The 224,803-nt window shown below is 70.0% G+C and carries 193 protein-coding genes and 1 tRNA gene (2 of these 194 only partly in view); 91 read left to right on the forward strand and 103 right to left on the reverse strand.

The annotated features are described in order from the left end of the window. Positions 1–827 carry the end of a S8 family peptidase gene (locus tag ACS5PM_RS08055; protein ID WP_439387076.1) on the forward strand. The gene continues 1,018 nt to the left of window position 1, outside the view, so only the last 827 of its 1,845 coding nucleotides appear in the window; its start codon lies off the left edge, out of view; it ends in the stop codon at positions 825–827. Positions 828–1,198: 371 nt separating this feature from the next. Here ACS5PM_RS08055 and ACS5PM_RS08060 read toward each other — a convergent pair whose 3' ends face one another. The 5 genes from ACS5PM_RS08060 to ACS5PM_RS08080 all read right to left on the reverse strand — a co-directional run bounded on the left by ACS5PM_RS08060 (position 1,199) and on the right by ACS5PM_RS08080 (position 5,389). After that, positions 1,199–2,020, reverse strand: coding sequence for a LytR/AlgR family response regulator transcription factor (locus ACS5PM_RS08060; RefSeq protein WP_439387077.1), 822 nt, complete (start codon positions 2,018–2,020; stop codon positions 1,199–1,201). 92 nt (positions 2,021–2,112) lie between these two features. After that, positions 2,113–2,595, reverse strand: coding sequence for a hypothetical protein (locus ACS5PM_RS08065; protein ID WP_439387078.1), 483 nt, complete (start codon positions 2,593–2,595; stop codon positions 2,113–2,115). Positions 2,596–2,620: 25 nt separating this feature from the next. Beyond that, positions 2,621–4,126 (reverse strand): sensor histidine kinase, encoded by a 1,506-nt coding sequence (locus ACS5PM_RS08070; protein ID WP_439387079.1) that lies wholly within the window; start codon positions 4,124–4,126, stop codon positions 2,621–2,623. A 139-nt stretch (positions 4,127–4,265) separates the two neighbouring features. After that, a complete protein-coding gene (locus ACS5PM_RS08075; RefSeq protein WP_439387080.1) occupies positions 4,266–5,249 on the reverse strand; it encodes a septal ring lytic transglycosylase RlpA family protein in 984 nt (327 codons plus the stop codon). Positions 5,250–5,313: 64 nt separating this feature from the next. Then, a tRNA-Arg gene (locus ACS5PM_RS08080) sits at positions 5,314–5,389 on the reverse strand. Positions 5,390–5,530: 141 nt separating this feature from the next. Here ACS5PM_RS08080 and ACS5PM_RS08085 point away from each other — a divergent pair. After that, on the forward strand, positions 5,531–6,079 hold the full coding sequence (locus ACS5PM_RS08085) for a c-type cytochrome (protein ID WP_439387081.1): 549 nt from the start codon (positions 5,531–5,533) through the stop codon (positions 6,077–6,079). A 49-nt stretch (positions 6,080–6,128) separates the two neighbouring features. On the opposite strand, the gene ACS5PM_RS08090 is transcribed toward ACS5PM_RS08085, so the two are convergent. From ACS5PM_RS08090 to purU, 4 genes are all read right to left on the reverse strand, one after another. Continuing rightward, positions 6,129–6,671, reverse strand: coding sequence for a DUF2946 family protein (locus ACS5PM_RS08090; RefSeq protein ID WP_439387082.1), 543 nt, complete (start codon positions 6,669–6,671; stop codon positions 6,129–6,131). 89 nt (positions 6,672–6,760) lie between these two features. After that, positions 6,761–7,729 (reverse strand): YheT family hydrolase, encoded by a 969-nt coding sequence (locus ACS5PM_RS08095; protein ID WP_439387083.1) that lies wholly within the window; start codon positions 7,727–7,729, stop codon positions 6,761–6,763. Further along, positions 7,729–8,175 (reverse strand): YybH family protein, encoded by a 447-nt coding sequence (locus tag ACS5PM_RS08100; protein ID WP_439387084.1) that lies wholly within the window; start codon positions 8,173–8,175, stop codon positions 7,729–7,731. Before ACS5PM_RS08100 ends, ACS5PM_RS08095 begins: the two co-directional genes overlap by 1 nt. Next, positions 8,175–9,068, reverse strand: a complete 894-nt coding sequence (gene purU, locus ACS5PM_RS08105; RefSeq protein WP_439387085.1) for a formyltetrahydrofolate deformylase — start codon at positions 9,066–9,068, stop codon at positions 8,175–8,177. Before purU ends, ACS5PM_RS08100 begins: the two co-directional genes overlap by 1 nt. A 103-nt stretch (positions 9,069–9,171) precedes the next feature. Between purU and ACS5PM_RS08110 the strand changes: the two genes are divergently transcribed. The 6 genes from ACS5PM_RS08110 to ACS5PM_RS08135 all read left to right on the forward strand — a co-directional run bounded on the left by ACS5PM_RS08110 (position 9,172) and on the right by ACS5PM_RS08135 (position 14,520). Further along, complete coding sequence (locus tag ACS5PM_RS08110; RefSeq protein WP_439387086.1) at positions 9,172–9,801, forward strand: sigma-70 family RNA polymerase sigma factor; 630 nt, start codon at positions 9,172–9,174, stop codon at positions 9,799–9,801. Then, positions 9,802–10,518 (forward strand): anti-sigma factor, encoded by a 717-nt coding sequence (locus ACS5PM_RS08115; protein ID WP_439387087.1) that lies wholly within the window; start codon positions 9,802–9,804, stop codon positions 10,516–10,518. A 74-nt stretch (positions 10,519–10,592) separates the two neighbouring features. Next, positions 10,593–11,222, forward strand: a complete 630-nt coding sequence (locus ACS5PM_RS08120; protein WP_439387088.1) for an ANTAR domain-containing response regulator — start codon at positions 10,593–10,595, stop codon at positions 11,220–11,222. Between the two features lie 256 nt (positions 11,223–11,478). Beyond that, entirely contained in the window at positions 11,479–12,744 is a 1,266-nt protein-coding gene (locus ACS5PM_RS08125; RefSeq protein ID WP_439387089.1) for a CmpA/NrtA family ABC transporter substrate-binding protein, read from the forward strand. 43 nt (positions 12,745–12,787) lie between these two features. Beyond that, the gene (ntrB, locus tag ACS5PM_RS08130; protein WP_439387090.1) at positions 12,788–13,708 is read left to right on the forward strand and encodes a nitrate ABC transporter permease; all 921 of its coding nucleotides are present in this window, start codon (positions 12,788–12,790) and stop codon (positions 13,706–13,708) included. Positions 13,709–13,719: 11 nt separating this feature from the next. Further along, positions 13,720–14,520 carry an ABC transporter ATP-binding protein gene (locus ACS5PM_RS08135; protein ID WP_439387091.1) on the forward strand — a complete coding sequence of 267 codons (801 nt, stop codon included), beginning with the start codon at positions 13,720–13,722 and terminating at the stop codon, positions 14,518–14,520. Positions 14,521–14,621: 101 nt separating this feature from the next. On the opposite strand, the gene ACS5PM_RS08140 is transcribed toward ACS5PM_RS08135, so the two are convergent. Further along, complete coding sequence (locus ACS5PM_RS08140) at positions 14,622–15,212, reverse strand: nitroreductase family protein (protein ID WP_439387092.1); 591 nt, start codon at positions 15,210–15,212, stop codon at positions 14,622–14,624. Between the two features lie 283 nt (positions 15,213–15,495). Continuing rightward, positions 15,496–15,975 (reverse strand): aminoacyl-tRNA deacylase, encoded by a 480-nt coding sequence (locus tag ACS5PM_RS08145; RefSeq protein WP_439387093.1) that lies wholly within the window; start codon positions 15,973–15,975, stop codon positions 15,496–15,498. 144 nt (positions 15,976–16,119) lie between these two features. On the opposite strand from ACS5PM_RS08145, the gene ACS5PM_RS08150 reads away from it, so the two are divergent. Beyond that, complete coding sequence (locus ACS5PM_RS08150; RefSeq protein WP_439387094.1) at positions 16,120–16,392, forward strand: FeoA family protein; 273 nt, start codon at positions 16,120–16,122, stop codon at positions 16,390–16,392. A 34-nt stretch (positions 16,393–16,426) separates the two neighbouring features. Then, positions 16,427–18,322, forward strand: coding sequence for a ferrous iron transporter B (gene feoB / locus ACS5PM_RS08155; RefSeq protein ID WP_439387095.1), 1,896 nt, complete (start codon positions 16,427–16,429; stop codon positions 18,320–18,322). A gap of 621 nt (positions 18,323–18,943) precedes the next feature. On the opposite strand, the gene ACS5PM_RS08160 is transcribed toward feoB, so the two are convergent. From ACS5PM_RS08160 to ACS5PM_RS08190, 7 genes are all read right to left on the reverse strand, one after another. Then, the gene (locus ACS5PM_RS08160) at positions 18,944–20,296 is read right to left on the reverse strand and encodes a dihydrolipoamide acetyltransferase family protein (protein ID WP_439387096.1); all 1,353 of its coding nucleotides are present in this window, start codon (positions 20,294–20,296) and stop codon (positions 18,944–18,946) included. A gap of 70 nt (positions 20,297–20,366) precedes the next feature. Further along, a complete protein-coding gene (locus ACS5PM_RS08165) occupies positions 20,367–21,377 on the reverse strand; it encodes an alpha-ketoacid dehydrogenase subunit beta (RefSeq protein ID WP_439387097.1) in 1,011 nt (336 codons plus the stop codon). Positions 21,378–21,457: 80 nt separating this feature from the next. Next, positions 21,458–22,795: a thiamine pyrophosphate-dependent enzyme gene (locus tag ACS5PM_RS08170; RefSeq protein ID WP_439387098.1), complete on the reverse strand. Its 1,338-nt coding sequence runs from the start codon at positions 22,793–22,795 to the stop codon at positions 21,458–21,460. A 231-nt stretch (positions 22,796–23,026) separates the two neighbouring features. Further along, a complete protein-coding gene (locus ACS5PM_RS08175) occupies positions 23,027–23,608 on the reverse strand; it encodes a YceI family protein (protein ID WP_439387099.1) in 582 nt (193 codons plus the stop codon). Positions 23,609–24,345: 737 nt separating this feature from the next. Further along, the gene (locus ACS5PM_RS08180; RefSeq protein WP_439387100.1) at positions 24,346–26,778 is read right to left on the reverse strand and encodes an FtsX-like permease family protein; all 2,433 of its coding nucleotides are present in this window, start codon (positions 26,776–26,778) and stop codon (positions 24,346–24,348) included. Between the two features lie 37 nt (positions 26,779–26,815). Beyond that, positions 26,816–27,499: an ABC transporter ATP-binding protein gene (locus tag ACS5PM_RS08185; RefSeq protein WP_439387101.1), complete on the reverse strand. Its 684-nt coding sequence runs from the start codon at positions 27,497–27,499 to the stop codon at positions 26,816–26,818. Further along, on the reverse strand, positions 27,496–28,746 hold the full coding sequence (locus ACS5PM_RS08190; RefSeq protein WP_439387102.1) for an efflux RND transporter periplasmic adaptor subunit: 1,251 nt from the start codon (positions 28,744–28,746) through the stop codon (positions 27,496–27,498). Before ACS5PM_RS08190 ends, ACS5PM_RS08185 begins: the two co-directional genes overlap by 4 nt. Before the next feature lie 101 nt (positions 28,747–28,847). Here ACS5PM_RS08190 and ACS5PM_RS08195 point away from each other — a divergent pair, with 101 nt between their 5' ends. Both ACS5PM_RS08195 and ACS5PM_RS08200 read left to right on the forward strand, forming a co-directional pair. Beyond that, entirely contained in the window at positions 28,848–29,414 is a 567-nt protein-coding gene (locus ACS5PM_RS08195) for a response regulator (RefSeq protein WP_439387103.1), read from the forward strand. Then, positions 29,404–30,570, forward strand: a complete 1,167-nt coding sequence (locus ACS5PM_RS08200) for a sensor histidine kinase (RefSeq protein ID WP_439387104.1) — start codon at positions 29,404–29,406, stop codon at positions 30,568–30,570. The genes ACS5PM_RS08195 and ACS5PM_RS08200 overlap by 11 nt, the downstream gene beginning before the upstream one ends. Before the next feature lie 28 nt (positions 30,571–30,598). On the opposite strand, the gene ACS5PM_RS08205 is transcribed toward ACS5PM_RS08200, so the two are convergent. Both ACS5PM_RS08205 and lhpI read right to left on the reverse strand, forming a co-directional pair. Continuing rightward, entirely contained in the window at positions 30,599–31,258 is a 660-nt protein-coding gene (locus ACS5PM_RS08205) for a DNA alkylation repair protein (protein ID WP_439387105.1), read from the reverse strand. Then, positions 31,255–32,196, reverse strand: coding sequence for a bifunctional Delta(1)-pyrroline-2-carboxylate/Delta(1)-piperideine-2-carboxylate reductase (lhpI, locus tag ACS5PM_RS08210; RefSeq protein ID WP_439387106.1), 942 nt, complete (start codon positions 32,194–32,196; stop codon positions 31,255–31,257). Before lhpI ends, ACS5PM_RS08205 begins: the two co-directional genes overlap by 4 nt. 42 nt (positions 32,197–32,238) lie before the next feature. On the opposite strand from lhpI, the gene ACS5PM_RS08215 reads away from it, so the two are divergent. Both ACS5PM_RS08215 and ACS5PM_RS08220 read left to right on the forward strand, forming a co-directional pair. Continuing rightward, the gene (locus tag ACS5PM_RS08215; protein ID WP_439387107.1) at positions 32,239–32,637 is read left to right on the forward strand and encodes a VOC family protein; all 399 of its coding nucleotides are present in this window, start codon (positions 32,239–32,241) and stop codon (positions 32,635–32,637) included. 7 nt (positions 32,638–32,644) lie between these two features. Further along, a complete protein-coding gene (locus ACS5PM_RS08220; protein ID WP_439387108.1) occupies positions 32,645–33,010 on the forward strand; it encodes a hypothetical protein in 366 nt (121 codons plus the stop codon). Positions 33,011–33,785: 775 nt separating this feature from the next. On the opposite strand, the gene ACS5PM_RS08225 is transcribed toward ACS5PM_RS08220, so the two are convergent. Then, entirely contained in the window at positions 33,786–34,451 is a 666-nt protein-coding gene (locus ACS5PM_RS08225; RefSeq protein WP_439387109.1) for a glutathione S-transferase family protein, read from the reverse strand. Between the two features lie 160 nt (positions 34,452–34,611). On the opposite strand from ACS5PM_RS08225, the gene ACS5PM_RS08230 reads away from it, so the two are divergent. Beyond that, a complete protein-coding gene (locus ACS5PM_RS08230; RefSeq protein WP_439387110.1) occupies positions 34,612–35,085 on the forward strand; it encodes a VOC family protein in 474 nt (157 codons plus the stop codon). Between the two features lie 11 nt (positions 35,086–35,096). Here the strand turns inward: ACS5PM_RS08230 and pdxR are convergent, their stop codons facing one another. Continuing rightward, positions 35,097–36,578, reverse strand: a complete 1,482-nt coding sequence (gene pdxR, locus ACS5PM_RS08235; RefSeq protein ID WP_439387111.1) for a MocR-like pyridoxine biosynthesis transcription factor PdxR — start codon at positions 36,576–36,578, stop codon at positions 35,097–35,099. An 89-nt stretch (positions 36,579–36,667) separates the two neighbouring features. Here pdxR and ACS5PM_RS08240 point away from each other — a divergent pair, with 89 nt between their 5' ends. Then, positions 36,668–37,291: an FMN-binding negative transcriptional regulator gene (locus ACS5PM_RS08240; protein ID WP_439387112.1), complete on the forward strand. Its 624-nt coding sequence runs from the start codon at positions 36,668–36,670 to the stop codon at positions 37,289–37,291. Between the two features lie 12 nt (positions 37,292–37,303). After that, a complete protein-coding gene (locus tag ACS5PM_RS08245; RefSeq protein WP_439387113.1) occupies positions 37,304–37,642 on the forward strand; it encodes an antibiotic biosynthesis monooxygenase family protein in 339 nt (112 codons plus the stop codon). Between the two features lie 7 nt (positions 37,643–37,649). Here ACS5PM_RS08245 and ACS5PM_RS08250 read toward each other — a convergent pair whose 3' ends face one another. Together ACS5PM_RS08250 and ACS5PM_RS08255 are read right to left on the reverse strand one after the other, a co-directional pair. Further along, complete coding sequence (locus tag ACS5PM_RS08250; protein ID WP_439387114.1) at positions 37,650–37,889, reverse strand: hypothetical protein; 240 nt, start codon at positions 37,887–37,889, stop codon at positions 37,650–37,652. 118 nt (positions 37,890–38,007) lie between these two features. After that, positions 38,008–38,661 carry a two pore domain potassium channel family protein gene (locus ACS5PM_RS08255; RefSeq protein WP_439387115.1) on the reverse strand — a complete coding sequence of 218 codons (654 nt, stop codon included), beginning with the start codon at positions 38,659–38,661 and terminating at the stop codon, positions 38,008–38,010. Between the two features lie 336 nt (positions 38,662–38,997). Between ACS5PM_RS08255 and ACS5PM_RS08260 the strand changes: the two genes are divergently transcribed. Together ACS5PM_RS08260 and ACS5PM_RS08265 are read left to right on the forward strand one after the other, a co-directional pair. Beyond that, positions 38,998–40,500, forward strand: a complete 1,503-nt coding sequence (locus tag ACS5PM_RS08260; RefSeq protein ID WP_439387116.1) for an FAD-dependent monooxygenase — start codon at positions 38,998–39,000, stop codon at positions 40,498–40,500. A gap of 209 nt (positions 40,501–40,709) precedes the next feature. Further along, positions 40,710–41,657, forward strand: a complete 948-nt coding sequence (locus ACS5PM_RS08265) for a S1C family serine protease (RefSeq protein WP_439387117.1) — start codon at positions 40,710–40,712, stop codon at positions 41,655–41,657. Positions 41,658–42,043: 386 nt separating this feature from the next. Here ACS5PM_RS08265 and ACS5PM_RS08270 read toward each other — a convergent pair whose 3' ends face one another. The 6 genes from ACS5PM_RS08270 to ACS5PM_RS08295 form a co-directional block, all read right to left on the reverse strand. Further along, positions 42,044–43,048 (reverse strand): hypothetical protein, encoded by a 1,005-nt coding sequence (locus ACS5PM_RS08270; protein ID WP_439387118.1) that lies wholly within the window; start codon positions 43,046–43,048, stop codon positions 42,044–42,046. A gap of 4 nt (positions 43,049–43,052) precedes the next feature. After that, the gene (locus ACS5PM_RS08275; RefSeq protein ID WP_439387119.1) at positions 43,053–44,519 is read right to left on the reverse strand and encodes a hypothetical protein; all 1,467 of its coding nucleotides are present in this window, start codon (positions 44,517–44,519) and stop codon (positions 43,053–43,055) included. Positions 44,520–44,694: 175 nt separating this feature from the next. After that, positions 44,695–45,678 carry a hypothetical protein gene (locus tag ACS5PM_RS08280; RefSeq protein WP_439387120.1) on the reverse strand — a complete coding sequence of 328 codons (984 nt, stop codon included), beginning with the start codon at positions 45,676–45,678 and terminating at the stop codon, positions 44,695–44,697. Positions 45,679–45,683: 5 nt separating this feature from the next. Further along, positions 45,684–47,288, reverse strand: a complete 1,605-nt coding sequence (locus tag ACS5PM_RS08285) for a hypothetical protein (RefSeq protein ID WP_439387121.1) — start codon at positions 47,286–47,288, stop codon at positions 45,684–45,686. Between the two features lie 35 nt (positions 47,289–47,323). Continuing rightward, positions 47,324–50,161: a type VI secretion system Vgr family protein gene (locus ACS5PM_RS08290; RefSeq protein ID WP_439387122.1), complete on the reverse strand. Its 2,838-nt coding sequence runs from the start codon at positions 50,159–50,161 to the stop codon at positions 47,324–47,326. 113 nt (positions 50,162–50,274) lie between these two features. After that, a complete protein-coding gene (locus ACS5PM_RS08295) occupies positions 50,275–51,195 on the reverse strand; it encodes a LysR family transcriptional regulator (RefSeq protein ID WP_439387123.1) in 921 nt (306 codons plus the stop codon). 99 nt (positions 51,196–51,294) lie between these two features. Between ACS5PM_RS08295 and ACS5PM_RS08300 the strand changes: the two genes are divergently transcribed. The 6 genes from ACS5PM_RS08300 (at position 51,295) to ACS5PM_RS08325 (ending at position 63,796) form a co-directional block, all read left to right on the forward strand. Beyond that, positions 51,295–52,281: a 2Fe-2S iron-sulfur cluster-binding protein gene (locus ACS5PM_RS08300; protein WP_439387124.1), complete on the forward strand. Its 987-nt coding sequence runs from the start codon at positions 51,295–51,297 to the stop codon at positions 52,279–52,281. A 25-nt stretch (positions 52,282–52,306) separates the two neighbouring features. Then, positions 52,307–53,566, forward strand: coding sequence for an aromatic ring-hydroxylating dioxygenase subunit alpha (locus ACS5PM_RS08305; protein WP_439387125.1), 1,260 nt, complete (start codon positions 52,307–52,309; stop codon positions 53,564–53,566). Between the two features lies 1 nt (position 53,567). After that, the gene (locus ACS5PM_RS08310; RefSeq protein ID WP_439387126.1) at positions 53,568–54,050 is read left to right on the forward strand and encodes an aromatic-ring-hydroxylating dioxygenase subunit beta; all 483 of its coding nucleotides are present in this window, start codon (positions 53,568–53,570) and stop codon (positions 54,048–54,050) included. Between the two features lie 7 nt (positions 54,051–54,057). Beyond that, the gene (locus tag ACS5PM_RS08315) at positions 54,058–54,375 is read left to right on the forward strand and encodes a non-heme iron oxygenase ferredoxin subunit (protein ID WP_439387127.1); all 318 of its coding nucleotides are present in this window, start codon (positions 54,058–54,060) and stop codon (positions 54,373–54,375) included. Positions 54,376–54,542: 167 nt separating this feature from the next. Then, positions 54,543–57,035 (forward strand): TonB-dependent receptor, encoded by a 2,493-nt coding sequence (locus ACS5PM_RS08320; protein WP_439387128.1) that lies wholly within the window; start codon positions 54,543–54,545, stop codon positions 57,033–57,035. Between the two features lie 41 nt (positions 57,036–57,076). Then, positions 57,077–63,796: a response regulator gene (locus ACS5PM_RS08325; protein WP_439387129.1), complete on the forward strand. Its 6,720-nt coding sequence runs from the start codon at positions 57,077–57,079 to the stop codon at positions 63,794–63,796. A 45-nt stretch (positions 63,797–63,841) separates the two neighbouring features. Here ACS5PM_RS08325 and ACS5PM_RS08330 read toward each other — a convergent pair whose 3' ends face one another. The 14 genes from ACS5PM_RS08330 to ACS5PM_RS08395 all read right to left on the reverse strand — a co-directional run bounded on the left by ACS5PM_RS08330 (position 63,842) and on the right by ACS5PM_RS08395 (position 80,278). Continuing rightward, positions 63,842–66,031 (reverse strand): peptidase domain-containing ABC transporter, encoded by a 2,190-nt coding sequence (locus tag ACS5PM_RS08330; RefSeq protein WP_439387130.1) that lies wholly within the window; start codon positions 66,029–66,031, stop codon positions 63,842–63,844. A gap of 2 nt (positions 66,032–66,033) precedes the next feature. After that, positions 66,034–67,143 carry an ATP-grasp domain-containing protein gene (locus ACS5PM_RS08335; RefSeq protein WP_439387131.1) on the reverse strand — a complete coding sequence of 370 codons (1,110 nt, stop codon included), beginning with the start codon at positions 67,141–67,143 and terminating at the stop codon, positions 66,034–66,036. 81 nt (positions 67,144–67,224) lie between these two features. Next, entirely contained in the window at positions 67,225–67,410 is a 186-nt protein-coding gene (locus ACS5PM_RS08340; protein WP_439387132.1) for a hypothetical protein, read from the reverse strand. A gap of 204 nt (positions 67,411–67,614) precedes the next feature. Further along, positions 67,615–68,535, reverse strand: coding sequence for an SDR family NAD(P)-dependent oxidoreductase (locus ACS5PM_RS08345; protein WP_439387133.1), 921 nt, complete (start codon positions 68,533–68,535; stop codon positions 67,615–67,617). A gap of 31 nt (positions 68,536–68,566) precedes the next feature. Further along, a complete protein-coding gene (locus ACS5PM_RS08350; RefSeq protein ID WP_439387134.1) occupies positions 68,567–69,493 on the reverse strand; it encodes a helix-turn-helix transcriptional regulator in 927 nt (308 codons plus the stop codon). 37 nt (positions 69,494–69,530) lie between these two features. After that, complete coding sequence (locus tag ACS5PM_RS08355) at positions 69,531–71,123, reverse strand: hypothetical protein (protein WP_439387135.1); 1,593 nt, start codon at positions 71,121–71,123, stop codon at positions 69,531–69,533. A 168-nt stretch (positions 71,124–71,291) separates the two neighbouring features. Continuing rightward, positions 71,292–71,708, reverse strand: coding sequence for a hypothetical protein (locus ACS5PM_RS08360; RefSeq protein WP_439387136.1), 417 nt, complete (start codon positions 71,706–71,708; stop codon positions 71,292–71,294). 76 nt (positions 71,709–71,784) lie between these two features. After that, complete coding sequence (locus ACS5PM_RS08365; RefSeq protein WP_439387137.1) at positions 71,785–72,249, reverse strand: hypothetical protein; 465 nt, start codon at positions 72,247–72,249, stop codon at positions 71,785–71,787. Then, positions 72,246–75,599 (reverse strand): nSTAND1 domain-containing NTPase, encoded by a 3,354-nt coding sequence (locus ACS5PM_RS08370; RefSeq protein ID WP_439387138.1) that lies wholly within the window; start codon positions 75,597–75,599, stop codon positions 72,246–72,248. The genes ACS5PM_RS08365 and ACS5PM_RS08370 overlap by 4 nt, the downstream gene beginning before the upstream one ends. Positions 75,600–75,780: 181 nt before the next feature. After that, positions 75,781–76,470, reverse strand: a complete 690-nt coding sequence (locus ACS5PM_RS08375) for a hypothetical protein (protein WP_439387139.1) — start codon at positions 76,468–76,470, stop codon at positions 75,781–75,783. Positions 76,471–76,561: 91 nt separating this feature from the next. Continuing rightward, the gene (minE, locus tag ACS5PM_RS08380; RefSeq protein ID WP_439387140.1) at positions 76,562–76,822 is read right to left on the reverse strand and encodes a cell division topological specificity factor MinE; all 261 of its coding nucleotides are present in this window, start codon (positions 76,820–76,822) and stop codon (positions 76,562–76,564) included. A 5-nt stretch (positions 76,823–76,827) separates the two neighbouring features. Beyond that, the gene (minD, locus tag ACS5PM_RS08385) at positions 76,828–77,643 is read right to left on the reverse strand and encodes a septum site-determining protein MinD (protein ID WP_439387141.1); all 816 of its coding nucleotides are present in this window, start codon (positions 77,641–77,643) and stop codon (positions 76,828–76,830) included. A 37-nt stretch (positions 77,644–77,680) separates the two neighbouring features. After that, complete coding sequence (gene minC, locus ACS5PM_RS08390; protein ID WP_439387142.1) at positions 77,681–78,439, reverse strand: septum site-determining protein MinC; 759 nt, start codon at positions 78,437–78,439, stop codon at positions 77,681–77,683. A 615-nt stretch (positions 78,440–79,054) separates the two neighbouring features. Then, on the reverse strand, positions 79,055–80,278 hold the full coding sequence (locus ACS5PM_RS08395; RefSeq protein ID WP_439387143.1) for an ANTAR domain-containing protein: 1,224 nt from the start codon (positions 80,276–80,278) through the stop codon (positions 79,055–79,057). 417 nt (positions 80,279–80,695) lie between these two features. On the opposite strand from ACS5PM_RS08395, the gene ACS5PM_RS08400 reads away from it, so the two are divergent. Further along, positions 80,696–81,964 carry an MFS transporter gene (locus ACS5PM_RS08400; RefSeq protein WP_439387144.1) on the forward strand — a complete coding sequence of 423 codons (1,269 nt, stop codon included), beginning with the start codon at positions 80,696–80,698 and terminating at the stop codon, positions 81,962–81,964. Between the two features lie 25 nt (positions 81,965–81,989). Here the strand turns inward: ACS5PM_RS08400 and ACS5PM_RS08405 are convergent, their stop codons facing one another. Continuing rightward, positions 81,990–83,702, reverse strand: a complete 1,713-nt coding sequence (locus tag ACS5PM_RS08405; RefSeq protein WP_439387145.1) for a bifunctional protein-serine/threonine kinase/phosphatase — start codon at positions 83,700–83,702, stop codon at positions 81,990–81,992. 98 nt (positions 83,703–83,800) lie between these two features. On the opposite strand from ACS5PM_RS08405, the gene nirB reads away from it, so the two are divergent. The 5 genes from nirB to ybiB all read left to right on the forward strand — a co-directional run bounded on the left by nirB (position 83,801) and on the right by ybiB (position 91,296). Beyond that, positions 83,801–86,227: a nitrite reductase large subunit NirB gene (gene nirB / locus ACS5PM_RS08410; protein ID WP_439387146.1), complete on the forward strand. Its 2,427-nt coding sequence runs from the start codon at positions 83,801–83,803 to the stop codon at positions 86,225–86,227. 28 nt (positions 86,228–86,255) lie between these two features. After that, positions 86,256–87,044, forward strand: a complete 789-nt coding sequence (locus ACS5PM_RS08415; protein ID WP_439387147.1) for a type IV pili methyl-accepting chemotaxis transducer N-terminal domain-containing protein — start codon at positions 86,256–86,258, stop codon at positions 87,042–87,044. Between the two features lie 38 nt (positions 87,045–87,082). Next, positions 87,083–87,466, forward strand: coding sequence for a nitrite reductase small subunit NirD (nirD, locus tag ACS5PM_RS08420; protein ID WP_439387148.1), 384 nt, complete (start codon positions 87,083–87,085; stop codon positions 87,464–87,466). 11 nt (positions 87,467–87,477) lie between these two features. Further along, the gene (locus ACS5PM_RS08425) at positions 87,478–90,297 is read left to right on the forward strand and encodes a nitrate reductase (protein WP_439387149.1); all 2,820 of its coding nucleotides are present in this window, start codon (positions 87,478–87,480) and stop codon (positions 90,295–90,297) included. Between the two features lie 78 nt (positions 90,298–90,375). Beyond that, a complete protein-coding gene (gene ybiB / locus ACS5PM_RS08430; RefSeq protein WP_439387150.1) occupies positions 90,376–91,296 on the forward strand; it encodes a DNA-binding protein YbiB in 921 nt (306 codons plus the stop codon). Between the two features lie 9 nt (positions 91,297–91,305). On the opposite strand, the gene ACS5PM_RS08435 is transcribed toward ybiB, so the two are convergent. From ACS5PM_RS08435 to ACS5PM_RS08445, 3 genes are all read right to left on the reverse strand, one after another. Next, the gene (locus ACS5PM_RS08435) at positions 91,306–92,823 is read right to left on the reverse strand and encodes a sensor histidine kinase (RefSeq protein WP_439387151.1); all 1,518 of its coding nucleotides are present in this window, start codon (positions 92,821–92,823) and stop codon (positions 91,306–91,308) included. Between the two features lie 430 nt (positions 92,824–93,253). Beyond that, positions 93,254–93,472: a zinc-finger domain-containing protein gene (locus tag ACS5PM_RS08440; protein WP_439387152.1), complete on the reverse strand. Its 219-nt coding sequence runs from the start codon at positions 93,470–93,472 to the stop codon at positions 93,254–93,256. Between the two features lie 19 nt (positions 93,473–93,491). Then, positions 93,492–94,415: a branched-chain amino acid transaminase gene (locus ACS5PM_RS08445; RefSeq protein ID WP_439387153.1), complete on the reverse strand. Its 924-nt coding sequence runs from the start codon at positions 94,413–94,415 to the stop codon at positions 93,492–93,494. 318 nt (positions 94,416–94,733) lie between these two features. On the opposite strand from ACS5PM_RS08445, the gene ACS5PM_RS08450 reads away from it, so the two are divergent. Both ACS5PM_RS08450 and ACS5PM_RS08455 read left to right on the forward strand, forming a co-directional pair. Next, complete coding sequence (locus ACS5PM_RS08450) at positions 94,734–95,315, forward strand: PEP-CTERM sorting domain-containing protein (RefSeq protein WP_439387154.1); 582 nt, start codon at positions 94,734–94,736, stop codon at positions 95,313–95,315. A gap of 170 nt (positions 95,316–95,485) precedes the next feature. Beyond that, positions 95,486–96,079 carry a PEP-CTERM sorting domain-containing protein gene (locus ACS5PM_RS08455; RefSeq protein ID WP_439387155.1) on the forward strand — a complete coding sequence of 198 codons (594 nt, stop codon included), beginning with the start codon at positions 95,486–95,488 and terminating at the stop codon, positions 96,077–96,079. A 15-nt stretch (positions 96,080–96,094) separates the two neighbouring features. Here the strand turns inward: ACS5PM_RS08455 and ACS5PM_RS08460 are convergent, their stop codons facing one another. Genes ACS5PM_RS08460 through radA form a run of 3 tightly spaced genes read right to left on the reverse strand, consistent with a single transcriptional unit; the run spans position 96,095 to position 98,684 of the window. Further along, positions 96,095–96,517, reverse strand: coding sequence for a hypothetical protein (locus tag ACS5PM_RS08460; protein WP_439387156.1), 423 nt, complete (start codon positions 96,515–96,517; stop codon positions 96,095–96,097). Next, entirely contained in the window at positions 96,514–97,311 is a 798-nt protein-coding gene (locus ACS5PM_RS08465; protein WP_439387157.1) for a metallophosphoesterase family protein, read from the reverse strand. Before ACS5PM_RS08465 ends, ACS5PM_RS08460 begins: the two co-directional genes overlap by 4 nt. 5 nt (positions 97,312–97,316) lie before the next feature. Beyond that, positions 97,317–98,684, reverse strand: coding sequence for a DNA repair protein RadA (radA, locus tag ACS5PM_RS08470; RefSeq protein WP_439387158.1), 1,368 nt, complete (start codon positions 98,682–98,684; stop codon positions 97,317–97,319). Between the two features lie 136 nt (positions 98,685–98,820). Here radA and ACS5PM_RS08475 point away from each other — a divergent pair, with 136 nt between their 5' ends. Then, positions 98,821–99,201: a response regulator transcription factor gene (locus ACS5PM_RS08475; protein ID WP_439387159.1), complete on the forward strand. Its 381-nt coding sequence runs from the start codon at positions 98,821–98,823 to the stop codon at positions 99,199–99,201. A gap of 50 nt (positions 99,202–99,251) precedes the next feature. On the opposite strand, the gene ACS5PM_RS08480 is transcribed toward ACS5PM_RS08475, so the two are convergent. Then, positions 99,252–100,247, reverse strand: coding sequence for an IS110 family RNA-guided transposase (locus ACS5PM_RS08480; RefSeq protein ID WP_439387160.1), 996 nt, complete (start codon positions 100,245–100,247; stop codon positions 99,252–99,254). Between the two features lie 390 nt (positions 100,248–100,637). On the opposite strand from ACS5PM_RS08480, the gene rhtB reads away from it, so the two are divergent. Continuing rightward, the gene (gene rhtB, locus ACS5PM_RS08485; RefSeq protein ID WP_439387161.1) at positions 100,638–101,264 is read left to right on the forward strand and encodes a homoserine/homoserine lactone efflux protein; all 627 of its coding nucleotides are present in this window, start codon (positions 100,638–100,640) and stop codon (positions 101,262–101,264) included. 50 nt (positions 101,265–101,314) lie between these two features. Here the strand turns inward: rhtB and ACS5PM_RS08490 are convergent, their stop codons facing one another. After that, complete coding sequence (locus ACS5PM_RS08490; RefSeq protein WP_439387162.1) at positions 101,315–101,815, reverse strand: acyl-CoA thioesterase; 501 nt, start codon at positions 101,813–101,815, stop codon at positions 101,315–101,317. After that, positions 101,812–102,120 (reverse strand): DUF2917 domain-containing protein, encoded by a 309-nt coding sequence (locus ACS5PM_RS08495; protein WP_439387163.1) that lies wholly within the window; start codon positions 102,118–102,120, stop codon positions 101,812–101,814. The genes ACS5PM_RS08490 and ACS5PM_RS08495 overlap by 4 nt, the downstream gene beginning before the upstream one ends. A 172-nt stretch (positions 102,121–102,292) precedes the next feature. Here ACS5PM_RS08495 and ACS5PM_RS08500 point away from each other — a divergent pair, with 172 nt between their 5' ends. Continuing rightward, positions 102,293–103,792 (forward strand): aminotransferase-like domain-containing protein, encoded by a 1,500-nt coding sequence (locus ACS5PM_RS08500; protein WP_439387164.1) that lies wholly within the window; start codon positions 102,293–102,295, stop codon positions 103,790–103,792. A gap of 13 nt (positions 103,793–103,805) precedes the next feature. Here the strand turns inward: ACS5PM_RS08500 and alr are convergent, their stop codons facing one another. After that, positions 103,806–104,915, reverse strand: coding sequence for an alanine racemase (gene alr / locus ACS5PM_RS08505; protein WP_439387165.1), 1,110 nt, complete (start codon positions 104,913–104,915; stop codon positions 103,806–103,808). Between the two features lie 178 nt (positions 104,916–105,093). On the opposite strand from alr, the gene lplT reads away from it, so the two are divergent. From lplT to ACS5PM_RS08530, 5 genes are all read left to right on the forward strand, one after another. After that, complete coding sequence (gene lplT / locus ACS5PM_RS08510; RefSeq protein ID WP_439387166.1) at positions 105,094–106,371, forward strand: lysophospholipid transporter LplT; 1,278 nt, start codon at positions 105,094–105,096, stop codon at positions 106,369–106,371. Between the two features lie 96 nt (positions 106,372–106,467). Further along, positions 106,468–107,352: a DMT family transporter gene (locus ACS5PM_RS08515; RefSeq protein WP_439387167.1), complete on the forward strand. Its 885-nt coding sequence runs from the start codon at positions 106,468–106,470 to the stop codon at positions 107,350–107,352. 62 nt (positions 107,353–107,414) lie between these two features. Next, positions 107,415–107,900: a glutathione peroxidase gene (locus ACS5PM_RS08520; RefSeq protein ID WP_439387168.1), complete on the forward strand. Its 486-nt coding sequence runs from the start codon at positions 107,415–107,417 to the stop codon at positions 107,898–107,900. After that, positions 107,890–109,020, forward strand: coding sequence for a DUF2332 domain-containing protein (locus ACS5PM_RS08525; RefSeq protein WP_439387169.1), 1,131 nt, complete (start codon positions 107,890–107,892; stop codon positions 109,018–109,020). The genes ACS5PM_RS08520 and ACS5PM_RS08525 overlap by 11 nt, the downstream gene beginning before the upstream one ends. 33 nt (positions 109,021–109,053) lie before the next feature. After that, positions 109,054–110,250 (forward strand): amino acid aminotransferase, encoded by a 1,197-nt coding sequence (locus tag ACS5PM_RS08530; RefSeq protein ID WP_439387170.1) that lies wholly within the window; start codon positions 109,054–109,056, stop codon positions 110,248–110,250. Between the two features lie 61 nt (positions 110,251–110,311). Here the strand turns inward: ACS5PM_RS08530 and ACS5PM_RS08535 are convergent, their stop codons facing one another. After that, positions 110,312–111,316, reverse strand: coding sequence for a hypothetical protein (locus ACS5PM_RS08535; RefSeq protein ID WP_439387171.1), 1,005 nt, complete (start codon positions 111,314–111,316; stop codon positions 110,312–110,314). 216 nt (positions 111,317–111,532) lie between these two features. On the opposite strand from ACS5PM_RS08535, the gene ACS5PM_RS08540 reads away from it, so the two are divergent. The 5 genes from ACS5PM_RS08540 to ACS5PM_RS08560 all read left to right on the forward strand — a co-directional run bounded on the left by ACS5PM_RS08540 (position 111,533) and on the right by ACS5PM_RS08560 (position 122,805). Next, the gene (locus ACS5PM_RS08540) at positions 111,533–112,291 is read left to right on the forward strand and encodes a class II glutamine amidotransferase (protein WP_439387172.1); all 759 of its coding nucleotides are present in this window, start codon (positions 111,533–111,535) and stop codon (positions 112,289–112,291) included. Positions 112,292–112,444: 153 nt separating this feature from the next. After that, complete coding sequence (locus ACS5PM_RS08545; protein ID WP_439387173.1) at positions 112,445–114,250, forward strand: glycoside hydrolase family 5 protein; 1,806 nt, start codon at positions 112,445–112,447, stop codon at positions 114,248–114,250. Between the two features lie 247 nt (positions 114,251–114,497). Next, positions 114,498–115,751, forward strand: coding sequence for a glycoside hydrolase family 6 protein (locus tag ACS5PM_RS08550; protein WP_439387174.1), 1,254 nt, complete (start codon positions 114,498–114,500; stop codon positions 115,749–115,751). A gap of 124 nt (positions 115,752–115,875) precedes the next feature. Further along, complete coding sequence (locus tag ACS5PM_RS08555) at positions 115,876–117,579, forward strand: M14 family metallopeptidase (RefSeq protein ID WP_439387175.1); 1,704 nt, start codon at positions 115,876–115,878, stop codon at positions 117,577–117,579. A gap of 105 nt (positions 117,580–117,684) precedes the next feature. Beyond that, positions 117,685–122,805, forward strand: coding sequence for a hypothetical protein (locus ACS5PM_RS08560; protein WP_439387176.1), 5,121 nt, complete (start codon positions 117,685–117,687; stop codon positions 122,803–122,805). A gap of 99 nt (positions 122,806–122,904) precedes the next feature. Here ACS5PM_RS08560 and ACS5PM_RS08565 read toward each other — a convergent pair whose 3' ends face one another. The 4 genes from ACS5PM_RS08565 to ACS5PM_RS08580 all read right to left on the reverse strand — a co-directional run bounded on the left by ACS5PM_RS08565 (position 122,905) and on the right by ACS5PM_RS08580 (position 127,984). Continuing rightward, on the reverse strand, positions 122,905–125,466 hold the full coding sequence (locus tag ACS5PM_RS08565; protein ID WP_439387177.1) for a serine/threonine-protein kinase: 2,562 nt from the start codon (positions 125,464–125,466) through the stop codon (positions 122,905–122,907). Continuing rightward, positions 125,463–126,098 carry a sigma-70 family RNA polymerase sigma factor gene (locus ACS5PM_RS08570; RefSeq protein ID WP_439387178.1) on the reverse strand — a complete coding sequence of 212 codons (636 nt, stop codon included), beginning with the start codon at positions 126,096–126,098 and terminating at the stop codon, positions 125,463–125,465. Before ACS5PM_RS08570 ends, ACS5PM_RS08565 begins: the two co-directional genes overlap by 4 nt. 127 nt (positions 126,099–126,225) lie before the next feature. After that, entirely contained in the window at positions 126,226–126,882 is a 657-nt protein-coding gene (gene sctR / locus ACS5PM_RS08575) for a type III secretion system export apparatus subunit SctR (RefSeq protein WP_439387179.1), read from the reverse strand. Beyond that, the gene (locus tag ACS5PM_RS08580; RefSeq protein ID WP_439387180.1) at positions 126,866–127,984 is read right to left on the reverse strand and encodes a FliM/FliN family flagellar motor switch protein; all 1,119 of its coding nucleotides are present in this window, start codon (positions 127,982–127,984) and stop codon (positions 126,866–126,868) included. The genes sctR and ACS5PM_RS08580 overlap by 17 nt, the downstream gene beginning before the upstream one ends. A gap of 152 nt (positions 127,985–128,136) precedes the next feature. Here ACS5PM_RS08580 and ACS5PM_RS08585 point away from each other — a divergent pair, with 152 nt between their 5' ends. From ACS5PM_RS08585 to ACS5PM_RS08650, 14 genes are all read left to right on the forward strand, one after another. Next, complete coding sequence (locus ACS5PM_RS08585; protein WP_439387181.1) at positions 128,137–130,083, forward strand: FHIPEP family type III secretion protein; 1,947 nt, start codon at positions 128,137–128,139, stop codon at positions 130,081–130,083. Further along, positions 130,073–130,336: a type III secretion system export apparatus subunit SctS gene (gene sctS / locus ACS5PM_RS08590; protein WP_439387182.1), complete on the forward strand. Its 264-nt coding sequence runs from the start codon at positions 130,073–130,075 to the stop codon at positions 130,334–130,336. Before ACS5PM_RS08585 ends, sctS begins: the two co-directional genes overlap by 11 nt. Next, positions 130,333–132,108: a type III secretion system outer membrane ring subunit SctC gene (sctC, locus tag ACS5PM_RS08595; RefSeq protein WP_439387183.1), complete on the forward strand. Its 1,776-nt coding sequence runs from the start codon at positions 130,333–130,335 to the stop codon at positions 132,106–132,108. The genes sctS and sctC overlap by 4 nt, the downstream gene beginning before the upstream one ends. 10 nt (positions 132,109–132,118) lie before the next feature. Further along, positions 132,119–133,225 (forward strand): FHA domain-containing protein, encoded by a 1,107-nt coding sequence (locus ACS5PM_RS08600; protein ID WP_439387184.1) that lies wholly within the window; start codon positions 132,119–132,121, stop codon positions 133,223–133,225. 118 nt (positions 133,226–133,343) lie between these two features. Further along, positions 133,344–133,553, forward strand: coding sequence for a hypothetical protein (locus ACS5PM_RS08605; protein WP_439387185.1), 210 nt, complete (start codon positions 133,344–133,346; stop codon positions 133,551–133,553). Positions 133,554–133,620: 67 nt separating this feature from the next. Then, positions 133,621–134,046 carry a hypothetical protein gene (locus ACS5PM_RS08610; RefSeq protein WP_439387186.1) on the forward strand — a complete coding sequence of 142 codons (426 nt, stop codon included), beginning with the start codon at positions 133,621–133,623 and terminating at the stop codon, positions 134,044–134,046. Next, entirely contained in the window at positions 134,039–134,806 is a 768-nt protein-coding gene (sctJ, locus tag ACS5PM_RS08615; RefSeq protein WP_439387187.1) for a type III secretion system inner membrane ring lipoprotein SctJ, read from the forward strand. The genes ACS5PM_RS08610 and sctJ overlap by 8 nt, the downstream gene beginning before the upstream one ends. Beyond that, a complete protein-coding gene (locus ACS5PM_RS08620; protein WP_439387188.1) occupies positions 134,803–135,450 on the forward strand; it encodes a type III secretion system protein in 648 nt (215 codons plus the stop codon). Before sctJ ends, ACS5PM_RS08620 begins: the two co-directional genes overlap by 4 nt. Then, a complete protein-coding gene (gene sctL / locus ACS5PM_RS08625) occupies positions 135,432–136,043 on the forward strand; it encodes a type III secretion system stator protein SctL (RefSeq protein WP_439387189.1) in 612 nt (203 codons plus the stop codon). Before ACS5PM_RS08620 ends, sctL begins: the two co-directional genes overlap by 19 nt. Next, a complete protein-coding gene (locus tag ACS5PM_RS08630) occupies positions 136,040–137,353 on the forward strand; it encodes a FliI/YscN family ATPase (protein WP_439387190.1) in 1,314 nt (437 codons plus the stop codon). Before sctL ends, ACS5PM_RS08630 begins: the two co-directional genes overlap by 4 nt. Further along, the gene (locus ACS5PM_RS08635) at positions 137,346–137,828 is read left to right on the forward strand and encodes a hypothetical protein (RefSeq protein WP_439387191.1); all 483 of its coding nucleotides are present in this window, start codon (positions 137,346–137,348) and stop codon (positions 137,826–137,828) included. The genes ACS5PM_RS08630 and ACS5PM_RS08635 overlap by 8 nt, the downstream gene beginning before the upstream one ends. After that, entirely contained in the window at positions 137,818–138,651 is an 834-nt protein-coding gene (gene sctT / locus ACS5PM_RS08640; protein ID WP_439387192.1) for a type III secretion system export apparatus subunit SctT, read from the forward strand. Before ACS5PM_RS08635 ends, sctT begins: the two co-directional genes overlap by 11 nt. A 2-nt stretch (positions 138,652–138,653) precedes the next feature. Beyond that, positions 138,654–139,697 carry an EscU/YscU/HrcU family type III secretion system export apparatus switch protein gene (locus tag ACS5PM_RS08645; RefSeq protein WP_439387193.1) on the forward strand — a complete coding sequence of 348 codons (1,044 nt, stop codon included), beginning with the start codon at positions 138,654–138,656 and terminating at the stop codon, positions 139,695–139,697. Positions 139,698–139,847: 150 nt separating this feature from the next. Next, on the forward strand, positions 139,848–140,681 hold the full coding sequence (locus ACS5PM_RS08650; RefSeq protein WP_439387194.1) for a helix-turn-helix transcriptional regulator: 834 nt from the start codon (positions 139,848–139,850) through the stop codon (positions 140,679–140,681). Between the two features lie 22 nt (positions 140,682–140,703). Here the strand turns inward: ACS5PM_RS08650 and ACS5PM_RS08655 are convergent, their stop codons facing one another. After that, the gene (locus ACS5PM_RS08655; protein ID WP_439387195.1) at positions 140,704–141,192 is read right to left on the reverse strand and encodes a hypothetical protein; all 489 of its coding nucleotides are present in this window, start codon (positions 141,190–141,192) and stop codon (positions 140,704–140,706) included. Between the two features lie 420 nt (positions 141,193–141,612). Here ACS5PM_RS08655 and ACS5PM_RS08660 point away from each other — a divergent pair, with 420 nt between their 5' ends. From ACS5PM_RS08660 to ACS5PM_RS08680, 5 genes are all read left to right on the forward strand, one after another. Then, positions 141,613–142,089: a (2Fe-2S)-binding protein gene (locus ACS5PM_RS08660; RefSeq protein ID WP_439387196.1), complete on the forward strand. Its 477-nt coding sequence runs from the start codon at positions 141,613–141,615 to the stop codon at positions 142,087–142,089. Beyond that, complete coding sequence (locus ACS5PM_RS08665) at positions 142,086–144,392, forward strand: xanthine dehydrogenase family protein molybdopterin-binding subunit (RefSeq protein ID WP_439387197.1); 2,307 nt, start codon at positions 142,086–142,088, stop codon at positions 144,390–144,392. Before ACS5PM_RS08660 ends, ACS5PM_RS08665 begins: the two co-directional genes overlap by 4 nt. A gap of 18 nt (positions 144,393–144,410) precedes the next feature. Further along, positions 144,411–145,040, forward strand: a complete 630-nt coding sequence (locus ACS5PM_RS08670) for a glutathione S-transferase family protein (protein WP_439387198.1) — start codon at positions 144,411–144,413, stop codon at positions 145,038–145,040. Positions 145,041–145,165: 125 nt separating this feature from the next. Then, positions 145,166–145,423: a helix-turn-helix domain-containing protein gene (locus ACS5PM_RS08675; RefSeq protein ID WP_439387199.1), complete on the forward strand. Its 258-nt coding sequence runs from the start codon at positions 145,166–145,168 to the stop codon at positions 145,421–145,423. A gap of 10 nt (positions 145,424–145,433) precedes the next feature. Then, the gene (locus tag ACS5PM_RS08680; protein WP_439387200.1) at positions 145,434–146,771 is read left to right on the forward strand and encodes a type II toxin-antitoxin system HipA family toxin; all 1,338 of its coding nucleotides are present in this window, start codon (positions 145,434–145,436) and stop codon (positions 146,769–146,771) included. A gap of 31 nt (positions 146,772–146,802) precedes the next feature. Here ACS5PM_RS08680 and ACS5PM_RS08685 read toward each other — a convergent pair whose 3' ends face one another. From ACS5PM_RS08685 to tkt, 3 genes are all read right to left on the reverse strand, one after another. Continuing rightward, positions 146,803–147,861 carry a hypothetical protein gene (locus tag ACS5PM_RS08685; protein WP_439387201.1) on the reverse strand — a complete coding sequence of 353 codons (1,059 nt, stop codon included), beginning with the start codon at positions 147,859–147,861 and terminating at the stop codon, positions 146,803–146,805. A gap of 175 nt (positions 147,862–148,036) precedes the next feature. Beyond that, positions 148,037–149,038 carry a type I glyceraldehyde-3-phosphate dehydrogenase gene (gene gap / locus ACS5PM_RS08690; protein ID WP_439387202.1) on the reverse strand — a complete coding sequence of 334 codons (1,002 nt, stop codon included), beginning with the start codon at positions 149,036–149,038 and terminating at the stop codon, positions 148,037–148,039. Positions 149,039–149,124: 86 nt separating this feature from the next. Beyond that, positions 149,125–151,200, reverse strand: coding sequence for a transketolase (tkt, locus tag ACS5PM_RS08695; protein ID WP_439387203.1), 2,076 nt, complete (start codon positions 151,198–151,200; stop codon positions 149,125–149,127). Between the two features lie 136 nt (positions 151,201–151,336). Here tkt and speD point away from each other — a divergent pair, with 136 nt between their 5' ends. The 4 genes from speD (at position 151,337) to ACS5PM_RS08715 (ending at position 154,433) form a co-directional block, all read left to right on the forward strand. Then, positions 151,337–151,732 carry an adenosylmethionine decarboxylase gene (speD, locus tag ACS5PM_RS08700; protein ID WP_439387204.1) on the forward strand — a complete coding sequence of 132 codons (396 nt, stop codon included), beginning with the start codon at positions 151,337–151,339 and terminating at the stop codon, positions 151,730–151,732. Between the two features lie 117 nt (positions 151,733–151,849). Continuing rightward, positions 151,850–153,313, forward strand: a complete 1,464-nt coding sequence (locus ACS5PM_RS08705) for a hypothetical protein (RefSeq protein ID WP_439387205.1) — start codon at positions 151,850–151,852, stop codon at positions 153,311–153,313. Continuing rightward, positions 153,310–154,029 (forward strand): nucleotidyltransferase family protein, encoded by a 720-nt coding sequence (locus ACS5PM_RS08710; RefSeq protein WP_439387206.1) that lies wholly within the window; start codon positions 153,310–153,312, stop codon positions 154,027–154,029. Before ACS5PM_RS08705 ends, ACS5PM_RS08710 begins: the two co-directional genes overlap by 4 nt. Positions 154,030–154,037: 8 nt before the next feature. Then, entirely contained in the window at positions 154,038–154,433 is a 396-nt protein-coding gene (locus tag ACS5PM_RS08715; protein ID WP_439387207.1) for a VOC family protein, read from the forward strand. Positions 154,434–154,439: 6 nt separating this feature from the next. On the opposite strand, the gene ACS5PM_RS08720 is transcribed toward ACS5PM_RS08715, so the two are convergent. The 5 genes from ACS5PM_RS08720 to ACS5PM_RS08740 form a co-directional block, all read right to left on the reverse strand. After that, entirely contained in the window at positions 154,440–154,850 is a 411-nt protein-coding gene (locus ACS5PM_RS08720; RefSeq protein ID WP_439387208.1) for a PIN-like domain-containing protein, read from the reverse strand. Then, positions 154,847–155,554 (reverse strand): DUF433 domain-containing protein, encoded by a 708-nt coding sequence (locus tag ACS5PM_RS08725; protein WP_439387209.1) that lies wholly within the window; start codon positions 155,552–155,554, stop codon positions 154,847–154,849. Before ACS5PM_RS08725 ends, ACS5PM_RS08720 begins: the two co-directional genes overlap by 4 nt. A 284-nt stretch (positions 155,555–155,838) precedes the next feature. Next, positions 155,839–159,636, reverse strand: a complete 3,798-nt coding sequence (locus tag ACS5PM_RS08730; protein WP_439387210.1) for a response regulator — start codon at positions 159,634–159,636, stop codon at positions 155,839–155,841. Positions 159,637–159,755: 119 nt separating this feature from the next. Next, positions 159,756–160,736 carry a potassium channel beta subunit family protein gene (locus ACS5PM_RS08735; protein WP_439387211.1) on the reverse strand — a complete coding sequence of 327 codons (981 nt, stop codon included), beginning with the start codon at positions 160,734–160,736 and terminating at the stop codon, positions 159,756–159,758. Between the two features lie 196 nt (positions 160,737–160,932). Then, complete coding sequence (locus tag ACS5PM_RS08740; RefSeq protein ID WP_439387212.1) at positions 160,933–162,735, reverse strand: glycoside hydrolase family 15 protein; 1,803 nt, start codon at positions 162,733–162,735, stop codon at positions 160,933–160,935. A 103-nt stretch (positions 162,736–162,838) separates the two neighbouring features. Between ACS5PM_RS08740 and ACS5PM_RS08745 the strand changes: the two genes are divergently transcribed. The 3 genes from ACS5PM_RS08745 to ACS5PM_RS08755 all read left to right on the forward strand — a co-directional run bounded on the left by ACS5PM_RS08745 (position 162,839) and on the right by ACS5PM_RS08755 (position 166,380). Further along, on the forward strand, positions 162,839–165,118 hold the full coding sequence (locus tag ACS5PM_RS08745; protein ID WP_439387213.1) for an alpha,alpha-trehalose-phosphate synthase (UDP-forming): 2,280 nt from the start codon (positions 162,839–162,841) through the stop codon (positions 165,116–165,118). Beyond that, positions 165,096–165,878: a trehalose-phosphatase gene (gene otsB / locus ACS5PM_RS08750; RefSeq protein WP_439387214.1), complete on the forward strand. Its 783-nt coding sequence runs from the start codon at positions 165,096–165,098 to the stop codon at positions 165,876–165,878. Before ACS5PM_RS08745 ends, otsB begins: the two co-directional genes overlap by 23 nt. A gap of 127 nt (positions 165,879–166,005) precedes the next feature. Further along, a complete protein-coding gene (locus ACS5PM_RS08755) occupies positions 166,006–166,380 on the forward strand; it encodes a hypothetical protein (RefSeq protein ID WP_439387215.1) in 375 nt (124 codons plus the stop codon). Here the strand turns inward: ACS5PM_RS08755 and ACS5PM_RS08760 are convergent. The 12 genes from ACS5PM_RS08760 to ACS5PM_RS08815 form a co-directional block, all read right to left on the reverse strand. Then, positions 166,377–166,778, reverse strand: a complete 402-nt coding sequence (locus ACS5PM_RS08760; RefSeq protein WP_439387216.1) for a PPC domain-containing DNA-binding protein — start codon at positions 166,776–166,778, stop codon at positions 166,377–166,379. The genes ACS5PM_RS08755 and ACS5PM_RS08760 overlap by 4 nt on opposite strands. 8 nt (positions 166,779–166,786) lie before the next feature. Continuing rightward, on the reverse strand, positions 166,787–167,206 hold the full coding sequence (locus ACS5PM_RS08765; protein ID WP_439387217.1) for a VOC family protein: 420 nt from the start codon (positions 167,204–167,206) through the stop codon (positions 166,787–166,789). After that, positions 167,203–168,999: a M48 family metalloprotease gene (locus ACS5PM_RS08770; protein ID WP_439387218.1), complete on the reverse strand. Its 1,797-nt coding sequence runs from the start codon at positions 168,997–168,999 to the stop codon at positions 167,203–167,205. Before ACS5PM_RS08770 ends, ACS5PM_RS08765 begins: the two co-directional genes overlap by 4 nt. Further along, positions 168,999–169,760 (reverse strand): tetratricopeptide repeat protein, encoded by a 762-nt coding sequence (locus ACS5PM_RS08775; RefSeq protein ID WP_439387219.1) that lies wholly within the window; start codon positions 169,758–169,760, stop codon positions 168,999–169,001. Before ACS5PM_RS08775 ends, ACS5PM_RS08770 begins: the two co-directional genes overlap by 1 nt. A gap of 83 nt (positions 169,761–169,843) precedes the next feature. Then, complete coding sequence (locus ACS5PM_RS08780; RefSeq protein ID WP_439387220.1) at positions 169,844–171,187, reverse strand: outer membrane protein assembly factor BamB family protein; 1,344 nt, start codon at positions 171,185–171,187, stop codon at positions 169,844–169,846. Then, positions 171,184–171,978, reverse strand: a complete 795-nt coding sequence (locus ACS5PM_RS08785; RefSeq protein WP_439387221.1) for a hypothetical protein — start codon at positions 171,976–171,978, stop codon at positions 171,184–171,186. The genes ACS5PM_RS08780 and ACS5PM_RS08785 overlap by 4 nt, the downstream gene beginning before the upstream one ends. Positions 171,979–172,132: 154 nt before the next feature. Beyond that, a complete protein-coding gene (locus tag ACS5PM_RS08790; RefSeq protein WP_439387222.1) occupies positions 172,133–172,990 on the reverse strand; it encodes a GNAT family N-acetyltransferase in 858 nt (285 codons plus the stop codon). Positions 172,991–173,010: 20 nt separating this feature from the next. Further along, the gene (locus ACS5PM_RS08795) at positions 173,011–173,532 is read right to left on the reverse strand and encodes an O-acetyl-ADP-ribose deacetylase (RefSeq protein WP_439387223.1); all 522 of its coding nucleotides are present in this window, start codon (positions 173,530–173,532) and stop codon (positions 173,011–173,013) included. A gap of 34 nt (positions 173,533–173,566) precedes the next feature. Next, positions 173,567–174,070, reverse strand: a complete 504-nt coding sequence (locus tag ACS5PM_RS08800) for a GNAT family N-acetyltransferase (protein ID WP_439387224.1) — start codon at positions 174,068–174,070, stop codon at positions 173,567–173,569. A gap of 5 nt (positions 174,071–174,075) precedes the next feature. Then, positions 174,076–174,675, reverse strand: a complete 600-nt coding sequence (locus ACS5PM_RS08805; protein ID WP_439387225.1) for a DUF4337 domain-containing protein — start codon at positions 174,673–174,675, stop codon at positions 174,076–174,078. Positions 174,676–174,842: 167 nt separating this feature from the next. After that, complete coding sequence (locus ACS5PM_RS08810) at positions 174,843–176,447, reverse strand: flavin monoamine oxidase family protein (protein WP_439387226.1); 1,605 nt, start codon at positions 176,445–176,447, stop codon at positions 174,843–174,845. Next, positions 176,444–178,015 carry a polyamine aminopropyltransferase gene (locus tag ACS5PM_RS08815; protein WP_439387227.1) on the reverse strand — a complete coding sequence of 524 codons (1,572 nt, stop codon included), beginning with the start codon at positions 178,013–178,015 and terminating at the stop codon, positions 176,444–176,446. The genes ACS5PM_RS08810 and ACS5PM_RS08815 overlap by 4 nt, the downstream gene beginning before the upstream one ends. Before the next feature lie 46 nt (positions 178,016–178,061). Between ACS5PM_RS08815 and ACS5PM_RS08820 the strand changes: the two genes are divergently transcribed. Beyond that, entirely contained in the window at positions 178,062–179,039 is a 978-nt protein-coding gene (locus ACS5PM_RS08820) for a phytanoyl-CoA dioxygenase family protein (RefSeq protein WP_439387228.1), read from the forward strand. A gap of 278 nt (positions 179,040–179,317) precedes the next feature. On the opposite strand, the gene ACS5PM_RS08825 is transcribed toward ACS5PM_RS08820, so the two are convergent. Genes ACS5PM_RS08825 through ACS5PM_RS08835 form a run of 3 tightly spaced genes read right to left on the reverse strand, consistent with a single transcriptional unit; the run spans position 179,318 to position 182,264 of the window. Next, complete coding sequence (locus ACS5PM_RS08825; protein ID WP_439387229.1) at positions 179,318–179,542, reverse strand: DUF350 domain-containing protein; 225 nt, start codon at positions 179,540–179,542, stop codon at positions 179,318–179,320. 11 nt (positions 179,543–179,553) lie between these two features. Next, positions 179,554–181,197 (reverse strand): DUF4178 domain-containing protein, encoded by a 1,644-nt coding sequence (locus ACS5PM_RS08830; RefSeq protein WP_439387230.1) that lies wholly within the window; start codon positions 181,195–181,197, stop codon positions 179,554–179,556. Between the two features lie 17 nt (positions 181,198–181,214). Then, positions 181,215–182,264, reverse strand: coding sequence for an SPFH domain-containing protein (locus tag ACS5PM_RS08835; RefSeq protein WP_439387231.1), 1,050 nt, complete (start codon positions 182,262–182,264; stop codon positions 181,215–181,217). An 89-nt stretch (positions 182,265–182,353) separates the two neighbouring features. Here ACS5PM_RS08835 and ACS5PM_RS08840 point away from each other — a divergent pair, with 89 nt between their 5' ends. Next, positions 182,354–183,637 (forward strand): FAD-dependent monooxygenase, encoded by a 1,284-nt coding sequence (locus tag ACS5PM_RS08840; protein ID WP_439387232.1) that lies wholly within the window; start codon positions 182,354–182,356, stop codon positions 183,635–183,637. A 14-nt stretch (positions 183,638–183,651) separates the two neighbouring features. Here ACS5PM_RS08840 and ACS5PM_RS08845 read toward each other — a convergent pair whose 3' ends face one another. The 5 genes from ACS5PM_RS08845 to ACS5PM_RS08865 form a co-directional block, all read right to left on the reverse strand. Further along, positions 183,652–185,031, reverse strand: coding sequence for a tetratricopeptide repeat protein (locus ACS5PM_RS08845; RefSeq protein WP_439387233.1), 1,380 nt, complete (start codon positions 185,029–185,031; stop codon positions 183,652–183,654). A gap of 131 nt (positions 185,032–185,162) precedes the next feature. Further along, complete coding sequence (locus tag ACS5PM_RS08850) at positions 185,163–185,729, reverse strand: GNAT family N-acetyltransferase (protein WP_439387234.1); 567 nt, start codon at positions 185,727–185,729, stop codon at positions 185,163–185,165. Positions 185,730–185,740: 11 nt separating this feature from the next. Further along, positions 185,741–186,412 (reverse strand): 3-keto-disaccharide hydrolase, encoded by a 672-nt coding sequence (locus ACS5PM_RS08855; protein WP_439387235.1) that lies wholly within the window; start codon positions 186,410–186,412, stop codon positions 185,741–185,743. 14 nt (positions 186,413–186,426) lie between these two features. Next, on the reverse strand, positions 186,427–187,053 hold the full coding sequence (locus ACS5PM_RS08860; protein ID WP_439387236.1) for a gluconate 2-dehydrogenase subunit 3 family protein: 627 nt from the start codon (positions 187,051–187,053) through the stop codon (positions 186,427–186,429). Between the two features lie 4 nt (positions 187,054–187,057). Then, a complete protein-coding gene (locus ACS5PM_RS08865) occupies positions 187,058–188,872 on the reverse strand; it encodes a GMC family oxidoreductase (RefSeq protein WP_439387237.1) in 1,815 nt (604 codons plus the stop codon). 136 nt (positions 188,873–189,008) lie between these two features. Here ACS5PM_RS08865 and ACS5PM_RS08870 point away from each other — a divergent pair, with 136 nt between their 5' ends. From ACS5PM_RS08870 to ACS5PM_RS08885, 4 genes are all read left to right on the forward strand, one after another. Continuing rightward, positions 189,009–189,455 (forward strand): SRPBCC family protein, encoded by a 447-nt coding sequence (locus ACS5PM_RS08870; protein WP_439387238.1) that lies wholly within the window; start codon positions 189,009–189,011, stop codon positions 189,453–189,455. Positions 189,456–189,501: 46 nt separating this feature from the next. Next, positions 189,502–189,780, forward strand: coding sequence for a PepSY domain-containing protein (locus tag ACS5PM_RS08875; protein ID WP_439387239.1), 279 nt, complete (start codon positions 189,502–189,504; stop codon positions 189,778–189,780). Between the two features lie 7 nt (positions 189,781–189,787). Beyond that, on the forward strand, positions 189,788–190,345 hold the full coding sequence (locus ACS5PM_RS08880) for a cytochrome b/b6 domain-containing protein (protein WP_439387240.1): 558 nt from the start codon (positions 189,788–189,790) through the stop codon (positions 190,343–190,345). A gap of 529 nt (positions 190,346–190,874) precedes the next feature. Then, the gene (locus ACS5PM_RS08885; RefSeq protein ID WP_439387241.1) at positions 190,875–193,388 is read left to right on the forward strand and encodes a hypothetical protein; all 2,514 of its coding nucleotides are present in this window, start codon (positions 190,875–190,877) and stop codon (positions 193,386–193,388) included. A gap of 203 nt (positions 193,389–193,591) precedes the next feature. On the opposite strand, the gene ACS5PM_RS08890 is transcribed toward ACS5PM_RS08885, so the two are convergent. The 9 genes from ACS5PM_RS08890 to ACS5PM_RS08930 form a co-directional block, all read right to left on the reverse strand. Next, positions 193,592–194,764, reverse strand: coding sequence for a choice-of-anchor tandem repeat GloVer-containing protein (locus ACS5PM_RS08890; protein ID WP_439387242.1), 1,173 nt, complete (start codon positions 194,762–194,764; stop codon positions 193,592–193,594). 113 nt (positions 194,765–194,877) lie between these two features. Next, positions 194,878–196,713 (reverse strand): DUF885 domain-containing protein, encoded by a 1,836-nt coding sequence (locus ACS5PM_RS08895; protein WP_439387243.1) that lies wholly within the window; start codon positions 196,711–196,713, stop codon positions 194,878–194,880. 67 nt (positions 196,714–196,780) lie between these two features. Further along, positions 196,781–197,734 (reverse strand): homocysteine S-methyltransferase, encoded by a 954-nt coding sequence (gene mmuM / locus ACS5PM_RS08900; RefSeq protein ID WP_439387244.1) that lies wholly within the window; start codon positions 197,732–197,734, stop codon positions 196,781–196,783. 2 nt (positions 197,735–197,736) lie between these two features. Further along, positions 197,737–198,489: an amino acid ABC transporter permease gene (locus tag ACS5PM_RS08905; RefSeq protein ID WP_439387245.1), complete on the reverse strand. Its 753-nt coding sequence runs from the start codon at positions 198,487–198,489 to the stop codon at positions 197,737–197,739. A 27-nt stretch (positions 198,490–198,516) separates the two neighbouring features. After that, the gene (locus tag ACS5PM_RS08910) at positions 198,517–199,341 is read right to left on the reverse strand and encodes a basic amino acid ABC transporter substrate-binding protein (RefSeq protein WP_439387246.1); all 825 of its coding nucleotides are present in this window, start codon (positions 199,339–199,341) and stop codon (positions 198,517–198,519) included. An 83-nt stretch (positions 199,342–199,424) separates the two neighbouring features. Further along, positions 199,425–200,258 carry a phosphonate ABC transporter, permease protein PhnE gene (gene phnE, locus ACS5PM_RS08915; protein WP_439387247.1) on the reverse strand — a complete coding sequence of 278 codons (834 nt, stop codon included), beginning with the start codon at positions 200,256–200,258 and terminating at the stop codon, positions 199,425–199,427. Continuing rightward, positions 200,255–201,028 carry a PhnE/PtxC family ABC transporter permease gene (locus tag ACS5PM_RS08920; RefSeq protein ID WP_439387292.1) on the reverse strand — a complete coding sequence of 258 codons (774 nt, stop codon included), beginning with the start codon at positions 201,026–201,028 and terminating at the stop codon, positions 200,255–200,257. Before ACS5PM_RS08920 ends, phnE begins: the two co-directional genes overlap by 4 nt. Positions 201,029–201,069: 41 nt before the next feature. After that, complete coding sequence (locus ACS5PM_RS08925) at positions 201,070–201,900, reverse strand: phosphonate ABC transporter ATP-binding protein (protein ID WP_439387248.1); 831 nt, start codon at positions 201,898–201,900, stop codon at positions 201,070–201,072. Between the two features lie 10 nt (positions 201,901–201,910). Then, positions 201,911–202,756, reverse strand: a complete 846-nt coding sequence (locus ACS5PM_RS08930; protein WP_439387293.1) for a putative selenate ABC transporter substrate-binding protein — start codon at positions 202,754–202,756, stop codon at positions 201,911–201,913. Between the two features lie 113 nt (positions 202,757–202,869). Here ACS5PM_RS08930 and ACS5PM_RS08935 point away from each other — a divergent pair, with 113 nt between their 5' ends. Beyond that, positions 202,870–204,279 carry a saccharopine dehydrogenase NADP-binding domain-containing protein gene (locus ACS5PM_RS08935; protein ID WP_439387249.1) on the forward strand — a complete coding sequence of 470 codons (1,410 nt, stop codon included), beginning with the start codon at positions 202,870–202,872 and terminating at the stop codon, positions 204,277–204,279. 243 nt (positions 204,280–204,522) lie between these two features. On the opposite strand, the gene ACS5PM_RS08940 is transcribed toward ACS5PM_RS08935, so the two are convergent. Together ACS5PM_RS08940 and pyrF are read right to left on the reverse strand one after the other, a co-directional pair. Next, a complete protein-coding gene (locus tag ACS5PM_RS08940; RefSeq protein WP_439387250.1) occupies positions 204,523–207,423 on the reverse strand; it encodes a PAS domain-containing hybrid sensor histidine kinase/response regulator in 2,901 nt (966 codons plus the stop codon). Between the two features lie 89 nt (positions 207,424–207,512). Next, a complete protein-coding gene (pyrF, locus tag ACS5PM_RS08945) occupies positions 207,513–208,337 on the reverse strand; it encodes an orotidine-5'-phosphate decarboxylase (RefSeq protein WP_439387251.1) in 825 nt (274 codons plus the stop codon). Between the two features lie 161 nt (positions 208,338–208,498). Between pyrF and ACS5PM_RS08950 the strand changes: the two genes are divergently transcribed. Beyond that, positions 208,499–208,678 (forward strand): hypothetical protein, encoded by a 180-nt coding sequence (locus tag ACS5PM_RS08950; RefSeq protein ID WP_439387252.1) that lies wholly within the window; start codon positions 208,499–208,501, stop codon positions 208,676–208,678. A 39-nt stretch (positions 208,679–208,717) separates the two neighbouring features. Here ACS5PM_RS08950 and purB read toward each other — a convergent pair whose 3' ends face one another. Continuing rightward, positions 208,718–210,100: an adenylosuccinate lyase gene (gene purB / locus ACS5PM_RS08955; protein WP_439387253.1), complete on the reverse strand. Its 1,383-nt coding sequence runs from the start codon at positions 210,098–210,100 to the stop codon at positions 208,718–208,720. A 184-nt stretch (positions 210,101–210,284) separates the two neighbouring features. Here purB and ACS5PM_RS08960 point away from each other — a divergent pair, with 184 nt between their 5' ends. The 7 genes from ACS5PM_RS08960 to ACS5PM_RS08990 all read left to right on the forward strand — a co-directional run bounded on the left by ACS5PM_RS08960 (position 210,285) and on the right by ACS5PM_RS08990 (position 218,004). Continuing rightward, the gene (locus ACS5PM_RS08960) at positions 210,285–210,902 is read left to right on the forward strand and encodes a glutathione S-transferase N-terminal domain-containing protein (protein WP_439387254.1); all 618 of its coding nucleotides are present in this window, start codon (positions 210,285–210,287) and stop codon (positions 210,900–210,902) included. A 159-nt stretch (positions 210,903–211,061) separates the two neighbouring features. Then, a complete protein-coding gene (locus ACS5PM_RS08965; protein ID WP_439387255.1) occupies positions 211,062–211,583 on the forward strand; it encodes a response regulator in 522 nt (173 codons plus the stop codon). Positions 211,584–211,677: 94 nt separating this feature from the next. Continuing rightward, positions 211,678–212,034, forward strand: a complete 357-nt coding sequence (locus ACS5PM_RS08970; RefSeq protein WP_439387256.1) for a helix-turn-helix domain-containing protein — start codon at positions 211,678–211,680, stop codon at positions 212,032–212,034. A 114-nt stretch (positions 212,035–212,148) separates the two neighbouring features. Next, positions 212,149–212,370, forward strand: a complete 222-nt coding sequence (locus tag ACS5PM_RS08975; protein WP_439387257.1) for a hypothetical protein — start codon at positions 212,149–212,151, stop codon at positions 212,368–212,370. Between the two features lie 72 nt (positions 212,371–212,442). After that, on the forward strand, positions 212,443–214,845 hold the full coding sequence (locus ACS5PM_RS08980; protein ID WP_439387258.1) for a calcium-binding protein: 2,403 nt from the start codon (positions 212,443–212,445) through the stop codon (positions 214,843–214,845). A gap of 198 nt (positions 214,846–215,043) precedes the next feature. Further along, positions 215,044–217,314, forward strand: a complete 2,271-nt coding sequence (locus ACS5PM_RS08985; RefSeq protein WP_439387259.1) for a penicillin-binding protein 1A — start codon at positions 215,044–215,046, stop codon at positions 217,312–217,314. Positions 217,315–217,359: 45 nt separating this feature from the next. Continuing rightward, entirely contained in the window at positions 217,360–218,004 is a 645-nt protein-coding gene (locus tag ACS5PM_RS08990) for a thioredoxin fold domain-containing protein (RefSeq protein ID WP_439387260.1), read from the forward strand. 4 nt (positions 218,005–218,008) lie between these two features. On the opposite strand, the gene mnmA is transcribed toward ACS5PM_RS08990, so the two are convergent. Then, positions 218,009–219,181 (reverse strand): tRNA 2-thiouridine(34) synthase MnmA, encoded by a 1,173-nt coding sequence (gene mnmA, locus ACS5PM_RS08995; protein ID WP_439387261.1) that lies wholly within the window; start codon positions 219,179–219,181, stop codon positions 218,009–218,011. 24 nt (positions 219,182–219,205) lie between these two features. Then, complete coding sequence (locus ACS5PM_RS09000) at positions 219,206–219,703, reverse strand: NUDIX hydrolase (protein ID WP_439387262.1); 498 nt, start codon at positions 219,701–219,703, stop codon at positions 219,206–219,208. A 127-nt stretch (positions 219,704–219,830) separates the two neighbouring features. Between ACS5PM_RS09000 and ACS5PM_RS09005 the strand changes: the two genes are divergently transcribed. From ACS5PM_RS09005 to ACS5PM_RS09020, 4 genes are all read left to right on the forward strand, one after another. After that, the gene (locus ACS5PM_RS09005) at positions 219,831–220,961 is read left to right on the forward strand and encodes a Re/Si-specific NAD(P)(+) transhydrogenase subunit alpha (RefSeq protein ID WP_439387263.1); all 1,131 of its coding nucleotides are present in this window, start codon (positions 219,831–219,833) and stop codon (positions 220,959–220,961) included. Positions 220,962–221,102: 141 nt separating this feature from the next. Then, positions 221,103–221,414, forward strand: a complete 312-nt coding sequence (locus ACS5PM_RS09010) for a proton-translocating transhydrogenase family protein (RefSeq protein ID WP_439387264.1) — start codon at positions 221,103–221,105, stop codon at positions 221,412–221,414. Positions 221,415–221,418: 4 nt separating this feature from the next. Continuing rightward, on the forward strand, positions 221,419–222,849 hold the full coding sequence (locus tag ACS5PM_RS09015; protein ID WP_439387265.1) for an NAD(P)(+) transhydrogenase (Re/Si-specific) subunit beta: 1,431 nt from the start codon (positions 221,419–221,421) through the stop codon (positions 222,847–222,849). A gap of 318 nt (positions 222,850–223,167) precedes the next feature. Continuing rightward, positions 223,168–224,803 carry the 5' portion of a long-chain-fatty-acid--CoA ligase gene (locus ACS5PM_RS09020; protein WP_439387266.1) on the forward strand. The gene runs 38 nt beyond the window's last position, so 1,636 of the gene's 1,674 nt are visible here — the first part of the coding sequence; the start codon lies at positions 223,168–223,170; the stop codon falls past the right edge of the window.

Genomic DNA, 224,803 nt, shown 5'->3' on the forward strand with positions numbered 1-224,803 from the left:
CCAACGGCGCGGTGATCGTCGTGGCCGCCGGCAACTCGAATCAGGATGCGAGCCTGCACTCGCCGGCGAACTGCGCCGGCGTGATCACCGTGGCCGCCACCGGCCGCACCGGCGCCAGGGCTTCGTACTCGAACTACGGCGCCAAGATCGACGTGTCGGCTCCGGGCGGCAACATGTCGACCGGGGCCGCCAACGGCGTGCTGTCGACGCTCAACGATGGCTACAGCACTCCGGGCAACGACAGCTACTCGTACTACCAGGGCACCTCCATGGCGGCACCGCACGTGGCCGGCGTGGCCGCGCTGATGCTGGCCCGAAATCCCAATCTGAAACCCGACGAGGTCGAGGTGCTGCTCAAGAGCACCGCGCGCCCGCTGCCGGTGGCCTGCAGCCTGGGCTGCGGCAAGGGCATCGTCGACGCCACGGCGGCGGTGCGCGCCGTCTTCGTCGGCGCTTCGGCAGCCAGCACCGTCAGCGAAACGGAGCCCAACGAATCCAATGCCACCGCACAAGTGCTGTCGAACTTCCCGGTCAAGGTGTCCGGCACCATGGGCACCGGGACGGACCTGGACAACTTCAAGGTCAGCGTGGGCGTCGGCCAGACGCTGACGGCACGCCTGATCTCCAACACCCTGTCCAACTACGACCTCTACCTGCGCAACACCGCCGGCACCACCTTGAAGAGCAGCGTGCGCGGCGCGGGACTCACCGACAGCGTCAGCTGGCGCAACGGTGGCGGCACCACGATGGAGGTCTACCTGCGCGTCAAGCGGATCTCGGGATCGACCGGTTCTGCCGGCACCTACACCCTCGAAGTCTCGAAATAAGGCACCCGGCGGCGGGGTACCGCCGCCACCCTCCGAGAGGGTGCGCGGCCGCTTCGGAGCGGCCGTGCGCTGGCCGCGGGTTGGCGCACCCGGCTGCGGGGTACCGCCGCCACCCTCCGAGAGGGTGCGCGGCCGCTTCGGAGCGGCCGTGCGCTGGCCGCGGGTTGGCGCACCCGGCTGCGGGGTACCGCCGCCACCCTCCGAGAGGGTGCGCGGCCGCTTCGGAGCGGCCGTGCGCTGCGATCCATGCAGCACCCGGCGGCGGGGTACCGCCGCCACCCTCCGAGAGGGTGCGCGGCCGCTTCGGGGCGGCCGTGCGCTGGCCGCGGGAATGGCGCACCCGGCGGCGACGTACCGCCGCCACCCGACCCCTACATGCCCTTGAACAGGTGGGTGTAGCTGCGGCTGACCTCGAGCTTTTGGGGGTGGCCCTTGACGGCCACGATCTGGCGGCCGCGGAAGTCTCGCGTGACCGAGGCGATGGCATTGACCGCCACCAGCGTCGAGCGGTGGATCTGCCAGAAGCGCTCCGGGTCCAGCTCGTCGATCAGCTCCTTGATGGGCTTGCGGATGAGCGCCTCGACCTGCGGCGTCTGCACCCGGGTGTACTTCTCGTCGCTGATGAAGAACAGGACCTCATCGACCGGGATCATCTGGATCGCCTGGCCGACCGTCGCCTGGATCCACTTGAGGTAGGCCGGCCTCGCCCCACCCTGCGAAGCCAGGCGGTGCAGCAGCTGCTGGATGGGCGGCTCGGTGCCACCTTCCTCGCCCGACTGGCGAGCGGCCAGGCGCTTGCTGATGCGCTCGACGGTGACCTTCAGACGGTCCCGCTCCGCCGGCTTGAGGATGTAGTCGGCTGCGCCCTGCTCGAAGGCCTCGACCGCGTACTGGTCGTAGGCCGTGATGAAGACGATCTCGGGCAGGAAGCCCTCGTCGCCGACGTCCATCTGGGCGATCTGGCGGGCGGCGTCGACGCCCGTCATGCCGGGCATGCGGATGTCGAGGAAGACCACGTCGGGCCGGTGCTGCTCGACCAGTTCCACGGCCTCCGCGCCGTTCTTCGCCTCGGCCACGATCTGCAGCTCGGGCCAGGCCTCGGCCAGGCGGGCGCGCAGCTGGTCGCGCATCAGGCGCTCGTCGTCCGCCAGGACGGCGCGCGGCGCGGTGGAGGTGTCGGACGGATTCGTCATGCGACTCCCCTGGCGCGGGGCGACGGCCCTCGCGAATGAACTACTTCCGTGAAGCGGTTTGGCGTTCTCATGTCGTGATGCTACGACCGTCGTCAGGCCAGTGGAGTGGAGTTGTCGGTGTGCTGGCCGACCACCGGGACCGGCGGCGGCGCGGCCGGTCCCGGCGCCGGCGCAGCGGCCTTTCTGGGCTTCAGCGCCCACCACAGCAGCAGGCCCAGCAGGATCACCGGCGAGCCGACGACGGCCACGGCCGCCGCGGCGCAGACCAGCGCCAGCAGCACGCCGAGTCCGGCCAGCAGCAGCGGCACGCCGACACCGAACAGAAGCGCGAGCGGCACGACCACCACCAGCACGACCACCGCGGTGATCACCAGGCCGAAGACGAGCCATGCATGGGCTGCCGTGAGACCGTGCAGGTCGACGGCCTGCCCGTCGACGGTCACCAGCAGGTCCGAGGGCAGGTCGTTGAACACCGCGGCCAGCGAGACGGCCGTGGCGATGGCCGTCAGCAGCACGCCGAGCAACAACAGCAGGGCCAGCCACCGCCACACGGAAGTCGAACGTTTCGTCTGCATCGCTCTCTCTCCTCGAAGTGATTCGTCAGGCGTGACGGCCGTCGCCGTTGCCATTGCCGTGGCCGTTGCCGCCGCGGGCATCGCCCGGCGCGCTGACGGTGCGGTAGGGCACGGTGATGGTGACCACGGTGCCGCTGGGCTGGTTGGCCGAGACGGTCAGCGTCGCCTTGTCGCCGTGCAGCAGCTGCAGGCGCTCGCGGATGTTGGCCAGGCCCACGCCGGTACCCGAGGTGCCGCCGTTGCCGAAGCCCACGCCGGTGTCGGCGACGGTGACCTGCAGCTTGCCGTGCACGATCTCGGCCTTGACGTTCAGCGTGCCGCCTTCGGGCTTGGGCTCCAGCCCGTGCCGGATGGCGTTCTCGACCAGGGTCTGGATCATCATCGCGGGGAACTCGGCCGAGAGCAGGCCCTCGGGCACGTCGATGTTCGCGGCCAGGCGCTCTTCCATGCGCACCTTCAGGATCTCGACATAGGGCCGCACCACCGCCAGCTCCCGCCCCAGGTCGCGCGGGCCGCCGTCGGCCGTGTCGCGCATGGTCGGCATGCTGGCGCGTAGCAGCGCGATCAGGTTCTTCTGCATCTGGCTGGCACGGGCCGGGTCCGTCTCGATCAGGTGGTCTATCGAGGCCAGGGTGTTGAACAGGAAGTGCGGCTCGACCTGCGCCTGCATCGCGGCCATGCGGGCTTCGATCACCTGGCGGCGCAGCTGCTCGGCCTCGGCCGTCTCGGTGGCCTCGGCGGCCTTCTTCTCGGCCTGCATGCGCGCCTTGTAGGTGGCTTTGAGCAGGCCCGACAGCAGCACCCACAGCACCGCCAGCTGGGGCAGGCTCTCACCGTACTGCACCTTGCGGTGGGACACGCGCGGGCCGATGTTCAGCGCCTCCTCGATGTCGTCGCGGGCCTGGGCGGCATCCTCGCGGGCCTGCTTGGCATCCTCGATGGCCTCGATCACCGCCTGCTTGGCTTCCTCGACGGCATCGCGTACCTCCTGCGAGTTGGCCCCGGGCGGCACGGCGACGCGCACGTCCTGGTCGCCGGCGTTGATCTCGACCACCGGCTCGCCGTTGATCTTGACGCTGAAGCCGCTGGAAGAAGCCGCCGAGGCCGCGGCGCTGGCCGCATCGGCGGCACTGGCCGCCGCGCCGCGGGAGTTGATGCGTACGCCGCTGTGGTCGATGGAGATGTCGACGCCCTCGTGGCGGCCTCCCCCCGAAGCGGAAGGGCCGATGTGGACGCCCGGCTGTTCGCGCGGTGTGGCGCGCTCAGGCGCCTTGGGCAGCTTCGGGGGCCGAGGGCCGAAGACCGGCCCGGGGTTCTCCACCACCGTCTCGGTGTACGTCCAGGTGAACGGCGGCAGCGACTGCAGGATGTTGGCGATGACGATCAGCAGCACCGACAGCAGACCGAAGCGCCACCACGTGATGCTGACGAGCCAGGAGCCGTAGGCGTGGAAGGCCCGCACGACGGTGGCGGCGAAACGCTGCCAGCGGCTGCTCCAGGCGGATCCGGGGGTGGCGGTAAGACTGCTCATGGCGAGGGGAACGGCGACGCTGGAAACCTTCGATGCTGCGCACTCTACGCAGCCCGGGCGCCGGCGCCACCCCGGAGCGACACACGCGCCGGCCACCGGGACAGGCTGCAGCGTCGGGCGACGGGCCGTGCCCCGCCGGTCAGCGGCGCTCGACGATCATGGGTACCAGCGCCAGCGCCGAGCGCACTTTCTCGGCCGCTTCGCGCGCCTGTTCGCGGGAGGCATACGGTCCGGCCTGGAGCCGGAACAGACCGTTCTCGGCGAACACCGTGAGCAGCGGACTCAGCCAGTCCAGGTCCTGCGACAGCCGCTGCTGGAAGCTGTAGGCGCCCGCCCCCTGGCCGAACGCGCCCAGCTGCAGCCAGAAGCCGGTGGCGGCCGGCGTCGCGGCCTTCACCACCGGCGACGGGTCCGATGCCATGGCCTTGTCGGCCACGGCGCCCGGTGGAGGCTTCGATGAAGTCATCGCCGGGGCCGGCAGCACCACGCCCGTCTCCGCGGGCACGGCCGCCACCGCATCGGGCAGCGCGTCAGGCGTGGAGCCGGCCTCCGGGGCCGCGGCCGCAGGGGCCGGCGCACGGACCGCCACGTTGGCACCCCGCAAGGTGGCCGCTCCGGTGCGGATGTCCTCGTAGGTGATGCGCTCGACCTCGACCGGACTGACGCCGTTCTGCACGCCCAGCTTGACGGCCGCGGCATACGACAGGTCGATCACCCGGCCCGACGAAAACGGGCCGCGGTCGTTGACCCGCACGATCACCTCGCGCCCGTTGGCCGGGTTGCGCACCCGCGCGTAGCTCGGGATCGGCATGGTCTTGTGCGCCGCCGTCATGGCGTACATGTTGTAGGTCTCGCCGCTGGCGGTGCGCCGGCCGTGGAACTTGCGCCCATACCACGAGGCCAGGCCGCGCTGCACCAGCGGCTCGTCCTTGGTCATCGGGGTGTAGGTCTGGCCCAGGACCTCGTAGGGCTTGTTCGGGCCGCCACTGCGGATGGGCTCGACCTTGAGCTCGGCGTCGGGCAGCTGGCGCAGGTCGGGCACCTCGGTGCCGGGCGGCGGACCACCATCCGCCCCGGCGGCGGGGCCGCGCGGCGTCGAACAGCCGGCAAGCAAGGCGCCCACGCAAAGCACCGCCACCGTCAGGCCGCGGCGGGCCTCGACCAGAGCGAGAAAGGGGGGGTGGGGGTGGCGCGCCCGGCTGGGATCGAACCAGCGGCCCCTGGCTTCGGAGGCCAGTACTCTATCCACTGAGCTACGGGCGCCATGCATGGAAGTCGCGGATTCTAGCAGGCGGCCTGCAGGCCCTCGGCGCCCGGCCGGGCGCGAGGGGGGCGCTGGCTATAATCCGCCGGTTTTGCCGGCCCCGGCCCCCACTGCCCGCCCAGCCCCGAACCGAGGAATCCATGAGCGAAGCGCACGCCACCGAACAACAACCGCATGATGGCCCGCACGAAGGGCCCATCAAGACCCCGAAGCAGCTCGTCTGGGCGGTGGTCGCCTCGTTCGTGGTGCCGATCATCCTCATCATCATGCTGACCCAGTTCGTCGCGACCGGCGAGAAGAACGCGGCCGGGACCGACGCCCTCTCGCCCGAGGCGGTCGCCGCCCGGATCCAGAAGGTCGGCGCAGTGACCATCAAGGATGCGAGCGACACCGCTTCGCTCAAGACGGGCGAGCAGGTCTTCCAGGCCCAGTGCTCGGCCTGCCACGCCACCGGCGCCGCCGGCGCGCCGAAGTTCGGCGACGAGGCGGCCTGGGGCCCGCGCGTGAAGCAGGGCTTGGAGGCGCTGCTGAACTCGGCCCTCAAGGGCAAGGGCAACATGGGCCCGCAGGGCGGCGGCGACTTCTCGGACTACGAGATCGCCCGGGCGGTGGTCTACATGGCCAACCACGGTGGCGCCAAGTTCGACGAGCCCAAGGCGCCGGCACCGGCCGCCAGCGCCGCGCAGTAGGCCCTCGCCTCACCCCTGAAGAAGCCGCCCCCGGGCGGCTTTCTTCATTTCAGGTTCGCGCCCGGTTCGCGGCGGGACTCAAGGTGTAGCCGAAGCGCGCCGGCATCAGCGCGAAAGGCATCTCTTCCAGCGGCCAACTGCCCGCTTCGATGGCATCGGCGGCGATGGCCGAGTCCAGTGTGTGCACCAGGCCGAAGCCGATGTCGCATTCGAGGAAGAGCCGGCCGGCGTCGTCCAGCCAGGCACTTCGAAAGCGGGCTTCGCGCCCGGTGTGGCTGCTCACCGCCGGCGGCATGGCGGCCTGCGGGGCCAGGCGCCAGACCCAGGGCGCCGCCTCCAGCTCCACGTAGACGCGCTGCGGCCCGTTCTGGAAGAACCAGCAGCCGGCGTCGTCAGCCTCGTAGTTGCGGCCGATGAACTCGTTGAGCTTGTCGTGCAGGATGCGGCTGCCCTTGGGATGCGGAAACCGGCCGGCTGCCTGGGTGCGATCGTCGCGCATGTACCAGTCGCCGCGGGCGTCCAGTGCGAGCCAGTCGTAGCAATGGGGAACGCTGGGCCACTTGGCCAGGGCGGCCTTGACGATGTCGTCCATGTCAGTGGCGCCCGGCCGCCCGCAGGCACTGACGCGCCCCTCGGGGGCCGAGAGCGAAGCGAGCTTGGGGTCGGTTCATCTCTCGACTTCTACGCCGGTTGCTTCAGCCAGTCCACTACCGCCTCGGGCATGGCGCGAACGTGGAAGGGGAATCGGCCGGCCGGAAAGCCCACGTGCCCGCCGTGCAGGGGCTGCCACAGGCGAACGCACGGCCCCACATCGCCCTGCCTGGGCAGGCTCGACGCCGGAATGAAGGGATCGTTGCGGGAATTGATCACCAGCGCCGGCACGCGGATGCGGGCCAGGTGCGGCTTGGCGGAGGCTCGCGACCAGTAGTCGTCGGTGTCGCGAAAGCCGTGCAGGGGCGCGGTGAAGAGGTTGTCGAACTCGTACAGGTCGCGTGCCCCGGCCAGCCGCTCGCGGTCGAACAGGCCCGGATGCTGGGCCCACTTCGCCATCGCCTTGGGCTTCATGGTGCGCAGGAAGTGCGGCGTGTAGAGCCGGCGGTTCAGCCCTCGGCCGATGGCGTGGCCGCCGGCCGCCAGGTCGATGGGCGAACAGATCGCGGCCACGGCCCTGACCGTCTGCGCTGCGGTGTCGCCCGCTTCCTCCGCCCAGCGCAGCAAGGCGTTGCCCCCGAGCGAGACGCCCACCGCGTGCAGCGGCTGGCCGGCCCGCTCGCGCAGGCGGCCCAGCATCCAGCCGATCTCCTCGTAGTCGCCCGAATGGTAGGCGCGCGGCGCCAGGTTCAGCTCGCCCGAGCAGCCGCGGAAGTGCGGCACGGCGTAGTGCCAGCCGAGCGCGCCGGCCACGTCGGCAAAGGCCTCGGCATAGTGGCTGCGCGAAGAGCCTTCGAGCCCGTGGAAGAGGACCAGCCACGGCGCCTGCGGATCCTTCGCCGCCTGGAAATCGACGTCGACGAAGTCGCCATCGGGTGTCGTCCATCGCTCACGCTGGTAGAGCGGACGTGGGCCCTGCACGCGGCGCGCGAACAGCGAAGCCCAGATGGTCTGCAGATGCCCGCCGGGCACCCAGCGGGGCGGACGGAACGCCTGCATCAGTGCAGGACGGACGGCGCCTCGGCGAGTTCGGGCGGTTCGTTCGCGGTGCCGGGGCTCGCGTGGTGGGCGACCATGCGCCAGCCGTGCGAGGTCTTGAGATAGACGTTGGTGGCCATGACCCAGCCGGTGCGCGTGCCCTCCGACGTGCCGACGGCCACCCGCTCGACCACGCTGTGCATCGCGGCACTGAGCGTGTGCACCCGGCGCACCCGCTCGGGTTGCGCCCGCACGGCGCCGCTGGCGAACACCGCCTCGAAACCCGCCCGCACCGCCGCGGCGCCGACCAGCCTCGGGCCGCCCGGGTGGATGCAGACGATCTCCTCGTCGTCGGCCCAGACGGCCATCAGCTTGTCGAGGTCGGCCTCCCGCAAGGCCTCATAGAACTGCGTCTCGACGTCTTCGGGCGAGGCCAGGAGCGCGGCCTTGGGCGGGGTGGCGGCCATCAGCGGAACACCACGGTCTTGTGGCCGTTGATGAGCAGGCGATGCTCGACGTGCCAGCGCACCGCCCGCGCCAGCACCACGCATTCGACGTCCCGGCCGACGGCCGTGAGGTCTTCGGCCGACAGCGAATGGTCGACCCGCGCGACGTCCTGCTCGATGATGGGGCCCTCGTCGAGGTCGGCCGTCACGTAGTGCGCCGTGGCGCCGATGAGCTTGACGCCACGCGCATGCGCCTGCGCGTAGGGCTTGGCGCCCTTGAAGCTCGGCAGGAAGCTGTGGTGGATGTTGATCGCCCGGCCCGCCAGCAACTGGCAGAACTCGGGCGACAGGATCTGCATGTAGCGCGCCAGCACCACCAGGTCGACCCGCTCGGATTCGATCAGGGCCTCGATGCGCTGCTCCTGCGTGCGCTTGGTGGCGGCATCGGCGCCGGTGGCCAGCGGCAGGTGGTGGAAGGCCAGGCCGTAGCTCTCGACCAGCGCCTGGTAGGTGGTGTGGTTGGAGACCACCGCCGGGATGTCGACCGCCAGCTGCCCGCTCTTCCAGCGGAACAACAGGTCGTTGAGGCAGTGGCCGTGCTGGCTGACCATCAGCAGCACTCGGGGCCGCTGCTCCAGCGAACGGAAGGTGGCCAGCATGCCGAACTGTTGCCGGACATGGCCGAAGAGCCTGTCGAGCGTGGCGACGTCGGCCAGTTGCTCGGGCGCCTCGAAATGCACGCGCATGAAGAACAGGCCGGTTGCATCCTCGCCCTGCACGTCGCCGAACTGCTGCGAATCGATGATGTTGCAGCCGGCCTGGTAGAGCAGCCCCGAGACGTTGTGGACGATGCCCTTGGTGTCGCGGCAGGCCAGCGTGAGGACGAATTCGTTCGATGGGCGCGTATCGGGCATCCCTCGATTGTACGGACGGGGGTGGGTTCACCCGGGCATCCGGCCCCGGCCGGGCGGCGTATGCAGGAGGCCTTCTCCACCTCCGGTTCCTGGAATTCGCCCGATGCCTGCTACCGCACCCGATGCCGCCCAGCGCGCCGAAGCGCTGGCCGCCCTGCTGGCCCGTGTTTCGCTCGGCGACCGTGCGGCATTTGCCACGCTCTACCAGCAGACCGCCGCGCATCTGCTGGGGGTCGTCCTCCGTATCAACAGGGACCGGGCCCAAGCCGAGGACCTGTTGCAGGAGATCTACGTGAAGATATGGGGCGCCGCCGGCAGCTTCGATGTCCAGCGCGCGCAAGCGATGACCTGGCTGACCTCCATCGCCCGCCACCGCGCGATCGACAGCCTGCGCCGCCGCCAGGCCGAGCCACAGTGGGTGACCAGCCGTGCCGGCGCGGAAGACGCCGACGAGGACCTGCTCGACCAGTTCGCCAGCGAAGACCACGGCCCGATGGAGCTGCTGGGCCAGGCCGTGCAGGCACGGGCCGTCGGCGTGTGCCTGAAGGGCCTGACCGGCGAGCAGCAGCAGACACTGGCGCTGGCCTTCTACCAGGGCCTGTCGCATTCCGAGGTCGCGGCGCAGCTGCGCCAGCCGCTGGGCACGGTGAAAAGCTGGGCGCGGCGCGGGCTGCTGGCACTGCGCCAGTGCCTGGAACGGGCCGGGGCGATCGATCCGGTGGGGACGGCCTGAATGAACTACTTCCGCGCTCCCCTGGCCGATCGCCTGGCCGCCGAGTACGTGCTGGGCACCTTGCGCGGGCCGGCGAGGCGTCGCTTCGACGCCTTGCTGCCCGCGCATCCGGCCCTTCGCGCCGCTGTCATCCGCTGGCAGGGCGCGCTCGTGCCCCTGGCAGCGAGCATCCTGCCCGTCGAGCCCTCGGCCCGGGTGTGGCAGGGCATAGAGGCTCGGCTGTTTGCCGAGAAGCGTGCGGCCCACGAACCCTCGGCACTGGCGCCCGCCGGCTGGTGGCAGCGCGTATTGCCCTGGCGCGCCGCGACCGGCCTCGCCACCGCTGTTGCACTGGCGCTGGGCGTGGCGCTTGGCCTGCCTAAGCCGGTGCAGCCGCCGCTCGTGGTGGTGCTGTCGCCGGCCGATGCCGCCGCAGCAGGCGCCTTGTCCAAGGTCCGCTTCGTGGCGAGCGTCAGTGCGGACGGCCGCGGGTTGGTGCTCAAGCCCATCGACGCGGTCGCGCTGGATCCACAACGCGCGCTGGAGCTCTGGGCCGTGCCCGGCCAGGGGGCGCCGCGCTCGCTCGGCGTAGTGGCCGCGCAAGGTGCCACCACCGTCATCCGCACCGAGCTGCTGCGCAACACCGCCGCCTTCGCCGTCAGCATCGAGCCGGCCGGCGGCTCGCCGACGGGCGCACCGACCGGTCCCATCATCTCCGTCGGCAAGCTGGAGTCGTGACGGATGGTGCATGCCGCGCCCCGTCGGGGAGCACCAGCCCCCTCGGAGGTGCGGAACTTGCATACAGTGCGCGCGTGAGCACCCCGGAACTGCGCCTGGCCGTCATCACCTTGTCGGCCCACGTGCCCGACCTGGCCGATTCCGACGGCTGGGACGAGGCGCTGCGCCTGCGTGACCTGGTGCATGGCCTTCGCGTGGGCGGCTACCAGATCGCCGGCGTGCTCGGCGCCGATTCGCAGCTGCCCGACAAGCTCGCCGCGCTCGCGCCGGACGTGCTGATCGTCGATGCCGAGAGCGGCGCACGCGACGCCATCGAACACGTCGTCTGGGCCACGCGCGATGCGCCGCGGCCCATCGTGCTCTTCACCGAGGAGCACGACCCGACGCACATGCGCGAAGCGGTGGCCGCCGGCGTCGTCGCCTACGTCGTCGCCGGCCTCGCCCCCGAGCGCGTGCGGCCCATCATCGACGTGGCCATCGCCCGCTTCGAGCACGAGCAAAGCCTGCGCGGCGAACTGGCGCGCGCCAAGGGCCAGCTGGCCGAACGCGTGGTCGTCGACCGCGCCAAGGCCTTGCTGATGCAGCGCCACGGCCTGCCCGAGCCGCAGGCCTACGCGCGCCTGCGCAAGACGGCGATGAACCAGAGCCTGACCATCCACGAGGTCGCCCGCCGCCTCCTCGAGTTGGCTGATCTGTTCGCCTGACCCTCGGCGTGCCCGCGTTTGGTGCGGCGCACCGTCAAGAGCCATCGTGCTTGGTGCGAAGACCGTCGGTGCGCCGGCCTCACCGGGCCACAAGACCTGGCATAGGCCTTGCGAATGAAAAGGCGTGACCCAACGAAGGGCCACACGATCTGGTTGCACTGACTTCCTAGGTTTTTCTGGACAAAGGCGTCCGCCGGCCGGCCCTCGAGGGTCATGCCGTCGGGCGCCTCTTTTTTTGCCTTTTCGAGGACCGCCGATGCACGCCCCCGCCCTTTCTTCCCCTGGTGCCACCGATCTCGGACGACGCCGCATGTTGCAGGCGGCCTCGGCCGTCGCCGTCGGCGCGGCGGCCGGCGGGTTGCCCTCGACCCGCGCCTGGGCAGCAGGCTCGGACAAGCCGGAGAAGGAAGAGGTCAGGATCGGCTTCATCCCGCTGACCGACTGCGCTTCGGTGGTGATGGCCTCGGTGCTGGGCTTCGACAAGAAGTACGGCGTGAAGATCGTCCCGACCAAGGAGGCCTCGTGGGCCGGCGTGCGCGACAAGCTGGTCAACGGCGAGCTCGACATGGCGCACGTGCTGTACGGCCTGGTCTACGGCGTGCACCTGGGCGTGTCCGGCCCGAAGAAGGACATGGCCGTGCTGATGACGCTGAACAACAACGGGCAGGCCATCACGCTGTCGAAGAAGCTGGCCGACAAGGGCGCGGTCGATGGCGCTTCTCTCGCCAAGCTGATGGGCACCGACAAGCGCGAGTACACCTTCGCGCAGACCTTCCCGACCGGCACCCATGCGATGTGGCTGTACTACTGGCTGGCCAGCGTCGGCATCAACCCGATGAAGGACGCCAAGGTGATCACCGTGCCGCCGCCGCAGATGGTGGCCAACATGCGCGTGGGCAACATGGACGGCTACTGCGTCGGCGAGCCCTGGGGCCACCGCGCAATCATGGACGGCATCGGCATCACCGCCGTCACCACCCAGGACATCTGGAAGGACCACCCGGAGAAGGTGCTGGGCACCACCGGCGAGTTCGCGAAGAAGTATCCCAACACCTGCCGCGCGGTGATGATGGCCGTGCTCGAGGCCGGCCAATGGATAGATGCGAGCCTGTCCAACAAGATGAAGATGGCCGAGGTCGTGGCCGACAAGGCCTACGTCAACACCGGCGTCGACGCGATCAACCAGCGCATCCTGGGCCGCTACCAGAACGGCCTGGGCAAGACCTGGGACGACCCCAACCACATGAAGTTCTTCAACGACGGGGCGGTGAACTTCCCGTACCTGTCCGACGGCATGTGGTTCCTCACGCAGCACAAGCGCTGGGGCCTGCTGAAGGACCACCCCGACTATCTCGGCGTGGCGAAGCAGATCAACCAGGTCGAGCTCTACAAGCAGGCCGCCGCGGGCTTGAAGGTCAGCGTGCCGAAGGACCCGATGCGCAGCTCGAAGTTCATCGACGGCGTGGTCTGGGATGGCAAGGACCCGGCCAAGTACGCCGACAGCTTCAAGGTCCGCGCCTGAACGTGGCCGGCCCGCTTCAACTCTCGCTGGAGGACTACACCCCATGGTCAGCGCCGTGTTCCATTCGCCGATGAGTGCCGCTGCCGAGGCGGCCTCGCCCTCGCCCTCGCCCGCTCCTGCCGTGCGGCCTGCACCGGCGGCCGCACCAGTCTCCACGCCGCCCGCCGTCGCGAAGAAGCCGGCCCGCACGCCCTTCAACTGGCGTGGCATGTGGATGGCCGTGCTGCCACCGGTGCTCGGCCTCGCGCTGCTGGTCGGCATCTGGGCCCTGCTCACGCAGAAGGGCGGCTCCTTTCCCACACCGCGTGCCACCTTCGATGCCGCCGTCACGCTCTTTGCCGACCCGTTCTACCGCAACGGCCCCAACGACCAGGGCATAGGCTGGAACATCCTGAACTCGTTGCAGCGTGTAGCCCTGGGCTTCGGCCTGGCCGCGCTGGTGGGCATCCCGCTGGGCTTCATCATCGGCCGCTTCGAGTTCGCCAGCCGGATGGTCAGCCCGTTGATCAGCCTGCTCAAGCCCGTGTCGCCGCTGGCCTGGCTACCGATCGGCCTGCTGGTCTTCAAGAGCGCCAACCCGGCCGCGATCTGGACCATCTTCATCTGCTCGATCTGGCCGATGGTGGTCAACACCGCGGTGGGCGTGCAGCGCGTGCCGCAGGATTACCTCAACGTCGCCAAGGTGCTGAACCTGTCGGAGTGGAAGGTCGTCACGCGCATCCTGCTGCCGGCCGTGCTGCCCTACATGCTCACCGGCGTGCGGCTTTCGGTGGGCACGGCGTGGCTGGTGATCGTCGCGGCCGAGATGCTGACCGGCGGCGTGGGCATCGGCTTCTGGGTCTGGGACGAGTGGAACAACCTCAACGTCCAGCACATCATCATCGCGATCTTCGTGATCGGCATCGTCGGGCTGCTGCTGGAGCAGGCGCTGATGCTGCTGGCCCGTCGCTTCTCCTTCGAGTGAGGTCCACGACCATGTCTTCGTTCATTGACATCCACGGCGCCGAGGTCACCTTCCAGACGGCCAAGGGCCCGTTCCAGGCACTGCGCGACATCCACCTGAAGGTCGAGCAAGGCGAGTTCGTCAGCCTCATCGGCCACTCCGGCTGCGGCAAGTCGACGCTGCTGAACCTGATCGCCGGCCTGCTCAGGCCCACGGCCGGCGCCCTGCTGTGCGACAACCGCGAGATCACGGCGCCGGGGCCGGAGCGCGCGGTGGTGTTCCAGAACCACTCGCTGCTGCCGTGGCTCTCGTGTTTCGACAACGTCTACCTGGCGGTCGAACGCGTCTTCGCCGGCAAGGAGGCCAAGGCGCAGCTGAAAGCACGCACCGACGCGGCGCTGGACCTGGTGGGCATGCACCACGCCGCGCACAAGCGGCCGCACGAGATTTCGGGTGGCATGAAGCAGCGCGTCGGCATCGCCCGCGCGCTGGCGATGGAGCCCAAGGTGCTGCTGATGGACGAGCCTTTCGGCGCGCTGGATGCGCTGACCCGCGCACGCCTGCAGGACGAGTTGCTGAAGATCGTGGTTCGCACGAAGAGCACCGTGGTGATGGTCACGCACGATGTCGACGAGGCGGTCCTGCTGTCGGACCGCATCGTGATGATGACCAACGGCCCGTCGGCCACGATAGGCGAGATCCTGAAGGTCGAGTTGCCGCGGCCGCGCGATCGCGTGGCGCTCGCCGAAGACCCGGTCTACGTGCATGCGCGCAAGGCGGTGATCGACTTCCTCTACACCCGCCACGCGCACGTGGAGACGCTGGCGGCATAGGGACCCCAGCGGCAGGAAGCCGCTCGAATTCCTAGCCGATGGCTGAATGTGGATCCCACTAGCCCCTCCAGGAAGGGGCTCCAGTTCGTCAGACGGCTCCCCTAGGCGCCCGTCCAGCGTTCCAGCGCGGCCGAAAGATCGGCCGCGTAGCGCGGCTTCGGGCGTTCGCGCGCTGTGCCGCAGACGATCCAGCACAGCAGCGACTCGCCTTCGCGGCAGAAGGCGTCGCGAACCGGCGGGTCGTCGACCGAGGCGCCGCTCAAGGTCTTGGCGCCATAGCCCATCAAGTGCAAGGCGTTGAGGAAGTTCATCAGCCCGGCACCGGCGCTGACCCACTGCTCCCGCAGAGGGACGTCAGCCACGCCCTCGCGCAGGCGCACCACGAGGGCCACCAACGCAGGGCCGTTGTGCGCGCGCTCGCGGGCGCGCTCGATCTCGCCGGGCGACTGGCCGCGCAGCCGTGCGCCTTCGGCGAACAGGCTCGCCAGGTCGTCGCGCTGATCGGCGCCCACCAGGACGAAGCGAAAAGGCTGCAGGCCTGAATGGTCCGGCGCCCGCAGCGCGATGGTCACCGCGCGGGCGATCTCTTCGTCGCTGGGCGCCGGCTCGACGAGGTACTTGGGACCGACCGAGTGGCGATTGGCCAGGGCGGCCAGCAGGTCGGCGGGCAACGGGGCATCAGCATCCGGCATGGCGCCGATTGTGGCGCCGCCTGCCCGTGCTTATTGCGCTGGCTCAGTCGTCGCAGGACCGCCGCTTGGGGCCCGTTTTTCGGCCGCGCGAAGCACCGGCCGTTTTCAAGGGCGTGCGCGGATCCGGCTTTGCCGGTCCGCTGCGCGAGCCCCCTTGGGGGGCAGCCCCCGCGGGGGCGTGGGGGCCTCATTCACCCGGTCCGCTGCGCGAGCCCCAGGACCCCGAAGGGGGCCCTTGGCAGGCCCCGGGGGCAGCCCCCGGAAGGGGGCGTTGGGGTCGACCTCAATGCGTCGGCTCGCCGGCGATACGGCCATGGCGTACGTCACGCATGAGCGCGGCGAACTGGTCGCGCGTCATGCGCAGCAGGCGCTCGTGGTCGCCAGCCTCGAAATAGACGACCTCGTTGCCGGCCAACTCGTCGTCGACCACCGTTTCCAGGCCCCAGGCCATGCCGACGGCGGGCACCGCCCCCCGCAGGCAGCCGCTCATCACGTCGGCCACCCTCGCCTCGTCCGCCAGGTGCAGGTCGTGGCGGCCCAGGAGCTTGGCGAGTTGCCCGAGCCTGACCTGCCGATCGGCCGGCAGCACGGCCAGCACGCAGCCCTTTTCATCCTCGATCAGCACCGACTTGGCCAGCAGGTGCGGCGGCAGGTGCGCCTGGCGCGCCGTCTGGGCGCTGGTGCGGCTGTAGGCGTGGGCGCAGACTTCGTAGCGCACGCCGTGATGTTCCAGATAGCTGGTGACACGCAAGGGAATCGACATGACAGCCTCCACGGTCCGTGGTTCGCGAGCCGAAGTTTGCGCCCGATCAACCGAAAGTGGACTTCCTGCCGGACAGGGGGCTCGCATCTTTGCCCTGGATCAACAATAATGAGAACCAGTCGCATTAAGATGCGCAAAAACCCCATGCGCGCCCCTACCCCCGTTTCCGCATCCCTGGACGATCTCGAGCCGGGTGACCAGGCCCTGGTGGCCGAGGTGTCGCCGCCGCACGAGCTGTCCGCCTGGACGGCCTGGCTGACTTCGCTTGGCTTCGAACCCGGCGAGCCGGTGCGCCTGCTGTCGCGCGCTCGCCCGGGCGGAGACCCGCTGTGCGTGCGCGTAGGGGGCTCGACCTACGCCCTGCGGCGGGCGGAAGCGGCCTGCATCCGCGTCTGGCGCGAGGTCGCGCGCCGATGAGCGTTGTCCGGCCCGCAGGCCAGGGGGCGCAAGCGTGACCGCGTCGGCCGTCGTCCACGTCCATCGCGGCGGCCCGCTGGTCGCGCTGGTGGGCAATCCGAACTGCGGCAAGACGGCCCTGTTCAACCGCCTGACCGGCAGCCGCCAGAAGGTGGCCAACTACGCCGGCGTCACCGTCGAGCGCAAGGAGGGCCGCCACATCACGCCCGCGGGCAAGGCCCTGCGCGTGCTCGACCTGCCCGGCACCTACAGCCTGCAGCCCCGTTCGCCGGACGAGCGGGTGACCACCGACGTGCTGCGCGGCCAGGCCCGCGGCGAGAAGCGGCCCGACCTCGTCGTCTGCGTGGTCGACGCCACCAACCTGCGCCGGACGCTGCGCCTGGTGCTGGCCGTCAAGCGGCTGGGCCTGCGCTGCGTGGTCGCCCTGAACATGGCCGACCAGGCCGCCAGCCGCGGCCTGCACATCGACCCGCACGCGCTGTCCGCAGCGATCGGCGTGCCGGTGGTGGCCACCGTCGCGGTGGCGCAGAACGGCGATGCCGCGCTGCGCTCCCTGCTTGCTGACCAGCAAGCCTGGGAGCTGCCGCGCGATCCCGCCGCGCCGCCCCCGCAAGACCCGGCCCACCACCCCGGCGGCGACCACGCTGCCGTGCGAGACATCCTGCGCCAGCTCGAGCTCGACGAGCTCCTGCCCCACACCGCCACCGACCGCATAGACGCCGTGGTGCTGCATCCGGTCGCCGGCCCGTTGCTGCTCGCCTTCGTGCTCTTCGTGATGTTCCAGGCGGTGTTCCTGGGCGGCGAGGCGCCCACGAGCTGGATCGAGTCGGCCACCGCGTGGGTGGGCGAACAGGCCGGCGCGCTGTTGCCCGAAGGCCCGCTGCGCAGCCTGGTGGTCGACGGCGTGATCGCCGGCGCCGGCGGCGTGCTGGTCTTCCTGCCGCAGATCCTGATCCTGTTCTTCTTCATCCTTGCGCTGGAAGAATCAGGCTACCTGCCACGCGCGGCCTTCCTGCTCGACCGGCTGATGGGCAAGGTGGGCCTGTCCGGCCGCTCGTTCATCCCTCTGCTGTCGAGCTTCGCCTGCGCCATCCCCGGCATCATGGCCACGCGCAGCATCGCGGATCCACGCGACCGGCGCCTGACGATGATGCTGGCCCCGCTGATGACCTGCTCGGCGAGGCTGCCGGTGTATGCGCTGCTCATTGGCGCCTTCATCCCCGAACGCATCCTGGCCGGCGGCATCGGCCTGCGCGGGCTGGTGCTGTTCGCGCTCTACGTGGCGGGCATCGGCGGCGCGGCGGTGATCGCCTGGATCCTGAAGCGCTTCACGAAAGATGGGCAGCAGGTGCGGCCGCTGATGATGGAGCTGCCCAACTATCACTGGCCTTCGGCGCGCAACCTGGCGCTGGGGCTGTGGCAGCGGGCCGAGATCTTCATGCGCCGCGTGGGCGGCATCATCCTGACGCTCAGCATCGTGCTGTGGTTCCTGGCGAGCTTCCCGGCGCCGCCGGCCGGCGCCACCGGCCCGGCGATCGAGTACAGCCTGGCCGGGCGGCTCGGGCAGGCGCTGGTCCCGCTGTTCGAGCCGATAGGCTTCAACTGGCAGATCTGCATCGCGCTGGTGCCGGGCCTGGCAGCGCGTGAAGTCGCGGTCAGCGCGCTGGGCACGGTCTACGCGCTGTCCGCTACCGGTGACGACACCGCGCAGGCCCTCGCCCCGTTGATCGCGAGCCAGTGGAGCCTTGCCACGGCCCTGTCGCTGCTCGTCTGGTACGTGTTCGCGCCGCAGTGCATCTCGACACTCGCCACGCTGCGCCGGGAGAGCGGCGGCTGGCGAGCGCCGGCGCTGGTGGCCGGCGGCCTGTTCGCGCTGGCTTGGCTCGCCTCCTTCGCCACCTACCGCATAGCCGTGGCGCTCGGGGGATAGGCCTCTCATCCCTCGCCGTTCAATCTCCAGCTTGTCGGAGTCTCCCCGATGTGCCCGCGGGCCCTTCGACAAGCTCAGGGTGAACGGAGTGTTTTTCGTTCCGGCTGAGCTCCCCCCACCGTTCGGGCTGAGCTTGTCGAAGCCTTGGTGCCAGTCGGCCCCTCGACAAGCTCAGGGTGAACGGAGTGCTTTTCGTTCCGGCTGAGCTCACCTCCCCGTTCGGGCTGAGCTTGTCGAAGCCTTGGTGCCAGTCGGCCCTTCGACAAGCTCAGGGTGAACGGAGTGTTTTCCGTTCCGGGGGAGCTCACCTCCCCGTTCGGGCAGAGCTTGTCGAAGCCTTGGTGCCAGTCGGCCCTTCGACAAGCTCAGGGTGAACGGAGTGTTTTCCGTTCCGGCTGAGCTCACCCCCCGTTCGGGCTGAGCTTGTCGAAGCCTTGGTGCCAGTCGGCCCCTCGACAAGCTCAGGGTGAACGGAGTGCTTTTCGTTCCGGCTGAGCTCACCTCCCCGTTCGGGCTGAGCTTGTCGAAGCCTTGGTGCCAGTCGGCCCTTCGACAAGCTCAGGGTGAACGGGGTGTTTGCCGTTCCGGCTGAGCCTGTCGAAGCCCTGCACCGAGCACCGGCTATTCCGCAAAGAGCAAGCCTGGCGTCTCCAGCAGTTCGCGCAGCCGCTGCACGAAAGCCGCGGCCTGCATGCCGTCGACCACGCGGTGGTCGAAGGACGAGGACAGGTTCATCGTCAGCCGGGGCACGACGGCGCCCGAGCGGATCACCGGCTTCTCGATGATGCGGTTGACGCCGACGATCGCAACCTCGGGCATGTTGATGACCGGCGTGGTGACGATGCCGCCGAGCTTGCCCAGGCTGGTGATGGTGATGGTCGAGCCCGAGAGCTCGTCGCGCACCACGCGGCCGGACCGCGCCGCCTCCGCCAGGCGGGTGATCTCCGAAGCGTTGCCCCAAAGGTCGTGCGCCTGGGCATCCCGCAGCACCGGCACCATCAGTCCGGCCTCCGTCTGGGTCGCAATGCCCAGGTGCACCGCGGCGTGCCGCGTGAGCACGCCCGCCTCGTCGTCGAAGCGGGCGTTCAGGTCGGGGAAGTCGTGCAGCGCCACCACCATCGCGCGCACCAGGAAGGGCAGCAACGTGAGCTTGCCACGGGCCGCGCCGTGGCGGGCGTTCAGGCGCTCGCGCAGTGCCTCCAGCTCGGTCACGTCCAGCTCTTCGACATAGCTGAAATGCGGGATGCGGCGCTTGGCCTCCTGCATGCGCTGGGCGATCTTGCGGCGCAGGCCGACGAACTTGATCTGCTCGGTCACATCCCCGCCGACGGCCACGCGGGCGCGCACCGGCGGCGGCTCGGCGGCAGCGGGTGCCAGCGGCGCGCTGGCCGGGCGGCCGGGTGCGCCGTGCCGGGCGATGAACTCGTCCAGGTCGCGCTGCATGATGCGGCCCGCCGGCCCGGTGCCCGGGACGTGCGTGAGATCCACGCCGAGCGACCAGGCGCGCTCGCGCAAGGCGGGCGAGGCGATGGGCCGGCGCTGAGGGACGGGCAGGGGCTCCGGCGGCCGAACCGACGCCGGCGCTTCTGCGCGCTTCGGCGTCGGCACAGGCAAAGGCAAAGGCGATTGCAGGGGCGCTGACGGCGGAGACGGCACCTGCAGCTGCGCCACCGGCGGGGCGGGCAGGGCCGAGGCCTTGGCGCGCTCAGGCGGCGCGGCGGCACCGTCGGTCGAGGCGATGCGGATCAGCTCCGAGCCCACCGCCATCGTCTGCCCGACCTCGCCGCCCAGGGCCTCGACGCGGCCGGCCACGTGCGACGGGATCTCCACCGTCGCCTTGTCGGTCATCACGTCGGCGAGGATCTGGTCCTCAGCGACCATGTCGCCCGGCTTGACGTGCCAGGCCACCAGCTCGACCTCGGCGATGCCTTCGCCGAGGTCCGGCATCTTGATCACATGGCTGATCACGTTCATGGCTCAACCCCTGCGGCGCGCGTGAGGCCTCTAAGCGATCCGCCCGGGAACGTCCTTGCGCTGCTGCTCATCATGGTTCCATCACCCGCCGGTAGGCGGCTGCCACGCGGGCCGGCCCGGCGAAGTAGGCCCACTCCTGGGCATGCGGATAGGGCGTGTCCCAGCCGGCCACGCGTTCGATGGGGGCCTCGAGGTGATAGAAGCAGTGCTCCTGCACCAGGGCCGTGAGCTCGGCGCCGAAGCCGCTGGTGCGCGTCGCTTCGTGCACGATGACGCAGCGGCCGGTGCGCTGCACCGATTGCACCAGCGTGGGCAGATCCAGCGGCCAGATGCTGCGCAGGTCGATGATCTCGGCATCTATGCCGGATTCGTCCGCCGCCGCCTGGCACACGTAGACCATCGTGCCGTAGGTGATCACCGTGAGGTCGCTGCCGGCGCGCACGATGGCCGCCGACTCCAGCGGCACGGTGTAGTGGCCTTCGGGCACCTCGCTCGCGGGATGGGTCGACCAGGGCACCACCGGCCGCTCGGGGTGGCCGTCAAAGGGGCCGTTGTACAGGCGCTTCGGCTCGAGAAAGATCACCGGGTCGTCGCACTCGATCGAGGCGATGAGCAGGCCCTTGGCATCGAACGGGTTGCTGGGCATCACGGTGCGGATGCCGCACACGTGCGTGAACAGCGCCTCCGGGCTCTGGCTGTGCGTCTGCCCACCGTAGATGCCGCCGCCGCAGGGCATGCGGATGGTCACGGGCGCGGTGAAATCGCCGGCCGAGCGGTAGCGCAGCCGAGCCGCCTCGGAGACGATCTGGTCGTACGCCGGATACACGTAGTCGGCGAACTGCACCTCCACCACCGGCCGCAGGCCATAGGCCGCCATGCCGATCGCCGAGCCGACGATGCCGCCTTCGTTGATCGGCGCATCGAACACGCGCTGCCGACCGTACTTGTTCTGCAGGCCTTCGGTGCAGCGGAAGACACCCCCGAAGTAGCCGACGTCCTGGCCGTAGACCACGACGTTGTCGTCGCGCTCCATCATCACGTCCATCGCCGAGCGCAGGGCCTGGATCATGGTCATCTGCATGGGACCTCCGGACGGGCCGCCCCTGGGGAGGGCCGCACCCCCTCGGGGGGCGCCAGTGGAACTTGCTGGGGGCTCATGTCCTAGTCCCCCCGCTTCACTTGGGCGAGCTGCTCGCGCAGGTGCGGCGGCATCTCCTTGTAGACGTCCTCGAACATGCTCTCGATCGGCGGGATGTGGCCGTCGTGCAGCGTGCCGTGGGCTTCAGCCTTCTTCTGCGCGGCAGCGACTTCCGTCTCGACCTCGCGCTGGGTGGCGGAATGCTCTTCCTCGGACCACACGCCCAGCACCACGAGGTGCCTCTTCAGCCGTGCGATGGGGTCGCCGAGCGGGAAGCACTGCCAGTCCCCGGTCGGCCGATAGCGCGAAGGATCGTCGGAAGTGGAGTGCGCACCCGCGCGGTAGGTGATCCACTCGATCATCGTCGGGCCGAGGTTGGAGCGCGCACGCTCGGCCGCCCAGCGCGAGGCCGCCAGCACCGCGAGGAAGTCATTGCCGTCGACCCGCAGCGAGGCAATGCCGCACCCCACGCCGCGCGCGGCGAAGGTGCTCGCCTCGCCGCCGGCGATGGCCTGGAAGGTGGAGATCGCCCACTGGTTGTTGACCACGTTGAGGATGACCGGCGCGCGGTAGACGTGGGCAAAGGTGAGCGCGGTGTGGAAGTCGCTCTCGGCGGTGGAGCCGTCGCCTATCCAGCCCGAGGCGATCCGGGTGTCGCCCTTGATAGCCGAGGCCATGGCCCAGCCCACCGCCTGGATGAACTGCGTCGCGAGGTTGCCCGAGATGGTGAAGAAGCCGGCCCGCTTGTACGAGTACATCACCGGCAGCTGGCGGCCCTTGACCGGGTCCTTCTCGTTCGACATGAGCTGGCACATCAGCTCGACCAGGTCGATGTCGTCGCGGCACAGCAGCAGGCCCTGCTGGCGATAGGTCGGGAAGCACATGTCGCCTTGCCGAAGCGCCTGCGCATGCGCGATGGCGATCGCCTCCTCGCCCAGGCACTGCATGTAGAACGAGATCTTCTTCTGCCGCTGCGCGATGAGCATTCGCGCATCGAAGGCGCGCGTCTTCATCATCGCGCGCAGGCCCCGCTTCAGGTCCTCGGCCGGGACCTCCGGCGCCCACGGCCCGACCGCGCGGCCGTCGTCGTCCAGCACGCGCACCAGCGAGCCGGCGAGCTCGTAGGTGTCGGCAGGAGACACATCGAGCGGCGGGCGAGGTGCGGCGCCGGCGGGCGCCAGGCGAAGGAAGGAGAAATCGGTCGCATGACCCGGCCGGCCGGTGGGCTCGGGCACGTACAGCCGCAAGGGGCCGGGGTCGTAGCGGGGGGCCGACGCGGCCGGCGGTGCGGGCACGGCAGCAGGCGATGAGGCCGGCGCTTCAGGCGCGAGGGTCTCAAGGGCAGCGGATCGTTTCGGCATGGCAGCCTCCAGTCACCACGCCGCCGGCGCAGCGCGAAATGAGCAACGACAAGTCGACCTCCCGGGTCAGGAAGAAGGATGCGCCCCGGCACGCAGCGACGGGGTGTTGCCCCTGCGGCCGGTCGCGACCCAGTTTGCCCGGGATCGATTGACCCTGCCCATCGCGCAAGGCCCGGATTCGGAGGACTCCTATGGCGGAGAACCCCTATGGCACGGCAGGCGTGCCGATGTTCAACGCACGGCCAAGGCCTCGACCTGGATGCGCAAGCCGACTTCCATCCTGAAGCCCCAGTTCTTGCCGGCCTCGAGGCCGAACTGGTCGCGCTGCAGCGTGCCGTAGACATCCGCGCCGCACAGCTCGCGCTTGAACAGCGGATGCGGCACGCATTTGAAAGAGCGGATCTCCAGTGTCAGCGGACGCGTGACGCCATGCAGCGTCAGCTCGCCCACCGCACGCGTGGGCGCCCCGTTGGCAAAGCCTTCGAGCTGGCCGCGAAAGCGTGCCTGCGGGAAGCGCTCGACATCGAAGATCTCCTGCCCCCTGGCCACCGCGTTCATCTGGGCCAGGCCGAAGTCGACACTGTCCATCTCCACGACGATGTCGAGCCCGCCGTTGCCGGCCTCCCGGTCCATCACCACCTGGCCCGAGGTCTTCTCGAACTTGCCGCGCCAGACCGACACGCCGCCGAGATGGTCCGCCTCGAAGCTGGGGTAGGTGTGCTGGGGGTCGATCTCGTAGGTGATCGGCGCGGCTTGGGCGAACAGGCTGGAGCAAAGGCCCGTGATGGCGACAAGGTGGGGAAGAGATGGCAAGGGCATGGTCGAGAAGGCTGTCAGGATTTCCGTGAGTACCGACTTTGCCTTGCTTCGGCGCAAGCGAGGGAACCTCCACTGCACCGCTCGGGCTGAGCTCGCCTTTCCGCTCGGGCTGAGCTCGCCTTTCCGCTCGGGCTGAGCCTGTCGAAGCCTCGCGTACCGGGCCCTTCGACAGGCTCAGGGTGAACGGTGGTGGGGTGCTGGCCGCTGCCATCCCCCACCAGACTGCACCCATCTCCCCCGTTCGGGCTGAGCCACCCTCCCCGTTCGGGCTGAGCCTGTCGAAGCCTCGCGCACCGGGCCCTTCGACAGGCTCAGGGTGAACGGTGGTGGGGTGCTGGCCGCTGCCACCCCCGACCGGACTGGACCCGTCTCCCCCGTTCGGGCTGAGCCACCCTCCCCGTTCGGGCTGAGCTTGTCGAAGCCTCGCGTACCGGGCCCTTCGACAGGCTCAGGGTGAACGGTGGTGGGGTGCTGGCCGCTGCCATCCCCCACCAGACTGCACCCATCTCCCCCGTTCGGGCTGAGCCACCCTCCCCGTTCGGGCTGAGCCTGTCGAAGCCTCGCGCACCGGGCCCTTCGACAGGCTCAGGGTGAACGGTGGTGGGGTGCTGACCGCTGCCATCCCCCACCAGACTGCACCCATCTCCCCCGTTCGGGCTGAGCCACCTTCCCCGTTCGGGCTGAGCCTGTCGAAGCCCATCGATGCCCCGGGTCGTTCGACAGAAGCGATCTCACTGCAGCGCCTCCACCGGCCGCAAGGCCAATGCCAGGCGCAGGTGGCGCAGCAGGGCCAGCACCGTCGTCAGCAGTGTCGCGAGCGCCGCCGCTGCCAACGGAACGACCAGCCCCAGCGCCGGTGAGACCCGCTCCACGAAGCCCGAAAGGTAGACCTCGCCCAGCCAAGCCGCCAGGGGCAGACCGACCACCGCGGCGAGCAGGAAGGGCCATGCGAACTCCGCAGCCACCTGGCGCGCGATGGCCGCGTGGCCGGCGCCGTGCAGGCGATGCAGGACGAGCTCCGTGCGGCGGCGCCGCAAGGTGTCGGCCACCAGCGCATAGGCGCCGAGCATCGCCACGCCCACCGCCAGCACGGCCACCGCGGCCAGCAGCGTGGTGAACTGGGCCTCCCGCCGGTAGATCTCGCCGCGTTGCTCGTCGGCCGACTGCACGACATGCGGGACCTTGGGCCCGTGGGCCGCCCAGAGCTCCTCCACCGCCTTGTGCAGCGCCTGCAGGTCGGTGCCGTGGATGCCCAGGTCCCACTGAGGCTTGTCGGTCAGCACGAAACCCTGCGGCAGCGCGGGGTCGCGCGCCGATTCGAGCTTCACGTCCTTCACCACCGCCACCACGCGGCGCAGCTCTTCGCCCTCCTGCAGGTAGCCGCCGCCACCCCGCAGTTGCGCCCCCACCGCGGCCTGCGGGGTGGCGAAGCCGAGCAGGCGCGCGGCCTTGGCATCGATCACCATCGTCGTCTCCCCATGCCCGACCTGCGGACGCCCGGCCAGCAGCGTCATGCCCCAGGTGTCGAAGAAGCCCGCCGAGACCTTGCTCAGGCGCAGCACCTGGCGCTGCCGGCCCGGACCCACGATCAGCTCCTGCTGGCCCTCGGTGTCGCGTGCGGGGCGCATCTCGCTCATGGCCCAGTGCAGCACCCCCGGATGGTGCTCGAGCGCGGCCGTGAAGGCGTCGAGGTTGGGGACGAGCTCCGGGTTGATCAGCACGCCGAACCACAGGCGGTTGCGCGTGTCGAAGCCACGGTCAGCCTGCAGCAGATGCTGTTGCTGGAGGGCCAGCACGCCGGCCAGCGAGAGCAGCATCAGCGCGCCGCCGAGCTGCACGGCCAGCAGCGCCTGGCGCACGCGCTTGCCCCAGGGCCCCTCGCTCGCCGTGCGGCCCTGCAGCGCCGGCGCGGGCGGGCGGCGCAGGGCCAGCCAGGCTGGCGCCGCCAGGGTCAGCGGCCACAGCACGAGCACGGTCGCGCCCAGGCCGGCCAGCGCGATCGGCGGCAGCGGATCCGCCACCGGCAGCGCCGCCGGCAAGCCCATCCAGCCGGCCACCGCAGGCGCCACCCACCAAGTCAGCAGCAGGGCGCCAGCGGCACTGGCCAACAGCGGCAGCAGCGCCTGCAGACCCCACAGGCGAAGCAGCGCGAGGTCATCGGCGCCGAGGCTGCGCCGCAGTGCCGTCTCGCGCTGGCGCTGCAGCAGGCTCGCGGCCTGCAGGTTCATGTGATTGAAGGCCGCGAGCAGCAGCAACAGCGCCCCCGCAGCCGAGAGCGCGGCGGCGAGCCGCCACGTCAGCTCGTTGCCTTCGCCTTCGAAGGGCAGACGCGTCAATGGCAGGCCGCGGAAGTACGCGGCCTCGCGGCCGGTGCGCCAGTCGGGCGGCAGCTCGGCATACGCGGGGCTCGCCATGAAGGCCTCGCGTATCCAGCCGCCCACCTGCTCGGCGGACACGCCGGGCTTCAGCCGGGCATAGACCCGACCATTGACCAGGTAGATCGCCCGGCGGTCGGACTCGGCCTGCGAGTTGGCCAGCGAGTCGAAGCCGGCGAGCAGGTCGTGCGGGCGGCCGACCATGGCGCCGTTGTCGAGCGGATGGCGGACGTCGAACTCGGGGATCACCGCAGTCACCGTGTAGATCGTGCCGCGCACGTCCAGTGTCTTGCCCATGGCCTGGGCCGGCAGCAGCTCGCCCCACAGCCGGCGCACCAGGTGCGGCGTGACGGCGACGCCGTTGCGGCTGGCCAGCGTGGCGCGCAGGTCGCCGGCCAGCGCCTTCAGGCCGAACAGCGGCACGATGTCCGGGTCGGCCACCAGCGGAAAGACCTGCTCGATCCGGTCGCCGATCGACACGTCCATGCCCTCGTGACGGGTGCGCGCGATGAACTCCAGCGGCACGTTGCGCTCCTTCAGCATCGTGCCGAACGAGACGGGCGACGAGGTGAACCAGGGGCTCGGCTGCCCGGGCGGGTTGCCCTTGAAGTCGAGCAGCACGATCCGCTCGGGCTCCGGGATGCCCGGATCGACGGACGCGAAAGCAATCGCCAGCAGCGCGATCAGCAGGCAGGCGGCCAGGGCCATCGTGAGGCCGGCCATCGAGACGAGCGTGGCCGCGCGGCGATGGCGCAGGCCGTTCAGGGCGTCGGCGAGCAAGGCTTTCATGCGACCCCCTTGGCCCGGCGGGCCGACCGTTCACGCCTCATGCATACACCTCCTGCGCATCCACCAGCACCCGCCCGTCGAGCAGCCGGATGCTGCGTGACGCGAGCGCGGCGTGCTCGGCACTGTGGGTGACCATCACCACCGTCGTGCCGTCGTCGTTGAGCTCGCGAAGCAGGCGCATCACCTCCTGGCCGTGGGCGCTGTCGAGGTTGCCGGTCGGCTCGTCGGCCAGCAGCAGCGCGGGCCGCGCAGCGATGGCCCGTGCGATGGCCACGCGCTGCTGCTGGCCGCCGCTCAACTGGCTGGGATGGTGGGCGGCGCGGTGCGCCAGGCCCAGGCGCTCCAGCACCTCGGCCACGCGGGCGCGCTGGGCCTTGTCGGGCAGGCCACCGTAGCGCAGCGCCAGTTGCACGTTGTCGTGCACCGTCAGTTCGTCGATGAGGTTGAAGCTCTGGAACACGAAGCCGATGCGCCCGCGGCGGATGGCGGCCAGCTCGCGCGGACTGCGGCCGGTGACCTCCTCGCCCTGCAGGCGATAGCGGCCGCTGCTGGGCTGGTCCAACAGGCCCAGCAGGGCGAGCAGCGTGGACTTGCCGCAGCCCGAAGGGCCGGTGACGGCGACGTACTCGCCGGCCTCGATCTGCAGGTCGATGGCGTCGAGCGAAGTGGTTTCGATGTCGCCCGCACGGTGGCGCTTGGTCACGGACTGGAGTTCGATCATGGCAGGGCGAAGCGCTCGGCTTCGGTGTCGGGGGGTGGGGAGATCAGCACGTCGTCGCCCGGCTGCAGGCCGGCCAGCACTTCGACCTGGCCGGCGGCGCGGCGGCCGAGGCGGACCTGGCGGCGGTGCAACTCGTGCCCTTCGCGGACGTACAGCGTCGTCTGCACGCCAGGGCCCTCGGCCAGCAGCAGCGCCTTCGAGGGGCGATCCAGCTGCAGGCGCAGCTCCAGCGCCTGGCCGGGGCGCAAGCCGTGCGGCGAACTCGCACCCTCGACCCAGCGCAGCAGCGCGCGCACCTTGCCGGCCTGCACCTGCGGCAGCGTCTGCGCCAGCGTCAGCTCCCCGCTGGGGCTGGTGGCCGAGAGGCCGGGATGCAGGCGCGGCAGGTGGAACTCGTCGACCTCCGCCACCAGCTGGACGCCGCCGGCGGGATCGTCGATGCGGCCCAGCCGGTCGCCCGGCTTCACGCTCGCGCCGACCTGCAGCTGAAAGCCGCTCAGCTGGCCGGCGATGGGCGCGCGCTGCAACAGCCGTTCGCGCGAATGCTGCAGCAGCGCCAGGCCCTGCTGCAGGCCCTGCACGGCGCGGGCCATCTCGTCGAGCGACTGCCGCCGCGTCTCGGCCTCGGCTTGCTGGTCCAGGCGGGTCTGCTCGAGCAGCGCGGTCGCCAGCCGGTGCTGCCGCTCGGCCTGCTCCAGCACGGCCGGCGAGACGAAGCCGGCGGCGGCGAGTTGCTGCTGGCGGCGGTGATCGGCCTCGGCCTGCTGCTGCGCCGCCTGCAGCTGGGCGAGCTCGCGGCGGTTGGTCGACAGGCTGGCGGCCAGCGCGCTGCGCTGGACCGACACGTTGGCCATCTGCTGCGCGACCTCGGCGCCGCGCTGCATCAGCAGCTGCTCCTGCTCCGGGCTGTGCAGGCGGTACAGCGGCGCACCGGCCGCCACCACGTCGCCATCGTGGGCCAGCACCGCCTCGACGCGACCGGCCTCCGGCGCGTCGAGCTGCACCGAGCGCAGGGGCTCGACGCGGGCGCGCAGCGCCAGCTCGTCGCGGAACTCGCCCCAGTGCGCCGCGGCGAGCTGCGGCGTGGCGACGGTCTGCAGGGCCGAGGGCCGCCATGCGACCAGCAAGCCGGCCGCCACCACGGCGAGCGCCGGCACGCCGAGGCGCCACGCGAGGCGGCGCGGCTGCGGCAGGGCGCGGTCCATCGCGGCGCCGCTGGCAGGCAGGGCTGTGGGGCTGGAGCTCATCGGCCGCCAGCGTCGCCCCGCCGGGCTGCCATGACCAGGGGCTTGTCCGCTTCCGGACAGTCCCCTGCCCCGCCCGCGCGGGCGCCTGCGAAGATGCGCGCGTGCCCGATGCCTCCATCCTCCTGCTGGACGACGATCCCGACGTGGGCCTGGCCGCGCAGTTGCTGCTGCAGCGCCGCGTGGCGCCGGTCACCTGCCTGCGCCGCCCGGCCGAGCTGCTGCCGGCCCTGGACCAGCGGCGATACGAGCTGCTGCTGCTCGACCTGAACTTCGGCCCGGGCCGCACCGACGGCGCGCAGGGCCTGCGCCTGCTTGACGAGGTGCAGGCGCGGCCGCAGCCGCCGGTGGTGATCGTGATGACGGCCTTCGCCGACATCGAGCTGGCCGTGCAGGCGCTGCGGCGCGGGGCCTACGACTTCGTCACCAAGCCCTGGGACAACGTGAAGCTCGTCGCCACCTGCCGCGAGGCCCTGCAGCGCGCGCAGCCCACCGCAATGCCCGACACGCCCCCCGCGCCCGCCGAGCCCGTGCGCTCGCTCGCCGTGCAGGAGCGCGCCGCCGTGCTGGCCGCCATGAGCGAGGCCCAGGGCAACCTCAGCGCGGCGGCGCGCCTGCTCGGCCTGTCGCGCGCCGCGCTCTACCGACGGCTGGACAAGCATGGGCTTTGAGCGGCTGCGCGCCCTGGGCGCGGCCGTGGCCTTGGCCGGGGCGGGTGCGATGGCCGCGGCGGCCGGCGGGTCGGCCCGCCTCTGGACGGGCGCGGCCGTGCTGGCGGTGGCGGGCGTGGCGACAGGCTGGACGCTCACGCGGCGCCAGCCCGCGCCTGCGACGCCCCCCGAGCCCGAGCCGCCGCCTGACACCCATCGCCTCGCCCTGCTGCAAGCCCAGCTCGAACACCTGCCCGCCGCCGCCTGGGTGCAGACCGACGACCGCCTCCAGGCGCTGACCAGCCGCGCCCGCCGGCTGGAAGCCCCCGGCAGCGTGCGCGACCGGGCCGCCCTGCACGAGCTGCTGCGATGCGCCACCGCCGGCGGCCCGGTGCTGCTGGACACCGAGCGGGGCAGCGAGCGGTGGCAGCTGCGCCGGCAGCTCCTCGCCATCGACGGCCGCGAGCAGGCGCTGCTGGTGCTGGTGCCGCTGGAGCGCGAGCTGGAGCAGGAGTCGCTGCAGGCCTGGCAGCAGTTGGTGCAGGTGCTGACGCACGAGATCATGAACTCGCTCACGCCCATCCGCAGCCTGAGCGAGACGGCCATCGGCCTGCTCGACGAGCCCGGCAGCGAAGCCGACCTGCGCACCGCCTTGAACGCCATCGCACTGCGGGCCGGCAGCCTGGCCGAGTTCGTCCAGACCTACCGCCAGGTGAGCCGCTGGCCCGCGCCGGTGTTGGCGCCGGTGGATCTGCAGGCCCTGTTCGCACGCCTGCAGCAGCTCGTCTCGCCGGCGTGGACGGCGCGCGGCGGCGTGGCGCGCTTCGAGCTGGCCTCGCCGGGCCTGCGCCTGCAGGCCGACGAGGGTCAGCTGGAGCAGGCGCTGCTGGCCCTGCTCACCAACGCCGAGCAGGCGACCGCTGCGCAGCCGGCGCCGCGCCTGTGGGTGCAGGCCCGCCAGGGCCGCGGCGGGCGGCTGCAGATCAGCGTGCGCGACAACGGCCCCGGCGTCCCGCCCGGCCTGGAGCGCCAGATCTTCCTGCCCTTCTTCAGCGCCCGCGAAGGCGGCCAGGGCATCGGCCTGACCGTCGTGCGGCAGCTGGTGCACGGCATGGGCGGCCGGGTGCGCCACGTGCGGCCGCTGGAAGGCGGGGCGGCTTTCGTGCTGAGTTTCTGAGCCGCACCCCGTGCGGCCCAAGACAGGGTCAAGCCCGCCGCAGCTCGCGCAGCGCATCCGCTGCGATCCAGCGTGCGGGGCGGGAGTTGCTTTCTCGCAGTCTCTCGGCACAGGCGATGGCCTCGGCGCGCAGGGCCGGGTTGCGCTTGCCGATCTGCCGCAGCGCCCAGTTGACCGCCTTCTTCACGAAGTTGCGTTCGTCATCGGCGGCCGCTGCGATGAGCGGTAGAAAGGCGATGAGCTGCTCGTCCTTTGCCGTCTTGTCGTGCACCGTGAGCGCAGCGATCAAGGCGAAGGCGGCGCGGCGTTCGAACTCGGCCGTGCGCGCGGCCCAGGCCGGCACGCGCGCCCAGGCCAGCGGCGAGCGCGCGAAGGCGTTGCTGCAGGCCTGGTCGCAGCTGTCCCAGGCGTTGAGGCGGCTCACCCAATGGTTCATCTGCGCGACGCTGAACTTCGCGGGCTCGGCGATGTAGGCGGCCAGGATCTGCGCATCCGGGATGCCGGTGTCGACCAGCTCGAGCGCGAGCGTGTGGTCGCGGCCGATCTCGCGCCCCAGCCGGCGCAGTGCGGGGATCGACCAGCCCAGCCGCCGCTCGGGGTTCATGCCGAATCGCGCCATGCTGGCCAGCACCTCGGGCCGGGCCTGCGCACGCAGGCGGCCGAGCGCCTCTTCGAGGGTGACCCTCATGCCTTCAGCGACTGCCACACCAGCATGGCCGCGGCCAGGTCCTCGAGCGCCGTGCCGACCGACTTGAAGACGGTGCGCTCGTCGCGCGTGCGGCGGCCCTCGGCGGTGCCGCGGCACAGGTTGTCCAGCGTGCCTTGCACATCGGCAGGGCCGAAGATACCCGCGGCGATGGGGCCGAGCAGGTCACCGCTCTTGCGCAGTGCCTCGTCCGTGTCGATGAACACTCGGGCACCGGCGAAGCAGGCATCGTCGGCCTCGCGCATGGCGGGCGTGAAGCTGCCGATGAGGTCGAGGTGCGACCCCGGCCGCAGCCAGGTGCCTTGCACGAGCGCCTCGGTGGACAGCGTGGCGCAGCTCACGATGTCGGCTTGCGCCGCCGCTTGCTCCAGCGAGGTGACGGCTCGCGCGTCCAGGCCTTCGCCGCGCCATTGAGCCGCCAGCCGATCCGCCTTGGCGGCGTCGCGCGCCCACACGGTCACGCGCTCGATGGGCCGCACGGCACGGTAGGCCGCCGGCAGCAGCGCCGCCACGCGGCCGGCACCGACCACCAGCAGATGCGCTCCGTCGGCGCGGGCCAGGTAGGACGCCGCCAGGGCCGACGCGGCCGCGGTGCGGCGGGCGGTGATCTCGTCGCCGTCCATCAGTGCCAGCGGTACGCCGGTCACCGCGTCATGCAGCAGGTAGCTCGCATGCAGGCCAGGCAGGCCGAGCGCCGCATTGCCGGGCGCCACGTTGACGACCTTGACGCCGTAGCACTCCCCCGGCACCCAGGCCGGCATGACCAGCGAAGTCAGTGCCGTGCCGGTTTCAGGTGCATCGATCTCTAGCACTTGGCGCGCCGGCACCTCGCAGCCCAGGGCGAAGCGCTCGCGCAGCGCCGCCACCAGGCGGTCGAAGGGCAACGCGGCACGAGTCGTGGGGGTGTCGATCCAGCGCATGCACCCTATGATGCCCGGCATCCGTCGACCATCAGGACCTTCATGAGCGGCCATCCACCCCGGATCGTTGCAACGAAGCCGATCCTTGCCGTGCTCGTCCATGTGCCCGAGGTGGAGCGGGCCCTGGGCTGGTACGAGCAGGCCCTGCCTGGCGCAACCCGCCGGCGCCTGGCCGAACCGGCGCCGCTCGAGTACCTGGATGTCGGCGGCGTGATGCTGGAGATCGTGCCGGCCGACGAGAAGGTCTCGAACGCGCCCGCCGGCTCCGTCGTCTACTGGCACACACCGGATTTCGACGCTTCGCTGGCCCACCTGCTGGCGCTCGGGGCGACCCTCTATCGAGGTCCCGGCGACATCGAATACGGTCAGCGCATGTGCCAGGTTCGCGACCCGTGGGGCAACTGCATCGGCCTGCGCGGGCCGGCGAGCATGTCCGCTTAGGCCCGCCGTGCAGGCTCACCACGAAGTCAAGCGCGTCAAGGCCGTGGCCATCGGCATTGCGGTGGCGAGTTGGGCCGCCTTGATCGCCGTGGGCCTGTTCGCAGTGAAGCCGCTGCGGCCTTTCACGCCGATCGCCCTGGTCATCGGCGGGGTCTCGATCGCCGTGGCGCTGCTGCTGGGATGGACGCTGTTCTGCCCGTGGTGCTGCAGGCGCCTGTTCTTCGTCGCGACCATCGCCAACTCGCCCAACCTCGCCCAGCTCGTTCGACAGTTCGCGCCTTACGACATCGTCATCGGCGAGCGCATGGTCTGCCCGCACTGCCATTGCCGCTTCGCGCTGCGCAGGAGCGAGCGGGAGACGGTGGTGCAGTGAGTGGGGCCTGACCCGGCCCTCGGGTCGAGCTCGTCGAATCGTGGCGTGGCATGCCCTTCGACAGGCTCAGGGCGAACGGCGAGTGGGAGCCACCGGTCATGCACACCCACCCGTTCGGGCTGAGCTCGTCGAAGCCCTCGTGTGACATGGGCCCTTCGACAGGCTCAGGGCGAACGGAGGAGTGGGGGCCATCGGTCATGCCCACCCACCCGTTCGGGCCGGGCTTGTCGAAGCCCTCGTGTGACTGGGCCCTTCGACAGGCTCAGGGCGAACGGGGAGTGGGAGCCACCGGTCATGCCCACCCACCCGTTCGGGCTGAGCTCGTCGAAGACCTCGTGTGACATGGGCCCTTCGACAGGCTCAGGGCGAACGGAGGAGTGGGGGCCACCGGTCATGCCCACCCACCCGTTCGGGCCGGGCTTGTCGAAGCCCTCGTGTGACTGGGCCCTTCGACAGGCTCCGGGTGAACGGGGGCGTGGGAGCCACCAGTCATGCCCACCACCCGTTCGGGCTGAGCTTGTCGAAGCCCTCGTGTGACATGGGCCCTTCGACGGGCTCAGGGCGAACGGGGAGTAGGAGCCACCGGTCATGCCCACCCGCCCGTTCGGGCCGGGCTTGTCGAAGCCCTCGTGTGACATGGGCCCTTCGACACGCTCAGGGTGAACGGGGGAGTGGGGGCCACCGGTCACGCCCACCCACCCGTTCGGGCTGAGCTTGTCGAAGCCCTCTTGTGACATGGGCCCTTCGACACGCTCAGGGCGAACGGGGGAGTGCTTCAGTCCCGGTCCGGCGCCCCCAGCGGGAAGTAGGGACGGAAGGGCCGCGCCTCGTCCACCGCCCGGGCGACGGAAGGGCGAGCCAGCAAGCGGCGGCGGTAGGCGGTGACGTGGGGATGGGCGTCGCCGATGCGGTGCGTCCAGTCGGCGTAGAACAGGAACGGCGCGGCGCCGCAGTCGGCCAGGCTGAAAGTGTCGCCCACCGCCCACTTCCGGCCATCGGACATGCGCTGGTCCAGCCAGGCGTAAGCGGTTTCGAGCATGTCGCGCGCCTCCTGCACGCCGTAGGCATCGCGCGACTCGGCAGGCCGCAGAGCGTTGAACACGACCTTCTGTTGCGGCGTGGCGAGGTAGTTGTCGAAGAAGCGGTCCATCATCCGCACCTCCAGTGCCTGGTCCGGATCGCTGGGGATCAGCCGCACCGGCCCGGGACGGTGCAGGTGCAGGTACTCGATGACGCAGCTGGCCTCGAGGATGACCCGCTCGCCATCCACCAGCACCGGAAACCGCTTCATCGGCCACATCGCGGCCAGCCGCTGTGACGCCGGGCTGTCAGGGCCCTCCAGCACCTGGCGCTCGAAGACGATGCCGTTCTCGTAAAGGGCAATCAGCGCCTTCTGGCTGTAGGACGAGAAGGGGTGGTAGTAGAGCTGCAGCAGGGCCACGATCGAAGCTCCTTGTGTGATGGCAGGCGGCCGGAGTGACCGCCGATGCTCTCACGACGAACCAGCCGGGCCGGGATCGACAGGCGCAGCCGGATGTCGCACTCTTTGCGCAGGACGCCATCGAGAGCGGCTTCGTTCATCCACCCTGAAGGAGACTTCCATGCAAAAGCTGACCCCCTGCCTCTGGTTCAACTTCAACGCCGACGAGGCGGTCGAGCATTACCTGTCGATCTTCAAGAACGGCAAGGTGCTCGAGGTCACGCACTACGGCGACGCCGTGCCCTCGCTCAAGGGCCGGGTGCTGACCATGCGCTTCGTCCTCGAGGGGCAGGAGTTCCTGGCCCTCAACGCCGGGCCGCAGTTCCCGTTCACCGAGGCGATCTCGATCGCGGTGGACTGTGTCGACCAGGACGAGGTGGACCGCCTGTGGACCCGCCTGAGCGAAGGCGGATCCACCGGCCAGTGCGGCTGGCTGAAGGACAGGTTCGGCCTGTCGTGGCAGATCGTGCCGCGCGCCATGATGGACATGCTCAACAGCCCCGACACCGCCAAGGCCCAGCGCGCGATGGCCGCGATGATGCAGATGAGCAAGCTCGACATCGCGGCGCTGCAGGCCGCCTTCGACGGCCGGTAAGGCGATGAACTTCAGCCCGCCGCCGCCAGGCCGGCCAGCGCGTCGGCGAGGATGCCCGTGCCCTGCCGGATCTGCTGGATCGTGAGGCCGGCGTAGCCGAGGATCAGCCCGGCAGCACGGGGCCGATGGCGCGGCGCGCGGGCGGCGAACAGCGGCGACAAGGGGTACACGCCGACACCGCGCGCGCGGGCAGCGGCCACCACGGCGGATTCGTCCTGCGGCCGCAGGGACGGCAGGCACAGCACGAGATGGAGCCCCGCCGCTGCGCCCACGACGCGCGCGTCGGACGGCAAGCGCTGCTCGATCGCGTCGATGAGCGCGGCGCGGCGCTGCTCGTTCTGGCGCCGCTGCCGCCGCACGTGTCGCTCATAGCTGCCGTCGTCGATGAGCGCGGCCAGCGCGCGCTGCTCCCACAGCGGTGCATGGCGATCGGTCAGCTGCTTGGCCTGGCGAAAGGCCTGGACGAGCTCGCGCGGCAGCACCAGGTAGCCCAGTCGCAGCTGCGGCGACAGCGCCTTGGAGAAGGTGCCGACATAGATCACGCGCCCTTCGGTGTCCATGGCCTGCAGGGCCTCGATCGGACGCTGCCCGTAGCGGAACTCGCCGTCGTAATCGTCCTCGATGACCCAGGCGCGATGCCGACTCGCCCATTGCAGCAGCTCCTGCCGGCGCGTCATGGGCAGCGTGCCGCCGAGCGGAAACTGGTGCGTCGGCGTCACGTAGGCGAGCCGGATGCGGCTGTCGCTCGGCAGGCGTGCGGTGTCCAGACCCTGCTCGTCCACGGGCGTCGCGAGCAGCGAGGCGCCGGTCGCCTCGAAACACCGCCGCGCCATCAGGTAGCCCGGGTCCTCGAAGACGAACGCATCCCGGGGATCCAGCAGTACCCGCGCGCAAAGGTCTATGGCCTGCTGCGAGCCGTGCACCACGACGATCTGCTCTGCGTCGCAGTGAAGTCCCCTGGCGCGGGCCAGATAGCCCTGCAACGCCCGGCGCAGCGAGGCATCGCCTTCAGGCAACGCGTAGTACAGGCTGTGCTGGCGGTTCAGCAGGGCCGCTTGATAGGCGCGCCGCCAGGCCAACGCAGGGAAGTCATGCGAGGCCACGGCCCCGTAGAGGAAGTCGATTCGGGCGGGCTCGGCGCGCTGCAGTGCCGACAGGCTCATCGTCTCCACCCGGCGGCCGAAGGTCGACAGGGACGCCTGGCGGCCCGGCCTGCGCTTCGTGACCAGCGCCACCCGCGGCAGCAGCGGCCCCGCGACACGCGCAGCGCGCCCCGCCGACGTGACGAGGAAGCCCTCGGCCGCGAGCTGCTCGTAGGCCGCGGTGACGGTGGTGCGCGACACGCCCAGCTCCGCCGCCAGCGCCCGCGTGGAAGGCGCCCTGGCCCCGGGCGGCAGGCTGCCGCCGGCGATCTGGGCACGCAGCAGGTCGTAGATGCGGCGCCCGGCGCCGGTGGCACCCGGCCGCCGCACGGGAGCCTTCAACTGGCCCATGGAGATCTTCGAAAACTGGATCTTGTGATTGTGCCGGTTCGAGTCGACAGTACGGTGCCCGCCCGCCCTTCAAGACTGCACTGCCCGCGATGTACATCCCCGATCACTTCGCCATCACCGCCCCCGAGGCCCTGCATGCCATCCTCCGGGAGCACCCGCTGGGCGCGCTCGTGACAGCAGGCGCTGCCGGCCTGGATGCCAACCACATCCCTTTCGAGTTCGACCCGGCCGTGGGTCCGCTGGGGACGCTCACCGCGCACGTGGCTCGAGCCAATCCCGTGTGGCAACACTGCCCGGCGGGCACGCCGGTGATGGTGATCTTCCGCGGCGCCGAGGCCTACGTCTCACCGAGCTGGTATCCCAGCAAGCAGGAGGCGCATCGCCAGGTGCCGACCTGGAACTACGAGGTGGTGCATGCGCACGGCACGCTCACGGTGCGTGACGACGAGCGCTTCGTCAGGGGCCTGGTCGCGCGGCTCACGCGGCGGCACGAGGCGGGCGAGCCCCGCCCGTGGAAGATGTCCGATGCGCCGCCGGACTACATCGACGGCATGCTGCGCCAGATCGTCGGCCTGGAGATCGCCGTCACCTCGCTGGTCGGCAAGTCCAAGCTCAGCCAGAACAAGGAGCCGCGCGATCGCCTCGGTGCCGCAGATGCCCTGGCGACCCGCGGTCACGAAGAACTGGCCCGCGTGATGCGTGTGGCGAGCTGAGCAGCGCCGGCCATGTACAGCTCCACCTTCACCTTCGCCACGCGCGGATTCGACGAAGAGTTCCACGCGCTGGACCAGGCCATCGCCGAGCTGGCCAAGTCCCTTCCCGGCTACCTCGGCGAAGAGAGCTGGGAGAACCCCGCCACCGGCCTGGTCAGCAACGTCTACTACTGGCGCACGCTGGAATCCCTGCAGGCGCTGATGAGCCATCCGGCCCACCTCAGTGCCAAGCAACGCCAGGCGAAGTGGCTGAACGGCTACCAGGTCGTCATCGCCCAGGTCGTGGGCTGTTACGGCGACGGCGGGATCGCGCATCCGCTGGCGCAGGTGGCGATGCCCCTGCGCGGGTGAAGCGACGCTAGCGCTTCGCGTGGGAGGCGCCCTTCTCTTCGGCCTCCTTCATGGCGCGCGCTTCTTCGTCCGAACGGGGCTGCGCGCGCTGGGCGGCGTCGGGCACCTGGCCGGACTGGGTGAAGTCGGTGGTCGCCTTGTCGTAGCGGCGTGCCGCGGCGTAATTGCCTTCGCCTTGCAGCGGTTGCGCCTTGTCGTCGTCGCGGCGGTCCTGGTCGGGCTTGTCGGATGGGTTGGGTGTGGTCATGTCGCTTCTCCGTGGCTGCTGCGGGTCGGCGGTGTCGGCCCTTCAGCCACTGTGCAACCCAGACGTCGGCTGGCTTGTCAGGGCCATGACCATTCGCCCGTAGGACAGTGCCGGGGCCTCACTCCCGGGACCGGGTCGTGAAGGCGATCAGTCGGGAGACGACGCCGGCCAGGTACATCACGCCCACCATCATCTCCAGGCTCGCGATCGCCCGGGCATGGGGCGACTCGGCGACGACGGAGCCCATGCCGGTGCTCGACAGCAAGGCAAAGCTCAGGTGGTTCAGGTCGGACCAGGTTCGAGGCGCCGCCGAGCCGGGCTGCGCGAACGCGCCCGGCTGCAAGGCCTGGGTCGCCACAAACCAGTGGGTGAAGCCCCACGCCAGCAAGGTGAAGGTGGCACCGGCCGCATACAACTCGTCGGTCGTCGTGCGGTAGTCCTCCATCATGTAGGCGATGAGGCTGCCGGCCGCATAGAAGTAGAAGAGCGCCTCCAGCCCGGACGACCAGGGCAGCAGCCCGGGCAGGGCGTAGAGGGACTGCAGCGCCAGCAGCACGATGATCGCCAGCGCCAGGCACACGCTGATCCAGGTGATGCCCGGAGTGCGCCTGACCATGCGCGTCGTGATGACGAGAACCGTGATGCCGAAGATGTTCAGTGCGATCTGCCCGTGCGGCGCCTGCTCCATGACGGGGTAGAGCAGCACCCCGAGCATCTGCACGAGGAACAGGATGGCCGAGGGGTGGCGGGTCGGGCTGAGCGGGTGCCTCATCGGGCGGTCTCCTTCCCTCGAAGATCTGGTCCGTCCTGCGGCTGTGCACCCAGCCCTCGGTCCTTTCGCCAGGACGTGCGCAGGGGGCCTGCCTCGCGCTGCATCCGGCCAGGGCGGCCGGCCTCGCCATCGGCGCCGATGCGCGGCGCGTCTTCCTGCGTTGCCTCCAGTTTATCGGTCCTTGCGGGGCTTGCGCGAGGCCCCTGGCCCCATTCCAGAATCGCCGCTCGATGCCGGGTGGCCCGGCGAAACAGGGAGGGCGGCCATGCAGACGATTCACGAGCCACGGGGACGTGGCGATGACCTCTTCGCGTCGATGGCCAAGGGAGCGTGGCGATGAACGCGCACGAAGTGGCCATCGCCGGCGGCGGGCCGACGGGGCTGATGTTGGCCGGCGAGCTCGCCTTGGCCGGCGTCGACGTGGCGATCATCGAACGAAGGCCGAGCCAGACGCTGGCCGGTTCGCGCGCCGGTGGCCTGCATGCCCGCACCATCGAGATCCTCGACCAGCGCGGCATCGCGGATCGCTTTCTTTCGCAGGGGCAGGTGGCGCAGCGCTGCGGCTTCGCCTCGATCAAGCTGGACATGGCCGACTTCCCTTCGCGCCATCCCTACACGCTGGGGCTGTGGCAGAACCGCTTCGAGGACATCCTCGCCGGCTGGGTCGAGGAGCTCGGGGTGCCGTTCCGTCGGGAGCGCGCCGTGACCGGCCTGGTCCAGGACGAGACCGGCGTGACCCTCGCGACGTCCGACGGCCAGACGCTGCGTGCGGGCTATCTCGTCGGCTGCGATGGTGGGCGCAGCACGGTGCGCAAGCTCGCCGGCATCGCATTTCCGGGTTCGGAGGCGACGGCGAGCCACTTGATCGCCGAGGTGGAGATGACCCAGGCGCCGCCGCTGGGCATCCACCGCAGCGCGCTGGGCATCCATTCCTTCGGCAGGAGGGACTATGAGATCCGCGACGGCGAGATCGTCTACCAGGACAGCGGCCCGATCCGGGTGATGGTGCCCGAGGCGCGGGTCGGCGCCGGCGGCGAGCCCACGCTGCAGGAGCTGAGCGACGCCCTCGTGGCGGTTGCTGGCACCGACTACGGCGTGCATTCGCCGACCTGGATCTCGCGCTTCACCGATGCCGCCCGACAAGCGGCGGCCTATCGCGACCGGCGCGTGCTGCTCGCCGGCGACGCCGCGCACGTGCATTCGCCGGTCGGTGGCCAAGGACTCAACACCGGCGTGCAGGATGCCGTGAACCTGGGCTGGAAGCTGGCCCAGGTGGTGAAGGGCGTCTCGCCCGAGAGCCTGCTGGACAGCTACCACGCCGAGCGCCACCCCGTCGGCGCACGCGCGGTTCGGCACGCCATGGCGGGCACCGCGCTCTTCAGGCAGGACGACCAGACCAGCGCCCTGCGAGACACCCTGGCCGAGCTGCTGGTGCTGGACGAACCGCGCAAGCGCCTGGCCGGGGACCTGTCGGGCCTGGGCATCCGCTATGACTTCGGTGAAGGGCATCCGCTGCTGGGACGGCGCATGCCGGACCTGGACCTCGTCACCGCCGACGGCCCGGCCCGGGTCTACAGCCTGCTGCACACGGCCCGCCCGGTCCTGCTCAGCCTGGTTGAACAACGCGGCCTCCTGGACGAGGCCGCGCCGTGGTCGAGGCGCGTCCTGGGCCTGCAGGTGCGATGCGAGGGCCCGTGGGAGCTTGCCGGATTCGGGACGGTCACGGCGCCGGCCGGCGTGCTGATCCGGCCCGACGGCCACGTGGCCTGGGTCGGTGAAGGCAGCGTGCAGGGGCTTGGTGACGCCTTGCGCCAATGGTGCGGGCCGCCGGCGATGTGAAGATGCGCCACCCTGGGCCGGCGGATCGACCGGGATGACCGGGACCGCCCAATCTGCTCGACTGCTCGAAAGACCACATGCCATTGCCCTGCCTCCCCCCACCCTCCCCGCCACGCCCCGTCAGACCGGTTCTTGGCGGCTGGCTGATCGCCCTCGTCGCCATTGGCACGGGCCATGCGGCCACCGCTGAGGGGGCGCCGGAGGAGCTCGTGAAAAGGCTCGCCCCGGCCATCGTGGGCATTTCCGTCAAGCCCGCCGATGCCGCCCAGCCGCCCGCCGCGCCCGCCGCCAGCGATCCGGGGCTCCATCCCGCCACCCTGTTCGACGCCAAGGGCCTGTCGATCGGCTCCGGCACCCTCGTGTCGGCCGATGGGCTGGTGATGACCTCCTGCTCGCTCCTGTCCCGCCCCGGCGAGGTCACGGTTCACCTGGACGGCGACAGGAAGCTGGCGGCCTCGATCGTCGGCGTCGACAAGCGATCCTGCGTGGCGCTGCTCAAGGTGGCATTGACGAACGCGCCGTTCGTGAAGGTGGCCCCTGTGCAGGGTCTCGCGGCCGGCGAGCGGGTCATTGCCCTCGGCCGGACGGCGCTGGGCAGCCATTCGCAGGTGACCGTCACCGAGGGCCTGGTGAGCGCGGTTTTCGACGGTGCCGATTTCATCGCGGCCGTGCAGTCGACGGTCATGGTGCTGCCGCCGATGGGTGGCGGGCCGCTGGTGCGCTTGCGCACCGGCGAAGTGGTGGGCATCAATGCCGAGCGCTACGTCTCGCGCGAGAACTTGCTGCAGTCCACCTTCAGCATTCCAGTCGCCACCTATCTGCGGGTCGAAGGCGACCTGCGCACCCAGGGCCGGGTGGATCGGGCGGTGATCGGCATCAAGGGCGCTCCCTTGACGGCCGAGCAGGCCTCGGCGCTCAACATACCGGGCGGAAAGGGCGTGCTGCTCGTGGAAACGCTCGACAAGGGAGCCGCCCAGGCGGCCGGGCTGCAGCGCGGCGACATCATCCTGGAGGCCGACGGCCGTGCGGTCGCTCGCATGGAAGAACTGATGGCGATGCTCGCCGACAAGCACGCCGGCGAGGCCGTCCGGCTGAAGGTCTGGCGGCTTGGCAGCTCGTTCGAGGCCCAGGTGACCACCACCAGGCTCGGCGATTGACAACTGCCAGCGGCGCACCGTGCCTTGGTGGCCGGAGCCGCTCCATCCAGGCCAATGTTCCCTTCGTGGAACCCGCGGGGCACTGTCCCGAGCTAGCCCTCGAAAACGATCATTCCGCCGAAGTCGCCGGCCTCCAGCATCTTGGACCACGCCACCCCAGTAAGGCACAGGTGGGTAGTCGCCGATGAAGGGATGGCTACTGACGCAGGGTGTACCAAAGATGCGCCTCGCGGCTCAGGTCTCGTTGCATGAGGCTCACTCCTTCAATGGGTTGGGCAGGCCGATGAGGTCGTGCTGATCCTCAAAGTCCTTGAAGCCCCAGCCAGTCTCGAACGGCCTTTCGCACTGCGCGAATGCCATTTGAAGAAGGACGCAGCGCCGAACCCTCAAGACGCTTGATCGTCGTCCCACTGCCAGATGGTCAGGCCGTAGTCGCTCTTGAACTCGGGCATCGTCTCGCCCTGCTGGAAGTGGCGCCGGCTACCCGCTTTGGCCGGGGTGAACCAGTAGCCTTCGCGCGGGCAAGGGTCGCCCGCTTTGCAGCGGCCAGATCCGCTGCTCGCTGATGTCGCTGCCAGTGCGTCATCAGCCGCACCGGCAGGCGGCAGTGGAATCATCCGGCCGGTGGGTTTGACGGGGTGCCACGAGGTGTCGACCAGCTTGGTGGCTTCGATGTGATCGCCTTCGGCGAACTCTCGTGCCAACTCGTAGGCCGGCTGCATGATCTGGATGCCTTGGCGAGCAAAGGCCAGGGCAGCCGTACCCATGCCGGTGGTGGGTACCCAAACACCTGTCCACGAGACGATGTCGCCAGTCTTGCAAACTACGTTGGCGTCATGGGCGTATTCGGGAATCAAAGCGGGACGTCCCACGACTTCATAGACGGAGTTCTCCGTGTTGCGGAGTATGTTGTTGCTCACGAAGCCGGCATCCTTGGGCAATTCATAGCGCCAGGCAGTGGAACCATTCTTGTAATCGTCGCTGGAATAGCGCTGACTCATCGTTAGGCCACGCAAGAATCTGCTGAAGATGCCGTATGCCGTCTCAACAGCATTCAGCATGCGAGCATTGGCTTCACTAGGCAACCACTGGACGGACTCGCTGAATCCGCGCGGAACGTCCATTAGGCGGCCGGCAAGTTGGACCATGGGACCGAACTCACCGGCCATCAAGGCAATGACGGCGTTATCGAAAGACAGCAACAGGTGCTCGACCACGCCGCCCCAGAAAGGCACCGGCGGGTAATCGGCCGCCAGGGGTTCGTGCTTAATACCCTCACGAATCACATCAAGTGCCGTTTGCAACTGTGGCTTGGCATGGTTGACAAAGTCAGCCGAGGTGATGGTGTACCAAAGATGGGCCTCGCGGCTCAGGTCGCGCCAGATCTGCATTGACTTATTCCTTCATCGGGTTGGGCAATCCGATCAACTCGTGCTGGTCCTCGAAATCCTTGAAGCCCCAGCCAGTCTCAAACGGACCCGCAATGCGCGGATCGTTGATCTTGGCGCGCACACCGTGGCGCTGGGCTTCGCCTGCAGCGTCCTTGATCACGCCGCCTTCCACCATGTCGGGGAACTGAATGCCTCGCTTGCCAGGATCGGCTATGGCGAACGTGTCTGGGGTGGCGTCTTTGAGCTGGTTGACCTTGGGCGGGCGCTCGATCGGATGCCACACCACTTGGGTCAGGCCTCCCTCCAAGAACCCCTGCTCCACCTTGTCTGGTTCACCAAGCCATTGCATGGATGTCGTTCCTTCCCATACGGTGATATCGCCGTCGCGGGCCTTGTTGTAGGTGAACTTCACGTAGGTGCCGTTCTGATTCCAGTCCGGCTTCACGGCAAGCCTGCTGCGCCAGATGGCGCGTGCCTTTTCAGGGTTGGCGTTGATCTCTTTCCACACGGACTCCGTGATCCAGCAGGTGCTGAGCGAGCCGCTGGTGGGATCGACCACGCGGTACAGGGTTTCGCCATCGCGCAAAGGACGAGACTTCACGCCCGCTGCGAAGCTCTTGATCTCGCTGTCGCCCAACTCCGGGGCCCCCTTGGCGAGCCCATTCACATAGGCTGGCTCCTTACGAAAGTCATCTGGATCCAGCTGCTCAAACAGCACCGGTCGTTTCGTCTTCACCCACTCAGGCTGATGCTTCGCAATCAGCCTCTTCGCCCCCTGCTCCGACAGCGGCGCGATCCACCCCTTGTTCATCTGCTGGCTGTACGCCACCCAGTGCAGCTCATCGAGCCGCTCGGCCAGGCGGCGAAGCATGGCGCGCAAGGGCTCCATGTAGCTGTCCACTGCCCTGGAGAAGCCGCGCTGCACGGTGAGGATGCCATCGGTGACCTCCTTGATCCTGGCAGCCGCGCTGTCGGGCAGCAGGGGGCGCAGGTCGTTCAGGATGTCCTTGACGTTCTGCGCGCTCTTGTCGAACAAGGCCTTCAGCTTGGCGGTGTCGACGGCGGCGGCCGCTTTGGCCACCGAGGCGGAGACCCACTTGACCACGTCGGGCACGCCGGCCTTGGTGAGGAATTGCTGCACCTTGGGATGGCGCAGGTAGCTCACGATCTCGGGCAAGGCCGCATCGAAGGCCTCGTCGAGGTGCTTGACCATCTTGCTGGCGTGCGTGAGGTCGTCGATGTCCTTGATCAGGGGACGCAGCTTGACGAACACGATCAAGACCACGCCCTTGGCCACCGAGCCCAGCTCGGGCAGGAAGCCCACCAGCGTGAGCACCAGCGAGAACCAGGCCATGCCGCTGGTCGGTGCGCGAGCGATGGCGATGATGGCGGCGATCAGGTCGCGGATGTCCATCACCGTGTCCACGCCCGGCACCAGGCACACCACCGTATCGAAGCCGATCTGGCCCATGCTGCGGTGGGAATTGAAGTCGCCTTGCAGTGCTTCCCAGACCCCTGAGCATTCGCGTCAGCGAATGCGGTCGACAGTTCTGCCGTTCGACGTGGAGAGATCGGCCCGGCGAGCCGGGCCGCTGGCTAAGCACTGCGCGAATGCGCCACTTGAAGAATGACGCCGCGCTGCGCCCTCAAGACGCTTGATCGTCATCCCACTGCCAGATGGTCAGGCCGTAGTCGCTCTTGAACTCCGGCATCGTCGCGCCCTGCTGAAAGTGGCGTCGGCTACCGGCTTTCGCCGGGGTGAACCAGTAGCCTTCGCGCGGGCAGGGGTCGCCCGCTCTGCAGCGGCCAGATCCGCTACTCGCTGATGCCGCATCAACGGGCGGCAGAGGAATCATCCGGCCGGTGGGTTTGACGGGGTGCCACGAGGTGTCGACGAGCTTGGTGGCTTCGAGGTATTCATCCTCTGCAAACTCTCGCGCCAGTTCGTAGGCGGGCTGCATGATCTGGATGCCTTGCCTGGCGAACGCCAGGGCCGCGGTTCCCATTCCAGAGACAGGCACCCACACGCCGGTCCAGGGAACGATCTCGCCGGTCTTGCAGACGACTTTCGTATCGGGGGTGTACTCTGGAATGTGGGAGGGGCGGCCAACACATCCGTAGAGCGGCTCTTCGTAGTACACCAGGATTCCATTGCTCGGGATGCCCATGTCCTCCGGCATGTCATCGTGCCAGTCTGACGTGCCATCCTTGTATCCATCATCTCGGTACATCTGGCTCATTGCGATCCCAGAGAGGAATTCGCTGCATATGCTGTATGCCGAGTCAACGGAGTTGAGCATTCGCGCATGGGCCTCCCCTGGCAACCACTGCACTGATTCGCTTAATCCACGCGGCACGTCCATTAGACGGCTCACGAGCGTGACCATGGGACCGAACTCGCCAGCCTGCAAAGCGATTAGGGCGTTGTCGAACGACAGCAGCAAGTGTTCGATAACGCCCCCCCAATAAGGCACAGGCGGGTACTCGGCGGCCAGAGGTGCCCGCTTGATGCCGTCACGGAGCACGTCCAGTGCCACCTCCAAGTGTGGCTTGGCATGACCGACAAAGTCAGCCGAAGTGATCGTGTACCAAAGATGAGCCTCGCGGCTCAGGTCGCGGCGAAACTGCATGGGGTTTACTCTTTCATCGGGTTGGGCAATCCGATCAACTCGTGTTGGTCTTCGAAATCTTTGAAGCCCCAGCCAGTCTCAAAAGGACCCGCAATGCGCGGATCGTTGATCTTGGCCCGCAAACCGTGGCGCTGGGCTTCGCCTGCAGCGTCCTTGATGACACCGCCTTCCACCATGTCGGGGAACTGAATGCCGCGTTTGCCAGGATCGGCGACGGCGAACGTGTCCGGTACCGCGTCCTTGAGTTGATTGACCTTGGGCGGACGTTCGGTCGGGTGCCAGACCACCTGAGTCAGGCCGCCTTCCAAGAATCCCTCCTCCACTCGTTCTGCGTCACCGAGCCATTGCATGGCGGTCGGTCCTTCCCACACAGTTACCTCGCCGTCGCGTGCCTTGTCGTAGGTGAACTTCACGTAGGTTCCGTTCTGGTTCCAGTGCGGCTTCACCGCGAGCCCGCCGCGCCAGATCCCTCGCGCCTTCTCGAGGTCCACGTTGATCTCCTTCCACACCGATTCGGTGATCCAGCAGTTGCTCAGCGAACCACTGGTGGGATCGACTACCCGGTACAGGGTCTCACCATCTCGCAGGCGGCGAGCCCTAACACCGGCGGCGAAACTCTTGATCTCACTATCACCCAGTTCGGGGGCGCCTTTCGCGATACCGTCTTTGTAGATTGGATCTCTTCTGAAGAACTCCGGCCTCAATTGCTTGAACTGCACGGGCTTCTTTGTCTTCACCCAAGCCGGCTGATGCTTCGCAATCAGCCTCTTCGCCCCCTGCTCCGACAGCGGCGCGATCCACCCCTTGTTCATCTGCTGGCTGTACGCCACCCAGTGCAGCTCATCGAGCCGCTCGGCCAGTCGGCGAAGCATGGCGCGCAAGGGCTCCATGTAGCTGTCCACTGCCCTGGAGAAGCCGCGCTGCACGGTGAGGATGCCATCGGTGACCTCCTTGATCCTGGCAGCCGCGCTGTCGGGCAGCAGGGGGCGCAGGTCGTTCAGGATGTCCTTGACGTTCTGCGCGCTCTTGTCGAACAAGGCCTTCAGCTTGGCGGTGTCGACGGCGGCGGCCGCTTTGGCCACCGAGGCGGAGACCCACTTGACCACGTCGGGCACGCCGGCCTTGGTGAGGAATTGCTGCACCTTGGGATGGCGCAGGTAGCTCACGATCTCGGGCAAGGCCGCATCGAAGGCCTCGTCGAGGTGCTTGACCATCTTGCTGGCGTGCGTGAGGTCGTCGATGTCCTTGATCAGGGGACGCAGCTTGACGAACACGATCAAGACCACGCCCTTGGCCACCGAGCCCAGCTCGGGCAGGAAGCCCACCAGCGTGAGCACCAGCGAGAACCAGGCCATGCCGCTGGTCGGTGCGCGAGCGATGGCGATGATGGCGGCGATCAGGTCGCGGATGTCCATCACCGTGTCCACGCCCGGCACCAGGCACACCACCGTATCGAAGCCGATCTGGCCCATGCTGCGGTGGGGATTGAAGTCGCCTTGCAGTGCTTTCCAGACCCAGTTGGCCTTCTGCTTGGCATCCATCGCCGCTTCCTTCGCGCCTTGGCGCCAGCGGTTGACGGACCTGTAGATATCGTCCAGAGAAAATGACATGCCTGCCCTTGCGCTCGTTTCTTCCTGGGTCGGCTTCAGGCGCCGACGTAGCGCTTGACGGCACTGGCGAGGTCCGCCAGCGTGAAAGGCGGCGGATCGTCAGACAGCGGCGGGTTCTCGTAGTCGACCCGGTGCGGGCCACCGGCGGGAATATCGGGCACATGGGCCTGGCCCGATGCGTCGAGCGTGCCGCGGCGTTGCGATCCATCCGATAGCGTGAGCGTGTAGCGGCGACCGACGATGGGGGCGCCCATCCACCCGTACAGCCCCAGGTCCAGCCAGTTCTCCAGGGCCTCGACCGTGCCGGTGGGCAGGTCATCGATGGCCGCCGCCGCGCTCGCCCCCGGCAGGAACGCATGGCTGCCCCCGTGCTGGGTGTAGGTGCCCGGCGTGGTGAAGGTGATGTCCGGGCCGTCCATCACGATGCTGGAATCGCCGCCGCCGAGGGTGATCTTGTCCTGGGCGTACAGGCGGATCTCGTCGTTGACGCTGCTGACGGTGATGCCCTGCTGGGCCAGCAGTTGCAGCGCATCGGTGTGGGCTCGCACGGACACGGGGCCGTTGGCGGCGTGGGCGACGATGCCGCCCTGGTGGGTGTACAGGCTCGCGCCCCGGCCGCTGACCTGGGAGTAGGTGTGGGCGGCGGCGTGGTGCAGGTCGCCCTGGGCGGTGAGGCTCAGGTCCTGGCCCGCGTACAGCTGCGTGCTCGCGCCGCTGGCCGCGAGCAGGCTGCTGGCGCTGTCGAGCGCGACGATGGGCTCGGCGAAGGCGGGCACGGGTTGGCCGGCACCGGCGCGGCCATCGGCCGGCGAGACGGCGTCCTGGCCGTTCACCGAGTCGGGGTGGCGGCCGTCCTGCGCGGGGTCGATGGCACGGGCGAGCTTGTGCAGCGCTTCGCTGTCCGCATGGCTGCGCAAGCCCTGCGCGCCCAAGGCCGCCGTCGCATCGCCCAGGCGAAGGCCGAGTTCGCGTGCAGCATTCAGGCGCGCCAAGGCCTCGGCCGCGTCCATCTGGCAGCCCTGGGCCGAGCCGTAGGTGCCGGGGCGCAGTTGCGTGGTCAGCAGCAGGCCACGGCCGGCGCGCACCACGGCCCAGCCTCGGGTCAGTGCCTCGAAACCCGCGCCGCGCCAGGCGCCACGCTGTGCCGAGTGCACGCCTTGCTGGATGAGGTGGCCCAAGGACAGCTCGCTCCCCCATTGGCTGCTGTGCAGCCGCATGCGCAGCTGGCCGGTGGCATCGTCTTGGAGCCAGTGCTGGCTCGCCTGCCCATCCAGCGTCAGGCCGAGCAGCCCGCTGAGGGTGCCGGGATGGTTGACGCCCGAGTCCACCCCGGCGGACCACGGCGGCGGATGCTCGCCCGAGTGCAACCCACCGGCCACCACCGGCTGGTCGATGTCGCTGTGGAGGAAATGGACCAGCGCCTCGGCGCCGATGCGCGGAGGCAGCACCCAGCCCCAGTCGGGCCCCGCCTGCGGCACGAGCACGCGCAGCCAGGTGCCGCTTTGCTCGTTGCCCGGGGCGTTGCCGTTGGATTCGGCGCCCGTCGAGACGGCGGGCCGACAGGCCAGCCCGCCGCGGTTGGGCCGCACGCCGCGCTGGAAGTCGAACTGCACCTTCAGCCGCAGGTCGCGGGTGGTGCTCAGGACGGCGCGCTCATGGCCCACGACGCGGGCGGTGAGCAACTGCGGCGACCGGGGCCGCGCCGGGCGCGCCGGCACCAGCGCCAGCTCGGCCGCAGCGGCTTCGAAGTGCACGCGGTACTGGCCCTGGCCGGCGCGGCCGGAGGAATGCCCGTCGACCAGCTCGCCCAGGTCGTTCAAGGCCCAGTGCTCGACGACCACCAGCTGCAGGTCCAGCGGCCCGAGCGGATGCTCCAGCAAGGTGAAGCGGCCACCGGCCTCGAGCCGGCGCTCCTGCCCCGCGCCGGCGTAGCGACGCGCGCCCAGCTCGCTGGCGGCCAGCACCTGATCCGCCGCGCGCTGGGCGCCGGCGGAGTCGGCCAGGACGCCGGCCGCGCCGTCGTAGTGCTGGGGCCGCGCCATCTCGCCCGACTGCGCGGCGCGGCCATGCAAGGCGCGCTCGTCCCAATGGCCGACCGCGGCACCGGCCAGCGGCGCCTGGGCCTGCAGCGCGAGGTGGTTGATGCCGCCACTCGACGCCTCGCCAGGCCGCGGCTGGGTGTAGCGCAGCAGGCCCAGCTCGGGGCCGCGGCTGTGGCGATCGGTGATCACCATCACGTGCTGCGCCCGGCCCGAAGGCGAGGGCTGCGACACGTCGGCATCGGCATGCTCGAAGCGGAACAGCAGGCCCTCTTCCAGCAGCAGCCGCCGCACGAAGTCGAGATCGGACTCGCCGAACTGGATGCACAGCGGCCGCACGCGCATCGCCGCGATCGTGTCGGGCGAGAGCTCCAGCCGCCAGTTCGCCTGCGGGTACTCCGCGAAGACGGCCTCGACGATCTGCAGGGCGGTTTGATCGGCCCGGTGGACGTGGTGGTTGATGCGTGCCGCGAGCAGGCTGAGCCACGGTCGCACGACCAGCTCGTAGCGCGCCAGGCCACCGTTGCTGCCGGATTGCGCGGCAGCGAGCACGTAGCCGTTCCAGCTGCGGTAGCCGCTGCCAGGGATACGCAGGCGCAACGTGAGCTCCTCGCCGATCAAGGCGCGGATGTCCACGTGGGCCGAGGTGCTCAGCACCTGCAACGTGAGCTCGAAGGCTTCGCCCAGGCCCTCGTGCAACCGCATCTGCTCGGGCACGAGCCACAGCGCGGGCAGCGCGGTGCGCAGCTGCAGCAGGCGATCCTGCTCGGCGATCAGCGGCAAAGGGGACAGCGCGGCCAGGGCCTGCCCTGCCAGAGGGTCCAGCGGTGCCATGGCAGTCCTCCCTTGTGACTTGTTAGCTCAGTGGCAGGCGGGATTGTTGCAGCAGCGCGCAAGCTCCCAGCCCCGGATTTACAAGCGGATACGCCGCAGGGGCTGGCGCGGGATCAAGTGCCGCCGGCCTGCTGGTCGGCGAAGAGCTCGAACACCACGCCGCGCAGCCAGCGGTTCGCCGGCGCGCGGTGGAACTTGGCATGCCAGAAGACGTTGATGGCCACATCCGGCAGTCGCTCCGGGTGCGGCGTCTTGCTCAGGCCGAAGGGCTCGATGAGGCGATCGGCCAGGCGCTCGGGCACGGTGGCGATGAGGTCGGAGCCCTGAAGGATGTGGCCGACGCCCACGTAGTGCGGCACGGTCAGCCGCACCTGGCGCTGCACGCCGCCGCGTTCCAGCACATCGTCCACCTTGCCGTGGCCGGTGCCGGCAGAGATGACGACCAGGTGCTCGGCGGCCGAGAACTCGGCCCGGGTCATCTTGCGTTTGTCGAGGCGGTGGCCGCGGCGCATGAGGCACACGTAGCTCTGCGAGAAAAGCCGGCGCTGGAAGAAGCCCGCCTTGAGTTGCGGCAGCAGGCCGATGGCGAGGTCGACCTTGCCGGCCTCCAGCTCGTCGCGCAGGTTGACCGCGGTGTTGCGCACCGTGCTCAGGGTGACGCCCGGCGCCTCGCGGCGCAGGCGCTCCATCAGCGCGGGCAGGAAGTAGATCTCGCCGATGTCCGTCATGCCGATGGTGAAGGCCTGTCTTGCGCTGGCCGGGTCGAAGCTGGTGCGCTGGTTGACACCGCTGTGGATCATGGCCAGCGCATAGCTGACGGACTCGGCGAGCTGGTCGGCGTAAGGCGTGGGCTCCATGCCCTTGGGCGTGCGCAGGAAGAGCTCGTCGCCGAAGAGCCTGCGCAGCTTGGCCAGCGAGTTGCTGACGGCGGGTTGCGAGATGCCCAGCACCTCCGCCACCTTCGAGACCTTGCGCTCCGCCAGCAGGTGGTTGAAGACCACGAGCAGGTTCAGGTCGAGTTCGTGCAGTTCCATGCCGAGCCTTCCGCCTCACCGCCATCATCACTGCGGGTGATACAGCATATATCGCCAATCCCCTTGGCTGATCGTCACCGGGGGCGGACGATGCGGCCCATGGAAGTGCTGATCCAGCCCCTGCAGAGAACCATCGAGGTCCAGCCGGGCGCCAACCTGCTGGAGGTCTTGCGCCACGCCCAGATCCCGATGTCGTACAGCTGCATGGCCGGCCGCTGCGGCACCTGCCGCTGCCGGGTCGTCGACGGCGAGGTGCTGGATTCGGGCCGTGCTGCGCAGAACCCCCTGGACGGGCGCGAAGCCCACGTGCTGGCCTGCCAGACCTTCCTCACCGAGCCCTGCACCATCGAGATCCCGGAGCCCGACGAGGTCGTGGTGCACCCGGCGCGCATCGTCAAGGCCACGGTGCAGGCCGTGGAGTCGCTGACGCATGACATCAGGCGCGTCGTGCTCAAGCCGGCCAAGCCCATCGAGTTCTCGCCCGGGCAATACGCGCAGCTGCAGTTCACGCCGGAGCATGTGCGCCCTTACTCGATGGCCGGCGTGGCCGGCGATTCGACGCTGGAGTTCCACGTGCGCGTCGTGGCCGGCGGCCGGGTGTCGGGCTACATCGCCAACGACCTGAAGCCGGGTGACGCGGTGCGCGTGAGCGGCCCGCTGGGCACCGCCTACCTGCGCCGCAAGCATGAAGGGCCGATGCTGTGCGTGGCCGGCGGCACGGGTCTGGCGCCCATCCTGTCCATCCTGCGCGGGGCCGTGGCAGGCGGCATGAGCAACCCGGTGCACTTGTACTTCGGCGTGCGCTCGCCGCGAGATCTCTACGGCCTGGATGAGCTGGCCACGCTGGAGCGCCGGCATCCCGGCCTGAAGCTGAACATGGTCGTCACCTCGGGCGGCGACCCGCGCGAGCACCGCTGCGGGCTCGTCACCGAGGCGATCGCCGAGGACCTGCCCCGGCTCGAAGGCTGGCGCGCCTACCTTTGCGGCTCGCCTCCGATGGTGGAAGCGGCCACGCTGCTGGCACGGCGCAAGGGCATCGCGCCATCGCAGATCCACGCCGACGCCTTCTACACCCAGGCCACCTGACGAAGCGACAGCCCAGGAGTCCCGCATGACCCCTCCCTCGACCATCTTTCCCATCCGCCCCCAGTGGGAAGGCGACGGCACCCACCGCATCCCCTTTCTCGCGTACACCAGCGACGAGCTGTATCAGCGCGAGCTGGAGCGCTTCTTCTACAAGGGCCACTGGTGCTACGTGGGCCTGGAGGCCGAGGTGCCGAACGCGGGCGACTTCAAGCGCACGGTCGTGGGCGAACGCTCGGTGATCATGGTGCGCGATGGCGAGGGTGGCATCCACGTGGTCGAGAACGTCTGTGCCCACCGCGGCATGCGCTTTTGCCGCGAGCGCCATGGCAACCGCAAGGACTTCGTCTGCCCCTACCACCAGTGGAGCTACACGCTCAAGGGCGATCTGCAGGGCGTGCCCTTTCGCCGCGGCGTGAAGCAGGACGGCCAGGTGCACGGCGGCATGCCGGCCGACTTCAAGACCAGCGAGCACGGGCTGACGAAACTGAAAGTGGCCGTGCGCGGCGGCGTGGTGTTCGCCTCGTTCGACGAGAACGTCGAAGCTTTCGAGGACTTCCTCGGCCCGACCATCCTCGGCTACTTCGATCGCCTGTTCAACGGCCGCCGGCTCAAGCTCCTGGGCTACAACCGCCAGCGCATCCCGGGCAACTGGAAGCTGATGCAGGAGAACATCAAGGACCCGTACCACCCGGGCCTGCTGCACACCTGGTTCGTCACCTTCGGCCTCTGGCGCGCCGACAACAAGTCGCAGCTGCGCATGGACGGGAAGCACCGCCACGCCGCGATGATCAGCACCCGCGGCACGGCGGGCAAGTCAGAGCAGGTCACGCAGGTCTCCAGCTTCAAGGAGAGCATGCAGCTCCATGACCCGAGCTTCCTCGACATCGTGCCCGAGCCCTGGTGGAACGGACCGACCGCGGTGATGACCACCATCTTCCCCAGCGTCATCCTGCAGCAGCAGGTCAACAGCGTCTCCACCCGCCACATCCAGCCCAGTGGCCACGGCAGTTTCGACTTCGTCTGGACGCACTTCGGCTTCGAGGACGACAGCGAGGAGATGACCGAGCGCCGCCTGCGCCAGGCCAACCTCTTCGGCCCGGCCGGCTTCGTCTCGGCCGACGACGGCGAGGTGATCGAGTTCTCGCAGCAGGCCTTCGAGAGCAAGCCTTTCCACCGCACGCTGGCCGAGCTCGGCGGGCGCGAGGTCGAGAACACGGAACACATGGTCACCGAGACGCTCATTCGTGGCATGTACCGCTACTGGCGTGAAGTGATGGAGGCTTGAGATGGCCAGCAACATCAACTTCGAGGACTGGCTCGCGCTCACGCAGCTGTATGCCGACTACGCCAGTGCCGTCGACTCGGGCCAGTGGGACCTGTGGCCCGGGTTCTTCACCGAGGACTGCGTCTATCGCCTGCAGCCGCGCGAGAACCACGAGCGCGGCTTCCCGCTGGCCACGCTGTCTTTCACCAGCAAGGGCATGCTGAAGGACCGGGTCTACGGCATCAAGGAAACGCTGTTCCACGACCCGTACTACCAGCGCCACGTGGTCGGCACGCCGGTGATCCGGGCCGTGGAGGCCGGCGGGATCCGCTGCGAGGCGAACTACGCGGTGTTCCGCACCAAGCTGTCCGATGCGTCGACGGTGTTCAACGTCGGCCGCTACCTCGACACCGTCGTGCGCACGGCAGAGGGGCTGAAGTTCGCCCGCCGCGAGTGCATCTACGACAGCGAAATGATCCCCAACTCCATCATCTATCCCCTCTGAGGCGGCCATGACAGACACCCTCTGGACCGATGCACTCTCGGCCGCCGAGCTGCCCACCGATGACGTGATGGGCCTGCTGGTGAACGGCCGCGACATCGCGATCTACACCGTGGGCAGCGAGGTGTACGCCACCGACAACGTCTGCACCCATGGCCAGGCCCGCCTGTGCGACGGCTTCCTCGAAGGCCACGAGATCGAGTGCCCGTTGCACCAGGGCAAGTTCGACGTGCGCACCGGCCGCCCGACCTGCGACCCGGTGACCGAGCCGGTGCGCAGCTACCCCGTGAAGATCGAAGGGCAGCGCGTCTACCTGCAGCTCGATTGAGCGGGTCCGATCCGGCCGGGCGCCGACCCGCCGGAGGCTGGCGGGCGTGACGGCCAGTTAGCGCTAAATCACGCCCGCGCCGGGGTGTTCCGGGGATGCAGCGCACGACGACAGGCCCTAGGGCATCTCCTATGCGCCGGGTGCGCCCGCAGGATCAAGATCGCCGCATGCCGCGGAGCTGTTTCACGCATGCCGGGAGCGAAGCGTCGCCATCACGCGCCATGCCGGGCCAGTCGGCATCGGCCGCGGCCGTGCGGGCTTCCATGTGGGCGCTGCTGGCCTGCGTGGCTCCGGAAGCCGCCGCGGCCGAGAAGCCCGAGGCCGCACCGGAATCCACGGCGGATGAGAACGCCGGGCTGCAACGCATCATCGTCACCGCCCGCAAGGTCCGCGAAGACGTGCAGAACGTGCCCGCGGCCGTCGTCACCCTCGGCACCGAGGAGGTCGAGCGTTTCGACGTCTCCTCGCTGGAGAAGACCGCCGCGCTCACACCCGGGCTGATCATCACCCGCGGCAACAGCGGTTCCGGGGCGAGCATCAGCCTGCGCGGCATCGGCCCGAACTTCTCCAGCATCGGCATCGAGCAGTCGGTCGCCGTGGTGGTGGACGGCGTCTACTACGGGCAGGGCCGGGTCATCGACGAATCCTTCTTCGACGTGGCCCAGATCGAGATCCTCAAGGGCCCCCAGGCCTTGTACTGGGGCAAGAACAGCACGGCCGGCGTGGTCTCCATCACCACCGAGAACCCCGGTCGGCAGCGCGAGCTGATGGCGCGCCTGGGCTACGAGTTCAAGGCCGACGAGCGGATGCTGGGCTTCGTCGTCTCGGGGCCGGTGGGAGAGGGCGTCGGCCTGCGCCTGGCGGTCAATGCCCGCGACATGCAGGGCGGGTACGTCAGCAACGAGGCGCCGGCGGGCACCTACACCACCGTCGATGCGGCGAGCGGCGAAGTGGCGACCCATGCCGTGCCTGCGCCGTCGCCGGGCGAGCTGCCGCGCGAGCGCGTGCTCGCCGCGCGACTGACCGCCACCTACAAGCCCGAGCCCACGCTGGAGCTGGCCCTGAAGGCCAGCGCCGACCGGCGCCGCTCAGGCTCCACCTCCTGGAACGACCGGCTGTGGATCTGCCCCAACGACAGCAACGGCGAGCCTTGCGGCGAAGGCTTCTCGGTGCGGCAGAACCCGGTGCCGGCCGACATCGCTGCGACGCGGCCCTACATGAACCGCTACGGCGGCCAGCTCTACACCCTCTATGAGTCGCAGGGCCTCACGCTGCGGGCCGACAAGAGCTTCGGCCAGGTGACGCTGTCTTCCATCACCAACTACCAGCACTTCGACTACTCGGCGCTGTCCGACTACGACTTCAGCGCCACGCCGGCGATCTGGTCAGACGAGCACGACCGCTACCACGCCTACTCGCAGGAGCTGCGCCTGAACACCAGCTTCGACCAGCCGGTGAACTTCATGGGCGGGCTGTACCTGCAAGGCACCAAGCTCGAGTTCGCGCAGGGCTCGGCCCTGTTCGGCGCCGACAACTCCGCCGCCGCCCCGTCCGACCGCTACCTCGCCTTCTCGAAGGACTCGGCCACGCGCGGCCGTACGACCGCCGCCTATGCGCAGCTCAGCTGGAACTTCATGCCCGGCTGGGAGTACGTGCTGGGCGGGCGCTACACCGCCGAGCGCAAGACCTCGTACTTCGTGCAGCCCTACGTGAACCCCGGCTTCGCCGTGGTGTACCCGCCCGGTGCCCGGCTGGACGCCGACCAGAAGTTCCAAGATTTCTCGCCGGCGACCACGCTGAGCTGGAAGCCCTCCAGCGAGCTGACGGTCTATGCCGGCTACAAGACGGGCTACAAGTCGGGCGGCTTCTCCAACAGCGCCACCATCTCGGCCTTCGGCAACGGACTGGCCGACCTGGCCTTCGGGCCCGAGAGCGTCAAGGGCATCGAGCTCGGGGCCAAGGCGACCCTGCTCGACAACCGGCTGCGCCTGAGCGCGGATGCCTACCGCTACCGCTACTCGGACCTGCAGATCGACTTCTACGACGCGCAGCGACTGAGCCTGGAGACCACCAACGCCGGCTCGGCCGTCGTCAAGGGCGTGGAGCTGGCGGCCGAGTACCTGCCTCCCGCCATCAGCGGCCTGAAGCTGACCGGATCGGCCCAGTACAACCTGGCCCGCTACCGTGACTACATCGCGCCTTGCTATGCCGGCCAGACCCAGGCCGAGGGCTGCCTGCCCACAGGCGCCAACGGCGCGCTGCGGCAGGACCTCGGCGGCCGGCCCACCGCCAATGCGCCGCTGTGGACGGCCAGCCTCGGCGCCGACCATACCCAGGCGCTCGGGCCGGCGATGGCGCTGGGGCTGTCCGCGCGGGTGCGCTACAGCAGCTCCTACTCGGTCTCGCCCTTCGGCCAGCCGCTGGCCGTGCAGCCCTCCTACGTCAACGTGGATGCCGCCGTGCGCCTGGCCGCTGCCGACGACCGCTGGCAGGTGGCGCTGATCGGCAAGAACCTCGGCAACACCTTCGTGGTGAGCTCCGCCTTCGACCAGTCCGGCACGGGCAGCCCCTCCGGAGGGGAGACCGGCACCCCCGCCAACCAGTTCGGCCTTTTCGCACCGCCGCGGTCCGTCGCGCTGGAGCTGACCGCCCGGTTCTGACCCACCCGCCGCCCGTCGGCATCGCCGCCTGGAGACCGCCGATGTCGGACCTGAGCGAATACACCGTAGACCAGCAGGGCCCCGGTCACCCCCGAGGCGAGCTGGTCCTGCGCCGGGGCAGGCGAAGGCGTGACGATCGCCGCGTGCTGCTGCTGTCGCCGGCCGGCGAACACCTGTCGGCGGCCAGCCTGGAGGCCCTGTCGCACGAGCTCTTGCTGGCGCCCCAGCTGGATCCCGCCTGGGCATTGCAGCCCGTCGCCCTTTTGCAGGTGAACAGCCGGACCGCGCTGGTCTTCGACGATCCGGACGGCGTCCCCCTCGACACCCTGCTGGACGCGCCGCTGCCGGCGGGGCGGTTCCTGCCGCTGGCCATCCGCATGGCCGAGTCGCTCGGGCAGCTCCATGCGAAGGGCCTGCTGCACAAGGACATCAAGCCGGCGAACGTCTTCGTTGCCCGCGACGGCGGCATCCGCTTCACGGGCTTCGGCCTGGCCGTGCTGATGCCGCGCGAGCGCCAGCTGCCGGTGCCCACCGAAGTCATCGCCGGCAGCCTGCCCTACATGGCGCCCGAGCAGACCGGGCGCATGAACCGCTCGGTGGACGCCCGCAGCGACCTGTACTCCCTGGGCGTCACCTTCTACCGGATGCTGACCGGCGCGCTGCCCTTCTCGGCGGCCGATCCGCTGGAGTGGATCCACTGCCACATCGCCCGCGCCCCGGTGCCACCGGCCGAGCGGGCCGACGTGCCGCCCGGGCTGTCCGGCGTGCTGATGAAGCTGCTGGCCAAGGCCCCCGAAGACCGGTACCAGACAGCCGCCGGCCTGCAGGCCGACCTGCGGCAGGCGCAGGCGACGCTGGATGCCACCGGCCGCATCGAGGCCTTCGAGCTCGGAAGACAGGACGTGCCCGAGCGCCTGCTGATCCCGGAGAAGCTCTATGGCCGCGACGCCGACGTGCAGGCGCTGCTGGCCAGCTTCGAGCGCATGGTGGCCGAAGGCAGCCCCGGGCTGGTGCTGGTGTCCGGCTTCTCGGGCGTCGGCAAGTCTTCGGTCGTGAGCGAGCTGCACCGGGCGCTCGTGCCGGCGCGGGCGCTGTTCGCCTCGGGCAAGTTCGACCAGTACAAGCGCGACATCCCCCATGCGACGCTGGTGCAGGCCTTCCGCGTGCTCGTCGGCCAGTTGCTGGTCAAGAGCGACGCGGAGATCGCCCATTGGCGCGAGGCCCTCCGGGCGGCGCTGGATCCGCATGGCCAGCTGATCGTCAACCTGGTGCCCGAGCTGGAGCCGATCATCGGCCCGCAGCCGCCCCTGGCCGACGTGCCGGCGATGGAGACGCCCAACCTGTTCCGGCGGGTGCTGGCGCGCTTCATCGAGGTCTTCGCCCGGCCCGAGCACCCGCTGGTGCTGTTCTTCGACGACCTGCAGTGGCTCGATGCCGCCACGCTGGACCTCATCGGCTACCTGATGACGGACGCCGGCGTGCGCCACCTGCTGCTGATAGGCGCCTACCGCGACAACGAGGTCGAGGCCTCGCATCCGCTGATGCACCTGCTGCAGGCGATCCGCCAGGCCGGCACCCGGGTGGACGACATCGTCCTCGCGCCCCTGGCCGCCGAGGACATCGAGGCGATGACGGCCGATGCCCTGCACTGCGAGCGGGCCCATTCGCGGCCGCTGGCCGGGCTGATCCACGCCAAGACCGGCGGCAACCCGTTCTTCGCCATCCAGTTCCTCGGCACGCTGGCGGAGGATGGCCTGGTCTCGCGGGATGCCGCGGGCCACTGGCACTGGGACCTCGCCCGCATCCGCGCACGCAACCTGACCGACAACGTCGTGCACCTGCTGGTCGGCAAGGTGGCCCGGCTGCCGGCCGAGACCCTCGGGCTGCTGAAGGGCCTCGCCTGCGTGGGCAACGCGGCGCGCGTCGCCACGCTGGAGACGGTGTCGGGCCTGCCGGAGGAGGCGATCCGCCAAAGGATGCGCGTGGCCGAGATCGCCGACCTCGTCATGGATCTCGGCGGCGCCTACCGCTTCCAGCACGACCGCGTGCAGGAGGCGGTGTACTCGCTCATCCCGGCTGACGAGCGCCCCCGCGGGCACCTTCGCGTCGGCCGCCTGCTGCGCCGGCACACGCCCGAGGCCGAGCTGGAGTCGCAGGCCTTCGACATCGTCAACCAGCTCAACCGTGGCGTGCAGCTGCTCACGGACGAGGCGGAGCGCCACGACACCGCGCGGCTGAACCTGCTGGCCGGCACCCGCGCCCGCAAGGCCAACGCCTACGCGGCCGCCCTCACCTACCTCAGCACCGGCTGCACGCTGCTGCCGGCCGACCCGTGGGCCGGCGACCATGGCCTGGCCTTCGCGCTCGAGCTGCAACGCGCCGAGTGCGAATTCCTTTCGGGCGCGATGCAGGTCGCCGAGGAGCGCCTGGCGCTCCTGGTCGGAAAGGCGCGCGGTGTGGCGGAAAGCGCCGCGGTGGCCGGGCTGAGGCTGGCGCTGTACCAGGCGCTGGACCAGAACCCGCGGGCGGTCGAGGTGAGCCTGGACTTCCTGCGGCAGGTCGGCATCGCGTGGGACAAGCACCCCTCCGACGAGCAGCTGCAGCCCGACTACGAGGTGCTCTGGCAGCGGCTGCAGGGACTGCACATCGAGGACCTGGCGCGCCTGCCCGCCATGACGCACCCGGTGCACAAGCCCACCGTGGACGTGCTCACGGCGGCCCTGGCGCCGTTCCTGCTCACCGACACCAACCTGTTCCGGCTGGCCATCTGCCGCATCGTCAACCTCAGCCTGGAGCATGGCAACAGCGACGGGTCCTGCATCGCCTACGCCTACCTCAACCTGATCCTGCGCGAAGAGCGCGGCGACCACGCCGCCGGGCGGCGCTTCGGCCTGCTGGCCGTGGCGCTGGTGGAGGGCGACCTGGGCCGCTTCAAGGGGCGCATCTACACCAGCTTCGCCGAGGCCTGCAGCCCGTGGACCGACCACTTCCGCGCCGGCGTGGCCTATGGCGAGAAGGCCGTGAGCGCCGCCCGCGAGAGCGGCGACCTGGTGTTCGATCTCTACGCGCGGCTGCTGCTGGTGCCCCACCGGCTGACGCTGGACGACCCGCTGGAAGAGGTGCAGGCCTACGGCGAGGAAGTGCTCGCGTTCGCACGCAAGCTCTACTTCAACCAGGTCGTCGCGTCCGTCCAGTCGCAGCTCGGCTTCATCCGGGCGCTGCGCGGGCTGACCTCCAGCCTCGTGGCCTTCGGCAGCGAGCAGCTCGACGAGGCGGCCTACGAGCGCGAGCTGCAGGAAGACGAGAGGCTGCGCTCGCCGGCAGCCTGGTACTGGATCCGCAAGCTGCAGGCGCGCTTCCTGGCCGGCGACGCGGCCGGCGCCCTGGAGGCTGCCGCCCGCGCCGCGCACTACATGTTCACCACCCTCACGCCTTTCGAGGAGGTGGAGTTCCACTACTACGCCGCCCTGGCGCGGGCTGCCCAGTGGGCCGGCAAGCCGCCTCCCTCGCTTTCGGCCGAGCTCGAGGCCCTGCGGGTCCACGCCGAATGGCTGGACCGCTTCGCCAGCCAGAACCCCGACAGCGGACCGCCCCGGGCCTGCCTCGTGCGCGCCGAGATGGCCCGGCTGGAGGGGCGTGATCAGGATGCCCAGCGCCTGTACGAGCAGGCCATCCGGGCCGCGCGCGAGCAGGGCTTCCTGCCCAGCGAGGCCGTGGCCTGCGAAGTGGCGGCGCATTGCTACGCCGCCAGGGGCCTGGACACCGTCGCGGCCGGCCTGCTGCGCGATGCCCGCGATGCCTGGCAACGCTGGGGCGCCCACGGCAAGTTGCGCCAGCTGCAGCAACAGCATCGCCGCCTGCTCGCACCGGTCAGCTCCCGTTCGGCGATCAGCACCGCCCAGCTCGACGTGCAGACCGCGGTCAAGGCCGCCCAGGCGGTGTCCAGCGAGATCATCCTGGACCAGCTGGTCAAGACGCTGCTGCTCATCTCGGTCGAACACGCCGGCGCGAGCCGCGCCCTGCTGCTGCTGGCCCGAGGGGCCCGGCTGGAGATCGAGGCCGAGGCGAGCACCGGGCCGTCCGGTGTCACGGTGGCGGCTCGGCGCGCGGCCGCGGGGCCCGAGGACCTCCCGCAGTCGCTCCTGCACTACGTGGGCCGCACGCGCAGCCGGATCGTGCTCGACGATGCCACCGCGGCACCTCCGTTCTCGGCCGACCCCTACGTCGTGCGGCGACAGCCGCGCTCCGTCTTGTGCCTGCCGCTGATGAAGCAGTCGCGCCTGGTGGGCGTGCTCTACATGGAGAACGCGCTGCTGCCGCACGCCTTCGACGCGCAGCGCGTGGCGCTGCTGGACATGCTGGCCGCCCAGGCCGCGATCTCGCTCGAGAACGCCCGCCTTTATGCCGACCTGCAGGACCGGGATGCGCGCATCCGCCAGCTGGTCGACTCCAGCATCATGGGCATCTTCTTCTGGCGCATCAGCGGGATCATCGACGCCAACGACGCCTTCCTGAAGCTGATCGGCTACACGCGAGAGGACCTCGCGGCGGGCCGGGTCGAGTGGTCGAGGATCACCCCGCCGGAGGTCCGGCACCTGGAAGCGCAGCTGCTGGAGCAGTTGCTCGCCACGGGGCACGCGCCCACCTACGAGCGCGACTTCATCCGCCAGGACGGCAGCCGCGTGCCGGCCATGGTGGGCGGGGTGCTGCTGCAGGGCTCCAGGGGCGAGGGGATCTCGTTCGTGCTCGACCTCACCGAGCGCAAGCGCGCCGAGGCGGAGCAGGCCGCCCGGCAGGTCGCCGAGGCCTCCAACCGCGCCAAGAGCGACTTCCTGGCCAACATGAGCCACGAGATCCGCACGCCGATGAATGCGATCCTCGGCATGTCGCACCTGGCGCTGCAGACCCGGCTCGACGACGTGCAGCGCAACTACGTGCAGAAGGTCTACCTCTCGGCGGAGTCGCTGCTGGGCATCATCAACGACATCCTGGACTTCTCCAAGATCGAGGCCGGCCACCTCGACATCGAGGAGATCCCCTTCAGCCTCGCCGACGTGATGGACCAGCTGGCCGACGTGCTGGCGCTCAAGGCCTCGGAGAAGGCCATCGAGCTGGTGTTCGCCATGCCGCCGGACCTGCCCCTGCAAATGGTGGGGGACCCGTCCCGCCTGCGGCAGGTGCTGCTGAACCTGGGCAACAACGCCGTGAAGTTCACCGAAGGCGGCGAGGTCGTGATCCGCGTGGAGGTGGTGGAGCGCGACTCTGTTTCGGCCTTGCTGCACTTCGAGGTGCGCGACACCGGCATAGGCATCTCGGCCGAGCAGCAGCAAAGGCTGTTCAAGCCCTTCGCGCAGGCCGACTCCTCGACCAGCCGGCGCTTCGGCGGCACCGGGCTGGGCCTGGCCATCAGCCTGCACCTGGTGCAGATGATGGGCGGCACCATGGGCCTGCAGAGTCGGCCCGGCGAAGGCAGCCGGTTCCACTTCAGCCTGCGCCTGCCCGTCGTGCCGCAGGCCGGACCGGCGCCACAGGCGAACCCGAGGCTGCAGGACGCGTGCGTGCTGGTCGTCGACGACAACGACACCGCCCGCACGGTGCTGGTGGAGATGGTGAGGAAGATGGGCCTGCGCGCCGCCGAGGCGCGCGACGGCGCGGACGCGGCGCAGGCCGTGGCGCAGGCCGACTCTTCGCACCAGCCCTTCGACCTGCTGCTGCTCGACTGGAAGATGCCGGTGCTCGACGGCGTGGACTGCATCAAGCGGCTGACACACACGCCACTGCGCCATGCCATTGCGACGGTGCTGATGACCACCGCCTTCAGCCGTGACGAGGTCGCCCGCCGCCTGTCGGCCGAGCGGCTCAACGTCGCCGCGACGCTGTGCAAGCCGGTGACCCCGTCGATGCTGCTGGACGCCTGCCTGCAGGCCGTCGGCCATCCGCCCGCGCAGGCGCCCCGCGCGGCACGGCGCAGCGACGGGCAGCCGGCAGACCGCCAGGCCCTGGCCGGCGCGCGGATCCTGCTGGTCGAGGACAACGAGATCAACCAGGAGCTGGCGCGAGACCTGCTCGAAGGCGCCGGCATCGTGGTGACCGTGGCCGGCACCGGCAGGCAGGCCCTGGAGCGCCTGTCCCGAGAGCGCTTCGACGCCGTGCTGATGGACTGCCAGATGCCCGAGATGGACGGCTACGCCGCCACCCGCGCGCTTCGCCGGCAGCCCCGCTTGCACGACCTGCCGGTCATCGCGATGACGGCGAACGCGCTGGTGGGCGACCGTGAGAAGGCGCTGGAGGCCGGCATGAACGACCACATCGCCAAGCCCATCAACGTGGAGGACATGTTCTCCACGCTGGCGCGCCACGTTCGTCCCGCCGCGGCCCAGGACGCAACGCCCGGCGGCATCGATCGCGCCCGGGCGCTGAAGGACCTGGATGGCAACGAACGGCTCTACAAGCGCCTGGTCCGCATGTTCCGCGAGCGCGAGGCGCATTTCGTGACCCGCTTCCGGGCCGCGCGCGAGGCTGGCCGCCCGGACGAGGCGCTGCGCCTGGCACACGACCTGAAGAGCGTGTCGGCCACCGTGGGCGCCTACGCGTTGGCCCAAGCCGCGGAGGGCCTCGAAAGCGCCATGCAGGCCGGCGCCGAGGCGGTGGCGCTGGAGCCGCTCCTGCTCGGTCTCGGCCGCCAGCTCGATGCGGTCATCGATGAACTCGCGGCCTGGGACGAACCGTCCACGCTGTTGCCCGGGGGACTCGGCACCTGATCGGCCGCGCCCGGCGTCAAGGGCCGAACGCCTGGCCGGGCCGCCTCACTTCATCGCCATCGCCGCGAGGTCGATCACCCGGTCCGCGCTCGCGATCGTCTCGGGCCTGTGCGCCACGATGATGCGGGTCAGCTTCAGCGCCCTCACCGCCTCGTTCACGCTGTGCTCCCTGGCCACGTCGAGATGGCTGGTCGCCTCGTCGAGGAAGAGGATGCGAGGCTGCCGGTAAAGCGCGCGAGCCAGCAGCAGGCGCTGCTTCTGGCCGCCGGACAGCGTGGTGCCCATGTCGCCGACCGGCGTCTCGTAGCGCATCGGCATCGCCGCGATGTCGTCGTGGATCGCCGCCTGGCGGGCGCAGGCCTCGATGAGGTCCCGGTCGGGCTCGGTATCGAAGAAGCAGATGTTGTCGGCGATGGAGCCCGTGAACAACGCGTCGTCCTGGAGCACACCGGCCACGGCAGCGCGGTAGCGAGGAAGGCCGATGTCGGCCAGCGACACGCCGCCCACTTCGATGCGGCCGGCCGTGGGCTGCAGCAGGCCGAGCATGAGCTTGACCAGCGTCGTCTTGCCGCAGCCGGAAGGGCCCACAATGGCCACCGATTCGCCGGCCTCGATGCGCAGGTCCAGCCCTTCGAACAACGGCGCTTCGCCTTCGTGGCCGAAGCTCACGCCGATGAGCTCCAGGCTCGCACCGACCTCGATCGCCGTCGCGGCCTTGTCTCCGAGGTCTTCCGGCGGGGCCAGAGCGATGTCGCTCACGCGCTCGGCGTGCAGGCCCAGCATGCGCAGCTCCAGGCCCTTGTCGACCAGGGCGGCCGCGCGCTGGGCGAACTGGGTCTTGTAGGCCAGGAAGGCAACGAGCATGCCGATGCTCAGGCCCTGCCCATCCAGCACCAGCAGGGCGCCGAGCCAGATGGTCACGACGTTCTCGATCGCGAACAGGCCGCTGTTGAGCGACTGCGCGAGCACGCCCAGGCGCTCCACGTGCAGGGCGGCATTGCTCTGGTCGACCGCGAGGTTGTTCCACCGCGCGAAGCGCTGCGGCTCATGGGCCATGAGCTTGATGGTCTGCATGCCGCGCAGGCTCTCGAGCAGGTGGCCGTGCTGCGAGGCGGTGCGCGTCATCTGCTCCCGCGCGGCGTGGCGCATGGTGCTGTACAGCCCCAGTCGCATCGCACCGTAGACCAGGGCGGTGGCCACGCCCACGAGGGCCAGCCTCGCGCTGTACGAGAACATCATGACCAGCGTGAGCAACGCCATCGCGCCATCGACCAGCGCCTCCAGCAATCCCGTGCTCAGCGTGCGCTGCATCGCCTGCAGGGAGTCGAACCGGGAAAGCACGTCGGCCGTCTGCCGGCGCTGGAACCAGTCCATCGGCAGGCGCAGCAAGTGGTGCAGCAGCCTTCGCTGCAGCTGCAGGTTGAGGCAGGCTCCAAGCACCGCGAGCAGCCAGCCGCGCAGCGCCATCAGCACCGCCTGCAGCACGCCGAGCAGCAGGAACGCAACACCGAGCGTGGCCACGAGGGGGCGGTCGGACGTGGCGAGGGCCCGGTCCACCACCGCTTGCAGGTACATCGGCGACAGCAGCAGCAAGCCCTGCAGCAACAGCGTCAGCAGCAGGGCCTGGGCAGCCCGCCAGGCCAGGCCCTGGACGCGGCCCACCAGCGCCGCGACGGTCAGCCGCTGCCGATCGCGGCGGGGCTGGAAACCGGGCGCCGGCGTGAGCTCCAGCGCGATGCCGGTGAACTGCTCGCCGAGTTCGCGCGCCGTCATCTCGCGCAAGCCGCTGGCGGGGTCGTGCACCACGACTCGGCCGCGGCGGTGCGCCACCAGGACCACGAAATGGTTGAAGCTCCAGTGCAGCACGCACGGCAACGCCAACTCGTGCAGGTGATCGGGCTCCACGCGCAAGGGCCGCGCCCCGAGGTGCAGGCGCGCTGCGAGCTGCATGAGATCGGCCAGCGTCGCGCCGCGCGAGGACTGAGGATGGCGCGCGCGCAGCGTGGCCAGGTCGACGTGGTGGCCATGGTGCCCGGCAACCATCGCCAGGCAGGCGAGGCCACACTCGGCGGCCTCGTTCTGCAGCACGAGGGGCGTCGAAGTCCGCGTGAGGACCCGGCGCAGCACGGATCCGAACCAGGCCACCACGCGCGCCCACGGCACGCCGAGTTGCAGCGGCTCTCCGTACTGGCGCAGCCGCCGGGCCTGCAGCGCCTGCTCGCGGAACAGCGGCATCGTCACTCGTGCACCACGTGGCTGTCGTGGCGGGGCTGGCGATGCACACCCTGCTCCGCGTCGAGCAAGTCGAGCGCGGCGCGCTTCACTTCGGCATAGGCCGGCCCTTGGGCGCGGCCGCGGCGGAAGCCCGCATCGCGGCTGAGCAGGAACTCGCAGAAGGTCTGCAGCATCGGCACTTCGGGGCACATCTCCTCGACCCAGAGGAACTGGCCCATCTGGTTGATCTCGAGAAAGACATGCTCGCCCTCGGGCGTGACGATCACGTCGATGCAACCGAAGACCAGGCCCATGCGGCGCAGCAAGGCGCGACAGCGCTGCTGCAGCTCCATCGGCAGCTCGACGGGCGTGATCGCGAGATCGCTCAATTGCGCCACGCGCCAGTCCGTCTTGCCGTGGTGAGTCGATTGCGAATCCAGCCGCGCGGCGATCAGCTCGTCGCCCATGCAGGTGATGCGCAGCTCGCAGGCCTTCGGCACGCAGGCCTGGAAGATGCCAGGGGCCAGCCGCAGCAGCGCGTCGTCCGGCAGCATCGCTTCGGTGACGCGGGCGGTGAACAGCATCGCGAGGCGATCCTCGGACTCCCAGGTGACGGGGCGGAAGGACTTGAAGATGGCGCCGCCCTGCTCGTGCCGGCGCAGGAACGCGCGGATGCGCTGCGGATCGTTGGAGATCAGCGTGTCGGGCAGCGTGAAGCCGAGCTCGCGCGCGGCGGCGAGCTGCAGCACCTTGTTCTCGGCGCGCGAGGCGCAGTGCACGTCATTGACCGCGAAGGCATGCTGCGAGGCCAGACCCAGGGCGCCGCTGAGCAGCACCTGCGCTTCGCGCAGCGCGAACTGGCGGTCGCCCTCCGGCAGCGCGGCGTGCACCACGGGCGGCGAGAGGCGGCGGTTCCAGTAGATGTCGGGCAGCGTGTCGAAGAGCGCGCCCTGCGCGTCGCACACCGCGAGCTGCGTCGGCGCATCGCCATCGGGCGACATCGAGATGCTGCACTGTTCGGGAAAGTCGGCGCAGAACCAGCGGATGGCGCGATGGCCCTGCTGTTCGAGCGCAATCGCCACGGCGGCCGCATGCACATCACGGGCGATGGTGGGGATGAGGATGTTGGCCATGGGTCGCGAGCTTCGTCGGGTGGGTCGAGAAAGCCGGCCCGGCACAGGGCACGGGCCGGCGAGCATGCAGGCTCGAATGGCTTATTCGCCGTCGTCCAGGTTGCCCCACAGGCCGGAGCCGGTGCCGCCGTGGTCCTGGTCCTTCGAGCGGCCGCCGGAGATGGCCTCGACCTCTTCCTTGCTCAGCTCGCGTGCCAGCTGGCGGGCGAGAAGGCGCGGAGCGGCCAGTTCGGAAGCGGGGGTCTGCTGTTGCATGGGCGTGTTCATGGGAATGTCCTCCTTGAGACATGAGTGAATGAACGGTTGGGATGAGGGTGGCCGTGACTTCAGCCACCGTTGGCTTGGCATCGGCCGTGTGGCAGCCGACGGGATGAACGATAGGCGCCGCGGCCGCGATGGGGCATCCCGAGGGGCAGGGGGCCGCTCTCCCTACCGGTGATGTCCGGTTCCAGGCCCGCTTTGCGAATGACTCTATGCAGCGTCCAGCTCGAAGGGCGGCACGCGCCGGCCGTCGATGTCGGTGAAGCCGTACTCGGCGGCCAGGTCGCCCACTCGATGAACGCCGCCGCTCTTGGCCAGCACGTTTTCATCCGCGGCCAGTGCGGCGATGGCACGGCCCACATAACGCGGAGATTCAGTGCGCACCAGAGCAGGCCGCTCGTGCCAGTGCGCCTCGTCGGTCTGGTGGCCGGCCAGGACGAACTCGGTGCGCATCCAGCCCGGCGACACCGCCAGCGAGGCGACGCCGTGGGGCTGCAACTCCTGCGCCATGTCGAAGGCCAGGCGCACCATCGCCGACTTGGCCAGGTCGTAGAAGAAGTTGCCGCGCATGTAGCGGCCGCGGTCCCAGAAGGTGGTGGTGACGATGAGGCCGCGCCGGCGTTCCACCATCCGCGGCGCCGCATGCCGGCTGGCCAGGACGTGGTTGCGCACACCGCGGTCGAACATCGAATCCCAATGCGACATCGGGTGCTGCCAGAAGGGCGCGTCGAACACGCCGTCGAAGGTCTCGTGGCCGCCCCAGGCGTTGTTGACGAGCAGGTCGAGCCGGCCTTGCTGCTCGCGGTCCACGCGCTCGAAAAGAAGCGCGACGTCGTCCTCTCGCGTGTGGTCGCAGCGAACGGGGATGCCCTGGCCGCCGGCGGCCGTCACCTCCTCGGCGGTGGTGTCGATGTCGCCGGGCAGCGAAGGCAGGTGCGAAAGCTCGAGCAGCTGGCGGTAGGCCGCGTTGGCCGGCTCGGCGCGCGTGCTGCGGCCGGTGACGTAGACGGTGGCACCGGCCGCGCCCAGTTCGATGGCGATGCCACGCCCGGCCCCGCGGCTCGCGCCGGTGACGATGGCGACGCGGTCCTTCAGCGGTCTGGCCCCGGGAGATGAAGATTCGGCGGTCATCGGGCTCTCCTTGGCGTCGGTGGTTCGCACCTTAGGCCGCGTCGCCGTCCCTCGTCTTGGAAGAACCCGAAATCGAACGCCGCAGGAAAAGGCTGGGCGACAGGCCGCACAGCGCGCGGAACTCGTTGGCCAGGTGCGACTGGTCGCAGTAGCCGCTGTCCAGCGCCAGTTCGGCCCAACGCGGTGTGGCGGTCGTGCGCAAGGCGCGCAGGCAGGCGTGCAGGCGAGCGATGCGACTCCAGCCGCGCGGCGAAAGGCCGACCTCGGCATGAAAGAGCTGCTGCAGCCGGCGCTCACCCACGCCAACCGCATCGGCGACGCTGCGCACACTGCGTCGACCGTCCGATTCGGCGATCAAGCGCACGGCCTGCGCAGCCTGACCGGGCGGGCGGTGCCCACGCAGCCGGCGCAGGAGCGCACGCTGCAGGCACGCCACGCGCTGCGCATCGCTGCGGCCCTCGCCCAGGCCCTCGACCAGGGTTTCGGTCTCACCCGCGCCCCACAGGGCGTCCAGGGGCAGCATCCGGTCGGTCAGCTCGCCCGCGGGTACGCCGAACAAGGCGGACGCCGCCCCGGGTTGCAAGCGCACCGACAGCCCCGCCTGCTCGCCCTTCAAGCGCAGCAAGGCAGGCAAGGCAGTGGCGCCTGCGATGCCGATGAGAGGGCGCCGCCGGTCCGGCGCGGCCGGCACGCCGGCGAGATGGACGATCAAGTGCGCCGCGCCGTCTGGCAGCACACGCTCGACGACCTCCTGGCCCGGGCCCAGCATCTCGCGGTAGACCGTGATGTGGGCGAGCCAGGGATGCAGCCCGGGAGCCACCGCAATGTCGCGCAGCGTGCCGCGGGGCACGCCGGTCTCGGGCGCGTGGAGCGGGTCGCCGGGCAGGCGGAGGAACAGGCGCTCGGCCATGGGCCGATCATCGCCCGCCTCGCCTGCCTCGGCCAGCAAGACCCTCATGGCGAGGGACTTGCCGGGCCTGGCCGCTCTTCTCCGATCAGATGTTGTCAGGCGGGTAGGAGGCCACGCCGCCCAGCACGTAGGCGACCTGCTTCTCCAGCGGGGTCGTGCCGCTGACCTGCGGCGGGCCGAAGGTCACCGTGACCGTGCCGGTCTTGCTGTCCGACTGGACGTTGTGCACGGAGTACGAACCCTCGGCCTCGCCCAGCGTGAACAGGCCGAACAACTTGAGCTTGATCGACGCGCCGACCTTGAAGTCGCTCGTGATCCGGCTGATCTCGGTGCCGCTGAAGGTCATCGCGATGGTCGGCTGCTGGCTGATCACGAAGGTCTTCAGGCGCGAGAAGGCCATGCCCGGACCGAAGAGCTCGCCGACGTCGTACTCGGTGCCCTGCAGCTTGTAGCCCGTGGCGTCCTGGCCGGTCTTGGTGGCGACCTCCTCCAGGATGTCGTTGGCGTACCAGCCCGTCTTGTTGTCGGCCGACAGGCGCGACGGCGTGGCCGCCACCATGGTCACGCCGGGGTAGGTCATGTCCATCGTCACGCTGGTGGACGACGAGGCGTAGCGCGACATGTCGTACGAGGCGGAGGCGCCGATGGAGATGTCGAAGAATTCGCCGATGGGGATCGGGAACTCGAAGCCGCCCGACAGGCTCATCTGCACGCTTTCCTCGCTGAAGTCGTTCAGGTTGATCACGACCTTCAGCGCGTTGCCGACGGTGTTCAGGCTGCCGATGAGCTGGTTGGCGGTGGGCAGCTTGTCCGGCGTGTAGCCGACGACCCAGCTCTGGGCGCTGATCTGCTGGCCTGCGTTCTGCTTGGTCGGGTTGGTGGCGGCGTCCAGCGCCGCCGCGATCCTCGCCGTTGCGGCGTAGTAGCGGTTGTGCAGCGCGTAGCTGTCGCCCGCCTTGCTCTGGTAGGCCGCGATGGCGTTGCGCAGCGCGTTCAGCGACTTCGGCAGCTTGTCCAGCGAGCCGTAGAGCGCCGTGAGCTGGTCGAACACGTCCTGCAGCTTGCCGCCGAAGGGCGGCGGGTCGTTGTAGACGCCACCGGCGTTCTCGAACTCGCGCAGGATGGAGGCGATCTGGGCGCTGGCGGCGTTGTCCTGCGCCTGCATGTACTGCTCGTCGGCCTGCGAGAAGGAGAAGGTCACGCCCTGCAGGAGCTGGGCGTACAGGTCGGAGAAGCCGCCACCGGTGAGCTCGAGCTGGCCGCTGCTGGAGACGCCCAGCAGCGTGTCGATGTCGTTCATCGTGGCGCCGTTCCAGTAGGCATTGGGGCCGTAGGTGATGCCGTAGTTGAAGCCGGCGGGGTAGCTGACGACGCTGAACTCGCCGTCCAGCTTGGTGGCCAGCAACTGGGCGGTCTGGCGCTGGATCTCGTCGATGAAGGCCTGCTTGCCGGATTCGGCCGCGCCGGCGGAGGCCAGCAGCGTCGATTGGCGGACCTTCCAGACTTCGCTCCGGCACCGCTTCAGCGGCGGGGTCAGCAGGGGCGCCCGGCTCGTCGCCCAGTTGGCATAGGCCTGGGCGACGGCGCTGCGCTCGTCGTCGGCAACGATGGTCTGCTGCGAGTCCCACTTGCCTTTGGGGGTGCGGGGCAGGGCGAGGTAAACGCGATAGGTAGCCATGTCGATCTCCTTGCGATTTCGTGTTGACCCGGCCGGGGAATCCGGCCGGGGCCGGCTGCCGCGTTGGTGTGTGAGCGGCTGCCGGGTTCGCAAGGTAGGAGTCGGTGGCTTGGGCGGCCTTCCGGCCGTCTTCCGGGCGTCGTGGGGCTCCGGAAGGTTGCCGGAAGGTCAGTCGTCGGCGCCGTTCTTGATCACGGGGTCGATGACCAGGCGCCTACCGGTCTTCTTGTGGACCAGGGTGACCGAATACTTGAACTGGCCGGATTCGCTCATCAGGTCGAGCAGGCTGGCGCGGTCGGCCTGCTCGGTCCAGGACGCGGCGGGGAACTGGGTGCCCGGCTCGGACACCTCGATCGCGCCTTCGTCGGCAAAGGCCCAGCCGGCGGTCTTGAGGCGGAAGACGATCAGGGTGTGCGGCTTCTTCACGGCCACCGGATCGGGCGAGAAGCTCACCTGCTCATCGGCGCCGACGCGCACGTCGACGTAGACGACTGGGGCGGCGTGGGCGGTGGGGATGGCGGAGATGAGCGCGCTGGCCGTGAACAGGGCGGCCAGTGGGCGGCGAAGGGTTTGGAATGGGTTCATTGAAAGCTCTCCTGCGATTTTTTGAGTTGATGGCGCGGCGAAGGCGCTGGGACGGATCGCTGGCTTGCTGAGCCGGTCACCGCAAGTCTCCAGGAAGGCCGTCGGGACCGTTCCTGAGTATCGGATCGCCGGTGGCAACCAGGTCCACCGTCACGCCATCGTTTTGCCGGGCGAAGATCAGGATCAGCCCGCGCGAGGAACTTCTGGCCACCGGGACAACGAGTGCCCCATCGCTCATCTCGAAGAGGTTGGGCACGCCGAGGCTACCGTTGAGCGTCTTGGCGACGCCAGAGAAGAGCGTGAGGCCCGCGTCGACCGTGTCCAAGTCGATCTTGTGATCCTGCATCTGGTCGAAGGTCGGCTGGACGAGGCGGACGAAATCGGTCCTGTTCTTGTTCGGACTGCTGTCCAGCACGCCATCGTCCACGCGGACCCAGTCGGCGGTGTAGTAATTCACGGGGGGCGGTGCATCCGTGTCGCCCTTCAGGGGTATGACGTAGTAGGTCGTCATCACGCTGGCGGGAATGCCCTGTTCGTTCATCTATCGCTCCTTGAGGTTGTGGGAGTGGAAAAGGTGGGCGGTACCAGGGGCTGGTAGCCGCCCACCGTGAGGCGCTGCCATGCAGCAGCATCGATCGCGCCCTGTCCAGCGCACTGGCGCAGGTGCAGCCAGGCTTCGAGGACAAGGTCGCCGAGACCGGATTGAACGGCGGGCTGCAAGACCGCGGCTGCGTGCGAGCACCGGTCGCGATCCTCAATCTTCAGCGCCGTCCGAGCCCGCAGTTCCAGCAGGAACATCGCAGCTTGCAGCCGCCGCTCATGCCAGCTGTAGGGTTGCCGAGCAAGAAACTCTTGCAGCGACCGGCCCGTGCGTTCCGCAAGCGATAGCACGAGGGGCCAGTCGGCAGCCGTTGCAGCCATTTCCGACTCGGCCGCCTCCACTCTCAGGGCCGACTTGCGCGCCAGGATCGTCGTGCCCGCCAGATCGGCGCCAAACGAAGACCGCATCGCCTGCAGCCGACGGCCAACGGAGACGCCCTGCGTCGCAAGCATGAAGAGATGAACGGCGCGAGCATTCAAAGCCTCTTCGTGCCAGCGTTGATTGCCGACATCGCGTCGGCTGGCTTCGTCGAAACGACTCAGCCCCGCCTCCAAGGCCAAGACAGCCGCGCGCCCCTGGCCCAGGGCTTGAAGCGCATCCGCACGGCGCAGGTGCAGTGTTCCTAGATCGCGGAGCCGCAGGGCTTGTTCAGGATGCTCCTCAAGCAACCGGGTCACTGCTTCAACAGCCCCGTCGAGCATCACCAAGCCTTCCGTCGGCCGCCCCTGCATCGTCGCGAGCTGGCCCAGCCAAGTCTGCGCCGACACGATGCCGTCGATGGCTTCCGGATCATTCGGCACACGAGCAAGCGCCTCGCGACTGAGCTCCAGGGACTCCCGGAACCAGCGTTCAGCCTCGGCCCACACACCACGCTTCAGCGCAATCGAGCCGAGAGCGCCAACGGCATAGCCCAGCTCCCGACCAGCCTGGGCATCGTCCGGCATCGCCGCCCGCCACCGCTCACTCGCCGCCCGATAGCGCTGCATCTCCGTCTGCGCCCGCTCCCAATCCCCCGCATCGAAGGCCATCTGCCCCAGCCAGAAGGCGCTGGCGCCCAAGGTTCGGTAGTAGTCGGCCCGAGGCAGGCTGGCGTCGCGCTCCAGCGGCTCCAGCAGTTGCCAGGCCTGGCGCAAGGCGGCGGTGGCCGTCTCCACCCGGCCCTTGCCCCGCGTGCTGTTGACCTCGCCGATGACCACCAGGGCCTTGGCGCGCTGCAGGATGTCCCGGGGGGTGGTGTCGGTTGCCGTCGGATGGCTGAGAACTTCGAGCCCCTGCTCGCCCACGCGGCCGAGCAGGTCGAGCTTGCCGAGCGGCCTCAGCTGATCCGCCAGGTCGCCGACCAGGAAGGAGACGAGTTGCAGGCTCTGCTCCTCCCGGGCCTTGGCGATGGCGGCCAGTTGGCCGTTGCGCAGGGCCGCCGCGCCGGCCACCAGTGCCAGCGCGCCCACGCCGAAGCCGGCCGCCACTCGCCATTGCCGCTGCCGGCGCAGCCGCGCCAGCGAAGCACGCACGAACTGGCCAGTCGAGTCGTCGAAGAGCGCGGGCTCGGCGGCCAGCGCCGCACGGGCTCTCCACATCTCCGTGCCGCGCGGCAGCAGCAGCGCCTTGGCCTGGTCGCCCTCGCGCCAGCGCCGCTCCCAGGGCAGCAGCTCTTCGCGCACGGCCAGCACCTCGCGATGGCGCGCGACCCAGGCGGTGACGCGCGGCCAGCGGCGCAACAGCGCTTCGTGGGCCACGCGGATGCCGCCTCGTCCGCCCGACTGATCCGCCACGAGCAGGCGCGCATCGACCAGCGCCTGGACCAGCTCGCGCTCGGCAGCGGTCTCCAGGTCCGCGGCATCCACCCATCGGCCCGTGGGGCCGGCCTCTTCGGAACCCAGCACGATCAAGCGGGCCAGCAGCGGACCCAGCGCCTCCTGCTCCGCGGCAGGGCGCGAACTCAGCACCGTCTCGGCGCGGCGGCCGACGGCGCCGTCCAGCCCGCCCAGGGCGTCGTAGGCCTCCCAGGTGAGCACGTCCCCCGGCTCGCGCTCGGCGTAGAGCGCCTGCAGGGTGTACTGCAGCAGCGGCAGCGCGTCGCTGGCCCGCATCGCATCGGCGCAGAGGCGGTCGTCCAGGCGCCACAGGCCGCTGGTGTCCGAGCCATAGCTGAGGCCCGCGGCGCTGGCCGGCAGGCGGATGATCTGGGCGATCGATTCCGCGCCCGGCGGCGCGAGGTCCATGTGGGCGCCGTGCTCCTTTCCCCTCATGAGCAGGGGCTGCTTGGCGACGCTGGGGTAGAAGTCGTTTCGGCACACCGCCAGCGTCATGAACAGCCCACCGCCCATCAGGCGCTCCAGCAGGGCGAGGAGGGGCTGCGCGGCCGTGGCGTGCTGGGGTTGGAACAGCGCCTCCAGGCGGTCCAGCACGAGCAAGGCAGGCCGATCGCGTTGCCGGTCGGACACGGTGGCGTCGAGGCCCGCGCGCAGTTGCGTGAGCAACTGGTCGGGGCCGCTACGCATCAGTTCGGCAAGCGAATCGACACTGTGGCCGGACAGCAGCGGGATGCCCTGCACCTCCCAGTCGAGCATGGCGCCGGCCAGGGCCTGCTCGGGCGATTGCCCCGCCAGCGCGGCCACGTCGAGGCAAGCCGCCGCGCAGGCCCGAAGCGCGGGCTCATCGTCTTCGCCAGGCACGGGCCTCGAATCGAGCAGCGCGGGCAGCAGCCCGGCCTGCACCAGCGATGTCTTGCCGGAGCCGCTCGGGCCGAGCAGCAATACCAAGGGATGAGCGCTTCGCCATTGGTGGCCGAGCCGGTCGCGAAGCTCGGCAATCTCCGCGTCACGGCCGAAGAAGACCGAGGCATGGCCAGCGCCGAAGGGCTCCAGGCCGCAAAACGGCGAGCGGCCGCGCCAGCTGCCGCGGTGCCCACGCGCCCCTTCGTCGAACAGCACGCGCGTCGGCGCGATCAGGCGATAGCCCTGCTTTCGGATGGTCTCGATGTATCGCGGCTGGGCGGCGCTGTCACCCAGCGCGCGACGCAGCAGGGCGATGGTCTTGTGCACCGGGTTGTCGCCCACGGCGACACCGGCCCAGCAGGCATCGAGGAGGTCCTCGGTCCGCAGCACGGATCCGGCATGGCGGCACAGCATCGCCAGCACGGCCATGTGCAGGGGCTCGAGGGCGAGGGCTTCTTCGCCGCGGTGCAGGCGCCGCGAAGCCACGTCGACCAGCCATTCGCCGATGACGAAGCGGCTGGCGGAGCGGGGGTGGTCGGCGGCTGCGTCAGCATCAGCGCTGCCGGACGGCAAATCGGCAGCCGCTGGCCGCCCGGACGGGGCAAGGCCCGGACGTTCGTCGGAATCAGGCACGGTCTTCCCTGGAATACCGTCACGACCCCGTCCAATGCCGTGCGCTTGCTTGCGAGTGGAGACCCTCGCTTGATCGTGTTGAAAGTAGGCGGGGCAGTATACGAGTGCCCCATCTAACTTCCTACTTGACCAGCAACACCCTCATGCCCAGCGACTTGCCCGCCTCGCGCTCCAGCACCTGCACCGTCGTCTGCTGGGGCTTGAAGCCCTCGGGCAGGTCGATGCGGCCGCGCACGATCTCGTGCCCCCGGATGGAGACCGGCACCGGCTTGGCGTTCACGGTGCTGGCGCCCTTCGCGCCCTCGCCCGAGACCACCATCTGCAGCACGGCGTTGAAGGGCTTGGTGCCCGACCGCTCGCGGGTCAGCACGACGTCGTAGTCGAGCGTGCGGCCGTTGGCGCTGAAGCGGCCGGCGCGCACCTCGACGCCGTTGTCTCGCGGGTCGGGCGGCAGCGCGGCGACCAGCGAGGCGATATCGGCCTTGAGATCCTCGGTGGCGCCGCGGCTGGACGTGAGGTCGGCGCTGAGCTTGGTCTTCTCGGCGAGCGCCGCCTCGAGTTGCTGCTTGGCGGTGGCCATCTCGGCCCGCAGGCGCTGGCGCTCCTCATCGGCCTCGCCATAGGCCTGCCGCAATTGGGAGGATTCAGTGGGGGACAGGCGCGGCGGCAGCACGCGCTCCTGCAGGTAGACCACGCCGCCGGCACCGGCGACGGCACCGACCAGCAGGAGCCAGAACCAGCTGGGCAGCCCGCTGCGCCGGCGACTGCGGCCGTAGGGATCGAAAATGACAGGCTTGTTTCGGCCGAACATCGAGAAGCAAGGATCGTTTCAGGGTACGCGGGAGCCTAGGGCCAGGGGCGAGACAAGTTGAAACGCGATGTTCCGGGTGCCGGGCCGGTCCTCAGTATCTCGAAGCCTCCGGCAACTCGATCTTGACCTCCAGCACTTCCAGGTTGTCCTGACGCTCGAGCTGGACCTTGATGTCCTGCGGGTTGATGGAGACGTACTTCGAGATCACCGCCACCAGCTCGCGCTGCAACGCGGGCAGGTAGTCGGCACCCGTGCGGCCGGCGCGCTCATGCGCCAGGATGATCTGCAGCCGCTCCTTGGCGACGCTGGCGGTCTTCTTCTTCTCGCCGATCAGGAAGGAGAGAAACGACATCGACCTTACCTCCCACCGAACAGGCGCTTGAACAGACCCGGCTTCGCCGCCTCGATGAAGCGCATGGGCCGCTCCTCGCCCAGGAAGCGCGCCACCAGGTCCTGGTAGGCGCCGGCGACGTCGCTGTCCTTCAGGTGGATGGCGGGCAGGCCCTGGTTCGAGGCCTGCAGCACCGTCTCGGACTCGGGCACCACGCCCAGCAGCGGGATGCGCAGGATCTCCTGGATGTCCTCCAGCGAAAGCATGTGCCCTTCCTGCACCCGGCTGGGGTTGTATCGAGTGATGAGCAGGTGCTCCTTCACGCCCTCCTGGCCCTCGATCGCGCGCCGGGTCTTGCTGGCGAGCATGCCGAGGATGCGGTCCGAGTCGCGCACCGAAGAGACCTCGGGGTTGGTGACGACCAGCGCCTCGTCCGCGAAGTGCATGGCCAGCAGTGCCCCGGTCTCTATGCCCGCCGGCGAATCGCAGACGATGTAGTCGAAGCCCATTGCGGCGAGATCGTTGAGCACGCGCTCGACGCCTTCCTTGGTCAGTGCATCCTTGTCGCGCGTCTGCGAGGCGGGCAGCACGAACAGCGTGTCGACCTGCTTGTCCTTGATCAGCGCCTGGTTGAGGTTGGCCTCGCCGTTGATGACGTTGATCAGGTCATAGACCACGCGGCGCTCGCAGCCCATGATGAGGTCGAGGTTGCGCAGGCCGACGTCGAAGTCGATCACCGCGGTCTTGTAGCCGCGCAGCGCGAGGCCGGACGAGAAGCTGGCGCTGGTGGTGGTCTTGCCGACCCCGCCCTTGCCGGATGTGGTGACGACGATTCTTGCCATCGGTAACGAGTCCTTGAAGTTCGAGATGAATGGAGGCTCAGATGGAAAGCGGTTCCATCACGAGCTTGCCGTCGATCAAGCGCACCTGCGCGGCCTTGCCCTGCACGTTGTCGGGCAGCGCCGTCTCGGTGGTGCGGTAGACGCCGGCGATGGCGATCAGCTCGGGTTGCAGGCAGGTGCTGAAGATACGGGCGTCCGTATTGCCGCGGTGGCCGGCGATGGCCTTGCCGCGCAACGGGGCGTAAACATGGACATGGCCGTCGGCGATGACCTCGGCGCCGAAATTGACCGCCGCGAGCACCACCAGGTCGCCGCCGCGGGCGTAGACCTGCTGGCCGGAACGAAGAGGTTTGTCGATCACCAGGGTGCCGGCGGCGACGGGCACCTCGCGAACCACTTCCTTGATGACCTCCCTGACCACCTCGACCTCGCGCACGGGCCGCGGCTTGGGTGCCGGCGGCTCGGGCGCCTCGGGCAGGCCCGCGGCCAGTGCGGCTTCGAGTTGCGCGGCGCTGCCGCCGGCCACGGCGACCGGCTGCAGGCGGTGCTCGCGAAGCAAGGCGACGAGCGCGGGGAAGTCGAGCGCCGCTTCTTCCACTTCTCTCAGCGCGGCGAGGTCGAGCACGAGCGGGTCATGCAGGAAGAGCTCGGGCGTCTCGCTGCGCCGGGCCTCGAGCTCGGCCGCGAGCGCCGCGAGGTCGTGGCTCTTCAGCTGGAGCTGCAGCAGCGGCAGGGTCGTGTTCTTGAGATCGAAGACGGCGGACGGGACACCCGCCGCGGCAACAGGACCGGCCATGGGGAAGAGGCAACGCTGAAAGGAGCGAGTTTACCGGGCGGGAGGTGCCACGCCCCTGGGCTTCGACAGGCTCGGCCCGAACGGGTGGGGGTATCCGGGCACCCCGCTTGTCGGGCGGCCGGAGCGGCATCAGGGCTTCGACAGGCTCAGCCCGAACGGATCGGGAGACCGGTCCGCGCACTTCTCCGTTCACCCTGAGCTTGTCGAAGGGCCCCAGGTCGCGCGGCTTCGACAGGCTCAGCCCGAACGAGGTGGGAGCCGGTCCGCCCCCTTTTCCGTTCACCCTGAGCTAGTCGAACGGCCCTGACACGCGAGCCTTCGACAAGCTCGGCCCGAGCGGTGGTGGCGGCATGACCGGGGATCAGGCCACACACCTTTCCGTTCACCCTGAGCTTGTCGAAGGGCCATGACACACGAGGCTTCGGCAAGCTCAGCCCGAGCGGTGGTGGTGGCGTGAACGGGGATCAGGCCATGCGCCTTTCCGTTCGCCCTGAGCCTGTCGAAGGGCCCCAGCGCGCGCGGCGTCGACGAGGTCAGCCCGAGCGGTGGTGGCAGCATGAACGGGGATCAGGCCACCCACCTTTCCGTTCACCCTGAGCCTGTCGAAGGGCCCTGTCAGGACATGATGACCTGGAGGCTGCGCTCGTAGCTGGCGGTGAGGCGGTCGAAGGCGTCGAGCAGCGCATCGCTGGAGGCGGCGAGGAGCGCGCGGCCTTCGGCGCGGTCGGCGGCATCGGCGCCGCGCAGCAGGCGCAGCCACTCGTCGCGGGCGTTGTCCAGAGCCTCGCGCGTTTCGGCGCTGGTGAGCGGCGCGCGCTCGAGTTCCTGCAGCGCGGCGCCGAATTCGTCCAGCAAGGGCGCCAGGGCTTCGCGGCGGGCGGGCTCGCCCAGAAGGGCCGCAAGCAACGCATCCTTGGCCACCCGCTGCACCCGCATGCGCTGGCGGCCGCAAAGGTTCACCAGGCGCAGGGCGCGGCGGGCGCCGCCTTGCTCCAGGGCGTCGGTGAGGTTCTCGGCGGCGGCGAGCAGCGTCATGGCACATCGATCGCTCTCGGCCAGGGCCGGGGCCGACTGGCGCAGCGCCAGCGCCCGCTGCAGCTCGCCCCAGGCGGCGCTCGCCGCGACGAGCGCGTCGGCCACGGGCTGCGGCGCGGAGCTCGACAGGCTGTTCTGGCAGAGGTGATCCAGGTTGTCCTGCACCCTCTGCGCAGCTTCGTCCTGCAACGTGCGGGACCGCCGCGGGTCTATGCCCGCGAGCCGCTGCGCCGCCAGCTTGACCAGCCGCTGCGAGAGCATGCGCAGCTGGCCGGCGCGATTGATGGCTTCGGCCCATTGGCTGGCCTCGATCACCGAGCGCGAGACCTCGCCGACGCGCAGGTTGGCATGCATCGCCGCGCCGCGCAGCAGGCGGAAGGCTTCGTCTTCGCCGATGCCGCGCGCGCTCATCAGCACACCCTTGGCACGATCGACCCACTTGCGCTCGTCCAGCTGGCCGCGTGCCCGGGCGAGCTCGGCGCGCAGCTCGCTGGCCTGCCGCCAGCGCGCCTGATCAGCCGCCAGCGCCGCCCGCAGCGCTTCGGGATCGTCGAGCACGGCCGCAGGCCACCAGCCGGCCAGGCCGGCCGTGACGAGCATCACGAGATCAGGCGGCGGCGGGCCGAACAGGCTCACCGGACGCGCGGTGAGATCGCCCCCGGCCGCCTGCCAGGCCGCGAGGCCGGCGCCGATCGCCAGGTGCGTCGCTTCGGCCCCTGCAGCGGCCGGCACGCCCAGGCCCGCCTGGGCCAGCGCTTCGGCCAGACGGCCCGCATCGGGGTCGGCAGGCCAGGTCCAGGTCATCGTCGAGTCGCCTTGCATCGCAGGCCGGGAGCATAGGGCAAGCCGGCGGCGGCACCGTCATCGCACCGTTCACGATCACCGCCGGTGCACGCCGCACCGCGGATGGGCGTGAAGGCCTCACGTTCCGGCCCCGTTCCCCGGTGGAGGCAAACGGGCACGCGACTTGCGTTAACCGGAGCGCGGTGTAACGACGCACCGCGCTGGTGACGCCGGGCCCTGCCCGGATCGACAGGGTGACGACCCAACGCGTGCCAAGGCCTCGCCTCGCATGCCGGCTCGAACCGCACCCCACCTTCCAATCACGCCCCGCCGCGTTCGCGACGGGCTCTCCTTGCCGCATTCCTCCTCCGCTCCACGGTCTGTCCGGGCTGTGTGGCGGCGGTCCGTTCATCCCACTTCAGCCGAAGCCGACACGCCATGGCCCAGTTCTCGACGTTCCTCCGCGCAGGCCACGCCCCGACGCTGTTCGCGGCGTTCCTGTACTTCGCGTTCTCGTGCTGCATCTGGGTGCTCAACGGCGCGATGGCTCCCTTCATCAGCGAGGCCTACGGGCTCACGCCCGCGCAGAAGGGCCTGATGCTGTCGGTGCCCATCATCGCGGGCGCGCTGATGCGCTTCCCCCTCGGCGTGCTGTCGCAGTACATCGGCCGCAAGAGCGCCACGCTGGTGGAGATGGGCCTCATCGCGGTGGCCATGCTCTACGGCTGGATCGCGGTCGAGAGCTTCTCCGACCTGCTGAAGATGGGCGTGCTGCTGGGCATCGCCGGCGCCAGTTTCGGCGTCGCGCTGAGCCTGGGCTCGGGCTGGTTCCCGCCGCAGCACAAGGGCCTGGCCATGGGCCTGGTGGGCGCGGGCAACGTGGGCACCGCGGTGTCGGTGCTGGTGGCGCCGCCGCTGGCCCAATGGCTGGGATGGCAGGCGGTCTACGCGGTGGCCGCGGTGGCCATCCTGCTGCCGATGGCGGTGATGGTGATCTTCGCCAAGGAGCCGCCCGACGTCGACAGCCACGCGAGCCTGCGCGGCCACATCGCCTGCCTGTTCGAGAAGGACGGCTGGGTCTTCAGCCTGATCTACGGCGTGACCTTCGGCGGCTTCATCGGCCTGACGACCTTCCTGCCGACCTACTACTACGACCAGTTCGGCGTGAGCAAGGTGCAAGCCGGCCAGCTCACCATGCTGGCAGCCTTCATGGGCGCCGCGGTGCGCGTGTTCGGCGGCTGGATCTCCGACCGCTGGGGCGGCGTGAACACGCTGACGCTGGTGCTGGTGGTCGTCGCGGTCGCCCTGACGCTGGTGGGCTTCTCGGGCGGCTCGCTGGTGCTGACCACGCTGCTGCTGATCGTCTGCTTCGGCGCCCTCGGGGCCGGCAACGGGGCGCTCTTTCAACTCGTGCCGCTGCGTTGGCCCACCACGACCGCGGTCGCGGGCTCGATGATCGGCGAGATCGGTGCCCTGGGCGGCGGCCTGGTGCCCAACGCCATGGGCCTGTCCAAGCAGTACCTGGGCGCCTACACCTGGGGCTTCGTGCTCTTCGCCGTGCTGGCGGTGGTGATGCTGGGCGTGATGCGGGTGATGCAGATCCGCTGGACGCGGACCTGGGCCGAGCGAGGGGGCCGGGCGCGTGTCGCAACCCCGGCGGCTGCTTCGCCGGCATCGCCCAACGTCAAGCGCGTGGCGCGCGGCTGAGCAGGCTCGGACATCCGCGATGAGTTCAACGGGGCAGGAAGAGAAGCCAGGCGACGAGCAGCGCGTTCAGCAACGCCGAAAGCCCGAAGCCCAGCTTCCACACGGCCGCCGGGTCGCGCTTGAGCAGCGGCGTGTGTCCGGGCGCGCGCAGGGGGCGCGAGGCGCCGCGCTCCAGGGCGAGCAGCAGCTCTTCGGCGGTCTCGAATCGCTGGGCCGCATCGCGCGCCACGGCCTTCTGCAGCACATGGTCGAGCCAGATGGGCACGTCGGGTCGAATGCGCGAGGGAGCCTGAGGGTCCTGCCGGTAGCGCCCGCGCTGGTAGGGCTCGATCTCGCCATAGGGCAGGCGACCGGTGAGCCACTGGTAGAGCGTGACGCCGAGGGCGAAAAGGTCGCTGCCGGCGTCGGGCGGCTGGCCGTCCCATTGCTCGGGGTTCATGTAGCTCGGCGTGCCGGCATGCAGCTCGCGCTGCGCCGCGCTTTCGCGGCCGCTCAGGGCCACGCCCAGATCGAGGATGCGCCACACGCCGTCGTCGCCGAGGTGCAGGTTGGCCGGCTTGATGTCGCGATGGACGACACCGTGCCGGTGCAGCCGCGCCAGCGCATGGGTGCAGGCGATCGCGGCCTGCACCAGTTCGGCCACCGGCGCGCGTTCGCCGCCGGCCATGCGTTGCTCCATGGTGCGGCCGGCATGCCAGTCGAACACGAGGTAGAAGGCGCTGGCCTCGCGCCGGCGCTCGTGCACCCGCACGAAGCCGGTGCGGCCGTCGCCCGCCACGCGCTGGCCCAGCCAGGCTTCGTGGGCGAGCATGGTGCGTTCCTCCGGGTCGTTGGCCCGCGTCGGATGCAGCGTCTTCACGGCCACCAGCGCACCCTCGGGCAGCCGTGCCTGGTAGAGGCGGTTCACGCCGGTGTCGGCCACCAGCGCGGTGATGTGCAGGCCGTCCAGCATGTCGCCCACCTTCAGCAGCGGCGGCACGGCCAGGCGCCGGCTGTCGGCCTGCTCGTCGTCGAGCTGGCGCGCATCCAGGCCGGTGACGCGCAACACCAGCGCGGTCGCGTTGTCGCGGCTGCCGGCGTTGATCGCAGCATGGGCCAGGGCATCGGCCGCGGCTTGCGCGCCATGCTCCGCCGCCTGCGCCGCCACCAGCTCGGACAGGCGCGAGGTCTTCAACGCCCCATGCACGCCGTCGCTGGTCAGCACGAAGACATCGCCGATTCGGGCATCGCCCTGGGCGAAGTCGATGCGCAGCGCGTCGTCCAGGCCCACCGCGCGGGTCAGGCGGCTGCGCTGGTCAGGATGCTCGAAGGCGTGGTCCTGGCTGAGCAGGGCCAGCTCGCCTTCGCGCAGCAGCCAGGCGCGGGTGTCGCCGATGTGGGCGAGCGTCCAGGTCTGGCCCTGCAGGGCGAGCGCGGTCAGCGTGGTCAGGGCCGGTGCCTCGCCCGGACGGCGGTGGTTCTGCGAAGCGAGCCAGGCGTTCTGCGCGCCTATCAGGCGATCCAGCGCGACCGTGGTCTCCCAGGCGGCCGGGGCGCTGAAGAAGTCGTTGAGCAGGCCCATCACCGTGGTCTGCGCCGCCTCCAGGCCGCGGCCGCCTTCGGACACGCCGTCGGCCACCGCGCCGATCAGGCCACCTCTTTTCTCGTGCGGCGCCGCATGCACCGCACCGGCGAAATCCTCGTTGGCCTCGCGTGCACCGCGCAGGCTGGCGTAGCCGACATCGACCTCGAAGCTCATGACAGGGATCCGGGCAGCGGCCACCTCGCCGCGCGCGCCATTGTCATGGCACCCGACTTGCTTTTTTTGAACTGAAGACGACGAAAGGACGACCCACCATGAAGAAGATGAAGCTCGTGATGGTCGGCAACGGCATGGCTGGCGTGCGCACGCTCGAGGAGCTGCTGAAGATTGCGCCCGATCTCTATGACATCACCGTCTTCGGCGCCGAGCCGCACCCGAACTACAACCGCATCCTGCTGTCGCCGGTGCTGGCCGGCGAGCAGACGATCGACGAGATCATCCTCAACCCCGTCTCCTGGTACGAAGAGAACGGCATCACGCTGCACCTGGGCAAGAAGGTCGCGAAGATCGATCGCGTGAAGCGGCTGGTCATCGCCGAGGACGGCACCACCGCCCCCTACGACCGGCTGCTGATCGCCACCGGCTCCAACCCCTTCGTGCTGCCGGTGCCGGGCAAGGATCTCGAAGGCGTGATCGCCTACCGCGACATCGCCGACACCAACACGATGATCGAGACCGCCAAGACGCACCAGCATGCGGTGGTCATCGGCGGCGGCCTGCTGGGCCTCGAAGCCGCCAACGGCCTGATGCTGCGCGGCATGCAGGTCAGCGTCGTGCACATCATGCCGTGGCTGATGGAGCGCCAGCTCGACGACGTGGCGGGCAAGCTGCTGCAGAAGTCGCTGGAAGACCGCGGCCTGAAGTTCGAGATCGGCGCGCAGACCGACTCGCTGCTGGGCAATGAAAGCGGCCGCGTCCGGGCGGTGAAGTTCAAGGACGGCCGCGAGCTGCCGGCCGACCTGGTCGTGATGGCCGCGGGCATCCGCCCCAACACCACGCTGGCCGAGGCCAGCGGCCTGCACTGCAATCGCGGCATCGTGGTGAGCGACACCATGCAGACGGTGACCGATCCGCGCATCTACGCGGTGGGCGAATGCGCTGCGCACCGCGGCATCGCCTACGGCCTCGTCGCGCCGCTGTTCGAGCAGGGCAAGGTGTGCGCGACGCACCTGGCCGAGTTCGGCATCGGCCGCTACACCGGCTCGCAGACCAGCACCAAGCTGAAGGTGACCGGCATCGACCTGTTCTCCGCCGGCGACTTCATGGGCGGCGAAGGCACCGAAGAGATCGTTCTGTCCGACCCCATGGGCGGCGTCTACAAGAAGCTGGTGCTCAAGGGCGACAAGCTGGTGGGCGCGTGCCTCTACGGCGACACCGTCGACGGCAGCTGGTACTTCAAGCTGCTGCGCGAAGGCCGCGCCATCGGCGACATCCGCGATCGCCTGATGTTCGGCGAATCGAACATCGGCGACACCGGCCACGAGGGCCACAGCAAGGCCGCCGCGATGGCCGACTCCGACGAGGTCTGCGGCTGCAACGGCGTCAACAAGGGCACCATCTGCAAGGCCATCAAGGACAAGGGCCTGTTCACGCTGGAGGAGGTGCGCAAGCACACCAAGGCGAGCGCGAGCTGCGGCTCCTGCACGGGTCTCGTCGAGCAGCTGATCATGTTCACGGCCGGCGGCGACTACTCCGCCACGCCGAAGAAGAAGGCGATGTGCGGCTGCACCGATCTCTCGCACCAGGACGTGCGCGACGCCATCTTCAAGGAGCACCTGACCAGCATCCCGCAGACCCAGGAGTTCCTCGGCTGGAAGACGCCCAACGGCTGCTCCAGCTGCCGCCCGGCGCTGAACTACTACCTCATCTCCTCCTGGCCCAAGGAGGCGCAGGACGACCCGCAGAGCCGCTTCATCAACGAGCGCTCGCACGCCAACATCCAGAAGGACGGCACCTACAGCGTGATACCGCGCATGTGGGGCGGCGAGACCACGGCCGACGAGCTGCGCCGCATCGCCGACGCGGTCGACAAGTACAAGATCCCGACCGTCAAGGTCACCGGCGGCCAGCGGATCGACCTGCTGGGCGTGAAGAAGGAAGACCTGGTCAACGTCTGGAAGGACATCGGCATGCCCTCGGGCCATGCCTACGCCAAGGCGCTGCGCACGGTGAAGACCTGCGTCGGCAGCGAGTGGTGCCGCATGGGCACGCAGGACTCGACCCAGATGGGCAAGGACCTGGAGCGCGCGATGTGGCGCATGTACGCGCCGCACAAGGTCAAGTTCGCCGTCTCGGGCTGCCCGCGCAACTGCGCCGAGGCCGGCATCAAGGACGTCGGCATCATCGGCGTGGACTCGGGCTGGGAGATGTACATCGCCGGCAACGGCGGCATCAAGACCGAGGTCGCGCACTTCTTCTGCAAGCTCAAGACGGCCGAGGAGGTGCTCGAGTACACCGGCGCCTTCATGCAGCTGTACCGCAAGGAAGGCTGGTACCTGGAGCGCACCGTCCACTACGTCTCGCGCGTCGGCCTCGACTACGTCAAGAAGAAGATCCTCGACGACGCCGAGGGCCGCAAGGCGCTGTGGGCAGAGCTGCAGTTCGCGCTGGATGGCGAGCCCGACCCGTGGTTCGAGTTCGACAAGGCCAAGGTCGACCTGCGTCAGTTCCAGCCGGTCTGATTCCCTCCACTTTTTCCGGATGAGCCCCTTGCAGTTTTCCGTTTCCCGCCGTGTCGCCCTGATGGCGCTGGGCAGCGCGGCCATGGCCGCCGCGATGGCGCAAGTGCGCGATCTCAATGACGCCATCAACAAGGCAGGCCGCCAGCGAATGCTTTCGCAGCGCATGGTCAAGGGCTGGCTGGCGCTGGGCCAGAAGCTGGAGGACATCCGGGCCGATCGCGTCCTGGGCGATTCGATGGCCCTGTTCGAACGCCAGCTGGCCGAGCTGCGCGCCTTTGCGCCGACCGACGGCATCCGCAACACCTATGACCAGCTCGACGCGGCGTGGGGCGGCCTGAAGAGCGCACTGGTCGGCGCCCAGCCCTCGCTGGCGACGGCGCCCGGCCTGCTGGCCCTGGACAGCAAGGTCCTCGCGCTGGCGCACCTGGGCACCCAGCAACTCGAGCAGCACGCGGGCAAGCCGGTCGGCCACCTCGTCAACCTGGCCGGCCGCCAGCGCATGCTGAGCCAGCGCATGGCCAAGTTCCAGCTGGCCATGGCCTGGAAGGTGCCGGTGGCCGACGCGGCCCAGCAGATCGAGACCGCGCGGGCCGAGTTCGTGGCCGCGCTCGACAAGCTGGCCGCCGCGCCCGAGACGACCGCGGCCATCCAGGAGCAGATCGTCATGGCACGCCAGCAGTGGGTCTTCTACGACGCGGCGCTCGGCCGCGGACAGGCCCCCGACGCACGCAACGCGAGGAACGTGTTCGTCGCCAGCGAAAACATCCTGCAGGTGATGGACCACATCACCGGCCTGTATGCCCGGGCCGCGAGCTAGGGCCACCCTGATTTCTGAATTGCCGAAGGAAAGCCGCCATGTCCGACTGGACCGCCATCTGCCGCATAGAGGACATCCCGCCGCTGGGCTCGCGCCGCGTCGCGCGTGAACGCGGCGCCGCCGTCGCCGTGTTCCGCAGTGCCACCGACCGCGTGTTCGCCCTGCTGGACCGCTGCCCGCACAAGGGCGGCCCGCTGAGCCAGGGCATCGTCTTCGGCGAGAGCGTCGCCTGCCCGCTGCACAACTGGAGCATCGGCCTGTGCGACGGCGTGGCCGCCGCGCCCGACGAAGGCTGCACGCCGAAGTTCAGCGTGCAGATCGTCGACGGCGTGGTGCACCTCAATGCCGCCGAGCTGGCCACGCTGGGCACCGACCTGCCCGTGCCTATGGCCGGGCCGCAGACGCGCAAGATCGCGGCCTGAGCGGCAGCGACGTGGCACACGAAACGAAGTCCACCTGCTGCTACTGCGGGGTCGGGTGTGGCGTCATCATCGAGCACGACGGTGCGCAGATCACCGGCGTGCGCGGCGACCCGGAGCATCCGGCGAACCTGGGCCGGCTGTGCAGCAAGGGCTCGACGCTGCACCTGACCGCGACCGCATCGGTCACGCGGCAGACGCGGCTGCTGGCGCCGATGCGACGTGCTGCACGCGGTGCGGCGCCGGTGGCCATCGGCTGGGAAGAGGCGCTCGATGAGGCCGCCAGCAAGCTCGCAGCGATCCATCAGGCCCATGGCGCGGATGCGATCGGCGTCTACATCTCCGGCCAGCTCCTGACCGAGGACTACTACGTCTTCAACAAGCTGGTCAAAGGCCTGATCGGCAGCAACCACGTCGACACCAACTCGCGCCTGTGCATGTCCAGCGCGGTGGCCGGCTACAAGGCCACGCTGGGCGCCGATGCGCCGCCGTGCTCGTACGAGGACTTCCAGCACGCGCAGACGGTGTTCATCACCGGCAGCAACATGGCCTGGGCGCATCCCATCCTGATGCGCCGGCTCGAAGATGCGAAGCGCGCCAACCCGGCCCAGAAGTGGATCGTCGCCGACCCGCGGCGCACCGAGACCGCCGCGGCAGCGGACCTGCACCTGCAGTTGCTGCCGGGCAGCGACGTGGCGCTCTACCACGGCCTGCTGCACCTGCTGCTGTGGGAGGGCCTGACCGACACGCGCTACATCGAGGCCCACACCACCGGCTTTGCCGCCCTGCGCAACCGGGTGCGCGAGTACACGCCGCGCGAGACGGCCCGCCTGACCGGCCTGAAGGAGGCCGACATCGTCACCGCGGCGCGCTGGTTCGGCCAGGACACGCCCACGTTGTCGCTCTATTGCCAGGGCCTGAACCAGAGCAGTGCCGGCACCGCCAAGAACGCCGCTCTCATCAACCTGCACCTGGCCACCGGCCAGATCGGCAAGCCGGGCGCCGGGCCCTTCTCGCTGACCGGCCAGCCCAATGCGATGGGCGGGCGCGAGGTGGGCGGCCTGGCCAACCTGCTGAGCGCGCACCGCGATCTTTCCAACCCGGCGCACCGCGCCGAAGTGGCCCGCCTGTGGGGCGTGCCTGAGGTGCCCTCGGCGGCGGGCAAGACCGCGGTCGAGATGTTCGAGGCGGCGGCCGACGGGCAGATCAAGGCGCTGTGGATAGCCTGCACCAACCCCGCGCAGTCGCTGCCCGACCAGGCCACCGTGCGCCGCGCCCTGGAGCGTGCCGAGTTCGTCATCGTGCAGGAGGCCTTTGCGACCACTGCGACCTGCGGCTACGCCGACCTGCTGCTGCCCGCGACGACCTGGGGCGAGAAGGACGGCACGGTCACCAACAGCGAGCGGCGCATCAGCCGCGTCCGCCCCGCCGTGCCGCCCGCGGGCGAGGCGCGGCACGACTGGGCCATCGCGCGCGACGTCGCCCAGCGCCTGGCGGCCCGCATCGCGCCCGAACGCGCGGCGCTGTTCGACTACCCGACACCCGAATCGGTCTGGCTGGAGCACCGCGAGTCCACCCGCGGCCGCGACCTCGACATCACCGGCCTGAGCTACGCGATGCTGGAGTCCCTCGGCCCGCAACAGTGGCCGCTGCCCGAGGGCGCCGAGCAAGGCAAGGCACGGCTGTATGAAGACGGCGTCTTCCCCACGGCCGACGGCAAGGCGTCGTTCGCCGACGTGCCCTTCGCACCGCTCGCCGAGCCGCGCGACGCGCGCTTCCCGTTCAGCCTCAACACCGGCCGCCTGCGCGACCAGTGGCACGGCATGAGCCGCACCGGCACCCTCGGCCGTCTCTACGGCCACGAGGGATGGCCCTGCATCGACCTGCATCCGCAGGACCTGCAGCGCCTGAAGCTCGCCGAGGGCGACCTGGTGCGCGTGCGCTCGCGCCGCGGCCAGGTGGTGCTGCCGGCGCGCGGCAGCGACGCCATCGCGCCCACGCAGGCCTTCATCGCCATGCACTGGGGCGAGGAGGTGCTGTCCGGCCACGATGCGCAAGGCCGTCCGATGTCCGGCGTCAACGCGCTCACCACGCCGCGCTTCTGCCCGCAATCCAAGCAGCCGGAGCTCAAGCACGCCGCGGTCGCGATCGAGAAGCTCGTCCTGCCTTGGCGGCTGACGGCCATGGCCTGGCTGCCGGCGGACGAAGCGCTGGCCCTGCGCGAGCGGCTCAAGCCCGCCCTGGCCTTGTTCGGGTACGCGAGCCTGCTGCCCTTCGGCCGCGAGCCGGACCGGCCCCTGACCGGCACCGTCGTCGGGCCGGATGGTGCCGGCCGCCTGGGCCTGCTGCTGCGCGCGGGCGCCGCCGAAGCACCGGCGCCGCAGGTGCTGGCGCCGCTGCGCGAGATGCTGGGCCTGGGCGCGCCCGGCGTGCTGGCCTACCAGGACGCCCGCCGAGGCCAGCAGCGCGCCCTCAAGGTGGCGCGGGATCCCGACGGCGCCGAGCGCCTGCAGGCCTTCTGGGTCGCCGGTGACGTCAGCGGGGAAGCCTGGCTGCGCCAGCTGCTCGAAGCCGACCAGACCCTGCCCGGCCCGGGCCGACAGCTGTTGGCACCCGGCGCGCTGGCGCAGAAGGCCGCCACGCCGCGCAGCCCGCAGGTCTGCACCTGCTTCAACGTCGACGAGGCCGCCATCCGGGCCGACCTGGCGCAGCGCGCCGGCGCGCTAGACGAGCGCATTGCCCAATGCCAGGCGGCGCTGAAGTGCGGCACCAACTGCGGCTCCTGCCTGCCCACGCTGCGCTCGATCGCGAAGGTGGTGCCGGTCGCGGCATGAACCCCGAAAGACCGGCTTCAGGGCCGTTCGCCCCCGCCGGCCCGAGGGGGCGCCAGCGACCGGCCTGACAATGCCGGGATGAGCATCGCTGTCTACCTCAAGGAGATCGGCCGCGGCAAGGACGGCGCCCGGCCGCTGTCGCGAGACAAGGCCTTCGACCTGATGAGCCAGCTGCTCGACGGCCGGCTGAGCGACCTCGAGAAAGGCGGCTTCGCACTCGCCATGCGGATCAAGGGCGAAACGCCGGAGGAGCTGTCCGGCTTCATGGACGCCGTGGTGCCCCGCACGCTCGCGCTGCATGCGCCTTCGCCGGCCATCGTGCTGCCCAGCTACAACGGCGCGCGCAAGCTGCCCAACCTGACGCCTCTGCTGGCGTTGCTGCTGGCGCGCGAGGGCGTGCCGGTGCTGGTGCACGGGCCGCTCACGGATGCCGCCCGCACGACGAGTGCCCAGGTCTTCGAAGCGCTCGACCTGCCTCCGGCACAGGGCGCCGCCGAAGCGCAAGCCCGCTGGGCCGCCGGCCAGCCGGTCTTCATGCCGATCGACGTGCTGCATCCCTCGCTCGCCGCGCTGCTGGCCTTGCGTGCCGTGCTCGGCGTTCGCAACTCCGGCCACACGCTGGCCAAGCTGCTGCCGGCCGTGCCCGGCGCGCTGCGGGTGGTCAACCACACCCATCCCGAATACGCCACCAGCCTGTCCGACTTCCTGGCGCTGACCGGTGCCACGGCGCTGCTGATGCGCGGCACGGAAGGCGAGCCGGTGGCTGATGCCCGCCGGCTGCCCGCGCTCAAGTGCTTCGTCGGCGGCTTGCGCGATGACAGCCTGTCGGTGGAGGCCCAGGGTGGCAGCCTCACCGCCCTGCCCGAGCTGCCGGGCGGCATAGACGCCGCCGGCACGGCCCGGACGATCCGCGCGATGTGGGCTGGCGAACTGCCTGTGCCCGAGCCGATCACCCGCCAGGTGCAGTGCCTCCTGGCGCTTCGTGGCCGGCTCGGCTGACGACGGGCTTCAGTCCGCCAGCTGCAGCACGAGCCTGAAGGCCGTGCCCGGCCCTTCTTCGGCCGGCAGCGGATGCGCGCTCAGCGAGCCGCCCATGGCCTGCACGAGGGCCTGCGAAAGCGCGAGGCCCAGGCCCGATCCCTGGACCGGGCCGGACTCGCGGCCCAGCCGCTGAAAGGGCAGGAAAAGCTTGTCCAGCCGGTCCGCCGGCAGGCCGATGCCGGTGTCGCGCACCTCGAGCAGGCATTGCCCGCCCTGGATGTGCGCACTCAGCTCCACGCTGCCGCCGCGCCGGTTGTACTTGATGGCATTGCTGAGCAGGTTGATCAGCACCTGCTTCAGCCGCATGGTGTCGCCTCGAACCGCCACACGCGGCCGGATCAGCCGCTGCGCCAGGATGACGCCCGCCTCCGCGGCCTGGCCTCGCACGAGGTCGAGGCAGTCGCGCACCAGCGCGCCCAGCGGCACCGACTCCTCCTGCATGGGCAGCCGGCCGGCCTCGACCAGCGAAAGATCGAGCAGGTCGCCGATCATGGCCAGCAGGTAGTCGCCGGCCTGGCGGATGAGCTGCACCCGCCGGCGTTGCGCGAGGGTCAGCGGCTCGCCGCGATCGACCTCGAGCAGCTGGGCGAAGCCGAGCACCGCGTTCAGCGGCGTGCGCAGCTCATGGCTCACGCGGGAGAGGAATTGCGTCTTCGCGGCATTCGCGGCTTCCGCCGCCAGCTGGTTGCGCCGGGCCTGTTCCAGCTGGTGCTGCAGCGTGGCGTCCGTCTGGGTGCCGAACATGCGCGTCGGCCGACCGGCCATGTCGCGCTCGACGATGCGGCCGCGCTCCTCGATCCAGCGCCAGTCGCCTTCGGCGGCGCGCGCCCGGTAGACCGCGCGGTAGCTCTCGATCTCCCCGCGGGCATGGGCCTGGTAGGCCTGTTCGACGCCGTCGACATCGTCGGGGTGGATCAGCCGGTCCCAGTCGGCCTGGGTGTGGCCAATGCTGCCCGGCGGGTAGCCGAGCATGAGCGCGCCTTCGTCGATGTCGCCCAGCGCGTCGGTCGCCAGGTCCCATTCCCAGACGAAAGTGCCGCCCTCGCGCATGGCCGCGCGCTGCAGCGACAGCGAGTCGGCGCCGACCTGCCCGCGGGCGGCCAGCCAGTGGGCGATCAGTTCGCCGGCGGCCTCCATCAGCGGGCGCAGGCGTTCGGACGCCGTCTCCAGCTCGGTGCCGGCAGGCAACTCCACTTGCAAGGTGCCGACGGTGCTGCCCAGGTGCTTGAGCGGCACCTGCCAGGCCAGGCCGGCGGGCACGGTCGGGCGCTCGCGGCGGGCCTCGAAACGGCCGCCCGCGATGGCGTGCCCGCGATGGCGCGCCTCGATCAGGCTCCAGCGGCCTCCGAGCAGGTGCACGCAGGCCCGCGCCAACCGCTGCAGGGCATGCGCCGGGTCGCGCCGGCGCAGCAGGTCGAGCAGCGCAGCGTTGGCTTCGGCCCAGACCGCGGCCTCGGTCGGTAACGGGGGGCGCGCCGTGTTCACCGGGCGACGCCCATCCCCTCGGGGCCCGACGCCCAAGGCAGCGAAGGGGCCTGCTCGGTCGCCGACGGGCCGCCCCTAGGCGACCGATCCCCTCGTGGGACCGACGCCGAAGGCGGCGTAGGGGCCTGCTCGGTCGCCAACGGGCCGCCCCTAGGCGACCGATCCCCTCGGGGGACCGACGCCGTAGGCGGCGTAGGGGCCTGCTCGGTCGCCGACGGGCCGCCCCTAGGCGACCGATCCCCTCGTGGGACCGACGCCGAAGGCGGCGTAGGGGCCTGCTCGGTCGCCGACGGGCCGCCCCTAGGCGACCGATCCCCTCGTGGGACCGACGCCGAAGGCGGCGTAGGGGCCTGCTCGGTCGCCAACGGGCCGCCCCTAGGCGACCGATCCCCTCGGGGGACCGACGCCGTAGGCGGCGTAGGGGCCTTGTTCAGTGCCCGTGGCCCAGCGTCTCGCCGGCCTTCAGTCGATAGACGGTGCCGCAGTACGGGCACTTGCCTTCGCCCTCCTGGGCCAGATCGATGAAGACGCGGGGGTGGTTGCTCCACAGGGGCATCTTGGGGTTGGGGCAGAAGACGACGCCGGGACCTTGGAGATCCTTGGCGGTGACTTCCACGACAGCGGCGGCGGCAGGGGACACGGCACTCATGGTCTATGGAGGTGTGGGGTCAGACGCGGGTGAGCCACTCGGCGTACTTGGCGTTGCGGCCGTTGACGATGTCGAAGAAGGCGGCCTGGATCTTTTCGGTGATGGGCCCGCGCATGCCCGCGCCCAGCTCGATGCGATCCAGCTCTCGGATCGGGGTGACCTCGGCGGCGGTGCCGGTGAAGAAGGCCTCGTCGCAGATGTAGACCTCGTCGCGCGTGATGCGCTTTTCGACCAGCTTCAGGCCGAGGTCCTGGCAGATCGAGAAGATGGTGTTGCGGGTGATGCCGTTGAGCGCGCCGGCCGACAGATCGGGCGTGTAGACCACGCCGTTCTTGATGATGAACAGGTTCTCGCCGGCGCCTTCGGAGACGAAGCCCGAGGCGTCGAGCAGCATCGCCTCGTCGTAACCGTCATCCGTGGCTTCCATGTTGGCCAGGATCGAGTTGGTGTAGTTGCTCACCGTCTTCGCCTGGGTCATGGTGATGTTCACGTGGTGGCGGGTGAAGCTGGAGGTCTTCACCCGGATGCCGCGCTTCATGCCCTCTTCGCCCAGGTAGGCGCCCCAGGGCCAGGCCGCGACCATCAGGTGGATCTTGTTGCCCTTGGGGCTCACGCCCAGCTTCTCGGAGCCTATCCACGTCAGCGGGCGCAGGTAGCCGCTCTTCAGGCCGTTCTCGCGCACGACGGCGCATTGCGCATCCATCACCTCCTGCAGCGAGAAGGGGATCTTCATGCGCAGGATCTTGGCCGAGTTGAACAGCCGCTCGGTGTGCTCGCGCAGGCGGAAGATCGCCGTGCCGCCGACGGCGTCGTAGGCGCGCACGCCCTCGAAGGCACCGCAGCCGTAGTGCAGCGTGTGGGTCAGCACATGGATCTTGGCGTCGCGCCACTCCACCAGCTGCCCATCCATCCAGATCTTGCCGTCGCGATCGTCCATGCCCATGGCGCTCTTCCTCTCGTGATTCCTGGCCCGTTCGAGCAACGGGCGAAGGGCAGATTCTAGGTGGGCGCCAAGGCCTTCCCACGAGGGACGGCGAGGTGTCGGCGGTCAAGTCCGGAACGCTGCACCCGCAGGGGTTCGTGCATTCCTTCACACCCTTTGTCGGCGTGCAAACCACACCTCCTCTTTTCCCCCTAACTCGAACCCTACTTACACCTTCTAACAGTACAGGCTTTTACGCACACTCCCCACCAGACCCCTCACTCAGCCCCCGTCAGGGGGTGCGAGTCCAACCAACACAAGATTCATGGAGGTATCTCGATGCGTTCGTTTCTGCACCGCGTGACCGGCGCCCTGGCCCTCGTGGCCGCCGCGCTGGCCCCGGCGCCGGCGTGGGCCGAAGCCTACGATTTCGGCTCGCTGATCCAGGGAGACGGCGCACCGTTGACCGCCAGCTTTGCCACCCTGAGCGCCACCGTCGTCGGGGACGACGTGCTGTTCACGCTCGATGCCTACGGGCTGGATCAGTTCAGCGGAGCCGAGCCGTGGATCGGCGCCATGTCTGTCGATGGCCTGAAGACGGGCGCAGTCTCGGACGTGAACGGCGACGCCAACGTGACGATGGGCAAGGGCGATGGCCCGGACGGCAGCTTCGAGTTCAAGTTCGACTTCAGCGACACCACCGGCAAGCTGCTCGACAACGAATCCGTCTCCTGGACCTGGGTCGGTGGCGCAGGTCATTTCGACAACTTCGCGATCCACGTCAAGGGCATCGAGTACGGCGAGACCAGCAACGCCTGGTACGACGCCGCCCTGGCGGTGCCCGAACCGAATTCCTACGCCTTGATGTTGGCCGGCCTGGGCGTGATCGGCGTGATGGCGCGCCGACGCCGCCAGCGGTGAAGCGGCGCCACGAGCGCCGCCGGTGCAGTGCACAAAACGTTGAGACTTGATGACGCTTTGATTTCCAACAAAGGCTACATCCAGTTACGATTCTGACCATTGCCAGGCCTGGGGGCAGCGCGGCTTCCACGCATCCCTGTCGAGGCCCGGCCGTGGTGGAGGGTTTGACCATGAACCTGTACAACCGTCTCACCATCCCATTGGCCGCCTGCGCGGCCGTGATGCTCGCGCCCCTGGGCGCCAGCGCCCAGACCACCGTCTACGAGTTCGGGCAACTGATCTCCGGCGACGGCGCCCCTGAGCAGATCAGCTTTGCCACGCTCACGGCCACCGTGTCGGGCGATGACGTCCTGTTCACCCTCGATGCCTATGGCCTCGACCAGTTCACCGGCTCGGAGCCCTTCCTCGGCGCCCTGGCGGTGGATGGCGACATGGTGGGCAACGTCACCGATGTCCAGGGCGACACGTCCGTCAGCATGGCCAACGGCGGCGGGCCAGGCGGCGGCTGGGAGTTCCGCTTCGACCTGACCGGCAAGCAGCAGGACCGGCTGCTCGACGACGAGACCGTCAGCTGGACCTGGGACGGCGGAGCCGACCACTTCACCGACTTCGCCGCCCACGTGCAAGGCATCGACTACGGCGGCACGACGAGCGCCTGGTACCAGGCGGTGGCTGTGCCCGAGCCGGGCGCCTATGCCATGTTCATCAGCGGCCTGGCGGTGCTCGGCGTGTCCGCCCTGCGTCGCCGTCGCCTGGGCGGCTGAAGCGGAACCACCGCCTCAGGCCGGAGGCGGCGGCTCGGAGCGGGCCGCATCCTCCGCCTGGCCGGCGCGCAGCAACTCCCAGCGGGCCAGTCGGCCCGCTTTCATTTCTGCCCTCAGCGTTGCGCCGGATTCGTCGGCCCATTCGAAGGTCTCCGGATCGTCCGCCACCTTGCGGCCCAGGCTGCCGGCCAGCCGCAGGATCGCCGGCAGGTTCATGCCGGCCTGGAGCCGGGTGTGCAGCATCACCGCGCTGGGCACCGAGCCGACGGGCGCGCCCGCCGCTTCGCGCAGGCTGCGCACCCCGCGGCTGAACTGCAGCAGCAGCCAGAAGACCACCAGCGTGATGGCAAGCAACACGCCTTGCCAACCCCACTGCACGTAGCCGACGGCCACGGCGAGCGAGCCGAGGCCCCACCCGATCACCTCGTGCTTGTTCACTGGCCCACTCCTCGTTCTCGTTTGACATCCGTCTCGGTGCGGCCGACGCGGCCGGTGCGCAGCGCATCGGCCCAGTCGCCGCGGCCGTTCGCCTCGGCCTGGCGTGCCGCCTTTTCATGATCGTACGGCGTGGCCCTGAGCGCGACGGCGAACCCACCCCCGACACGGTCGAGCACCGCCCAGCGGGAGAGCGGGCTGCCGGCCTCGACGTGATGACGGTGCGGATGCTCATCGTCATAGGCCGGCAGGCCGACGCTGCCGGGGTTGAGGACGAGACTCGCGCCGGCGTGGGTGACACGCGGCACGTGCGAGTGACCGCACAGCACCACCGCAGCACCGGTCTCGCCCAGGCGTTCGGCAAGTTCGTTGGCGCTGGCGGCGCGGATCCCGCTCGAGCCGTGCAGGCCGAAGTCGGGCGTCACGGTTTCCATCAGGTAGACCAGGTCGCTCGTCGGCGTGCCGTGGCAGCAGAAGACGTCTTCGCCGAGCCAGCGGGTGGCCGGAAGGGCGCGCATCCAGGCGAGCTGCTGGTCGTCCAGCCGCTCGGCAGCGTGGCGATCGGTGGCGCCCATCCTGTCCAGCGGCAGGGTCAGCACCTGCCGCTCGTGGTTGCCGGCGATCGCCGGCCAGTCCAGCGACATCAGCCGGTCGGCGGTCTCGGCCGGCCACAGCGGCCCGGACAGCGCATCGCCGAGCTGCACCACGTGTTCGATGCCCTCCGACTCGATGGCCCGCACCACGGCCTCGAGCGCCGGCAGGTTGCCGTGGATGTCGGAGAGGATGGCCCAGCGCATGGCCTTCAGCTTAGCTCGCGCAACACGTCGATCGCCTGCTCGATGCGCTCGACCGGGTGGATGGCTAGGCCTTCGATCGGCTTCTTCGGCGCGTTGGCCTTGGGCACCAGCGCGACCGAGAAGCCGAGCTTGGCGGCTTCCTTCAGACGCTCCTGCCCCCGCGGCGCCGGCCGCACCTCGCCGGCCAGCCCGACCTCGCCGAAGGCGACGAAGCCCCGCGGCAGCGGGCGGCCGGCCAGGCTGCTGCGGATGGCCAGCAGCACCGCCAGGTCGGCCGCGGGCTCGCTGATGCGCACGCCGCCGACCGCGTTGACGAACACGTCCTGATCCAGGCAGCCGATGCCGGCGTGCCGGTGCAGCACGGCCAGCAGCATCGCCAGCCGGTCACGCTCCAGGCCGACCGACAGGCGTCGCGGGCTCGGGCCACCCGAATCGACCAGCGCCTGGATCTCGACCAGCATCGGCCGCGTGCCTTCGAGCGTGACCATCACGCAGGAGCCCGGCACCGGCTCGCCGTGCGTCGAGAGAAAGATCGCGCTCGGGTTGCTGACGCCCTTCAGGCCTTTCTCGGTCATGGCGAAGACGCCGATCTCGTTGACCGCTCCGAAGCGGTTCTTGATCGCCCGCACCAGGCGGAAGCTCGAATGCGTGTCGCCTTCGAAGTACAGCACCGTGTCGACGATGTGCTCGAGCACGCGCGGCCCGGCCAGGGCGCCCTCCTTGGTCACGTGGCCGACCAGGACGATGGTGCAGCCGCCCGCCTTGGCGCTGCGAGTGAGCTGCGCCGCGCACTCGCGCACCTGCGCCACCGAGCCCGGCGCGCTGGACAGCTGTTCGGAGTACATCGTCTGGATCGAGTCGATGACGCAGAAGGCCGGCTGCTCGACCTCGATGGTCGCGAGGATGCGCTCCAGGTTGATCTCGGCCTGCACGCGCAGCGACTTGCCCGCCAGGCCGAGCCGGCGTGCCCGCAGAGCGACCTGGGCACCCGACTCCTCGCCGGTCACGTAGAGCACCTTCATCTGCTGCGAAAGCGCATCGGCGGCCTGCAGCAGCAGCGTGCTCTTGCCTATGCCCGGGTCGCCGCCGATCAGCACCACGCCGCCTTCGACGATGCCGCCTCCCAGCACGCGGTCCAGCTCCTCCAGCCCGGTGGGCGTGCGGGCCACTTCGGCGGCCTCGATCTCGCTGAGCGTGGCCACCGGCTGGGGCCTGGCGAGCGACTGGAAGCGATTCTTCGCCTGGCCGGCCGGCGCTTCGGCCACCGACTCCTCCAGCGAGTTCCAGGCGCGACAGTGAGGGCATTGGCCCAGCCATTTCGGGCTGGTACCGCCGCACTGGCTGCAGACGTAGATCGACTTGGATTTGCTCATCGGCTGGGATCGAGGGGCCGCCAGACCGGGCTGGCGACCGTGAAATAGGGGCGCGACTCGGCGCGTTTCCGGCGTTCATTGTCGGCGGGGCCGGCCGATGATCCGTTCGCACACCACCTCCACTTGCAGTTCCACCATGAGCAGTGCCGTCGTCCTCGCCCCTTCGATCCTCGTCGTCGACGCCCGCGCGGTGTCGCGCACGCACGCCGCCGGCCTGATCCGCAATCGCTGGCCCGACGCGCGGGTGAACGAGGCGGGGGATGGCGAGAGCGCGCTGGTCGAGCTGGCCGAGGGCGAGACCGACCTGGTGATCGTCGAGATTCCGGGTGAAGCAGGCCTGGCGACCGGCGAGCGCCTGCGCAAGCAACATCCGAGCTGCCACATCGCGCTGCTGGCCGAACCCGGCACCGCAGCCGAACGCCGCCGCGCCGATGCCGCCGGCATCCGCCTGTTCCGCACACCCCTCACGGGCGACGTGATCGAGCAAGTCCTGGCCCTCGTCGGCTGGGGGGATTAGGCCCCCACGGCCCCTCCCGGGGCCTGCCCCCCAAGCAACTGTGTTCGCCGTCAAGCGGTGATGCCATGAAGCTCGGGGTTCCACTCCTTTCCGGTGCGGGCCATGGCGTTGAGGATGCGCAGCAGCTTGTGCGAGCAGGCGGTAACGGCCACCTTGTCAGTCTTGCCAGCGGCAATGAGCCGGTCGTAATAGGCTTTGATGACAGGGTTGAAGCGCACGGCGCTGCGCATGGCCATGTGCAGCGTGCAGCGCACGATCTTGCGCCCGCCGTAGATGTGGCGCTTGCCGTGCGCGGCACCGGAGTCGCGGTTCAACGGCGCCAGCCCGGCCAGCTTGGAGATGCGCTGGTTCGACACATGACCCAGTTCGGGCAGGAAGGCCTGGACGACAGCACAAGTCACCGGCCCGACGCCCTTGATGCTGCCCAGGCGGGCGGTCTGTGCCTTGAAATGCTTGTCCAGGTGATCGTCGATGTCGTGGTCGAGCCTGGCGATCTCCTTGTCCAATGTCTTGATGACCGCACCGATGCTCTTTTGAAGCACGCGCACGGCCCCGGCGCGACGGTTCTGTTCGGCCGTGCGCATGTTGAGCAACTGCGCTCGGCGCTGCACCAGCGCCTGAAGCGCCTCCACCTCGGGTGGCGCGGGTGCGAAGCGGACACCGGCCTGGTTGGGCTTGGCGGCCAAGGTCTGTGCCAGATGGGCCAGCGCGATCGCGTCGATGGTGTCGTCCTTCTCCAAGTGCCCCATCGAGCGCGCGAACTCGCGCGCCGCACGCGGATTGACCACCGCCACCGGCAAGCCGTGCTGGACCAGCCGCAGCGCCAGCGCTCGCTCCAGCCCGCCCGTGGCTTCGATGACGATCAGACCCACTGGCCCGTCCCGAAGCGCGTGCAACAGGGCCTCGAAGCCGTCCTGGGCGTTGTTCAACGACTGGCTGCGGGAGTCGCCGTGCCGCGCCCAGACGAACGTGGCCTTGGCCATGTCCACGCCGACATAGGCCAGCGCCGCGCTGGCGACCGATTCGTGAGAAGAAACGTTTGCCATGTCCCATCCTTGCGTCATGCGAGTTCGGACTCGGGTAACTGTTCGGGCTTGGCGGCAAACGAAGGAACGTGCACGCCCAGTGCTTGGGGACGAGCTCAAGGCTCACAGGGGGCTCGGGCTGTGCACGTACCCACGAACCGAAGCTATGAATCGCAGCAAGTCGATTGCAGCTGACCATTCGCCCATTCGAATCATGCTGAATACGGCTTCGAACATACAAGGGGGCTCGCGCAGCGGACCGGCAAAGCCGGATCCGCGCAAAGGATGTTGGCCCCCACGGCCCCTCCCGGGGCCTGCCCCCCAAGGGTGCTCGCGCAGCGGACCGGCAAAGCCGGATCCGCGCACGCCCTGGGCTCCATACCGGTGCGGGCGTGCGCCTACACTGGCTCGATGGACCTCGCCACCTGGATCCCCTTTTTCATCGCCACCGTGGCGATCAGCCTGTCGCCCGGGCCCGGCGCCATTGCCGCCATGGGTGCGGGCCTGAACCACGGCTTCGCCCGCGGACAGAGAATCGCCTTCGGGCTGGGGCTGGGCGTCTGCACCCAGCTGGCCGTCGTGGGCGTCGGTCTGGGCGCCCTGCTGGCCACCTCGGCCACCGCCTTCAGCCTCGTCAAGTGGCTGGGCGTGGCCTACCTGGTGTGGCTGGGCATTCAGCAGTGGCGCGCGCCGGCCCAGCCGCTGGTCGCTCGCGACGACAGTTCGCCGCTGGCCACCACGGCACAGCTGGTGCTGCGCGGCTGGATGGTCAACGCCGTGAATCCCAAGGGCACCGTGTTCCTGCTCGCGGTCCTGCCGCAGTTCGTCGAAACCGCCCAGCCACTGCTCCCGCAGTACCTCGTGATCGGCGCCACCTTCGGCGTGGTCGAGTTCGCCGTGATGACCGGCTACGCCGCGCTGGCCTCACGCGTGCTGGGCCTGTTCCGGACGCCGCGCCAGATGCGCGGCATGAACCGCGTCTTCGGCAGCCTGTTCATGCTGGCCGGTGCCGCGCTGGCCCTCTTCAAGCGGGCGTAGCCAAGGCCCGACCGTGGGGCCTCGCAGGCACCGTCCGAGACGGTGCGCGGTCAGGCCGACTCGCCCGGCGCCGGCAGAACCCGCATCTCGCGCTGCCGCTGCTCCATCTCGGCCCGCAGCTGGCGCCTGATCTTGGCGTTGTCGGAGCGGCGCTTTTCGTCCGGGGTGAAGGGGCGCAGCGGCGGCACGGGCACCGGCTTGCCGTCGTCGCCCACGGCCACCATGGTGAAGAAGCAGCTGTTGGCGTGGCGCACTTCCTGGGTGCGGATGTTCTCGGCCACCACCTTGATGCCGATCTCCATCGACGAGGTGCCAGTGTGGTTGACCGCGGCCAGGAAGGTCACCAGTTCGCCCACGTGGATGGCCTGGCGGAACATGACCTGGTCGACGCTCAGCGTCACCACGTAGCGGCCGGCATAGCGGCTGGCGCAGGCGTAGGCCACCTGGTCCAGCAGCTTCAGGATCGTTCCGCCGTGGACATTGCCGCTGAAGTTCGCCATGTCGGGCGTCATCAGCACGGTCATGGACAACTGGTGGGCGGGCTGGGTCATGGTTGCGGGCAGGTTCGAGGCGGCGGGGCTGCGATTGTCGCGCCCGGGATCCGATCGCGGGTGCGCCCGCCGTCCTCCACAAGCAGGAGCTGTGCCGCGGTCTCGGATCCGACCAGCGCCTGCGCGCCGGCCGGCAGCCGGATCGACTGCCCGGGGTCGAGGAAGTGGTCGTCCGGATCGAGCGCATGGGTCACCCAGACCCGACCACGCAGCACACTCAGCCAGACCGGCCGGTTCTCGGCGCAATGCAGGAACTGTCCAGCGCCCATGTGAAGAGTGGTCGAAGTCGTTTCGGGGGATGACATGGCAGGCTCCTTGAAGGCGCCGCCAGTCTGGCCAAGGCCCGCCCAGCGCGGCAGATCCAGCGCCCGGGCATATCGATCAGCACAGATCCCCGCCGAAGCCCTCTGTATCGGGCACAGATGGCGACATCTGTGCTGGTACAGGGCTGACCGATGTCCTCACAATGGGGTCGCCATGGATGCCAGCGCCCCGGATTCGACCTCGCCACCCGCCCTGCTTTACCAGCGCATCGCTCAGCAGATCGAGCTGGCGGTCGCTCATGGCGCGGTGCGCGCCGGCGAGCGGTTGCCCTCGGTGCGCCAACTCAGCCAACAGCACGGAGTCAGCATCACCACCGCGCTGCAGGCGCTGAGACACCTGGAGGATCGCGGCATCGTCCAGGCGCGGCCCAAGTCCGGCTACTTCGTCATGCCGCCGCCACCGGCATTGCCCGAGCCGCAGGTCGACCTGCGCGTCGACGGCGCAGCGTTCGTGAACATGGACCAGGTCCTGCACGACTTCCTGCTGACCATGGAGGATCCGCAGGCCCTGCCGGCCTTCCAGGCGCTGCCCGCGCGGCCCTTGCTGCCCGAGGCCAAGCTGCAGGCCATTCTCGCCAGCGTGAACCGGCGCCACCCCGAATACGCCACGACGTACTCGCTGGCGGGCAGCCTGGCGCTGCGCCAGCAGATCGCGCGCCGGGCCGTCGGATCGGGTGTGCAGCTGCGGCCGGAGGAGATCATGATCACCAACGGCGGCATGGAGGCGCTGTACCTGGCGCTGAAATCGGTCGCCTCGCCGGGCGAGACGGTCGTGGTCGAGTCACCGACCTACTTCAGCCTGCTGCAGACCATCGAGAGCCTGGGCATGCGCGCGCTGGAGATCCCGAGCCATCCACGCGCCGGCATCTCGCTGGAGGCGCTGGATTTCGCCACCCAGGGGCCGCGCACGGTGCGCGCCTGCGTCGTGCTGCCGCACTTCCCCAACCCGGGCGGCAGCCTGATGCCGGTGGAGCACAAGCGCCGCCTGGTTCAGCTGTGCGCCGAGCGCGGCATCAGCCTGATCGAGAGCGACATCTACGGCGAGCTTTACTTCGGCGAGCAGCGCCCGCCGGTGCTCAAGAGCTACGACCAGCACAACGACGTGATCCTGTGCTCGGCCTTCACCAAGACGGTGGCGCCGGGCTACCGCATCGGCTGGATGGCGCCCGGCCGGCATCTGATGAAGGCGCAGGCGCTGAAGATGCGCATGTCGTGCGCCAGCCCGATGCTGCAGCAGGAGGTGCTCGCGCAATTCATGCGCGACGGCGGCTACGACCACCACCTGCGCAAGCTGCGCGCGTCGCTCAAGGCGCAGGCGCATCACATGGCGGATGCGGTGGCGCGCTACTTCCCAATGGGCTGCCGGCTGAGCGTGCCGCAGGGCGGGCTGCTGCTGTGGATAGAGCTGCCGCGGCACGTGGATTCGCGCGCGGTGTTCGCCCTCGCGCGGCTGGAGCACATCGGCGTGGCGCCCGGCGCGGCCTTCAGCATCAGCCGCCGCTTCGACCACTTCATCCGCCTGCAGTACGGCGAACCCTGGTCGCCGCGCATGGAGGCTGCCATCAAGCGGCTCGGCCAGATCGTCAAGGGCTTGGCCGAGGCCACGTCACCGGCCTACCCACAGCAGTTCGCCGCGGAGGCCTTGCGGGCTTGAGCCTCGAGGCCCTTCAGTCCGCGACGCTCACCGGCACGCGAGGCGCCAGCGCGCACATCAGCTCGTAGCCGATGGTGCCGGCGGCTCGCGCCACTTCGTCGATCGGCAGGCGGCTGCCACGCGGGCCCTGCCCCCACAGCGTGACCTCGCTGCCCGGCCGGGCCGACGGCACCGGCGTGAGATCCACCGCCAGCATGTCCATCGAGACGCGGCCGACGGTCGAGCTGCGAACGCCATCGACCAGCACCGGCGTGCCCGTGCCGGCGTGGCGCGGGTAGCCATCGGCGTAACCGCAGGCCACGATGCCGATGCGCAGGGTCCGCTCGGCGACGTAGGCGCTGCCGTAGCCCACCGACTCGCCCGGCTGCACGAACTGCGTGGCCAGCAGACGGGAGCGCAGCGTCATCGCGGGCTTCAGGTCCCAGTGCGCGCTGTCGTGCTCCGGATAGTCCGGCACGCCGCCGTAGCTCATGATGCCGGCACGGACCCAGTCCCCGCGCACGCGAGCGTCCTTCAGGTGGCGCAGGGTGGCGGCGCTGTTGGCCAGCGAGCGCTCGCCCGGCAGGTCGGCCGTGGCCTCGTGGAAGGCCTGGACCTGGTGCGAGATGCCGTCGCGCCCGAAGCGGTCGGCATCCGCGTCCGAGAAGTGCGTCACCAGCACGATCTCGTCGACCTGCGGCAGGGCGTTCAGACGCGCCCAGGCGGCACGGAAGGCCGCGGGCCGGAAGCCCAGGCGGTTCATGCCGCTGTTCATCTTGAGGAACACCTTGTGCGGCTGGTGGGTCTTGTGGGCCGCGAGCCAGTCGATCTGCTCTTCGCAGTGCACCACGTGCCACAGGTTCAGTCGCGAGCACAGCTCCAGGTCGCGCGGCTCGAACACGCCTTCGAGCAGCAGGATGGGGCCGCGCCAGTCGAGCGCGCGCAGGCGCTCGGCCTCGGCCAGGTCCAGCAGGGCGAAGCCGTCGGCCCCGCGCAGGCCCGCATAGGCCCGCTCGATGCCGTGCCCGTAGGCGTTGGCCTTGACCACCGCCCACACCCGCGCGTCGGGGGCGCACGCGCGTGCCCGCTCGAGGTTGTGGGCCAGGGCGTCGGTGTGGATCAGGGCTTCGATCGGGCGGGGCATACGGATTTCCTAGGCGTGGAATTCTGCCAGCCGCCCAACCCCTGGCCGGAGGCAGCCGGAGGCGGCCGGACGGCACGGGAAACCCCGCATGCTATAAACCGCGACGCTTCGGACCGACCCCAGGAGATATGACCTCGCCCCGCAGCGCCCAGCCGCAGGCGCACGGCACGCCAGCCGCATGAAAAAAGGCTTCTACACCATCATGTCAGCGCAGTTCTTCAGCTCGCTGGCAGACAACGCCTTGCTGGTCGGAGCGATCGAGCTGTTGAAGACCACCGGCGCGCCGGGCTGGCAGGTGCCGGCCCTGACGCCGATGTTCGCGCTGTTCTACGTCGTGCTCGCGCCGCTCGTGGGCGCCTTCGCCGACGCCGTGCCCAAGGGCAAGGTGATGTTCTATTCGAACAGCATCAAGGTCGTCGGCTGCCTGATGATGCTGTTCGGCGCCCATCCGCTGATCGCCTATGCAGTGGTCGGACTCGGCGCCGCGGCCTACTCGCCGGCCAAGTACGGCATCCTCACCGAACTGCTGCCCCCGTCGCAGCTCGTCAAGGCCAACGGCTGGATCGAGGGGCTCACCATCGCCTCCGTCATCCTGGGCGTGGTGCTGGGCGGCCAGCTCGTCGGCCCGCGCATGGCGCCCATGTTGCTGGGCTTCGACCTGCCGGTCATCGACACCGGCATCGACACGCCGCCCGAGGCGGCCATCTCGGTGATGGTGTTCCTGTACATCATCGCGGCGGCCTTCAACCTGCGGATCCCCCGCACCGAGGCGCCGCTGCAGCCGCTGACCATGAACGCGTTCGATCTCGTGCGCGACTTCGGCCAGTGCAACGCGCGTCTGTGGGCCGACAAGCTCGGTCAGATCTCGCTGGCCACCACCACCCTGTTCTGGGGCGCCTCGGCCAACCTGCGGGTCATCGTCTTCGCCTGGGCCGCGGCAGCGCTGGGCTACACCACCACCCAGGCCTCCACGCTGACCGGCGTCGTGGCCATAGGCACCGCCATCGGAGCGATCGTGGCCTCGGTCTTCATGCGGCTGGACAAGGCCACCAACGTGATCCCGCTCGGCATCGCGATGGGCGTGCTGCTGGCGATGCTGAACGTCATCCACAACGCCTGGGTCGCCGCGCCCTTCCTGGTCATCCTGGGCGGCGTGGGCGGCTACCTCGTGGTGCCCATGAACGCGCTGCTGCAGCACCGCGGCCACAACCTGATGGGCGCCGGCCGCTCGATCGCGGTGCAGAACTTCAACGAGCAGGCCTGCATCCTCGGCCTGGGCGCGCTGTACACCGGCATGACCCGGCTGGGCCTGTCGACCTTCTCCACCATCGCCGTCTTCGGTTTCGGCGTGGCGGGCACGATGTGGTGGATCCACCGCTGGCACAAGCGCAACAGCACCCTGCACCGCACGGAAGTCGATCGACTCCTCGCCATCGCCCGCTCCGATAGACATTAACCCCCACGCCCCCTTCCGGGGGCTGCCCCCCGAGGGGGCTCTTGCAGCGGACCGGCAAAGCCGGATCCGCGCAAGGACCTTGGTTTGGACACCGTGATGAGACCCGGACCGGAGGCGACAAATCGGTGGCAACCCGCCCTGGCGCTGGTGCTCAACGCGCTGATCTGGGGCACCTCGTGGTGGCCCTTCCGCCAGTTGCACGAGCAGGCGGGACTGCACCCGCTGTGGACCACCGCCGGCGTCTACCTGATGGCGGTCGCCGTCATCGGGGCGCGGCGCCCGGCGGCCTGGATTGAACTGGCCCGCACGCCGGCGCTATGGCTGATCGTCCTCGCCTCCGGCACCACCAATGCCACGTTCAACTGGGGCGTGACGGTAGGCGACGTGGTGCGCGTGGTGCTGCTGTTCTACCTGATGCCGCTGTGGGCGGTGCTGCTGGCCCGGCTGGTGCTGAAGGAGCCGCTGACCCCCAATGCCGTGCTGCGCGTGCTGCTGGCGCTCACCGGCGCGGTCATCGTGCTCTGGCCGCAGGAGGGCACGTCGCTCTGGCCGCTGCATGTCACCGACCTGCTGGGCGTGATCGGCGGCTTCAGCTTCGCGCTGAACAACGTGATGCTCAAGCGCGAGTCGCAGCGCAACGAATCGGCGCGCGCCCTGGCGATGTTCCTCGGCGGGGCGATGGTGGCGGCCCTTCTCGCCGTGGCCCTGGGGCCCGAGCGCGTCCCGATGCCGACCGGCCTGTCGGTCGGGTGGCTCGCGTTCGCCGCGACGCTTGGCGGGCTTTTCCTGCTCAGCAACCTGGGCCTGCAGTACGGCGCCGCGCGCCTGCCGGCCAATGCCACCGCGGTGATCATGCTGACCGAGGTCGTCTTCGCCTCGGTGTCGGCGCTGGCGCTGGGCGCCGGGTCGCTTACGCCGTCCCTGGCCCTGGGCGGCTCGCTCATCGTCGGGGCCGCCTTGCTGGCCGCCTGGCGGCCCTGACACAGCCGCGGCTTTGCCCGCGCGTTAGCATCGCCAACGCCTATTTGCAGCGGAGCTTCACGATGAGCAGCGTCTACGACTTCAGCGCCCAGACCATCCAGGGCGAGCCCATCGACCTGAAGAGATTCGAGGGCCAGGTGCTGCTGCTCGTCAACACCGCCAGCGAATGCGGCTTCACCCCGCAGTTCAAGGGCCTGCAGGCCCTGCACGAGCGCTATGCCGGTCGGGGTTTCGCGGTGGTGGGCTTTCCCAGCAACGAGTTCGGCGGCCAGGACCCGGGCAGCAACGACGAGATCGCCTCCTTCTGCGAGATGAACTACGGCGTCAGCTTCCCCATGATGGCCAAGGTCGAGGTCAACGGCGGCAACGCGCACCCGCTGTGGAAGTGGCTCAAGGGCGAGAAGCCCGGCTTCCTCGGCACCGAGGCGATCAAGTGGAACTTCACCAAGTTCCTCGTCGGCAAGGACGGCCAGGTCATCAAGCGCTACGCCCCGCAGGAAGAGCCCGAGAAGCTGGCCAAGGACATCGAGGCGGCGCTTGCCGGCTGAAGCGCCGGCCGAACTCGCGGGCCCTTTGCGCGCCTTCGCCCGCGAGCACCCGCGCGATTCGCTCTACGCCCGGTTGGCCCTGGTGATCGCCGAGCGACCGGCAGTGCTGGAGCTGCTGCAGGCCGCGCCGCCTGCGCGACGCTGGCCCACGCTGCTCTTCGCGGCCCTCCACGATCGCCTGCTGGCGCTGCGTGACGGTGGCGCCGGGCTGCCAGCGCTTGCCGCGTACTACCCGAGCCTGGGCGGCTCGCGACAGCCGGACGCAGCCTTGGGGAGTGCGCTCGAGGCCTTCGTTGCTGAACAGGCCGAGCCCCTGCGCGAGACCGTCGCCACCCGCACGACCCAGACGAACGAGGTCGGCCGCTCGGCGGTGTTGTGGCCCGCACTCGCGGAGATCGCCCGCTCGCAGGGGGATCGCCCGCTCGCGCTGTTCGATTTCGGCTGCAGCGCGGGACTGAACCTGTCGGTGGACGCGATGCACGTCGCCTACCGTCAAGCCGACGGCAGCCCCTGGTTCGACGCCGGCGCGGCGGACGGCGAGTCGCCGGTGCTCGTCTGTCGCCTCCTGGCCGATCCCCCGCCCACGTCGGCCTGGCGGATCGCCTGCCGGATGGGCGTCGACCGGGCGCCGGTGGCCCTGAACGACGAGCCCGCGCTGCGCTGGCTTCGCGCCTGCCTCTGGCCCGGCGAGACGGCGCGGGCGGAGCGCTTCGAGCGTGCGCTCGCGCTGGCGCGGGCGGCGAACCACGAGGTGCGCGCGGCGGACGATGGTCTGGCCGTCCTGGCCGCGTGGCTGCGCGAACTTCCCGCCGGAGTGACGCCTGTCCTCTTCAACAGCTGGGTGCTGGCCTATTTCACGGCCGACGAGCTGGCGGCGCACACGCGCCGCGTTCAGGCCCTGGTGCGCGAGCATGGCCTCGTGTGGCTGAGCGCTGAGGACGACGAGCGGCTCGCGGCGACCACCGGACTCCTCGCCGAACCGGCCCGCCATCCCACCGCCCACGGCACGCCGACCCACTGGTCGGTGACCTGGCGAGACGGATCGGAAGAGGTCCGCAGCAGACTTGTGGCACGCAGCCACGCGCACGGCGAATGGCTGGAATGGCTGGCGCCACGATAATCGCGGCTTCCCATTCCATCAGTCACCCTGCCCATGTTCGCCCACATCACGCCCTACGCTGGCGACCCCATCCTGTCCCTGAACGAGGATTTCCAGAAGGACCCGCGGACGGGCAAGATCAACCTGTCGATCGGCATCTACTTCGACGACGCCGGCCGCATCCCGGTGATGCAGTCGGTCGAGAAGGCCGAGGCCATCCTCGCCTCCAAGGTCGGCCCCAAGCCCTACCTGCCGATGGAAGGCGCGGCCAACTTCCGCGCCGTCGTGCCGCAGCTGCTGTGGGGTGAGGGCCATCCTGCACTGGCCGCCGGCCGCGTGGCGACCATGCAATCGGTCGGCTCCAGCGGCGGCCTGAAGGTCGGCGCCGACTTCATCAAGACCTGGTTCCCGGACAGCGCGATCTGGGTCAGCGACCCGACCTGGGACAACCACAAGGCCGTGTTCGAAGGGGCGGGCCTGAAGGTCAACACCTACCCCTACTACGACAGCCTCACCGGCGGCCTGCGCTTCGAAGCGATGCGCGACACCCTCGCCGGCCTGCCGAACAAGAGCGTGGTGCTGCTGCACGCCTGCTGCCACAACCCGACCGGCGTCGACCTCACCAAGGCCCAGTGGGACGAGCTGATCCCGGTGCTCAAGGAGCGCGAGCTGATCGCCTTCCTCGACCTGGCCTACCAGGGCTTCGGCGACAGCATCGATGAAGACGCCTACGCCATCCGCGCGCTCACCGACGCCGGCCTGTCCTTCTTCGTCGCGAACTCGTTCTCGAAGAACATGAGCGTGTACGGCGAGCGCTGCGGCGCCTTGAGCGTCGTCTGCCCGGATGCCGCCCAGGCCGCGCTGGTGCTGGGGCAGCTGAAGTTCACCGTGCGCCGCAACTACTCCAATCCGCCCATCCACGGCGGCCAGCTGGTGGCCACCATCCTCGGCACGCCCGAGCTGAAGGCCCTGTGGGTGAACGAGGTCGATGCGATGCGCGACCGCATCCAGGCCATGCGCAAGCGCCTGCACGCGGTGCTGAGCGCCAAGCTGCCGGAACGCGACTTCAGCTACTTCCTGACCCAGCGCGGCATGTTCAGCTACACCGGCCTGTCGGTGGCCCAGGTCGATCGCCTGCGCGAGGAGTTCGGCGTCTACCTGATCCGCACCGGGCGCATGTGCGTGGCGGGGCTGAACAACGGCAACGTCGAGCGCACGGCCGAGGCGATGGCGGCGGTGCTGGCGGGCTGAGCGGTCAAACCCTTCGAGACAAGCGGGGCCCGACAGGGCCCCGCTTGTCTTTGACGAGTGTTCAGTGGCTCAGGCTCGACAGTTCCTCGAGCGAACGCGACGCCATGTAGGGCGCGACATCAGCCGGATAGTGGTAGACGTAGTCGCATTTCACGCGACGGCCCAGATCGACGGCCCACCAGCAAGTGCTTGTGGACGTATAGGTTCCGCCCTCCAGGCCCGTCACATTCGTGTACGTGATGGCGGCCTTCACACGCAGGGCATCAAAGGTTCCGGCGGGCACGGTGATCTTCTGGAAGGCCTCCACGGTGCGAGAGTAGTCCATGGTGAAGGTGGCGCCGCTCGCGCAGGTACGGGTCGCCTCGCCGGTCCAGGTCTTGCCGACGTGCATGGGAAAGCTGAACTGGATCACCGCCTGGTCATAAAGGCAGCCACCAGCCAAATCGATGGGCTGCCAACCCAGATAGCCGTCCTGCGCGTCATACAGCGATCGGGTGTAGTACGTGTCGGGAAAGTCGACGCCTCCCATATCGAGCCCATAGGCGCCGTTGTCCAGCAGCGTCGTACGAGTCCGATAGCTCATGTCTTCGATCGTGCCATTGCCCAGGGTGAGGGTGCTCTTCCACATGGAAAGCTCGCCGGCCACCGGCGCCACATGACCGAACTCCTTCGGCGCCACGGTCACGTTCAACGTCGCCTTCTCGCTCGGGTTCGCCTTGTTGGTGAACACCACCACCAGCGTGCCGCCGGCGTTGCTGCTGACGGTCATCGACTTGGAGGTGAACGAGAAACCGTTGACCTCGTAGCTGCTGTCGGTCGCTGTCGGCTCCCAGCGGGTCTCGCCCGGGGAATCGAAAACCAGGGTCGCGCCGGAGGCGACTTCGACCGTGCTGGCTTCACCCGCCGACAGCGGGCCGGCCGAATCTGGCACGTCGTCGACCTTGACGCTCACCTCCAGCGCGGGCTGGTCGTCGCCACCACCGCCGCCGCCGCACGCGGCCAGGGCCGTGACGGCCGCCATTCCCAGGGCGCGCAGGGGCGCTCCCATCCACATGCCGATTCGCATGCCAACTCCCTCTCGTGTTTCAAAGACTGCTGGCACCGGCGGTGCCCAGCCCGTGTCGCGGGCCGCCGGCACGATATCTGCGGCGGCCCGAGACACCTCTCAACAAACTACTGACCGGGTCGACGATTCACGGCCGAGCGTGACATTTCTCAGCCGGCCGCCGGGGGCTGCCTACAATGGCCCAGCCCCCTCGCACCGCTCACAGAGCCGACCGCCATGTGCCAGCTGCTCGGCATGAATGCCAACACGCCGACCGACGTGATGTTCAGCTTCACCGGCCTGGCCACGCGCGCCGACGAGCACAAGGACGGCTTCGGCATCGGCTTCTTCGAGGATCGCGGCGTGCGGGTCTTCATCGATCACGCCAGCGCCCGCGAGTCGGCCATCGCCCAGCTGGTCAAGACCTACCCGATCCACAGCGACAACGTCATCGCCCACATCCGCAAGGCAACCCAGGGCCGGGTGGCGCTGGAGAACACCCACCCCTTCGTGCGCGAACTCTGGGGCCGCTACTGGGTCTTCGCGCACAACGGCGACCTGAAAAGTTTCAACCCGCGGCTGCACGCCGCCTTCCGCCCGGTAGGCGACACCGACAGCGAGCGCGCCTTCTGCTGGCTGATGCAGGAGCTGTCCAAGGCGCATGCCGCCGTGCCCGAGGTCGCCGAGCTCACCTGCACCCTGCGCGAGCTGATGCCCGAGCTGCACCGCCACGGCACCTTCAACATGCTGCTGTCCAACGGCCAGGCCCTGTGGGCCCATGCCTCCACTCACCTGCACTGGATCGTGCGCCAGCATCCCTTCCGCAGCGCCAGCCTGAAGGACGAGGACGTGCGGGTCGACTTCGCCAGCGCGACGACACCGGACGACCGCGTCGCGGTGATCGCCACCGAGCCGCTGACGGCCGACGAGACCTGGACGGCTTTCGCGCCCGGTGAGTTGAAGGTCTTCGTGGGCGGCCTGCCCCTGCCGGGCTGAACGGGCGCTCACCGCGCCTGCTGTCGTTTTGAGGCGATGGACCGCCGGTCCATTGCAACCGCACGTATGTAGACGGCGCCGGCGGTTGCAGCTTGCAAGACCATGCCGCCCTTCGCAGGGCTAATGGCGGTCCTCTCACTTGAAAACGGCAGCATGGACTCACGTCGGACGACCGCGTTGCAGCGCTTGGCACTGCTCACCTTGATGACCAGCCTGGCCGCGTGCGGCGGCAGTGGTGAATCCACGCCGGCACCGCCGCCGGTGAGCGGTACTCCCAGCCCTTCGCCGAGCCCGGCCCCCGGCAGTTGCTCCGGCTCCGGCGTTCTCTTCTGCGAAGACTTCGAATCCAGCGCGTTCGGCACGGCATCGGCCAGCAGCTGGACGATCGAGCAGAACAACGCGGCCGCGACGATCGATGCCACGCATGCCCGCGGCACCAGGGCGCTGCACCTGAACACCACGCGCAACGGCATGGCGTTCCTGGTGCCCCGCACCTTCGCGCCACCCGGCAACAGCGTGTGGGGGCGCATGTGGGTCTGGGTGAACCAGTTTCCGACCGCGCCCCAGTACGCCCACTTCACGATGGTGGAGGCCTCGGGCACCGGCAGCGGCACGCTCGTGCGGCCCATCGGCGGGCAGTTCATTCCGGGCAAGGGCAACGGCCACGCGCTGTGGGGCAGCGGCAGCGATGGCGGGCCGACGGGCGACTGGACGAACTGGCAGGAGACCACGCCGACCGCCGACGCCCGCTGGACCTGCATGGAGTGGCATCTCGATGCGACGAAGAACCTCGTCGACGTCTGGATCGACGGCCTGCCCAAGCCTGAACTCGAGGTCTCCACGAGCAACCACGGCGGCAACGCGACGGACTTCGTGTTCCCGGCCTTCAACAAGATCCGCATGGGCTGGCAGCTCTACCAGGGCGGGTCGACCCCCGGCAGCTTCGACGTGTGGATGGACGACATCGCCCTGGCGACGTCCCGCGTGGGCTGCGGCAGCGGGGTGCAGCCGATCAAGTCGAGCGGCCTGCAGTGGCGTGGCGTCACGCTCGCCGGCGCCGAGTTCGGGCCGGCTGCCATCCCGGGCACCTACAACACCGACTACACCTACCCCACCGCGAGCGAAGCGGCGTACTTCAAGGGCAAGCGCATGAACACCGTGCGCCTGCCGTTCCTGTGGGAGCGGCTGCAGCCCACGCTGGGCGGCGCGCTCGATGCGACCGAGCTGGGCCGCGTCCAGGCCTTCGTCGACAGCGTCACCGCCACGGGCATGAACGTCATGCTCGACCCGCACAACTACGCGCGCTGGCACGGCAACCTCGTGGGCAGCGATGCGGTGCCTGCGAGTGCGCTGGCGGACTTCTGGAGCCGGATGGCCCAGCAGTTCAAGGGCAACCAGAAGGTCGTCTTCGGGCTCATGAACGAGCCGCACGACATGCCCGGCGAGCAGTGGCTGAGCGCCGCCAACGCCGCCATCGCCGCGATTCGCGCCACCGGAGCGGACAACACCATCACCGTGCCTGGCAACGCCTGGACCGGTGCGCACAGCTGGCTGCAGGACTGGTACGGCACGCCCAACGGCACGGTGATGAAGGGCATCGTGGATCCCTTGAACCACTTCGTCGTCGAGGTCCACCAGTACCTCGATGCCGACTCCTCGGGCACGAGCGAGAACTGCGTGAGCCCGACGATAGGCTCGCAGCGCCTGGCCGATTTCACGGCGTGGGCCCGCACGAACGGCGTGCGCGCCATGCTGGGGGAAACCGGGGCGGCCTCGAACCCGACCTGCCATGCCGCGGTGGCCGACACCCTGGCGTACCTGCAAGCCAACCCCGATGTCTGGAACGGCTGGCTCTGGTGGGCCGCAGGGCCGTGGTGGGGCAACTATGCGTACTCGATCGAGCCGGCCAACGGCGCCGACAAGCCCCAGATGTCCGTGCTGCAACCCTACCTTCCCTGAAACCGACATGAACAAGACCAAGAGCACATCGTCACCCCTTGCGCGGGTGGCGTGCCTGTTCGCGTTGGCGGCGTCGTTGACCGCCTGCGGCGGCGGCGGCGGCCATTCGGCGAGCCCCTCTCCGGCGCCAGCGCCGGGGGTCGGCGGATCGCCTTCACCTTCCCCTTCCCCGTCGCCAACGCCATCGCCACCACCTTCCCCGTCTCCCTCGCCGTCGCCGTCCGGCAACCCCTTTGCGAAGGCGTTGATGTATGTGGATGCGGACTACGTCGCTGCAGTCGATACGTCCGCGGCGCGAGTGGCCGGCGTGCCGTCCGACGCTGCGCGCGTCGCCGCCGCCCGGTCCTTTCCGACGGCCGTGTGGCTCGATCGGCTGGCCGCCATCGACGGCGCCAAGGCCTCCGGCGGCGCGATGGGCCTGGCCGACCATCTTGACGCGGCCCTCGCGCAGCAGGCCTTGAAGGCCGACCGGGGCGCAGTGCCGCCGATGGCCGTCACGATCGTCGTCTACGACCTGCCCGACCGGGACTGCGCCGCCGCCGCCTCGAACGGCGAGCTCAGCGCGGCCAACGGCGGCCTCGCCACTTACGAGACGCAGTACATCGACCGCATCGCGGCCATCGTGTCGCAGCCGAAGTACGCGGGCTTGCGCATCGTGACGATCATCGAGCCGGATTCGTACCCGAACATGCTCACCAACGTGGGCAACGGGCACGCGGCCTGCGACGCCGCCAGCGCCAACCAGACCTATGTGCAGGGCATCCGCTACGCACTGGCCAGGTTCGCGACCATCCCGAACGTGTCCATGTACCTCGACATCGCGCATTCGGGCTGGCTGGGCTGGGACAACAACCGCAGCAAGGCGATCGCCGGCTACAAGGAGCTGATCGCCGGCGCCACCCCCGAAGGCCGGCTGGACATCGTCCGCGGGTTCGCCACCAACACCGCCAACTACACCCCGCTGGACGAGCCGTTCTTCGACGGCACCGCCGACGTCATCGGCACGGGCGGCACCACGCAGTTCTACGAATGGAACCCGGCCATCGACGAGCTGACCTACATCGACAAGCTGCGCAGCGAGTTCGTCGCGGCCGGCTTTCCCGGCACGCTGTCCTTCATCGTCGACACCTCGCGCAACGGCTGGGGCGGCAGCGGGCGGCCCACCCACGCGTCGGCCGACGTGGACGACATGCGCATAGACCGCCGGGCCCACCGAGGCAACTGGTGCAACGTCAGGAACGCCGGCATCGGCGAGCGCCCTCGCGCCACGCCGGATGCGACACGCCCCTATCTCGATGCCTACCTGTTCGTGAAGCCGCCCGGTGCGTCGGACGGCACGAGCGACAGCACGGCCACCACGCCCAACGACGAAGGCAAGCGCTTCGATGCGATGTGCGGCAGCGGCAACGTCGATGCCTTGCAGGGCGCGCCGCATGCGGGCCATTGGTTCCACGACCAGTTCCTGATGTTGCTGCGCAACGCCTATCCGCCCTTGCCCTGATCGACTCGCGTGCGGGGAGCCACGACCGGTGTCGAGCCTCTTCCCGGGCCTGTCCAGGGCGAAATGACCGGCGCGGGCCGGTCTGCGACACTTTGCCGACCGCCGCCATCGCCGTGTCACGAGCATGTCCACTGCCGCATTGCCCACCCCCGCATTCGACCGCTTCTACCGCCACGAAGAGCTGACGCAGCTGCTTCGTGACTACGCCGAAGCCCGGCCCGGCCTGGTCGAGCTGCGCTCGCTGGGCCGCAGCCACGAAGGGCGCGACATCTGGCTGGCCGTGCTGACGAACCAGGCCACCGGCGCCGATGCCGACAAGCCGGCCTTCTGGGTCGACGGCAACATCCACGCCGCCGAGCTGACCGCCAGCACCGCGTGTCTGTACTGGCTGCACCAGCTGCTGTCGAACCACGGCGAAGACGCGAAGGTCACCGAGCTGCTGGACTCCCGCGTGGTCTACCTCTGCCCGCGGCTGAATCCCGACGGTGCCGAGCTCGCGCTGGCCGACGTGCCCCGGCACATCCGCTCGTCCACGCGGCCGTACCCGTTCGACGAGCCGCACGTGGAGGGCCTGACGGTGCAGGATGCGGACGGCGACGGCCGCATCCTGCAGATGCGCATCCGCGACCCCAACGGCAGCTGGAAACCCCATCCCGAAGAGCCGCGCCTGCTGGTCCCGCGCGAGCCCGGCGAGTTCGGCGGCAGCTACTACCGCGTGATGCCCGAGGGCCTGCTCGAGCAGGGCTTCGACGGCACCGGCATCCGCGTCAACCGCGACCGCGAGGGCCTGGACCTGAACCGCAACTTCCCCGCCTACTGGCGGCAGGAGTTCGAGCAGCAGGGCGCCGGCCCCTATCCCACCAGCGAGCCCGAGGTCAGGGCGATGGTGGACTTCATCGTCAGGCATCCGAACATAGGCGCGGCGGTGAGCTTCCACACCCACTCCGGCGTGATCCTGAGGCCCATGGGCACGCAGAGCGACGACGACATGACGCCGGAGGACCTGTGGATCTACAAGCGCCTGTCGGACCTGGGCGCCAAGCTCACCGGCTACCCGGCGATCAGCATCTGGCACGACTTCAAGTACCACCCCAAGGAGATCATCACCGGCACGCAGGACTGGGTCTACGAGCACCTCGGCGCCTTGTTCTGGACGGTCGAGATCTGGGCGCCCAACAAGGAAGCGGGCATCACCGAGTACGACTGGATCCACTGGTACCGCGACCACCCGCCGGAAGACGATCTCAAGCTGCTGAAGTGGAGCGACGAGCACTGCGAAGGCCGGGCCCACAACGACTGGCGGCCCTTTGCGCACCCGCAGCTGGGCGAGGTGGAGATCGGCGGCTGGGATCGCATGAACTACTGGCGCAACCCGCCGCCGAAGTACCGCGAACGCGAGGTCGCGCGCTTCCCGGCCTGGCTCACGCAGCTGGGCCTGACGCTGCCGAAGCTGCAGCTGCTGTCGGCGAGCGCCGAGCCGTTGGGGCCGCAGACCTGGCGAGTCGCCGTCGTCGTCGGCAACGCCGGCTACCTGCCGAGTTATGTGACCAAGCGGGCGCTGGAGCGCAAGGTGGCCCGGGCCTGCGTGTTCGAGCTGGAGCTGCCGCCGGGCGCGAGCCTCGTCAACGGCAAGCGCCGCATCGAAGGCCCTCAACTCGAGGGCCACGCGCCGAAGAACTCGCTGCAGGCCTTCCTGCCCGAACGCGAGGTGACGGCCGACCGGGCCCGGGCCGAGTGGATCGTGCGGGCCCCGGCCGGTACGGTGCTCGGGTTCAAGGCCGCGTCCGGCCGCGCGGGCACGGTGCGCTGCGAGCTGACGCTGGGCTGAGCACCGTCCGCGATTCCGTAGTTGCCGCGCACCTGGCGGGTTCCTAAGCTCGCGGGCTCCCAGGTCCTTGCCGGACCTTCCTGCCCGCCAACGAGGAGCCCACCCGTGTCGATCAACATCGGCGGCTACGCGCCTGTCTACACCCCCGTCCACACCCCGGTCCACAACGCTACCGAGCCCAAGCCGGACCACGGCAAGAGCGCCGATGCGCAAGCCGCCCTGAACGAGGCGCTGGCGGCGGCCCGCCGCGCTCTCGAGGCGGCACGCGCCGCGCAGGCGGCGCTCGAGAAGGCCCGGGAGGCGGCGAAGAAGAACGAGGATGCGGCCAAGACGGCGAGCCTGAAAAAGGACGTCGAGGCCAAGGAAGCCGCGGCCGGCCGCCTGTGGGCCGACGCGAAAGTGGCCGCCAAGGAGGCCCTCGCCGAGGGCGGAACCGAGGCCGGGGGCAAGACCGCCGGACAGCTGAAGGCCATGGCCGCCAAGGACGAGGGCTGGAGCGGCCTGGTCGACGCCGCCGCGAAGGAACGGCCCGACATCGCCATCGCCGCCAGCGGCCAGGCCGGCACCGATGCGGCGGCCAGGCGCGTGTCCTCGGCCTTTGCGTCCGGTGGCGAAGCTGCCGCGGTCCAGCAACTGCGCACCGAGCTCCAAGCCGCCGGCAACGGCGAGCAGCGCAGCGCGATCCTGCGCGCCGCCATGCCGGTCGTCGACCGCGTGGCGAAAGCCCTGGGCACCGAAAGCAGGAGCACCGACGGCGACTGGGTGGCGAAGGCCGAAGCGCCTTGCAGCCCCGATCCGGACAGCCCCAACCCCATCGACACGCGCGGCGAGTACGACCATGCGCTGGCCGACCTGGAGGCCAGCGTCGAGCTCGCCGGCGACAAGGAAGCCGCCTTCCACATCGCCCATGACCTCCTGCAGGTGATGCCCGGCGGCGACCGCGCCAACAGCGCCAACAACCTGCTCGGCCTGCTCGGGCTGGACCTGGATCAGTCGTCTGCCGGCAACACTTCGATGCTCGAGACGGCGATGGCGGCCGCACTGGTGCAGCCCGACGCCAAGGGCCAGAAAGGCAGCGTGCTGGCCATGCCGCTGGCCCAGCGCGACGAGGCGGCGCGGCTGCTCGCGCCGGACAGCCCGGTGCAGCTGACCATCCGAGACTGGACCGACGAGCAAGGCGTGAAGCACGACGGCACGCTCTGGCACGAAGTCGAGCAGAACCCCGACCTGCTGCTCACCGACCAGCAACGCACCGAGCTCGACCAGCGCACCAAAGGTTGGACGGCCGCAGAGGCGCTGAACGAGAAGAGCAAGCTCGCGATGGAGAACCTGCGCCAGCAGAACCCCGACAAGGACCTCGACAAGGCCCAGCGCGGCGACAGCTTCACCTACCGGCTCCAGGATGCTCGCAAGGACTTGCCGCAGCCCCTGGCGCCCCGCGTGCAGGACGAGGTCACCCGATCGAAGAGCGGGCACCAGGACGACCTGCAGTACGGCGTCGACCTCGACGCGCTGACCCACACCAAGGCCTTCCGCCAGCTCGACACCAACCAGCAGGAAGCCGCCATCGGCCAGTTCGACCGCGCGATCAGCCAGGCCGCCAAGGGGGGCCAGCCGCTGGAGGCGAAGCAGAAGGACCAGCTGCGCGAGCTGATCGGCTCGAGCAGCTTCCATGACGTGAACTCACGGGTGCAGGACCGCGTGTTGGGCCTGTTCAGCGAACTCGCGATGAATGGCCCGGGCCACCTCGACGGCTTGAAGCGGCTGGTCGATCACGCGGGCTTCCGCGCCCTCGACAGCGAGGCGAACGAGTTCAAGGTGCTCGATGCCTACCAGCACGACGGCGTCTACCGTGGCGTGGTGGACAAGCTCACCGCGCGCACCGACCTCTCGCCCACCGACTCGCGCACCGCGCTGGACCGGCTGACGCAAGTGCAGTCCGGACTGCTCTACAGGAGATCCGACGACGGCAAGCAACAGCAGATCCTCGACGCGGCCTGCCAGACGGTGACGGACCCCCGCTTCCGCGGCCTGGCCCGCAACCAGCAGGACAAGGCGATGGACTCGCTGATGCTGGCCCACGACCTGCTGGTCGTTCCGGACGACGGCGGCGTGGACCAGGCGCTCAAGGCGGCGGCCGCGGTCAAGCCCAAGGAGGCCGCAAGCCCGCCGCCGGCGGGATCCGGCAAGCAGGCGTCTACGACTTACGGCCCGCAGACGCCCCAGGGCGAGCTCGGGAAGTTCGAGGCCAAGGCGCACGAGGTCGCGACCTCGGACAAGACCATCAATGACCCGCTGCGCCGCATCGCCGGCGACGATCCGGTGACCTACGCCTACCTGAAGGTGCAGGCCGAGCACAAGGACGAAAAGGTCTTCCTGAAGCTGCTCGACGAGACCCTGCCCCAGCACCGGCGCGACTACACCACCGGGCAGGTCAAGGCCCTGGTCGGCACGGGCGACGCCGACAAGGCGATGAAGCTGCTCGACCACCAGCTCGACGCCACCAAGGATCCAGCCGAGCGCCAGAAGCTTTGGCAGGCCGCCGGCGAGCCCGTCTTCTCGCGCAGCTGGTTCGACCAGCAGATCGACCAGAAGCTCGAAGGCCAGGGCCTGAAGCTGGACGCGCTGGGCGAGCTCTTCTCCGAGGTCGGCGAGAACGCACCGCCCGAGGCGGCCAACCTGATGCTGGACGCCATCAAGGCCCGCACCGACCAGGGCCCGGACAACCCGCTGTGGAGGTTCCTGGTCAATGACGTGTCGGACAACGCCGAGACCTACGAGGGCCTGTCGCTGCTGGTCGAACGCGCCGACTCGCTGGGGGCGAACCGGGCCGACGAGTTCGCGGACTTCTATGCCAAGGCCTTCGACCAGGTCTCGCGCGATCGCACGTTGTCGCCTTTCACGACGCTGATGCTCGAAGGTGGGGTGGAGCACGGCCTGCACAACAAGATCACCAGCTCCATCGCCGAGCACGGCGCCGCCAAGCTGAGCGTGGCGCTCTGCAACGCGGCCAGGAAGCATGCGGACGGGCCGGAGAACGGCAACGGCAGCGACTGGACCCGGACCATCGAGGACAAGACGCGCAACTCGATCCGCAGCGGCATCAAGGAGTTTCGCGAGAACCTCTCCGACGATGTCACGCGGTGGCAGGAGGACAACAAGAACGCCCTGCGCCTGGTGCAGGACTACGGCAACCTCGACCCCGAGGGCGTGGCGCGCGCCATCACCCGCGACCGCCTGGAGAACCCGGACACCTACTACAGGATGGAGGAGGATGGGCCCGCCGGCGTGGACCCGTCCTACGCCCAGGTCGAGCAGCGCGGCGTGCAGCTCGACGGGCTGATGCGTGACCTCAACGGGCTGGGCATCAACTTCGACAAGCCCTCGGTGCCGGACGAGAAGCGGCTGGGCGAAGAGATCCAGGGGCTGGACCAGGATCCGGTCGCGCTCAGCACGCTGCAGAACAACCAGACGCTGGACGGGCACCGCGCCAGCCAGATCAACTTCGGGCATTTCGCGCCCGCCAACAGCCCCTGGAACCCGGCCGCCGTGGTCGGCTCGCAGCGGGACCACGTCGACAAGCTGGTGCGCGACTACCACCTGCCCGACAAGCTGGCCGACCAGCTGCACGAGCGCACCGACCAATGGGAGACGGCGCTGCGCGACGAGCTGGGCAAGGATGCCAAGGTCTCCAGCGACAAGCTCCAGCGACTGACGGACGACTACCAGACCGACCTGAAAACGCTGCTCGACGGCAAGCTGCCCCGGGGCGGCGAGGGCGTGCTGGTCAAGCCGAGCAGCCAGGTGGTCGACGAGATCAGGACGAATGTCAAGACTTTCGGAACCATCACCTCCACGCTGCGGCTGACGATGAACTGGTACCGCGACTCCGGCGACTCGCTGCTGCGCATCTACAACCAGGTCGCCTTCCACCGCAGCCTCGACGGGAAGCGGTTCGACCCTGACAAGGAGCTGCTCAAGAATGCCGCTCGCCTGGGCCTGAGCGACGAGAAGACCGTCGACAAGTCGATCAAGTTCATGGAGAAGATGCAGGCCGAGGTCGACGCCCGCACACCCGCCGGCGCATCGAAGCCGTCCGCTGCCGACGCCAAGGCCCTGATGGACGAGTTCAAGCGCCAGGCGCCGCAGTTCGGCCCGGCCCAGCCCTTCGATCCCAAGGCCCTGCCGGACGCGATGAAGACCTCCGAGCGGCTCACGCGCGGGCTGGGCATGGTGTGCTTCTTCGGCTCCTCCTTGAACAACGCGATCAACGCGTCGAACGAGAAAGGCGTCACCAGCAGCGACGCCTTCGCCGCGCTGTTCGGCACCGGCGTGGTGATCGAGGCCTACCGCAGCGGCAGGGGCCTCGAAATGCAGGGCGGCAAGCTGCAAGAGGGCCTGCAGAAGGCGGGCATGGGCCCCAACGGCGCCGAGCAGTTGTCCAAGGTCTTCAAGTCCAATGCCCTCGGCAGCCTGGTGGGGTTGGCCGACCTGGCCTGGGCCGTCGAGGATTTCACCGGCTACACCGTGCTTCGCAACAAGACGACCGGCGAGGGCGACATGACGGCGGGCCTGCTGACCAGCGGCGTGGTGGCCGGCGACCTGGTGGAGATCGCCGCGGCGGGCTGGCGCGCCCGGGCGACCACGATGCTGGCCGCAGAGGGCGCGACCCTGGCGGGCGCCGGCTGGGCCCCCATCGTCGGCTGGGTGGCGGCCGGCGTGCAGGCCGTCTTCCTCGGGGCGCGGTTTGCCTACGGCGTGACCAAGGACAAGAACAAGTTCGAGTTCGCGGACAACCCCGATTACGCCGCAATGGTGAAGTCGCTGGGCTTCACCGGGGACCAGGCCCGCGAGCTGATGAACCAGAGCGGCGGCAACACCGACGTGAAGGTCCAGGACTGGGAGTGGCTGGTGCCGGGCTGGAACAGCTGGCAGTCCCTCCACGCCCTGTTCGGCCTCGGCGAGTCCTTCTTCCAGGAAGGCGCCATGGGCCCCATGCACGTGCTGAACCCGCTGTTCGACGCCAACGACGTGCCGCAGGAGCAGCGGCTGCAATACCTGCAGTCGCTGTCGCCCGGCGAGATGAAGGAGCTGGTCGCCCAGACCCACAAGATCCTGGACGACGACATGGACGACGACGGCAAGATTCCCGGCGCCAGCACCGAGGGCCTGGAGAGCTGGATGCGGGAACACCAGCTGTGGAAGGCGGCGTACCTGGGCGCTTGAGTCCCCCGGGCCGACGACGTGGGACGGCAGGCCGTGCCCGCCGGCACGGATCGTCGTCGCCGGTCTGGGCCGGGCCGGGTCGGGTCGGGTCTGGCCCGGCTAGGCAGCGCAACGCGCGAGTTGCGCCTCGACGTCCTGCCGGCTCAGCTCCCCGTCGTTGGAGCTGGGCAGCTCGTCCGGGATGCGTTGCAGCAGCGAACGGCTCGCACGGAAGTGCTGGCAGGCTTCGGGACCCGGTGGCCCGCCGGGACCGGTGGCGGCTCGGCCGGCGACGAAGTGCGCCTCCGCCGCGGTGTGCAGGTGCATCGTGCTGCCCTGGGTCGCGGGGGGCGACTCTTCGTACGTCGCCAGGGCCTGCCTGGCCTGCTCGGCGGCACCGGCCGCATCCTTCTGGTCGAGCAGCACACGGGCCAGTGCGATGCGCGAGTTCATCAGGTTGAAGGCGAGGTGCTCGTCGCGCGCGTTCAGGCGCGCGATGGACGCCAGTTGCTCGGTCGAGCGGCGCAGGACCGCGGCCGCGCGGGCCGGCTCGCCGGTGCGCTGCAAAGCCAGGCTGAGGTAGGTGCGGCCTTCGGCGAGCGAGCCGGCCAGCCCGGCATCCTGCGGCGATCGCGCGCTCCTTTTCTCGGCCAGCGCGACCCATTTCTGCAAGGGCTCCAGCGCCTGCTGGGCGCTCTGCGTGCTGCGGTCGCGCTCGAGGTGGTAGACGCCCCGCCGCGCATAGGCGGTCACGAGCAGGTCCACCGTGTCGTCATCGTCCGGCTTCAGGGACAGCAACCTGGAAAGCACCAGCTCGCATGCCGTGGCATGGGCCAGGAAGCCGGCCGCGTCGCCGCTTTCGTGCAGCACCCAGGACAACAGGCCGTGGACGTTCGCAGTGGCCGTCATCACCCGGGTGTCGCCCGGGGCCTGGGCGGCCGCTTCGTCGAGCAGTGCCAGGGCCTGCTCTGCCGCCTGGCGGGCCGAATCGCGGTGCGCTGTGTAGCTCAGGACGGCCGCCTGGCGGCCCAGCGTGGCGACGCGCTCCAGGTCGAGCTCGATCGGGGTGACCGGCAAGCCGCGCCCGACGAGCGCCTGCAGCAGGGTCGCGCTGCGCTTGTAGCTGGCCAGCGCACCTTCGAAGTCGCCGAGGTTGGCCCAGTTGGGCCGGCCCTGGATGTCGCCCAGGCGCCGGTAGCTGCGCGCCAGGTCCAGGGCCAGCGTGGCGTCGCCCGGGGCATCGGCCTCCAGGGCAGCCAGGTAGGCCAGCGCCTTCTCCACCAGCCACTTCCGGGCGTCGATGGAGCCGGGCAGCTTGGCGATCTCGTCGTGCACCTCGAACATCGCCAGGTTGGCCAGGCTGCGCACCTTGGCCGAGGCCTGCTGCGCGTTCTGCCGTTGCAAGCGGGCCTCGTGGGCCTGGTCCAGCGCCAGCGCGAGGCCCGCGACGAGCGCCAGGTTGGCCACCAGTGCGCCGGCGGCCACCGCGCGGTGGCGTACCAGCCAGCGGCCGAGCCGGTAGCCGGTGGCGCCGCGGCGAGCGCCCACCGGCAGCCGCTCGAGGTGGCGGAACAGGTCGTCGGCCATGTGCTCGGCGGATGGATAGCGCGCCGCCGGATCCTTGCGCAGGGCCTTGGCGACGACGGCGTCGAGATCGCCTCGCAGCAGCCGCGGCGGCATCGCGCCTTCCTGGCCGGCGGCGGCCTCGCTCAGGCGCAGCGGCTCCTCTTCGCAGATGGCGCGGGCGAGTTCAAACGAGGCGGCTGTCGTCGTCTCCAGGTCGTAGGGCGAGCGGCCGGCGAGCAGGCGGCACAGGACCACGCCCAGCGCGTAGACGTCGCTCGCCGGGCCGACCGCCTGGCCGCGCACCTGCTCGGGGCTGGAGTACAGCGGCGTCATCGCGCGCAGGGCCGTGACCGTCTCGTCCCGCGCAGCCTCGGGCAGCGGCTCGATCAGCTTGGCGATGCCGAAGTCGACCAGCTTGATCTGCCCCTCGGGCGTGACCAGGATGTTGCGGGGCTTCAAGTCGCGGTGGATCACGCCGCGCTGGTGGACGTAGTGCACCACCTGGCAGACGGCGCGCATCAGGGCTACCCGTTCGCGTACGTTCAGGTCGTGGGCGTCGCAGTAGTCGGTCAGCGGACGGCCATCCACCAGCTCCATGACGAAGTACGGCAGGCCTTGCCCGGTGACGCCGCCGTCGAAGACCTTGGCCAGGTTGGCGTGGTCCAGGCGGGCGAGGATCTGGCGCTCGCGCTCGAAGCGCAGCACGGCCCCCTCGCCCACCAGGCCGTCGCGCAGCACCTTGATCGCGACCTGCTTCTCGAAGGCGCCGTCGGCCCGTTCGCCAAGGTAGACATCGCCCATGCCGCCGCTGCCGATGCGCCGAACGAGGCGGTAGGCCCCCAGCGGCTGGCCCAGGCGCAGTGCATCGGCGTGCTCGCGCACCAGCGCATCCACCACACCGGGTGCCAGCCCCATCAGCTGCGGACGGGTCTGGTCGTGGGCAGCGAGCAGCGAGGCCAGCTCCTCGGCCAGCGCCGGATCGCGGCCGCGCAGCTCGGCGAGCATGGCCGCGCGGCCCTCGGGCGGCAGCTCCAGCGCCTCGGCCAGGGCGGTCTTGACCCGCTGCCAGCGGCGTGCGTCCTCGTCTTCCAGGGCCTCGTCTTCGTCGCGCCTCATCGGGCTTTCAACTCGCGCAGCAGCCAGGCGCGGGCCGTGGCCCACTCCCGCTTGACCGTGGCCGTGGAGATGCCCAGGCACTGGGCCGTCTCCTCGACCCCGAGCTCGCCGAAGAAACGCAGCTCGACCACGCGGGCCTGCTGCGGATCCAGCGCCTTCAGGCGGTTCAGCGCCTCGTCGAGCGCCAGCAACTCCATCCAGCGCGACTCCGGCGCGGCGAGCACCTGCTGCAGCGAAAGCTCTTCGTCGTCCAGGCTCGCGTGGGGTGCACCGCCGCCTCGCTTGCGAGCCTGTCGCGCTCGCGCATGGTCGACCAGGACCTGGCGCATCACGCGGCTGGCCCAGCCGTAGAACTCGTAGCGGTTGGACCAGCGCGAAGAACGCTGCTGCGACAGCCGGATGAAGGCCTCGTGCACGAGGCCGGTGGCCTGCAGGGTGTGCCCGGGCTGCTCGCCCCGCGCCGCGGAGCGCGCCACGCGCCGCAACTGGCCGTAGACCGCGGGGATCAACCGGTCCAGCGCCGAGCGGTCGCCGTCGGCCCAGGACTGCAACAGGGTGGTCACCTCGCCCGGCCCCGCCCCGGTGGGCGATGGGGCAGGCAACGACGGTGCAAGCGACGCGGACGTTCTCACGGCGGCTCCCTGGGCTCTTCGGAGGGACGCGATGCTACGTCGCCGCTGCCGTGCAGGGCTATACGGGTTGTAAGGGTGTTGCGGCCAGCCCTACGAAAACTCGTAGGCCTCGGCCTGACGCCACAGTTCAGCGGTAGGACAACACCAGCGCGTGGATCAATCTCTCCCAGCCGTCAAGCATCACGAACAGCAGCAGCTTGAAGGGCAGCGAGATGGTCGAGGGCGAGAGCATCGACATGCCGAGCGCGAGCAGGATGGTCGCGACGATCAGGTCGACCACCACGAAGACCAGGTAGATCACGAAGCCGATCTGGAAGGCGCGGGTGATCTCGCTCAGGGTGAAGCTGGGCACCAGCACCATCAGGTCGTCGTCGCGCAAGGATTGGGCACGTGCCGCTGGCCAGATCTCCTTCGCGGTCTTGAGAAAGAACTGGCGCTCGCGCGGCTGGGCGTGCTTCTTGAGGAAGCCGCGCATCGGCCCCTCGGCCGCGGCAGCGCTGCTCGCGATCTGGTCGGTCGGGCTGGCACCGGGGGCGGCCGGATGCAGGCGCAGGTTGTCGCCGATCTCCATCGCCACCGGCGCCATCACGTAGATCGACAGGATCACCGCGATGCCGTTGAGCACCAGGTTGGGCGGCGTCTGCTGCAGACCCAGCGCCGTGCGCAGCAGGCCGAAGACGATGACCAGCTTGGTGTAGCAGGTCATCATCAGCGCGACGAACGGCGCAACGCCGAACGCCAGGATCAGCGTGAAGACGGTGGCCGGATCAGGCAGGTGCTGCATGGGCGCCCGCCGCGAACTCGGTCACCCGCACGCCCAGGCGCTCGCCGACGGCGACGAGCTGCCCTTTGCCCAGCACGCGCTGCTGGCACAGGATGCTCAGCTCGCACTGGTTGAGCGGGTGCGGCAGCTCCAGCACGTGGCCGGCGGCGAGCTGTTCCAGCGCGTGCAGGCTCAGCGCCAGGCCGCCGAGGTCAAAGTTCAACACCACCTCGAGCTTTTCGAGCTTGTCGACCGGCAGCGCGTCGTCATCGACGCGCTCGGCCTTGAGGGCCGGCATGGCGGGTGGGGCGGCTGAGGTGGGGGCGGTGCTCATCGCAGGCTCCGTGGCAGGAAGAACGGTCAATCGGGTCTGCCTCACCTCGGCCGGCCACTGCAGCTCGCCACGCCGGCCGGCATAGAGCTGCACGCCTATCGCCGGGCCGCGAGGGCGCCATTCGTCGACGGCGACGATGTCGCCGGGCGCAATCTGGCGCAGTGAAGCGAGGGCCAGCCGGGTACGGCCCAGTTCCAGGCGAAGCGGGACGAGGCAAGCCGACAGGCGCTGCCGGCGTGCGACTGGCGCCTCCTGGGGCAGCGGAGGGTGGCGGCGGACGGCTTCAGCAAAAGCGGCCCAGGCCTCGGCCGAGGCCCAGCGCAAACGTGCATGGCCTTCGGGCCGCGACGAGGCCGGGGCGATCGCGCACCACAAGGCATTGGCATCACGCGGCCAGGGCGCCGCCGCCGGCTCCCATTCGGGCACGTGGCCCAGCAGCGCCTTGGCCCCGCCCTGCAGGGCATCGGCCAGCAGCACCTGTCGCCAAGCGAGCGGCGCGTCGCCCGGCACTTCGTCGCCGAGGCACCAGGCCTGCGCGACGGCATCGAGCGCCAGCTCGCCGTCGTGGCCGCGCCAGCGCAATCGCAGGGCGATGGCTTCGCGCCAATCCGGCGGTGCCTTGGGCGCTGCAGAAAGGGTGGCGGCCGGCCCCTGCCCCGCGAGGGTCCACGTCCGGCCGCCGAGCAGCCGGACCACCGCGGCGAAGCCCGGCCACAGGCGCGGCAAGGCCGGCGCCTCGGCCAGCGGCGTCCAGGCAGGCATCAACAAGGTGGCGGGCGGCATGTGCATGACAGGGGCCGCAGCTTAGGCAGGCCAGCGCGGAAGTTGAACTACGAGTCGGCGTATGCGACCGCGAGGCGCCTGGCCTTACGAACACTCGTCGTTGAGGCACCGCCCCTTCATCGCGAACATCGCCTGCCTCCACCCCTTCGCCACCCGTCATGCCCCTGTTCGAAGGAACCACCGCCGCGCCGCGGCCGCGTTCGCCCCTGATGGCGGCGATGCGCCACAGCGATGCGCTGCTGGCGCTGTTCCTCGTCGGCATCGTCGCGCTGTTCATGCTGCCGCTGCCGGCAGCCGCGCTGGACCTGTTGATCGCCGCCAACCTCTCGATCAGCGTGGCGCTGGTGATCGTGTCGATGTACGTGCCTTCGGCGCTGTCGCTGTCGACCTTCCCTTCGCTGCTGCTGTTCACGACCCTGTTCCGCCTGGCGCTGAACATCGCGTCGGCCAAGCTGATCCTGCTGCATGCGCACGCCGGCCAGATCATCGATGCCTTCGGCAAGCTGATCGTGGGCAACAACGTCGTCGTCGGCGGCGTCGTGTTCCTGATCGTGGCGATCGTGCAGTTCATCGTGATCGCCAAGGGCTCGGAGCGGGTCGCCGAGGTGGCCGCGCGCTTCGCGCTCGATGCGATGCCCGGCAAGCAGATGAGCATCGACGCCGAGGTGCGCGCGGGCAACCTGTCGAACGCCCAGGCCCAGGCCCGGCGCGCCCAGCTGGAGCAGGAGAGCCAGCTGCACGGCGCGATGGACGGCGCGATGAAGTTCGTCAAGGGCGACGCCATCGCGAGCCTGGTGGTGGCGGCGGTCAACATCCTGGGCGGTGTCGCGGTCGGCACGCTGATGCACGACATGGACGTGGCGCACGCCGTCCAGCGCTACGCCATCCTCACCGTCGGCGACGGCATGGTCTCGCAGATCCCTTCGCTGCTGGTGTCCATCGCCGCCGGCATCGTCATCACGCGCTGCGGCGGCGGCAGCGAGCGCGAATCCCAGCCGCTGGCTGCGCAGATGCTGGGCCAGTTCGCCAACCATCCGCGTGCGCTGTTCGTTGCCGGCCTGGCGGTGGCGAGCTTCATGCTCGCACCGGGCTTCCCGGCCTGGGCCTTCCTCGTCTGGCTGGTCCTGCTCTTCGGCTTCGCCTGGGCCGCGCGGCGGCACCGGCAGCGCGGCGACACGCCGGAGTGGATCTTTCACGACGAAGTCGGCACCGGCGTGGCCGGCGGGGCGCTGACCTTCCCGGTGGCGTTGCGGCTGGCGCCGGACCTGCACTCGGCCATCGACCCTTCGCAGCTGGACCGGCTGCTGGAGCAGGCGCGCCATCGCGTCGAGGCCGAGCTGGGGCCGGTGTTCCCGCGCATCCAGGTGGCCGCCTCGGCCGCCGTGCCGGCCGGCCAGGTGGCCGTGCTGGTGCAGGACGTGGTGCAGGCCACCCAGGCCATCGATGCCCCATCGCCCGAAGCCCCGCTGGCCGCGCTGGTCGAGCGGGTCGCGCGCCAGCACCTGCCGGCGCTGATCGGGCTGCAGGAGGTGCGCCAGCTGATCCACGGCATGCAGGCGCAGGCGCCGGAGTTGGCGGTCGAGGTCACGCGCGTGGTGCCAGTGCAGCGCATCGCCGAGACGCTGCGCCGCCTGCTGACCGAGAACATCCCGGTGCGCAACCTCAAGGCCATCTTCGAAAGCCTGGTGCGCTGGGCGCCGCGGGAGGAGGACTCCATCGCCCTGACCGAGCTGGTGCGCGCCGACCTCGGGCCCTACATCACCAGCCTGCATGCCACGCCGCGGCGCGAGATCCACGCGGTCCTGTTCGACACCCACCTCATCGACCGCATCGAGGCCTCGATCGAGCGCGGTGCGCTGGGCAACCGGCTGCTGCTGGATCCGGCCGTCAAGCAGGCCATCTTCGACCAGCTCCGCAGCCTGGTCGAAGGCGCGCCGGCCTCGACCGTGCTGGTCGTCTCCAGCGCGGTGCGGCGTTATGTGCGCAACCTCATCGCGCCGGCGCTGCCGAAGCTGCCGGTGCTGTCGTACCAGGAGGTGGACGACGACATCACGCTGCAGCCGGTCGGCTGGGTCACCGGCACGGAGGCCGCGCATGGGGCATGACCTGCTGGGCCTGACGCGCGACGCGCTGTCGGTGGTGCTGTGGGTGAGCCTGCCGCTGGTGGTCGTCGCCACCGTGGCGGGCCTGGGCGTGGCCATCCTGCAGGCGGTCACGCAGATCCAGGACCAGAGCATCGGCCAGGCGGTGCGCCTGGTCGTCGTGCTGATCAGCCTGATGGTGGGCGTCAGCTGGCTGGGCAGCGAGGTGCTGCGTTTCGCCGAACGAGCCTTCGAATCGATGGAGAAGCTGTCATGAAAGCGCGCCTGGCCTGGGCTCTCCTGCTGGCCCTGAGCGCCCACGCCCACGCGGCCGAGCTGCGCTGGGCGAACGCGAAGCCGGTGCGCATCGTGGCCAGCGAGAAGAAGCTGGCCGACTTCCTGCGCGAGCTCGCGGCCTCGCAAGGCACCACCGCGGTGATCGACCCGAAGATCGACGGCGTCATCAGCGGCACCTTCGGTGGCAGCACGCGCGGCGGCAATGCCCGCACCGTGCTCGACGCGGTATGCAGCAACTACGGCCTGACCTGGTACTTCGACGGCTCGCTGCTGTTCATCGAACAGGCGGCCGATGCGCGCAACGAGGTGCTGCCCATCCTCGGCAGCAATGCGCCGCGCATCGCCGACACGCTGAACAAGCTGCAGGTCTGGGACAAGCGCTACCCACTGGTCATCAGCCAGAACGAGAACAGCGTCTTCGTCAGCGGCCCCAAGCGCTATGTCGAGATGGTGCGGCAGATCGTCAAGTCGATCGACTACCGCGCCTCGCAGGTCGACCATGCCGAAGTGCGCATGTTCCCGCTGCGCTACGCCTGGGCCAACGACCTGCGGCTCACGCGCGACGGCGGCCCGCTCGTGGTGCCGGGCGTGGTGACGACGCTGCGCAGCCTCTATGGCTCGCGCAGCGCGGCCGGCTCGCCGCTCGGCAACGGCGGCAGCGGTGCGACGCAGGTGCCGCGGATGAAGAGTGCCAAGGCCGCAGCCGCTGCGAATGCCTCCTCCGCGACGGGCACGCCGGCCGCCGACGCTGCGGCCGCCGACGCGGGCGACTCCAACGGCGCCTGGTCCGCCGCGGTCGACGCGCCGCAGTTCCAGGCCGATGCGCGGATGAACGCCGTGCTGGTGCGCGACGTGCCCGAGCGCATGGCGCAGTACGCCAAGCTGATCGAATCGATGGACGCCAAGCCGCGGCTGGTCGAGATCGAGCTGACCATCATGGACATCAGCGACGACTCGGTGGACCGCCTGGGCGTCGACTGGCGCGCCCACGGCACGCAGATGGACGTGCAGACCGGCAACGGCACCAACCCGCCGCTGACCTGGGCCGGCGCCACCACCGCCGCCGGCCAGACGGGCCCCACCGTGCCTTCGGGCGTGGTGATCACCGCCTCGCTCGGCAAGGAGATGCGCGACTTCCTGCTGGCCCGCGTGAGCGCGCTGGCCACCAACGGCCGCGCGAAGTTCGTCGCCCGGCCCAAGGTGCTGACGCTGGACAACACCGAGGCCAGCCTGCAGAACAAGAGCGAGTTCTACGTCAAGGTGCCGGGCTACCAGGACGCGAGCCTCTACACCGTCAGCGCCGGCACCGACGTGCGCGTGACCCCGCTGGTGATCGACGAGGAAGGCGCCCACAGCGTCAAGCTGGCGATCAACATCGGCGACGACAGCCTGGCCGCCGAGACGGTGGACAACATCCCGATCGTGCGCCGCCGCAGCGTCAACACGCAGGCCATGGTCGGCGAGGGCAAGAGCCTGCTGATCGCCGGTTACTCGAGCGAGAGCAAGAGCACCGCGGATTCGGGCGTGCCGGGCTTGTCGGCCATCCCCGTGCTCGGGCGGCTGTTCAAGTACTCCGAGGACAAGGGCGGCAAGCTGGAGCGCTTCTACTTGCTGACCCCGCGCTTCGTGCTGCCGGACGGGAGCGCGCCGGTGGCGGCTGCACCGATCGCCCGCATGCCGCCCCGGCCGGCCGACGTGCGCCCTGCGCCGCCCAGCCGCGAGGCCGAGACCCTGCCCTGGAGCGGCTCATGAGGAGCGCGTCATGACCCGCCCCACGCCGCATGACGCCTGGTGCCTGCGCTTCCTCAGCAGCGGCATGCGCGGCCGCCGCATCGCGCTCAAGCCCGGCACCAACACCCTCGGCTCCGCGCCCGAGTGCGAGGTGCTGCTGCCCGACACCGACGCGCGCGGCCAGCACCTGGCCCTCACCGCCGGCGAGGTCGCCCTCACCGTGCGGCGGCTCGGCGAGGCCGCGGTGGAGCTCAACGGCGCCGCCATGGCATCGGAGCGACGCAGCCTGGTGCCGGGCGACGTGCTGCGCGTCGGCGGCATCGACATGCAGGTCGACCGCGAGTACGCGCAGGCACCGGCCGGGGACGCACCGGACTCGATGTTCCTCGACGAGGAATCTGCCGCCGCCGCCCGCGCCGCCCTGCACAAGGCCTCCGGCCGCTGGTGGCCTCGTGCCACCGCGGTGGTGCTGCTGGCCGCCTTCGCCGCCACCGCCGCGGCCCTGGCCTGGCGGCCGCCTTCGCGTGGCACGGCCGACGACGGCCCGGCGCTCGACGCGGTGCGCCTGCGGGCCGTCCTGCGCGAGTACCCCGAGGTGGTCGCGCAGCCTCCCGATGCCGCTGGCAGCGTGCGGCTCACCGGCTTCGTCGAATCGGCTGCGCGGCAGCAGGCGCTGGCGCAGGCGGTGCGCGGCGTGGGCGGGCGGGTGCAGCTCGGCGTGACGCCGCTGGACGAGGTGGTCAACCGGGCGCGCGAGTTCCTGGCCGACCCCGGCGTCGCCGTCAGCTACCGCGGCCAGGGCCACCTGCAGCTCAGCGGCGCCACCGACCAGCCGGCGACGGCCGAGCGCGTGAAGCGCCTGACGCGCGACCTCTACCCCATGGTCGTGGTCGACGACGAGCTTCACTACAAGCCCGCCGCCCGAACCGCCAGCAAGGCGACGCCCGACTGGGCCGACCACCTGCCGGCCCGCGTGGTCAGCATCACCGAGGGCCCCGACGGCCTGCGCTTCGTGCAGCTGGCCAACGGCGACCGCTACTTCGAGGGCGCGCCGCTGCGAAGCGGTGGTGCCCTCGGCCCGGTGCGCGCCGAGGACCTGGCGCCGCCCACCGAAGAGAACTCCGGCGATGGCCCCTGAGCGCCGCATCGCCTTCCCCCATTTCCGACCGGCCGGGCGCAGCAGCCGCGGCCGGCGGGAATCGCGCGCGCCCTGAACGGGCCGCATGTCCCTCACCCCTACGACACAGGAGAACAGCATGGCAAGCACGCAAGCAGCCGGCAACGGCGGCATCACGGGCGGCGTCGACGACTTCCAGAAGCGGGCCGAGGAGGCGCAGCTCGCCTCGATCCGCCTGGCCGCGATCCAGACCGAGACGGCCGCCATCACCGGCGTCAGCAAGGCCGGTGGCGACCTGGCTGCCCAGCTGGGCGGAGACCTTCGCCAGTCGGCCAAGGTCAAGGAGTAAAGCCTTGGGCCGGGGTGGCCCGCCCGCCCCGGCCCACACCTTCACGCACTGATTTCAGGAGGCCGCCATGACCCTGCCCATAGACCCCGTGTCCGCTGCCGGCGCCGGCCTGCCCAAGGCCGCGGCAGGCGCGACGGCGCCGTCGATGGATCAATCCCTGCAGGCCCTGCACCAGGCCGCGCAGGCGCCCGACGCCGTGGGCCACGGCGTGCGCTCCGAGGCCGCCCGCCGCTCGTCGCCGCCGCTGGAGCTGCTCAATCGCCTGACCGACAGCGTCATCTCGCCCGGCCGCACCGGCCTGCCGCCGACCACGGCGCTGGCCGAAGTGGGCGCGCTCAACGACGGCACCATCGAGGGCCTGCAGCGCGTCAGCACCTTCGCCATCCAGACCAGCGTCCAGCTGGCCAGCGAAAGCACCATGCTGTCGGTGACCAGCGCCCTGGCGAGCGCGGCCAACACCACCTTCCACCAGCTGCTGACCAGCAATGAGTAGCCGCCCGCGCCTCCTGGCGGCCCTGCTGCTGGCGGCCGCGCTGGCCGGCTGCCGCGTCGAGCTGTATTCGGGCCTGACCGAATCCGAGGCCAACCAGATGCTCGCGGCGCTGGCCGGTGCCCGCATCGATGCGGCCAAGGTCCAGGGCGGCGAATCAGGCTGGCAGCTGCAGGTCGACGAGCACGACCTGCCTGCGGCTGTCGAGCTGCTGCAGGAGCGTGGCCTGCCTGGCCCGCGCCACGCCTCGCTCGGCGAGGTGTTCCAGAAGCAGGGCCTGGTCGCCACGCCGGCCGAGGAGAGGGTGCGCTACATCTACGGCCTGTCGCAGGAGCTGTCGCGCACCGTCGCCGAGATCGACGGTGTCGTCTCGGCGCGGGTGCACGTCGTGATCCCGGCCAACGACCCGATGAGCGACAAGCTCAAGCCCAGCTCGGCGGCCGTCTTCATCAAGCACCGGCCGGGCATGGACCTGCGGCTGCTGGCGCCGGCCGTCAAGGAGCTGGTCGCGCACAGCGTCGAGGGCCTCAGCTACGAGCAGGTCTCGCTGACGCTGGTGCCGGCGAGCGAGACGCTGGGCGCGGCGCGTGCCCGTGTCGCGCCAGACGTCACCGGCCCGCTCGGCCTGAGCGGCACCGCGCTGCTGACGCTGGCCATCGTGGCCCTCCTCGCCGCCGCGGCCATCGTCGCGCTGCCCTGGCTGCTGCGCCGCTCCGGCCTGCCGCTGCGGGTGTGGCTGCGGCGCGCAGGATTCGTCAAGTGACGACGGCCGCCCTGCGAGCGCGACTGCGTGCCGCGACGCGGCCATCGCTGGATGCGCACGCCAGCTGGTGGCCCCCGGGCTGGCGTGAGCACGGGCCGATCCGGCTCGGCGAGGGCGGCCACCAGGCGGCTTCGACCTGGCTGCGGCGCACCCACGCGGTGCCGGACGCGGCCGAGGCGGCCACGCGTCCCGACAGCCCGGTCGAGCGACTGGCCTGGATGGACGGCCGCTCGCTGCGCCGCCTCGCGCTCGTCGCCGGCTTCGTCGCCCACCGCGACCATTTCGAGACGCCCGGCCTGGCCCTTGAGATGTGGCGCCAGGCCAAACGCCTGGACCGCGGTCTGCCGGATTTCGCGCTCTCGCATTGGCCCTCGTGCCCGGCGCTGGCCATGAGCCCGCGCGCGCTGGTGCAGCGGCCGCGGGCCGCCGGCCGCGTCGTGCTGCGGCGCGGCTACCAGCTGATGCTCGGCCTGCTCGCCAGCGAAGGCCAGGGGCTGTGGCGTAGCACCCGCATCCGCTTTCCGCGCAGCGTCGCGCAGGCCGGCCCGCCGGCTATGCCGCCCGAGCGCCGCCAGGTCTATGAGGAGTTGCTGTTCATGTGCGCATTGCCCGAGAGGTTCGGATCATGGGACTGGCTTTTCTGATCACCGCCGAGCACCTGCACCTGCTGAGCGAGCGCAAGGTGCTGAAGGCCGACGAGTACGCCGCGCTGCTCGATGCCGACGCGGTGATCGCCACCGCGCAGCGCGAGGCCTCGCGGGTGCGCAAGGACGCCGAGCGCGAGGCGAAGCAGCGCCTGCGCGACGGCTACCACCAGGGCTGGCGGGAGGCGCAGGCCGAGCATGTGCAGCGACACCTCGCCCAGGCCTGGGCCACCGAGCACGCGGTGCATGCGCAGCGCGAGGCGATCGCGCGGCTGGTGGTCGAGTCGCTGGCGCAGGCGCTGGGCGAGTTGCCGCCCGCGCTGCGCTACGAAGCCGTGCTGCGCCGGCTCGAGGCGATGTGGGCCCACGAGCCGGTGGTCACGCTGTGGGTCGCCGAAGGAGCGCGCGAAGACGCCGAAGTGGCGCTGACTCGCGTGTTGGACGGCACACGGCATGCAGGCCAGGTCCGCGTCGCGGTCGACGACACGCTGGCCGGCGACGAGTGCCGGCTGCAGACCGCCGCCGGCCACGTCGAGATGGGCCTGCAGGCGCAGGTCGAGGCCTTGCGCCGGGCGCTGCAGACATCGCCATGACCACGACTGCGGACCTCCTGGCCGACCTGCGGCAACGCCTGGCGCAGGCGCCGCCGGCACGTGTCGTCGGCCAGGTCACCAAGGCCATAGGCCCGACGATCGAGGCGACCGGCCTGCTGGCCCGCGTGGGCGAGGTCTGCGAGCTGTCGGTCGGAAGGGGCGCGCCGTTGCTCGCCGAGGTGATGGGCTTCTCGCAAGGCACCGCGCTGCTCGCCCCCATGGGCGCGATCGACGGCCTGGCGGCGCGTGCGGCCGTGATGCCGACGGGCCACGCGGCGCAGTGCCCCGTCGGCCCCGGCCTGCTCGGCCGCGTCATCGATGCCATGGGCGAACCGATCGATGGCGCCGGCCCTTTGCTCCACTGCGTGCGCGTCGAGGTGCGGGCCATGCCGCCACCGGCGCTGGCGCGCCAGCGCATCGCCCGGCCGCTGCCGACCGGCGTGCGGGCCATCGACACCCTGCTGACCCTGGGCGAAGGCCAGCGCATCGGCGTGTTCGCCCCGCCCGGCGCCGGCAAGAGCACCTTGCTGGGCATGCTGGCGCGCCATTGCGAGGCCGACGTGGTCGTGGTCGCGCTCGTCGGCGAGCGCGGCCGCGAGGTGGCCGAGTTCCTGGAGACGGGGCTGGCGGCGCGGCGTGACCGCTGCGTGATGGTGGTGTCGACCTCCGACCGGCCGGCCGCCGAGCGCCTGCGCTGCGCACAGGCCGCCACGCGCGTGGCCGAGCACTTCCGCGACGAGGGCCGGCGCGTGCTGCTGCTGGTCGATTCGCTGACCCGCCTGGCGCGCGCCCAGCGCGAGATCGGCCTGGCCTGCGGCGAGCCGCCGACGAGGCGCAGCTACCCGCCCTCCGTCTTCGCGATGCTGCCGCGGCTGCTGGAGCGCGCCGGGCCAGGCTCGCGCGGCACCATCACCGCGGTCTACACCGTGCTGACCGAAGGCGAGGCCGACAACGACCCGGTGGCCGAGGAGGTGCGGTCCATCCTCGACGGCCACATCGTGCTGTCGCGCGATCTCGCGGGCGCCGGCCACTATCCGGCGATCGACGTGCTGGACAGCATCAGCCGCGTGATGCCGCGGGTGGTGGACGAGGCGCACCGCCGCGCTGCCGGCCGCGTGCGCGCGCTCATGGCGCGCTACCGCGAGGTCGAGCTGCTGCTGCAGATCGGCGAGTACCGCCCCGGCGCCGATGCCGAGGCCGATGCCGCGGTGCAGAGCCGATCGGCCATCGAAGCGCTGTTGCGCCAGGACGAGTCCGCGGCCATCGGCTGGGACGAAGCCGTCGCGGCGTTGAACGCACTCCATGACTGAACTCGACGCCCGGCGCTGGGGGCAGGTCCGCCAGATCCGCGAACGCCGGCAGCGCCTGGCCGCGGCCCGCGCAGCGCAGGCCGCCGCCGCTTGGCAGCAGCGCCAGCACCAGGCACTGCAGCAGGACGCGGCGGTGCGACAACAGGCCGATGCGCGCCGCCGCCATGGCACGGCGCGAATTGCAGCCGCCTCGGCCGCGGAGTGGCGCGAAGGCCACCAGTGGTCAGGCGAGCTGCAGCGGCGCATCGACGACGGCCGCCGCCTCGCGCTGCTGGCGCATGCCGAAGCCCTGCAGGCCCAGCTCAGCGCGCGCGCTGCGCAAACGGGGGCGCGCCGCGCCGCGCAGGAACGCGATCGGGCGCAGCAGGCCATCGAGCGCGCCGAGGCGCGTGCCGAAGCGGCCACGCAACGGGCCGAGGAGCAGCAGCTCGAAGACCTGTCTCCGCTGCGCTGGTGGCGAGGCGATGGGCGCTGAAGCACCGCTCTCGCCCGATGCGGGCGGCATGCTCGCCTGGCTGGGCCCGGTGCTGGAGCAGGCCCACCGCGATGCGCTGGCCATGGTGCTGCTGCTGCCGCGGCCGTTCGTGCTCTTCCTCGTCGTGCCGTTCTTGTCGCGAACCATGATCCCCGGCTCGGTGCGACGGGGCCTGGTCTTCCTGTTCGGCATCCTGATGCTGCCGCTGGCCGGCCCGGCCACCGGCGTGACGCCGGCCGAGGCGCTGGTGATCGCCGCCAAGGAGGGCCTGGTCGGCCTGGTGCTGGGGCTCGGGCTGGGCGTGTTCATGTGGGCGGTGCAGAGCGTCGGCGACCTCGTCGACTTCCACACCGGCGCGTCGAACGCGCAGTTCTTCGATCCGGCCTTCGGCCATCAGGGCGGCCCGACCGGCCAGTTCCTCGGCTGGGTGATGGCGGTGCTGTTCGTCAGCGCCGGCGGGCTGACCGGCGTGGTGGGCCTGATCGCCGAGTCCTACCGCGTGTGGCCGCTGGCCGCGCCCATGCCCGACCTGCCGCGTCTGCTCGAGGCCTTCGCCATCCACCAGGCGGATTCGCTGTTCAACTGGATCGTCAAGCTGGGGGCGCCGGTGCTGATGGTGCTGATGCTGGTCGACTTCGGCCTCGGGCTGCTCGGCCGCTTCGTGCCGCAGTTCAACGTCTTCGTCATCGCCCAGCCGCTGAAGAGCCTGGTGGCCATCTTCATGCTGCTGATCTGCCTGGGCCTGCTGAACGAGGCCCTGCTGGACATCGTGCGGCCCGGCACCAACGTGCTGGACGTCTGGAAGAGTCTTTCGCAGCGATAGCGATGAGCGACAAGACGTTCAAGCCGACCGCGCGCCGCCTGCGGGAGGCCCGCCAAAGGGGCGACGTGCCCCGCAGCGGCGAGCTGAGCAGCGCGGCCGCCTTCATGGGCGCGATGCTCGGCATCGTCTGGTCGGCACACGGGCTGTTGCCGGCGCTGCGTAGCCTGTGGTGGCGCGCGATCGATCCGGTGGCCTGGGCGCAAGGCCCTGAGTTCCTCGGCCCCTTCCTCCTGCAGGCCTGCCTGACGCTGGGGCAGCTCGCCCTGCCGGCCCTGCTGCTGGCCGCGGCCTTTGCCACGATTGCGTCCTTCGTGCAGGTCGGGCCGCTACTGGCCTGGCCGCGCATCCGGCCCGACCTGAACCGCCTGAACCCGGTGCAGGGACTGCAGCAGATCTTCGCCTGGCGCAATGCCTTCAGCCTGGCCTTGCTGGTGCTCAAGACGCTCCTGCTCGGCGCGGTCGTCTGGGCCAGCGTGCGCTGGTCGCTCGACAGCGCGGTGCGGCTCGGCCATGCGCCGCCGCTGAAGGTGCTGGACGTGGCCGGCCCGCTGCTGTGGCGCGTGAGCGCCTGGGCGGCAGTCATCTTCGTGCTGGTGGCCGCTGCCGACCTCGCCTTCCAGCGCTTCGACCACCTGCGCCAGCAGCGCATGTCGCTCGACGAGATCCGGCGCGAGCACCGCGACGACGAGGGCGACCCGCATGTGCGCCAGCGGCGCCAGGGCCTGCGTCACGAGGCGCTGTTCAACGCCCTGCCGGATCGGCTGAAGTACGCCCACGTCGTGGTCTGGACCCCCGGCATCGCCATCGCGCTCATGCGCCTCGGCTCTGGCTCGGGCTCCTTCGTCGCGGCCAAGGGACGGGGCGAGATGGCCGCGCAGATCCGCACCCTCGCCGAGCAACGCAGCCTGCCGCGGCTGGAGCACGCCGAACTGGCCGAGCAACTGGACCAAACGGTGCCGCAGGACCAGACCGTGCCCGAGCCCTTGGCGACTGCGATGGCACGGGCGCTCGGCTGGGTTTCGGTAACAGGCCGCGGGTCCGGATGAATCGATTTCTCCCTCGTGCAGGGTCTCGCCGCACCCCATCCTGACCCTGTATCGGCCGTTCCCAATTGAAACGGCGTGATCCCTCGCGCCTGCCGCTCGCGCTTGGCACTTCGAGAGAGCGTCGTGCTCGAGGACACGGGGAGAGACCAGATGCTGGACTTGCACGCCTGGGCGCCGGAAGGGCGAGACCTGCGATCGGACGCGGACACGCCGCAGGCCGGCTTCCCGCCGTGCTGGGGATTGCAGCCCGCGCTGCTTGCGGAGCTGAAGGAGGCCGGCAGCGCCTGCCACCGCCGCGAGCGGGTGCAGGCGGTGTTGCAGGCGCTGGGCTTCGACGAGGTCGGTTTCGGCGCCCTGGACACGAGCCGCGGCGCGCCCGTCGTGCGCTCCTTCTGCAGCGAATACGCCGACCGCCGCTGGACCGAGCGCTACTTCGCGCGCCGCTACCAGGAGTTCGACCCCCGCCTGCGCGCCATCGAGCGCAGCAGCCTGCCCTGCCTGTGGACGCTGCAGGAGCTGGCCCGGCAGCCGGTGGCCGCGGACCACCGGACCGAGCTGTGCGCACTCGTCGACGACCTGCACGAGCGCGGCGTGTCCGGCGGCCTGATGCTCGCTCTGCCGGCCCTGCCCGGCCAGCCGCGGCGCTTCGTCAGCCTGCTCTCGCGGGGCACGCCACCGCGCCGGCTCGACGATGCCGCCCTCGGCCGCGTGCTGCTGGTCGCCTGGTGCCTGGACGAGCTGCACCGCGGCTCACCCGGCGAGCTCGACACGGACGAAGACCGCCCCATGGGCGTTCTTTCACCCCTGCAGGAGCAGATCCTCGACCTGCTGTCGCGCGGCATGGGCGACAAGCAGATCGCCGCGCGGCTCGACATCTCGCGCCACAACGTCGACTACCACCTGCGCCGCCTTCGCAAGCGCTTCGGCGTTCGCAACCGCGTCCAGCTCATGCATGCGGCGTTGCAGACTCGCCAGGCGGGCTGAACGGCGCGATATCGCGCGCCGTTCAGGGCAGATACACCGGCTCCTGGGCAAACACAAACTCGACCGAAGGATGGGTCGCCAATCGGTCCAGCGCCGCGAGCGAGCGCACGATGGCTTGCACTTCAGGACCGGACGGCACGTCCCCGATGACTTCGATCTCGTGGGAGTCCATGGCGGCGGTAAAGGCCGCCTTCATGGCCGTCAGCTTGGCTCGATACCGCTGGCCGGCCGCGTCGTTCAGCACCTGTTTTTGCGCCGTGGTCGTGGACCGGTCCGCGTAGATCTCATCGGTTTCCCGGCGCCTGCCTTCGGTCAATTCCAGGGCTGCCAGCCGGATCAGCACCTTGCACGAGCCGGTCGCCTCGATCCGCTCCACCACCTTGGGTGAGACCCGGTCCGCGAGCGTCCGCGTGCCGCCGGACTGACCCAGCGCCGCAATGGGCACCGCGCCGAGCGACAGCCAGGCGAGAAGAAGGCAGGCGAGCCGCCGTCTGCCGATGGGCGTCGTCATCAGGAACAGGGCCGCGGATCCTGGGAACAGTTGGGGCCGCCGCCGCTGCGCACGCTGACGCTGAGCGCTGACCGTCCCCGAGACGCCGCCCGAAGTCGCCGAAGAGTGAGTCGCATGTTCAATTCCTCCCTATTTCACGTTATGTAACTTCGGCGCATCGGCCTACCCACGGCGCCATGCGATTCCGAGTGGGACCCGGGATACAAGCAAGTCAGCACAGCTTGGCGATCAAGAGATTGTGGAGTCGGCAAGGGAAGCGCGCGCAGCAGGCTGCCCCGACGAAAACGCTTCGGCGTGCGCAGGTGGGTCCAGCCATACACGCAACGTTGCAATCGCGCCCGCCGGGCTGAACGGCGCGACCGGGCGGATCTGCCAAACTCCCCACGCCGCCCGGCCGGGCGTTGGAGAGTTTGGCTGCCCATGGAACTGATGATCAATGGCCGGAAGACGGCGCTGGATGATGCCGCGGTGGCGCCCGAGATGCCGCTGCTGTGGGTCCTGCGCGACGTGCTGAACATGACGGGCACCAAGTACGGCTGCGGTGTCGCTGCCTGCGGTGCGTGTACCGTGCACGTGGATGGGCAGGCCGTTCGCACCTGCGTCACGCCGGTGTCATCGGTGGCCGGCAAGGCCATCCGCACCATCGAGGGCCTGGGCTCGCCCGAGGCACCGCATGCCTTGCAGCAAGCCTGGGTGGAACACAACGTGCCGCAGTGCGGCTACTGCCAGAGCGGCATGCTGATGGCCGCGTCCGCCCTGCTTCAGAAGAACGCCAACCCGAGCGACGCCGACATCGACGCGGCCATCACCAACCTTTGCCGCTGCGGCACCTACCCGCGCGTGCGGGTGGCCATCCGCAGTGCCGCCGAGGCGATGCGCGGAGGCAAGAAGGCATGAAGCTGACGCGCCGCTTCATGCTGCTGTCGGGCCTGGGCGCCGCCGGCGCGCTGGTGCTGGGTTGGGCCGGCCTGCCGCCGAGGAGCCGGCTGGGCGCCGCCTCCCTGTGGCCGGCCGATGGCGGCGACATCGCGCTCAACGGCTGGATCAAGGTCTCACCGGACGGCAGCGTCGCGTTCGCCACGCCCTTCGCCGAAATGGGCCAGGGCGTGCACACCGCACTCGCGCTGCTGGTGGCCGAGGAGATGGACATCGCGCCGGCGCGCGTCACGCCGGTGCAGGCACCGCACGATTCGATCTACGGCAACGTGGCGATGTTCGTCGGCAGCCTGCCCCTGCACCCCTCCAGCACCGAGCCCGGCCACCAGACGACCGGCGCGCGCCTGGGCCAATGGATGGTGCGCAAGGTGGCGCGCGAGCTCGGCATCGCGGTCACCGGCGGATCCTCCACGGTGGCCGACGCGTGGGACCCGCTGCGCCTGGCTGCAGCCACCGCACGGGCCCAGCTGCTGGGTGCCGCATCGCTGCGCTGGAAGCTGCCTGTCGACGAATTCCAGGTCGAGGACGGCGTGGTGCGCCATGCCGCCGGCGGCGAGCACGCCCATTACGGCGAGCTGGCCGTGGCGGCCGCATCCACGCGGCCCGGCGACGTGCGCTTCAAGCCGCGCGAGCAGTGGCGCGTGATCGGCAAGCCGCAGCCGCGGCGCGATGCGCTGGCCAAGAGCAACGGCAGCGCCCGCTACGGGCTCGACACGCGCGTGCCCGGCATGGTGTACGCCGTCGTGCGCCATGCGCCGGCCATCGGCGGCGTGCCGGGCCGCATCGACACCCGCGAGACGATGAAGCGGCCCGGCGTGGAGCGGGTCGTGCGGCTACCGCCGCTGGCCGGGTCGACCGATGCGGTGGCGGTCGTCGCGCGCAGCACCTGGCATGCGCGTCAGGGCGTGCAGGCACTCGAGGTCGAATGGCGCGCGCCACCGGGCGGCGGGCTGGAGTCGGCAGCCATCGTCGAGCAGCTCGCGGCGCAAGCGAAGGCCGCCGCATCCGATGACGATGGCTTCGGCTTCTACTCGCGCGGCGATGGCGCCGGCGGCCTCGCCAAGTCGGCGCAGAAGCTCGAGGCCCTCTACCAGGCGCCCTACCTGGCCCACGCGACCCTGGAGCCGATGAACTGCACGGCGCGCGTCGGCGCGGATGGCGCGGTCGAGGTCTGGGCGCCGACCCAGGTGCCCACCCAGGCCCGCGACGCCGCGGCCCGCGTGGCCGGCGTGGATCCCGAGAAGGTCACCCTGCACGTCACCCTCCTGGGGGGCGGTTTCGGCCGCCGGCTGGAGGTGGACGTGATCGCGCAAGCGGTGCGCGTCGCGATGGAGACCGGTGGCCGCCCTGTGCAGCTGGTCTGGCCGCGCGAAGAGGACTTCGGCCACGACTTCTACCGCCCGGCCGGCGCGGCGCTGCTGCGCGGCGGGCTCGACGAGCACGGCCGCCTGGTGGCCCTGGCCATCCACAGCGCCGGCGATGCCATCAGCCCGCGCTGGATGGAACGCACGCTGCCCAGTCTGTCCGGCCCGGTCGACACGCCCGACAAGACCACCGCCGAGGGCCTGTTCGACCTGGCCTACGACGTGGCGCACCAGCGCATGGCGCACGTGGCCACGCGCAGTGGCGTGCCCATCGGCTTCTGGCGCTCGGTCGGCCACTCGCACAACGCCTTCTTCAGCGAGGGATTCATCGATGAACTTGCGCAGGCCGCCAGGGCCGATCCCGTGGCCTTCCGGCTGGGCCTGCTCGAAGCCATGCCGCGGCATGCGGCGGTGCTGAAGCTGGCGGCGGACAAGGCCGGCTGGGGGCAGCCCCTGCCCGCCGGCCGCGCGCGGGGTGTCGCCTTGCACGAGAGCTTCGGCACCATCGTCGCGCAGGTGCTGGAGGTGTCGATCGAGACGGTAGATGGCAAGAAGCGCCCTCGCGTGCACCGCGTGGTCTGCGCGCTGGATTGCGGCACGGTGGTGCATCCGGATGGTGTCGCCCAGCAGGTCGAGAGCAGCGTCGTGTTCGGCCTGTCGGCGGCGCTCGCGGGCCGCATAGACATCGTCGGGGGCGAGGTGCAGCAGAAGAACTTCCCCGACTACCCGCTGCTGGGCATGCGGGATGCTCCGGTCGTCGAGACGCACTGGATCAACAGCACGCGGGCGCCGACAGGCATGGGCGAGCCCGCGTTGCCCCCCGTGGCGCCGGCCCTGGCCAACGCCCTGTTCGTTCTCACCGGCCAGCGTCTGCGCAGCCTGCCGTTGCAGCTGGCCTGAACCCAAGGAGGATCCGGCATGTACACGCTCTACGGAACCAGGGGCAGCGGCTCGTCGATCGCCGAGGCCGGCCTCGAGCGCTGCGGTCTCGAGTACCGCATCGTGCGGGCCTCGCGGTGGGAGGCCGATTCGGCCTACGACGAGCTGAAGAAGGTCAACCCGCTGGGCCAGATCCCGACGCTCGTGCTGCCCGACGGCAGCGTGCTGACCGAAAGCGCGGCGGTCTTGATGCACCTGGGCCTGGAGTTCCCCGAAAGCGGCCTGCTGCCGGCCACAGCCTCGGCACGCGCCCAGACCCTGCGCGGTCTGGTCTTCATCGCCGCCAACTGCTACAGCGCCATCAGCCAGATCGACTATCCCGAGCGCTACACCACCGAGACCACGGAGGCCGCGCAGGAGGCCGTGCGCCAGGGCGCCCGCCGCGTGCTGCACCGCCACTGGGAGATCTTTGCCGACACCTTCGCCGGCCATCCCTTCCTCGGCGGCGCGCAGCCCGGCGCGCTGGACATCATGGCGGCCATAGTCTCGAAGTGGTCCGGCGCCCGCAAGCACCTGGCGGCCGAGCGGCCGCAGTTCCATGCGCTGCTGCAAAGCATCGAGACGCATCCCTCGCTGGTGCCCGTGCTCAGGCGCCATTTCGACGCTTGAGGCGAGGCAGGTGCCAGGGAGATTGATATCGGTCAACGCCAGTATTGTACGAATATTGGCCTTACGCAGTATTTTGCGACTATCGCCCTGAACCAGTAATATGCAGACTCCTTGGGGGGTCTGCCATGAGCTATCCGATACGCCTGACCGAGCAGCTGAAGCCGCAGCTGAAGGCCCTGCGCAAGGCGCGCGGCCTAACGCAGGCGCAGCTCGGCGAGCTGATAGGCGTGAAGCAGGCCCGAATGGCCGAGATCGAGGCCCACCCCGGCACGGTCAGTCTCGAGCAACTGGTGAAGCTGCTGTCGGCGCTCGGCGCCACGCTCCATCTCCACGTCGAGGCTGACGCTGTCCAGGGCGCGGCATCAGCGCCGGGCAGCTGGTGAGCCCCGTACCATGAACGCCCTGGGCGCCTGGATGAATGGCGAGCGTGTCGGCACCTGGCGTGTCGAACGCGGCATCCATCGCTTCGTCTACGACGAGGGCTGGATGGAATCGCCGCGCCGGCGGTCGCTGTCGCTGTCGTTGCCCGTCACGCCGGCGCGCCAGGTGCGCGGGCCCGCCGTCGCCCACTACTTCGACAACCTGCTGCCCGACAACGAGCACATCCGGGCGCGCCTCGCCCGCCGCTTCGCATTACGCGACGCCGGGACCTTCACGCTGCTCGAGGCGATCGGCCGGGACTGCGTCGGGGCGGTGCAGCTGATGCCGGACGGGACGCAGCCGGAAGGCTGGGACCGCGTCGAGTACCGGACGCTGGACGAGGCACGCACGGCTGCGATCCTGCGTGCGGTGGCCACCGGCACCGGCCCCGGCGCCTGGGGCGAGGACGAGGAGCCCTTTCGCATCTCCATCGCCGGCGCGCAGGAGAAGACAGGCCTGCTGCGGCTGCCCGACGGCCGCTGGGCCCTGCCCCATGGGGCTACGCCGACGACCCACATCCTCAAGCTGCCCCTGGGCCTGGTCGGCGGCTCTCGCCGTGTCGACCTGGGCGACTCGGTGGCCAACGAATGGGTCTGCAGCCGCCTCCTGGCGGCGCTGGGGCTGCCGGTGGCCCGCACGGAGATGGCCTGTTTCGAGGACCAGCAGGCGCTCGTCGTCGAGCGCTTCGACCGCGCGTGGATGGACGGCGGCCGCTGGATCGCCCGCCTGCCGCAGGAGGATTTCTGCCAGGCCCTGGGCCTGCCGCCTTCGGCCAAGTACGAGGCCGACGGCGGCCCGGGCCTGGCGGACGGCCTGCGCCTGCTCTCCGGCAGCCGGCAGGGGGCGAAGGATGCATCCACCTTCCAACGGGCGCAGCTGGCCTTCTGGCTGATGGCCGCCACCGACGGCCACGCGAAGAACTTCTCCATCTTTCTGCACGCCGGCGATGCCTATGCCCTGACGCCGCTGTACGACGTGCTGTCGATGTGGCCCTACATCGGCGACGGCCCCAACCAGTGGCGCCGCCAGCGGGCGCGGCTGGCGATGGCGATGCGCTCGAAGAACGTGCACTGGGAGCTGGAGCGCATCCGCACGCGCCACTGGCACCAATGGGCGATGAAGAACGGCGGCCCTGCCGCGTGGAAGGCGATGCTGGGGCTGGTGGATCGGGTCGAGGCCGCTGTCGACCAGGTGCAGGCCGAGCTGCCGGCGGACTTCCCGCCCCGGACCTGGGCGACCATCGCCGACGGCATGCGCTGGCACCTGGCGCGGTTCCGCGAGGGCCTGGCCGAGATCGACGCCGTGGCGTGAGCGATGACCAGGCGCCTCGCGACGGGCTGCTTCAGCGAGGCGTCAGACGGAACGCCTCGAAATGGTCGTAGAGCACGAAGCTGCCGGCCAGGATCTGGCCGCGCTCGTTGATGGCGATGCCGTGCGTCAGCCGGTAGCTGTGGCCCGCGGCATCGCGGCAGCCGTCGGCATCGAGCCGCGTGTTGAGGTCGATCGGCACGTCGCCGTAATGCGGCCAGACCAGCGCGCCCTTGTCCTGCGAATCGATGCTTCCCACCACCGTGCCGGCATCGTTGATGTCGGTCGCCCGGGCTTCGGCCGCTCCGGCCGGCGCCTGGAGGTCGAAGGCGATGCCGTCGATCCAGCCTATCGGGCGGTAGGGCGAGGTCCATTCGCCCAGGCTGCTGAACCCGACCACCACGCCGTCGCGGTTGACGGCCAGCGCCTCGGAGTAGGCGCCGTAAGCAGAAGCGCCCAGGTCGACCAGGCTGGACCGGCCGCCGGTCCACTGCACCGCATGCCAGGTGTTGAGGGGGGCGTCGCTGCGGCCGACGATCGTGCCCGAGGCGTTGATCGCATGGGCGCGGCTCGCGGTCTTGTGCGGCCCGTGGACGCCGGCCAGCGCGCCCAGGTCGATCGCCTGGCCGTTCTTCCACGCCACGGCATGCTCGACGCCCAGCGCATTGGTGCTGAAGCCGACCGCCTGGCCGCGGGCGTTCAGGTCGTTGGCCCGCCCGTTCGCCCCGAACGCGTCGGTCAGCTGCGGCAGCGCGGTGGGCACGCCCTGGATCCAGACGAAGGGCAGCTCGTGGCCGAGGTAGGTGAGCGAACCGGCCAGGTCGCCCTGGCGATTGATCGCGAAGGCGACGGCGGTTCCGCTTTCCATGCCGGTCGGGTTGGGCAGCATCTCGGCGCGACGGCCGCGCCAGACGGCGGCGTGCCAGGTGTCATGGTCGGGCCGATACGTGCCGGCCACCGCGCCGTCGCGGCCGATGTCGGCCGCATTGGTCCACGCTTGCAGCAGCCGTTCGCAGCGGTAGGTCGCCGGTTCGGCGGCCAGGCTGGTGGTGGCGATGGCAGCCAGCGCGAGGGTCGTGAGGGCGGTTCTCATGGGTCGTCGGTTCCCTGTGTTGGATGGACTGCGACGACTCTAGGGGCCTGACATGACGGGTCGGTCCCCTAGCTTCGAACTTGCACGCAGCCGCACTTGCGCATAGGCGACGACACCATGGCACCAACGCAAAAGGGGCCCGCAGGCCCCTTTGTTCACTGTGCAGCAGAACGCCTTACTTGGCCACCACGCGCACCATCTCGAGCACCTTGTTCGAGTAGCCCCACTCGTTGTCGTACCACGCCACGACCTTGACGAAGGTCTTGTCCAGGGCGATGCCGGCTTCGGCGTCGAAGACCGAGGTCATGGCCTCGCCGCGGAAGTCGGTGGAGACCACCTTGTCCTCGGTGTAGCCCAGCACACCCTTCATCGCGCCGGCCGAGGCCGCCTTCATCGCATTGCAGATGTCCTCGTAGCTGGCTTCCTTGACCAGCTCGCAGGTCAGGTCGATCACCGACACGTCCGAGGTCGGCACGCGGAAGCTCATGCCGGTCAGCTTCTTGTTCAGCTCGGGGATCACCACGCCCACCGCCTTGGCGGCGCCGGTCGACGACGGGATGATGTTCTCCAGGATGCCGCGGCCGCCGCGCCAGTCCTTGTTCGACGGGCCGTCGACGGTCTTCTGGGTGGCGGTGGTGGCATGCACCGTGGTCATCAGGCCGCGCTTGATGCCGAAGCTGTCGTTCAGCACCTTGGCGACCGGTGCCAGGCAGTTGGTCGTGCAAGAGGCGTTGGAGATGATGGCCTGGCCGGCGTAGGTCTTGTCGTTCACGCCGTAGACGAACATCGGCGTGTCGTCCTTCGACGGAGCCGACAGGATCACCTTCTTCGCACCGGCGGCCAGGTGCTTCTCGGCGGTTTCCTTGGTCAGGAACAGGCCGGTCGATTCGACGACGACGTCGGCGCCGACCTCGCCCCACTTCAGCTCCGCCGGATCCTTCACCGCGGTCAAGCGGATCTTCTTGCCGTTGACGATCAGCGTGTTGCCGTCGACCGCGACCTCGCCCTTGAAGCGGCCGTGCACGCTGTCGTACTTCAGCATGTAGGCCAGGTAGTCCGGCTCCAGCAGGTCGTTGATGCCGACGACCTCGATGTCGTTGGCGAAGTTCTGCACCGCGGCGCGGAACACCATGCGGCCGATTCGGCCGAAACCGTTGATACCGATCTTGATCGTCATGCTTGTCTTCCTAGGTTGGCGTGTCGATGATGGAATGCTGAGGCCAAAACAACGAGGGGCGCGCCTCGCGGCCGCCCCTTGTTCGATTACTTGCCGAGAACCTTGCGCACCGTCAAGGCCACGTTCTCCGCCGTGAAGCCAAAGAGCTTGAACAGCACGCCGGCGGGAGCGGATTCGCCGAAGCGGTCGATGCCGACGACGGCGGCGCAGCCGTACTTCCACCAGTAATCCGTCACGCCCATCTCCACTGCGATGCGCGGCAGCTTGGGCGGCAGCACCTCGGTCTTGTAGGCCAAGTCCTGGCGGTCGAACACGCTGGTCGACGGCATGGAGACCACGCGCACGGCGATCTTGGCCTGGGCCAGGATCTGTTGCGCGTTCAGGGCCAGCTGCACCTCGGACCCGGTGGCGATGATCACCGCCTGGGCCGCCTTCTTCAGGCCGACTTCGCTCGGTTCGGCCAGCACGTAGGCGCCGCGCGTGATGACGTCGGCATCCTGCTTGGGCGCGTAGGGCAGGTTCTGGCGCGACAGCAGCAGCGCGCTGGGGCGGTGCTTGTTGGCCAGGGCCATGGTCCAGGCGACTGCCGTCTCGGTGGTGTCGGCGGGGCGCCAGACGTCGAGGTTGGGAATCAGGCGCAGGCTGGCGGCATGCTCGATGGACTGGTGCGTCGGACCGTCCTCGCCCAGGCCGATGGAGTCGTGGGTGAACACGTGCACCACGCGGCGCTTCATCAGCGCGGCCATGCGGATGGCGTTGCGGCAGTAGTCGCTGAAGGTCAGGAAGGTGCCGCCGTAGGGGATGTAGCCGCCGTGCAGCGCGACGCCGTTCATGATGGCGGCCATGCCGAACTCGCGCACGCCGTAGTTGATGTGGCGGCCGATGCGGCCTTGCTCATCCTTCACCACCGCGCCGGCGGCGTCGAAGCGCAGCGAAGGCGTGGACTTGGTGTTGGTGAGGTTGGAGCCGGTCAGGTCGGCCGAGCCGCCGAGCATCTCGGGCAGGGCTGCCGTGAACTGCTCCAGCGCGAGCTGGCTGGCCTTGCGGCTGGCGACCGTCTCCGCCTTCTCGTGGGCCTGGCCCACCGCCTCGACGGCGATCTCGGCGAAGTTCTTCGGCAGGTCGCCGGCCATGCGGCGGGTGAACTCGGCGGCGAGTTCAGGGTAGGCCGCCGTGTAGGTGGCGAAGCGGGCGTTCCACTCGCCCTCGGCGGCGGCGCCGGCGTCATGCGCATCCCAGGCGTGGAGGATCTCGTCCGGCAGCACGAAGGGCTCGTGGTTCCAGCCCAGGGCCTCCCGGGTGAGCTTGATCTCTTCGCTGCCCAGCGGCTCGCCGTGGGCCTTGGAAGTGCCGGCGCGGTTGGGCGAGCCCTTGCCGATGGCCGTCTTGCAGACGATCAGGCTGGGCTTGTCGGTGGAGCGGCGGGCGGCGTCGATGGCGGCGTCGATGGCTCCTACGTCGTGGCCGTCGACCGGGCCGATCACGTTCCAGCCGTAGGCCTTGAAGCGCGCCGGGGTGTCGTCGACGAACCAGGGGTCGACCTTGCCGTCGATCGAGATGCCGTTGTCGTCGTAAAGGGCGATCAGCTTGTTCAGCTTCCAGGCGCCGGCCAGGGCGCAGGCCTCGTGGCTGATGCCTTCCATCAGGCAGCCGTCGCCAAGGAAGGCGTAGGTGCGGTGGTCGACGATCGCGTGGCCTTCGCGGTTGAACTCGGCGGCCAGCAGCTTCTCGGCCAGCGCCATGCCGACCGCGTTGGTGATGCCCTGGCCGAGCGGCCCGGTGGTCGTCTCGATGCCCGGCGTCACGTCGACCTCGGGGTGGCCCGGGGTCATGCTGTGCAGCTGGCGGAAGGCCTTGAGCTCTTCGACCGGCAGGTCATAGCCCGTCAGGTGCAGCACCGAATAGATCAGCATCGAGGCGTGGCCGTTGCTGAGCACGAAGCGGTCGCGGTCGGCCCAATGCGGGTTGCCGGGATGGTGCTTGAAGTGCCGGGTCCACAGGGCCTGGGCCATTTCGGCCATGCCCATCGGGGCACCGGGGTGGCCGGAGTTGGCCTGCTGCACGGCATCCATCGCCAGGGCGCGGATGGCGTCGGCCATCTGCAGGGGCTTGTCGGCGGTGGCGGGGGTGGGGGAGAGGAGCGTCGTGTCGTCGGCGGCCATGGGCGGTCCTGGGCCCCTGGCGGGGCCGGTCGGGGAAGCGGGGAGAACCGGCGATTTTAATCGGCGGCCGCAGGGGGCTGGTTTCGAGCCGGTTTCGTCGCGCTGAGCGACCGCAGGCGCCGGGATAATCGCCGCCATGCAAGGCCTGCACCTCACCGCCGATCTGGCCGGCTGCGCCGCCGACGCGCTGGCCATGACCGACCCGTCGGCGCTGCGCGAAGCCTGCCTGGCCGCCGTCGCCGCGGCGGGACTGCGGGCGGTGGGCGAGCTCTTCCACCGCTTTGCTCCCCTGCCCGGCTCCGCGCAGCCCGCCGGCGTGACGGGCGTGGTGCTGCTGGCCGAATCGCACCTGGCGGTGCACACCTGGCCGGAGCGCGGCGTGGTCACGCTGGACGTCTACGTCTGCAACCTCGGAGCGGACCATTCCGGGCAGGCCGAGGCCCTGCTGGCACACCTGCAGGCGAACTTCGCGCCGGCGGGGGCCCGGTTGCAGCGCCTGCTGCGCGCCCCGCCTGCAGACCGCGCCGGTTGACCCTGGCGCGCGGGCGGCGATACCGGTGTTCACCGTTCCGCCATGAGCGCTCTGCTATGGTCCCGCCGATCGCGTTCGTGATCGAACACCCGCTCGAAAAACAAGGAGGCCCGCCACATGAGGCGCCCCGCTGATTCCGTCGTTGTGGATCCATCTTCGTCTTCGCACCGCCGCTGGCGCACCCTGTGCAGCCTGGCGGCACTGTGGCTGTCCGGCACGCTGGCCCAGGCGGCCGAGACCACGCTGGACTTCGATTTCGCGCAGGCGCATGACTTCCTCGGCTTCGGCACCCAGGTCTGGCTGAAGGGGGAAAAAGGCGACAAGGGCGGCGATCGTGGCGCGAAGGCCGGTGGCAACGAGCAAGCCGGCTGGCAGCTGCTGAAGGAGCTCAACGCCCGCTTCGTGCGTGTCTCGCTGATCCCCAAGATCACCTTCGACCAGCTGCGCCCCGGCATGAGCGTCGAGCAGTACCTCGAGATCCTGCAGCGCAACGACAACCCTGCCCAGCGCCAGCGGCTCTCCCTCTTCAACCAGCGCCTGCGCGAGCTGAACATCCAGCCGGTGCTGATCTTCTGGCGCATGCCGGAGCCCTGGGTCGACAAGCGCCAGCAGAAGGCCGGCTCCAAGCAGCAGGCGCATTTCGCGCGGCCGGATCGCCTGGGCGACTATGCCAACCTCGTCACCGCCCAGATGGCCTGGCTGCAGCGCCAGGGCGTGCAGGCCGCGGCAGTCGAATTGACCAACGAGCCGCAAGGGGCCTGGGACACCAAGTACGAGCGCGAGGACTACGCGGCGCTGGTGCAGAAGACGCGCGCCGCCATGGATGCCAACGGCCTGCAGCGCTGGCCGATCGCCGGGCCCGGCACGGGCATCCCGAACTTCGACCACTACATCGGCGGCATCCTGAACAGCCCTGCCGCCAAGTCGCTCGGCTACGTCAGCGCCCACGTGTACCTCAAGCCCGATGTGCTGGCCGACCGCGGCACGCCGGGCATGGCCAGCTTCCTGGGTCGCGGCAAGTTCGGCCCCATCCTGATCACCGAGTTCGGCGTCAAGCAGCACAACGAGGACGACCCCGCCGCGGACAGCGACCTCGACGTGACCGCGCCCGACTACGGCCTGCAGGCCGCCAGCACCGCGGCCATGCTGCTGGCGCAGGGGGCCGGCGGCCTGATCTACTGGCAGCTGCAGGATTTCTCGTGGAACCGCAAGCAGCACGGCATGCTGTCGGAGAGCGGCGAGCGCCGGCCAGTGGCCGCGGCGATGAAGGCCTTGTTCGGCAGCGTGCCCGCCGGCGCCAAGGCGGTGGGCGCCAAGGCCCCGCGCGCCGAGCTGCCGGCCGTGGCGCTGCAGGCGGGCGGCAAGAGCTACCTGATGCTGGTCAACCGAAGCGGCCAGGCCCAGACGGTGACGGCGAAGCTGGGCGGCGGGGCGCAAGCCTGTGGCGCGCTGGTTCGCGTCGATGCCTACAACACGAGTGGTGCAGATGCCCGCAATGCCGTGCGCAACGCCAGCGTGCAATCCTGTACCGTGAAAGCCGAGCTGCAGCCCGGCACTGTGGCCACGGTGGTGATGCAATGAAAGCCTCCATACCCGCCCCACGCGCGATCGTGCTGGCCGCCGGCCGCGGCGAACGCATGCGGCCCTTGACCGACACCTGCCCCAAGCCATTGCTGCCCGTGCAGGGCCGGCCGCTCATCGAGTGGCATCTGCTCGCCCTGGCCAAGGCCGGCGTGCGCGAGGTCGTCGTCAACACCGACTGGCTCGAAGAGCAGTTCCCCGCGGCGCTGGGCGACGGCTCGCGCTTCGGCCTGGTCCTGCGCTACTCGATGGAAGGCAAGGACCACGGCGGCGCGCTCGAGACGGCAGGCGGGATAGCCAAGGCCCTGCACTGGCTGGCGCCGGACGGCGACCCGGCGCCTTTCTGGGTCGTGTCGGGCGATGTCTTCCTGCCCGGTTTCGAGTTCGCCCCGGCCGACGCGCAGGAGTTCGCCGCCCGGCGCGAGCTCCTCGCGCAGCTGTGGATGGTGCCCAATGCGCCGCACCACCCGCGCGGCGACTACGGCATCGGCCCCGACGGGCTGGCGTTGCTGCAGGCGCCGCAGCGCTACACCTGGGCCAGCGCGGGCCTGTTCCGCGCGGCGATGTTCGCGGACATCCAGCCCGGCACCCGCATGCCCCTGCGGCCCCGCCTGGACGCGGCCATCGCCGCCCATCGCCTGGCGGCGCGCCTGTGGCACGGCGCCTGGACGGATGTCGGCACGCCGGAGCGGCTGGCCGAACTGAACAACCACTGAGGCCCGCCATGGCCGTCCTCGGCTTCAGCCACTACAACCTGCGCGCGCCGCGGCCGATGCTGGACCGGCTGCGCGACTTCTACGTCGAGGTGGTGGGCCTGCAGGCCGGCCCGCGCCCGCCCTTTCGAAGCTTCGGCTACTGGCTCTACGCGGGCGGCGAGCCGGTGCTGCACCTGAGCGAAGCCGCTCCGGGCGAATCGCGCGCCTGCACCGGCAGCACCACCTTCGACCACGCGGCCTTCCGCTGCAGCGACCTCGGCGAAACCGAATCGCGCCTGGCCGCCCTCGGCATCGCCTTCGAGCGCGCCGAGGTGCCGACCACCGGCATCGTGCAGCTGTTCTTCAGCGACCCGGCGGGCAACGGGGTGGAGCTGGGGTTCGTGCCCGCAAGCTCACCGCAATGAAGAGCGTCAAACACTGGTGAACTTTTTTCCAGAGGAATGCTTCCATGGAATTCGGTGCACTCCGCCACGTGCCAATCGAGCGTGCTGCAACACCGTCGGCCACCACAGGACCATTCGCGCGCTCTTTAGCCAAAAGGCATGGTCCGACCATTGAGCGTCCAAGACGTAGACGGTATGTCCAGCGCGCCGGAGCGCTTCGCGCTCGGCACCGTGGCTCTTCTTGAACTTGTCGAGGCTCACGATGTACCAGTCCGCGCCATGCGCACTGACATCGTTGATCCACACGGTATCGGGCGTGGCCGGCGGAAAGAGGTCTGTCAGGTGGACGATTCGTCCAATGCCGTCCTCCGAGCGCGAAAGCTCGGCGATGGCATGCGCCAAGTCCGCCGGAAGATTGTTGTCGAACAGAAAGTTCAAGCTGCCAATCGCTGCTCGAAGAGGACTGCTGCGTTGACTGCCTGAGGGGTTACGCGGTACAGCTTGGCCACCCTTGAGCGATCCTTGCCTTCTGCAAGGTAGGCGGCATACAGCGTGTCTGTGGGCACACCACTGGCTGCGACGATCGGCTCACCAAACTGCACTTGAGGATCGAGGACGATGATTCGCGCCTTGGGCACTGGAAACCACCGTTGCGCCCGCCCATGACTGTCGTAATCGATGCCTTCAAAAAGGGACGGCCGGATGACAGCATCGAAAACAAACTGACGCCGACGTATGTCCATTAGTCGAGGGTCTTCGCCAGAGCGCTCCACCGCTTCCAAGAAGATTCGCTTGCCGTCGGTCAGAAATCGCTTGGATTGGAGCGGGTACCGTCCGAGGAACTCGGATGCAGTATCGATGGTGGCTCGAATGACGCGAAGCGATACACCCTGACCGATGAACTTGGCAACTGTTCGGAGTTCCAGGAGATCCTGAAAACCAAGAACGCGCTCTCCCCCCAGGTCTTCGTCATCTTCGTATTGAAGGTGCCAAAGCGGCCCTGAGCTGGAACGTCCATCCCTGGATTTCCAGGAGTAGCCTCGCAGCCAGCGCCGAACGTTACGAGCATCCGCGCCCACCAGGCGGGCAGCTTGGCGCAGCGGGTACAACCCGGTTCCAATTAGCGCGTCTGGTGTGTCCATGGCGGCATCGAGTGTACAGGCCAGAATTTGACGTCCGAGGGGCGAATCATGCCGGTCGTTGATACATCTGCGGCCCGAGAATCTGCATCATCCGTTCGGGGTTGTCGAGCGGAGTGACGCCGTACTGCGCGTACAGGCCGTGCGCATCCCTGGTGCCGAGCATGACGCGGCGGGCGACCAGTAGTTGCGCGTCAGGTAGGCATGGACGGCTGCAGGTCGAGCCGTGCGGGGTCGGTGGACCCTTCATAGGTGCCACCGGTCATCGGTCAATTATCTCGACGGCCTCAACAAGCCTGCAGCTCCGCCTGCAAGCGTGCGGTGAGCGACCGCAGCTCCGACTCGATGGCGTCCGCCTGAGCGGTGGCCTGTTCGCCGTCCGCGACCGCTCGCTCGAACGCGTGCAGCGCGAGCTCCAGGCCGACGGCGCCGACCGAGGCGCAGGCGCCGCGCAGCGAATGCGCCCGGGCCCTGGACAAGCCGACCGGCGGCCCGCCGTAGGTCTCCACGAAGCACTCGAGCACCCGGCGCAGAAGCCGGGGTTCGCCTCCGAGCAGTTGCAGCGCCCGACCGACGTCCAGGCCCTCGACGGCGGCGAGGCGGTCGTGCAGCGGCCGGCCCTCGGGCGAGCCGGGCATCGGCGTGGGCCCCTCGGCCGGCGCGCTCGTCGCTCCGACCGGCACGGCCAGCCAGCGGGCCAGGGTGGCATACAGTTTTTCGGGGTCCACCGGCTTGGCCACGTGGTCGTTCATGCCCGCGTTCAGGCAGGCGCGGCGGTCCTCGCCGAAGGCGTTGGCCGTCATGGCGACGATGGGCAGGGCGGCCTGGCCGGCAGCGCGGATCCGGCGGGTCGCCTCCAGGCCGTCGACATCGGGCATCTGCATGTCCATCAGGACGAGGTCGAAGCCGCCCGACAGGGCCCGCTCCACCGCGCGCCGGCCGTCGCCGACCACCTCGACTGAGAACCCCGCCGTCCTGAGCAGGGCGCTGGCGACCTCCTGGTTGACCGGGTTGTCCTCGGCCAGCAGCACGCGGCAGCCGCGGTGCCGCGATTGCAGCAGCGATTCCATCGGGCCGGCCGAGCCGGGTGCAGGCCGGGCCGCCACTTCCGCGCCAAGCAGCACACCGGTCAGGGCTTCGCGCAGCGCCGACGGCGTGACGGGCTTGGCGATTACGGCGCCGAAGCCCGCCTGCCGCGCCTGCTGCCGGAGCTCGTCGCCATCGCTGGCAGTAGCCATCACGGCAGGTGGTGTCGTGTCGCCGAGGTGCACGCGCAACAGTTGCAGCGTCTGGAGGCCGTCGGGCGGCCCCATGGCGCCATCGAGCAGCACGACGTCGTAGGCGCGCCCCGCCGTGTGTTCGGCGCGCACCGCTTCGATCGCGGCTTGCGGGTCGCCGAAGTCGTCGACGCGCATGCCCAGGTCCCCCAGCCGGCCGCGCAGGACCTCGCGCGATTCGGCGAGGTCGTCGACCAGCAGGACACGCCGACCGGCCAGGTCGGCGGCCACGGGCGAAATGCTTTCCCGGCCGCTCTGCAACCAGGCGCTGAACCAGAAGCGGCTGCCCTGCCCGGGCTGGCTTTCGACGCCGACCTCGCCGCCCATCATGGCCGCGATGTGCCGCGTCAACGCCAGCCCGAGCCCGGTGCCGCCATGGCGGCGGGTGATGGAGCTGTCGGCCTGCTCGAAGGCGTCGAACAGGTGCGCCTGCGCCTGCGGCGCGATGCCGATGCCGGTGTCGCTCACCTCGAAGCGAAGCAGCTGCAGGTCGCCTTGCCGGCGCAGGCGCTGGATGCGCAGCCGCACCCAGCCCGTTTCGGTGAACTTGACCGCGTTGCTGAGCAGGTTGATGACCGCCTGCGAAAGCCGCGTCGGGTCGCCGCACAGGGCATCCGGCCCGTGCTCGCAATCGAGCACCAGCTCCAGGCCCTTCTCGCGGGCCGGGCCGCTAACCATCTCGAAGGCTCGCTCGGCGAGGCGGTCCAGCGAGAACTCGGTGTCCTCCAGCGTCATCTTGCCGGCCTCGATCTTGGACAGGTCGAGGATGTCGTTGATCACCTGCAGCAGGTGCTTCGCCGCCGTCTCGACCTTCGCCAGCCGGCTGGCCTGCACGGCATCGGTGGCGTCCCGGGCCATCAGGTGCGTCAAGCCGATCACCGCGTTCATGGGGGTGCGGATCTCGTGGCTCATCTTGGCCAGGAAGGCGCTCTTGGCCCGGGTGGCGACCTCGGCCTCCTCCGCCCGCCGCCCGAGTTCGCGTTGCATCGCCTCGATCTGTTGCTCTCGGGCCCGGCGCTCGCTGTTGTCCACCATCGTGGCCCGGTTGGCGACGTGCCGGCCGTCGGCGTCGCGAACCATCACCGCGCTGATGAGCACGGGCAGGATGCGACCGTCCTTGCACACGATGTCGTACTCGAGATCGTGCACCGCGCCCAGGCGCTGGAAGTCGGCGTAGCGCTGCCTGAACAGCTCCTGGCTGGGCGGCGTGAAAAAGCGACCGAGGGGCTGGCCGATGTACTCCTCGCGCGCATAGCCGAGCAGCTTCAGCTCGGTGGCGTTCGCCGACTGGAGGGTGCCGTCGGGCGACAGCGAGTGATAGCCGCAGGGAGCGTTGTCGTAGAGATCGGCCAGCACGCGGTTGGCCGCCTCCAGCTCGGCCGTGCGGCGGGCCACCAGCTCGCCCAGCTCGGCCTGCTGCCGCTCCAGCAGGGCCCGGGCGTGGCGCTCGGACGTCACGTCCGCCACCATCGCGACGAAGTGCGACTCGCCGGCGATCTCCACCCGGCAGGCAGAAAAGGCCACGTCGACCAGCTGGCCGGACCGGTGGCGCAGCTTCGCTTCGGTCGACGGGACGCGGCCGGTCTCGTGCAGCAGTCGATGGACGTCGGACCTGAACCCGTTGTCCGGCCACAGCTGGAACTCGAGGCTGCTGCGGCCGACGACCGCATCCCGGGCGTGACCGCTCAGCGCCTCGAAGGCAGCGTTCACCTCGACGAAGTGCTGGTTGTCCATCCGCCCGACGGCCATGGCGACCGGCGCACTTTCGAACAGGATGGCGAAGCGCTGGTGGGCTTCGCGCGCCTGGTCCAGCGCCCGCTGGCGCTGCTCGTCGGCCTCGTGGATGGCGCTGCGGGCGTCGTCGATCTCCCGGATGGCCGATCCCTGCGGGCGCTGCCGGTCGGAGGTGGTCAGCGAGGCCACCGCCCTGGCCAGGCGCTGCCCGCCATGGCGCCCGGCGATGAGTCCGGCGACGGTGGCGCCGACGATCAGGAGGAGCAAGGCGGCGCCCGGGCCGGCGGCGACCGCGATGAAGCGACCGGCCGGCGGCTGGACCGCGATCGTCCATGGCCCGACTGCGCTGGCCTCGCTGAAGCGCTGGCGGCCTTCGCCCGGGGTGGCCTCGCCGCGGCTGGCGATCACCGCGCCCCGGCTGTCGAGCAAGGCCACATGCCAGTCCTGTGGTGCATCGACCTTGTCGATCAACGCCTGGAATCGGCTGGTTTCCATGGGCGAGACCAACACGTGGTCGGCGCGGCCCTCCCGCGTCACGGGCACCGCGACCGCCACCATCGGTCGCCGCCCGACCGGGCCGATGAACAGGTCCCCCACCGCGGGGCGGCCGGTGGCCAGGGCGGTCGGTGCGGCCGCGCGCCCGGCGGGCCGGGGCAGCCTGGGCAAGGGATCGCCGTAGCGCACCGCGCTGTGCAGCAGCATCTGCCCGCGGCCATCGGCCAGGATCAGCTCACCGCCCGTACGCGTGCGGAAAGACTGTGCACGGCGGTGGAAGTCGGCGAGGTCGGTCGCATCCAGCCGGGGCGAGTCGGCCAGCATCTGCAGGGCCAGGATCCGGTCATTCAGCGCCTCGTCGGCCAGTTGTGCCACATGCAGGGCGAGCAGGGCGCCGGCGCGGTCGTCGGCGAGCTGCAGGCGGCGCACGCTGTCCGCCGCCAGCGCGACCGCCAGCAGCAGCAGGGGGAGCATGGACAACCAGATCAGGCGCCGCAGGTAGCGCGCCAGCGAAACCGGCGCGCCACCGCGCTCGCGCCGCCTTCCCTGGATCTTGTTGCGGATCTCGGCGCTGACCATTCGACGCGCTCGAACCTTTGGTGGATTTGACCCGCAGGCTAAGAGCGCGGCGCGTGCGCCACCTTGACGCCAATCAAGTCACGGCATCGGCCGACCCTCGGCCGTGTCCACCCGCAGCGTCACTGTGCCAACGGGGCACAGATGGCATCGATGCGTGCCACCACTTCGGGCGTCAGCTTGTCAGCCACCTGCAAGGCCCCGAGGTTGTCCTTGAGCTGGTCCGCGCGCGAGGCGCCGGTGATGACGCTGGACACGCGCGGGTTCCTCAGGATCCACGCGATGGCCAGCTGGGCGGTGCTGCCGCCCAGCTCTTCGGCGATGGGCGCCAGCTGCGCCACGGCCGCGTTCTTCACCGCATCCGTCAGGCCCTCGCGCAGGAAGGCGACGTTGTCCATCGCGCCGCGCGAGCCGGCGGGGATGCCCTGCGCATACTTGCCGGTCAGCAGGCCCGAGGCGAGCGGGCTCCAGGTGGTCAGGCCGAGGCCGAGATCCTCGTACAGGCGCGCGTACTCCTGCTCGACGCGCTGGCGGTGGAACAGGTGGTACTGCGGCTGCTCGACCACCGGCTTGTGAAGATGGTGACGCTCGGCGATCTCCCACGCGGCGCGGATGTCGCCCGCGCTCCACTCGCTGGTGCCCCAGTACAGCGCCTTGCCCTGGCGGATCATGTCGCTCATCGCCCAGACGGTTTCCTCCACCGGTGTGTTCGGGTCCGGCCGATGGCAATAGACGAGGTCGATGTGCTCCAGGCCGAAGCGCTTGAGCGAGCCATCGATGGCCTGCATCAGGTACTTGCGGTTGAGCGTGTTGCGGCGGTTGATGCCTTCGCCGCCGCGGTCCAGGCCCCAGAAGAACTTGGTCGACACGACGTAGTTCAGGCGTGGCCATTGCAGGCGCTTGAGGGCTTCGCCCATCACCTCCTCGCTTCGCCCCAGCGCGTAGGCCTCGGCGTTGTCGAAGAAGTTGATGCCGGCATCGAAGGCCGCGGCCATCATCTCGACGGCCGCGTTGACATCGACCTGGTTGTGGTACGTGATCCACGAGCCGAGCGACAGCTCGCTCAACTGCAGGCCGGCGCGGCCGAGACGGCGGTAACGCATGAGATGGAGCCTCAGTGAATGTGGGCCCCCACGGCCCTTGCCAGGGCCTGCCCCCCGATGGGGCTCGCGCAGCGGACCGGCAAAGCCGGATCCGCGCACGCCCTGGGTGTTCTGCGGCGCCTGGCGGCGCGCAGTCTAGGCTTGTCCTTGTGACCGAGCTCTCGGGGGCGGGCCCCGGCAGGGGCCGTGGGGGCCTTCATACCGCGTCGGCCCATGGCGCGGACAGTTGCATCGCGCCGTTGATGATCCCGACCATCGAGTAGGTCTGCGGGAAGTTGCCCCAGAGCTCGCCGCTGCGCGGGTCGAGATCTTCGGACAGCAGGCCGACGTGGTTGCGCCGCGCGAGCAGTGCCTCGAAGGCGGCGCGCGCCTCGGCGCGGCGACCGGTGCGCGCCAGGGCATCGACGCGCCAGAAGGCACACACGTTGAACGCCGTCTCCGGGCGCCCGAAGTCGTCCCGGCCCTCGTAGCGGCGCATGAAGGGGCCGTCGCAGAGCGTGCGCTCCATCGCCTCCACCGTGGCCATGAAGCGCGGGTCGGAACCGGGCAGGAAGCCGACCTCGGCCATCAGCAGCACGCTCGCATCCAGGTCGCGCCCGCCGAAGCTCTCGACGAAGGCCTGGCGCTCCTCGCTCCAGGCGGCGCTGAGGATGCGCGAGCGGATCAGGTCGGCGCGCTCGCGCCAGAAGGCCGCGCGGGCCGACTTGTGGAGCACCAGCGCGATCTTGGCCAGCCGGTCGCACGCCGCCCAGCACATCAGCGACGACGAGGTGTGCACGCGGGCGCGGGTGCGCAGCTCCCACATCCCGGCATCGGGCTGATCATGCAGGGCGAAGGCGCGCTCGCCGACCATCTCGAGCTGGGCGAAGTCGCTCGCGTCGGCACGGCGGAACAGGCGATGGTCGTGGAAGGCCTGCGAAGCGCCGAGCACGATGTTGCCGTAGACATCGTGCTGGAAGTGCTCGTAGGCCTGGTTGCCCACGCGCACCGGGCCCATGCCGCGGTAGCCCGGCAGCTGCGTCTCGATGCGCTCCGTCAGTTGGCGCTCCAGGTCGATGCCGTACAGCGGCTGCACATGGCCATCGGCGTCGCGCACCACGTCGTGCAGCCAGCGAAGGTAGTCCTCCATCGTGCCGACCTCGGACAGGCTGTTGAGCGCGCGCACGACGAAGAAGGCGTCACGCAGCCAGCAGTAGCGGTAGTCCCAGTTGCGGCCGCTGTTGGGCGCCTCGGGGATGCTGGTGGTCATGGCGGCGACGATGGCGCCCGTCTCCTCGAACTGGCAGAGCTTGAGCGTGATGGCCGCGCGGATCACCGCTTCCTGCCACTCCAGCGGCACCGCCAGCCGCCTCGTCCAGTGCTGCCAGTGCAGGGCCGTCTGCTCCTCGAAATCGCGGGCGGTCTGCTCGATGGCGCCTTCGAAGGTCTCGTCCGGGCCGAGGATGAAGCTCACCGGCGAGTGCAGCGAGAACCAGCGCTCGGCCGCGACGTAGGTGGGCGGCGCGCTGGTGTTCAGGCGAAGCACCTGCCCCGGCAACACATAACGCAGGTGATTGCTGCCACGCGTGAGTTCCGGCGCCGCCGTGCCCCATTCACCCCGCGGCCGCACGATGACCCGGATGCGCGGATGCCCCTGCACCGGCTTGACCCGGCGCACCAGCTGGGCGGGCCGGAAAGTTCGGCCGTGATGCGGGAATCGAGGGCAGAAATCGGTCATCTCGATCGCCTGGCCGGCGGCATCCTCGATGCGGGTGCGAACGATCGCCGTGCCCGGGATGTAGCTCTGCTCGGTGCGCACCGCGTTCTCCAGCTCCACCGACAGCCGCCCGTCCATGGGGTCGTCGGTCGAACCGAGCAGAGCGTGGAACACCGGATCGCCGTCGAAACGCGGCATGCAACACCAGACGATGTCGCCTCCGCGGTCGATGAGCGCGCTGATCGCGCAGTTGCCCGTCAGGGCCAGGTCGAGGGTGGATGAACGTAAACCTTGGAGATGCATGGATACACACCTTTGAGTTCTTTGATGAGAAGGTCGCCAACCGCGCCCCCGGGGCAAACGCCGGGCCTGGCAGGCACGCTGATTGCCGACAGGCCCGAAGACCATGAAAACACTTCGTCTCCAACTACGCTTCTTGATTCCCCTGGTGTTGACCTTGGTCCTGGCAGCCTTGATAGCGCTGCCCCTGATGGATCGGCTGACACTACGCTGGTTCGCGCGGGACCTCAACAACCGCGATGCGCTGGTGGCTAACACGTTAGCGGATGCCATCACCGAAGCTGAAACCGATGGCAAGGCCTGGCGGGTGCAATCGATGTTCGAGCGCGCCGTGCAGGACGAGCGGCTGGTCGCCATCGCCTTGTGCAGCTCCGACGACCGCCTGCTGCGCCGCACCGACGGCTACCCGCGCACGCTCGGCTGCGCACGCGCGCGCGAGATCAGCTCGCATCCCGATCCGCGCCTGCAGGTCGAAGGCGGCGCGGTCCACGTGGGCGTGCACGCACTGGATGCCCAGGTCGCGGATTCGGACAGCCTCGTGCTGCTGCACGACCTGAGCTTCATCGACCACCGGAGCGCCGACACGCGCCGCTACCTCGTCGGCTTCATCGTCCTGCTGGGCCTGGCGATGGCGCTCATCACCGTGGTGGTGGCGCAGATCAGCTGGCGCGGCTGGGTTTCCGGCATGCAGGGGATCCTGCGCGGCGAAGGGCTGATCCGGCCGCTGCTGAACCCGCCGCCCGAGCTGCAGCCCTTCGCCAGCGAAGTGCGGGCCCGCCTGCGCGACCTGGAGGACGAATACCGCCGCAGCCTCGACCTGATGTCCGGCTGGACGCCCGAGAGACTGCGCTCGCTGCTGCAGACGCAGCTGCGCGGCGACCAGGTCATCGTGGTCTCCAACCGCGAGCCCTACCTGCACGAGCGTCTGAACGACGGGCGCGTCATCGTCCGCCGCCCGGCCAGCGGCCTGGTGACCGCGGTCGAGCCGGTGATGCGTGCCTGCTCCGGCACCTGGATCGCCCACGGCAGCGGCAGCGCCGACCGCGACTTCGTGGACGACCGGGACTGCATCTCCGTGCCGCCCGGCGCGCACGACTACACCCTGCGCCGCGTCTGGCTCACGCCGCAGGAGGAAGAGGGCTACTACAACGGCTTCGCCAACGAAGGCCTGTGGCCCTTGTGCCACGTGGCCCACGTGCGGCCGGTGTTCCGCGAATCCGACTGGCAGTTCTACAAGGAGGTCAACCGCCGCTTCGCCGACGCGGTGGTGGCCGAGGCGCGCAGCGAAGACCCGGTCGTGCTGGTGCAGGATTACCACTTCGCCCTGCTGCCGGAAATGATCCGCGAGCGGCTGCCGCGAGCGACCATCCTCACCTTCTGGCACATCCCCTGGCCGAACCCCGAATCCTTCGGCATCTGCCCCTGGCGGCGCGAGATCCTGCAGGGCATGCTGGGCAGCACCATCCTGGGCTTCCACACCCGCTACCACTGCAAGAACTTCATCGAGACGGTGGATCGCTACCTCGAGGCACGCATCGAGCACGAGCACTCCACCATCTCGTTCCGCGACAAGGAGACGCTGGTCGAGAGCTATCCGATCTCCATCGCCTGGCCGGAAGACAACGTGCGCGCGCTCTCGGTGGAGGAGTGCCGCCGCCGCGTCTTCGAGCGGCTGGAGCTGGCCCCCGGCACCTGCCTGGCGCTGGGCGTGGACCGCTTCGACTACACCAAGGGCATCCTGGAGCGGCTGCATGCGGTCGAGCGCATGCTGGAAAAGCGCCCCGAGTGGGTGGGCCGCTTCGTCTTCGTCCAGGTGGCGGCGCCCACCCGCAGCGCCCTGGAGGAGTACCGCGCCTTCCAGCAACGCATCCACTCGGTGGCCGACCGCATCAACCAGCACTACGGCGGGCCGGGCTACCAGCCGGTGCGACTGCTGGCCGAGCACCACGAGCACGACGCCATCACCGAGCTGTTCCGGGCGAGTCATATCTGCGTGGTCACCAGCCTGCACGACGGCATGAACCTGGTCAGCAAGGAGTTCGTCGCGGCCCGCGACGACGAGCAGGGCGTGCTGGTGCTGAGCCGATTTGCCGGCGCGGCGCGGGAACTCTCCGAGGCGCTGATCGTCAATCCGTATCACGTCGAGGAAACTGCCGATGCGCTGCACCGGGCGGCCACCATGCCGCCGGCCGAGCAACGCGAACGCATGGCGAGCCTGCGCATGACGGTGCGCGAGAACAATGTGTTCCGCTGGGCCGGGCGCATGCTGGCCGATGCGGGGCGCTTCCGCCTGCGTGAACGCATCGCGGCGCGCGTGCAGCGCCACACCGACGAACACGACCAGAAGCATCAATCCCAGCCGGATGAAACGACTCTTCACGCCTGAAGGTGAGGCGGCCCTGCTGCACACCATGCAGCACCGCCCTTTGGTGGCGTTCGATTTCGATGGCACGCTGGCGCCGATCGTCGCGCGCCCGGCCGATGCGCGCGTGCCAGCCGCCGTCGCCCATCGCCTGCAACGTCTGGCTCGGCGCCTGCCGGTGGCCGTCGTCTCGGGCCGACAGGTGCAGGACGTACGCCAGCGCCTGTTGTTCACCCCATGGCGCGTCGTGGGCAACCACGGCGCCGAAGACGACCTGGCCACGGCCGTGGACGAGGACCGCGCCGCCGCGCTGGCCCCGGCGCGCGCCGCCCTGAACGCCGCCGCCGACCATCTGCGCGCCGCCGGGGTGATGATCGAGGACAAGGGGCTGTCGTTCGCCTTGCACTACCGCCTGGCGAGCGACATAGGCGCCGCGAGGCACGCGATCGAGGATCTCCTGACGCGCCTGCCGCCCGGCCTGGCGGCCTTCGGCGGGAAGATGGTGGTCAACATCGTGGGAGCGCTGTCACGCGACAAGGCCGACGCGGTGGCCGACCTGGTGGCCGCCAGCGGCGCGCCGGCCGCCGTGTTCGTCGGCGACGACATCAACGATGAGCCGGTGTTCGAACGCTCCGAGCCCAGCTGGCTGACGGTGCGGGTCGGCCAGGACGACCCGCGCTCCAAGGCGAGCTGGTTCCTCGACGGCCCGGCCGACCTGCCGCGGCTGCTCGACCGCATGCTGGCGGCGCTGCCCAGTCCCGGGGATCCCGACAGCCAGTTGTGAGCCCCCCCAGGCGGGTGGCGTGGCGTTCGCGCGGCGCCCGGGCCGCGACAGCGTTCACGAAACCGGCGGGGACGTGGCGGTCCGGCCCTCCCCGCGCGGGGGGCCGATGCTAAGGTGCCGCCACCCCATGAGATCCACCCGATTCGCCCGTTACGGCGTGCGCGCCGCCGTTGCCGCCAGCAGCCTGCTGGTCCAGGCCGGGACGTGGGCGGCCGAGTGCGCGCAGATGCGCGGCGGCGAGCTGCTGCTGCGCTCGTCGGACGCGTGCCTGGCCCAGATGCGGCGCGACCCGGCGATGCGACAGCAGGTCGCGCGCACGATCGAGGGCCAGGTGCTCACGGTGGCGGCGGCAGGCCCCGCCAGCCCTTCGCCACGCGCGAGTCGCAGCAGCCCGGGACTGGGCCACCCGCTGGCACGCCTTTCGATGCTCAATGCCCAGAGCCGCTACCTGTGGTCCCTGGGCAACCCGGCACCCACCTACTACGGGCAGACGGCGCCCTAGCTCCGCCGCCGCGCCACCAGCTCGGCGTAGCCGGTCGCTGGATCCTGCTCCCGCCCCAGTTGCCATTGCGGCAGCGTTGCCAGCAGCAGCTCGGCCGTCGTGCGGACGACGCACCCCTGGGTGACATGCCCCCCGATCAGCGAGCCGTCGGCCCGGGCGAGCGAGGCGTGAAGGTGGGCGCCGTCGGGCGTGACGCTGCCGGCGAGCGTCAGCAGCTCCAGGTCGCCTTCGATGAGCGTCGATTCGGGTGCCCCCGCCAGCCGCAGCGACGCGCGCGACAGGCTGCCGATGCCCGACAGCACGAAGGCCGAGCCTGCGCCGGTCTCGCGGGCCACGGCAGCTTCGATCGCAGCGCGAAGATCCTCGCCCGGCAGCAGGCGCAGGACGAGGCTTGGCATCGCTGCGGCTACCAGGCGCCGGTGTTGGGCATCGACGTCCAGGGCTCGGCGGGCGCGAGCGCTTCGCCGGCCTGCAGCAATTCAATCGAGATCTGGTCGGGCGAGCGCACGAAGGCCATCCGGCCGTCGCGCGGCGGGCGGTTGATCGTCACGCCGTGGTCCATCAGGCGCCGGCAGGCGGCGTAGATGTCGGGCACGGCGTACGCCAGGTGGCCGAAGTTGCGCCCACCGGTGTAGACCTCCGGATCCCAGTTGTGGGTCAGCTCCACCTGCGCCGAAGAGTCGCCCGGCGCGGCCAGGAAGACCAGCGTGTAGCGCCCGGCCGGGACCTCCTTGCGCGAAACCACTTCCAGCCCCAGGGCGTCGACATAAAAGCGCAGCGACGCGTCGAGGTCCGTCACGCGGACCATGGTGTGCAGGTATTTCATCCGGCCGAGTTTCTCAGGCCGGGATGGAGGCCGCAATCGACTGTGGAGGCGCTCTTGAGCGCCACGCCTTCGGCGGCCAGGGCCTCGGGCCAGCTCTCGGTGCTCCACCAGGTGCGCACGTGACCTACCCGAGCGGGCGTGATGACCCGCGCCAGCAGCGCGGCGTAGGCCTCGCCGACCCCCCGCTCCGGCGCGCCGCCGTCGATGGCGATCTGCAGGCACAGCGTGACCACCGCATAGCGCCTGCCGCTCGGCAACGTGACGTCGTGCTCCACCCATGCGGCCTGCAGGACCGGCTCGTCCGCAGCGAGTGCCTGGGCCAGGGGGACGAGACGCCAAGGCTCGGCGCAGACGGGCCGGCCCGCGGCCAGTCCAAGCGATTCGCTTCGCTCGCGCGCGGCATCTCGCCGCTGCAACGCCACCGACAGCAGGCCCTGCTGCCTCTGGCGCGTGGCATCGTCGAATGCGGGCGACTGAAGCTCGACCAGGCGGCGCCGCGCCGGCGCCGCGAGCGCCACGCAATCCCGGATCGAGGATTCGAGCCAGCGCTGCGCACGAAGGGGGTCGTGCGGCAGCCACGCGACGCCGGTCCAAAAGGCGGCCAGGGGCGGCTGGCCGGTGGGAGCGTCGGCGTCCTGAGGCGGCATGGGGCAACGGTCGAGCGCGAGGGCGCACTCCAGGGCCTGTTCGCCGGCCGCGCCATCCACCTGTCGCGCACAGGCGTCTCGCCACGCCGCCTCGTGGCGCCAAGCTCGGGCGTGGCGAGCCCGCCAGAGGGCGTTCTCGGCGCCGAGGCAGTCGCCCCACGCGTCGCCCCACCACGCGGGGCCGGCCGCCTGCCCCACGCCGGGAACGACCAGCATCCCGCCCTGCACGCCAAGCGCCCGCAGGCGTTCGCTCACCGGCGGGTGGGTGGCCTCCAGGGGATCCTGGAGCGCATGCCAGGCGTCATCCTCACGCAAGGCCTGCATCAGCACGGCGGGGGCCATCGCCCTGGAAAGCTGCGGCATCGAGTCGCCCAGGGGATCGAGGGGAAGAGGCCCGTCTCCGAAGCAGGTTCGCTCGCCGGCACGTGCCGCCGCGAGGCGGGCCAGGCCGCGCGCGAGCTGCTCGGGCGAGGTCACCCGGGCCGAAAGCGCATCGGCCTCGTATTCGCAGCGCACCGCCTCCGACGCCGAATGGCGCTCGAAAAGGGGAACGAACCGGCGCGCGAAGCCCGCGGCGAGGCGGTACCAGACGATGTCGTCGTCCGCGCCCTGCAGCAGCTGCGTCCATCCCAGTCGCGAGCGGTACAGCCAGTGCCCGGCCGGGCCGAAGTGCCGCGACAGGTGCGCCAGCTCGTGGGCGATCACCGCCTCCATCTCGTCGGCGGGCAGGCTCGCCAGCAAGGGCACGCCGAGCGCCAGCGTGTGGTGGTGGCGCCAGGGCAGCCAGGCATCCTGGTGCGCGATGGCGGCGGCTCCCGGTTCGTGCGTCAGGACGACGCGGGCGACTCGCGGGGCGCGCATGCGGTCGGCCAGCGCGTCCAGGCGATCCCAGAAGGCGGGTGCCTGGTCGCGTCCCACGAGCGTGCCAGCCGGCGCTTCGCCGCCTTGCATCAGCCACCAGGCACCCAGCAAGGTGAGGCCAGTCAGCCACCAGGCCCAGGGCAAGTTGAACCACAGCGCATTCAGGCACATCACCATCGCCAGCGGTGCCAGCACGATGACCTGATAACTCACCGAGCCTGCCAGCGACAGCAGGCCCAGGCTCCAGCGGCGCAGCGCGGAGCCGGTCTCGCCCGGCGCAGTCATCAAGCCGTGTCGCGCGAAGCCGCGGCGGTGGCCGCCTGAAGGCGTTGCAGCGTGGCCTGGTTGAGCTCCCGGGTGTGGCGGTTCCAGCGGGCCATGGCTTGCTGGATCTCGGCATGCAGGCGCGTGGCGAGCTCGCGCTCGCCGTTCAGGGTGGCCCAGATCGCGTACTCGGCGCGGGCTTCGAAGCTGCCGAAGCGGGCCAGCGCCGATTCGAACTCGTGCCGGGCTTCGGCCGGGCGGCCGTTCTCGGCCAGCGCGCGGCCCAGGGTGAGCGACACCTCCTCGGTGCGGAAGCCTTCGTCCTGGGCGCGGATGGCCTGCAGCTGGGCGACGGCCTGGGCGGGACGGCCCGAGGCCAGCCAGGCGCGCGCGGCGCCCCAGCGGATGTCCAGGTCCTTGGCGAAGGGGCCCTTCAGGCAGGCCTCGTAATTGGTCGCGGCTTCATCGGCCTGGCCGGCTTCGAGCAGCGCCAGGGCCAGGCGCATCTGGTTCTGCGCGGTGGGGGTGTAGTCGAAGGCGGCACGCGCCTCGCGCAGCTCGCGGGTCGGATCCAGCGCCTTGGCGGCCCGGGCCACCACCTTGCGGGCGCTGCGCTCCAGGCGCGAATCGGGCAGGTAGATGGCCAGGAAGTAGACGATGCTGCCCAGCAGCGGGAACGAGAACAGGATGAACAGCCAGTAGGTCTGCTGACCGCTGCGCACCGCGTGGATCGCGAAGTAGATCGCGACGAGAAAATGCAAACCCAGACCGACGAACGGCATGTTTCCTCCCTCCTTTTTTCAGGGGGAGGATTGTCGAACAGGTCGGCCGCCCCGCGCGAGCCCGAGGATCGCCGGGTCGTGCGTTATTCCAGCGCGTAGACCCGGCCGTCGGCGCTGCCGACGTAAATCGTGCGGCCGACCACCAGCGGCGTGGAGAAGAACGAGCCCAGCGCGGATTGCTTCGCCGCGCCTATGGCCATCGCATCGTGCCAGCCGCTCGGATAGAGCATCGGCGAGTTGAAGCGGCGCTCGCTCGTCAGGCCCCAGCCGGCGTTGACGCGCGCGGCCTCGGTCTGGAACTCCCACAGCAGCGCGCCGCTGCCGGCGTCGCGGGCCTGCAAGCTGCCGTTGAGCTCGCCTTGCAGCAGCACCCCGCCGGCCAGGCTCGGCGAGGCGAACATGTAGGCACTGGCCTGCTGCTGCCAGACCGGCTTTCCGGTGGCGGCCTCCACCGCATGCACCAGGCTGGAATCGGAGGTTGAAAAGTACACCCGCCCGGCCTGCACCGCCGGCGAGCTGATGACCCAGCTCATCCCGGTGGAAAAGCGCCACCTTTCCTGCCCGCTCTGAACGTCGAACGCATAGAGGTTGGCGTCCCGGCAGCCGGTGTAGACGGTGTCGCCCACGACAGCGGGTGAAGACTGGAAGCCCTGCTGGTTGGCCATCAGCGGATCGAGGCCGGTCTGGGCGTGCCAGAGCTCGCGGCCGCTGGCGGCGTCGAGCGCGTAGAGCTTGCCGTCCCAGCTGCCGACGAAGACGCGGCCGTCGGCGTAGGCCGGCGAGGCGTGCACCACGTCGCCGGTGGCGAAGCGCCAGCGCAAGGCGCCGCTGGCCGCCTCTACCGCGTAGACGTGGCCGTCGCCGCTGCCGAAGATCACCAGCCCGCCCGCCACCACCGGGCTGGAAAGGTAGACGTCGAACGGGTCGGAGAAGGTCTGCGTGCTCGGGCGCATGCCGTGCAGGCCCTTGGCCTCGAAGCGGCGCTCGCCCCCGGTGGCGAACTTCCATTGCAGCTCGCCGGTGGCCGCGTCCACCGCATGCAGGCGGCCGTCGTAGCTCACGACGTAGACCCGGCCCCCCGCGACGGCCGGCGAGCCGGACACCGGCCCGCCGGTGCGATGCATCCAGCGCTGGCGGCCGCTGGCGGCATCGATGGCGTAGAGGTTGCCGTCGTCGCTGCCAACGTAGACGGTGCCGTCGGCCCAGGCCGGCGAAGAGACCACGCGGTCGCCGGTCGGGAAGGTCCAGCGCACGTGCGGCTGAACACGCGGCGCCTCGCCGGCCTGCACGCCGGTGTGCGCTGCATCGCCGCGGAAGGTGGATTGCGCGACGGCCGGGCCCCAGGCGATGGTGAGGCCGGCCGCGGCCAAGGCCATCAGCGCCACGGTGAGCACCGGGCCGACGAGATGGGTGCGGCGCAGCGTCATGTGCCGCGTCCGGACGCCGAGGCACCGGCCGCGGCCGGGCCGACGCGCTGCAGCTTCACCGCCGCCTCGAACGGCCCTTGCAGCACGAGTCCGTCGAAGGTGCCGGCCGCGCCATCCCAGCGCCCCTCCAGCCGCAGGCCAGCGGCACTGGCTTCGAGGGTGACGAAACGCTCGCTCGCCGCCACCCGGTCGACCACCAGCTGGCTGCGGCGCTTGCCGACGATGAGCAACTCGCCGGCCGGCGCGGTGGCCGGATCGGCCCCGGCCGGTGGCGGTGACAGCGTCAACGTGACTTCGCGCGGCACTCCGCCGAGTTCGTAGCGGCCACGCCAGGTGCCGGCCAGTGCCGGCGGCAGCGGCGCGCGGGGCGGCGGCGAATCGACTTGCGCCTCGCCACTGCGCCGCAGGCTGGCGGTGGCGCTGTGGCCGCCTTGCCGGAAATCGCCCTCCAGCCGCCCGTCGGGCAGCATGCGCAGCGCGAGCTGGGTCGGCAGCTCGCTCGGCGGGCCGCCGAGGGCGTTCGCCAGGCCGGCCTGGACGGCACCATCGGCGCCGACGCGCAGGTCCTCCAGCGCGGCGCCCTTCACGCCCCGGCCCGGCAGCGTGACCGAGCCGGTCCAGCCGCCGGCCGCGCTGGGCGACAGGTCGAGCACGATGGGCAGCGGCGCCCCGGGGATGCGGGCCTCGCCCTCCCACCGGCCCGCCGGGCTGGCAGGCGCCGCGCAGGCCGCCATCACCGACCAGGCGGCCAGGGCGCCGAGCTGTCCACGCATCGCGGTTGGCCTTCTCATGGACCCGCAGCGTAGGCCGGTGCCCGGCACGCCGGCGGGGGCATGCGACGAATCCGGCAGGCCGTGGAGCGAAGCCGCCCGGGCGCTGCGCCAATCGGGCCCGGCCTTCGCGCGAGACTGTCGGCCGTGCTGTTCGGCCGTTAGCGCAGCCGCCTCACTCCAGCGTCCGGCGCATCAGCCACTGGTGCATCGGCTGCGGCACGAAGCCGGCGCACTCCAGCGCCTGTCCGCCGAGGTCCGGCCGCTGCAAGGCGGGCACTCGCAGGGTGCGACCGGGATACCGCGCCGCCAGCGCCTCGGCCAGCGCCTGGGCGTCGGCCTGGGCGGGCCCGTCATCGATCAGGCTGTGCACGACGACCGCCGCGCCCGAAGGCTGCTCGGCGAAGACCATCTGCGCCGAGCCATGCCGCCACGCCTGCAACGGATGACTGCCGGGCGCGGCGGCGGCCGCGACGCGCAACACCGGTGCGGTCACCTGCAGGGGCAGGTCGGCAATGCGTGCTTCGGCCTCGGCCAGCCACGACCAGGCGGCCTGCAAGGGCACCGCCTCCACGGCCGGCCCCGGCGCTTGGGCGGCCGGGGGGCGCTCATAGCCCATCAGCGGATGGACGACGTCGAAACCACGCCCGCGGTACAGGCGCCAGGCTCGTTCATTGGCCGCGAACACCTCCAGCTCGACGGTCGCCAGCCCGGTGCCTGTCGCGCGGCCGATGAAATCGTCCAGCAAAGCCGCTGCGACCCCGCTGCCGCGGGCGGACGGCCGGGCGCCCATCGTGGCCAGCCGCCAGCGCCGGGTGGCCGGCCGCGGCGCCACGAGGGCGAAGGCGGCCAGCTCGCCCCGCACCACGGCGGCCCGGCTGAGCGCGAGGTCCACCCCCTGGCGCGCGAGAAAGCCAGGCCACTGCGCCAGCGAGAGGACGAAGGGCCCGATGAGGTAGTCGCAGAAGGCCTCGGTGAAGGCCGCGTGCCATTCGGCCGCAGGCACCTCGTCGCCGCGGCGAAGGCTCGGCAAGGCGGAACTGCCGGGCATCGTCAGGCCGACGCACGGAGCAGCGACTCGTACACGGCGAGGTCGCCGGCGGAAAAGCAGCAGAAACTCAGATCCTGCCAATCCGCATGAGTCGGCTCGGCCAGGGCCGCGCGCACCGTATCGATGGCCAGTCGAGCGGCCGGCTCCAGCGGGTAGCCGTAGATGCCGGTGCTGATGCAGGGAAAGGCGATGCTGCGCGCGCCGGCGGCAGCGGCCACCTCCAGCGAACGGCGATAGCACGAGGCCAGCAGCTCCGGCTCGCCCTCGCGGCCGCCGCGCCAGACCGGGCCGACGGTGTGCACGACCCAACGGGCGGGAAGGCGGAAGCCGCGCGTGAGCTTGGCATCGCCCGTCCGGCATCCGCCCAGCAGGCGGCAGGCGGCCACGAGCTCCGGCCCGGCGGCACGGTGGATCGCGCCGTCCACTCCGCCGCCGCCGAGCAGTGAGCTGTTCGCGGCGTTGACGATGGCGTCGATGGACAGGGTGGTGATGTCGGCGCGAAGCGCCCTCAGCGTGGCGGCCATGCCGGGCAGTATCCCGCGGCAGCGACGACCCTGTTCAGCGCCAGGTGCGTTCCAGCCTGACCATTGCGGTGCCGGTGGCGGGATGGTCGCCGCGCTCAGCCTCGGCGTAGCCGTGGCGAGCGTACAGGGCGATGAGCGGCGCGTTGGTCGCCGAGGTCCAGGTGCAGACGCTCGGCACGCCGTGGGAGCGGAGCCACTCCTCGCCGTGCACTAGGAGGGCCGCCGCAACCCCGTGGCGGCGCCACGCCGGAACGACGTAGGTGGTGGAGAACAGGCCGAAGCGCTGGCCCACGACATCGGTCTCGATCCGCACGATGGTGTGGCCCACGACACCTTCGCCGGCCGCCTCCGCCACGAAGACCTCGCCGGTGCAGGCGGCGGGATCGAGGTGCCAGCGCACGCGATCGCGCAGCCAGTCCAGCGTGTAGAGCGCGCCGCCGACCTCGTTGCCCTCCACCTCCATCAGGGTCAGGCGCATGCACTCGGCCACGCGCTCGATCTCGTCCGGCGCGTCGCGATCGATGGGGCGGATGCGCATGGCCGTCAGGACAGCAGGCTCACCAGCGTCCCCGGGTGGATGGCCCAGCCGGCCAGTCCGGCCAGGCCCATCAGCACGCCGAAGCCCGTGGGCACCAGCGCCATGAAGTACAGCGGCCACAGCTGCGTGAGCGCGGTGACGGCCAGCATCGCGATGGCTATGGCCAGCAGCGCGTCGCACAGGTCGAACTGGTCGTCGCGGTAGTTCAGTGCGTCGTAGTGCCGCTGGTCATCCTCGGCCTGGCCGCGCAGCGCCTCTTTCTTCTGCCCTTGCTCGGTGGCCAGCTGCCGGTAGCGGGCGATGGCCTGGTCGTACGCCGCCGCTTGCGACGCGCCGGACGCCGCGGGCCGGGCCAGCTCCAGCTGCGTCACCGTGGTCTCGGCCACCTCCTGGCGCAGGTTGCGGGCCTGGTAGTAGGCCCAGTGGTCGATCTTGTCGGCCTGGGCCTGCTGCATGGCCTGCACGATGTTGTCGTCCTTGACCTTGCAGATGCCCATGAAGGTGGCGAGTACCGCGACAGTGACGGCCACGGTCGCATTCAGCCGCGTGCTGCGGGCGGCGGCCTCGACGGCCTGGTCGACGAGGTCCTGGGGATCGGTTTCCATGGGGGCGCTTCGAGGGTGTCGGCGCGATGCTAGCGCCGTGAAACCGGACAGCCGTATGCATCGCGTTAGGGAAACGGCCGCCTCGGTGGACGTGCCCGCCAGGCCCTGGTCCGCACCCGCGAGAAGCTTCCGGCGGCCAGTCAAGGTGCGCCGGGGGTCTCGTGTGTTCACGCTCCGGCGACGGCCCCTAGCGTGAACGCCTCCTCGAACACCGAGTAGCCGCTCAGGTCGGCATGGGCAAAGGACAGGCGGCCACGCATCGCGCGCAGAGCGGCAAGCGCCGGATCGCCGCGCGTGCCGGGCGTGGGGATGCGCATCGCGTGGCCGTAGCGCATGAGGTCGACCCGAGTCACGCGGTGGGGAAGGTCAGGGTGCAGGGTGGTGGCGAGGTCGGTGATCACCCGCAGCGCCCACTGCGAGGCGCTGTCGTTCAGCAAAGCAGCGCGTCGCGCTTCGGGCAGCGCGTGGTAGGCGGTGAGCACGGTCGCGCCGCGCACCGGGTTCAGCGACTGGTGAGTGGCGTCCACGTAGCCGAGCGCGGTGGTCGATCCGGCAGGCGCGAAGGCCACGTTGTCCCAGCTCGGCGGGGCGCCGGGGCGGTCGATGAGCGGCGAGTCGAGGTGCAGGTTGGCGACGAGCCAGGGGGCATAACGCGCTTGTGAAACGGCATCGAGCAGCGCCGCGGGCGGTTGGGCAAACACCCGGGCCGCGATGGAAAGCGGCAATGCGACGACCACGCGCGGTGCGATCCAGGCCTCCGCCCGCTGCGCCTGTTCGTTCCAGGCCAGTACGCGGACCTCGTGGCGCTCCTCCTCTATCCGCAGCACGGTGCGGCCGGTGTGGATGCGCTCGGCGTTCGGCGCGGCCAGCCGCCGCGAAAGCCAGCCGTTGCCCTCGGGCCAGGTGAACACGGGGTTGTCGTCGCCGCCTTCTTCGCCCGGCGCGTGAAAGCCGTGGCGGCTGGCGAAGTAGTGAACGCCGGCCCAGGCCGAGACGGCTTCGAGGCCCGCGCCGTAGTCGTCGCGGCAGCTGTAGTCCAGATAGGCCCGCAGGGGCTCGTCGGCGAGGCCTTCGGCCACCAGCCAGGCCGCGAAGGTCTGGCCATCGAGCGCGGCGTGGCCGGCTGTCCAGGGCGCGCGCCAGGTGGGCAGGCTGAAGCCCAGTTCGCGCTGCAAGGCCGACACGCGTTCACCGAAGCGGCGGTAGCGGGCGAGCGAGGCGGCGCCGGCCGGCGGGGGCAGCAGGCCGTCCTGCCAGGCGCCGTCGATGAACAGGCGCTCCTGCGGGCTGTGGCAGAGATGGCGCTCGTCGGGCACGCTGCTGCGGCGCAGCGGGTCCAGGCGCAGCAGGCCGATCTCGTGCAGCCACTCGCTCACCTCGTGGGCCTGCGGGCCGGGCAGCGGCAGGTAGTGCGCCCCGAGCGGGCAGTCGAGGCCGGCCATCCGGTGGCCGCGGCTGTTGCCGCCGGCTTCGTCCTCCAGCTCCAGCAACTGCGCGTCGGGCACGCCGGAGCGGACCAGCCCGCGCAGCGCCGACAGGCCCGCGATGCCGCCGCCGATGACCAGGGCGCCCGCCCGGAACGAGGCCAAAGGCGTGGGCAGGCTGCCGGACTTGCCGCGCAGGCGGTGGCCGCGCTCGTGGCTGGCACCGACCCAGCGCGCCGGCGGCTCGCCACGCTCGGCTTCACGGTCACACCCGGTCAGCCAGCCGCTCGACGCCGCCAGGCCGGCTCCCAACAGCAGCCTGCGCCGCCGCAGCCCCGCCCTCGTCATTGGTGCACCTGGCCCCACTCCTCCTCGAAGGTGCGCACCAGCACCTGGTTGGACAAGCGGTTCGGCTCGGCGGCGACACGGGCCATGTCGGGCGGGAAGTCCATCAACGCCTCCAGGCCGGACAGCGTGAGGAACTTCAATCCCGGCGGCAGCGCGGCCGGGCGGTGCCAGGGCCGGCGGCTGGCGATGATGAAGCCCCATTCGCCGAAGCTTGGAACATGGGCGTGGTACGGCGTCGCCGTGAGGCCCACCGCTTCGACGGTGGCGGCCACCGTCCAGAAGCTCTTGCGGGCGATCAGCGGCGAGGTGGTCTGGATCACCGCATAGCCGCCGGCGGCCAGGTGCTGGTCGACGAGGGCGTAGAAGCTCGTCGTGTAGAGCTTGCCGAGGGCAAAGTTGTTCGGGTCGGGGAAGTCGACCACGATGGCGTCGAACAGCTCGTCCGGATGCTGCTCCAGCCAGCCGAAGGCATCGGCATTGACCACCTGCACCTTCGGGCTGGACAGCGAACCGTGGTTGAGGGCGGTGAGCAGCGGATCATGGGTGAACAGCTCGGTCATGCGCGGGTCGAGGTCGACCAGGGTGACGTGCTCGACAGACGGGTACCTGAGGATCTCGCGCACCGCCATGCCATCACCGCCGCCCAGCACCAGCACGCGCTTCGGCGCTCCCTGGGCGGCGAGCGCCGGGTGCACCAGCGCCTCGTGGTAGCGGTACTCGTCCCGGGAGTGGAACTGCAGGTTGCCATTGAGGAACAGCCGCACGCCGCCGGCGCCGCGGGTGACGACGATGCGCTGGTAGGCGCTGGATTCGCGGATCAGCACCGACTCGCCGTAGAAGCGGTCCTCGGCCCAGGTGGTCAGGTGATCCGACGCCGCGAAGGCCGCGGCCAGCACGGCGACGACCGTCGCGCAGGCCATGGCATGCGCGCCGAAGGCTCGCAGCTCGCGGCGAAACATCAGCAGCGCCCAGGCCGCCACCGCGGCATTGAGCAGCCCGAAGAACAGCCCCGTGCGGATCAGGCCCAGATGCGGCACCAGCAGCAGCGGGAAGGCCACGGCCACGACGAGGGCGCCGAGGTAGTCGAAGGTGAGCACCTGCGCCACCAGGTCTTTCAGCCCGTATCTCGCGCTGAAATGCTGCTTGAGGATGCGCATCACCAGCGGGATCTCGAGACCCACCAGCGTGCCCACCAGCCCCACGCCTCCATACATCAGCGCCCGGAACGGCGCCACGCTCGCCGCCGGCAGGCTGGCATGCGCGGCAAACAGCGCCGCCGGCATCAGCCCCCCCGCCAGGCCCACCATCAGCTCGATGCGCAGGAACTGGGCGATGAGCTGCCGCTCGATGAAGCGCGACAGCCACGAGCCCACGCCCATCGCCGCCAGGTAGGTGCCGATGACGGTGGAGAACTGCAGCACCGAGTCGCCGAGCAGGTAGCTGGCCAGCGCGCCGGCGGCGAGCTCGTAGACCAGCCCGCAGGCGGCGATGACGAAGACCGAGCCCAGCAGCAGGATTTCGGCCGGCTGCACGCGCGAGGCTGCGGGTTCTCCCGTGGTCTCAAGCATGGGGATGGGGCTTGGCATGCCAGCGGCCAGCGGTTAGCGTCGGCCCATGGCGCAGCGCTTGGTCCCGCCCCAGCCGGCCCACGCGTCCGCGGGGTGGCATGACGCATGGCTGCGCTGGCGCATAGAGCGCGCGCACGAGCTGGCCCGGCGCCGGCGCGAGCAGCTGCTGCACTGGCTGGATGGCGTGGACTCGGCCACCTTCGCCCGCAACGGTTTCGTGGTCAAGCGCCAGGTGCTGCCGCCCGACCAGTTCGAGTCGCTCAGTCAGCAGGTCCAGTCGCGGCGCGGAACGGCGCGCGAGATGCTGATGGGCGACACGGTCACCCGCCACATCCCGGTCGACGAAGCCTTCCTCGCCGCCGCACCCAGCCTGGCCGCCCTGCTGCAGGGCCGGCTGTGGAACGGCCTCACTCGCTACGTCGCGGCCAGTCGGCGCGCGCCGCAGGCCTATGTACAGACCGTCGTCACGCACACGCGGCTGGGCGTGCGCGACCCGCAGACCCTGCTGCACAGCGATGCCTTCGCGCCGACGATGAAGGCCTGGTACTTTCTCAACGAGGTCGGGGACGACGACGCACCGCTGTGCTACGTGCCCGGCTCGCATCGGCTGACGCCGGCGCGGCTGGCCTGGGAGCTGCGGCAGGCCCAGGAGCACGCCGCGCACCCTCCGGGCAACGGCCAGGCGCCCAAGCCCAACGGCCTGCCTCCTGATCCTCGCCGGGTCGACAAGTCCGAGCTCGCGTCCATGGACCTGGGCCTGCCGGCCCGGCTGATCGTCCCGGCCAACACCTTGATCGTGGCCGACACCTTCGGCTTCCACAAACGGGCGCAGGCGCGGCACCCGACGATGCGCGTCGAGCTCTGGGCCGGCAGCGGCACCGCCGCCGCGCACGACGACGGCTGGCTCGACCGCCTGCGCCCCGGCACCACGTGGCACGCCCGCGGCGCCCTGCCCGCCGCCGTCCTGCCGCACTGGAAGGCCCAGGACGCCACCTGCGAAGATCCACGGCGCGGCGCGTATTGAGCGAGGGGTCTGCCCTCGCTCAATACGCGCCTTTGGCGAACGTTCGGCTCCCCCGAGCCCCCTCCAAGCGGGGGCTCCAGCCAGTTCGACAGCACCTCCCGGGCCCTCCTCCAAGAGGAGGGTTCCAGCAAGACCGACCAAGGGCACGGCCCCTTCGTCATTCATGCCAGTGCCTCCCTCTTGGAGGGAGGCTGGTGGGAGCCCACTGCATGCTGGAGCCCACTCTCGGAGGGGGCCCGGGGGAGCCCATGGACGGCTGCGCACGCAGCTATCCACGGCTAGCCGTGGATAGCTGCGGCGACGATCAACCCGATCGACAGGCACATCGAGGCGACCACGATGGCCAGGGCCATGTTGCGCTTGCCGACGATCTCGTCCCACAGGTCGTAGGGCGTGATCTTGTCGACGATGACGAAGCAGATCCAGAAGATCGCCACGCCTATCAGCGCGAACAGCATCGAGCCGAAGAACACGGCCGGCTTCAGCCACTCGATACCCATCATTTGCTTGCTCCTTACTTGTGGCCACCGCCACCACTCGAGAAGCCGCCGAAGGAGCCGCCGCTCGAGCGGAAGCCTCCGGAGGCATGGTTGCGTCGGCACTGTTGATACTCGTTGCTGGATTCGCCGAAGCTGGCCTTGACCTCGTCGCAGTCGTCGCCGGTGCAGCGCGACATCAGCACGATGACCACGATCACGACGACGAGGATGATCACGCCCTGGCTGAGGCCGCTGCCGCCCGACCTGGCCGTGCCCAGACCGGACAAGGGCCCGGCATCGCGCGAGAACCCGGCCTGCTTCCCGGGGGCGATGCGGAAGGCGCTGGCCACGGTCGCCGCGTCCATCGCCTGGCCGAGCGACCAGACCACCTCGCCTGCGGTGGACTCGCGCGCGAGCTTCGCGCCCCGTGGCCCGTCATAGTCGGTGACCTGGGCCTGCTCCTCGCGCCGCACGCGCCAGTAGAACTCTCCCTGCACCCAGGTCACCTTGGCGGCATAACGCCAACGTTCGGTGAACGAGGTTTCGCCGACCTGGGCGCCGCGCCCGGTCACCAGCGGCGCGCCGGTCATGGGCCGCACCCAGCTCCAGCCGTCCTCGGCATCGACCAGGAAGGCGAAGCCCGCCGTGCGGTGGTAGAGCAGGTACTCGCGCCAGAAGGTCTGCTCGTCGTCGTCACCGGCGCCCGGCAGGTCGCAGCGCTCCATGTAGCCGACGACCGTCCAGTCCAGCGGCCCTTCGGCGCCCAGCGACAGCCGCCCGGTCGAGCCCAGCGGGATCTGCGGCTGCAGGCCGCCGGGGCCGGAGTTGTTCTGCGCGTAGTGCGCGAGATCGCCGCCCACGCCCTGCGAGAGATCGACCACCGCGCGGCACTGCGGGCAGCTCATCGACTGGGTGGTGGCCAGCGTGGGCGCGAGCGCGGCGCCGCAACTCGGGCAGGGAACCGAGCGTCCGGACAGCGTCTTCTCGCTCGTCTCCCGCAGGCCGCTCAGGCTCAGCTCGGCGAGCGCGACGGAGCGGCCGACCGACCAGCCCGTGTGCGCGGGATCGGCGTAGTCCAGCGTGCCGACCTCGCCGCCGGTGCTGCGCAGGTCGGCGACGACGAACTCGCCCTCGAGCTTCGGCGGCCGCGGCAGCTCGCCTTCGGCCGCCAGCAGCTTCGCGCGAACGACCGAGGCGACGCTCCAGGCGCTGCCCGCCACCAGGCGGCGCTCGCCGGCATACAGCTCATCGGCCAGCGGCAGCTCGGGCGGCGCCGGCACGATGTCGAAGGCCAGCACGTAGGCGCCGTTGTCTTCGCTGAGCCAGCCCGAGCGCGGCGTACCGTCGGCCCCGGCCGCGTCGAACAGGAGGTGCCACTCGTTCCAGGTGCCGTCGGCGTAGGCGTACTGCAGCCGGCCGACGACGGTGAACGAGACGCCCTGGTGGCGCCCGCGCACGCCGAGCTGCAGGGGCGAGTGATCGTCGAAGAGTTCGGCCGAGACGCCGATGCGGCGCAGCGCCTCGCCGTCGCGCACGACGGTCGAGCGGCAGAACGAGCACACCGCGCTGGCCGACGCGGCGGAGGCGAACTCGACCGGCGCGCCGCAACCCGGGCACGCGGCCCGCCAGGCCCGCTGCGCGCGCGGCGGCGGGCCGGAGTTTGGTGGCTCGTTCGCCAAGATTCAGCGCGTGCGGGCTAGGTGAGCTTCTTCAGCAGCTCGGCCTTCTTCGCGCTGAATTCGTCGTCGGTGAGGATGCCCTTGGCCTTCAGGTCGGCGAGCTTCTCGATGGTCGCCATCACCTCGTCGGGCCTCAGCGGCACGGCCGCCGGTGCGCCGCCCGGCGGGGGCATCTGCGCGGCCCCGGCGTTCAGGCCCTGGCCCAGCTGGTTGGCCATCATCTGGCCCAGCGCGACGCCGGCGCCCAGGCCCATCGCATCGCCCGCGATGCCGCCGCCGCCCTGCCCGGCCGCCTGGGCCAGGTTGGGGATGGCCTGCGCCGTCTGGTACTGCATGAACTGGCCCATGTTGGAGCCCACCATGCCCATGCCGATCTTCTGGTCGAGGATCTTCTGCAGCTCCTCGGGCAGCGACACGCTTTGCAACTGCACGCCCTCCAGCTTCAGGCCTATGGCCTCGAAGGCCGGCGCCGTGGCGACCTGCAGCTGCTTGGCGAATTCGACCTGGTTGGCCGCGAGATCCAGGAAGGGGATGCCGCTGGCGGCCACCGCATCGCTGATGTGCTGCAGCATCAGCCCGCGCAGCTGGCCGTCGAGATCCTCGACGGTGTAGCGCTCGCGCGTGCCCGAGATCTCGGTGTAGAACAGCTTCGGGTCGGCGACGCGGTAGCTGTAGTTGCCGAAGGCCCGCACGCGCACCGCGCCGAAATCCTTGTCGCGGATGGTCACCGGCTGCGCGGTGCCCCAGCGCTGGTCGACCTGCTGGCGGGTGCTGAAGAAGTAGACGTCGCTCTTGAACGGGCTCTGGAACAGCTTGTCCCAGTTCTTCAGGTAGGTGAGCACCGGTAGCGTCTGCGTCGTCAGCTTGTACATGCCGGGGCCGAAGACGTCGGCCACCTTGCCCTCGTTGACGAAGACCGCCATCTGGCTCTCGCGCACGGTGAGCGAGCCGCCGTACTGGATCTCGTTGCCGGCCATCGGGTAGCGCCAGGCCAGCGTGCCGTCGCCGCTCTCGGTCCACTCGAGGATGTCGATGAACTGTTTCTTGATGAAATCCATCAGGCCCATGGTGACGAGGCTCCGGCGAAACGCCGGCTCGCTGCCGGCGCGGCCAATAATACGCGCCCGCCTGGTGCCTGATTTGCCTGGGAGACCCCATGCCGGACAACGCTGCCGCCGCTGATCCCGCCCCCCTTTCCGTCGACCACGGCGCACCGCTGCCAGCCCCTGCCGCCACGCGGCTGGCGGTCATCGGCGCCGGCCCCGTCGGCCTGACGCTGGCGCTGTTCGCCGCGCGCCTGTGGCCCGAAGCGTCGATCACCGTGTTCGACGCCCGGCCGCCCTCGCTGGACGTGTCGGCCGACCCGCGCACGCTCGCGCTCAGCCTGGGAAGCATCCAGCTCCTGCAGCGGCTGCAGGCGTGGCCCGCGGCGCAGGCACAGCCGATCGTGCAGGTGCACGTCTCGCAGGCGCCGCCGACGCTCACCGGCGTGCCCATCCGGCCGGAGCTCACGATCCGCGCGCTCGACGAAGGCGTGCCGCAGCTGGGAGCGGTGCTGCGCTACGGGCAGGTCGTGGCGCCCTTGCAGCAGGCCTGGATGCAGGAGTGCGAGGCCGCGCCCTCGCGCTGCCAGCTTCGCCTGGGCACGCCGGTGGCCGCCGTCAAGCCCATGGCCGGCGGCGCGGTCGAGGTGGATGCCGGCATCGCCGAGCCTTTCGACCTGGCGGTGATCGCCGAAGGCGGCGTGTTCGCCGACCAGCCGCGCAAGAGCCTGGCCCGCGATTACCGCCAGACCGCCTGGGTCGGCAGCGTCGAACTCGAGGTCAGCGGCCGCCCCACCGACGACCCGCCCGGCACGGCCTACGAGCGCTTCACGCGCCATGGCCCTGTGGCCCTGCTGCCGCTGCCGCGCGAGGCCGCCGACGCTCCGAACCTGCGCCGCGCCGCGCTGGTCTGGTGCGTGCCGAGCGACGACGATCCGGTCGCTCCGCTGGACGATCACCAGCGCGGCGTCGTGCTTTCGACCCTGCTGCCCGAGGGCGCGGGCCGGCTGCGGGCGCTCGGCCCGTTGAAGCGCTTCACGCTGGGCCTGAATGCCGAACGCACGCTCGTGCAAGGCCGTCAGGTGCGCATCGGCAATGCCGCGCAGACCTTGCACCCGGTCGCCGGCCAGGGCCTGAACCTGGGGCTGCGCGATGCCTTCACGCTGGTCAGCGGCCTGAGCGGGGCCCCCTCGCTCGACGCCGCGCTGCGTCGGGTCGAATGGTCACGCGCCCCCGACCGCTGGAGCATGATCGCCGCGACCGACTTCCTCGCCCGCAGCTTCACCTGGCAGCTGCCCGGCCTGGCCGCGCTGAGGGGCCTGGGGATTGCCGCGCTGCAGGCGATGCCGCCGGTCAAGTCGGCGCTGGCGCGGCAGATGATGTTCGGGCGGCGTTGAGGGCACCCGGCGACTCAGGAGGCCTTCTCGTGCGGCAGGTCGGCGGCCGGCTCTTCGGCCGAACCCGACCACTGCGCCAGCCGCTCGCGTCGCGACACGGTCTCGGGATGCCGCGGGCCCAGCGTTCGCTCCGCCAGTTCGAGCGAACGTTGCAGCCACTGCATCGCACCGACCGGCTGGCCACCGGCCGCCAGGGCCAGGGCGAAGCGCTCCATGCGTCGGGTGGTGACGGGATGGTCCGGCCCCAGCGTGCTCTCGGCCAGCGCGAGGGCCTGCCGATTCAGGGAGATGGCCTCGGCGTAGTGCTCCTGCGCGGCCTGCACGTCGGCCAGCTCCGCCAGCGCCAATACCGGCGCGGCCGGCTCGTCGCGAGCGATGTGGTTGGCCAGCTGCAAGGCATTGCCTGCAGCCCGCAGGGCATCGTCGGGCTGGCTCCGCAGCCGGTAGCAGCGGGCGAGCAGGCCGAAGGTCTCGGCGGCGACGCGGACCGTCGCCTTCGGGCCCAGCAGGCCGGCGGCGCGCACGAGCACGGCCGAAGCCGCCTCGGCCTGGCCAGCTTCGAGCAGGGCATCCGCCCTGGCATTGAGCAGGCCGACGAGCCCTGCACCCTGGGCGCCGTCGATCCGCTCGGCGGTCTCGATGGCCCGCTGCCAGGCCTCGGCCGACTCCGCGTGGCGGCCCAGGCCGCCGAGCGCGACCGCCTCGGCACCGACGTACAGGTCCTTCAGGTCCGCATCGCGGTCGCCCGCGGCCGCCACACGGGCCAGCTGCGCGCGCGAGAAGGCCAGCATCTCGTCGTAGCGGAAGGTCTGCTCCTGCAGGGACACGAGCTGCTCGACCGACGCCATGCGGGCCGGCGCATCCAGCGCCACCACCGGGTCGACCGCTTCGAACGCGCGTTGCGCCAGCGGCAGCGCAGCATCCAGTCGTTTGTCATGGGCGAGCTGCGCGGCAGCGGCCAGGTCGGCCCGCGCGCCGGCGAGCGCGCGCCAGCTCGCGTCCAGCCAGGCAAGTGCCTCGCGCCAGGCCGCCGCGGCGGCGCCCCCGCGGGCGATGAGGCTGTTCAACTCGCGCATGGGCCCGGCGCGCCAGGCGGGCCCATCGAGCCCTGTCGCCAGCACGGCGCGGTAGTGCACCAGGGCGGCCTCCCGCTCGCCCGCCATCCACAGGGCGTGCCCGAGGCGGACCACGTCGGCCGGCTCGCCGGCGCCCAGCTGCAGCGCGGCCTCGCAGGCCGATCGGGCGCCGGCAGCCTGCCCGTGCGACAGGCGCTGCCAGCAAGCCGAGGCGGCCTCGGCGTGGGTGCGGGGGATGGCGGTCGCCCACGTGGCAGGCGCGGTGGACAAGCCAGCCAACAAGCCGGCAGCACAAGCGATGAGACGGGGGGACTGCATGGGTCTTCCTGGTGCCGGATGAGCGCTGCGAGATGCTAGTCACCGGATCGCCGATCCGCCAGTCTCGCGAAGCACCCCGTGTCGATGGCGTGCATGAGGTCACGCCGCGGCGCCTGCCGTGCCTGGGGATCTCAGCGAGCCGACGAGGCTCGCCAGGCCAGGGCTCCGAGCTTGAACAGGCAGTGAGGCCGCACCGGGTGGCCCTCGGGCACGCCGGGGTGGTCGAAGGTGAAGCCGGTTTCGGCCAGGCCGATGCGCCGCATCACCGCCTGCGAGCGCAGGTTGGTCAGCGCGGTCATCGAGACGATCTCGTCCAGCCCGATGCGCTCGAAGCCGGCGGCCAGCGCGGCGCGCGCCGCTTCGGTCGCGAAGCCCAAGCCCCAGTGCGCATGGGCCAGCCGCCAGCCGATCTCGACGCAGGGCGAGAAAGGCAGGTCGGCCCGCGGGATGCTCAGGCCGGTGAAGCCGATGAACTCGCCCGTGTCGCGACGCTCCAGCGCCCAGTTGCTCCAGCCGCGCTCGGCGAAGCCGGCGATGCATGCGTCGATCGAGGCTTCGCTGCGCTCCGGCGGGATGAGGCCGGGAAAGTGCTCCATCACCCGCGGGTCCTGGTTCAGGGCGGCGAAGGGCTTGCGGTCGGCTTCGCGCCACAGGCGCAGCCTGAGCCGAGGGGTTTCGAGTTCGATCGGCACGGCCATGGTCAGCGCCCTCAGGGCAGCAGCCGCACCTTGATGTTGCGGTAATGCACCTCGCTGCCGGGGTCGTGGCCCTGCAGCGCGAAAGTGCCGCTGCCGATGAGGCGCTGCTCCAGGCCCTTGGGGCGCGGCGGATTCGGCTCCTCGGTGTAGTCGACGATGGTCTTGCCGTCGATCAGCGTGACGACGTGCTTGCCCTCTACGCGGGTGGTGAGCGTGAACCAGCGGCCGTCAGGCACCACCACCGGCTCGAAGTCCTTGATGCCCCAAAGCCCGCCGGTTCGGCTGGTGTCGGAGTGCGAGTTGTTGACCTGCACCTCGTAGCCCACGCTCGGCCAGCCCACCTCCTGCCAGCGGGTGTGGAAATACACGCCCGAGTTGGCCTGCGGGAAGGTCATCACGTCGAGCTTCAGCTCGAAGTTGCGGAAGTCGTGGTTCGCCACCGGTCCGACGTAGAACAGGTGCGAGCGGGGGCCGCGCACGACGATCATCCCGTCCTTGACGCTGAAGCTGCCCGGCGCATCGCTGGCCCGCCAGCCATCGAGCGAGCGGCCATCGAAAAGCAGTTGCCAGCCGGCGGCCCGCTCGGCCGCGGTCAGGGTGTTGGGCGCATCAGCGGGCATGGGATCGGCTCCGAAGGCGGTGGCGGCGGGCAGCAAGGAAAGAAGCAGCAGGCGACGGTTCATCGAGGTCCTCGAAGTCAGGCGAGGCCCACCAAGCGGATCACCTCCGCCGGCGGGCCGTCGAAGCGCTCCAGCGGCACGTTGCCGGCGAAGCCCAGGTCGGCCATGCCGGCCGGCGTGGTGTAGAAGCCGCCGCCGGTCAGGTCGCGAAAGCGGGCGAAGAAGGTCGCCTGGGCCGCCCGCTCGGGCGCCGCCTTCTCGGCCCAGCAGATCTCGTCGCAGATCGCGCGCTGCTGCTCCACGCTCGCGCCTGCAAAGTCGTGCTCGAAGCGGCGGCGGCTCTCGCCATCCAGCCAGGCCAGGCCCTGGCGGATCATCGCCTTGTCCTTCACGTGCCGCGGGTACGGCGCGCTGACCCACTCGTCGATGAAGACGTGCACCTGCAGGTCGGCCGCACTTGGCGAGCGTTCGTCGGCCGGAATGATGAGGGCGCACAGGGCGGCGGCGCAGCGGCGCTCGACGGCAGTGAAGGTCAGGGGCCAGAGCTCGCCGGCGCGGTAGGTCTTCACCAGGTCCGGGTCCGTGCCGATGCCGGCGTGTGCATCGCGGCGGGTTCTGGTCGGCCCCACCGCGGCCGAGGTCCACGCCGGCCCCCCGGCCGCCGCCGCGGCCAGCATCCATTGCATCGACTCTCGTCTGTCCATGGCTTCACAGCTCCTTGCGCTTCAGGCGCTCGACGATCCGGTCGGCCGCGCGCCAGGCCAGCGCCATGATGGTGAGGGTGGGGTTCTTGTCGGCGTTGGAGCAGAAGGGCGCGCCGTCGGTGAGGTAGAGGTTGTCGACGTCCCAGGTGCGGCACCAGGCATCGGTGACCGAGGTCCCGCGGTCGCGGCCCATCATCGCGCCCCCCACCTCGTGGATGATCGAGCCGCCGGGCGCGATGGCCTTGGCGCCGTCGAGCTCGGGCCCTTCCTTCAGTCGCCCGCCCATGTCGGCGATCAGCTCGGCGAAGGTGCGCTGCATGTGCGCCGCCTGCCTCGTCTCATGCTCCGACCATTGCCAGTGGAAGCGCAGCACCGGGATGTCGAAGCGATCCTTCGCCTTCGGGTCCAGCTCGCAGCGGGAATGCTCGTTGGGGATCATCTCGCCGCGGCCCGCCAGGTAAACGAAAGAGCCGTAGTAGCGCCGCACATCCTGCTTGAAGCGCGTGCCGTAGCTGCCTTGCGTGAGCCATTCCAGCCCGTTCGCGAGACCCGGGCCAGGCATGCGGCGGCCGACGCCGATCTCGATGTGATAGCCCCGCGCGAAGCCCAGGCCGCCCTCGGCCCAGCGTGCCCCTTGCTTGCCATACAGCCACCACGGCGTGTAGACGTGGGCGCCGCCGGCGCCATCCTCGTTGTGCGGCGGCAGTGCCTCGAGCCACGGTACCTGGCCGACGAGGTCGCTGCCCACCGTGTCCATGATGAAACGCCCGACGCGGCCGCTGGAGTTGGCCAGGCCGTCGGGATGGTGCGCGGACTTCGAGTTCAACAGGATGCGCACCGACTCGCAGGCGCTGGCCGCGAGGACCACCACGCGAGCATGCGCCGCGAGGTGCCGGCCGCCGGTCTTGTCGACGAAGCGCACGCCCGAGGCGCGGCCGCGCTTGTCCAGCGTCACCTCGTAGGCGTGGGCATTGCAGAGGATGTCGAGCTGGCCCGTGGCGAGTGCGGGCGGCAGGTGGACGGACGGGCTCTGGTAGTTGGCCGCTATCGAGCAGCCGCGGCTGCAGGGCGTGGCCCAGAAGCAGGCCGCGCGCTCGCGCATCGCCTGGGCGAGGATGCGCTGCGCGCGCGGGTTGCCGGGATGCAGCTTCGCCGGGATGTTGACGTGGTCCAGCGCCCGAGTGAGCACCGCGCGGTGGATGGGCACGACGGGGATGCCCAGCTTCGCACCGTGACTGGCCAGCAGGCGCTCGCCCACCCTCGCGGCGGGCGGCGGCAGCAGGCAGCCCTCGGGCGAATCGGGCGTGTTCTCCAGGCCTTCGTTCGAGCCGTACACGCCGATCAGCATCTCGACCTTGTCGTACCAGGGCGCGAGGTCCTCGTAGCCTATCGGCCAGTCGAAGCCCAGGCCGTCGCGCGAGAAGGGCTTGAAGTCGTAGGGGCCGTTGCGCAGCGCGATTCGGCCCCAGTGGTTGGTGCGGCCGCCCAGCATGCGCGCACGCCACCATTCGAACTGACGGCCTTCTTCGGCCGAGGCGTTGGTGTAGGGCTCCCCCGGCACGGTCCAGCCGCCGTCGATGGTGGCGTCGTAGAAGCCGAAGGGCTTGTCCGGCGTGTCCGCGCCGCGCAGGGGAGCGCTGGCGTAGGTCTGGAACATCGGCGTCTCGGTGCGGAAGTCGTAGGCCCGGCCGGCCTCCAGCATGAGCACCTTCACGCCCTCCATCGCCAGCGTGTAGGCCGTCTGGCCGCCGGCGGCACCGGAGCCGACCACGATCACGTCGTAGTGGCGTTGCAGCGTACGCGGGGTGACGAACGGCATCAGCGGCGCCCCGGGGCGATGAAGATGTCGGCGAGTTTGACAGCATTGCCGGGCGCCATGTCGATTGGCGGCCCGCTGGTTCGTCGTCAGGACAGGCGCGCCGATGCGGCGCTACCACCCCCTGAAAGAAAACACCATGCCCACCGGCACCGTCCGCCTGCACCGCGTCCTGCGCTCCAAGCCCGAGCGCGTCTACCGCGCCTTCCTCGACCCCGCCGCCATGGCCAAGTGGCTGCCGCCCTACGGCTTCACCTGCACGGTGCACCACATGGAAGCCCGGGTCGGCGGCAGCTACAGGATGTCGTTCACCAACTTCTCCAGCGGCAACGGGCATTCGTTCGGCGGCACCTACGTCGACCTGGTGCCCCACGAGCGCATCGCCTATACCGATGCCTTCGACGACCCCCACCTGAAAGGCGAGATGCGCACGACGATCACGCTGCGTGAAGTCTCCTGCGGCGTCGAGCTGGACATCGTGCAGGAGGGGCTGCCGGAAATGATCCCGGTGGAGATGTGCTACCTCGGCTGGCAGGAGTCGCTGGCGCAGCTGGCCCAGCTCGTCGAGCCCGAGATCCCGGGGTGAGGCCTGCGGCTAGACTGGCCTCCTCCCCCGACGCCTGAGGACTCCCATGAAGCACCCTATCCTGGCCGCCGCCTTGAGCCTGGCCGCTGCCGCCCTCCCCATCACCGCCTCGGCCAAGGCCGACTGCACCGCCCACCCCAAGGCCGAGTGGATGAGCGAGGCTGATGCCAAGGCCAAGATCGTGGCCCAGGGCTACACGATCAACAAGTTCAAGGTCGACGGCCACTGCTACGAGATCTACGGCAAGAACAAGGACGGCAAGAAAGTCGAGATCTACTTCGACACCAAGACGCTGGACGTCGTGAAGTCCGAGATCGAGAAGTAGCCTGCCGATGATCGAAGCGAACGGCCGCGTGCCCGTGTGGGACGCGGCCGTTCGCCTTTGCCACTGGGCGCTGGCGGCGCTCGTTCTGTTCGAGTGGTGGCGAGACGATGGCGACTACGTGCACCGCGTGGCGGGCTACGTCGCCGTGGGCGTGGTGGTGGCGCGGCTGGCCTGGGCCGTGCTGCGCCCGGGTCATGGCGGACTGAAGGACCTGTGGCCCTCCCTCGCGTCGACCCGTGCCTACTTGCGACTGCTCCGGCACGGGCGGCCACCGCGCTCACGAGGCCATGATCCTCTCGGCCTGTGGATGGTGTGGCTTCTGTGGCTGCTCGTCCTGCTGCTGGGCGTCACGGGCTGGATGACCCGGCTCGACATGTTCTGGGGCGACGACCGCGTGCAGGCCGTCCACGGCTGGCTGGCCGATGCGCTCATCGTCGCCGCCTGTGTGCATGTGGCGGCCGTCGTGGCCATGAGCTGGCTGTGGCGCGAGAACCTGCCCGCGGCGATGGTGACGGGGCGCAAGCGGCCTGTCGAGGCCACCGGTGACGAGGGTGGCCTACGCTGAGGTGATTGGGCTGTATGGCCGCTTCCTGCTGGACTCTGCGACAGCGCTTCGGGAGATGGCTGGAATCAAGGGACTGTCGAGCAACTGGCCCCAGTACAGCGCCGACTTCCGGCTCGAAACGCTTGTCGCTGCCGAGAGAAGCCTTGGGCCAGGCACCGGTAGTCCATCAGTGACTGTTGAAGACTGGGGACGGTCGCTCGAGCAATGACTCGCGCCGCACCGCAACGCGCTTTCACGAGAGGATTGAACGGCAACGATCGGCAGACGCTCGCGAAAACCTCGCGCCACGCGGCGAGCTTGCGCTCGAATCGCCAAGTAGTTGGCGGCGGCGATGGAGGCAGTCCGTACAGGCGAGCCCTTCGGAGATCCCCGCACGGCTTCGTACTTGCTGTTTCTCGCGAAGCAAGCAGCCCGGACCATAGGCAAGGTTCTGTGGCGGCCCGAGTCATGAAGCTGACGCAGACCGACTCCCTTCCAACTCACACTTTCCGGACCCAACGCTCCGAGCGCGTCAGGAACAGCCCATCTCATGAACGTCTCTGTCAATAGCTTCAAGCCTTCCGCACCCGTTGGCACCACCGATCTTGCGTCGCAAGGAAGGCTGACAGCTCGAGCGAAGGATTCCGCCGGCGTGTTGGCAAAGTACATGCACCAGAACGGGGTCGACACCATGACCCCCAATCAACTCGCGAAACTGGCTCGGAACGCGTCTGGAGACATTTCGCAGGAGGTTTCGAACGCAGCCCAATTCATGCTCTCGAATCCTGACATGTACGCACAAGTGGAAACGCGCGACGTGGCCGGCGCAGACGGTATCTCGGGGGTGAGCAATTTTGACTTTGCCGCTCGAAATGGCTTCCAGAGTGGTACGCCAGACTCGGCGCGGTCGTCCATGACGGAGCAGGCGGCGACGTCGGCCCTTGCAAATCACATGGAACAGACTGGCGTCAAGGCGTTGGATGCCGACGAGCTCTACCAACTGGCCATGCGGCCCGGGTGCCACGTGGCACCGGAGACCTCCGCCGCGGCGAAGTTCATGCTGAAGCACACGGATGTGTCCAAGGCGATCGAGACGCATGACGTGACGGGTGCCGACGGGAAACCGGGCATCGGCAACACCAAGGCGGCCGCGCGGGGTGAAGCCTCTGGCGTGAATGGTGCTGAGACGCGCGAAGCGAAGAATGGCGTGGCCGACATACTGCAGCAACTGCTGCAGGCCCTGACGTCCTCGGCGCCCGCGCAGCAGGCAAAGCCGATGGATGGCCGAAGCGCCGCGGGCGTGCTGGCTGAGCACATGAGCAAGCAGCCGCAAGATCAATTGATGACGCCGAACAAGTTGTACGCGCTGTCCACGAGCAAGGACGTGCCGCCCAAGGTCGCGGAAGCGGCGAAGTTCATGCTGAACAACCCGCAAGTGTTCCAGGCGATCGAGACACACGACGTGGCGGGTGCCGATGGGAAGTCGGGCATCGGCAACTTCCAGGCTGCCGCGCGGGGTGAAATCCCCGGGGTGAAGGGTGCTGGGGCGGGCGAAGCGAAGAATGATGTGACGGGCCTGCTGCGGCAGGTGCTGCAGGCCCTCACGATGCAGCATCTGCTGCAGGCCCTCCAGTCCTCGGCGCCCAAGCACAAGAATGGCATGGCCGACTTCATGCAGCAGTTGCTGCAGGCCCTCACGTCTTCGGCGCCCAAGCAGCAGGCAAAGCCGATGGACGGCCGGAGCGCCGCGGGCGTGCTGGCTGAGCACATGAGCAAGCAGCCGCAAGATCAATTGATGACGCCGGACAAGTTGTACGCGCTGTCCACGAGCAAGGACGTGCCGCCCAAGGTCGCGGAAGCGGCGAAGTTCATGTTGAACAACCCGCAAGTGTTCCAGGCGATCGAGACGCACGACGTGGCGGGTGCCGATGGGAAGTCGGGCATCGGCAACCTGCAGGCTGCCGCGCGGGGTGAAGTCCCCGGGGTGAAGGGTGCCGGGGCGAGCGAAGCGAAGAATGGTGTGGCCGACATATTGCAGCAACTGCTGCAGGCCCTGACGTCCTCGGCGCTCGCGCAGCACGCAAAACCGATGGATGAAGTGAAGCATAGTGTGGCGGACCTGCTGGGGCAGATGCTGCAGGCCATCACGATGCAGCAACTGTTGCAGGCCCTGACGTCCCCGGCGCCCGCGCAGCAGGCAAAGCCGATGGACGGCCGAAGCGCCGCAGGCGTGCTGGCTGAGCACATGAGCAAGCAGCCGCAAGATCAATTGATGACGCCGGACAAGTTGTACGCGCTGTCCACGAGCAAGGACGTGCCGCCCAAGGTCGCGGAAGCGGCGAAGTTCATGCTGGACAACCCGCAAGTGTTCCAGGCGATCGAGACGCACGACGTGGCGGGTGCCGACGGGAAGTCGGCCATCGGCAACTTCCAGGCGGCCGCGCGGGGTGAAGTCCCCGGGGTGAAGGGTGCTGGGGCGAGCGAAGCGAAGGATGGTGTGACGGACATGCTGCGGCAGGTGCTGCAGGCCCTCACGATGCAGCATCTGCTGCAAGCCCTCATGTCCTCGGCGCCCAAGCAGAAGAATGGGAATGGCGTGGCCGACTTCATGGAGCAGCTGCTGCAGGGCCTCACGTCTTCGGCCCCCGGGCAGAAGGCCAAGCGGATGGACGGCCGAAGCGCCGCGGGCGTGCTGGCTGAGCACATGGGCAAGCAGCCGCAAGGTCAATTGATGACGACGGACAAGTTGCAAGAGCTGTCCACGAGCAAGGACGTGCCGCCCAAGGTCGCGGAAGCGGCGAAGTTCATGCTGGACAACCCGCAAGTGTTCAAGGCGATCGAGACGCACGACGTGGCTGGTGCCGATGGGAAGTCGGGCATCGGCAACCTCCAGGCTGCCGCGCGGGGTGAAGTCCCCGGGGTGAATGGTGCTGGGGCGAGCGAAGCGGAGAATGGCGTGGCCGACCTGCTGGGGCAGATGCTGCAGGCCATCACGATGCATCAGCTGCTGCAGGCCCTCCAGTCCCCGGTTCCCACACAGAAGACAAAGCCAATGAACGGCTGAGGCGTCGCGGATGTGCTGTTTCGCAGCGATCGCACAGGCGAGCGTCCGGAAGGCGGCGGTGACCGTGACTACTGAGTTGACTGGCGACCGACCGGGTACGCTGCACCGCCGCCATTCAGCGCCCCCCGGCCTAGATGATCAGCGGCAAGCATCGCGGGCCACGCCATCGCCCTGTCAGCCGCCCACCCACTCAAGCGCGTGGTTCACGGCGCATTGAGCCGCAGCCTGTAGAGCATCCCCGAGCCGTACTGGCCGCCGAGGCCCCGGGCGCCGATCAGGTTGCCGTTCGGGGCCTCGATCAATGGCGCGCCGCTGGGCGATCCGTCGCGCGGGTAGGTGAACTTGGTCAGTTCCTCGTAGGCCGTGCCATCGGGCCGCACGCGATAGATGCCATAGCCCGTCGTCCCGTAGAGATGGCCATCGCTGGCCAGCAGCAGGCTGCTGTCGGGATTGCTGATGGTTTGCCGGCCGACGTCGAAGCCGTGCACCAAGGTGATCACGTGGGTGGCGGGGTCGAACCGGAAGACCGCGCCGCCGTCGTGCGGACCGCCCACGAAGTTGGCACCGTAGAAGGCGCCGTCACTGCCGCGAATCATGCCGCCCGCCGGGATGAAGCCGTGGATCGGCTGATCGAACATGGCGGCGAGCGTGGCACTTCCGTCCGATTCGATGCGGTAGATGGCCCACTGGTTCATGGCATAGATGCTTCCATCGTCGGCCAGGGTCACCGGGTATTCGGAGCTGGGCCCCGAGCCGAACGTGTGCAGCAGTGAAGCCGTGCCGTCGAGAGCCACGCGGAACATCGCGCCCGCGCCTGCGGCCTCGAAGCGTGTGGCGCCGATCAGGCGACCTTCACCGTCTTCGACGAGATGGGGCCGCAGGTAACAACCCAAGGGGCTGTCGTGCGAGAAGTCGTGCAGGACCTGGCTGGAGCCGTCGCGGTTGAGCCGCCGCACCTGGCCGCAGCCGCGGGGCTCGTACGCGTAGTCGTCGAGCATGATCGTGCCGTAGAGGACGTTGCCTTGCCGTGCGCCCAGCAGGGCCGACTCGCGGTTCTCGGCCAGTCGCACGATCGAAGTCCGGCCGTTGGCATGCAGGCGATAGACGGCGCCGACCATGTCCGGCGCGTCGGCGACGAGCGCGGTCAGGCCGTAGATCGCCCCGTCCGATGTCTTGGCGAAGGCGTAGGGGCTCTGTCCGCCCGTCTGCCGGGTCGAATCGAAGTCATGGATGACCTCATAGCAGCCGCGCATATCGCAGCGGCGGCGCGATTCGTCGGCGGCGAACGCGATGGGCACATGCAGGCAAGCGGCGACGCCGATGCAGGTCGCCCAGGCGGGCAGACGCCTCGGACCGGCGGAACGGGAGTCTTCCATTCGATGCTCCTCGAAGGGGCTTCGCAGTCGTCGTCTGCCACCGCCCGATGGTTTCCCGCCGCCTGCACGCTACAAGACGGATTCGCCGCCCGCAAAACGACATGGCAGCCTCGTCACTGCCGCCGCCCCGCCACCCACGCATCCACCTGCTCATCCAGGATCGCCAGCGGCAGCGATCCGCCCTGCAGCACCACGTCGTGGAAGGCCTTCTCGGCCTCGCGGTTCCACTTCGGGCCCAGCGCCTTCTCGGCGCGGTCGCGGGCGGCGCGGATGGCCAGCATGCCGACCTTGTAGGCGCAGGCCTGGCCGGGGTCGACGATGTAGCGTTCGATCTCGGCCACCACTTCGCCCTCCGCCATGCCGGTGTGGGCGAGCATGTAGTCGATGCCCTGCTGGCGCGTCCAGCGCTGGGCATGGATGCCGGTGTCGACCACCAGGCGCACGGCGCGGAACATCTCGGCCTGCAGGCGGCCGAGGTCCCCGTAGGGATCGTCGCGGTAGACGCCCAGCTCGGTGCCCAGCCACTCGGCGTACAGCGCCCAGCCCTCGGCGTAGGCGGTGAAGGGCAGCAGCTTGCGGAAGGTCGGTCCGCCCTGCCGCTCCTGCGCCAGGGCGATCTGGAAGTGGTGGCCCGGCACGCCTTCGTGGATCGAGAGCGTGCGCATGCCGAACTTCGGCAGCGCGTTCATGTTGCGCAGGTTGGCGTAGAAGATGCCGGGTCGCGAGCCGTCCAGCGCGGGCGGCTGGTAGTAGGCGCCGGGGGCCGTCTTCTGCTTGAACTCCGGCACCCGCTGCACCTCGATAGGCGCCTTGGGGCTCAGGCCGATGACCTCGCGCGAGCGCACCAGCTGGTCGTCGATCATGCGCTTGTATTCGACCAGCGCGGCGCGGCGGCCTTCGTCGTCGTCGGAGAAGAGAAAGCGCGGCTGCTTGCCCAGCCGGATGAGGGCCTGGGCCGGTGATTCGCCTTCGCGCAGCTCACCTTGCGCCGAGAGGATGGCGCGCATCTCTCCATCGATGCGCTCGACCTCGGAGACGCCCAGCGCATGCACCTGCTGCGGCGTCAGCGAGGTGGTCGTCTGCTGGCGCAGGCGCCACGCGTAGTAGGCGTCGCCGTCCGGCAGCTTCCACACGCCGTCGTCGTCGGTCGCGCGATCACGCTGGCCCTCGAAGAAGGCGATGAGGCGGGCATAGGCCGGCTTGACCACTTGTTCGAGCGCCCGCTCGCAGCGGGCCTTCAGCGCAATCTTGTCGGCCTCGTCGACGCCGCCGAGGGCATCGACCTTCCCGGCGAAGTTGACGCACAGTGGGTTCTGCGCCGGCGCCTGCCCGGCGAAGGCCCGCATCTCGACAAGCACGCGGTCGATCACGAAGCGCGGCGGCACGACACCCTTGGATTCGCGCAGCTTCACGCCGTCGAGCACCTGGTCGTACTTGCGGCCGAACTCGCCCAGGCGCGAGAGGTAGTCCTCGGCGCCGCGCCGGTCGGCGATGCGGTGCTGGTTGATGAGGAAGTCCGGCGTCTGGTTCTGCACGCCGAACAGCTGGTTGACCGGGTAGTCGTGGAAGCGGAAGGGCTCGCCCGCCAGCTGGCCCTCGATGAACCAGGTCAGCACGCGGGTGGAGATGCGCTGCTCGGGCGTCTGGGCCGAGACGTCGTAGGCCTTGAGTTCGTCCAGGTACTCGTGCCAGCGCTTGAAGTCCTGCTCGACCTTGGCGACCGAGGCGTCGTTCAGGTGCGCGTTGTGGCGGCGGTAGCCGAACTGCTCGGCGATGCCGATCATCGTCAGCAGCTCGGGGTTGTCGAGCATGAAGCTGACGAAGACCTTCTCGTAGAACAGGTTCAGGCTGAAGGGCCGGAACCAGACGAGGTTGACGAGAAAGATCGTGGCGGCGACGAGAGCGGCCAGGAGCAGGCCGCCGATCGCGCGAAGGAGAGTTCTGCGCATCCGGGCGAGCTTATCGATGGCCGCCGGACGCGCGAACCCCCTGTTTCCCGAGGTTAGGCCCGCGCTCTCAGCCGGCGTCCAGCTCGCTGCGCGCCCATTGCCGCAGCGCCGCGATCTCGTCCGGCCCGGTGCGGCAGCAGCCGCCGATCAGGCGGGCACCGCGGGCATGCCAGCCGCGGGCCTGCTCGGCGAAGTGCGAGGCGCCGGGGTTGCCATGCCAGGTCTTGTGGGTCGCGTCGTACTGCTCGCCGGAGTTCGGATAGACGAGCAGCGGCTTGGCCGTGCGAGCGTGCATCTGCTCGATGAGCGAGCCGATGTGCTGGGGCGCCGTGCAGTTGACGCCGAGGGCCACGATCTGGTCGAAGCCTTCCAGCGCCGTCACGCAGTCGCCGATGGGCTCGCCCTGGCTGTCGTGCAGGCCGTCGCGGCAGGAGAAGCTGACCCACGCCACCACGCCCGGGAACTCGGCCAGCAGCCGGGCCAGCGCGCGGGCCTCGGCCAGGCAGGGGATGGTCTCGCAGGCCAGCAGGTCGGCCCCGGCCTTGGCCAGCACCGCCAGGCGCGGCCTGTGGAAGGCCATCAGCGCCTCTTCGTCGAGGCCGTAGTTCCCCGTGTACTCGGAGCCGTTGGCCAGCATGGCGCCGTAGGGGCCGACCGAAGCAGCGACCAGCGGCTTGCGGCGGCCCTCGCGGTTCGCCTCGTCGGCCCAGAATTCGTCGCGCGCCTCGGCAGCCAGTCGCACCGACAGGCGCATCAGCTCCGCCGTCTCTTCAGCGCTCAGCCCACGCCGCGAGAAAGCCTCGAAGGTGGCCTGGTAGCTCGACGTGGTCGCCACGTCGGCCCCACTGCGGAAGTAGTCCAGGTGGACCTGCCGGATCAGCTCCGGCCGCTCCAGCAGCAGCCTGGCGGACCACAGCGGGTCGTCGAGATCGGCGCCGCGGCGCTGCAGCTCGGTGCCGAGCGCGCCATCGAGGATGACGAGCGGGCGGCGGGCGAAGAAGTCGTCCAGGGGTTTCGACATGCTCAGTGCCCTCGGGTGTGTGCGGGCGCCTCCAGCCGCTTGGCCAGGCGCGACAGCGCCCAGGTCAGCGCCAGGTACATCGCCGAGATGGCGAGGTAGGGCTCCCAGTAGCGCGAATAGGCCCCCGCCACGGTGCGCGCGGCCATCGCCAGCTCCAGCAGGCCGATGGCCGAGACCAGCGACGAATCCTTGATCAGGGCGATCGTCTCGTTCACCAGCGCCGGCACCATGCGGCGAAAGGCCTGCGGCAGCACGATCAGCCGCATGCTTTGCCAGGGCGTCATGCCCAGGCTCAGCGCGGCCGCCGACTGGCCGCCGTGGATGCTCTGGATGCCGGCGCGGAAGATCTCGGAGATGTAGGCGCCGGCATTCAGGCTCAGGGCCAGCGTGCCGGAGAAGAAGGCGCCGTGGTTCTGGCGGAACTCGCGTGCCGCCTCGCCGCTCAGCAGCCAGCCGCCATCGGGGTGGATCAGCGTGGGCATCAGCGCGAAGTGCACGAGCAGGATCTGCACGAACAGCGGCGTGCCGCGAAAGAAGGTCACGTACGCCGTCGTCGCGCCGCGCAGCCCCCACAGGCCGGCGCGCACCAGCGGCTGGCCGCGCGCGGGGCGCATCGCGTCGGTGTTGACCAGGCCGACGCACACGCCCAGCGCGAGCCCGGCGGCCGTGGCGATGACGGCCAGCTGCACCGTCATCCACAAGCCTTGCGCGAACAGCGGGCCGTAGCCCGCCAGAATCTCCCAACGCCAATCCATCGCCTTGACTGCTTTGCTGCTTGGTGCTTACTTGCCAGCCTTGAAGTACTGGTCGTGGATCTTCTGGTACGTGCCGTCGGCCTTGATCGCGGCCAGGCCGGTGTTGATCTTCTGCAGCAGCTCGGTGTTGCCCTTGCGCACGGCGATGCCGTACATCTCGGGCGCGAAGCTGCTGTCGTTGACCGACTTGAACTTGGCGTTCGGGTTGTTGGCCACGTAGGCCTCGACCACGCCGTTGTCGGCCACCACCGCGTCCACGCCGCCGGCGGCAAGTTCGGTCAGGGCGAGCGGCACGGATTCGAAGCGCTTGATCAGGTCGCTCGTCTTGCCCTGCAGCTTGACGACCACCTCTTCGCCGGTGGTCGAGGTCTGCACGCCGACCTTCTTCTTCTTCAGGTCGTCCAGCTTGGCGACCTTGGACTTCTCGGGCACGGCGATCAGCTGGTGGGCCTCGAAGTAGGGCTCGCTGAAGTCCAGCGTCTGCTTGCGCTCGTCGGTGATGGTGATGGCCGAGACGAGGGCATCGCGGTCGCCCTGGGCCAGCGCGTTGAAGGCGCCTTCCCACGGCGTGGCGACGAACTGCACCTGGATGCCGGCCTTCTCGGCGGCGGCGCGCATCACGTCGATGTCGAAGCCGACGATCTCGCCCTTCTCGTTCTGGAACTCGAAGGGCGCGTAGGTCGCGTCGGTGCCGACGGTGTAGACCTTGGGTGCCGGCGCGGCGGCGACGGAAGCGGCCGAGGCCGGCGCGGCCGGGGCGGCGGCTTCGGGCGCGGGCTTGTTGCAGGCAGCCAGCAGCCAGCCGGAGGAGGCCAGGGCCGCAGCAAGGGCGGCGCGACGGGAGATCAGCATGGGGTTGGGGCGGGCCGACTCGCAGCCCTGTGGAAGTCAGTGGAAGGCGGGGATTATCGACGGCGGCCCGGCTGTTCCCTCGTTCAGCGGGCCCAGCGGCGCCGCAGGACGTACGACAAGCCATCCACCAGCAGCACCAGCGCCATGGTGGCGGCCAGCACCGTGCCGGCCTCGTGGGACTGGAACAGGCCCAAGTGGAAGCTCAGCAGCTGGCCCAGCCCGCCCGCGCCCACCACGCCCAGCACGGCCGCGGCGCGGATGTTGTTCTCCCAGCGGTACAGGCTGTACGACAGCAGCTGCGGCGCGATCTGCGGCAGCTGCGCGACGACGAAGACGCGCAGCGGCCCGGCCCCGCGGCAGCGCAGCGCCATCGCAGGCGCCGCGGGCGCGTTCTCGATCGCCTCGGCGAACAGGCGGCCCAGCACGCCGGTGGTGTGCAAGGCCAGCGCCAGCGTGCCCGGGAAGGGGCCGAGGCCCGCGGCCACCAGCAGCAGCGTCGCCCAGACCAGCTCGGGCACGGCGCGCAGGGCGTTCAGCAGCAGCCGCGTGAGGCCGCGCCACCACGGCCAGGCGGCTGGCGCGTCGGGCAGGCCGGACAGGTCGCGCCGCAGGCTTGCAGGCAGCGCGAGAGCCATGCCGGCGAGGATGGCCAGTGCGGTGCCAAGCGCCGACATCGCCAGCGTCTCCAGCGCGCCCTGCGCCACGCGACGCACGAAGTCGGCCTCGCCGGCCGGCGGGAAGAAACCGCCGGCGAACTGCGCCAGGCTGGCCAGCGACGGGCGCGAGAGCAGCTCGCCGAGATGCAGGTCGAGGCTGGCGAAGCTGGCCAACACCAGCACCGCGATGCCGGCGAGCGCGATCGGGCCCACCGCGCTGCGGGCGGGACGCGGCGGCAGGGAGCGCGCGTCGGCCTTCATGCGATGGCCCGCCGCAGCACGACGCTGATCCGGTCCGAAGCCGCAACCAGCGCGATGAACACCAGCAGGATGCTGGCCACCTCGCCGCCGGCGAAGAGCTTGGCGGCGCTGTCGAGCAACTGGCCCAGCCCGCCCGCACCGACCAGGCCCAGCACCACCGACGAGCGGATGGCGCATTCCCATCGGTAGACGGTGTAGCTCACGCACTCGTCTGCACACTGCGGCAACGCGCCGTGCACGAAGGCCTGCAGCCGGCCGGCGCCGTTGCGCAGCAGCGCCTCGGTCGGTGCCGCGTCCGCGCTTTCCAGGATCTCGGCGTAGACCTTGCCCAGCATGCCGCCGTAGGCGATGGCGATGGCCAGCACACCGGCTGCCGGGCCCAGCCCGACCACCCGCACGAAGAGCAGCGCCCACACCACCTCGGGCACCGAGCGCAGCAGCACCAGCAGGGCGCGCACCGCTTGGCGGCCGATGAGCGGCCCTGGCGACATGCGGCCCGCCAGGGCGCTGACCGAGAGCCGCGCGCTCGCGGCCAGGGCCAACGGGAGCGCGATCACGAAGGCCAGCGTGAGGCCGGCGGTGGCGATGGCCACGGTGCGCCAGGTCTCGCGCAGCAGCGTCCACAGGAACTCGGCGTCATGCCGCGGAGGCGCGAAGCTGACGAGGAACCGGCTCGTCGCGCGCAGCCCGCGCGGCTCCAGCAGCGTCCACGGCTTGAACTCGCACCACACCAACACCGGCCAGGCGAGCACCAGCGCGCCCAGCAGCATGAGCCACCGGCGTGCGCGGGCGGGATCCTGCAACGCCGCCGTCACCGGCACAGCGACTCCGGCAACCGCGCCTCGTCGGCGCGCGGGCCTTCGTCGCGCGAGGTGGGTGCCGCCTCGCCGCGGTAGAGCGCGTGCAACCGATCGGCATCCAGGCCGGCCGGCGGGCCGTCGTAGGCCACGCGGCCGGCCTGCAGGGCGACGATGCGGCCGAAGCGCTCCAGCGCCACGTCCACCTGATGCAGCGTGCAGACGAGCGTGCGGCCGTTCGCTCGAGCCGCGTCCTGCAGGCTGGCGACGGCCTGCGCGGCGCGTGCCGGATCCAGTGCCGACAGCGGCTCGTCGACCAGCCACAGCTCGGCCTCGCTCACCAGCGCGCGCGCCAGGCCCACGCGCTGGCGTTCGCCACCGGAAAGGCGATCGACCCGTTGCCACAGCTTGTCGCCCAGGTCGAAGGCGGCCAGCGCGGCATGGGCACGCGATGCTTCATCGGCCGACCAGCTCAAGGCCAGGCTGCGCCAGAGCGAAAGCTGCGGCAGCCGCCCGGCCAGCACGGCCGTGGCGACGCGCTGGCGCGGCGGCAGGGGCGGGACCTGCGGTGTCAGCATGAGCCGTCCGCGCAGGCGCTGGCGCGCGGACGACGTCAGGGCCCACGGCTGCTCGCCGAACAGCCGCATCTGGCCCGACAGCGGCTTCAGCGCGCAGGCCATCGCCAGCAGCAGGCTGGTCTTGCCCGCGCCCGATGGCCCGATGATGGCCACCTGCTCGCCGCCTTCGATGCGCAAGTCCACGCCATGCAGCACCGACGTGCCTGAAGCCGGTGCGGCCGCCGCGGTCAGCGACTGCAGCAGGACGGCGGGCGCTGCCTGGCTCATCGAACCGACGTCATTTCAGCAGGCCCGCGCTCTCGGCGGCCGCGCGGATGCCCGAGTAGTTCTCCGGCACCGTCGGCACGAAGCGCGTGGCGCGCTGCAGGTCGAGGATGGCCTTGTGCGCGGGATTGGCAGGATCGAGCGCGAGGAAGGCGCGCTTGAGCTTCTCGCGCAGATCCGCCGGCATGTCGGCGTGCACGCTCCAGTTGTAGTCGTAGTAGGCCGGGGTGGTGAAGAAGACCTTGACCTGGCTGGTGTCGACCTTCTTGTCGGCGACGAACTTCTCCCACACCGAGATGTTGAGCGCGCCCGCATCGACCTTGCCTGCGGCGACCGCAGCGATGGTCGCGTCGTGCGCGCCAGAGAAGGCCAGGTGCTTGAAATCCGTCTCGGGCTTGATGCCGGCCGTGAGCAGGAAGTGGCGCGGCATCAAATGGCCCGAGGTGCTCGAGGCCGAGCCGAAGCTGACGCTGCGGCCCTTGAGGTCGGCCAGCGTCTTGATGCCGCTGTCCGCCTCGGTGATGAAGACCGAGCGGAACTTCGTGTCCTCCTCGCGCTGCACCAGCGGGATCACCTTGCCGGCCGAGCGCACGCTGGCCTGCACGAAGGTGAAGCCGCCGAACCAGGCGAGGTCGACCTTGCGGTTGACCAGCGTCTCGACCGCCGCGGCGTAGTCCGTCACCGGCGTCCACTCGACCTTCATGCCGGTCTGCGCCTCCAGGTACTGGCCCAGGGGCGCGAACTTGCGCGCGAGCTCGGTGGGCGCTTCGTCGGGGATGGCGGTGACGCGCAGCACCTGCTGCGCCATCACGGGCAGCGCAGCGAAGAGGGCGGCGGCCAGCAGGCCGCGGCGGCCGATGGCAACGAGGGAATGGCGAGGTCTCAAGAGATGCTCCGGATGCGGCGAATGGCCGCGATTGTGGCTGCCGGGCCGTTGTTGCCGGGCGGGCACCCGGCTTGCCGAAGCGCAGCATGGAGCGCCCACCCCGATTCGCCGAGTTGCCCGGCCGCCTGGTGATGCTCGGATTCGGCAGCATCGGCCGCGCCGTGCTGCCGCTGCTGCTGCGCCACATTGCGCTGCGGCCGCAGCAGATCGAGATCCTCAAGCCGTCCACGCGCGGCCTGGCGCCGGCCGACGCCGCAGGCGTCCACCACACCGCCGCCAAGGTCCAGCGCGACAACTATCGCGACTGGCTGGTGCCGCGGCTGCGCCCGGGCGACGTGCTGCTGAACCTCTCGGTCGACGTGAGCAGCCACGCGCTCATCCGCCTGTGCCAGCAGCAAGGCGCGCTCTACCTGGATGCCTCGACCGAGCCCTGGCCCGGGGTCTACACCGACCGCCGCCTGCCGCCCGCGCAGCGCACCAACTACCGCCTGCGCGAAGAGGTGCTGGCGCTTCGCGGCCCCGGCCAGCCGACGGCGCTGATCACGCTCGGTGCCAACCCGGGCCTCGTCTCCTTCCTGGTCAAGCAGGCGCTGCTCGACTTGGCCGGCCCGCAGGTGCCGGTGCCGGGCCGGCGCGAAGCCTGGGCCGCGCTTGCCGAGGGCCTGGGCCTGAACGTGATCCACATCGCCGAGCGCGACAGCCAGTCGGGCCGCCGGCGGCGCCGGCCCGGCGAGTTCTTCAACACCTGGTCGGTCGACGGCTTCCTCTCCGAGGCCCTGCAGCCGGCCGAGCTCGGCTGGGGCACGCATGAGCGGCACTTCCCGTTCGACGCCGGCCACCATGACGAGGGCTGCCGCGCCGCGATCTACCTGAACCGGCCCGGCGCCGCGACGCGTGTGCGCAGCTGGGCACCGCACGCCGGGCCCTTCCTGGGCTTTCTCGTGACGCATGCCGAGTCGATCTCCATCGCCGATGCGCTGACGCTGGGCCCGACCGAAGCACCACGCTACCGGCCCACGGTGCACTATGCCTACCACCCTTGCGACGCGGCCGTCCTGTCGCTGCACGAGCGGGCCGGCCAGGCCTGGGCCGAGCCGCCGGGCAAGCACGTGCTGAACGAGACCGAGATCGACAGCGGCAGAGACGAGCTGGGCGTGCTGCTGATGGGACCGGGCTTCAGCGCCTACTGGCTGGGCTCGCAGCTCAGCATCGACCAGGCGCGCGACCTGTGCCCCTGCAACAGCGCCACTTCGCTGCAGGTTGCGGCGCCGCTCATGGCCGGCGTTGCCTGGGCGCTGAACCATCCGCGCGAAGGCCTCCTCGAGCCGGACGACCTGCCGTACGACGAGATGCTCTCGATGATCCGGCCCTACCTCGGCCCGGTGGTCGGCGTGCGCAGCGCCTGGACGCCGCTCCAGGGCCGCGAGCGCCTGTTCGACGAGCCCGGGCTGGACCGCCGCGACCCGTGGCAGTTCGTCAACTTCAGAGTGGATTAGGGGACTTGGGTAGCACCCCTGCGAGGACATGGGTGACAGCCGCTTCGACGGCTCCTCCCGGGACCTCCTGCAGGAGGAGGGTTCCAGCAAGACCGACCAAGGGCACTGGCGCCTCGTCACTCTGGCTGGTGCCTCCCCCTCGGAGGGAGCCTGGCGGGAGCCCACTGCATGCTGGAACCCCCTCCTGGAGGGGGCCTGGGGAGCCCCACATTCAGCCAGCGGGCAGCGGCCGCCGTACGGCTCCTAGGCGGCAACGTCGCGAGTGCGCAGCGCGCGAACGAGCGTGTTGCGCAACCTGGCGGCGTCTATGGGCTTGGTGAGGAAGTCGTTCATGCCGGCAGCCAGCGCCTGGTCGCGCTCGGAGACCAGGGCCGCCGCCGTGAGCGCGATGATGGGCAGCCGCTCGGGCGGGTGGTCGCGCCGCAGCAGGCGCGTGGCCTCGTGGCCGCTCATGCCGGGCATCTGGACGTCCATCAGCACGATGTCGAACGGCCGGCCGCTCTCGGCCGCCTGCTGGACCAGCTCGACCGCCTGCTGTCCGTCGCCCGCCTGCGAGACCTCCACCCCCCACTGCTCGAGCAGCGCCACCGCGATCATCATGTTGACCGCGTTGTCCTCGACCATCAGCACGCGGGTGCCGCTGATCGGGTCGGCGCCGAAGCCGCTGGAGCCCGACTCGAGAGCGTCGAGGTCACCGGGCGCCAGGGGCACCTCGGCCCAGAAGCAGCTGCCCTGGCCGGGCAGGCTCACCAGCCCCACCTCGCCGCCCATCATCTCGGCCAGCTGCCGGCAGATCGACAGGCCCAGCCCGGTGCCGCCGACGCGGCGGGCGCGCGACACGTCGGCCTGCGAGAACGCACGGAACAGCAGCGCCTGCTGCGCCTCGTCGATGCCCGGCCCGGTATCGGTGACCTCGAAGCGCACGCGGTCGGCCCGGGTGCGGCGCACGGACAGGCGGATGCAGCCGCTCTCGGTGAACTTCAGGGCGTTGTTCAGGTAGTTGCTGAGGATCTGCCGAACCCGCACCGGATCGCCTATGACCACTGGCGGCAGGTCCTCGTCGATCTCCACCGACATGTCGAGGCCCTTGGTGTCGGCGAGCGACCCGTAGGCCTGGTGCATCGTGCGCAACAGCCCCTGCAGGTCGAACGGCTCTTCCTCCAGGTGCATCTTGCCGGCCTCGATCTTGGACAGGTCGAGGATGTCGGACAGGACACCCGACAGCGTCTCGGCCGAGTCGCTGATCTGCTCGATGTACTGGCGCCGGCGCGATTCGTCCACGCCGGGCTGGCGAGCCAGGCGAGCCAGGCCGAGCAGCGCGTTCAGCGGGGTGCGGATCTCGTGGCTGGTGTTGGCCAGGAAGGCACTCTTGGCGCGGCTGGCGGCCTCGGCGTCGTCGCGTGCCTTGGCCAGCGCCTGCTCGACCTGGCGCTTCTCGGTCACGTCCTCGGCCAGCCAGATGGTGCCCCCGCGGCCGGGCTCGGTGGGCGAGAGCGCCTTCGCCATCAGCCGGCAGAGGAACACCGAACCGTCGCGCCGAATCAGCGGCCGTTCGATCTCGATCTGCTCTCCACGGCCGAGCGCCGGCCCGACCTCGCGGCCTATCGCCTGGTGGTCCGCCGCGGTGGGCCACACCACGCTGCCGTGCTGGCCGACCAGCAGGCCGGGCGGCCAGCCGAACATCTGCTCGAAGCGCGGGTTGACCAGGATGAAGTGCTGCTCGCGCGTCAGGGCAATGCCCATCAGCGCGTTGTTCAGGATGGCCTCGCGTTCGAGGCGAGCCTGCTCGCTGGCGGTGACGTCGCGGGCCGCGATCACCAGGTAGTCCCGGCCATCCATGCCGAAGCGCGCCGCCGACATCAGCATCTGCACGTAGCGGCCCTGCCGGTCGCGGAAGGTGGCGGCCATGTTCTGCACGCTGCCTTCGGAGCGAACTTCCTGCACCAGCCTCGTGCGATCGCCGTCGTGGGCCCAGATGGCGATTTCACCCGAGGTGCGGCCGATCACCTCGTCGGCGCGGTAGCCGGTGATGCGCTCGAAGCTCCGGTTGACCATGGCATAGCGGCCGTTGGCGAGGTCGGTGAGCGTGATCGCATCCGGACTGGTCGACACCAGGTGCGACAGCAGCGCCTCCGAGCGTTGCACCGCCTGCTCGGCCTGGCGGCGTTCGGTCTCGTCGGTGTAGATCGACAGCGTCGCACGGCCGTCCTCCAGCTCGACAGGCGCGCTGCTCACCTGCACGATGCGGGGCGCGGCGTCGGGCGGGGCGCTCAGCGGTCGCAGCCGGTACTCCGCGGCCGGCAGCGTCTGGCCCAGCGGCATGGCGGCGACTTCGTGCAGGCGTTCGCGGGCACGCTCGCGGTCCTCACCCTCGGCATAGGCACGCAGCATGTCGGACCCGAGCATCGAGTGCAGATCCCGGTAACCGAACAGCTCGACGGCGGCCGGGTTGGCGTCCATCACGGCGCCGGCGCGGTGCAGCACCAGCGGCAACGGCACGCGGCGGAAGAGGTCGTGCAGCCGGGTCTCGGTCGCCTTGAGTGCATCGCGCGCATGGACCTCCGCCCGACGGTCACGCAACAAGGCCCAGTGGCCCGCGAACCGGCCGTTGGCGTCATGGCGAGGGACGCCGGCGACGCTCAGCGGCCGCGGCCCTTCACGTCCGTCGTCCCAGGCGAAGTCGAACTCCGGCCAGGCGGCCCGGGTGCGCACCGCGTCGCGCAGGCGCTGCAACTGCGCCGGGGTCAGCCTCGCGGCCGGCTGTTTCCACAGTGCCAGCCCCGCCTGTGGAGGGGCCTGTCCGAACAGCGAGGGCTCCAGGCGGGAGGAGGAGCCGACGACGCGGCCGTCGCGGTCGAGCTCGATGTGGGCATGGGACGTGACTGCCAGCCAGGCGGCGAGGTGCTGGCTGGCCGCCTCGGTGGCCGCTCGGCTGGCGGCCAGCGCCCGCCACAACGGCCTGGCGGCGATCGCGACCGCGGCGATCGCGGTGGCGCCCAGCGCACCGGCGCGAATCAGCAGCGGGAGTTCGTCGGGCAACGACGAGGCCAGGGCCGCCACCACCAAGCCGGACACGGCTGCGCCCAGCAGCAAGCGCTGCCGGGCGGTCGACGGTGATCCCTCCGTGGTTTGGCTCCCGGCCACGAACGCCGCCTGTTGAACTGAAGGTGGCGCCAGTGTCCGCCGAAACCCGGTGGGCGTCACGGGCTGCCGGCGCCGCGCAGCCGGCTCGCTCAGGCGACGCTGTGCTGCGCGGCCTGCAATTCCGCCCGGGTGGCCTCGGCCGCGGCGCGGGCGCGGCTGGCGAAGTCTTCGCCACTGCCGGCGTAGAGCACCGCACGCGAGGAGCTGACGATGATGGGCGCGTCGGGGCGCCAGCCGGCGCGAACGGTGGCCGCCGCGTCGCCGCCCTGGGCGCCCACCCCCGGGATGAGCAGCGGCAACGTGGGGGCCAGCTCTCGCACCCGGGCGAGTTCCTCGGGGTAGGTGGCACCGACCACCAGGCCCAGGCGCCCGTCGCGGTTCCAGGGGCCGGCCGCCAACCGGGCGACGTGCTCGTACAGCTTCTCGCCACCGGACAGCGTCTGGGCCTGCAAGTCGCTGCCGCCCGGATTGGAGGTGCGGCACAGCAGGATCAGGCCCTTGCCGTCGTACTTGAGGTAGGGCTCGATGGAGTCGAAGCCCATGAACGGAGACAGGGTGACCGCGTCGGCCTGGTAGCGCTCGAAGGCCTCGCGGGCGTACTGGGCGGCGGTCGGGCCGATGTCGCCTCGCTTGGCATCCAGGATCACCGGGACGCCTGGCGCCACCCGCCTGATGTGGGCCATCAGGCGCTCGAGCTGCTCCTCGGCGCGGTGGGCCGCGAAGTAGGCGATCTGCGGCTTGAAGGCGCAAACCAGGTCCTTGGTGGCGTCGACGATGCGGGCGCAGAAGTCGTGGATGCGGCCGGCGTCGCCCTGCCAGGGGCTGGGGAAGCGGGCGGGGTCGGGATCCAGCCCGACGCACAGCAGCGAGGCGTGGCGGGCGCTGGCCTCGGCCAGCATCGTGGGGAAGTGCATGGCGGGCATTCTAGGAACGGGCAGATCGCGAAAACCGGCCCGGTCGTGCGCTATGCCGCGATACGCATTCCCCGGCCCGGTCATTCCTGTAACAAAGTGCGACCAGTGTCCGATTTGGCCGTGTCAGCCCGTAATGGTGGACATGGCGACTGGAAAACCGCATGCCCTCTGACCTCGCTCCCAAGCCCCGCCGCGCCCACGGCCCTTCGATCTCCTGGTCGCCGTTGCTGGTGCTTGGCGGCTCCGTCGTGGCCTCCGTCTTGCTCATCAGCACCTGCATGGCGATGATCGGCCCGGAGGCCCAGCTGCCTGCGCCCGCCGCGCTGTCCGCCGCCCGCTGAGCCCGTTGCGCGCCCGCGGGGATCACCGCGGCGCGGGACTCAGGCGATCCGCTGCGCCAGCGTGGTCGCCAGGCCGATGTAGTCGGCGGGCGTCAGGGCCAGCAGTCGCGCCTTTTCGGCGGCCGGCAGCTTCAGCGCCGGATCGTTGATGAAGCCCTGCATCAGCTCGCGCGTCATCGGCTTGCCGCGGGTGAAGGCCTTGAGCTGCTCGTAGGGCTGCGGCACGCCGTGGCGACGCATCACCGTCTGGATGGCCTCGGCCAGCACCTCCCAGGCGCCGTCGAGGTCGGCCGCGAGCGCGTCGGTGTTGAGCTCCAGCTTGTCCAGCCCGCGTGCCAGCGAGTCGTAGCCCAGCACTGCGTAGCCGAGCGCCACGCCCATGTTGCGCAGCACCGTGGAGTCGGTCAGGTCACGCTGCCAGCGGCTGATCGGCAGCTTTTGCGAGAGGTGCGTCAGCAGCGCGTTGGCCAGCCCGAAGTTGCCTTCGGCGTTCTCGAAGTCGATCGGGTTGACCTTGTGCGGCATGGCCGAGGAGCCGACCTCGCCTTCCTTGAGCTTCTGCTTGAAGTAGCCCAGCGAGATGTAGCCCCAGACGTCGCGCGACCAGTCGACCAGGATGGTGTTGGCACGCGTCATCGCGTCGAACAGCTCGGCCATGTAGTCGTGCGGCTCGATCTGGATCGTGTAGGGGTTGAAGCTCAGGCCCAGGCGCTGCTCCACCACCTGGCGCGAGAAGGCCTCCCAGTCCTTGTTCGGATAGGCCACCAGGTGGGCGTTGTAGTTGCCCACCGCGCCGTTCATCTTGGCCAGCAGCTTGACCTCCGCAATGCGCTCGCGCGCACCGCGCAGGCGAGCCACGACGTTGGCGATCTCCTTGCCGACCGTGGTGGGGCTCGCGGTCTGCCCGTGGGTGCGGGACAGCATGGGCACCGCGGCGAAGGAATGGGCCATGCGCGCGAGCCTGGTGATGATGTTGTCCAGCCCCGGCAACACCACATCGGTGCGAGCGGCCTTGAGCATCAAGGCATGGCTCGTGTTGTTGATGTCCTCGCTGGTGCACGCGAAGTGCACGAACTCCGCCGCGGCCTTGAGCTCGTGCTGGCTCTCCAGGCGCGACTTCAGCCAGTACTCGACCGCCTTCACGTCGTGGTTGGTGGTCTTCTCGATGTCCTTGATCGCCGACGCGTCGGCCTCGGAGAAGCGCACCACCAGCCCGCGCAGCAGTCCGCGCGCCGCCTCGGAGAAAGGCGCGAAGCCTTCGAGCCCGGCATCCGAAAGGGCGATGAACCACTCGACCTCGACCTGCACGCGGCGGTGCATCAGCCCGTATTCCGACAGCAGCGGTCGCAGCGGTGTGACCTTGGCGGCATATCGGCCATCCAGCGGGGACAGGGCCATGAGGGTCGAGAGGGGGTGGGCCATGGCCGTTTTCTCCAGGGGCGGGGCAGTCGGGGCGATCGTTCGGGCGGCGATGTGGCGTGGCGCAGACGAAGGCGCACATCGCGAAGGAAGTCCGGCATTTTAGGGGGGCACCCTCCTGCCGAAGGCCCGTCCGGGCAGGGAGCGCTTGTTTAGAATCGATCGCGAAGGGAAGCCCACTCGACCCATGAAACTGATCGGCTCGTACACCAGCCCGTATGTGCGCAAGGTCCGCATCGTGCTGGCCGAAAAGAAGCTCGACTACCAGTTCGCGCTCGAGGACGTGTGGGGCAGCGACGCCATCCTGGCGGCCAATCCGCTCGGCAAGGTGCCCTGCCTGGTGATGGAAGGCGGCGAGGCGGTGTTCGACTCGCGGGTGATCGTCGAATACGTCGACATGCTGTCACCGGTCGGCAAGCTGATTCCCGCCTCCGGCCGAGAGCGTGTCGAAGTGCGCACCTGGGAGGCCCTGGCCGACGGCCTGCTCGACGCCAGCATCCTGGCCCGCATGGAGATGATCTGGCCCGGCCGCAGTGAAGCGCAGCGCAGCCAGGCCTGGGCCGATCGCCAGATGGTGCGCGTGACGAGCGCGCTCAAGGCGATGAGCCGTGGCCTGGCCGACAAGCCCCACTGCTGCGGCATCCACTTCACGCTGGCCGACATAGCCGTCGGCTGCGCGCTCGGCTACCTCGATTTCCGCTATCCGGCCATCGACTGGCGCGCCGATCATCCCAACCTGCACAAGCTGCACGACAAGCTGTCGGCCCGGCCGAGCTTCGTGGACACGCTGCCGCCGGCAGCCTGATCGGGCCAGCGCGCCGCGCTCCGAACTTTGCACGGCCGCCGTTTGCGGACGGTCAATCCAGGCGTCCACGTCGGCGAAAGCTCATGGTTTCGTCATGACTGCCCCGGGCTGCCGACCGTAGTCTGGCGGGGTCCGTCATTTCGCCGCCGACCCCGCGCCATGCCCAGCCTCGTCACCCCGCGTTGGAGTTCCGAACCTGACCGATGGACAGCCCTGGCGGACGCCCTGGTGCTGGTCGTCGACCCTCACCCCGCCACCCGCGCCGGCGTGGCGGCGATGCTGGCCGGTGGCGGTGCCCGTGTCCTGCAGGCGGCCGATGGGGAACAGGCTCTCGAGCTCATGCGCGTGGCCGCCGCGGCCGGGCGCGAACTGGATGCAGTGCTGCTCGACGTGCGCTCCTCGTCGGTCGACGGCTGGGTCGCCATCCGCCGCCTGCGCGCCGCGCCCGGCGGCACGCGAAGCGAGCTGCCCCTGTTCGTCCTCAACGACAGCGACACGGCCTACAGCCGCCAGATGGCCGAGCTGTTCGGAGCCACCGGCCTGATCGTGACGCCCTGCGCATCGAGCGCCTTGTATGTCGAGCTCGACGAAGCCATAGACCGGGCCCGCGCCGAGCGCAGCGCCCGCCGCCTGCTGGCCGAGCCTGCCTGGTCGAGCTGGGCCGCCTCCGCCGCCGCCTGAGCGGCTGGAACCCCTCTCCAGGGGGATGCGGGCGGGGCAGCGGCTTGCCTAGACTCGGTCGAAGAACGATCGAACCGGAGCGAGGAGGCCCAGCATGCACGACGAAGTTCCCTACCTTCCGACCGACGCGCTGGAGCGCTTGCTCCACGAGCTTTTCGAGGCGCCCGTGTCTCTGGCGGCGCAGGAGCCGGACGGGCTGTGGTGCGAGCCGCTGCCGTCCTCGCCCGTGGCCCGGGTCGAGCGGCTGACGGCCGCCGAGGCCGACGTGATGCGCTGGCTGTCCGCCGGCAAGACCAACCTGCAGATCAGCGAGCTGCGGGGTCGCAGCCCGGCGACGGTGCGCAACCAGCTGCACAGCATCTTCATGAAGCTCGGCACCAGCACCCGCGGCGAGGCCGTGGCAATCTGGCATGAGGCACAACGCCAGGGCGCGACGGTCTGCAGCAGCTGATGCCGCGCGGCAATGCGGGCAGCTTCGTAGAACATCTGTTCCATTGCTCGACGGCGCGACCGCCCAAAGAATCGCGCCTCGACTGCCCGACCAGGGCAGGCCAGGAGCAGACCGATGCCGATTCCCGCCGCCCCGCCATGGCCCACCTCGCCCGACCTGCTTCAAGGCCTTGGCATGGTGGTCTGTGCCGCCGTGCTGCTGCTCGGCGTCTCGGCCCTGGCGGCCATCTGCGCACGCTGCCACGATGTCAGTCGCCGCTTCGCCCTGGCCGCTGGCGTGCTGGCCCTGATGATCGCCCTGCCCGCCTGGACGATGCACATCGCCTCTCGGCCGTGACACCTCAGCAAAGTGGGGGTGGTGGCCCCAGGCACCGGCCCGACAATCGAGCGAGCGAAGGAGGGAACGCTCATGAGCCTGTTGAACTGGCCTGGCCGCACGGCCGACGACACCGTGGTTGGAACCGAAGGCGACGACTACCTTCAGGCAGGACCCGGCAACGACGTGATCGACGGCCTGCAGGGCAACGACACGATCGCGATGGCGGGTGGCGCTGGCGACGACGTGTACCTCTTCGGCATCGGCGACGGGCATGACACGGTCCAGCGCGGCAGCGCGGTGGTGGCGGAGCTCAACACCCTGCGCCTGAAGAACGGCGTCACGCCCACCGACCTGGTGCTCACGCGCGAGTTCCGCACCTACACCGACGACCAGGGCCACGTGGTCAGCGAGTTCGTCGACCTGCGGGTCACCATCGCCTCCAGCGGCGATTCGGTGCTGCTGCAGAGCTTCTCGCGCACCGATGACCCGAACCTGCCCGGCAACCCGCTCGCCCGGATCGAGTTCGCCGACGGCGCCGCGTGGGACCTGGCCACGATCTGCGCCAAGACCAACGTGGGCACCGCCGGCAACGACGAGATCGCGGGCTTCCACCAGGTCGCCGAGCTGCTGCAGGGCCTGGGCGGCAACGACACTCTGCACGGCAACGGCAACGACACGCTGCAAGGCGGCGACGGCGACGACCAGTTGCTCGGCCAGGGCAACGATTCGGTGGAGGGCGGCAAGGGCAACGACCAGCTCGTCGGCCGGTACCTCTCGGGCGGCGCGGGCAACGACACGATGGACGACGGCGTCGCGATGCAAGGCGACAGCGGTGACGATGTCCTGCACAACGCCTTGTCCTGGCAGGCCGGCGAGCGCGCCACGCTCGACGGCGGCACCGGCAACGATTCGCTCGAATCCGGCCACCTGGCCGACTACCTCGGCGGCGACGGCAACGACGAGATCCGCATCCAGCACTACCTGGGTGGCGTGGCAGACGAAAACTCGCACGCGTCGATCCGCGGCGGCCTGGGGGACGACCGGATCTACGGTGACATCCATGCCGAACTGTCGTTCGACCGCGGCGATGGCCACGACACCTACGTCGGCTACGCCAACGACGATGGCGATGCCGATTCGGGCCAGCGCGCCAGCCTGCACCTGGGCGCCGGCATCGCCAGCAGCGATGTCACGCTCCAATTGCAGGGCGACGACCTGCTGCTGGGGCTGGGGCAAGGCGATGCCATCACGCTGGGAGGTTACTTCGCCGACGACGGCAGCACCAAGCGAGGCGCCGAAGCGCAGATCTCGATCGGCGAACTCGACTTTGAAAGCGGCGAGGCCAGGGACCTGCGAAGCTGGTTCACCAGCGGCACCAACGCGCCCGACACGCTGACCGGCACCTCGGGCAGCGACCTGATCGCCGGCTACCTCGGCAACGACAAGCTCGACGGCGGCGCCGGCCACGACGGCCTGCACGGCGGTGTCGGCAACGACACACTGCTCGGCGGCGAGGGCAACGACACGCTGGTCGGCTCGCTCGGCACCGACAGCCTGCTGGGTGGCAACGGAGACGATGCCTATTGGCTCGACGACCTGGACCGGCCCGTGAGCGAAGCGGCCGGCGGCGGCACCGATACCGTCCTGTACGAGGCCGTGCGCTACGTCCCGGTGACCGACTACACGCTGCTCGCCAACTTCGAGAACCTGGTGCTGGTGGAGGATGGCGGAGGCCTGAACGGCTTCGGCAACGCGCTGGCCAACGTCATCACCGGCAACAGTGCGGACAACGAGCTGGGCGGAAACGGCGGCGTCGACACCTTGCTGGGCGGAGCCGGCAACGACACGCTGGACGGCGGCGCGGGCGCCGACAGCCTGGAAGGCGGCATCGGCGACGACGCCTACGTGGTCGACGACCTGCTCGACCTCACGATCGAAGCCGCTGGGGCAGGCACCGACACCGTGCTGTCCAGCTTCGACTGGCAACTGGCGCCCAACGTCGAGAACCTGGAGCTGATCGGCAGCGACGCCCTCCACGGCAAGGGCAATGCGCTGAACAACCAGCTCACCGGCAACGGCGGCGCCAACACCCTGCAAGGCCTGGACGGCGCCGACATCCTGGTCGGAGGCCTGGGCAACGACCGGCTTGAAGGCGGCAAGGGCGGCGACAGCTACTGGTTCACCACCGGCGACGGCAAGGACACGGTGGTCGAGAAGGACGCGACGCAAGGGGTCATCGACGAAGCGGTCTTCCTCGGCCTCGCCCACGACCAGGTGAAGCTGGTCCAGGTCGGCGACAACCTCGAGGCGCGCATCACCGGCACCAAGGACAAGCTCGTCTTCAAGGACTGGTACCTCGGCTCCAAGTACCAGGTCGAGAAGTTCGTCTTCGCCGACGGCACCTGGGACCCGCCCGGGCTCCTGCCCGCCGACCCCGTGCACATCGACTGGATGGGCCCCGGCGCCGAACCGCCCTTGTTCGCACTGGCCTGAACGCCGGGCCAGCACGCGGCGAAGGTGCCTGCCGCCGTGCCGATAATCCCCGGCACGATGCCGCCACGCCGACGCCGACTGCCGATACCGGCGCCCTCACTTCGCCGCCAGCGCGGCGCCCTTCGATGGCCTTCGTGGCTCGGCGGCGAGGATGGGCCGCGTTGGCCCGGCTGGCGCGATTGGCGCAGCTGGGCCCTCGTGGCCAGCTTGCTGGTCGTCGTGCCGGCGCTGCTCATCGCCATCGCGGTGGCGGTGGTGCTGCCCACCCTGCCCTCGCTGGACCGGGTGACGGACTACCACCCCAGGCAGCCGCTGCAGGTCGTCACCCGCGACGGCGTCGAGATCGCCCAGTTCGGCGCCGAGCGGCGCATCTACCTGCCTATCGAGAGGATCCCCAAGCGCATGCAGGAGGCGGTGGTGGCGATCGAGGATGCCCGCTTCTACGAGCACGGCGGCATCGACTGGCGTGGCGTGGCGCGTGCAGTGGTGGCCAACGTGACCGGCGGGCGCTTTCAGGGCGCCTCCACCATCACGCAGCAGGTGGCGCGCAACTTCTTCCTCTCGCAGCGCCGCACCTTCGAACGCAAGCTGAAGGAGGCGCTGCTGGCGGTGAAGATCGAGCACGAGCTCGGCAAGGACCAGATCCTCGAGCTGTACCTCAACCAGATCTACCTGGGCCAGCGCGCGTATGGCTTCGGCGCCGCCGCGCGCAGCTACTTCGGCAAGCCGCTGGAAGAGCTCACCCTGGCCGAGACGGCCATGCTCGCCGGCCTGCCGCAGAACCCCAACTACGCCAATCCGATCGCCGACGTCGAGCGGGCCCGCGTCCGCCAGCGCCAGGTGCTGGGCGCCATGCACGACCAGGGCCGCATCACCGACGCCGAGTACCAATCGGCGCGCGAGGAGCCGCTGCACCTGAAGCCGGCGCAGACCGTGGACGTCCATGCCGAGCATGTAGCCGAGATGGCGCGCCGGCTGGTGGTGGAGCGCTTCGGCGAGCAGGCGTATACCCACGGCTACAAGGTCGTGACCTCGCTCGTCGCCGCGGAGCAGGAGGCGGCGTGGGCCGGCCTTCGCCGCGCGCTGATCGATCACGAACGCCGCCAGCCCTGGCGCGGCCCGGAAGACCACGAGGACCTGCCCGACGACGATGCCGGCACGGCCGAGCAGGAGCGCGCCGCGGCGCAGGCGCTGAAGGACCACCGTGACGACGAGGACCTGCGCGTGGCCGTCGTGCTGCACGCCTCCGCCAAGGAGGTGGAGGTGCAGCTCGCCAGCGGCGACAAGGTGCAGCTGTCGGGCGAGGGCCTTCGCTGGGCCCAGCCTGGCCTGTCGCCCAAGGCCCCGGCCGCCCTGGCCGTCACGCGGGGCTCCGTCGTGCGCGTGCAGAAGCAGGAGAACAACAAGAAGACACCCTGGACCATCGCGCAGTGGCCCGCGGCCGAGGGCGCCTTCGTCGCGCTGGAGCCCGGCAGCGGGCGAGTGCGCGCGCTGGTGGGCGGCTTCGACTTCGCCCGCCAGCCCTTCAACCACGCGACGCAGGCCTGGCGGCAACCGGGCTCGAGCTTCAAGCCCTTCCTCTATTCGGCCGCGCTGGAGCACGGCGTGATGCCGACGACCCTCATCAACGACGCGCCGCTGGAGCTGCCCGACGCCACCGGCCCGACAGGCTGGCGGCCCCAGAACTCCGATGGCAAGTTCGACGGCCCCCTGACCCTGCGCCAGGCGCTTGCGCGTTCGAAGAACGCCGTGAGCATCCGCCTGCTGCAGCAACTCGGCGTGGGCACCGCGCGCAGCTGGGCCGGCCAGTTCGGCCTGGACCCCGATCGCCAGCCCGACAACCTGACGATGGCGCTCGGTGCCGGGAGCACCACGCCGATCCAGCTCGCCTCGGCCTATGCGGTGTTCGCCAACGGCGGCTGGCGCGTCACGCCGCAGGTCATCGACCAGATCATCGATGCCAACGGCAAGGTGGTCTACGAGGTGCTGCCCAAGCCGGCGCCGCCAGAATCCGAGCGGGCCATTCCGGCCCGCAACGCCTTCGTCATGCGACGCCTGTTGCACGAGGTGGTGGTCAGCGGCACGGCGGCGCGGGTGAACCAGGCGCTTCGCCGGGCGGACGTGTACGGCAAGACCGGCACCACCAACGACGCCGTGGACGCCTGGTTCGCCGGCTTCCAGCCGGGCGTGGTCGGCGTGGCCTGGGTAGGCTATGACGAACCGAAGAGCCTCGGCAGCCGCGAATCCGGCGGTGGCCTCGCGCTGCCGATCTGGCTCGACTACATGCGCGTCGCACTGGCCCGCGTGCCCGTCGCGCCCGACCCGGCGCCCGAGGGCGTGGTCGATCACGACGGCGAGTGGCTGTATGCCGAGTGGGCCGATGGCGGCGCGGTGCAGGAGATCGGCATCGACGAAGCCGGCGAAGAGGCCCCGCCCACGGAACCTTTGCCGGCCGCCTCCTCTCCCTGACAGGCGCCCAACCTGCGCTTCAAAACACCACCACCGGGAACCCTCATGCAACGACGCCGCTTCAACCTGACCGCCCTGGCATCGCTGGCCGTTCTGGGCCCACTGGCTGGCTGTGGCCGCCAGGCGGAAACGCCGGTCGCCACGATGACCCCAGCAGCTGCCTCGGCCACCGCGCCCACCACCGAAGTGGCAGCACCGGCGAGCGCCACGGCGTCGGCCGCCGGCCAGAACATCTACACCCTGGCCGCGAGCGCCAGCGGCTTTTCCATCGGGCCGATGATGTCGGCCCACACGGTCTACGTGTTCTTCGACCCCACCTGCCCGCATTGCGCTCACCTGTGGGCCAATGCGCAGTCGGTGACCAAGCAGCTGAAACTCGTCTGGATCCCGATCGGCTTCCTGCGCCCGCAGTCTCAGCCGATGGCGGCCACCATCCTCGCGGCGCGCGACCCGGTCGCGGCCATGACGGAGAACGAGACCAGCGTGGCCAGCCAGGGCAAGGGCATCACGCCGGCGTCGCCGCTCGACGAGGCGGCGGTGGCCAAGGTGAAGGCCAACACCGAACTGTTCAACAAGTTCAATGCCGACAGCGTGCCGCTGATCGTCTACCGCAACGGCAAGACGGGCGAGGTGGGTCAGCACTCGGGCGCCGTCGAAGGCGCGCAGTTGCTGGCATTCGCAGGGCTGTGAAGCCTCAGCGGGCGGCGACCTCGGCAGGCGCCCGGTGGGTCGTTCCAGCCGTGGCCCCCAGCTCGGCCGAGGCGATCACCCCCCCGCCGAGGCACACCTCGCCGTCGTAGAGCACCGCCGACTGCCCGGGCGTGACGGCCCACTGCAGCGCTTCGGGCGGGAATTCAAGGGCAAAGCCTTGTTCGTCCGGTGCGGCCAGCGAACAAGGCGCGTCAGCCTGCCGGTAGCGTGTCTTGGCGGCCAGCGGACCGGCCGGCGGTGCCACGCCGCCGACCCAGGCGACATCATCGGCCACCAGCGAACGGTATTGCAGCCACGGATGCTCGTGCCCCTGCACCACCACGAGCGTGTTGGTGTCCAGATCCTTGCGGGCGACATACCACGGTGCATGTTCGCCGCCGCCGCGCGCGGCCTTCTTGTCCTTCACGCCCCCGATGCCCAGGCCCTGCCGCTGGCCCAGGGTGTAGAAGCTCAGGCCCACGTGCTGGCCCAGGGTGCGGCCACGGTCGTCCTTGATCGGCCCCGGCGCGTGGCTCAGGTAGCGGTTGAGGAAGTCGCGGAACGGCCGCTCACCGATGAAGCAGATGCCGGTGGAATCCTTCTTCTTCGCGTTCGGCAGCTTGATCTCTGCCGCCAGCCGGCGCACCTCGGTCTTGGGCAGCTCACCCACCGGAAAGATCGTCTTGCCGAGCTGGTCCTGGTTCAGCCGATGGAGGAAGTAGCTCTGGTCCTTCAATGGATCCAGGCCCTTGAGCAGCTGGAAGCCGCCGTCGCGCTCGCGAACGCGCGCGTAGTGACCCGTCGCGATCTTCTCGGCCCCCAGGCGCATCGCGTGGTCTAGAAAGGCCTTGAACTTGATCTCGGCGTTGCAGAGCACGTCCGGGTTGGGCGTGCGGCCGGCCTGGTACTCGCGCAGGAACTCGGCGAAGACCCGGTCCTTGTACTCGGCGGCGAAGTTGACGTGCTCGATCTCGATGCCGATCACGTCGGCCACCGAGGCTGCATCGAGGAAGTCCTGGCGCGACGAGCAGTGCTCGTCATCGTCGTCGTCCTCCCAGTTCTTCATGAAGATGCCGACGACCTCGTGGCCCATTGCTTTCAGCAGCCAGGCGCTGACGGCCGAATCCACCCCGCCCGACAGGCCGACCACCACGCGCTGCTTCTTCGTCGTCACCATGGGGCGAATTGTCCCCCGGCGGCTTTACCCTGCGTCGCGCTCCGTGTACAGGCTGGCATCGGCGTGCAGCAGGGCGAGCGGCGCGCGCTGGCCGGCGCGGTGGTCGTCTATGCAGCGCATCACGAGGCGGCTGCGGTGGCGCTCGGGGCAGGCGCGCAGCTCTTCGGCCGTCATCCACAACGTGCGCTGGACAGGCGCGTCCAGCTTGCGACCGGCGATGGCGTCGCCGACGGTGCCGCAGATAGCGAAGCGCAGGTAGGTGATGTCCTCGCCGCTGCGCACATGCCTGAAGCGGGCGAGGTAGCTGCCCACCAGGGCCTGGGGCGTGAAGGGCCTTGCCGTCTCTTCCAGCACCTCGCGCACGACGGCTTCGAGCAAGGACTCGCCGGGGTCCAGGTGGCCGGCCGGGTTGTTGAGCTTCAGCCCTTCGGCGGTCATCTCCTCGACCAGCAGGTAGTGGCCCGACTGCTCGATGACCGCGGCGACCGTGACGCTCGGCTTCCAGCGTGTTGTGTCTCCCATGCGACGATCTTAGATCGTCTTCCCGGGGTGATTCCGCCAGCCACTGGTAAGCTCGCCGCCGGAGAATCGGGCCGCCTGCCATGACGGGTGGCTCCCCGGCCCTCACGGGGCCAGCGAGGAGAGTTCCATGCAGATTGGCGTTCCGCTCGAATCGGCCGCTGGGGAAACCCGCGTTGCCGTGACCCCCGAGACGGCGAAGAAGTACGTGGCGCAGGGCCACACCGTCAAGGTCCAGTCGGGCGCCGGCGTCGCCGCCAGCGTCACCGATGCAGCGTACGAGGCCGCGGGGGCGCAGATCGTCGACCGCTCGGCGGCCTTCGGCGCCGAGCTGGTGCTCAAGGTCCAGCGCCCCTCGGTCGACGAGCTCGCGCTGATGAGGCCGGGCGCCGCGCTGGTGGGCATGCTCAACCCCTTCGACAAGGCCGGCCTCGCGCAGGTGGCCAGCGCCGGCGTCACCAGCTTCGCGCTCGAGGCCGCGCCGCGCACGACGCGGGCCCAGAGCATGGACGTGCTCAGCTCGCAAGCCAACATCGCCGGCTACAAGGCGGTGATCATGGCCGCCGACCGGTACCAGAAGTTCTTCCCCATGCTGATGACGGCGGCCGGCACGGTGAAGGCCGCGCGGGTGGTGATCCTCGGCGTGGGTGTCGCGGGCCTGCAGGCGATCGCGACCGCCAAGCGGCTGGGCGCGGTGATCGAGGCCTCGGACGTGCGGCCCTCGGTGAAGGAGCAGATCGAGTCGCTCGGCGGCAAGTTCATCGACGTGCCCTACGAGACCGCCGAAGAGAAGGAAGCCGCCGAGGGCGTGGGCGGCTACGCGAAGCCGATGCCGCCGTCCTGGCTGGAGCGGCAGAAGGTCGAAGTGGCCAAGCGGGTGGCCATGGCGGACGTGGTCATCTCCACGGCGCTGATCCCGGGCCGCGCGGCGCCGGTGCTCGTCACCGAGGAGATGGTCAAGGCCATGAAGCCCGGCTCGGTGATCATCGACATCGCAGCCGGCAAGGGGCCGAACGGCATCGACGGCAACTGCCCGCTGACCGAGGCCGGCCGCACCGTCGTCAAGCATGGCGTCGTGATCGTCGGCGAAACCAACCTGCCCGCGCTCGTGGCGGCCGACGCGAGCGCGCTGTACGCGCGCAACGTGCTGGACTTCCTCAAGCTCGTCATCACCAAGGAAGGCACGTTCCACGTGCCGATGGACGACGACATCGTCGCCGCCTGCCTGATGACCAAGGACAACGAAGTGAAGAGAGCGTGATGTCAGCCCCCACGCTCCCTTCCGGTCGCTGCCCCCCGAGGGGGCTCTTGCGACGGACCGGCAGAGCCGGATCCGTGCAAGGCCTTGGATGGGCCCTCTCGCACCTCATGCGATTCACGAACATCGCGTCGGAGTAGCACTATGGACGTTGTTTCCCCTACTGTGGTCAACCTGATCATCTTCGTGCTGGCCATCTACGTGGGTTACCACGTCGTGTGGACGGTCACCCCCGCGCTGCACACGCCGCTGATGGCGGTGACCAACGCGATCTCGGCCATCGTCATCGTCGGCGCGATGCTCGCCGCGGCGCTGACCACCACCACGCTCGGCAAGACCATGGGCGTGCTGGCGGTCGCGCTCGCATCGGTGAACATCTTCGGCGGCTTCCTCGTCACGAGGCGCATGCTGGAGATGTTCAAGAAGAAGGCGCCTGCCGCCAAGAAGGAGGGATGACAGCATGAGCATGAACGTCGTGACGCTGCTGTACCTGGTGGCCAGCGTCTGCTTCATCCAGGCCCTGAAGGGCCTGAGCCACCCCACCACTTCCATCCGCGGCAATCTCTTCGGCATGGTCGGCATGGCCATCGCCGTGCTGACCACCGCGGCGCTCATCGTGCGCCAGGGCGGCGGCCTCGGAATGGGCATGGCGTGGGTGCTGCTCGGCCTGGTGGTCGGCGGCGGCTACGGCGCCTGGCGCGCCAAGACGGTCGAGATGACCAAGATGCCGGAGCTGGTGGCCTTCTTCCACAGCATGATCGGCCTGGCCGCGGTGTTCATCGCCATCGCGGCCGTCGCCGAGCCGCAGGCCTTCGGCATCGTCCCGCACGACGGCGAACCGGGCCAGATCCCGGGCGGCAACCGCATAGAGCTGGCGCTGGGCGTGTTCATCGGCGCCATCACCTTCTCGGGTTCGGTGATCGCGTTCGGCAAGCTCTCGGGCACCTACAAGTTCCGCCTGTTCCAGGGCAAGCCGGTGGTCTTCCCCGGGCAGCACAAGCTCAACGCCGCGCTGGGCCTGGCGGCCGCGTTCTTCTGCTTCGGCTTCTGGAGCTCGCAAAGCGGGCTGGATTTCGCCCTGATCACCGCACTGGGCTTTGCCCTGGGCGTGCTGCTGATCATCCCGATCGGCGGCGCGGACATGCCGGTGGTGGTGTCCATGCTCAACAGCTATTCGGGCTGGGCGGCGGCGGGCATCGGCTTCTCGCTGAACAACTCGATGCTGATCATCGCCGGCTCGCTGGTGGGCTCCTCGGGCGCCATCCTGAGCTACATCATGTGCAAGGCGATGAACCGCTCGTTCTTCAACGTGATCCTCGGCGGGTTCGGTGGAGACGCCGCTGCCGCGGCGGCAGGGGGCGAGGCGCGCAGCGTCAAGAGCGGCAGCGCCGATGATGCCGCCTTCATCCTCGGCAACGCCGAGACGGTGGTCATCGTGCCCGGCTACGGCCTGGCGGTGGCCCGCGCGCAGCATGCGGTGAAGGAGCTCGCCGAGAAGCTCACGCACAAGGGCGTGACGGTGAAGTACGCGATCCACCCGGTGGCCGGCCGCATGCCGGGCCACATGAACGTTCTGCTGGCCGAGGCCGAGGTGCCCTACGACCAGGTGTTCGAGATGGAGGACATCAACGGCGAGTTCGGCCAGGCCGACGTCGCCATCATCCTCGGCGCGAACGACGTGGTGAATCCGGCCGCGCTGCAGAAGGGCTCGCCCATCTACGGCATGCCCATCCTCGAGGCCTACAAGGCCAAGACGGTGATCGTGAACAAGCGCTCCATGGCCGCGGGCTACGCCGGCCTGGACAACGAGCTGTTCTACCTGGACAAGACCATGATGGTCTTCGGCGACGCCAAGAAGGTCGTCGAGGAGATGGTCAAGGCGATTGAGTAGGGCCCCCACGGCCCCTCCGGGGCCTGCCCCCCGAGGGAGAGGGCGAGGGGGAGGGCCGGCGGCGGGAGGCTGCGGGCATCCCTCCGGTCCGCTGCGCGAGCCTCCCTCGGGCTCGCCGGCAGGCGAGCCCGAGGGCGTGCGCGGATCCGGCTCTGCCGGTCCGCTGCGCGAGCCCCCTCGGGGGGCAGCCCCCGGCAGGGGGCGTGGGGGCCCTCATTCCTAGGGGTGAACCCCCAGCCATCGCTATCGAATCCCCTGATGGGGCGGTCGCGCGCGATAAGGACAATCGCGGGCAGCGATTTTCGAAAGTGCAGAAGAATGGAAAAGATCTGGCTGAAGCAGTACCCCGCAGGCGTGCCGGCCGAGGTGAAGACGGATGTCTATCCCTCGCTGGTCGCGCTGCTGGAAGAAAGCTTCCGCAAGCACGCCCAGTTGCCGGCCTACCGCTTCATGGGCAAGTCGTTCAGCTTCGAGCTGGTGGACGACCTGTCACGCGCCTTTGCGGCCTATCTGCAGAGCCTGGGCCTCGCGCGCGGGGACCGCGTGGCCATCATGCTGCCCAATGTTCCGCAGTACCCGGTGGCGGTGGCCGGCATCCTGCGGGCCGGCCTGGTGGTGGTCAACGTCAATCCGCTCTACACGCCACGCGAGCTCGAGCACCAGCTGAAGGACTCGGGGGCGAAGGCCATCGTGATCCTGGAGAACTTCGCCTCGACGCTGCAGCAGGTGATCGAGGCCGTGCCGACAAAGCATGTCGTCATGGCGGCCATGGGCGACCTGATGGGCTTCTTCAAGGGCGCGATCGTGAATCACGTCGTGCGCAAGGTGAAGAAGATGGTGCCGCCGTACTCGCTGCCGCAGGCGGTGCGGTTCAACGATGCCGTCTCGCGCGGCCGTGGCAAGGCCTTCACAGCGCCCCGCGTCGGCCCGGACGACATCGCGGTGCTGCAGTACACCGGCGGCACCACCGGCGTCAGCAAGGGCGCGGTGCTGCTGCATCGCAACCTGGTGGCCAACGTGCTGCAGTCCGAAGCCTGGTACCAGCCGGCGCTGAAGAAGGTGCCCGCCGGCGAGCAGGTGGTCACCATCTGCGCCCTGCCGCTGTACCACATCTTCGGCTTCAACACGAACATGATGCTGGGCCTGCGCATCGGCGGCTGCAACATCCTGATTGCCAACCCGCGTGACCTGCCGGCCGTGCTGAAGGACCTGGCGCGCGAACGCTTCCACAGCCTGCCCGCCGTCAACACGCTGTTCAACGCGTTGGCCAACCACCCGGATTTCGACACCGTGGACTGGAGCCACCTCGTCATCTCCGTCGGCGGCGGCATGGCCGTGCAGCAGGCCACCGCCAGGCTGTGGCTCGAGAAGACCGGCTGCCCGATCTGCGAGGGCTACGGGCTGTCCGAGACTTCGCCGGTGGCGGCCTGCAACCCGGTGGACAACACGGCCTACACCGGCACCATCGGCCTGCCGGTCAGCAACACCGAGCTGACCCTGCTGGACGATGATGGCCACGAGGTGCCTGCCGGCCAGGCGGGCGAGATCGCGATCCGCGGCCCGCAGGTGATGGCCGGCTACTGGCAGCGGCCCGACGAGACCGCCAAGGTGATGACGGCGGACGGCTTCTTCCGCACCGGCGACGTCGGCGTGGTCGATGACCGCGGCTACTTCCGCATCGTCGACCGCAAAAAGGACATGATTCTCGTTTCGGGTTTCAATGTTTATCCCAACGAGGTGGAAGATGTCATCACCCAGATGCCGGGGGTGCTGGAATGCGCGGCCGTGGGCGTGCCGGACGACAAGGCCGGCGAGGCGGTCAAGGTGGTGATCGTGAAAAAAGACCTCGCTATCACGGATACCGACGTCCGGGGCTGGTGCGAAGCCAACCTCACTGGTTACAAACGTCCAAAGGTCATTGAATTCCGGACGGAACTGCCGAAGACACCGGTCG

The organism is Ideonella flava, from assembly GCF_051857595.1.
Lineage (GTDB): Bacteria > Pseudomonadota > Gammaproteobacteria > Burkholderiales > Burkholderiaceae_C > Ideonella.

Excerpts from the sequence above, each read along its gene's own strand:
- ACS5PM_RS08925 (WP_439387248.1), bottom strand. The coding sequence starts at position 201,900 with ATGAGCCAGGCAGCGCCCGCCGTCCTGCTGCAGTCGCTGACCGCGGCG.
- ACS5PM_RS08845 (WP_439387233.1), bottom strand. The coding sequence starts at position 185,031 with ATGCAGTCCCCCCGTCTCATCGCTTGTGCTGCCGGCTTGTTGGCTGGC.
- ACS5PM_RS08085 (WP_439387081.1), top strand. The coding sequence starts at position 5,531 with ATGAGCGAAGCGCACGCCACCGAACAACAACCGCATGATGGCCCGCAC.
- lplT (WP_439387166.1), top strand. The coding sequence starts at position 105,094 with ATGAAAAAAGGCTTCTACACCATCATGTCAGCGCAGTTCTTCAGCTCG.
- ACS5PM_RS08360 (WP_439387136.1), bottom strand. The coding sequence starts at position 71,708 with ATGAACCCATTCCAAACCCTTCGCCGCCCACTGGCCGCCCTGTTCACG.
- ACS5PM_RS08095 (WP_439387083.1), bottom strand. The coding sequence starts at position 7,729 with ATGCAGGCGTTCCGTCCGCCCCGCTGGGTGCCCGGCGGGCATCTGCAG.
- ACS5PM_RS08465 (WP_439387157.1), bottom strand. The coding sequence starts at position 97,311 with ATGCGCTGGGCCATCCTCTCCGACATCCACGGCAACCTGCCGGCGCTC.
- ACS5PM_RS08275 (WP_439387119.1), bottom strand. The coding sequence starts at position 44,519 with ATGGGCCAGATCGGCTTCGATACGGTGGTGTGCCTGGTGCCGGGCGTG.
- ACS5PM_RS08135 (WP_439387091.1), top strand. The coding sequence starts at position 13,720 with ATGTCTTCGTTCATTGACATCCACGGCGCCGAGGTCACCTTCCAGACG.
- sctL (WP_439387189.1), top strand. The coding sequence starts at position 135,432 with ATGGGACTGGCTTTTCTGATCACCGCCGAGCACCTGCACCTGCTGAGC.
- ACS5PM_RS08865 (WP_439387237.1), bottom strand. The coding sequence starts at position 188,872 with ATGCCGTTCGTCACCCCGCGTACGCTGCAACGCCACTACGACGTGATC.
- sctS (WP_439387182.1), top strand. The coding sequence starts at position 130,073 with ATGGGGCATGACCTGCTGGGCCTGACGCGCGACGCGCTGTCGGTGGTG.
- ACS5PM_RS08840 (WP_439387232.1), top strand. The coding sequence starts at position 182,354 with ATGCCGGACAACGCTGCCGCCGCTGATCCCGCCCCCCTTTCCGTCGAC.
- ACS5PM_RS08480 (WP_439387160.1), bottom strand. The coding sequence starts at position 100,247 with ATGGCAAACGTTTCTTCTCACGAATCGGTCGCCAGCGCGGCGCTGGCC.
- ACS5PM_RS08315 (WP_439387127.1), top strand. The coding sequence starts at position 54,058 with ATGACAGACACCCTCTGGACCGATGCACTCTCGGCCGCCGAGCTGCCC.
- ACS5PM_RS08515 (WP_439387167.1), top strand. The coding sequence starts at position 106,468 with ATGAGACCCGGACCGGAGGCGACAAATCGGTGGCAACCCGCCCTGGCG.
- radA (WP_439387158.1), bottom strand. The coding sequence starts at position 98,684 with ATGAGCAAATCCAAGTCGATCTACGTCTGCAGCCAGTGCGGCGGTACC.
- ACS5PM_RS08665 (WP_439387197.1), top strand. The coding sequence starts at position 142,086 with ATGAAGCTGACGCGCCGCTTCATGCTGCTGTCGGGCCTGGGCGCCGCC.
- minD (WP_439387141.1), bottom strand. The coding sequence starts at position 77,643 with ATGGCAAGAATCGTCGTCACCACATCCGGCAAGGGCGGGGTCGGCAAG.
- purU (WP_439387085.1), bottom strand. The coding sequence starts at position 9,068 with ATGCCCGATACGCGCCCATCGAACGAATTCGTCCTCACGCTGGCCTGC.
- ACS5PM_RS08330 (WP_439387130.1), bottom strand. The coding sequence starts at position 66,031 with ATGCCGCTGTTCCGCGAGCAGGCGCTGCAGGCCCGGCGGCTGCGCCAG.
- ACS5PM_RS08990 (WP_439387260.1), top strand. The coding sequence starts at position 217,360 with ATGCAACGACGCCGCTTCAACCTGACCGCCCTGGCATCGCTGGCCGTT.
- ACS5PM_RS08215 (WP_439387107.1), top strand. The coding sequence starts at position 32,239 with ATGAGCGGCCATCCACCCCGGATCGTTGCAACGAAGCCGATCCTTGCC.
- ACS5PM_RS08770 (WP_439387218.1), bottom strand. The coding sequence starts at position 168,999 with ATGACTGCGCCGGGCGAGACCGGCTCCGCGCTGCGCCGCTGGAGCCTG.
- ACS5PM_RS08180 (WP_439387100.1), bottom strand. The coding sequence starts at position 26,778 with ATGAAAGCCTTGCTCGCCGACGCCCTGAACGGCCTGCGCCATCGCCGC.
- ACS5PM_RS08365 (WP_439387137.1), bottom strand. The coding sequence starts at position 72,249 with ATGAACGAACAGGGCATTCCCGCCAGCGTGATGACGACCTACTACGTC.
- nirB (WP_439387146.1), top strand. The coding sequence starts at position 83,801 with ATGAAGAAGATGAAGCTCGTGATGGTCGGCAACGGCATGGCTGGCGTG.
- ACS5PM_RS08585 (WP_439387181.1), top strand. The coding sequence starts at position 128,137 with ATGCCCCTGTTCGAAGGAACCACCGCCGCGCCGCGGCCGCGTTCGCCC.
- ACS5PM_RS08520 (WP_439387168.1), top strand. The coding sequence starts at position 107,415 with ATGAGCAGCGTCTACGACTTCAGCGCCCAGACCATCCAGGGCGAGCCC.
- otsB (WP_439387214.1), top strand. The coding sequence starts at position 165,096 with ATGAAACGACTCTTCACGCCTGAAGGTGAGGCGGCCCTGCTGCACACC.
- ACS5PM_RS08290 (WP_439387122.1), bottom strand. The coding sequence starts at position 50,161 with ATGGCACCGCTGGACCCTCTGGCAGGGCAGGCCCTGGCCGCGCTGTCC.
- ACS5PM_RS08885 (WP_439387241.1), top strand. The coding sequence starts at position 190,875 with ATGAACGTCTCTGTCAATAGCTTCAAGCCTTCCGCACCCGTTGGCACC.
- ACS5PM_RS08580 (WP_439387180.1), bottom strand. The coding sequence starts at position 127,984 with ATGCACATGCCGCCCGCCACCTTGTTGATGCCTGCCTGGACGCCGCTG.
- ACS5PM_RS08300 (WP_439387124.1), top strand. The coding sequence starts at position 51,295 with ATGGAAGTGCTGATCCAGCCCCTGCAGAGAACCATCGAGGTCCAGCCG.
- ACS5PM_RS08345 (WP_439387133.1), bottom strand. The coding sequence starts at position 68,535 with ATGACCGCCGAATCTTCATCTCCCGGGGCCAGACCGCTGAAGGACCGC.
- ACS5PM_RS08905 (WP_439387245.1), bottom strand. The coding sequence starts at position 198,489 with ATGGATTGGCGTTGGGAGATTCTGGCGGGCTACGGCCCGCTGTTCGCG.
- ACS5PM_RS08440 (WP_439387152.1), bottom strand. The coding sequence starts at position 93,472 with ATGAGTGCCGTGTCCCCTGCCGCCGCCGCTGTCGTGGAAGTCACCGCC.
- nirD (WP_439387148.1), top strand. The coding sequence starts at position 87,083 with ATGTCCGACTGGACCGCCATCTGCCGCATAGAGGACATCCCGCCGCTG.
- ACS5PM_RS08765 (WP_439387217.1), bottom strand. The coding sequence starts at position 167,206 with ATGAAATACCTGCACACCATGGTCCGCGTGACGGACCTCGACGCGTCG.
- ACS5PM_RS08920 (WP_439387292.1), bottom strand. The coding sequence starts at position 201,028 with ATGCTGCTGGGCGCGCTGGTGCTCGCCTGGCCGGTGTTGGTGTGGTGC.
- ACS5PM_RS08645 (WP_439387193.1), top strand. The coding sequence starts at position 138,654 with ATGAGCGACAAGACGTTCAAGCCGACCGCGCGCCGCCTGCGGGAGGCC.
- ACS5PM_RS08190 (WP_439387102.1), bottom strand. The coding sequence starts at position 28,746 with ATGAGCTCCAGCCCCACAGCCCTGCCTGCCAGCGGCGCCGCGATGGAC.
- ntrB (WP_439387090.1), top strand. The coding sequence starts at position 12,788 with ATGGTCAGCGCCGTGTTCCATTCGCCGATGAGTGCCGCTGCCGAGGCG.
- ACS5PM_RS08810 (WP_439387226.1), bottom strand. The coding sequence starts at position 176,447 with ATGACGAGGGCGGGGCTGCGGCGGCGCAGGCTGCTGTTGGGAGCCGGC.
- pyrF (WP_439387251.1), bottom strand. The coding sequence starts at position 208,337 with ATGCACTTCCCCACGATGCTGGCCGAGGCCAGCGCCCGCCACGCCTCG.
- ACS5PM_RS08250 (WP_439387114.1), bottom strand. The coding sequence starts at position 37,889 with ATGACCACACCCAACCCATCCGACAAGCCCGACCAGGACCGCCGCGAC.
- ACS5PM_RS08775 (WP_439387219.1), bottom strand. The coding sequence starts at position 169,760 with ATGCCGTTCGTCGGTCTGGGTTTGCATTTTCTCGTCGCGATCTACTTC.
- ACS5PM_RS08975 (WP_439387257.1), top strand. The coding sequence starts at position 212,149 with ATGCCGATTCCCGCCGCCCCGCCATGGCCCACCTCGCCCGACCTGCTT.
- ACS5PM_RS08240 (WP_439387112.1), top strand. The coding sequence starts at position 36,668 with ATGTACATCCCCGATCACTTCGCCATCACCGCCCCCGAGGCCCTGCAT.
- ACS5PM_RS08335 (WP_439387131.1), bottom strand. The coding sequence starts at position 67,143 with ATGGCCAACATCCTCATCCCCACCATCGCCCGTGATGTGCATGCGGCC.
- ACS5PM_RS08255 (WP_439387115.1), bottom strand. The coding sequence starts at position 38,661 with ATGAGGCACCCGCTCAGCCCGACCCGCCACCCCTCGGCCATCCTGTTC.
- ACS5PM_RS08910 (WP_439387246.1), bottom strand. The coding sequence starts at position 199,341 with ATGCTGATCTCCCGTCGCGCCGCCCTTGCTGCGGCCCTGGCCTCCTCC.
- ACS5PM_RS08125 (WP_439387089.1), top strand. The coding sequence starts at position 11,479 with ATGCACGCCCCCGCCCTTTCTTCCCCTGGTGCCACCGATCTCGGACGA.
- ACS5PM_RS08395 (WP_439387143.1), bottom strand. The coding sequence starts at position 80,278 with ATGACCTGGACCTGGCCTGCCGACCCCGATGCGGGCCGTCTGGCCGAA.
- ACS5PM_RS08685 (WP_439387201.1), bottom strand. The coding sequence starts at position 147,861 with ATGAGAACCGCCCTCACGACCCTCGCGCTGGCTGCCATCGCCACCACC.
- ACS5PM_RS08805 (WP_439387225.1), bottom strand. The coding sequence starts at position 174,675 with ATGGAAACCGATCCCCAGGACCTCGTCGACCAGGCCGTCGAGGCCGCC.
- ACS5PM_RS08760 (WP_439387216.1), bottom strand. The coding sequence starts at position 166,778 with ATGCCAAGCCTCGTCCTGCGCCTGCTGCCGGGCGAGGATCTTCGCGCT.
- ACS5PM_RS08150 (WP_439387094.1), top strand. The coding sequence starts at position 16,120 with ATGCGCGCCCCTACCCCCGTTTCCGCATCCCTGGACGATCTCGAGCCG.
- ACS5PM_RS08680 (WP_439387200.1), top strand. The coding sequence starts at position 145,434 with ATGAACGCCCTGGGCGCCTGGATGAATGGCGAGCGTGTCGGCACCTGG.
- ACS5PM_RS08605 (WP_439387185.1), top strand. The coding sequence starts at position 133,344 with ATGGCAAGCACGCAAGCAGCCGGCAACGGCGGCATCACGGGCGGCGTC.
- ACS5PM_RS08535 (WP_439387171.1), bottom strand. The coding sequence starts at position 111,316 with ATGCGAATCGGCATGTGGATGGGAGCGCCCCTGCGCGCCCTGGGAATG.
- sctJ (WP_439387187.1), top strand. The coding sequence starts at position 134,039 with ATGAGTAGCCGCCCGCGCCTCCTGGCGGCCCTGCTGCTGGCGGCCGCG.
- pdxR (WP_439387111.1), bottom strand. The coding sequence starts at position 36,578 with ATGGGCCAGTTGAAGGCTCCCGTGCGGCGGCCGGGTGCCACCGGCGCC.
- ACS5PM_RS08280 (WP_439387120.1), bottom strand. The coding sequence starts at position 45,678 with ATGCAGTTTCGCCGCGACCTGAGCCGCGAGGCTCATCTTTGGTACACG.
- ACS5PM_RS08115 (WP_439387087.1), top strand. The coding sequence starts at position 9,802 with ATGAACTACTTCCGCGCTCCCCTGGCCGATCGCCTGGCCGCCGAGTAC.
- ACS5PM_RS08160 (WP_439387096.1), bottom strand. The coding sequence starts at position 20,296 with ATGAACGTGATCAGCCATGTGATCAAGATGCCGGACCTCGGCGAAGGC.
- ACS5PM_RS08340 (WP_439387132.1), bottom strand. The coding sequence starts at position 67,410 with ATGAACACGCCCATGCAACAGCAGACCCCCGCTTCCGAACTGGCCGCT.
- ACS5PM_RS08780 (WP_439387220.1), bottom strand. The coding sequence starts at position 171,187 with ATGACGCTGCGCCGCACCCATCTCGTCGGCCCGGTGCTCACCGTGGCG.
- ACS5PM_RS09010 (WP_439387264.1), top strand. The coding sequence starts at position 221,103 with ATGGACGTTGTTTCCCCTACTGTGGTCAACCTGATCATCTTCGTGCTG.
- ACS5PM_RS08745 (WP_439387213.1), top strand. The coding sequence starts at position 162,839 with ATGAAAACACTTCGTCTCCAACTACGCTTCTTGATTCCCCTGGTGTTG.
- ACS5PM_RS08070 (WP_439387079.1), bottom strand. The coding sequence starts at position 4,126 with ATGAGCAGTCTTACCGCCACCCCCGGATCCGCCTGGAGCAGCCGCTGG.
- ACS5PM_RS08405 (WP_439387145.1), bottom strand. The coding sequence starts at position 83,702 with ATGAGCTTCGAGGTCGATGTCGGCTACGCCAGCCTGCGCGGTGCACGC.
- ACS5PM_RS08950 (WP_439387252.1), top strand. The coding sequence starts at position 208,499 with ATGCCCTCTGACCTCGCTCCCAAGCCCCGCCGCGCCCACGGCCCTTCG.
- ACS5PM_RS08100 (WP_439387084.1), bottom strand. The coding sequence starts at position 8,175 with ATGGCCGCCACCCCGCCCAAGGCCGCGCTCCTGGCCTCGCCCGAAGAC.
- ACS5PM_RS08855 (WP_439387235.1), bottom strand. The coding sequence starts at position 186,412 with ATGAACCGTCGCCTGCTGCTTCTTTCCTTGCTGCCCGCCGCCACCGCC.
- ACS5PM_RS08490 (WP_439387162.1), bottom strand. The coding sequence starts at position 101,815 with ATGACCCAGCCCGCCCACCAGTTGTCCATGACCGTGCTGATGACGCCC.
- ACS5PM_RS08320 (WP_439387128.1), top strand. The coding sequence starts at position 54,543 with ATGCCGCGGAGCTGTTTCACGCATGCCGGGAGCGAAGCGTCGCCATCA.
- ACS5PM_RS08530 (WP_439387170.1), top strand. The coding sequence starts at position 109,054 with ATGTTCGCCCACATCACGCCCTACGCTGGCGACCCCATCCTGTCCCTG.
- ACS5PM_RS08890 (WP_439387242.1), bottom strand. The coding sequence starts at position 194,764 with ATGGAAGACTCCCGTTCCGCCGGTCCGAGGCGTCTGCCCGCCTGGGCG.
- ACS5PM_RS08500 (WP_439387164.1), top strand. The coding sequence starts at position 102,293 with ATGGATGCCAGCGCCCCGGATTCGACCTCGCCACCCGCCCTGCTTTAC.
- ACS5PM_RS08230 (WP_439387110.1), top strand. The coding sequence starts at position 34,612 with ATGCAAAAGCTGACCCCCTGCCTCTGGTTCAACTTCAACGCCGACGAG.
- ACS5PM_RS08875 (WP_439387239.1), top strand. The coding sequence starts at position 189,502 with ATGAAGCACCCTATCCTGGCCGCCGCCTTGAGCCTGGCCGCTGCCGCC.
- ACS5PM_RS08730 (WP_439387210.1), bottom strand. The coding sequence starts at position 159,636 with ATGGTCAGCGCCGAGATCCGCAACAAGATCCAGGGAAGGCGGCGCGAG.
- rhtB (WP_439387161.1), top strand. The coding sequence starts at position 100,638 with ATGGACCTCGCCACCTGGATCCCCTTTTTCATCGCCACCGTGGCGATC.
- ACS5PM_RS08795 (WP_439387223.1), bottom strand. The coding sequence starts at position 173,532 with ATGGCCGCCACGCTGAGGGCGCTTCGCGCCGACATCACCACCCTGTCC.
- ACS5PM_RS08540 (WP_439387172.1), top strand. The coding sequence starts at position 111,533 with ATGTGCCAGCTGCTCGGCATGAATGCCAACACGCCGACCGACGTGATG.
- sctT (WP_439387192.1), top strand. The coding sequence starts at position 137,818 with ATGGGCGCTGAAGCACCGCTCTCGCCCGATGCGGGCGGCATGCTCGCC.
- ACS5PM_RS08065 (WP_439387078.1), bottom strand. The coding sequence starts at position 2,595 with ATGCAGACGAAACGTTCGACTTCCGTGTGGCGGTGGCTGGCCCTGCTG.
- ACS5PM_RS08110 (WP_439387086.1), top strand. The coding sequence starts at position 9,172 with ATGCCTGCTACCGCACCCGATGCCGCCCAGCGCGCCGAAGCGCTGGCC.
- ACS5PM_RS08310 (WP_439387126.1), top strand. The coding sequence starts at position 53,568 with ATGGCCAGCAACATCAACTTCGAGGACTGGCTCGCGCTCACGCAGCTG.
- ACS5PM_RS08725 (WP_439387209.1), bottom strand. The coding sequence starts at position 155,554 with ATGGACACACCAGACGCGCTAATTGGAACCGGGTTGTACCCGCTGCGC.
- ACS5PM_RS08090 (WP_439387082.1), bottom strand. The coding sequence starts at position 6,671 with ATGGACGACATCGTCAAGGCCGCCCTGGCCAAGTGGCCCAGCGTTCCC.
- ACS5PM_RS08960 (WP_439387254.1), top strand. The coding sequence starts at position 210,285 with ATGAAACTGATCGGCTCGTACACCAGCCCGTATGTGCGCAAGGTCCGC.
- purB (WP_439387253.1), bottom strand. The coding sequence starts at position 210,100 with ATGGCCCACCCCCTCTCGACCCTCATGGCCCTGTCCCCGCTGGATGGC.
- speD (WP_439387204.1), top strand. The coding sequence starts at position 151,337 with ATGCAAGGCCTGCACCTCACCGCCGATCTGGCCGGCTGCGCCGCCGAC.
- ACS5PM_RS08145 (WP_439387093.1), bottom strand. The coding sequence starts at position 15,975 with ATGTCGATTCCCTTGCGTGTCACCAGCTATCTGGAACATCACGGCGTG.
- ACS5PM_RS08295 (WP_439387123.1), bottom strand. The coding sequence starts at position 51,195 with ATGGAACTGCACGAACTCGACCTGAACCTGCTCGTGGTCTTCAACCAC.
- ACS5PM_RS08670 (WP_439387198.1), top strand. The coding sequence starts at position 144,411 with ATGTACACGCTCTACGGAACCAGGGGCAGCGGCTCGTCGATCGCCGAG.
- ACS5PM_RS09015 (WP_439387265.1), top strand. The coding sequence starts at position 221,419 with ATGAGCATGAACGTCGTGACGCTGCTGTACCTGGTGGCCAGCGTCTGC.
- ybiB (WP_439387150.1), top strand. The coding sequence starts at position 90,376 with ATGAGCATCGCTGTCTACCTCAAGGAGATCGGCCGCGGCAAGGACGGC.
- gap (WP_439387202.1), bottom strand. The coding sequence starts at position 149,038 with ATGACGATCAAGATCGGTATCAACGGTTTCGGCCGAATCGGCCGCATG.
- lhpI (WP_439387106.1), bottom strand. The coding sequence starts at position 32,196 with ATGCGCTGGATCGACACCCCCACGACTCGTGCCGCGTTGCCCTTCGAC.
- ACS5PM_RS08825 (WP_439387229.1), bottom strand. The coding sequence starts at position 179,542 with ATGATGGGTATCGAGTGGCTGAAGCCGGCCGTGTTCTTCGGCTCGATG.
- ACS5PM_RS08165 (WP_439387097.1), bottom strand. The coding sequence starts at position 21,377 with ATGCAGATGACCATGATCCAGGCCCTGCGCTCGGCGATGGACGTGATG.
- ACS5PM_RS08400 (WP_439387144.1), top strand. The coding sequence starts at position 80,696 with ATGGCCCAGTTCTCGACGTTCCTCCGCGCAGGCCACGCCCCGACGCTG.
- ACS5PM_RS08245 (WP_439387113.1), top strand. The coding sequence starts at position 37,304 with ATGTACAGCTCCACCTTCACCTTCGCCACGCGCGGATTCGACGAAGAG.
- ACS5PM_RS08740 (WP_439387212.1), bottom strand. The coding sequence starts at position 162,735 with ATGCATCTCCAAGGTTTACGTTCATCCACCCTCGACCTGGCCCTGACG.
- minC (WP_439387142.1), bottom strand. The coding sequence starts at position 78,439 with ATGGCCGGTCCTGTTGCCGCGGCGGGTGTCCCGTCCGCCGTCTTCGAT.
- ACS5PM_RS08355 (WP_439387135.1), bottom strand. The coding sequence starts at position 71,123 with ATGGCTACCTATCGCGTTTACCTCGCCCTGCCCCGCACCCCCAAAGGC.
- ACS5PM_RS08635 (WP_439387191.1), top strand. The coding sequence starts at position 137,346 with ATGACTGAACTCGACGCCCGGCGCTGGGGGCAGGTCCGCCAGATCCGC.
- ACS5PM_RS08170 (WP_439387098.1), bottom strand. The coding sequence starts at position 22,795 with ATGCCGAAACGATCCGCTGCCCTTGAGACCCTCGCGCCTGAAGCGCCG.
- ACS5PM_RS08450 (WP_439387154.1), top strand. The coding sequence starts at position 94,734 with ATGCGTTCGTTTCTGCACCGCGTGACCGGCGCCCTGGCCCTCGTGGCC.
- ACS5PM_RS08325 (WP_439387129.1), top strand. The coding sequence starts at position 57,077 with ATGTCGGACCTGAGCGAATACACCGTAGACCAGCAGGGCCCCGGTCAC.
- ACS5PM_RS08260 (WP_439387116.1), top strand. The coding sequence starts at position 38,998 with ATGAACGCGCACGAAGTGGCCATCGCCGGCGGCGGGCCGACGGGGCTG.
- ACS5PM_RS08475 (WP_439387159.1), top strand. The coding sequence starts at position 98,821 with ATGAGCAGTGCCGTCGTCCTCGCCCCTTCGATCCTCGTCGTCGACGCC.
- ACS5PM_RS08675 (WP_439387199.1), top strand. The coding sequence starts at position 145,166 with ATGAGCTATCCGATACGCCTGACCGAGCAGCTGAAGCCGCAGCTGAAG.
- ACS5PM_RS08820 (WP_439387228.1), top strand. The coding sequence starts at position 178,062 with ATGGCGCAGCGCTTGGTCCCGCCCCAGCCGGCCCACGCGTCCGCGGGG.
- ACS5PM_RS08630 (WP_439387190.1), top strand. The coding sequence starts at position 136,040 with ATGACCACGACTGCGGACCTCCTGGCCGACCTGCGGCAACGCCTGGCG.
- ACS5PM_RS08815 (WP_439387227.1), bottom strand. The coding sequence starts at position 178,015 with ATGCTTGAGACCACGGGAGAACCCGCAGCCTCGCGCGTGCAGCCGGCC.
- ACS5PM_RS08660 (WP_439387196.1), top strand. The coding sequence starts at position 141,613 with ATGGAACTGATGATCAATGGCCGGAAGACGGCGCTGGATGATGCCGCG.
- ACS5PM_RS08550 (WP_439387174.1), top strand. The coding sequence starts at position 114,498 with ATGTATGTGGATGCGGACTACGTCGCTGCAGTCGATACGTCCGCGGCG.
- ACS5PM_RS08895 (WP_439387243.1), bottom strand. The coding sequence starts at position 196,713 with ATGCGCAGAACTCTCCTTCGCGCGATCGGCGGCCTGCTCCTGGCCGCT.
- ACS5PM_RS08555 (WP_439387175.1), top strand. The coding sequence starts at position 115,876 with ATGTCCACTGCCGCATTGCCCACCCCCGCATTCGACCGCTTCTACCGC.
- ACS5PM_RS08305 (WP_439387125.1), top strand. The coding sequence starts at position 52,307 with ATGACCCCTCCCTCGACCATCTTTCCCATCCGCCCCCAGTGGGAAGGC.
- mnmA (WP_439387261.1), bottom strand. The coding sequence starts at position 219,181 with ATGGTGACGACGAAGAAGCAGCGCGTGGTGGTCGGCCTGTCGGGCGGG.
- tkt (WP_439387203.1), bottom strand. The coding sequence starts at position 151,200 with ATGGCCGCCGACGACACGACGCTCCTCTCCCCCACCCCCGCCACCGCC.
- ACS5PM_RS08785 (WP_439387221.1), bottom strand. The coding sequence starts at position 171,978 with ATGAGAAGGCCAACCGCGATGCGTGGACAGCTCGGCGCCCTGGCCGCC.
- ACS5PM_RS08600 (WP_439387184.1), top strand. The coding sequence starts at position 132,119 with ATGACCCGCCCCACGCCGCATGACGCCTGGTGCCTGCGCTTCCTCAGC.
- ACS5PM_RS08495 (WP_439387163.1), bottom strand. The coding sequence starts at position 102,120 with ATGTCATCCCCCGAAACGACTTCGACCACTCTTCACATGGGCGCTGGA.
- ACS5PM_RS08445 (WP_439387153.1), bottom strand. The coding sequence starts at position 94,415 with ATGGGCATGGACGATCGCGACGGCAAGATCTGGATGGATGGGCAGCTG.
- ACS5PM_RS08565 (WP_439387177.1), bottom strand. The coding sequence starts at position 125,466 with ATGAGGCGCGACGAAGACGAGGCCCTGGAAGACGAGGACGCACGCCGC.
- ACS5PM_RS08270 (WP_439387118.1), bottom strand. The coding sequence starts at position 43,048 with ATGCAGATCTGGCGCGACCTGAGCCGCGAGGCCCATCTTTGGTACACC.
- ACS5PM_RS09005 (WP_439387263.1), top strand. The coding sequence starts at position 219,831 with ATGCAGATTGGCGTTCCGCTCGAATCGGCCGCTGGGGAAACCCGCGTT.
- ACS5PM_RS08650 (WP_439387194.1), top strand. The coding sequence starts at position 139,848 with ATGCTGGACTTGCACGCCTGGGCGCCGGAAGGGCGAGACCTGCGATCG.
- ACS5PM_RS08880 (WP_439387240.1), top strand. The coding sequence starts at position 189,788 with ATGATCGAAGCGAACGGCCGCGTGCCCGTGTGGGACGCGGCCGTTCGC.
- ACS5PM_RS08965 (WP_439387255.1), top strand. The coding sequence starts at position 211,062 with ATGCCCAGCCTCGTCACCCCGCGTTGGAGTTCCGAACCTGACCGATGG.
- ACS5PM_RS08350 (WP_439387134.1), bottom strand. The coding sequence starts at position 69,493 with ATGAGGGTCTTGCTGGCCGAGGCAGGCGAGGCGGGCGATGATCGGCCC.
- phnE (WP_439387247.1), bottom strand. The coding sequence starts at position 200,258 with ATGAAGGCCGACGCGCGCTCCCTGCCGCCGCGTCCCGCCCGCAGCGCG.
- ACS5PM_RS08185 (WP_439387101.1), bottom strand. The coding sequence starts at position 27,499 with ATGATCGAACTCCAGTCCGTGACCAAGCGCCACCGTGCGGGCGACATC.
- ACS5PM_RS08285 (WP_439387121.1), bottom strand. The coding sequence starts at position 47,288 with ATGTCATTTTCTCTGGACGATATCTACAGGTCCGTCAACCGCTGGCGC.
- ACS5PM_RS08755 (WP_439387215.1), top strand. The coding sequence starts at position 166,006 with ATGAGATCCACCCGATTCGCCCGTTACGGCGTGCGCGCCGCCGTTGCC.
- ACS5PM_RS08455 (WP_439387155.1), top strand. The coding sequence starts at position 95,486 with ATGAACCTGTACAACCGTCTCACCATCCCATTGGCCGCCTGCGCGGCC.
- sctR (WP_439387179.1), bottom strand. The coding sequence starts at position 126,882 with ATGCAGCACCTGCCTGATCCGGCCACCGTCTTCACGCTGATCCTGGCG.
- ACS5PM_RS08935 (WP_439387249.1), top strand. The coding sequence starts at position 202,870 with ATGGAGCGCCCACCCCGATTCGCCGAGTTGCCCGGCCGCCTGGTGATG.
- ACS5PM_RS08140 (WP_439387092.1), bottom strand. The coding sequence starts at position 15,212 with ATGCCGGATGCTGATGCCCCGTTGCCCGCCGACCTGCTGGCCGCCCTG.
- ACS5PM_RS08655 (WP_439387195.1), bottom strand. The coding sequence starts at position 141,192 with ATGACGACGCCCATCGGCAGACGGCGGCTCGCCTGCCTTCTTCTCGCC.
- minE (WP_439387140.1), bottom strand. The coding sequence starts at position 76,822 with ATGTCGTTTCTCTCCTTCCTGATCGGCGAGAAGAAGAAGACCGCCAGC.
- ACS5PM_RS08870 (WP_439387238.1), top strand. The coding sequence starts at position 189,009 with ATGCCCACCGGCACCGTCCGCCTGCACCGCGTCCTGCGCTCCAAGCCC.
- ACS5PM_RS08850 (WP_439387234.1), bottom strand. The coding sequence starts at position 185,729 with ATGGCCGTGCCGATCGAACTCGAAACCCCTCGGCTCAGGCTGCGCCTG.
- ACS5PM_RS08375 (WP_439387139.1), bottom strand. The coding sequence starts at position 76,470 with ATGTTCGGCCGAAACAAGCCTGTCATTTTCGATCCCTACGGCCGCAGT.
- alr (WP_439387165.1), bottom strand. The coding sequence starts at position 104,915 with ATGCCCCGCCCGATCGAAGCCCTGATCCACACCGACGCCCTGGCCCAC.
- ACS5PM_RS08715 (WP_439387207.1), top strand. The coding sequence starts at position 154,038 with ATGGCCGTCCTCGGCTTCAGCCACTACAACCTGCGCGCGCCGCGGCCG.
- mmuM (WP_439387244.1), bottom strand. The coding sequence starts at position 197,734 with ATGTCGAAACCCCTGGACGACTTCTTCGCCCGCCGCCCGCTCGTCATC.
- ACS5PM_RS08860 (WP_439387236.1), bottom strand. The coding sequence starts at position 187,053 with ATGGACAGACGAGAGTCGATGCAATGGATGCTGGCCGCGGCGGCGGCC.
- ACS5PM_RS08200 (WP_439387104.1), top strand. The coding sequence starts at position 29,404 with ATGGGCTTTGAGCGGCTGCGCGCCCTGGGCGCGGCCGTGGCCTTGGCC.
- ACS5PM_RS08705 (WP_439387205.1), top strand. The coding sequence starts at position 151,850 with ATGAGGCGCCCCGCTGATTCCGTCGTTGTGGATCCATCTTCGTCTTCG.
- ACS5PM_RS08710 (WP_439387206.1), top strand. The coding sequence starts at position 153,310 with ATGAAAGCCTCCATACCCGCCCCACGCGCGATCGTGCTGGCCGCCGGC.
- ACS5PM_RS08735 (WP_439387211.1), bottom strand. The coding sequence starts at position 160,736 with ATGCGTTACCGCCGTCTCGGCCGCGCCGGCCTGCAGTTGAGCGAGCTG.
- ACS5PM_RS08205 (WP_439387105.1), bottom strand. The coding sequence starts at position 31,258 with ATGAGGGTCACCCTCGAAGAGGCGCTCGGCCGCCTGCGTGCGCAGGCC.
- ACS5PM_RS09000 (WP_439387262.1), bottom strand. The coding sequence starts at position 219,703 with ATGGGAGACACAACACGCTGGAAGCCGAGCGTCACGGTCGCCGCGGTC.
- ACS5PM_RS08610 (WP_439387186.1), top strand. The coding sequence starts at position 133,621 with ATGACCCTGCCCATAGACCCCGTGTCCGCTGCCGGCGCCGGCCTGCCC.
- ACS5PM_RS08980 (WP_439387258.1), top strand. The coding sequence starts at position 212,443 with ATGAGCCTGTTGAACTGGCCTGGCCGCACGGCCGACGACACCGTGGTT.
- sctC (WP_439387183.1), top strand. The coding sequence starts at position 130,333 with ATGAAAGCGCGCCTGGCCTGGGCTCTCCTGCTGGCCCTGAGCGCCCAC.
- ACS5PM_RS08970 (WP_439387256.1), top strand. The coding sequence starts at position 211,678 with ATGCACGACGAAGTTCCCTACCTTCCGACCGACGCGCTGGAGCGCTTG.
- ACS5PM_RS08545 (WP_439387173.1), top strand. The coding sequence starts at position 112,445 with ATGGACTCACGTCGGACGACCGCGTTGCAGCGCTTGGCACTGCTCACC.
- ACS5PM_RS08835 (WP_439387231.1), bottom strand. The coding sequence starts at position 182,264 with ATGGGCCTGATGGATTTCATCAAGAAACAGTTCATCGACATCCTCGAG.
- ACS5PM_RS08060 (WP_439387077.1), bottom strand. The coding sequence starts at position 2,020 with ATGACGAATCCGTCCGACACCTCCACCGCGCCGCGCGCCGTCCTGGCG.
- ACS5PM_RS08800 (WP_439387224.1), bottom strand. The coding sequence starts at position 174,070 with ATGCGCATCCGCCCCATCGATCGCGACGCGCCGGACGAGATCGAGCGC.